At 50.9% G+C, this 230,686-nt stretch carries 203 protein-coding genes, 3 pseudogenes and 5 riboswitches (2 of these 211 cut by a window edge); of the genes and pseudogenes, 38 read left to right on the top strand and 168 right to left on the bottom strand.

Annotation, left to right across the window (positions count from 1 at the left end):
* The 7 genes from P0X86_RS18150 to P0X86_RS18180 all read right to left on the bottom strand — a co-directional run.
* Nucleotides 1-581, bottom strand: the 5' portion of a protein-coding gene (locus P0X86_RS18150; protein WP_096774078.1) for a glycoside hydrolase family 2 protein. It extends 1,186 nt beyond the left edge of the window; the window shows 581 of its 1,767 coding nt (coding positions 1-581); its start codon is at nucleotides 579-581; its stop codon lies off the left edge, out of view.
* A gap of 37 nt (nucleotides 582-618) precedes the next feature.
* The gene (locus P0X86_RS18155; RefSeq protein ID WP_481858304.1) at nucleotides 619-2,970 is read right to left on the bottom strand and encodes a family 43 glycosylhydrolase; all 2,352 of its coding nucleotides are present in this window, start codon (nucleotides 2,968-2,970) and stop codon (nucleotides 619-621) included.
* A 122-nt stretch (nucleotides 2,971-3,092) separates the two neighbouring features.
* Complete coding sequence (locus tag P0X86_RS18160; protein WP_192571606.1) at nucleotides 3,093-3,929, bottom strand: carbohydrate ABC transporter permease; 837 nt, start codon at nucleotides 3,927-3,929, stop codon at nucleotides 3,093-3,095.
* A gap of 11 nt (nucleotides 3,930-3,940) precedes the next feature.
* Nucleotides 3,941-4,834 carry a carbohydrate ABC transporter permease gene (locus tag P0X86_RS18165; protein WP_015735775.1) on the bottom strand — a complete coding sequence of 298 codons (894 nt, stop codon included), beginning with the start codon at nucleotides 4,832-4,834 and terminating at the stop codon, nucleotides 3,941-3,943.
* A 93-nt stretch (nucleotides 4,835-4,927) separates the two neighbouring features.
* A complete protein-coding gene (locus P0X86_RS18170) occupies nucleotides 4,928-6,313 on the bottom strand; it encodes an ABC transporter substrate-binding protein (protein ID WP_277746111.1) in 1,386 nt (461 codons plus the stop codon).
* Nucleotides 6,314-6,448: 135 nt separating this feature from the next.
* Entirely contained in the window at nucleotides 6,449-7,525 is a 1,077-nt protein-coding gene (locus P0X86_RS18175; protein WP_015735777.1) for a GntR family transcriptional regulator, read from the bottom strand.
* A gap of 196 nt (nucleotides 7,526-7,721) precedes the next feature.
* Nucleotides 7,722-8,777: a GntR family transcriptional regulator gene (locus P0X86_RS18180; protein ID WP_277746112.1), complete on the bottom strand. Its 1,056-nt coding sequence runs from the start codon at nucleotides 8,775-8,777 to the stop codon at nucleotides 7,722-7,724.
* Nucleotides 8,778-8,908: 131 nt separating this feature from the next.
* Here P0X86_RS18180 and P0X86_RS18185 point away from each other — a divergent pair, with 131 nt between their 5' ends.
* Nucleotides 8,909-10,510 carry a sialidase family protein gene (locus tag P0X86_RS18185; protein WP_277746113.1) on the top strand — a complete coding sequence of 534 codons (1,602 nt, stop codon included), beginning with the start codon at nucleotides 8,909-8,911 and terminating at the stop codon, nucleotides 10,508-10,510.
* Between the two features lie 193 nt (nucleotides 10,511-10,703).
* Here the strand turns inward: P0X86_RS18185 and P0X86_RS18190 are convergent, their stop codons facing one another.
* Together P0X86_RS18190 and P0X86_RS18195 are read right to left on the bottom strand one after the other, a co-directional pair.
* On the bottom strand, nucleotides 10,704-12,008 hold the full coding sequence (locus P0X86_RS18190; RefSeq protein WP_277746114.1) for a hypothetical protein: 1,305 nt from the start codon (nucleotides 12,006-12,008) through the stop codon (nucleotides 10,704-10,706).
* Nucleotides 12,001-12,567, bottom strand: a complete 567-nt coding sequence (locus tag P0X86_RS18195) for an RNA polymerase sigma factor (protein ID WP_249732734.1) — start codon at nucleotides 12,565-12,567, stop codon at nucleotides 12,001-12,003. The genes P0X86_RS18190 and P0X86_RS18195 overlap by 8 nt, the downstream gene beginning before the upstream one ends.
* A 147-nt stretch (nucleotides 12,568-12,714) precedes the next feature.
* Between P0X86_RS18195 and P0X86_RS18200 the strand changes: the two genes are divergently transcribed.
* The 4 genes from P0X86_RS18200 to P0X86_RS18215 all read left to right on the top strand — a co-directional run bounded on the left by P0X86_RS18200 (nucleotide 12,715) and on the right by P0X86_RS18215 (nucleotide 14,364).
* The gene (locus P0X86_RS18200) at nucleotides 12,715-12,885 is read left to right on the top strand and encodes a hypothetical protein (protein ID WP_228468896.1); all 171 of its coding nucleotides are present in this window, start codon (nucleotides 12,715-12,717) and stop codon (nucleotides 12,883-12,885) included.
* An 11-nt stretch (nucleotides 12,886-12,896) separates the two neighbouring features.
* A complete protein-coding gene (locus P0X86_RS18205) occupies nucleotides 12,897-13,076 on the top strand; it encodes an H-type small acid-soluble spore protein (protein ID WP_009592545.1) in 180 nt (59 codons plus the stop codon).
* 137 nt (nucleotides 13,077-13,213) lie between these two features.
* Complete coding sequence (locus P0X86_RS18210) at nucleotides 13,214-13,528, top strand: helix-turn-helix domain-containing protein (RefSeq protein ID WP_277746115.1); 315 nt, start codon at nucleotides 13,214-13,216, stop codon at nucleotides 13,526-13,528.
* A complete protein-coding gene (locus P0X86_RS18215) occupies nucleotides 13,525-14,364 on the top strand; it encodes an IS3 family transposase (protein WP_277746116.1) in 840 nt (279 codons plus the stop codon). The genes P0X86_RS18210 and P0X86_RS18215 overlap by 4 nt, the downstream gene beginning before the upstream one ends.
* A gap of 143 nt (nucleotides 14,365-14,507) precedes the next feature.
* Here P0X86_RS18215 and P0X86_RS18220 read toward each other — a convergent pair whose 3' ends face one another.
* The 8 genes and pseudogenes from P0X86_RS18220 to P0X86_RS18255 form a co-directional block, all read right to left on the bottom strand.
* A complete protein-coding gene (locus tag P0X86_RS18220; protein WP_096774585.1) occupies nucleotides 14,508-16,784 on the bottom strand; it encodes a beta-glucosidase family protein in 2,277 nt (758 codons plus the stop codon).
* Nucleotides 16,785-16,803: 19 nt separating this feature from the next.
* Nucleotides 16,804-18,045: pseudogene (locus P0X86_RS18225) on the bottom strand (PTS sugar transporter subunit IIC).
* Between the two features lie 206 nt (nucleotides 18,046-18,251).
* Nucleotides 18,252-20,747 (bottom strand): GH39 family glycosyl hydrolase, encoded by a 2,496-nt coding sequence (locus P0X86_RS18230; protein ID WP_277746117.1) that lies wholly within the window; start codon nucleotides 20,745-20,747, stop codon nucleotides 18,252-18,254.
* Between the two features lie 209 nt (nucleotides 20,748-20,956).
* A complete protein-coding gene (locus P0X86_RS18235; protein WP_277746118.1) occupies nucleotides 20,957-22,546 on the bottom strand; it encodes a response regulator in 1,590 nt (529 codons plus the stop codon).
* Nucleotides 22,547-22,568: 22 nt separating this feature from the next.
* The gene (locus tag P0X86_RS18240) at nucleotides 22,569-24,314 is read right to left on the bottom strand and encodes a sensor histidine kinase (protein ID WP_277746119.1); all 1,746 of its coding nucleotides are present in this window, start codon (nucleotides 24,312-24,314) and stop codon (nucleotides 22,569-22,571) included.
* Between the two features lie 164 nt (nucleotides 24,315-24,478).
* Nucleotides 24,479-25,972 (bottom strand): ABC transporter substrate-binding protein, encoded by a 1,494-nt coding sequence (locus P0X86_RS18245; RefSeq protein ID WP_277746120.1) that lies wholly within the window; start codon nucleotides 25,970-25,972, stop codon nucleotides 24,479-24,481.
* Nucleotides 25,973-26,076: 104 nt separating this feature from the next.
* Nucleotides 26,077-26,979: a carbohydrate ABC transporter permease gene (locus P0X86_RS18250; protein WP_176502412.1), complete on the bottom strand. Its 903-nt coding sequence runs from the start codon at nucleotides 26,977-26,979 to the stop codon at nucleotides 26,077-26,079.
* A gap of 17 nt (nucleotides 26,980-26,996) precedes the next feature.
* Complete coding sequence (locus tag P0X86_RS18255; RefSeq protein ID WP_213578911.1) at nucleotides 26,997-27,923, bottom strand: ABC transporter permease; 927 nt, start codon at nucleotides 27,921-27,923, stop codon at nucleotides 26,997-26,999.
* 235 nt (nucleotides 27,924-28,158) lie between these two features.
* On the opposite strand from P0X86_RS18255, the gene P0X86_RS18260 reads away from it, so the two are divergent.
* Nucleotides 28,159-29,121, top strand: coding sequence for a metallophosphoesterase family protein (locus tag P0X86_RS18260; RefSeq protein ID WP_096774092.1), 963 nt, complete (start codon nucleotides 28,159-28,161; stop codon nucleotides 29,119-29,121).
* Nucleotides 29,122-29,271: 150 nt separating this feature from the next.
* Here the strand turns inward: P0X86_RS18260 and nagA are convergent, their stop codons facing one another.
* From nagA to pdxR (P0X86_RS18410), 30 genes and pseudogenes are all read right to left on the bottom strand, one after another.
* On the bottom strand, nucleotides 29,272-30,423 hold the full coding sequence (gene nagA / locus P0X86_RS18265) for an N-acetylglucosamine-6-phosphate deacetylase (RefSeq protein ID WP_277746121.1): 1,152 nt from the start codon (nucleotides 30,421-30,423) through the stop codon (nucleotides 29,272-29,274).
* The gene (locus tag P0X86_RS18270) at nucleotides 30,423-31,037 is read right to left on the bottom strand and encodes a DeoR/GlpR family DNA-binding transcription regulator (protein WP_277749055.1); all 615 of its coding nucleotides are present in this window, start codon (nucleotides 31,035-31,037) and stop codon (nucleotides 30,423-30,425) included. The genes nagA and P0X86_RS18270 overlap by 1 nt, the downstream gene beginning before the upstream one ends.
* Nucleotides 31,038-31,040: 3 nt before the next feature.
* Nucleotides 31,041-31,208 (bottom strand): annotated as a pseudogene (locus P0X86_RS18275) (DeoR family transcriptional regulator); the annotation flags it as partial.
* Nucleotides 31,209-31,478: 270 nt separating this feature from the next.
* Nucleotides 31,479-31,952, bottom strand: coding sequence for a GlcG/HbpS family heme-binding protein (locus P0X86_RS18280; RefSeq protein WP_277746122.1), 474 nt, complete (start codon nucleotides 31,950-31,952; stop codon nucleotides 31,479-31,481).
* Nucleotides 31,953-32,187: 235 nt separating this feature from the next.
* Nucleotides 32,188-33,105 (bottom strand): hypothetical protein, encoded by a 918-nt coding sequence (locus P0X86_RS18285; protein ID WP_277746123.1) that lies wholly within the window; start codon nucleotides 33,103-33,105, stop codon nucleotides 32,188-32,190.
* 30 nt (nucleotides 33,106-33,135) lie between these two features.
* Nucleotides 33,136-33,711: a sugar O-acetyltransferase gene (locus tag P0X86_RS18290; protein WP_277746124.1), complete on the bottom strand. Its 576-nt coding sequence runs from the start codon at nucleotides 33,709-33,711 to the stop codon at nucleotides 33,136-33,138.
* 137 nt (nucleotides 33,712-33,848) lie between these two features.
* Nucleotides 33,849-34,880 (bottom strand): ROK family protein, encoded by a 1,032-nt coding sequence (locus tag P0X86_RS18295; RefSeq protein WP_277746125.1) that lies wholly within the window; start codon nucleotides 34,878-34,880, stop codon nucleotides 33,849-33,851.
* A 298-nt stretch (nucleotides 34,881-35,178) separates the two neighbouring features.
* Nucleotides 35,179-35,511, bottom strand: coding sequence for a hypothetical protein (locus P0X86_RS18300; protein ID WP_277746126.1), 333 nt, complete (start codon nucleotides 35,509-35,511; stop codon nucleotides 35,179-35,181).
* Nucleotides 35,512-35,651: 140 nt separating this feature from the next.
* Nucleotides 35,652-36,236 carry a hypothetical protein gene (locus P0X86_RS18305; RefSeq protein ID WP_277746127.1) on the bottom strand — a complete coding sequence of 195 codons (585 nt, stop codon included), beginning with the start codon at nucleotides 36,234-36,236 and terminating at the stop codon, nucleotides 35,652-35,654.
* A 313-nt stretch (nucleotides 36,237-36,549) separates the two neighbouring features.
* Nucleotides 36,550-38,823, bottom strand: coding sequence for an FIMAH domain-containing protein (locus P0X86_RS18310; RefSeq protein WP_277749056.1), 2,274 nt, complete (start codon nucleotides 38,821-38,823; stop codon nucleotides 36,550-36,552).
* 281 nt (nucleotides 38,824-39,104) lie between these two features.
* Nucleotides 39,105-40,460 carry an extracellular solute-binding protein gene (locus P0X86_RS18315; protein ID WP_277746128.1) on the bottom strand — a complete coding sequence of 452 codons (1,356 nt, stop codon included), beginning with the start codon at nucleotides 40,458-40,460 and terminating at the stop codon, nucleotides 39,105-39,107.
* A 194-nt stretch (nucleotides 40,461-40,654) separates the two neighbouring features.
* The gene (locus tag P0X86_RS18320; protein ID WP_277746129.1) at nucleotides 40,655-41,584 is read right to left on the bottom strand and encodes a dihydrodipicolinate synthase family protein; all 930 of its coding nucleotides are present in this window, start codon (nucleotides 41,582-41,584) and stop codon (nucleotides 40,655-40,657) included.
* Nucleotides 41,585-41,624: 40 nt separating this feature from the next.
* A complete protein-coding gene (locus P0X86_RS18325) occupies nucleotides 41,625-42,593 on the bottom strand; it encodes a phosphoglycerate dehydrogenase (protein ID WP_277746130.1) in 969 nt (322 codons plus the stop codon).
* Entirely contained in the window at nucleotides 42,593-43,075 is a 483-nt protein-coding gene (locus P0X86_RS18330; protein WP_277749057.1) for a carbohydrate ABC transporter permease, read from the bottom strand. The genes P0X86_RS18325 and P0X86_RS18330 overlap by 1 nt, the downstream gene beginning before the upstream one ends.
* Before the next feature lie 358 nt (nucleotides 43,076-43,433).
* Nucleotides 43,434-44,360: a carbohydrate ABC transporter permease gene (locus P0X86_RS18335; RefSeq protein ID WP_096774104.1), complete on the bottom strand. Its 927-nt coding sequence runs from the start codon at nucleotides 44,358-44,360 to the stop codon at nucleotides 43,434-43,436.
* A 106-nt stretch (nucleotides 44,361-44,466) separates the two neighbouring features.
* Nucleotides 44,467-45,795 carry an ABC transporter substrate-binding protein gene (locus tag P0X86_RS18340; protein ID WP_277746131.1) on the bottom strand — a complete coding sequence of 443 codons (1,329 nt, stop codon included), beginning with the start codon at nucleotides 45,793-45,795 and terminating at the stop codon, nucleotides 44,467-44,469.
* A gap of 201 nt (nucleotides 45,796-45,996) precedes the next feature.
* Entirely contained in the window at nucleotides 45,997-47,643 is a 1,647-nt protein-coding gene (locus tag P0X86_RS18345; RefSeq protein WP_277746132.1) for a response regulator, read from the bottom strand.
* Entirely contained in the window at nucleotides 47,621-49,357 is a 1,737-nt protein-coding gene (locus tag P0X86_RS18350; RefSeq protein WP_277746133.1) for a sensor histidine kinase, read from the bottom strand. The genes P0X86_RS18345 and P0X86_RS18350 overlap by 23 nt, the downstream gene beginning before the upstream one ends.
* Before the next feature lie 33 nt (nucleotides 49,358-49,390).
* Nucleotides 49,391-50,698 (bottom strand): ABC transporter substrate-binding protein, encoded by a 1,308-nt coding sequence (locus P0X86_RS18355; RefSeq protein WP_277746134.1) that lies wholly within the window; start codon nucleotides 50,696-50,698, stop codon nucleotides 49,391-49,393.
* A gap of 219 nt (nucleotides 50,699-50,917) precedes the next feature.
* Complete coding sequence (locus P0X86_RS18360; protein WP_277746135.1) at nucleotides 50,918-51,820, bottom strand: copper amine oxidase N-terminal domain-containing protein; 903 nt, start codon at nucleotides 51,818-51,820, stop codon at nucleotides 50,918-50,920.
* A gap of 190 nt (nucleotides 51,821-52,010) precedes the next feature.
* A complete protein-coding gene (locus tag P0X86_RS18365; RefSeq protein WP_213578928.1) occupies nucleotides 52,011-52,832 on the bottom strand; it encodes a GNAT family N-acetyltransferase in 822 nt (273 codons plus the stop codon).
* A gap of 42 nt (nucleotides 52,833-52,874) precedes the next feature.
* Nucleotides 52,875-54,365: an arylsulfatase gene (locus tag P0X86_RS18370; RefSeq protein ID WP_277749058.1), complete on the bottom strand. Its 1,491-nt coding sequence runs from the start codon at nucleotides 54,363-54,365 to the stop codon at nucleotides 52,875-52,877.
* 137 nt (nucleotides 54,366-54,502) lie between these two features.
* A complete protein-coding gene (locus tag P0X86_RS18375; RefSeq protein ID WP_277746136.1) occupies nucleotides 54,503-55,348 on the bottom strand; it encodes a discoidin/SUN/FTP domain-containing protein in 846 nt (281 codons plus the stop codon).
* A gap of 118 nt (nucleotides 55,349-55,466) precedes the next feature.
* Nucleotides 55,467-56,159 carry an aspartate/glutamate racemase family protein gene (locus tag P0X86_RS18380; protein ID WP_277749059.1) on the bottom strand — a complete coding sequence of 231 codons (693 nt, stop codon included), beginning with the start codon at nucleotides 56,157-56,159 and terminating at the stop codon, nucleotides 55,467-55,469.
* 271 nt (nucleotides 56,160-56,430) lie between these two features.
* The gene (locus tag P0X86_RS18385) at nucleotides 56,431-57,084 is read right to left on the bottom strand and encodes a M48 family metallopeptidase (RefSeq protein WP_277746137.1); all 654 of its coding nucleotides are present in this window, start codon (nucleotides 57,082-57,084) and stop codon (nucleotides 56,431-56,433) included.
* Nucleotides 57,085-57,146: 62 nt separating this feature from the next.
* Nucleotides 57,147-58,064: an HPr(Ser) kinase/phosphatase gene (gene hprK, locus P0X86_RS18390; RefSeq protein ID WP_009593767.1), complete on the bottom strand. Its 918-nt coding sequence runs from the start codon at nucleotides 58,062-58,064 to the stop codon at nucleotides 57,147-57,149.
* A gap of 112 nt (nucleotides 58,065-58,176) precedes the next feature.
* Nucleotides 58,177-59,550: a hypothetical protein gene (locus tag P0X86_RS18395; RefSeq protein WP_277746138.1), complete on the bottom strand. Its 1,374-nt coding sequence runs from the start codon at nucleotides 59,548-59,550 to the stop codon at nucleotides 58,177-58,179.
* 126 nt (nucleotides 59,551-59,676) lie between these two features.
* Nucleotides 59,677-60,006: a chaperone CsaA gene (gene csaA / locus P0X86_RS18400; RefSeq protein WP_119847928.1), complete on the bottom strand. Its 330-nt coding sequence runs from the start codon at nucleotides 60,004-60,006 to the stop codon at nucleotides 59,677-59,679.
* A 176-nt stretch (nucleotides 60,007-60,182) separates the two neighbouring features.
* Nucleotides 60,183-61,058 carry an arylamine N-acetyltransferase family protein gene (locus tag P0X86_RS18405; protein ID WP_213578933.1) on the bottom strand — a complete coding sequence of 292 codons (876 nt, stop codon included), beginning with the start codon at nucleotides 61,056-61,058 and terminating at the stop codon, nucleotides 60,183-60,185.
* Nucleotides 61,059-61,167: 109 nt separating this feature from the next.
* On the bottom strand, nucleotides 61,168-62,592 hold the full coding sequence (gene pdxR, locus P0X86_RS18410; protein ID WP_213578934.1) for a MocR-like pyridoxine biosynthesis transcription factor PdxR: 1,425 nt from the start codon (nucleotides 62,590-62,592) through the stop codon (nucleotides 61,168-61,170).
* A 257-nt stretch (nucleotides 62,593-62,849) separates the two neighbouring features.
* On the opposite strand from pdxR (P0X86_RS18410), the gene P0X86_RS18415 reads away from it, so the two are divergent.
* Nucleotides 62,850-63,374: a thioredoxin family protein gene (locus P0X86_RS18415; protein WP_375120092.1), complete on the top strand. Its 525-nt coding sequence runs from the start codon at nucleotides 62,850-62,852 to the stop codon at nucleotides 63,372-63,374.
* Between the two features lie 256 nt (nucleotides 63,375-63,630).
* Nucleotides 63,631-64,563 carry an L-lactate dehydrogenase gene (locus P0X86_RS18420; protein ID WP_096774118.1) on the top strand — a complete coding sequence of 311 codons (933 nt, stop codon included), beginning with the start codon at nucleotides 63,631-63,633 and terminating at the stop codon, nucleotides 64,561-64,563.
* A gap of 82 nt (nucleotides 64,564-64,645) precedes the next feature.
* On the opposite strand, the gene P0X86_RS18425 is transcribed toward P0X86_RS18420, so the two are convergent.
* A complete protein-coding gene (locus P0X86_RS18425; protein WP_277746140.1) occupies nucleotides 64,646-65,239 on the bottom strand; it encodes a LysE family transporter in 594 nt (197 codons plus the stop codon).
* 127 nt (nucleotides 65,240-65,366) lie between these two features.
* On the opposite strand from P0X86_RS18425, the gene P0X86_RS18430 reads away from it, so the two are divergent.
* A complete protein-coding gene (locus tag P0X86_RS18430) occupies nucleotides 65,367-65,924 on the top strand; it encodes a helix-turn-helix domain-containing protein (protein ID WP_277746141.1) in 558 nt (185 codons plus the stop codon).
* A 79-nt stretch (nucleotides 65,925-66,003) separates the two neighbouring features.
* Here the strand turns inward: P0X86_RS18430 and P0X86_RS18435 are convergent, their stop codons facing one another.
* From P0X86_RS18435 to P0X86_RS18460, 6 genes are all read right to left on the bottom strand, one after another.
* On the bottom strand, nucleotides 66,004-66,780 hold the full coding sequence (locus P0X86_RS18435) for an ABC transporter permease (RefSeq protein ID WP_090908666.1): 777 nt from the start codon (nucleotides 66,778-66,780) through the stop codon (nucleotides 66,004-66,006).
* 15 nt (nucleotides 66,781-66,795) lie between these two features.
* Nucleotides 66,796-67,572 (bottom strand): ABC transporter ATP-binding protein, encoded by a 777-nt coding sequence (locus tag P0X86_RS18440; protein ID WP_277746142.1) that lies wholly within the window; start codon nucleotides 67,570-67,572, stop codon nucleotides 66,796-66,798.
* Between the two features lie 13 nt (nucleotides 67,573-67,585).
* Entirely contained in the window at nucleotides 67,586-68,596 is a 1,011-nt protein-coding gene (locus P0X86_RS18445) for an ABC transporter substrate-binding protein (RefSeq protein WP_277746143.1), read from the bottom strand.
* Nucleotides 68,589-70,043 (bottom strand): aryl-sulfate sulfotransferase, encoded by a 1,455-nt coding sequence (locus P0X86_RS18450; RefSeq protein WP_277746144.1) that lies wholly within the window; start codon nucleotides 70,041-70,043, stop codon nucleotides 68,589-68,591. The genes P0X86_RS18445 and P0X86_RS18450 overlap by 8 nt, the downstream gene beginning before the upstream one ends.
* 27 nt (nucleotides 70,044-70,070) lie before the next feature.
* Complete coding sequence (locus P0X86_RS18455; RefSeq protein WP_277746145.1) at nucleotides 70,071-70,613, bottom strand: MarR family winged helix-turn-helix transcriptional regulator; 543 nt, start codon at nucleotides 70,611-70,613, stop codon at nucleotides 70,071-70,073.
* 504 nt (nucleotides 70,614-71,117) lie between these two features.
* Nucleotides 71,118-72,098: a glycoside hydrolase family 5 protein gene (locus P0X86_RS18460; protein WP_481858305.1), complete on the bottom strand. Its 981-nt coding sequence runs from the start codon at nucleotides 72,096-72,098 to the stop codon at nucleotides 71,118-71,120.
* Nucleotides 72,099-72,353: 255 nt separating this feature from the next.
* Between P0X86_RS18460 and P0X86_RS18465 the strand changes: the two genes are divergently transcribed.
* Nucleotides 72,354-73,553 (top strand): AGE family epimerase/isomerase, encoded by a 1,200-nt coding sequence (locus P0X86_RS18465; RefSeq protein WP_277746147.1) that lies wholly within the window; start codon nucleotides 72,354-72,356, stop codon nucleotides 73,551-73,553.
* Between the two features lie 138 nt (nucleotides 73,554-73,691).
* Nucleotides 73,692-74,696 carry a substrate-binding domain-containing protein gene (locus P0X86_RS18470; RefSeq protein ID WP_192571567.1) on the top strand — a complete coding sequence of 335 codons (1,005 nt, stop codon included), beginning with the start codon at nucleotides 73,692-73,694 and terminating at the stop codon, nucleotides 74,694-74,696.
* Nucleotides 74,697-74,838: 142 nt separating this feature from the next.
* Here the strand turns inward: P0X86_RS18470 and P0X86_RS18475 are convergent, their stop codons facing one another.
* From P0X86_RS18475 to P0X86_RS18495, 5 genes are all read right to left on the bottom strand, one after another.
* Entirely contained in the window at nucleotides 74,839-76,002 is a 1,164-nt protein-coding gene (locus tag P0X86_RS18475; RefSeq protein WP_277746148.1) for an MFS transporter, read from the bottom strand.
* A 63-nt stretch (nucleotides 76,003-76,065) separates the two neighbouring features.
* Nucleotides 76,066-76,165, bottom strand: a riboswitch (purine riboswitch).
* Nucleotides 76,166-76,197: 32 nt separating this feature from the next.
* Nucleotides 76,198-76,623 (bottom strand): VOC family protein, encoded by a 426-nt coding sequence (locus tag P0X86_RS18480; RefSeq protein ID WP_277746149.1) that lies wholly within the window; start codon nucleotides 76,621-76,623, stop codon nucleotides 76,198-76,200.
* Nucleotides 76,624-76,736: 113 nt separating this feature from the next.
* Nucleotides 76,737-77,540, bottom strand: coding sequence for a DUF6597 domain-containing transcriptional factor (locus P0X86_RS18485; protein ID WP_347177557.1), 804 nt, complete (start codon nucleotides 77,538-77,540; stop codon nucleotides 76,737-76,739).
* An 85-nt stretch (nucleotides 77,541-77,625) separates the two neighbouring features.
* Entirely contained in the window at nucleotides 77,626-78,069 is a 444-nt protein-coding gene (locus P0X86_RS18490) for a hypothetical protein (protein ID WP_277746151.1), read from the bottom strand.
* Nucleotides 78,070-79,290: an aminotransferase class I/II-fold pyridoxal phosphate-dependent enzyme gene (locus tag P0X86_RS18495; protein WP_277746152.1), complete on the bottom strand. Its 1,221-nt coding sequence runs from the start codon at nucleotides 79,288-79,290 to the stop codon at nucleotides 78,070-78,072. It lies immediately after the preceding gene.
* A gap of 151 nt (nucleotides 79,291-79,441) precedes the next feature.
* Between P0X86_RS18495 and P0X86_RS18500 the strand changes: the two genes are divergently transcribed.
* Nucleotides 79,442-80,647, top strand: a complete 1,206-nt coding sequence (locus tag P0X86_RS18500) for an MFS transporter (protein WP_213578948.1) — start codon at nucleotides 79,442-79,444, stop codon at nucleotides 80,645-80,647.
* Between the two features lie 1,667 nt (nucleotides 80,648-82,314).
* Here P0X86_RS18500 and P0X86_RS18505 read toward each other — a convergent pair.
* The 11 genes from P0X86_RS18505 to P0X86_RS18555 form a co-directional block, all read right to left on the bottom strand.
* Complete coding sequence (locus tag P0X86_RS18505; protein ID WP_015735831.1) at nucleotides 82,315-82,644, bottom strand: four-helix bundle copper-binding protein; 330 nt, start codon at nucleotides 82,642-82,644, stop codon at nucleotides 82,315-82,317.
* Nucleotides 82,645-82,889: 245 nt separating this feature from the next.
* Nucleotides 82,890-83,543, bottom strand: coding sequence for a type A chloramphenicol O-acetyltransferase (catA, locus tag P0X86_RS18510; protein ID WP_277746153.1), 654 nt, complete (start codon nucleotides 83,541-83,543; stop codon nucleotides 82,890-82,892).
* 357 nt (nucleotides 83,544-83,900) lie between these two features.
* The gene (locus P0X86_RS18515) at nucleotides 83,901-86,144 is read right to left on the bottom strand and encodes a stalk domain-containing protein (RefSeq protein ID WP_192571561.1); all 2,244 of its coding nucleotides are present in this window, start codon (nucleotides 86,142-86,144) and stop codon (nucleotides 83,901-83,903) included.
* A gap of 288 nt (nucleotides 86,145-86,432) precedes the next feature.
* Nucleotides 86,433-87,059, bottom strand: a complete 627-nt coding sequence (locus P0X86_RS18520; protein WP_277746154.1) for a histidine phosphatase family protein — start codon at nucleotides 87,057-87,059, stop codon at nucleotides 86,433-86,435.
* Nucleotides 87,060-87,089: 30 nt separating this feature from the next.
* Nucleotides 87,090-87,464 (bottom strand): VOC family protein, encoded by a 375-nt coding sequence (locus tag P0X86_RS18525; protein WP_277746155.1) that lies wholly within the window; start codon nucleotides 87,462-87,464, stop codon nucleotides 87,090-87,092.
* An 84-nt stretch (nucleotides 87,465-87,548) separates the two neighbouring features.
* Entirely contained in the window at nucleotides 87,549-87,989 is a 441-nt protein-coding gene (locus P0X86_RS18530) for a hypothetical protein (protein WP_192571558.1), read from the bottom strand.
* Nucleotides 87,990-88,040: 51 nt separating this feature from the next.
* The gene (locus P0X86_RS18535) at nucleotides 88,041-88,553 is read right to left on the bottom strand and encodes a GNAT family N-acetyltransferase (protein ID WP_096774138.1); all 513 of its coding nucleotides are present in this window, start codon (nucleotides 88,551-88,553) and stop codon (nucleotides 88,041-88,043) included.
* A 190-nt stretch (nucleotides 88,554-88,743) separates the two neighbouring features.
* A complete protein-coding gene (locus P0X86_RS18540; RefSeq protein ID WP_277749060.1) occupies nucleotides 88,744-89,475 on the bottom strand; it encodes a class I SAM-dependent methyltransferase in 732 nt (243 codons plus the stop codon).
* Between the two features lie 161 nt (nucleotides 89,476-89,636).
* Nucleotides 89,637-89,912, bottom strand: coding sequence for a CD3324 family protein (locus P0X86_RS18545; protein WP_015735839.1), 276 nt, complete (start codon nucleotides 89,910-89,912; stop codon nucleotides 89,637-89,639).
* Between the two features lie 343 nt (nucleotides 89,913-90,255).
* On the bottom strand, nucleotides 90,256-91,002 hold the full coding sequence (gene map, locus P0X86_RS18550) for a type I methionyl aminopeptidase (RefSeq protein ID WP_213578953.1): 747 nt from the start codon (nucleotides 91,000-91,002) through the stop codon (nucleotides 90,256-90,258).
* A 26-nt stretch (nucleotides 91,003-91,028) separates the two neighbouring features.
* A complete protein-coding gene (locus tag P0X86_RS18555; RefSeq protein ID WP_277746156.1) occupies nucleotides 91,029-91,811 on the bottom strand; it encodes a TetR/AcrR family transcriptional regulator in 783 nt (260 codons plus the stop codon).
* A 452-nt stretch (nucleotides 91,812-92,263) separates the two neighbouring features.
* Here P0X86_RS18555 and P0X86_RS18560 point away from each other — a divergent pair, with 452 nt between their 5' ends.
* Nucleotides 92,264-93,544: an XRE family transcriptional regulator gene (locus P0X86_RS18560; protein WP_192571556.1), complete on the top strand. Its 1,281-nt coding sequence runs from the start codon at nucleotides 92,264-92,266 to the stop codon at nucleotides 93,542-93,544.
* A 248-nt stretch (nucleotides 93,545-93,792) separates the two neighbouring features.
* The gene (locus P0X86_RS18565) at nucleotides 93,793-94,206 is read left to right on the top strand and encodes a hypothetical protein (RefSeq protein WP_096774143.1); all 414 of its coding nucleotides are present in this window, start codon (nucleotides 93,793-93,795) and stop codon (nucleotides 94,204-94,206) included.
* A 25-nt stretch (nucleotides 94,207-94,231) separates the two neighbouring features.
* Here P0X86_RS18565 and P0X86_RS18570 read toward each other — a convergent pair whose 3' ends face one another.
* Nucleotides 94,232-95,341 carry a threonine aldolase family protein gene (locus tag P0X86_RS18570; RefSeq protein ID WP_277746157.1) on the bottom strand — a complete coding sequence of 370 codons (1,110 nt, stop codon included), beginning with the start codon at nucleotides 95,339-95,341 and terminating at the stop codon, nucleotides 94,232-94,234.
* A 252-nt stretch (nucleotides 95,342-95,593) separates the two neighbouring features.
* Between P0X86_RS18570 and P0X86_RS18575 the strand changes: the two genes are divergently transcribed.
* Nucleotides 95,594-96,517, top strand: coding sequence for a cation diffusion facilitator family transporter (locus tag P0X86_RS18575; protein ID WP_277746158.1), 924 nt, complete (start codon nucleotides 95,594-95,596; stop codon nucleotides 96,515-96,517).
* Nucleotides 96,518-96,931: 414 nt separating this feature from the next.
* On the opposite strand, the gene P0X86_RS18580 is transcribed toward P0X86_RS18575, so the two are convergent.
* The 6 genes from P0X86_RS18580 to P0X86_RS18605 all read right to left on the bottom strand — a co-directional run bounded on the left by P0X86_RS18580 (nucleotide 96,932) and on the right by P0X86_RS18605 (nucleotide 106,468).
* A complete protein-coding gene (locus tag P0X86_RS18580) occupies nucleotides 96,932-98,719 on the bottom strand; it encodes an ABC transporter substrate-binding protein (protein WP_277746159.1) in 1,788 nt (595 codons plus the stop codon).
* Between the two features lie 181 nt (nucleotides 98,720-98,900).
* A complete protein-coding gene (locus P0X86_RS18585) occupies nucleotides 98,901-100,187 on the bottom strand; it encodes a histidine--tRNA ligase (protein ID WP_277746160.1) in 1,287 nt (428 codons plus the stop codon).
* 253 nt (nucleotides 100,188-100,440) lie between these two features.
* Nucleotides 100,441-102,510 (bottom strand): catalase, encoded by a 2,070-nt coding sequence (locus P0X86_RS18590; RefSeq protein WP_192571552.1) that lies wholly within the window; start codon nucleotides 102,508-102,510, stop codon nucleotides 100,441-100,443.
* 250 nt (nucleotides 102,511-102,760) lie between these two features.
* The gene (locus P0X86_RS18595; protein WP_192571551.1) at nucleotides 102,761-103,621 is read right to left on the bottom strand and encodes an RNA polymerase sigma-70 factor; all 861 of its coding nucleotides are present in this window, start codon (nucleotides 103,619-103,621) and stop codon (nucleotides 102,761-102,763) included.
* Between the two features lie 38 nt (nucleotides 103,622-103,659).
* Complete coding sequence (locus P0X86_RS18600) at nucleotides 103,660-104,847, bottom strand: NAD(P)/FAD-dependent oxidoreductase (protein ID WP_277746161.1); 1,188 nt, start codon at nucleotides 104,845-104,847, stop codon at nucleotides 103,660-103,662.
* 172 nt (nucleotides 104,848-105,019) lie between these two features.
* Nucleotides 105,020-106,468 carry an aminotransferase-like domain-containing protein gene (locus tag P0X86_RS18605; protein WP_277746162.1) on the bottom strand — a complete coding sequence of 483 codons (1,449 nt, stop codon included), beginning with the start codon at nucleotides 106,466-106,468 and terminating at the stop codon, nucleotides 105,020-105,022.
* Between the two features lie 101 nt (nucleotides 106,469-106,569).
* Here P0X86_RS18605 and P0X86_RS18610 point away from each other — a divergent pair, with 101 nt between their 5' ends.
* Nucleotides 106,570-107,487 (top strand): DMT family transporter, encoded by a 918-nt coding sequence (locus tag P0X86_RS18610; protein ID WP_277746163.1) that lies wholly within the window; start codon nucleotides 106,570-106,572, stop codon nucleotides 107,485-107,487.
* Between the two features lie 116 nt (nucleotides 107,488-107,603).
* Here the strand turns inward: P0X86_RS18610 and gcvH are convergent, their stop codons facing one another.
* The gene (gene gcvH / locus P0X86_RS18615) at nucleotides 107,604-107,993 is read right to left on the bottom strand and encodes a glycine cleavage system protein GcvH (protein ID WP_036660848.1); all 390 of its coding nucleotides are present in this window, start codon (nucleotides 107,991-107,993) and stop codon (nucleotides 107,604-107,606) included.
* A gap of 169 nt (nucleotides 107,994-108,162) precedes the next feature.
* A riboswitch (glycine riboswitch) is annotated at nucleotides 108,163-108,285 on the bottom strand.
* A 185-nt stretch (nucleotides 108,286-108,470) separates the two neighbouring features.
* Nucleotides 108,471-108,573: riboswitch (glycine riboswitch) on the top strand.
* A gap of 3 nt (nucleotides 108,574-108,576) precedes the next feature.
* A riboswitch (glycine riboswitch) is annotated at nucleotides 108,577-108,682 on the top strand.
* A 108-nt stretch (nucleotides 108,683-108,790) separates the two neighbouring features.
* On the opposite strand from gcvH, the gene gcvT reads away from it, so the two are divergent.
* Genes gcvT through gcvPB form a run of 3 tightly spaced genes read left to right on the top strand, consistent with a single transcriptional unit; the run spans nucleotide 108,791 to nucleotide 112,703 of the window.
* Entirely contained in the window at nucleotides 108,791-109,903 is a 1,113-nt protein-coding gene (gcvT, locus tag P0X86_RS18620; RefSeq protein WP_096774154.1) for a glycine cleavage system aminomethyltransferase GcvT, read from the top strand.
* Nucleotides 109,900-111,249, top strand: coding sequence for an aminomethyl-transferring glycine dehydrogenase subunit GcvPA (gcvPA, locus tag P0X86_RS18625; RefSeq protein WP_277746164.1), 1,350 nt, complete (start codon nucleotides 109,900-109,902; stop codon nucleotides 111,247-111,249). The genes gcvT and gcvPA overlap by 4 nt, the downstream gene beginning before the upstream one ends.
* The gene (gcvPB, locus tag P0X86_RS18630) at nucleotides 111,246-112,703 is read left to right on the top strand and encodes an aminomethyl-transferring glycine dehydrogenase subunit GcvPB (protein WP_277746165.1); all 1,458 of its coding nucleotides are present in this window, start codon (nucleotides 111,246-111,248) and stop codon (nucleotides 112,701-112,703) included. Before gcvPA ends, gcvPB begins: the two co-directional genes overlap by 4 nt.
* Nucleotides 112,704-113,020: 317 nt before the next feature.
* Here the strand turns inward: gcvPB and P0X86_RS18635 are convergent, their stop codons facing one another.
* The gene (locus tag P0X86_RS18635) at nucleotides 113,021-114,670 is read right to left on the bottom strand and encodes a DUF4901 domain-containing protein (RefSeq protein WP_277746166.1); all 1,650 of its coding nucleotides are present in this window, start codon (nucleotides 114,668-114,670) and stop codon (nucleotides 113,021-113,023) included.
* Between the two features lie 119 nt (nucleotides 114,671-114,789).
* Between P0X86_RS18635 and P0X86_RS18640 the strand changes: the two genes are divergently transcribed.
* Entirely contained in the window at nucleotides 114,790-115,572 is a 783-nt protein-coding gene (locus tag P0X86_RS18640) for an arylamine N-acetyltransferase family protein (RefSeq protein ID WP_192571543.1), read from the top strand.
* 44 nt (nucleotides 115,573-115,616) lie between these two features.
* Here P0X86_RS18640 and P0X86_RS18645 read toward each other — a convergent pair whose 3' ends face one another.
* Complete coding sequence (locus tag P0X86_RS18645; RefSeq protein WP_096774159.1) at nucleotides 115,617-116,096, bottom strand: nucleoside deaminase; 480 nt, start codon at nucleotides 116,094-116,096, stop codon at nucleotides 115,617-115,619.
* Nucleotides 116,097-116,316: 220 nt separating this feature from the next.
* On the opposite strand from P0X86_RS18645, the gene P0X86_RS18650 reads away from it, so the two are divergent.
* From P0X86_RS18650 to P0X86_RS18660, 3 genes are all read left to right on the top strand, one after another.
* Nucleotides 116,317-116,661 carry a hypothetical protein gene (locus tag P0X86_RS18650; protein WP_096774160.1) on the top strand — a complete coding sequence of 115 codons (345 nt, stop codon included), beginning with the start codon at nucleotides 116,317-116,319 and terminating at the stop codon, nucleotides 116,659-116,661.
* Nucleotides 116,662-116,723: 62 nt separating this feature from the next.
* Nucleotides 116,724-118,430 (top strand): ABC transporter ATP-binding protein, encoded by a 1,707-nt coding sequence (locus P0X86_RS18655; RefSeq protein WP_015735862.1) that lies wholly within the window; start codon nucleotides 116,724-116,726, stop codon nucleotides 118,428-118,430.
* Nucleotides 118,431-118,687: 257 nt separating this feature from the next.
* On the top strand, nucleotides 118,688-119,035 hold the full coding sequence (locus P0X86_RS18660) for a hypothetical protein (protein ID WP_015735863.1): 348 nt from the start codon (nucleotides 118,688-118,690) through the stop codon (nucleotides 119,033-119,035).
* Nucleotides 119,036-119,109: 74 nt separating this feature from the next.
* Here P0X86_RS18660 and P0X86_RS18665 read toward each other — a convergent pair whose 3' ends face one another.
* On the bottom strand, nucleotides 119,110-119,769 hold the full coding sequence (locus tag P0X86_RS18665) for a response regulator (protein WP_277746167.1): 660 nt from the start codon (nucleotides 119,767-119,769) through the stop codon (nucleotides 119,110-119,112).
* Nucleotides 119,766-120,593 carry a sensor histidine kinase gene (locus P0X86_RS18670; protein WP_036660854.1) on the bottom strand — a complete coding sequence of 276 codons (828 nt, stop codon included), beginning with the start codon at nucleotides 120,591-120,593 and terminating at the stop codon, nucleotides 119,766-119,768. Before P0X86_RS18670 ends, P0X86_RS18665 begins: the two co-directional genes overlap by 4 nt.
* 244 nt (nucleotides 120,594-120,837) lie before the next feature.
* On the opposite strand from P0X86_RS18670, the gene P0X86_RS18675 reads away from it, so the two are divergent.
* A complete protein-coding gene (locus tag P0X86_RS18675; protein WP_145038061.1) occupies nucleotides 120,838-121,683 on the top strand; it encodes a chemotaxis protein in 846 nt (281 codons plus the stop codon).
* A 136-nt stretch (nucleotides 121,684-121,819) separates the two neighbouring features.
* Here P0X86_RS18675 and P0X86_RS18680 read toward each other — a convergent pair whose 3' ends face one another.
* From P0X86_RS18680 to P0X86_RS18705, 6 genes and pseudogenes are all read right to left on the bottom strand, one after another.
* The gene (locus tag P0X86_RS18680) at nucleotides 121,820-122,296 is read right to left on the bottom strand and encodes a GNAT family N-acetyltransferase (RefSeq protein WP_277746168.1); all 477 of its coding nucleotides are present in this window, start codon (nucleotides 122,294-122,296) and stop codon (nucleotides 121,820-121,822) included.
* Nucleotides 122,297-122,371: 75 nt separating this feature from the next.
* Nucleotides 122,372-124,228, bottom strand: coding sequence for an ABC transporter ATP-binding protein (locus tag P0X86_RS18685; RefSeq protein WP_213578969.1), 1,857 nt, complete (start codon nucleotides 124,226-124,228; stop codon nucleotides 122,372-122,374).
* Nucleotides 124,225-126,012: pseudogene (locus P0X86_RS18690) on the bottom strand (ABC transporter ATP-binding protein). Before P0X86_RS18690 ends, P0X86_RS18685 begins: the two are co-directional and overlap by 4 nt.
* A 231-nt stretch (nucleotides 126,013-126,243) precedes the next feature.
* Nucleotides 126,244-126,492 carry a hypothetical protein gene (locus P0X86_RS18695; protein ID WP_277746169.1) on the bottom strand — a complete coding sequence of 83 codons (249 nt, stop codon included), beginning with the start codon at nucleotides 126,490-126,492 and terminating at the stop codon, nucleotides 126,244-126,246.
* 213 nt (nucleotides 126,493-126,705) lie between these two features.
* Nucleotides 126,706-127,188, bottom strand: coding sequence for a tetratricopeptide repeat protein (locus P0X86_RS18700; RefSeq protein WP_096774167.1), 483 nt, complete (start codon nucleotides 127,186-127,188; stop codon nucleotides 126,706-126,708).
* A 136-nt stretch (nucleotides 127,189-127,324) separates the two neighbouring features.
* Nucleotides 127,325-129,562 carry an MMPL family transporter gene (locus P0X86_RS18705; RefSeq protein WP_277746170.1) on the bottom strand — a complete coding sequence of 746 codons (2,238 nt, stop codon included), beginning with the start codon at nucleotides 129,560-129,562 and terminating at the stop codon, nucleotides 127,325-127,327.
* A 169-nt stretch (nucleotides 129,563-129,731) separates the two neighbouring features.
* On the opposite strand from P0X86_RS18705, the gene P0X86_RS18710 reads away from it, so the two are divergent.
* Nucleotides 129,732-130,370, top strand: a complete 639-nt coding sequence (locus P0X86_RS18710; RefSeq protein WP_192571537.1) for a TetR/AcrR family transcriptional regulator — start codon at nucleotides 129,732-129,734, stop codon at nucleotides 130,368-130,370.
* 103 nt (nucleotides 130,371-130,473) lie between these two features.
* Here the strand turns inward: P0X86_RS18710 and P0X86_RS18715 are convergent, their stop codons facing one another.
* The 4 genes from P0X86_RS18715 to P0X86_RS18730 form a co-directional block, all read right to left on the bottom strand.
* Nucleotides 130,474-131,115 carry a nitroreductase family protein gene (locus tag P0X86_RS18715; protein WP_090908614.1) on the bottom strand — a complete coding sequence of 214 codons (642 nt, stop codon included), beginning with the start codon at nucleotides 131,113-131,115 and terminating at the stop codon, nucleotides 130,474-130,476.
* 122 nt (nucleotides 131,116-131,237) lie between these two features.
* Nucleotides 131,238-131,687 (bottom strand): RrF2 family transcriptional regulator, encoded by a 450-nt coding sequence (locus P0X86_RS18720; RefSeq protein WP_096774170.1) that lies wholly within the window; start codon nucleotides 131,685-131,687, stop codon nucleotides 131,238-131,240.
* Nucleotides 131,688-131,816: 129 nt separating this feature from the next.
* The gene (locus P0X86_RS18725; RefSeq protein ID WP_277746171.1) at nucleotides 131,817-133,820 is read right to left on the bottom strand and encodes a Na+/H+ antiporter; all 2,004 of its coding nucleotides are present in this window, start codon (nucleotides 133,818-133,820) and stop codon (nucleotides 131,817-131,819) included.
* A 189-nt stretch (nucleotides 133,821-134,009) separates the two neighbouring features.
* Nucleotides 134,010-134,768, bottom strand: coding sequence for an SDR family oxidoreductase (locus tag P0X86_RS18730; RefSeq protein ID WP_096774172.1), 759 nt, complete (start codon nucleotides 134,766-134,768; stop codon nucleotides 134,010-134,012).
* Between the two features lie 222 nt (nucleotides 134,769-134,990).
* Between P0X86_RS18730 and P0X86_RS18735 the strand changes: the two genes are divergently transcribed.
* Entirely contained in the window at nucleotides 134,991-135,599 is a 609-nt protein-coding gene (locus tag P0X86_RS18735) for a TetR/AcrR family transcriptional regulator (RefSeq protein WP_015735877.1), read from the top strand.
* Between the two features lie 188 nt (nucleotides 135,600-135,787).
* On the opposite strand, the gene P0X86_RS18740 is transcribed toward P0X86_RS18735, so the two are convergent.
* Nucleotides 135,788-136,204: an Lrp/AsnC family transcriptional regulator gene (locus P0X86_RS18740; protein WP_015735878.1), complete on the bottom strand. Its 417-nt coding sequence runs from the start codon at nucleotides 136,202-136,204 to the stop codon at nucleotides 135,788-135,790.
* A 169-nt stretch (nucleotides 136,205-136,373) separates the two neighbouring features.
* Here P0X86_RS18740 and P0X86_RS18745 point away from each other — a divergent pair, with 169 nt between their 5' ends.
* The gene (locus tag P0X86_RS18745; RefSeq protein ID WP_192571534.1) at nucleotides 136,374-137,354 is read left to right on the top strand and encodes an oxidoreductase; all 981 of its coding nucleotides are present in this window, start codon (nucleotides 136,374-136,376) and stop codon (nucleotides 137,352-137,354) included.
* 230 nt (nucleotides 137,355-137,584) lie between these two features.
* Here the strand turns inward: P0X86_RS18745 and P0X86_RS18750 are convergent, their stop codons facing one another.
* From P0X86_RS18750 to P0X86_RS18815, 14 genes are all read right to left on the bottom strand, one after another.
* Entirely contained in the window at nucleotides 137,585-138,595 is a 1,011-nt protein-coding gene (locus P0X86_RS18750) for a LacI family DNA-binding transcriptional regulator (protein WP_176502415.1), read from the bottom strand.
* A gap of 136 nt (nucleotides 138,596-138,731) precedes the next feature.
* Nucleotides 138,732-139,532: a 5-deoxy-glucuronate isomerase gene (gene iolB, locus P0X86_RS18755; RefSeq protein ID WP_192571533.1), complete on the bottom strand. Its 801-nt coding sequence runs from the start codon at nucleotides 139,530-139,532 to the stop codon at nucleotides 138,732-138,734.
* Nucleotides 139,533-139,581: 49 nt separating this feature from the next.
* Nucleotides 139,582-140,613: an inositol 2-dehydrogenase gene (gene iolG / locus P0X86_RS18760; RefSeq protein ID WP_192571532.1), complete on the bottom strand. Its 1,032-nt coding sequence runs from the start codon at nucleotides 140,611-140,613 to the stop codon at nucleotides 139,582-139,584.
* 24 nt (nucleotides 140,614-140,637) lie between these two features.
* Nucleotides 140,638-142,083 carry a CoA-acylating methylmalonate-semialdehyde dehydrogenase gene (locus P0X86_RS18765; RefSeq protein ID WP_015735883.1) on the bottom strand — a complete coding sequence of 482 codons (1,446 nt, stop codon included), beginning with the start codon at nucleotides 142,081-142,083 and terminating at the stop codon, nucleotides 140,638-140,640.
* Between the two features lie 52 nt (nucleotides 142,084-142,135).
* The gene (gene iolC / locus P0X86_RS18770; protein ID WP_277746172.1) at nucleotides 142,136-143,149 is read right to left on the bottom strand and encodes a 5-dehydro-2-deoxygluconokinase; all 1,014 of its coding nucleotides are present in this window, start codon (nucleotides 143,147-143,149) and stop codon (nucleotides 142,136-142,138) included.
* A 252-nt stretch (nucleotides 143,150-143,401) separates the two neighbouring features.
* The gene (gene iolE / locus P0X86_RS18775) at nucleotides 143,402-144,316 is read right to left on the bottom strand and encodes a myo-inosose-2 dehydratase (protein ID WP_277746173.1); all 915 of its coding nucleotides are present in this window, start codon (nucleotides 144,314-144,316) and stop codon (nucleotides 143,402-143,404) included.
* A gap of 232 nt (nucleotides 144,317-144,548) precedes the next feature.
* Nucleotides 144,549-146,414 carry a 3D-(3,5/4)-trihydroxycyclohexane-1,2-dione acylhydrolase (decyclizing) gene (gene iolD, locus P0X86_RS18780; RefSeq protein WP_277746174.1) on the bottom strand — a complete coding sequence of 622 codons (1,866 nt, stop codon included), beginning with the start codon at nucleotides 146,412-146,414 and terminating at the stop codon, nucleotides 144,549-144,551.
* Nucleotides 146,415-146,541: 127 nt separating this feature from the next.
* Nucleotides 146,542-148,764, bottom strand: a complete 2,223-nt coding sequence (locus P0X86_RS18785; RefSeq protein WP_277746175.1) for a glycoside hydrolase family 88/105 protein — start codon at nucleotides 148,762-148,764, stop codon at nucleotides 146,542-146,544.
* The gene (locus P0X86_RS18790; protein WP_277746176.1) at nucleotides 148,761-150,536 is read right to left on the bottom strand and encodes a hypothetical protein; all 1,776 of its coding nucleotides are present in this window, start codon (nucleotides 150,534-150,536) and stop codon (nucleotides 148,761-148,763) included. The genes P0X86_RS18785 and P0X86_RS18790 overlap by 4 nt, the downstream gene beginning before the upstream one ends.
* 25 nt (nucleotides 150,537-150,561) lie before the next feature.
* Nucleotides 150,562-151,437: a carbohydrate ABC transporter permease gene (locus P0X86_RS18795; RefSeq protein WP_213578983.1), complete on the bottom strand. Its 876-nt coding sequence runs from the start codon at nucleotides 151,435-151,437 to the stop codon at nucleotides 150,562-150,564.
* Nucleotides 151,438-151,463: 26 nt separating this feature from the next.
* The gene (locus P0X86_RS18800; protein WP_036660881.1) at nucleotides 151,464-152,366 is read right to left on the bottom strand and encodes an ABC transporter permease; all 903 of its coding nucleotides are present in this window, start codon (nucleotides 152,364-152,366) and stop codon (nucleotides 151,464-151,466) included.
* Between the two features lie 84 nt (nucleotides 152,367-152,450).
* Nucleotides 152,451-154,076, bottom strand: a complete 1,626-nt coding sequence (locus P0X86_RS18805; protein WP_481858150.1) for an extracellular solute-binding protein — start codon at nucleotides 154,074-154,076, stop codon at nucleotides 152,451-152,453.
* Between the two features lie 440 nt (nucleotides 154,077-154,516).
* The gene (locus P0X86_RS18810; protein ID WP_277746177.1) at nucleotides 154,517-156,823 is read right to left on the bottom strand and encodes a helix-turn-helix domain-containing protein; all 2,307 of its coding nucleotides are present in this window, start codon (nucleotides 156,821-156,823) and stop codon (nucleotides 154,517-154,519) included.
* A 199-nt stretch (nucleotides 156,824-157,022) separates the two neighbouring features.
* Entirely contained in the window at nucleotides 157,023-158,072 is a 1,050-nt protein-coding gene (locus P0X86_RS18815) for a Gfo/Idh/MocA family protein (protein ID WP_277746178.1), read from the bottom strand.
* Nucleotides 158,073-158,262: 190 nt separating this feature from the next.
* Between P0X86_RS18815 and P0X86_RS18820 the strand changes: the two genes are divergently transcribed.
* A complete protein-coding gene (locus P0X86_RS18820) occupies nucleotides 158,263-159,150 on the top strand; it encodes a helix-turn-helix transcriptional regulator (RefSeq protein ID WP_277746179.1) in 888 nt (295 codons plus the stop codon).
* Nucleotides 159,151-159,311: 161 nt separating this feature from the next.
* Here the strand turns inward: P0X86_RS18820 and P0X86_RS18825 are convergent, their stop codons facing one another.
* The 10 genes from P0X86_RS18825 to P0X86_RS18870 all read right to left on the bottom strand — a co-directional run bounded on the left by P0X86_RS18825 (nucleotide 159,312) and on the right by P0X86_RS18870 (nucleotide 171,463).
* A complete protein-coding gene (locus tag P0X86_RS18825) occupies nucleotides 159,312-161,681 on the bottom strand; it encodes a DUF4962 domain-containing protein (RefSeq protein WP_277746180.1) in 2,370 nt (789 codons plus the stop codon).
* Complete coding sequence (locus tag P0X86_RS18830; RefSeq protein WP_481858306.1) at nucleotides 161,665-162,606, bottom strand: heparinase II/III domain-containing protein; 942 nt, start codon at nucleotides 162,604-162,606, stop codon at nucleotides 161,665-161,667. Before P0X86_RS18830 ends, P0X86_RS18825 begins: the two co-directional genes overlap by 17 nt.
* Complete coding sequence (locus P0X86_RS18835; protein ID WP_277746181.1) at nucleotides 162,588-163,898, bottom strand: alginate lyase family protein; 1,311 nt, start codon at nucleotides 163,896-163,898, stop codon at nucleotides 162,588-162,590. Before P0X86_RS18835 ends, P0X86_RS18830 begins: the two co-directional genes overlap by 19 nt.
* A gap of 8 nt (nucleotides 163,899-163,906) precedes the next feature.
* Entirely contained in the window at nucleotides 163,907-164,674 is a 768-nt protein-coding gene (locus P0X86_RS18840; RefSeq protein WP_277746182.1) for an SDR family NAD(P)-dependent oxidoreductase, read from the bottom strand.
* A gap of 15 nt (nucleotides 164,675-164,689) precedes the next feature.
* A complete protein-coding gene (locus P0X86_RS18845) occupies nucleotides 164,690-166,561 on the bottom strand; it encodes a cache domain-containing sensor histidine kinase (RefSeq protein WP_277746183.1) in 1,872 nt (623 codons plus the stop codon).
* Complete coding sequence (locus P0X86_RS18850; protein ID WP_277746184.1) at nucleotides 166,558-167,607, bottom strand: response regulator transcription factor; 1,050 nt, start codon at nucleotides 167,605-167,607, stop codon at nucleotides 166,558-166,560. Before P0X86_RS18850 ends, P0X86_RS18845 begins: the two co-directional genes overlap by 4 nt.
* Before the next feature lie 110 nt (nucleotides 167,608-167,717).
* Complete coding sequence (locus tag P0X86_RS18855) at nucleotides 167,718-169,295, bottom strand: extracellular solute-binding protein (protein WP_277746185.1); 1,578 nt, start codon at nucleotides 169,293-169,295, stop codon at nucleotides 167,718-167,720.
* 125 nt (nucleotides 169,296-169,420) lie between these two features.
* Complete coding sequence (locus P0X86_RS18860) at nucleotides 169,421-170,293, bottom strand: carbohydrate ABC transporter permease (protein WP_036660892.1); 873 nt, start codon at nucleotides 170,291-170,293, stop codon at nucleotides 169,421-169,423.
* Between the two features lie 18 nt (nucleotides 170,294-170,311).
* Nucleotides 170,312-171,274: an ABC transporter permease gene (locus tag P0X86_RS18865; protein WP_192571516.1), complete on the bottom strand. Its 963-nt coding sequence runs from the start codon at nucleotides 171,272-171,274 to the stop codon at nucleotides 170,312-170,314.
* A gap of 6 nt (nucleotides 171,275-171,280) precedes the next feature.
* On the bottom strand, nucleotides 171,281-171,463 hold the full coding sequence (locus P0X86_RS18870; protein ID WP_009590941.1) for a tautomerase family protein: 183 nt from the start codon (nucleotides 171,461-171,463) through the stop codon (nucleotides 171,281-171,283).
* Between the two features lie 260 nt (nucleotides 171,464-171,723).
* Here P0X86_RS18870 and P0X86_RS18875 point away from each other — a divergent pair, with 260 nt between their 5' ends.
* The gene (locus tag P0X86_RS18875) at nucleotides 171,724-172,917 is read left to right on the top strand and encodes a glycoside hydrolase family 88 protein (RefSeq protein ID WP_277746186.1); all 1,194 of its coding nucleotides are present in this window, start codon (nucleotides 171,724-171,726) and stop codon (nucleotides 172,915-172,917) included.
* A gap of 19 nt (nucleotides 172,918-172,936) precedes the next feature.
* Here P0X86_RS18875 and P0X86_RS18880 read toward each other — a convergent pair whose 3' ends face one another.
* The 15 genes from P0X86_RS18880 to P0X86_RS18950 all read right to left on the bottom strand — a co-directional run bounded on the left by P0X86_RS18880 (nucleotide 172,937) and on the right by P0X86_RS18950 (nucleotide 189,546).
* On the bottom strand, nucleotides 172,937-173,470 hold the full coding sequence (locus tag P0X86_RS18880; protein ID WP_277746187.1) for a sensor histidine kinase: 534 nt from the start codon (nucleotides 173,468-173,470) through the stop codon (nucleotides 172,937-172,939).
* Nucleotides 173,471-173,553: 83 nt separating this feature from the next.
* Nucleotides 173,554-174,015 (bottom strand): HAMP domain-containing protein, encoded by a 462-nt coding sequence (locus P0X86_RS18885; RefSeq protein ID WP_277746188.1) that lies wholly within the window; start codon nucleotides 174,013-174,015, stop codon nucleotides 173,554-173,556.
* On the bottom strand, nucleotides 174,012-174,704 hold the full coding sequence (locus tag P0X86_RS18890; protein ID WP_036660898.1) for a response regulator transcription factor: 693 nt from the start codon (nucleotides 174,702-174,704) through the stop codon (nucleotides 174,012-174,014). The genes P0X86_RS18885 and P0X86_RS18890 overlap by 4 nt, the downstream gene beginning before the upstream one ends.
* 160 nt (nucleotides 174,705-174,864) lie before the next feature.
* Nucleotides 174,865-175,698, bottom strand: coding sequence for a sugar phosphate isomerase/epimerase family protein (locus tag P0X86_RS18895; protein WP_277746189.1), 834 nt, complete (start codon nucleotides 175,696-175,698; stop codon nucleotides 174,865-174,867).
* 3 nt (nucleotides 175,699-175,701) lie between these two features.
* Nucleotides 175,702-176,133 (bottom strand): Gfo/Idh/MocA family oxidoreductase, encoded by a 432-nt coding sequence (locus tag P0X86_RS18900; RefSeq protein WP_277746190.1) that lies wholly within the window; start codon nucleotides 176,131-176,133, stop codon nucleotides 175,702-175,704.
* On the bottom strand, nucleotides 176,130-176,774 hold the full coding sequence (locus P0X86_RS18905; protein ID WP_277746191.1) for a Gfo/Idh/MocA family protein: 645 nt from the start codon (nucleotides 176,772-176,774) through the stop codon (nucleotides 176,130-176,132). Before P0X86_RS18905 ends, P0X86_RS18900 begins: the two co-directional genes overlap by 4 nt.
* Before the next feature lie 299 nt (nucleotides 176,775-177,073).
* Nucleotides 177,074-178,093 (bottom strand): galactose/methyl galactoside ABC transporter permease MglC, encoded by a 1,020-nt coding sequence (gene mglC, locus P0X86_RS18910; protein WP_096774194.1) that lies wholly within the window; start codon nucleotides 178,091-178,093, stop codon nucleotides 177,074-177,076.
* Nucleotides 178,065-179,603 carry a sugar ABC transporter ATP-binding protein gene (locus P0X86_RS18915; RefSeq protein WP_481858307.1) on the bottom strand — a complete coding sequence of 513 codons (1,539 nt, stop codon included), beginning with the start codon at nucleotides 179,601-179,603 and terminating at the stop codon, nucleotides 178,065-178,067. The genes mglC and P0X86_RS18915 overlap by 29 nt, the downstream gene beginning before the upstream one ends.
* Before the next feature lie 117 nt (nucleotides 179,604-179,720).
* Nucleotides 179,721-180,773, bottom strand: a complete 1,053-nt coding sequence (locus P0X86_RS18920) for a galactose ABC transporter substrate-binding protein (RefSeq protein WP_277746193.1) — start codon at nucleotides 180,771-180,773, stop codon at nucleotides 179,721-179,723.
* Nucleotides 180,774-180,947: 174 nt separating this feature from the next.
* Nucleotides 180,948-181,946: a substrate-binding domain-containing protein gene (locus P0X86_RS18925; protein ID WP_277746194.1), complete on the bottom strand. Its 999-nt coding sequence runs from the start codon at nucleotides 181,944-181,946 to the stop codon at nucleotides 180,948-180,950.
* Nucleotides 181,939-183,771, bottom strand: a complete 1,833-nt coding sequence (locus tag P0X86_RS18930) for a cache domain-containing sensor histidine kinase (RefSeq protein WP_277746195.1) — start codon at nucleotides 183,769-183,771, stop codon at nucleotides 181,939-181,941. The genes P0X86_RS18925 and P0X86_RS18930 overlap by 8 nt, the downstream gene beginning before the upstream one ends.
* Before the next feature lie 7 nt (nucleotides 183,772-183,778).
* The gene (locus tag P0X86_RS18935; RefSeq protein ID WP_277746196.1) at nucleotides 183,779-185,413 is read right to left on the bottom strand and encodes a response regulator; all 1,635 of its coding nucleotides are present in this window, start codon (nucleotides 185,411-185,413) and stop codon (nucleotides 183,779-183,781) included.
* A 196-nt stretch (nucleotides 185,414-185,609) separates the two neighbouring features.
* On the bottom strand, nucleotides 185,610-186,968 hold the full coding sequence (locus tag P0X86_RS18940) for an MATE family efflux transporter (protein ID WP_213578996.1): 1,359 nt from the start codon (nucleotides 186,966-186,968) through the stop codon (nucleotides 185,610-185,612).
* Between the two features lie 317 nt (nucleotides 186,969-187,285).
* Nucleotides 187,286-188,446: a phosphoribosylglycinamide formyltransferase 2 gene (gene purT, locus P0X86_RS18945; protein WP_277746197.1), complete on the bottom strand. Its 1,161-nt coding sequence runs from the start codon at nucleotides 188,444-188,446 to the stop codon at nucleotides 187,286-187,288.
* Nucleotides 188,447-188,529: 83 nt separating this feature from the next.
* Nucleotides 188,530-188,610: riboswitch (ZMP/ZTP riboswitch) on the bottom strand.
* Nucleotides 188,611-188,670: 60 nt separating this feature from the next.
* On the bottom strand, nucleotides 188,671-189,546 hold the full coding sequence (locus P0X86_RS18950; RefSeq protein ID WP_277746198.1) for a LysR family transcriptional regulator: 876 nt from the start codon (nucleotides 189,544-189,546) through the stop codon (nucleotides 188,671-188,673).
* A gap of 111 nt (nucleotides 189,547-189,657) precedes the next feature.
* Here P0X86_RS18950 and dapA point away from each other — a divergent pair, with 111 nt between their 5' ends.
* The 3 genes from dapA (at nucleotide 189,658) to P0X86_RS18965 (ending at nucleotide 192,722) form a co-directional block, all read left to right on the top strand.
* Nucleotides 189,658-190,533, top strand: coding sequence for a 4-hydroxy-tetrahydrodipicolinate synthase (gene dapA, locus P0X86_RS18955; protein WP_277746199.1), 876 nt, complete (start codon nucleotides 189,658-189,660; stop codon nucleotides 190,531-190,533).
* A 266-nt stretch (nucleotides 190,534-190,799) separates the two neighbouring features.
* On the top strand, nucleotides 190,800-192,242 hold the full coding sequence (locus P0X86_RS18960) for a PAS domain-containing sensor histidine kinase (RefSeq protein ID WP_277746200.1): 1,443 nt from the start codon (nucleotides 190,800-190,802) through the stop codon (nucleotides 192,240-192,242).
* Between the two features lie 24 nt (nucleotides 192,243-192,266).
* Nucleotides 192,267-192,722, top strand: coding sequence for a hypothetical protein (locus P0X86_RS18965; protein ID WP_277746201.1), 456 nt, complete (start codon nucleotides 192,267-192,269; stop codon nucleotides 192,720-192,722).
* Between the two features lie 27 nt (nucleotides 192,723-192,749).
* Here the strand turns inward: P0X86_RS18965 and P0X86_RS18970 are convergent, their stop codons facing one another.
* The 5 genes from P0X86_RS18970 to P0X86_RS18990 all read right to left on the bottom strand — a co-directional run bounded on the left by P0X86_RS18970 (nucleotide 192,750) and on the right by P0X86_RS18990 (nucleotide 198,401).
* On the bottom strand, nucleotides 192,750-193,382 hold the full coding sequence (locus P0X86_RS18970; protein WP_036660916.1) for a YdcF family protein: 633 nt from the start codon (nucleotides 193,380-193,382) through the stop codon (nucleotides 192,750-192,752).
* A gap of 146 nt (nucleotides 193,383-193,528) precedes the next feature.
* The gene (locus P0X86_RS18975; RefSeq protein ID WP_277746202.1) at nucleotides 193,529-196,075 is read right to left on the bottom strand and encodes a diguanylate cyclase domain-containing protein; all 2,547 of its coding nucleotides are present in this window, start codon (nucleotides 196,073-196,075) and stop codon (nucleotides 193,529-193,531) included.
* 101 nt (nucleotides 196,076-196,176) lie between these two features.
* Complete coding sequence (locus P0X86_RS18980) at nucleotides 196,177-196,698, bottom strand: GNAT family N-acetyltransferase (RefSeq protein ID WP_192571505.1); 522 nt, start codon at nucleotides 196,696-196,698, stop codon at nucleotides 196,177-196,179.
* 189 nt (nucleotides 196,699-196,887) lie between these two features.
* Nucleotides 196,888-197,358 (bottom strand): DinB family protein, encoded by a 471-nt coding sequence (locus tag P0X86_RS18985; protein ID WP_192571504.1) that lies wholly within the window; start codon nucleotides 197,356-197,358, stop codon nucleotides 196,888-196,890.
* 128 nt (nucleotides 197,359-197,486) lie between these two features.
* Nucleotides 197,487-198,401 (bottom strand): LysR family transcriptional regulator, encoded by a 915-nt coding sequence (locus P0X86_RS18990; protein WP_277746203.1) that lies wholly within the window; start codon nucleotides 198,399-198,401, stop codon nucleotides 197,487-197,489.
* A 375-nt stretch (nucleotides 198,402-198,776) separates the two neighbouring features.
* Here P0X86_RS18990 and P0X86_RS18995 point away from each other — a divergent pair, with 375 nt between their 5' ends.
* Nucleotides 198,777-199,997 (top strand): peptidase, encoded by a 1,221-nt coding sequence (locus P0X86_RS18995; protein ID WP_277746204.1) that lies wholly within the window; start codon nucleotides 198,777-198,779, stop codon nucleotides 199,995-199,997.
* Nucleotides 199,998-200,092: 95 nt separating this feature from the next.
* Here the strand turns inward: P0X86_RS18995 and P0X86_RS19000 are convergent, their stop codons facing one another.
* On the bottom strand, nucleotides 200,093-200,812 hold the full coding sequence (locus tag P0X86_RS19000; RefSeq protein WP_009596040.1) for a YebC/PmpR family DNA-binding transcriptional regulator: 720 nt from the start codon (nucleotides 200,810-200,812) through the stop codon (nucleotides 200,093-200,095).
* Nucleotides 200,813-201,150: 338 nt separating this feature from the next.
* Here P0X86_RS19000 and P0X86_RS19005 point away from each other — a divergent pair, with 338 nt between their 5' ends.
* From P0X86_RS19005 to P0X86_RS19015, 3 genes are all read left to right on the top strand, one after another.
* The gene (locus P0X86_RS19005; RefSeq protein ID WP_277746205.1) at nucleotides 201,151-202,359 is read left to right on the top strand and encodes an MFS transporter; all 1,209 of its coding nucleotides are present in this window, start codon (nucleotides 201,151-201,153) and stop codon (nucleotides 202,357-202,359) included.
* Between the two features lie 102 nt (nucleotides 202,360-202,461).
* Nucleotides 202,462-202,776 (top strand): helix-turn-helix domain-containing protein, encoded by a 315-nt coding sequence (locus P0X86_RS19010; RefSeq protein ID WP_277746115.1) that lies wholly within the window; start codon nucleotides 202,462-202,464, stop codon nucleotides 202,774-202,776.
* Complete coding sequence (locus P0X86_RS19015) at nucleotides 202,773-203,612, top strand: IS3 family transposase (protein WP_277746206.1); 840 nt, start codon at nucleotides 202,773-202,775, stop codon at nucleotides 203,610-203,612. Before P0X86_RS19010 ends, P0X86_RS19015 begins: the two co-directional genes overlap by 4 nt.
* A gap of 157 nt (nucleotides 203,613-203,769) precedes the next feature.
* Here the strand turns inward: P0X86_RS19015 and cysI are convergent, their stop codons facing one another.
* Nucleotides 203,770-205,494, bottom strand: a complete 1,725-nt coding sequence (gene cysI, locus P0X86_RS19020) for an assimilatory sulfite reductase (NADPH) hemoprotein subunit (RefSeq protein WP_277746207.1) — start codon at nucleotides 205,492-205,494, stop codon at nucleotides 203,770-203,772.
* Between the two features lie 36 nt (nucleotides 205,495-205,530).
* On the bottom strand, nucleotides 205,531-207,369 hold the full coding sequence (locus P0X86_RS19025) for an assimilatory sulfite reductase (NADPH) flavoprotein subunit (protein ID WP_277746208.1): 1,839 nt from the start codon (nucleotides 207,367-207,369) through the stop codon (nucleotides 205,531-205,533).
* A 241-nt stretch (nucleotides 207,370-207,610) separates the two neighbouring features.
* Here P0X86_RS19025 and cdaS point away from each other — a divergent pair, with 241 nt between their 5' ends.
* Nucleotides 207,611-208,228: a sporulation-specific diadenylate cyclase CdaS gene (cdaS, locus tag P0X86_RS19030; protein ID WP_096774213.1), complete on the top strand. Its 618-nt coding sequence runs from the start codon at nucleotides 207,611-207,613 to the stop codon at nucleotides 208,226-208,228.
* Nucleotides 208,229-208,383: 155 nt separating this feature from the next.
* Here cdaS and bshB2 read toward each other — a convergent pair whose 3' ends face one another.
* The 9 genes from bshB2 to P0X86_RS19075 all read right to left on the bottom strand — a co-directional run bounded on the left by bshB2 (nucleotide 208,384) and on the right by P0X86_RS19075 (nucleotide 216,080).
* Nucleotides 208,384-209,040 carry a bacillithiol biosynthesis deacetylase BshB2 gene (bshB2, locus tag P0X86_RS19035; protein ID WP_277746209.1) on the bottom strand — a complete coding sequence of 219 codons (657 nt, stop codon included), beginning with the start codon at nucleotides 209,038-209,040 and terminating at the stop codon, nucleotides 208,384-208,386.
* Nucleotides 209,041-209,062: 22 nt separating this feature from the next.
* The gene (locus P0X86_RS19040; protein ID WP_015735930.1) at nucleotides 209,063-209,407 is read right to left on the bottom strand and encodes a YojF family protein; all 345 of its coding nucleotides are present in this window, start codon (nucleotides 209,405-209,407) and stop codon (nucleotides 209,063-209,065) included.
* 103 nt (nucleotides 209,408-209,510) lie between these two features.
* On the bottom strand, nucleotides 209,511-210,002 hold the full coding sequence (locus P0X86_RS19045; RefSeq protein ID WP_277746210.1) for a 2-thiouracil desulfurase family protein: 492 nt from the start codon (nucleotides 210,000-210,002) through the stop codon (nucleotides 209,511-209,513).
* A 185-nt stretch (nucleotides 210,003-210,187) separates the two neighbouring features.
* A complete protein-coding gene (locus P0X86_RS19050) occupies nucleotides 210,188-210,982 on the bottom strand; it encodes a helix-turn-helix transcriptional regulator (protein ID WP_096774594.1) in 795 nt (264 codons plus the stop codon).
* Nucleotides 210,983-211,173: 191 nt separating this feature from the next.
* The gene (locus tag P0X86_RS19055) at nucleotides 211,174-212,262 is read right to left on the bottom strand and encodes a Gfo/Idh/MocA family protein (protein WP_009595639.1); all 1,089 of its coding nucleotides are present in this window, start codon (nucleotides 212,260-212,262) and stop codon (nucleotides 211,174-211,176) included.
* A 14-nt stretch (nucleotides 212,263-212,276) separates the two neighbouring features.
* Nucleotides 212,277-213,224, bottom strand: a complete 948-nt coding sequence (locus P0X86_RS19060; RefSeq protein ID WP_096774215.1) for an AraC family transcriptional regulator — start codon at nucleotides 213,222-213,224, stop codon at nucleotides 212,277-212,279.
* 22 nt (nucleotides 213,225-213,246) lie between these two features.
* Nucleotides 213,247-214,248, bottom strand: coding sequence for a Gfo/Idh/MocA family protein (locus P0X86_RS19065; protein ID WP_096774216.1), 1,002 nt, complete (start codon nucleotides 214,246-214,248; stop codon nucleotides 213,247-213,249).
* Between the two features lie 158 nt (nucleotides 214,249-214,406).
* Nucleotides 214,407-214,931: a YfiT family bacillithiol transferase gene (locus tag P0X86_RS19070; protein ID WP_096774217.1), complete on the bottom strand. Its 525-nt coding sequence runs from the start codon at nucleotides 214,929-214,931 to the stop codon at nucleotides 214,407-214,409.
* A 168-nt stretch (nucleotides 214,932-215,099) separates the two neighbouring features.
* Entirely contained in the window at nucleotides 215,100-216,080 is a 981-nt protein-coding gene (locus tag P0X86_RS19075; RefSeq protein WP_277746211.1) for an aldo/keto reductase, read from the bottom strand.
* 110 nt (nucleotides 216,081-216,190) lie between these two features.
* On the opposite strand from P0X86_RS19075, the gene pdxR (P0X86_RS19080) reads away from it, so the two are divergent.
* Nucleotides 216,191-217,618 carry a MocR-like pyridoxine biosynthesis transcription factor PdxR gene (gene pdxR / locus P0X86_RS19080; RefSeq protein WP_277746212.1) on the top strand — a complete coding sequence of 476 codons (1,428 nt, stop codon included), beginning with the start codon at nucleotides 216,191-216,193 and terminating at the stop codon, nucleotides 217,616-217,618.
* Between the two features lie 94 nt (nucleotides 217,619-217,712).
* Here pdxR (P0X86_RS19080) and P0X86_RS19085 read toward each other — a convergent pair whose 3' ends face one another.
* The 19 genes from P0X86_RS19085 to P0X86_RS19175 form a co-directional block, all read right to left on the bottom strand.
* On the bottom strand, nucleotides 217,713-218,618 hold the full coding sequence (locus tag P0X86_RS19085) for a hypothetical protein (RefSeq protein WP_277749063.1): 906 nt from the start codon (nucleotides 218,616-218,618) through the stop codon (nucleotides 217,713-217,715).
* Nucleotides 218,618-218,983 (bottom strand): glyoxalase superfamily protein, encoded by a 366-nt coding sequence (locus P0X86_RS19090; RefSeq protein WP_096774221.1) that lies wholly within the window; start codon nucleotides 218,981-218,983, stop codon nucleotides 218,618-218,620. Before P0X86_RS19090 ends, P0X86_RS19085 begins: the two co-directional genes overlap by 1 nt.
* Before the next feature lie 157 nt (nucleotides 218,984-219,140).
* The gene (locus tag P0X86_RS19095; RefSeq protein ID WP_277746213.1) at nucleotides 219,141-219,776 is read right to left on the bottom strand and encodes a DedA family protein; all 636 of its coding nucleotides are present in this window, start codon (nucleotides 219,774-219,776) and stop codon (nucleotides 219,141-219,143) included.
* Nucleotides 219,777-219,794: 18 nt separating this feature from the next.
* Complete coding sequence (locus P0X86_RS19100) at nucleotides 219,795-221,036, bottom strand: MGDG synthase family glycosyltransferase (RefSeq protein ID WP_096774223.1); 1,242 nt, start codon at nucleotides 221,034-221,036, stop codon at nucleotides 219,795-219,797.
* A gap of 22 nt (nucleotides 221,037-221,058) precedes the next feature.
* Nucleotides 221,059-221,595: a phosphatase PAP2 family protein gene (locus tag P0X86_RS19105; RefSeq protein ID WP_015735943.1), complete on the bottom strand. Its 537-nt coding sequence runs from the start codon at nucleotides 221,593-221,595 to the stop codon at nucleotides 221,059-221,061.
* Entirely contained in the window at nucleotides 221,596-222,213 is a 618-nt protein-coding gene (locus P0X86_RS19110; protein WP_036661104.1) for a YqaA family protein, read from the bottom strand. It lies immediately after the preceding gene.
* 333 nt (nucleotides 222,214-222,546) lie between these two features.
* Nucleotides 222,547-223,194, bottom strand: coding sequence for an HAD family hydrolase (locus P0X86_RS19115; RefSeq protein WP_096774225.1), 648 nt, complete (start codon nucleotides 223,192-223,194; stop codon nucleotides 222,547-222,549).
* Between the two features lie 160 nt (nucleotides 223,195-223,354).
* Nucleotides 223,355-224,053 (bottom strand): YjjG family noncanonical pyrimidine nucleotidase, encoded by a 699-nt coding sequence (locus tag P0X86_RS19120; protein WP_277746214.1) that lies wholly within the window; start codon nucleotides 224,051-224,053, stop codon nucleotides 223,355-223,357.
* A 64-nt stretch (nucleotides 224,054-224,117) separates the two neighbouring features.
* Nucleotides 224,118-224,387, bottom strand: coding sequence for a hypothetical protein (locus tag P0X86_RS19125; RefSeq protein WP_090908551.1), 270 nt, complete (start codon nucleotides 224,385-224,387; stop codon nucleotides 224,118-224,120).
* Nucleotides 224,388-224,399: 12 nt separating this feature from the next.
* Nucleotides 224,400-224,999, bottom strand: a complete 600-nt coding sequence (locus P0X86_RS19130; RefSeq protein WP_277746215.1) for a GNAT family N-acetyltransferase — start codon at nucleotides 224,997-224,999, stop codon at nucleotides 224,400-224,402.
* Between the two features lie 4 nt (nucleotides 225,000-225,003).
* The gene (locus P0X86_RS19135) at nucleotides 225,004-225,660 is read right to left on the bottom strand and encodes an HAD family hydrolase (protein WP_096774228.1); all 657 of its coding nucleotides are present in this window, start codon (nucleotides 225,658-225,660) and stop codon (nucleotides 225,004-225,006) included.
* A 49-nt stretch (nucleotides 225,661-225,709) separates the two neighbouring features.
* Nucleotides 225,710-226,189 carry a GNAT family N-acetyltransferase gene (locus P0X86_RS19140; protein ID WP_277746216.1) on the bottom strand — a complete coding sequence of 160 codons (480 nt, stop codon included), beginning with the start codon at nucleotides 226,187-226,189 and terminating at the stop codon, nucleotides 225,710-225,712.
* Nucleotides 226,190-226,207: 18 nt separating this feature from the next.
* Nucleotides 226,208-226,906, bottom strand: coding sequence for a class I SAM-dependent DNA methyltransferase (locus P0X86_RS19145; RefSeq protein ID WP_277746217.1), 699 nt, complete (start codon nucleotides 226,904-226,906; stop codon nucleotides 226,208-226,210).
* 230 nt (nucleotides 226,907-227,136) lie between these two features.
* Nucleotides 227,137-227,883 carry a GNAT family N-acetyltransferase gene (locus P0X86_RS19150; RefSeq protein WP_277746218.1) on the bottom strand — a complete coding sequence of 249 codons (747 nt, stop codon included), beginning with the start codon at nucleotides 227,881-227,883 and terminating at the stop codon, nucleotides 227,137-227,139.
* 72 nt (nucleotides 227,884-227,955) lie between these two features.
* A complete protein-coding gene (locus tag P0X86_RS19155; protein WP_277746219.1) occupies nucleotides 227,956-228,561 on the bottom strand; it encodes a GNAT family N-acetyltransferase in 606 nt (201 codons plus the stop codon).
* A 36-nt stretch (nucleotides 228,562-228,597) separates the two neighbouring features.
* On the bottom strand, nucleotides 228,598-229,065 hold the full coding sequence (locus tag P0X86_RS19160) for a hypothetical protein (protein ID WP_277746220.1): 468 nt from the start codon (nucleotides 229,063-229,065) through the stop codon (nucleotides 228,598-228,600).
* Between the two features lie 206 nt (nucleotides 229,066-229,271).
* Nucleotides 229,272-229,817, bottom strand: coding sequence for a GNAT family N-acetyltransferase (locus P0X86_RS19165; RefSeq protein ID WP_015735957.1), 546 nt, complete (start codon nucleotides 229,815-229,817; stop codon nucleotides 229,272-229,274).
* Nucleotides 229,818-229,865: 48 nt separating this feature from the next.
* Nucleotides 229,866-230,207, bottom strand: a complete 342-nt coding sequence (locus P0X86_RS19170) for a DUF3139 domain-containing protein (protein ID WP_277746221.1) — start codon at nucleotides 230,205-230,207, stop codon at nucleotides 229,866-229,868.
* Nucleotides 230,204-230,686, bottom strand: partial view of a hypothetical protein gene (locus P0X86_RS19175; RefSeq protein ID WP_090908544.1) — the 3' portion only. The gene runs 168 nt beyond the window's last position; only the last 483 of its 651 coding nucleotides appear in the window; the start codon falls outside the window, past its right edge; the stop codon is at nucleotides 230,204-230,206. Before P0X86_RS19175 ends, P0X86_RS19170 begins: the two co-directional genes overlap by 4 nt.

The raw sequence follows: 230,686 nt of genomic DNA on the forward strand, positions 1-230,686 counted from the left end.
TCCGGCGTTATCTTCACCCGGCTGATGTGAATCGGATTCACGTATTCCATCCACACGGTTTGCCATATTCCGGTCGTCTGCACGTACCAGCACCCGAAGTTGTCCTTCATCCATCGCTGCTTGCCGCGCGGCTGCGTACAGCTGTTGCCGTCCACGACTTGAACGGTAATCCTGTTCTCGCGTCCAAACTCGACTGCTTCCGTAATATCGAAGGAAAAGGCTGCGTATCCGCCTTCATGCATGCCGATTTTGCTGCCGTTGACCCATAGGGTCGCCGCGTAATCGACCGCTTGAAAATGTAAAATGATCCTTTTGCCTTCTGCCTCGGCAGGTACGGCTACACTACGTTCATACCATACGCAAGGATGAAATGTTTCATCCGCGATGCCGCTTGCTTTGGTCTCGTACGCAAAAGGCACCGTGATTTTACGGTCAGCTTGAAGGCGTTCGTACCACTTGGCGCTTTCTCCTTCTAGAGCATCGTCGAAGCGAAAATCCCATTCCCCGTTCAGATTTACCCATTCCTCGCGTACCAATTGCGGTCTGGGATAGTCCTTTATATATTTGTGCGAGCTAGACATTATGTTCCACTCTCCATCTTCTGTTAGTTTATCGTTTCTATTTGGTTCCTATGGATTCCACCGTTAAATCGCCAAGCCCGATCTGTTCAGCATGAACCGATCGAATGCCGACCCTCCCCTGCATGAAGGCCTGGGGATCGTCATACGTCAGGACAGGCTCTTCTCCATCCTCGACGAAGACGCGGATCGTCCCGTGAACTGCTTCGATGCGCAAGCTGACGGGCTTGTTCCGTTCCAGCTCAACTTTGATGCTTTGAAGCAGCTCGGAATCGTAATTATGTTTGTACAGTTCCAGTTTCGTGGCGGTGACCGCGAGGAAATATCCCATCAGCGAATCGCTCACTTGATCCCTGAAATCCGACTCGTTTGTCACCCGGAAGAGTACGCCCGCTTGACCGGACGGATCATCGCCCAGCGTTACGGTCGTCCGGATGCGGTAGTCGGACCAAAGGCGGCTGCCTCCATACATCTTGGCATCGGCATCGGCTGCCCCGGCATAACTTCCGGCGGTTTCGTTCCAACGGCCGTGAACATCCTCGGAACTTGCTTGTTCCAATAAACGTTCGATCTTGAATGCTTGATCATCGACCAGCTCGAATTCCATCGTTTTCCACTCCAGCTGCCCATAGTCCAATTGAATGGCGAGGCTATGTAATCCCTTTTCGAGCTTTAGGGATCCTACCCGAATTTTTACCCAGGGTTCGCTGCTGGCGTCATGGCTGCCGTCGATTTTATAGCTTCCGGCTTTTTGATCGTCCACGAGCAGCTTAAAGGCTGCCGGCCCCGCGTCAGCCTTGACCGACAAGTCCAGCGCATAGGTGCCCGATTCCGAAACGTTTACTGCATAACGCAGCCAATCGCCTTTTTCCGTAAGCGCAGCCGAATAGCTGCCATCCTCCGCCTGCCGGATCGCCGTTCCGTCCGAATGACGCCATGCGGCGGTTTCCGACGGTTGACGAACCGCATACCCCCTGCCTTCGCCGCTAAGATAATGCACGGCTTCCATGCTGCCGGGAAGCGGCTTGGCCGTTTCGAAGTCACTGCTGCCGTCGGCTTGATTCGAGAATGCGGTATACGACAATCCCGGTACGCCGTTATCGTACCGATACCCGATACGGCCAGGTCCGAACGTTTCCGAAGATTCATCCAGCTTCACTACGCCGTCCAGGTAAACCCTAAGCCGCTCGTTCCCTCGTTCAATACGAATCGTGTGCAGCTTCGACCAATCCGTATCTTCCGGAAGCTCCGCGGTGGCGAGCACTTTACGGTTGCCATCCTCCATCCTGCCCAAGGATAGTCGGTTTAGTTCCGGTTCGATTTCTGCGAACCCGAAACGGTTGGTCTCCTCATAGGCAAACAATGCGGCGACCCGCGTCTTTGACGGCACCAAATTATATTCCGCCGTATAGATGCGATCCGTGCTCTCCTTGGTGATGATTCGAGCGCCTCCTTCCGATTTCTCCGACTCCCACCGGCTCTCATCGATGGCGTCTGCGTCCAGCCGATCGGCAAAGACCGGCCCTCTCGGGATAGGCTGATCGTAATTCGTAGGACCCAGAATCTCCATCTTGTCTCCGTTGAATACCAGCCGGTCGATGTTCATGCGACGGACAGGCGGGCCTTCCTGGGATCTTCCCGTCAAGTTATGATAGACGAGATAATAAGAATCCAGATCGGGCCCCATCACCGTCGAGCTGTGGCCAAGCCCGTAAAAGTCCGGCTTAGTGCTGATGACGAGCGGATTGTTGGCCGGAATGCTGTACGGACCGAGCGGCGAATCATGCGATACGGCATAATGAATGCGGTAGCCTTTGCTGAATACATGATTCCCGGTATATGTCATGTAATAGGTACCGTTCCGCTTGATGATCATGGACCCTTCCGTCCAATGCCCCAAATAGGGCCCGGGAATCGTCTGACCGACGCCGAATTCGGCGGGTCCGTCCATCGGAACGCCGACAATGCCCGACGATCCAGCATGGGTAAACAGCCAGGAGCCGTCATCGTCGATAAAGACCGAGCCGTCGATGCTCATTCCGACATTCTCGGAGATTCTTTCGAACGGGCCTGTCGGCGATTCGCTTCGGAACACGTAATGTCCCCTTCCCGCCGGAGAAGTGTATAGATAAAACCACCCGTTCGAGTAAATCACTTCGGGGGCATAAGCTCCGGTCGATACAGGATCTTCCGTCACAAGCCCCGCATAGCTCCAATCGACCAGATTGTCCGATATCCAAGCCTTGATTCCCGTCCGATGATCCTTAGTGCTTACATACAGATAATAGCGGCCGTCATGCCGCAGCACATACGGATCCCCATTGCCGTAATCCTCCCATTCTTCCTCCAACGACGGAAAGGGATTGGCATACATTTCATTGTATATTTCCATATCGACCGCCTCCGGTTTCGTGGTTGTATCGCATCCCGACAATGCCAATCCGGCCGCTAAACCTAACGCTCCGATACAACATGCGATTTTTGACAGGCGCGGCATTCTTATCCCCATGCGCCTCACCCCTTGATTCCGCTGATTGCCATCGATTCGATAAAGTATCTTTGGCAGAAAAAGAACACGATGATCACCGGCACCATGGAAATGATGGCTGCGGCCATGATCATCGGATAATCCGACTGGCCGATGTACATCGCCTGCATGGAAGCGATCAGCACTTGAATCGTTTGCTTCTCGGGCGTATGCAGGTAAATCAGCGGGCCGAGGAAATCGTTCCAGATGCCCATAAAGCCGAGAGCGGCTTGGGCAGCGAGCGCCGGCTTCATGATCGGCAGCGCGATTTTGAAGAAGATGCCCGGAAAGCTGCAGCCGTCGATCTTCGCCGCTTCGATCAATTCGGTCGGCATCGCGCTCTGCAAATATTGGCGTATAAAAAAGATGACGACGATGTTGCCGAACAGGCCGGGTACGATGAGCGGCAGCAAGGTGTCTACCCAATCCAGCCTGGAAAACCCGATATACTGCGGTATCATTACCACCGAATACGGAATCATCATCGTTCCGAGCAAGCCCATGAAGAGCATGCCTTTGTAAGGGAATTCGAATTTGCCGAATGCATAGGCCGACATTGCGGATACCAGCATTCCTATGGTCAGGACGATCACCACGATGATCAAGCTGTTCATGAATCCATGCAGCAAAGGCGACTCCAGCCAAACCTTCGCATAGTTGCCGAACGTAATCGGTTCGGGAATCCATTGCGGAGGAATTTCGAATACGTTTCGCCGATCCTTCAACGAAGTCGAGATGGTCCAGATGAACGGAGCGACCATAAAGATCGATCCGAAAAGCAGCAGCAGCAGCGACCAGAGGTCCGTCATTTTTTCCCGTTTCACAGATTTCCCCCCTAGTCTTGGTAAACCCAGCGATTGGAAAGCTTGAATTGTATAAGCGTGACAACAAAGATGAGAATGCCCAGCACCCAGGCAACCGCGCTTGCATAACCCATGTTAAAGTACTGGAACGCATGCTGGAAAATATAATAGACCACCGTGGCCCCGCTGTATTCAGGCCCGCCGTCTACCGCCAGCACGTAAATTTGGCTGAACGACTGGAACGCCCCGATGATTCCCATGACCACGACGAAAAAATGAATAGGCGTGAGCAGCGGGATGGTAATCCGCGTCAGCTTGTGCCATGCGCCAGCGCCGTCGATTTCCGCGGCTTCATAATACGTCGAGGAAATGGATTGCAGACCTGCAAGGTACAGCACCATGTTGCCGCCGATGCCGCTCCAAAGCCCGATCAGGATTAACGAAGGCTTCACCCACTCCGGCTTACCCAGCCAGTTAGGGCCGGCAATGCCGAACGTTTCCCACAGAAAATTGTTGAGCAAGCCGTAATCCTGATTTAATATCCACTGCCACAACAGCGATACGGCGATGACCGGCGAAATGACCGGAAGATAATAGATCGTGCGCATGAACGAGATGCCGGCGAATTTACGGTTCATCAGGATGGCCAGCAGCATCGAAAGCACCATGCCGATCGGAATGCCGATCATTAAATAAATCGTATTGTACATTGATTTGTACACTTTCTCGTCGCCCATAAGATCCTTATAGTTGGCGAGTCCCGCCCACTGCGGATCGGATAGCATATCCCATTTGTGAAAGCTGATATATATGGAGAACAAGATCGGCACAAGGCCGAACAAAAGAAACCCGAGAACCGGCGGAGCGACGAACAGATACAACCATGCCAGTTCTCTTCTGCGATACCCGCCAAGCTTGGTACCCATATTCCATTCCACCTTCGCCAGTATTCGATTGATCAGGACGTCTTGATACGGCGGGAGGCGCCGATATCCATGGCTGGCGCCCCGCCTGCTTCATTATTTATTGCCTTTGTCGTAGAGTTCCTGCATCTTCGGCTGGATTTGGGCCGTAAAGTCTTTGGCCGACATCTCGCCGTTCCACACTTTACTCGCGTTCTGATTGAACGTATCCATCCATTGCGTATCCTTGGAGAAAGCTATAACGTTTGGTCGTCCGTAATCTTGGATAATGTCCAGAAAGACTTGGCGCGTCTGCGGTCCTTTGTCCATTTCCTTAAATTCGCCTTCGGCCATGTTGATCAGGTTGGGAACCGCCTGGCCGAGCTGGTAGTTTTCGCGCTGGCCTTGCTCATCCAGCGATAAGAAGGCGGCCAAATCGAACGCTTCCTGCGGGTGCTTGGATTTTGCCGATACGGCAAATCCCATTGAGCCGAGCCAGGTCGCCGTTTGTCCCGTGTTCGGGCTTGCAGGCCATGCCGCAATATCCCAATCGAAAGGCAGCTCCCAAAATGCCGGCTGATCCCACGGACCCATCGCAAACATGCCTAGCTGTCCGTTAATGAAGCGCGTATACGCATTCATCGCTTGTTCGGCTTCCTGATTCGGGCTGACCTTATACTTCAGATTCAGGTCGGCAACAAATTGCATCGCCTCGTAGAATGCGGGCTCGTTGACCTTTACCGTGCCGGTGGCGTAATCGATGAATTCGCCGCCGTTGCCCCAAACCGCCGATTCCAGACTGTAAGCGCCTACACCATACTGTTCAGCCTTTCCGTCTCCGTTGTTGTCGACCGTCAGCTTCTGGGCAGCTTCCAGCATGTCGTCCCAGGTCCATTCCCCGGCTTTGGCCGAAGGATACGGCACATTCGCTTTGTCAAACAAATCTTTATTGTAGACAAAAGCCCACGGACCTACGTCCTTCGGCAGGCCGTACAAATCGCCCGCCCCGACCTTGCTGCCGTCAAAACGATAGCGGTCCATGGCCTGCTTCCATACGTTATCGGGATTAAACAATGACGTCTGATCCAGGTATGACTGGATGTTGAGAAGGGTGCCGGCTTCGGCGAAACGGTAAAACTCCGGACCGCCAACATAGAATACGTCCGGCACTTTGCCTGAACTGATCAGCGTTGTCATCTTCTGCGAGTATTCGCCCGGCGGCACCGAAGTGTATTTAACGGTGACGTGCGGATACTTCTCCTCAAAGGAAGCGATCAGCTTTTCGAAAATCTTTTTTTCGTTCGGATTGCCGTGGCCCATAAACTCAATCGTGACGGGTTCCTTCCGGTCCGTACCGGTGGACGCTTCCTGACCTGGCTTCGACGCGTCCGGGTTGCTTGAAGCAGTCCCTCCGTTTGTTCCGTTGCTGCCCCCGCTGCAAGCGGATAACGCAAACACCAGCAGCAGCATCAACATACCTGCAAATTTGCTTTTCGTTTTCATGCGATCCCCCTCTTCTTTAACAAATGATTTGGTTGTAAGCGCTTTACGGAATCATAATAACTTATATTATTATAATTTTATATACTATATTTATTATAAAATTAGTGGTTTTCAGTGGCTTCACGGACGAACCTTTCATTCGTTTACCAGCATGACCGGCACCATAATCCTTCTTGCCTCAAAGGCTCCTTCAATTTGCTCGATCAGCAGCTCGACGGTCAGGCGGCACATTTCCTCTTCATTTTGACGGATAAACGGCACGTGCGGCAGATCCGGCGGATCGAACGTAATCAGCTCCAGATCCTCCGGTACGCGCTTACGGGATGCAACCGCCGCTTTATATGCACTTCGGCATAGCTCCGTATTGGCCGTAACGATGCCGGTAATTTCGGGATTGCCGTCTAAAAACTCCCTGATTTTATCGACGGAGTTGCCCGAGGCGATCTCCTCTAACGGGATTAGGCACCATAAGCTTTTGTCGATCGACATCCCGCGTTCCAGAAAAGCCTGCTCGAACCCTTGGGCTCTCTCGTCCGTCACGGTATTCGTAATCTCGGGTGAGATGAACGCGATCGACGAATGGCCATTGTTAATTAAATACTCCACGGCTTCCTTTGTCCCGTTGACGTTGTCCGAGCTTACGCTGTACGTCTTGATTTCCTTCAAAAAACGGTCGATCAGGACAAAAGGGAAGCGGTCCAGCGACAGCCTTAAAATCGAATCGTTGTAGGTCTCGTTTTCAACCGGAAAAATGATGATGCCGTCCACCCCCTGGTTCAAGAAGGACGAGATGACCTTGGACTCCTCGACCTGGGATTCTCGCGTAATTCTCAGCATCAGCTCAAAGCCGGCGGCGGTGGCATATTTCTCGATGTTGTCCAAAAATCGCTGGTCCACTTTCGTTTTCATCGTGGGCAGTACGAGTCCGATCCGTCCGCTTCTGCCCGGACCTGCCGTCCATTCGCCTAACTGATCGAGTGCGGAAGCGTTCTCCGGCCTGCTCATCACGAAGGTACCCTTGCCCTGGATCCGGACGAGCAAACCTTCCTCCATGAGTCCGACCAGCGCGTTTTTGCTTGTAATTTGACTGACGCGGTAACGTTCAGACAGTTCCTTCTCGGAAGGGACCCGGTCCCCTTCCCGCAGCTTGCCGATGGCGATCAGCCGCTTGATGTCTTCCTGAATTTTTTTATATAGCGGCAACGATTTCAACGCGCATCACAACCTTTATATTGTAAATAGTATATTTAGTATATTATTATAATATAACTTTCGAAATGTAAATATAAAACTGAACAAACCAGTGATTTGCCTCAAAATATACGAAAAAAAACGGCTGAACGAAGTTCAGACCGTTTTCACGATGATATTTCTCCTGTGTATCAAGCCAGTATCCTTGATGAACGGATCATTCCGGCCAAATCCATTGGACCGGGACGACCTCCCTTCGAGGCTCGTGCTTACCGGCCAGCTGTTCCGACAGCAGATCGACGGCACGCCGGGATACTTCATCCGGTTGCTGCCGGATATAAGGAATGCCTTCAATATCCGGATCGTCAAAGGCGGCGAGCTGCGGTTTGCTCTCCGTCGCCGGCCAAATTTCCCGCATGGCGTAATGGGCATAGCGGGCCAGCTCCGCATTCACGCAAAAGACCGCGGTTACATCACTGCAGCCCTGCAAAAAACGGAGGACCTCCTGCGGTCCGTGTCCCTCCTGAATCGTAACCAAATCCAGCAAGCACCATAGCCTTTTGTCTATCGGCAAGCCCTGCTCCAGAAATGCGGCTTCGAAGCCTTTGGCTCTTTCGTCCGTAACCGAATTCGTAATCTCCGGAGACAGGAAGGCAATGCGCCTGTGCCCCTCCGCAAGCAAACCGGATATGGCTTCGCGTACGCCCTCGTAATTATCGGAGCTGACGTTATAGGTCCGGATCTCCTTCAAAAAACGGTCGACCAGCACCAGGGGGACCTGATCAAGCGACAAACGCAAAATTGTGTTATTGTAGCTCTCTTGCTCGACCGGAAATATCAAAAAGCCGTCGACTCCCCGTTCCCGGAACTGCTCGATCGCCCGGGATTCTTCCTCCTGCGATTCGCGTGAAATACGGATCAACAGATCGTATTCTCTTTCCGCGCAGTAGCGTTCCAGGCCGTCCAGCAGCTGCTGATCGATCTTGGTTTTCATCGTTGGCAATATGATCGCAATCGTTTTTTTCGTATCCGTCCGGGGCTGCGGTCCTTCCGAAGAGCCCTGCTCCCTAACAAAGGTGCCTTTTCCCCGGTAACGCACCAGAAAGCCTTCCTCCACCAAACCGTTGAGCGCATTTTTGGATGTGATCTGGCTTACGCCGTACCGCTGAGCCAGCTCCTTCTCCGACGGTACCAAGGCACCTGCCGGAAGCTCGCCGCTCTGAATACTGCGCCGTATATCGTTCTGTATTTGTTTATATAACGGATGCTCCATGTCATACCTCGCTTTTTACGACAGTCCAAACTGAAAAATAATATATATTTAGTATATCTTAATTTATACTAACTGCGATACAATCCATTTTAGAAAGCGCTTTCTAATCTGGATTGGAAGGATTGTTGCTTATGGAACGGAACAAACGCTTTTGGAAGAAACCGCTTGCCTTTATCGTGATGCTTGCGCTTGCTTTAACGTCGTTTCCGTTGTCGCCGGCTCATGCGGCCTCATCCGGGATGGCATGGGCTTCGCAGAAGATTGCTGTCTATACGCCGCCTTCAGGCGGCGTATGGTATCCTCGGCTGCTCAAGCTAACGCCGAGCGAATGGCTCGTATCGTTTGACACCAACGCCGGCGGAGGGAACACCCGCATCGTGGTTTCCCGGACGCAGGACGGCGGCTATACTTGGAGCAATCCGGCTACGGCCGTCTCAAGCAGCGCGGGAAATGTAGGGAACGGACAGATGATGAGGCTGCCGAGCGGCGAAATTTGGTTAGCCTACCGTCATGTGGTGCAGAGCGGCTCGACCTATGATATCCAGCTAAACGTCCGGCGGAGCGTCGACGGCGGGTATACTTGGAGCGATTTGCCTGGCGGCTTGATCGGAAGTTCAACCGCCTCCAGTTTTAAAGGTCTGTGGGAGCCGCATTTGGAAATGATTAACGGCACGATAGCCGTCCTTTATGCAGATGACAGTCCGGCGGCGGTAGGTACGACCGGGCGGCAAAATTTGTACATGAAAACGTGGAACGGAAGCGGCTGGGGCAGCCGGATTACGGTCAGCGACGGCGTTGCCGCCGGTTCTCGCTATGGCATGCCGGTCATCACTCGGATGCAAGACGGCCGCTATATGACCGTATTCGAAGCGTCGGACGTCGCAGGCCACCCTTTTGTCATTAAATATAAAATATCCCCGGACGGCATGAATTGGTCGGTTCCGCGCCAAACGCTGTCCGTGCCGGTCGGCAACGGCAAAAAAGCCGGCGCTCCTTTTGTCGTAACACTTCCAGACGGCCGTCTGATGGCCGCATTCCAAACCGATGAGAGCAGCGTCAATACAGGGGATCCCTACACTTCGATGTTTACCATGATCAGCTCCGACAACGGTGCGACATGGCAGTACAAAACCAACGTTTTTCCGGTATCCGATACGAAGTCTTCCAATTGGAACTCCCTGATGACCGTCGATTCGACCCGCGTCGCAGCCGTGACGAGCGCGACTGATCCGGTTAGCGGAATCTATCTGCGCTTTGGCTATACCGTTACGCCTTCGCAGACGAATCTCGTTAACAATCCTGGATTTGAAACGGCGAACGTAGCTGGCTGGACCACGTACGGCGACGATTACCCGAACCGCATCCTGATTCACGGAGCCAATGACGGCGTCGGGCTTCCCGCGGCGGAAGGCTCTTACTTTGTTGGACTTGCGGGCACGAGCGGGCCTGCAACCGCCTACGTCGGCCAGACCATTACCGGTCTCGATAACGGTACGTATACGATGAGGGCCCGCATGCGTAGCAGCGGAGGCCAGAACAGCTGCGTCATGGAAGTGAAGGACTATGGCGGCGGGATGCGCCAATCGGGCTGCCCGGTCACGACGGCGTGGACGCCTGTCACGATCTCGAATATCCAAGTGACGGCGGGCAAGGCAACGATCGGGTTTTACGTGTCGAACTCCTCCTCTTCCCAGTGGGCAGATATCGATCAGGTTGAGTTTTTTCGGAACTGAATGAAGTCAGCTCTCTGCCGAATCCCATCCGGGTCAAACAAACATTGGCAGACTGTCGCAAAGGGACACGCCAGATAATAAATCCTTGAAAGCGAATAATGAAAACTAAAAAAGCCGCTCTAAGCGGCTTTTTAGTTTCCTTTTTTCCCAGTCAGTCTGACAATCATGATGGTTCCCGCACTTCACGCCTTTCTTACATCTCCTCTAATGTTGCCTCCGCCACAAGAAACGTGTTCCCGTCGTATTCGTAGCGCAGCCGGACCTCTGCCGGAAAGTTGCCCGGCGATACCTGGATCGGCACCGAAGCATAGAGGGTGTTTTCTTCCACGGAATACCTGACAATGCTGCCAAGTGCGGGCTGGTCCAGCCAAAAACCGGCGTCCTCCTCTTTGTATTCAAAGCTGCGGGTTACGCCGCTCAACGTAAGTTGAAATATCCTTTTCCCGTCTTCCGCCGTCATATGGTAGCTTAGTCTGGATTGTGACGCAAGGACCGGGTCGGCTGCCATCACTTCGATGAGATCGTCGGTAAGAAGCTTCAATGCGGATTCGCGCATCCCTGTTCCGTAACCGGTTGTCAAAACGATTGCCAGTATATCCTTCTCCTTCCCGCTGCTGCCTGGGGACAGTATCGCGGTTTCCGGATAATAGGATTCGTTACTCACGCTGCTCCAATCTGCGAAGGTTCGTTCACTGTCGCCATATTGAACATTGATCGAACGAATGGTTCCTGCCTCCTTGAACAGAGTACCCGTAATCTTCAGATCCAAGGCTGCATCTTCCTTTAAAGTAACGGTTGTTCCTTGATCGTCTCCAGCCTCGAAATCGTCCCGTGGTGTTCCCGTTTCGTCAGTGCTTATTAGTTGGATTCGCGAGATTCGGTGGGTATCATTACGAATCGTTACATCTATCGTTTCCTCATATACCATCGGGATCGAATCCCGGAGCAGCAGACGGAGCTTGTATACCGTTTGTTCAGCATCTGTCGTAATCTCGTTTACGTATATTTCATAAACCCAGGGACTGGACACATCATAGCGTTCAAGCGGCCATTTCACCTCGGGATGCTCCCAGATGTCCGGCGTCGGGCCGCCCCAGATGCCAATCTCCCGCTTTAAAAGCGCTGTTGCCAGCGTCACGATCGTACGGTCACTATCCTGCGAGACTTCACGGTCCGCAAGGTTCCACCAATCGAAATCGCCTCCTGACCCGGATGCGAAGCCGGATTGGAACGTCCCGCCCTTTGGTACAACCGGACCTGGGCTTACCGGATTAGCGTTGGGTACAGACTGGTAACCGAACCAGATTCCAACCCCGAACAAGAGCAGCACTACGGGAACAAAGGCACCGATAGTTCGGATCCAGTCCCTGCGGAATCGTTTCTTTTCAACAGCCTGAAGACGTTCCTCCACGGCCTCCATCATGTCCGTCCGGAAACGCTGGTTCTTAAATGGCGGATCAGCCAGCCTTCGATTCCAATCCGGTCTCCAATCATTCATCCTCGATCGCTCCTTTCCATGCGGCGGCCACCTTCTGTTTGGCCCTGAAAATTCTGGACTTTACCGTGCCTGGCGAAAGGCCTGTAATGGCGGATATTTCAACTATGGATAGCTGATGATGCAGACTAAGCACGAGCGGATCTCGAAATTTAGCTGGCAGCTTCAGTACCTGCTTCCACAATTCATCGGCCTCTGCCCGTTCCAAATATTCCGCTTCGGCTGATGGCGAAATCGGGGTCCGTATCGTCCCCTTCTGCCCGGTGCCGGGAGGTTGCTCGCCCATCAGCACCACTCTGCGCAGGAACGCTCGCTTCAGATAGGAAAGCGCGGTGTTGCGCGTGATTTTCAAAAGCCAGGTCTTGACGGAAGCCTCCCCCCGAAAGGAAGCAAAATGTTGATAGGCTTTAATAAACACATCCTGCGCGACATCATCCGCCGTGTGCGTGTTTCTAGTTATGACGAAAGCATAGTTCCAGACGTCCTCCCCGTAGGATTCCATAAGCATCCGAATGTCCGAAGTTTTCAGCTCCGCGGAATGCTGCATCTGCATTTCCTTCAAAGCAGTTCTCCCCCCTCACCAAAACAGACTCCTTAGGGTCGATGAAAGTTCCCGAAATTATATAAATTTGCATAGGTTCATACATATTGGTGCATTGTAGTAATGCAGCTTTTTACAATGGATATATCATCACATGGAGGGATCATTTTGGCAAAGAGCAAACAACAACAGGAAGCACATGGGATCGGACAAGTCGAGCAGCAGCTCAATCATCAAATGGAGGCTGCCGAAGAAATTCAAGGAACGCCGAAATTGGACCGGGAAATTAAAAAAGCCGTTAACCGGCAGGCTGATCCATTGAATGACCTTTCGGAATAAGGAGAATTGTCATGAATAAACAAAGAGCGATTGAAATTTCGGAATCGGCCATTATGAAACATGTAACTTATCAGGATACCCCCATCTATATCCAGCATGTGAATGAGGATGAAACCGCTCGGGTTTATCCGATCGGCAACTCGGAGCAGGAAATGACCGTCCCTTTATCCAGTCTCACGGAGCATCCGTAAGATAGAAGATATAAGCTTCTACAGCCCATTCAAACCTTCAAAAAAAAATCCCATCCAGATTCTGAAGTGCCCCCCTTAGAATAGACATTGGAAAACCCCCTTGGTTATTCCGATAAATTCTAAGGGGTGGATTTTTTATGGCAAAGAAAGGTCAAAAGTATAAATCATATTCAGATGAAGTGAAAAAAGAGGCGATTCGCCTTCATGTTGAGGAAAAGTGGACATATAGGCGAATTACCGAGCACTTTGAGATTCAAGATAAAGATCGTGTAAAGAAGTGGATGCGAAAGTATCGGGAATTAGGTGAGTTTGGATTATTGGATCAGCGAGGAAGACGAGAAGAATATTTGGATCAAGATCGCTATGTCCAAAAGCTAAAACGGGAGAATGAAATGCTAAAAAAGTGCTTGGAAATCTGGATGAAGGAGGTAAGAAAGAAAGCTTCGCCATGATCGAACAAGCAGCAAAATCAGGGCAAGTAGCTGAACTGTGCCAGTTCATTGGTGTTTCTAGAAGTGGCTATTACGCCTATTTAAAGCGTAAAGAGAACGACCGGGATGCCGAAGACAAACGGTTGATCCGCAGAGTATACAAACGCTACGAAGGAAAGTATGGTTACCGACAAATCCAACTGTTCCTGTGGCAGGATCACGGTGTGTGGATGAATCACAAAAAGGTGCTACGTCTCATGCAAGAACTTGGGCTCCAAGCTAGCATTCGCAAGAAGCGCCAATTCAACATGGTATACAAGGCCGCGGAGCGTGTGGCGGAGAATCTGCTTAAGCGTAACTTTACGGCGGAGAGACCAAACCAAAAATGGGTAACGGATATAACCCAATACCGGGTGGGTGAGCGTTGGCTGTATCTCTCGGCGGTAAAAGACTTATTCAACAACGAGATTGTGGCCTACCAGCTCAGCGAGCGTAACGACAATGAATTGGTTCTGCAGACGTTCGCCAAAGCGTTTGCTAAGCAAAAAGACGTGACCGGATTGGTCGTTCACAGCGACCAAGGGTTCCAGTACACGTCTCATGCCTATCACGACATGCTGCCAAAGGTTAGCGCCCAAATCAGCATGTCTCGCCGGGGCAATTGCCTAGACAACGCCTCCATGGAGAGCTTCTTCTCGCATCTCAAAACGGAAGGGCTCTATCCTTATGATATCCGAAATCTAGCGGAGGCACAAAGCCGAATTGAGAAATACATACGATTTTATAATCGAAGACGACCACAGCGCAAATTAAATAAACTGACGCCGGTAGAGTACCGACGCCAGTTTACAGCCTAGGTGTTTTTTCAATGTCCACTAAATGGGGTCTTGACCATTCAGTGGATGGGATTTTTTATTTCTAAAACGACTTTCTTATAGGCATCAAAAAAGCTTGGGACCCTGTTCTGGTCCCAAGCTATAATAAGGAATATTATCTAGTCTTATACGTTGATGCGTCGCTCATAAACTCTTCTTATAAGTTCTTCAATAATTTCATCAGGCGACCGGTCACCCAACCAGGTTTGACCATACATTTGCAATATTTTAATGAGTGGACCATCTTCCCAAAATCCGACGAATTCATCATTGAGGTAAATCTTTTCAACGACATGCTGGTTCATCTCATCGAGGCATTCTTCCAATACTGATTTCGCGACTGGATCGCTAATCCAATCGCTAATCAGGCTGAATTTATGAAATGATACTTCTTCCTTTCCAAAATCACAATACAATCGCTCCGTAATTCTTATATCGCGAGAAGAGCTTCCAAGCGCAATTTGGAAATAACCGCTCTCCGCTACCCAGCGGTTATACTTGGTGTTGTAATAAGCAAAGTCTCTTTCTTCAAGTTCAAAAACAATCTGCTGTTTCTCCCCAGGAGCCAACTCGATTTTAGAAAATGCCTTCAATTCTTTCTCCGGACGCGTCCAGGTGCATTCTTCGTCATGCACGTAAAGCTGAACGACCTCTTTCCCTGTTCGGTTCCCGATATTCTCCAGCCAGAAAGAGACCGTGATCCCTGTCTCTGTTTGAGTTGTCTTCATATCCCTATAGGCAAACGAAGTGTAGGATAAGCCATGGCCAAACGGAAACTGCGGAGCGAGTTCCTTTCGATCGTAGTATCGATAGCCGATGAACAGCCCTTCACGATAATACAGCTTGCCGTTTTCACCGCGAATCCTCATATGTGAAGGATTGTCTGAAAGCTTAACCGGAAACGTCTCGGACAGTTTACCGGAGGGACTCACCTCCCCAAACAAGATTTCAGCAATCGCTTTACCCATGCCTTGTCCGGAAAGCCATGAGTGAATGACAGCGGGAACATGCTGAACCCAAGGACGCATCGCCAAAGCTGTGCCACTGGTGGTCACCACAATGCACTTCGGTTGTACGGCTGCAATCGCCTGAATAAGCCGAACCTGCTGTTCCGGCAAATCAATGCCCTTCAAATCACGCATTTCGGATTCTGCGTATTCAGGCTGGCCAACGAAGATAACCGCAACATCAGATTTTGCCGCCAATGCAACACTTTCCTTAATCACTTCCTCATGAACGGAGTCATCTTCAGGATAGCCCTCGGCATAACTCAACTCAACGGAAGCTCCAGCCAACCGCTTCATTTCATCAAATGGAATATCAACGCGCGTAGGCGTAACTTTTGCGCTGCCGGCTCCTTGAATTCTAGGTTTTTTGGCAAAACGGCCGATAACTGCAATGGAATGGGTTGATTCTGCCTGGATCGGAAGGATGCCATTCTCATTCTTCAACAGCACAATGCTTTCTGCCGCAGCTTTTCTCGCAAGATTGTGGTACTCCATAGGGGATGCCGGAACAGCTTCTTCCATACCGGTTACACGTTGTACGAGTTTTAGAATACGGGCAACGCTTTTATCGAGCTGCTCTTCTGCAAGAACTCCGCTCTCAACGGCTTTGATAATCGCTTTCGTGTTATAGCCGGCAGGTCCCGGCATTTCGAGATCAAGTCCTGCTTTCAACCCACGAATCCGATCATTCACGGCCGTCCAGTCCGAGATGACGACCCCCTCGTATCCCCATTCTTCTCTCAAAATATCATGCAATAAGTGTTCATTCTCGCTGGTATACGAGCCATTAAGCAAATTATAGGAGCACATGACGGTCCAAGGATCCGATTTTTTGATAATTCGTTCAAAGGCGCTTAAATAAATTTCGCGCAGCGTTCGTTCGTCTACTTCTGAACTCGTCACCATCTTCTCGAATTCTTGGTTATTGCAAGCAAAGTGTTTAAGTGAAGCCCCGACTCCTTTGCTCTGGAGGCCATTGATGAAAGCAGCGCCCAGTTCCCCTGTCAGGCAAGGATCTTCGGAGTAATATTCGAAATTTCTTCCCCCAAGCGGAGTCCGTTTCATGTTGATCCCTGGGCCGAGCAGCAATTCTACGCCCATCTCTTTGGATTCATTACCGAGTGCTTCCCCGACTTCGCGCAGCAGTTCCGTGTTCCACGAAGAACCGATAGCTGAGCCAGTGGGATAACATGTTGCCGGAACATTCTCAGTCGTAATCCCCATTTCATCGTCACTGTTCGTTTTGCGGATCCCATTCGTTCCGTCATACATATGAACCGGCGGAATGTTGAGTCTCTCGATCCCCTTGGTCATCCACATGTTTAATCCCGCGCAGAGGGATGCTTTTTCAGTAAGTGTCATTTCCTTTATCCATTCGTTAATCGATGCATTCATTTGTATCCACCCTTTCATATCAAGCTTCTTCTTGGTACTCCCGCTCTTTCTTCAATTCCTGCGCATCGTACAGTTTAAAAAACGGAAACCATACGGCAAACACAATCAGTAAGACAACGGCGAGCAGAATAAGTCCATTGAATCCGGACATGAGGTAAGTCGACACACCGATCGGCGTATACCACAGCTGGAAGATTTTACTCGGAATTTGTACAAACCCCATATCAAGAGCTAGGTAGACGATGATGGGTGTAATAAGACCATTGATCCACATAGGCACCATCAACAGCGGATTAAAAGCAACCGGCGCTCCATACACAACAGGCTCGTTAATATTAAATAGAGAAGGAATCAAAGTGGCTTTACCAATGGTTTTCAGCTTCTTGGATCTGGCAAACAGGAACCATATCACAAGCGGCAAGGTTGCGCCCATCCCTCAGATTCCAAGCCATCCGGAGAAGAATGTTTCAAAGGTATTAATGTTGACGGGATCCAGCCCCTGCGCCACCAATGCGGCATTTTCCTCAATCGCCGGAATCCATATGGCATACCAGATGGGCATCAGAACCCATGGGCTGACTCCGAAGGAATACAATACAACTCCAATAAAGTTGAACAGAACAAACCCGATCAGGCTTTGCCCCATAGCATTAATAGGCTCAAACACGCTCATAATCAGTCCAAAGATATCAAAGTGGAGCTGATATACAAGAACCCAGCCTATGCCCATGATCACGGCGATCGGTACCAGGAAGTCAAACCAATCCATAATAAACTCTGGCATGGAAGACCCTTTTTTAAAGAAAGAGAACTTAGCGCAGACATTCATGATGACGGCAATGAAGACGCCTACAATGAGTGCCGTTACCATACCCGCAGGACCGAAACGCTCCAGAACGAACTGAACGGTACCGTCCTCGTTTACGACGGGATTAAGCAGCATGAGGAATAAGGATATGCCGGTCATTCCCGCCAGCAGCTTGATTTTATGTCTCTCCTTCTTCTCCATGACCGTATACGGCGTTAGGAATGCAATAAACAAACCGAGAAGACCGAAGCTGAATGTCGTAATTGGCGTTAAATCCGGCATTCCAGGAATGAAGTCTTGCAAAATTGAAATCAAAGTAATAATGGAACCAATAAAGATCATTGGGATGGCAACCATAATAGCTTCTTGAATCGATGCTATCCAAATGTTATTTGTAATCGCATCCAATCTTGGCGCAAAGGATTCCGTCATCCATTTCATGAAACGCTTCATCTGTTTATTCCCTCCTGTGTTTCTGTTGTGGACATAGCTATAGTATAGATTTCATTGTTAACGCTTACTCGTTGTATATTGCCTCGTCTATGGTCGTTTTTTGTTTATTTCTCGTTTTTGGAGCCAACAAATCTAAGCCGCCAGGATCGGACAGCAAAAAACACCCCTCTCTTATAGAGCGGTGGTGTTCTTGAAGCCTTTAGTGTTTAAAACTGTTTCTCTAAGGTGAGCAATAGGACACCATGCGGTGGAAGAACGATCTCTTTATACCAACCCTGATCCTCTATAGTCTCTGTTCGGATGACAGGGCCGCTTCTTCCGCGAAGATACGCGAGTTCCTCCTCCGTCAAGATTTCGGGTGCTCCCATACGGACCCACTCGTCAAAAACGGAGCCATGATCTCTGTCCATCTGATAAGTCGTGCACTTATAGGTTCCTGAAAGATGAGGAATGTTGACTTGAAACTCCTTGCTGCCCTTCTCCTCGAACACGCCGTAACGGTTATGATTGGACATCTCCGACCAGTCTCCGCTTGAAAACATATGATCCAAATGGACGTAATGATACAGCAGAAGCTGCATGCTCCCATCTTGATTCTGAGTCCCCACATAACCTTCACCCTTAACGGTTATCTCTTCACCCAATTTCTGAAGAAGCTCAAAGGCGTAATAACTCGGCTTCTTAAGTCCATCCCGATTCATTAAACCAAAACCTCCGTAAAACGGAGAGGATGGAACAAGGCTTTCCTCAAACACATCCGTAAAGCACCAAAAAGCCATGGCCTTTACGTCTCCCAGTGTATTCATCGCATGATACATCACAAATGGGGCCATAAACATGGTATCGTGCAGCAGGTGCCGGTCATAGAGCGAAAAGTTCCATTCGGTAATATGCAACTCCATATCCCGGAAAGAGGCCACCTCCATTTTTTCCTGCAGTCGATGGATGCTCTCTTTATAAAAGGTTGGCGGCATCATTCTCGTCAATATGTTCTGCTCTGCTTTAAGCTGAGGATATTCCGAATAGATATGAAAGGAAAAGAAATCGACCGGAACTTGGTGCCTTTTGCAATATTCCATAAACTCCTCGGTCCATGTGTCGTTCCAGAGTGACCCATAACCTAAAGCCGGGCCCCCTGTTTTTAGTTCAGGCAGAACCGACTTGATCACTCGAACGGTAGACTCATAAAACGAGAAGTATTCCTCCTTGCTGCCTGCCCAGCATACGCCTGATAAATCCGGTTCGTTCCAGACTTCAAAATACCATTGTTTTACTTCCTGAGCCCCATAGCGGTTTAAGCAGTGCTGGACGAACTCACGAACCAGCGCCTCCCATTTTGCCTGATCGGCCGGAGGGGAAATATTCCCTCTCCACCAGAATACCGTTTCGCTGGAGCGGCTGAGCAGGGTCGGCATGAAACCAAGCTCCACGAACGGCCGGATGCCCAGCCCAATAAGAAAGTCATACAGCTTGTCAACATAGGCCCAGTTATAGACAGGGGTCCCGTCATCCTGTTCGTTATACACCATCATCTCATCATTAAAGATGCCATGGAAGCGTATGTATTCAAAAGGAATTCGGGCTTTAAGCTCGGTCAGCTGCCGACGCCAGTCATCGCGCAGCCCTTCAACTGCCCTGCCCGCTGTAGTAATAACGTTCCAGTGCTTTTTGTACGCTGCTGACGTCATCCCCGGCTGAATCTGTATTTGCTCATGATCCGAAACAACCGCTGCTAAAGGGTTGGCCCTCTCCCGTTCTAGATCCGACTTCACTTCCAGATATCGATATAACGACCCCATCGCATTGATCGTATCTAATTCATAATAGTCTCCGCTCGAGGATTCTTCATAGGTAAGCGGTTTTCGATTAGGCTTATCCTGAAGCGAGGCAGCGGCTTCACGGTACGAGCTCGGTGTACAACCGTACTTCTCCTTGAAGTACTTATTGAATAGCTTTACGTTCGCAAAACCGCAATCCATCGCAATTTCGGTAATGCTCTTTTCACTTCCCGAAAGCTCCGACTGGGCCTTCTCCAAACGGATCAGCGTTAAATACTTTTGAAAAGGAATACCGATTTTATCGGTGAAGAAGTGAGAAAAATAATGCAAACTTAAGTGCTCTTGTTCCGCCATCGTCTGCAGTGTAATTTTCTCTTTGTAATTTTGATCGATATAGGTTAGAACCCGATTCAACCTTTTATAGTCATAGCTCTTGCCGCCTTCTTCAGCTTCCGGGTTGATTCCTTCCGAAAAATATCGCAATAAATGTCCACATAACGTTTGCAGCCTTCCCAAGGTAAAGCTTCGATAGCCTGGGGACTTCTTGTTCATTTCCCATACCATCTTCGCAAGCTCTTGCTTGATCGTGTCCAATCGGGAACCGGCCGGCTCAGGCTCATTCGCTGAATTACAAGAAATAAAAACGTTATTTTGAAGCCATTCCGGCCCAAACTGAAGCGTTAATAATATATTGTCATGGTCATTCTGCTCAAACTTATGGATCGACATGCTGTTCACCACTACGACGTCGTCCTGATGTAGAACATACTCCTTCTGATCAAGATGCATGATAACAGAACCTTGGAGAACATAGACAATCTCCACCTCTTTATGCCAGTGAAATGGAACATGTTTCACGCTGTTGACAAACAGTTTAAAGGGCATATCCTCTTGATGCTCGATAAATTCATAAAGGTAACGCATAATTTGCCCTCATTTCTAATGAACTGAAACGATATAGCTTTGTTTTAAGTAGCGATTGGATTATTCAGTGTCTCATAGATTACAAACATATTCTTAGATTTTAGAAGCTTATCATTATAGCATGTATCGTTTACGACTTATACATACATTAGAAAACAGGCCATCCGGTACTAGTTTGACGGCTTATCGAATGAAAATCCTCGTTAAGATTAAGATTGCTGTCTAAACTCCTGCGGAGAAACTTGATATACTTTTCTGAACATTTTGGAAAAATGCGAGAAATTATGATAACCAAAGGTCTTGGCTACTTCGGATATGGGGATGGTCGATGTTAAGATCAAATCCTTAGCCTGCGACATCCGGACATGCAATATGTAATCTGTAATCGATTCGCCCACCTCGCGTTTGAACAGACGGGACAGATAAGCTGGATTGAGATGTACGAAGCCGGCAAGCTGTTCTCTTGTGATCGATTCGTGCAAATGTTCCTTAATATAGGATTGTATGCGTTGAATCACGGAGCAGCTTGGATGGAGCTGATCATGGATGACCTGAACGACTTGGAGAACCGTTGCTTTCAATTGTTCAATATTTCGCGGCTGAGCATACAGATGAATTCCTGCCTGATCCTGAAACAACTCCAACGCGGACAGTCCATTTTTATGAAGAATATAATGCACCATTTGCATAAATTCTTGCCGGAAGCCTTCAAGCTCACTAACCGAAAGCTGCGGATATCGGCTCAGCTCTTCCATGCGTCCATGTATCTCTCGCTGCATTTCTTCGAGCTGGCCATGCTCCATAAGGAGGGTCCAGGTGGATATTCGCGGAATCATCGTCTTCATGGATTGGGTGCCTAGTGAAGCCAGCCTGTACACTTGGTTGGATTTATTCAGATTGTTGTATTCCATCTCCAGCAGCTGCCTGTACGTATCGGCAATTTCATACAAAGTGGACCGATTGCCGATATAACAGGAAATGTTACAGCCAAAGTAGGTATAACAGTCCTGAATGTATTTTTTACAGCGCAAGTTCAGTTCATGTGCTGCATCCCCCTCCGTCCCCTCTTCTCCAGCAATAAGGACGACGTTCACCCCCTGCTTGGTCTGAATGACCTCTCCATGGCCGGCGGGCAGCAGCATTTCGGATGCGCCTTTGCGGATAGCATATTCCATAATTTCTTCATCCTTTGTGCTGAGCTCGCGAAGCCACGATTCCACGCTCACCAGAACAGGCATGAATACAGCCTCTTGCAATCCGCTAAGCTCATGCTCCTCAAGAACATCCGTAACATTAGCTGGGGTGCAAACGATCCTTCCCGAAAATACATCATTCCAAAACTTATCCGTGATCAGGCTTTTTTTCTTCTGCCACAGCTCATAGTACGGTTTGTAATGCTCTCGCATATGACGGAGCTCCCGCTCCTGTTTAATCGAATGCAGCGCTTTGGCTATGGTTGCCTGAAGCACATCAAATTCGATCGGTTTTAACAAATAATCGAAGCCATCCAGCTGAATCGCTCTCTTCATGAAGTCAAATGCGGAGTGGGCGGTTAGAAAAATGGTCTCTGTATCGGGAGAAATATCATTCACCCGCTCGAGCAGCTCGATACCTGTCCCTTTGGGCATTTCGATATCGCAAATCATAATATCAATCGGTGTGCGTTCAAAAACCTGTAATGCATCGCGCATATTATAAGCCTCATACACTTCAGATACCTGCAGTTCCTGCCAATTCACGCCGCTCTTGATTCCCATTACTGCATAGATCTCATCATCTACTATAAGTGCCTTATACATGCGACTACCCCCATACAGATCATCAATATGAAGTAAACTGCTCTACCGTTCGGAAAGGAAGTACAATTCTTATTCTGGCGCCTGAATTCGGAGCATTGTCAAACTCCAGGCGAGCCATATGTCCAAAGATATGCCTAAGACGGTACAGTACATTGGTGATTCCTAGATGCTCCCCTGTCTGATTCTCCATGTAACCGCCCGATTGTAATTTCTCCAGCACTTCCCGGGAGAAGCCGCTCCCGTTATCGGAAATCACGATCTCCAATTGATCATGGATAGGAAGGCTGATATGTATCGCAATATGGAAAGGATGATCCATGAAATCAAATCCGTATTTGATTGCATTTTCAATAAACGGCTGAATTAAGAGCGGCGGAATTGCCGCTTGGTCTGCCCCCTCCGAAATGTCGATTTCATAGGTGACTCGCTCTGGAAAGCGGACCTGCTGGATTTTGATATAACTCTCCATATGCTCCATTTCTTCGGCAATCGTTACCGCGATTTGATTCGTCTTCGTTGTAAAACGAAAGTACTTGACGAGGTTCATGCACATGAGCTGGATCACGCTATAATTCTTGATTTCAGCCAAATTGTAGACGATATTAATGGAGTTCAATAAAAAATGGGGATTGATTTGGAGCTGTAAATGCTTAAGTTCGGCCTGATGCGCCTTGATCTGTTCCTCGTAAACGCTGATCTTCAGCTCATGAATCTCGGAGGCCATGCTGTTGAATGTTTCGTTGATCATGGTGAATTCCTTCGCTTTAGACGCATGAAGCCGCGTGTCCCAGTCCCCGTGCTTGATCCTGCGCATCCCGCGGACAAGATTGTTCATGGGCTTCAGGATGATCTCATTGAGATAAACCAAATAGATAATCAGAATGATGAATGCCACGATGGATATGATGATAATCCCTCGACGAAAGTGATACAGATTCTTCAGCATTTGGGACTCGGGTACAAAAGCGCTGAGTATGACATCCGTGCCCTGAATTTGATTCATGACTACGATATATTTTTGATCATCCTTCTTTACGATTTGATAGACTTCGTTGGATTCAGAGGCAAGAGCGGTATTCAGGCGGTTCGTTCCGATAGCCGACGTATTGGTAATCAATTCACCCTGCTCATTCACAAAGCTGGCAAAGCCATATTCCAGATGAATCAAATCCAGCGGAATCATCAGGTTCTCCAGTTCCACAAACGCCCCGAGGTAAAAATCATCTCCCGTATCCACCAGTCTGATCAATGCGTATTTATGCTGGCTGTACTCAATCGCCTTCCATTCGCGGAAATAGGCGCTGTCCGGTCCAACCTCCTTGACCAGCTGTTCAATGGTCGTTTTGATGGACAACAACTCATCGTAAGATTGGGTCTTGATCGGTGTACTGAATAAATCCTGCTTCTGCACGGAGTAGATAAATTGAAGATCGACGCTGTTGTCAAAACGATGATAACGCGTAAGCGTATTCAAAATTCTGGCCTTGGCAAGAAAGTACTCGTCAGGATCATTGAGAAGCTGTGAGAGTGCGGCAATATTAGGATCTTCAACAGCAATGTTGTACAAAAAATTCGTTTCCTTGTTCAGGGCCGCCTCGATCTGATGCGAATAAAGAATCATCGAATTTTTATTCGAGTCCGCCACCTGCTCCCTGATCGTATTGGATGCATAGTAGTTGTTGTAGAGAAGCAAGGCAACAAGAGGAACCGCGATCGTAACGAAACCGATGATTAGCTTAAAGCGAAGCGAGTCTTTAATATTCAACATAGCATACACTACCTCGGCTCCATGGAAAGGTTGGCAGAATGTGCTTCTGCAGTATAGCAGGCCATCTACACTCTGAGTATAGTCACATACAGGAAAAAAGGGAATCCCTTATAGGACATACAACGATAGTCCCGATTCGGAATCCCCCTATTCCCTTAGCTTCGTTATTTCTGAGTTTCTGCCCATGCGGCCAGCTGCTTTTCAACCTCAGCTTTAACCTTGTCAAAGCCGGCAGATTTCCGTTTTTCTTTCCATTTAGCAATAATTTTCTCCGGATCAACGGCTCCCGATTTTAAAGTAGCCCCGAACTCTTTCTCGACATTCGCTATGGAGGCCATCTCCGATTTAACCGGTTCTTGATCAAAGGCAAAGCCAAGCGCGATAGAATGCTCCGCTCGTTCATTAAACTTCTTGAACTCTTCCCATTTATTCGGATCTTCATTTACCCATAAATAAGAATTGAACTGGTTCCCGAACATCCAGCCTCCCGGATTAGGATAGCCTTGCGTGTCCGCGTTCACGCCTTCAGGATAATCGATCACGTTATCCGATTTCTTCACATAATGTTTGCCTTCGATCCCCCAGTACAGCATATTGAGCAGCTTAGGATCACTGTACAGCAGATTAAGGAACATCATGGCTCTTGCAGGATCCTTAGAGGTTCGCGAAATTCCGAGCATCGCCCCCTGCGCGTCACCTGTCGTCGTAAACGGCTCCGCCGTCTCTACCTGCACAACTTCTACACCCGATGTTATGCTCATTTCCTTGTCTTTCCCCGGCTTTAAGGATTGGGCAACCGCAAAGGCTTTGCCCGCCTTAATCATATTCATGCCCTGATCCGCGTCTGATGTCAGGATATCCTTATCAAACCAACCGTTCTGATTCCACTGATGCATCCGTTTGTAGAATTCGATGAATTTTGGATCCTCCAGGGTATCCACGGCTTTCAACTCCGTACTTCCCCGCGGAATCGAAAGGTTGGCAACGATGCCATCATAATTGGCTGCATCCCAAATATTCGTAAACTTGCTTGAAACAATTGGAATCACGCCAGGCTCATTGTCTTTAATCGTTTGGAACATCGCTTCCATATCTTCAAGGGTCTTAACCCCGTTAATATCGAACTTGTATTTATCCACAAGCTTCTTGTCGAGAAGGAATCCGAATCCCTGTCCGAATTCTTTCTTGGTCGGAAGCGCGTACAGCTTGCCGCCGATTCTGGAGCCTTTAATAAAATCCTCCCCCAGAATGCCCGGAATATCTTTGCCGTGTTGGGCCATTAATTCGTCGAGGTCCAAGTACTGCCCTTTGGCGACATCTTTCGCGTATGAGAACCAGCTGGCTGTGAACATCAAATCAAAAGGCTCATTGGAGATTTTCATTAAATTGGTTTTATCATCCCAGGAAGCCCATTCGATAGGCTTGAGCTCAATCGTCGCATTGATCTTCTCCGTCAGATATTTGCTCATTTCTTCCTGAACAAGCTGCAAGTCTTTGGGAGCGGTTGCAGGATATACGAGCGTTATTTTATAGGGTTCCGTTTGGGCTTGTTTCCCCCCTGTATCCGTAGCATTTTCGGTCCCCCCCTTACTGCAGCCTGTTAATGCAAGCATTCCGCAAAGCATGATCATAAGTACCAGATGATGCGCTTTTTTCATATCCCTAAGTTCTCCTCTCAACAATAAACTTTAATCTAAGGCATGAAATGGAGTGCAAATCGCCTAACCTGCCCCACCTCCTCTATTGAACGATCGAATGACTGCTAACCTTTCACGGCACCGGTTGTAATCCCGCTGATGTAATACTTCTGGAAGAACGGATAGGCGAACATCAAGGGGGCAATGCCGACAATGGCAAGTGCCATGCGGACGGTTTCCCTTGGCATCTTGGCGAGCAGGTCCCCGACTTGAGCCGAACTGTTAGACTTCATTAGAAGATACTGAATGTTCGTGAGCGTCTTTGTCATCAGATATTGGATGTTATACAGCTCGGGTTTATCGATAAACAGCATGCAGTTGTACCAGTCATTCCAATAGGACAACGTGTTAAACAGTCCAATCGTGGCCATAATCGGCAAAGAAAGCGGAACGACGATTTTAAAGAAAATCTTCAGTTCGCTTGCACCGTCAATCGTCGCGGATTCAACCACGGATTCCGGGATGGTCGAGGCGAAAAAGCTTCGCATGAGCAGGACATTGAAGGCACTTAACAGCAGGTTGGGAATGATCATGGCGAATATCGTATTTTTCAGGTCAAACATATTCACATACGTGATATACCAAGGTACCATACCGCCGCCAAACAGCATAGTGAAAAAAATATAAAAGGAAATGGTACGGCGAAACGGCAGCTCGGGTCTGGATAACGGATAAGCAAAAAGCGCTGTTATCAAAAGGCTTACGACGGTTCCAACCAGCGTGGTCAAAATCGTAACGCCGTAAGCTTTCGCTATTTCCGAAAAATCATTGAATAAAAATTGATAGGCCGCAAAGCTGATTTGACTGGGAAACAATGAGTACCCGTTCTGCAGGATGGAATCTTCACTGGAGATCGACACCATAAAGACCAGGATGAACGGAATTAACGAAGCAACTGTAAATGCCCAGAAGAACAGGTGAATCGATGATGCGCCGATCCATTTTTTCGTACTCAACACTTTCACCATCTCTGCCTCCCTCTCTGTTAAAATAAAGCGTCGCGTTTATTAATGCGCCTTACTGCCGTATTCGCTACCAGGATGAGCACCAAACAAACGACGGATTGATAGAATCCAGCCGCTGTCGACATGCCGATATCTCCGGATTGAATCATGGCACGATAGACAAAGGTATCGATGGTATTCGTGGTCGGGATCAAAGCGCCTGTATTCATAGGTACCTGATAGAACAATCCGAAATCGGACCGCAGAATGCCGCTGACGGCGAGTAGGGTCATGGTGGTGATGACTGGCAAAATAAGCGGGATGGTGATCCGGGTCATCTGCTTCCACTTGGTTGCACCGTCAATTGTGGCGGCTTCATAATATTCTTTGTCTATTCCGATAATGGAAGCGAAATAGATGATGGATAGATAACCAACGTTCTTCCATGCATTGACGATGACCAGGATGTAAGGCCAATACTTCGGTTCCCCGTACCAAGATACCGCCTCAGAACCAAACCAATGGATCAATAATCTGTTCACAAGACCGCTATCCACGTTCAAAAAGCTGTAGACCAGATAGGCGACCACGACCATCGAAATGATATGCGGCAGCAGGAATGTGCTTTGATAGAACCGGCTGATCGCTTTATCCTTAATTTCATTAATCAGCAGCGCTACCAGAACGGCTAACACCAGGTTGAGCACAATAAAAACGAAATTGTAAAGGAAGGTATTCCGAGTAATGATGTACGCATCCTGTGAGTTGAACAAGAACTTGAAGTTATCGAACCCTGCCCACGCACTTCCCCATATACCATCGACATAATTATAGTTTTTGAATGCTAGAATCACGCCGTACATGGGGACATAGTTGTTGATGAACAAGTAGACGATCCCCGGCAATGTCATTAGCAGCAGCCACTTATACTTCTTTAGCCTCTTCCGTAAATGAGACGAACCCCTCATGTTCCAGCCCCTTCTTATCACGTCATGTAAACCTTTACATCCTCATTCTATAACCGATGTTTCCGGTCAACCACTATCCATATGACTTTCTGATACCACAATGGTGACTTCTTCTCACCCGGCTTCAAATGGCAATTGACAGCTTCAACCAGACTCATTATGCTAGGGGCGTAATCGCTGTCATGGCTCATATGAAGATCCGTACAGATGGTATGAATAAGGGGTGTTGGCGCAAATGAGAAAATCATTGCATTTTAAGTCGAATGGCACGTTTAAGATCGTACAGTTTACCGACACGGAATTTTGTGAACCGGATGAGGAAGAAATGCAGATGAAGGCCATGATGAAGAGAATTCTGGAGAAGGAACAGCCGGATTTGGTGATTTATACCGGGGATGTCATTGCAAGCAATAAAAGTCCGAATCCCATTCAAGCTTTTAAAGATGCGGTATCGGTCCCCGAAGAAATGCACATTCCATGGGCCGCCGTATTCGGCAATCATGATTCCGAAGCTGCTGAAATGACTCGTGAGCAGCTGCACTATCTCCAGCTATCACATCGGTACTGTTATGCACAGCCCGATCCGCCGAATGTCCACGGGGTAGGCAATTATGTGCTTGAAATTCTGGACGGGCTTCACCAGCCGGCAGCCGCCTTGTTTTTTCTGGATTCGGGGAGCTACTCACCGCTTGAGCATCTGCGGGTTGGATTCTATGACTGGATTCGCCGAAGTCAGATCGCATGGTATACGGAAGCGTCTCATCGTCTGACCGCTAGAAACGGAGGTGAGCCCCTCCCTTCACTCGGCTTCTTTCATATTCCTCTGCCGGAATACAATGATATCTGGGATTTCTCGGTCTGTTACGGACAGAAGTTAGACGCCTATTGCTGCGCACCGCTCATCAATACCGGATTTTTTGCGGCCATGCTGGAAATGGGCGATATCATGGGAACTTTTGTAGGCCATGACCATGGGAACGATTTCTGGGGGACGCTGCATGGAATCCGTCTTTGTTATGGTCGTACGTCCCGCAATGCTTATCTGGATCGACCATTTCAACCTGGAGCAAGGGTGATCCAACTAACGGAAGGCCAGCGGAGCTTTGAAACATGGCTTCATCTAGAAGATGGAAGCATCGTTCATGATCAGCCTGCGCATATACCCGAAGGGCGCGCTCTTAAGATCGAATCGACTTAGACTGAATTGTCTGTATCTATTTATATCGCACTAAAAGGCTGTTAAAGTTTTGGATGCAAAAAAAGGGAGTGCCCCAAAAGGTCCATTGACCTGGGGCTCCCCCTGTCTGTCGTAGGATAATGCGTGAATGAATAAGAAGTTACGTGTCCTTCATTGGTACATGTTACCCTCAATCATCGTCCACTGCACTTGATACCTTTCATCCATCAGAACGAGATCCGCATCGTATCCAACCTCGATTTTTCCTTTGCGAGATAAACCTAGAATATGGGCAGGCGTTGTTGAAGCCATGCGCACGGCATCCTCCATCGAAATGCCGTTGGCTTCGGTCAGACGCAACGCTTCATTCATAGTCACGGTACTCGATGCTAAAGTGCCATCCGCAAGCCTGGCAATCCCCTCGGAAACGGTGACGTGATGACCACCAAACATATAATTTCCATCACCTAATCCCATCGCCTGAAGCGCATCCGTAATAAGCACCATGCCTTCCGGCCCTTTGAGACGATGCATTAATCTGACAATGGCCGGATGAAGATGGACTTGATCGACAATCGCTTGCAGGCTTACATGCGGTTCTTCGAACGCGGCTACAATCAGTCCGGGATCTCGATGGTGAATCGGTCTCATGCCGTTAAAGCAATGGGTTACATGACTCGCTCCGGCTGTAAAAGCCAGCTTTGCTTCCTCGTAAGTAGCATCGGAATGAGCTACGGCAATCACGACACCCTGCTCTTTTAGAAAGGATATAAGCTCCAAGCCTCCAGGCAATTCCGGGGCGATCGTTACCATTTTGATCAGCGAGCCCGCTTCCCGAATAATCAACTTCATTTCTTCCAGATTCGGGTGGCGAAGATATTTCTCGTTTTGCATCCCTTTACGCTTCGGATTCAAATAAGGGCCTTCCAAATGAATGCCGGCGATCCTTGCCCCTTGTTCTCGTCCGATGACAGCTTTTACGCTGCGGATCATGTTCAACAGATCCTCTATCGTAGAACTCACGGAAGTTGCCAGAAACGAGGTGCAGCCGGTTGTCGCACAAGCACGTGACACTTCTTGAATGCTGTCCTCGGTTCCATCCATCATGTCATAGCCGTTGGCCCCATGGATATGAACATCAATCATCCCCGGTATAAGCCACATTCCGTTTCCATCAATCCGTTCAGCATCGCCTTCGATTGTTTCAATTTCTTGCGTTGGTTCTATTCTCTTCAACTTTCCGTTCGAAATCCAAACCGTTGCAGAAGGAAGTATTTGATGAGGCAGGTGGACTTTGACATGTTGAATGATTTTGTTGTTCATTATGGCTCAACTCCGTCCTGTGGGTTATGAGTCTGACATTCTATGAGCGTAATATTTTTCTGGTCTAATATTTCTTGTATGTCAACGGGGATCGATTGATCGGTTACTATAATATCCACATGATCAAAGTCCAGCTTGAACCTTGATTTCACCGTGAATTTGGTATGATCCGCAACAAGTATGACCTGATCCGAGCGCCGGGCCATCTCCCTCTTCACCCGGACATCGTCTTCATATGGATAATAGAGTCCGTCAGTCTGGATTGCCGTCGCACCGATGAACGCTTTGTCAGCGCGGATTTCACTGATTTTATCGATGACGGAAGGACCGTATAATAATCGATTTTGGGTATGCAGATAACCGCCGAGCACGTAGATGCTCAGATCTTCTCGTTTGGAAAGTATCCCTACATTATCTATGGAGTGCGTAACCGCTGTTATCTGTTTCGCTTGAATATGCTCCGCAACAAATTGTACGGTCGTAGATACGTCCAAGAATACCGTTTCGTGGTCCCGAATCAGTTTAGCGGCATGCTTGCCGATCACGTTCTTGCCTGTGGGCTCATCAATAAGTCGTTCCTGATATGAAGTCAGTTCCTTTTGCAGATCAGGCAAGGCTACCCCTCCGTGTGTTCGAACAACCACTCCTTCTTGTACTAATCTGACAATATCCCTGCGTGCGGTATCCCGCGACACTTGAAAAAACGAGCATATGTCGCCAACACTCATCGTTTTATGTTGTTTTAAATAATCCAGGATTTTTACGAGTCGTTCTTCTTGGAACACATCTCATTCCTCCTCTTTTTAAGCATTTGCATTATATTTATAAGTATATATAAGCAATTAAAAACAAACAATAAGTATTTATAAGTTTATTCATGTTATTACAAACACTAAAAAACCACGATCATCGTGGTTTTTTAGTAGACATATGTTAGCTCTTCGACATTTCCCGTTCCGGTAATCGTGATGTAAGTCACTACTCATAGCTTGGATGATGATAGATTCCTTCTTGAACGGAAGCAGCCTGCCCTTACCGTCGATGCATGGAACCCGTTAATAAGTAAATGATTGCTGGATTGTACCGATCCTTGCATTTAAATATTGATTTTCTTGATATCTCATATTTTCGAACGCCTGCACAGCGGCATTGGCTACATCGATGTCTTGTGCGCTAGTTCCTCCGCTTACACCAATGCCGCCGACAACCCTGCCTTCGTGAACGAGCGGAATCCCCCCGCCAAGTATGACGACTCTACCCTGATTCGTTGTATTAATGCCAAATGTAGCTCCGCCTGGAAGCGCAGATTGCGCTAAATTCGCCGTCGGCATTTGCATCGCTACGCTGGTCCAAGCCTTGCCAACGGCGATATCGATGCCTGCTATTCTCGCGTTATCCATCCGATGAAAAGCAATGAGGTTCCCCCCTTCATCAACGATCGCTACATCAGAATTAAGACCCATTTGTCGTGCTTGGTGTTCAGCAGTTTCCAATAACTTCTTAGCCGCAGTTAAAGTGAGTTTGTACATGGTAGCTCTCCTTTGCTTAAAAGAAATACTACATTATATTGCCGTTGCCTATATAGGTGAATTGCCCAATGCCAGTACTTCCGGAATACGGCGACATTAGAACAAGCTAATAACAAAAAAAGCCGCGATTTCCGCGACTTATTTGGCACCATGTTGAGTTCCTCCCGCTTTGAAAGAAGGCTGCGTGCTCCTGGTGCAATGCTATTCGACTAGTGTGGCAATACTGAAGCCTGTGTTAGGCATAGGCAAATGCCGGTCCCAACCGTTCGATAATTCGATCCAATTGTCCGGTTAAATAAGGCGAGACCTCACCCAGTCCGGCTAATGCTTCTAACAAGGGGAAGGTTTGCCCACCCCAAGGGCCATGTGGATCATGGACCTGCCTGCCGATCCGCAAGCCATCCTCTTCAATGTAAATCTTCAATCGTTCCACACCTTCCACAAGCAGGTCGACCGGCAGCGCTTTGTTTCTGCGCCGGGACCATTCTGCCAAGAAGGACATCCCGCGTAGGATATCATATTCAAAAAAACGTGGAAAGCAAGGCTTCAGCCAATCCATATCCAGAACGCCGCCACGCTGTTTCGAACACACCAGACGATGCTCGATCAAATACCGGGCGCCTTCATCCAAGAAAGCGGCTTCCTGTTCGGTGAATTCACGGTCTGTATGCCATAAGATCGCTTCCAGCGGGGGAAGCGTTGAAATGATAGAGCTTTTTCTTGAATGAATGTAAGCTTCCGGCTCGCAGTTCAATCCGCCGTCGGGCAGCTGATGCTTTAAGAACCATTCGCGAATCCAGGGCAGCTCCGTGTCCACATCACAGCCATACGCTTTCAGAATCATATAGAATACGGCAAGTTCACAATGGCAGCAATCCATCTTCAACCGGTCACTTTCGTTGGTTGGCTGGTCATCGGCTGTAATGACGAAGGTCCGCCAAACCTTGGTTTCGAGTAGATGTTTAGCCCTGGCGATAACCGATTCCGGGATCAGTCTCACCTCTCCCATTTCATATAGAGCGGCCATATGCCACCAAGCTCCATCCCATTTATGGCGGCTGTTCTCGCCGTGAGCCGTCTCCCATTGCGAAGTAGATTCAAGGAATTGGATCGATTCTTCAATTGCCAAACGGATTCTCTGATTAGCTTCCATTCTACATCCCCTTCATGGACATTTTTCGGTTCACGCTTCCGTCATTCGGATTTCGATTTCCTTAATCACCCTTGCTGGATTGCCCCCGACAACCACGTTATCCGGTATGTCCTTGGTAACCACTGCCCCGGAAGCAATCACGACATTATTGCCTACCGTGACGCCTGGATTGATGGTTGAACGTCCTCCGACCCATACGTTGTTTCCGATGGTTACCGGCTTTCCATATTCCGGCCCTTTAATTCTCTCGAAGTGGTCCACCGGATGCGTTGCCGTATACACATGAACGCCTGGGCCGAACATGCAGTTATCGCCGATTCGCACTTCACACACATCCAGGATGGTACAATCAAAATTCGCGAAGAAGTTCTCGCCTACGTGTATGTTGTAGCCATAGTCGAAACGAATGTTAGGCTCCATTCCTATGTGATCGCCAGTTGATCCCAGCAATTCTTTCAATATTTGAATTCGTTGTTGATCTTCCATCTCCGTAGTCTGGTTAAACAGCCGTGTCATTCGCCTTGCATATGCCCGGTCTCGCATTAGTTCAGGATCGGAAGCAATATATAGTTCTCCATCCAGCATCTTTTGTTTTTCTGTTTTCATCCTGATAATCCAATCCTCTCTCATCTTGAAGTCAAGTCTCTGTCCGACAAACTAGTTGTGTCATAACGTCCTGTCTAAAGCGGCATAGCTCTCTGCCAATAAGACCCGCCCCACAGAAGGAAGTCATTAGATAGATATCACTTCCCCTTCTCCACAAGCTCAAGCGAATAAGCAAGGCTTTCCAAGGTCCTGGCAATTAACCCGTACATATAGTCCTGATCCGGATGTTCCAGTAATATCATTTGAGGCATGTGCATTTCCGGAATATACTTCAGACATTCCTGCCGGATGATGTTCACATCATCCGGCTGCACCAGGCTCCCAGTCAAAGCAATCGTTTCTGGATTTAATATGGCGATCAGGCTTGCCACTGAATGCGCAGCCAGTACATGAAAAGTTTTCCGATCGTGCAGCTGTTGGAATTGAGCCTCTTGGGATATGCCTAACGGCAAAAAAGCAATTTCGCCAGCAAATCGTGTAAAACCTCGATGAATACGCCCATCCACCATCATGCCTGCACCGGGTAAGCTGCCATCGATGAAAGTTACGACGGCAACCGTCTGTTTCTCATCATACCCTTGTTTATGGTAGAAGCCATATACGGTCAAGTTCATGTCATTTTCAAGAATGACCTCAACCTTATGCTTATCGCGAATGAACGCTTCCAAAGGAACGTTAATCAGTTCCGGTATATCACTGACATTGATGACCCCCTGGTCGACTGCACCGGGGACGCCGATCCCAACCGCCCGTATTTGCGGATATTGCAAGATAAGCCTCTCGATTACCCGATCGATTAAGGCGGGTTCTATTCGATTATGTTCTTCATACCCTTGGTCTACAATCTCCCCGGCCATATTGGCGATTGCATATGTAAGAGAGCGGGATCCCGCTTCGGTTTTGACAATGGCAGCAATAATATATGAATGATGTATGTTATACTGGTACATTTTGGCTGGACGTCCGCCCTTCGAGTCATCCACAGCCACTTCCAACACTTCACCGGCATCCAGCAACTCGTTAAGAATATGATTACAAGTGGCGATGCTTAAGCTGGTAGCTTGCGCAACCATGGCCTTCGTAGCCGTTCTCATCGCCATGAGCGCCTGTCGAACTTTCTCCTGATTCATTTGTTTAACCAACATGGTGTTGTTTGTAATGGAGTTCATAATCAAAACCTCAAATAGTTTTTATAACTCTTATAATAAGTACTATATTATATCGTTATTCGTTTGTCTACCAGTAATCATTCCAGCCCTCTATCCATAAAATTCAGGTAAAACAACGACGGCAATTGATAACGCTTCGTGATCCTTTACCCAATCCTTCGTTCAAAAAAGAAAAGGCTGGCAACCGACTCTACACCATGATTGCCAGAGTTGTGCCCAGCCTCTTAATCGGGCATCCACTTCCTATTTCAAGTGTCTGCTAGCCCGTCTAATGAACATTGCATTTTCATTTTTAGGATCATGTTGGAAAATTCCCTTTAAGATAGGAGTCCCATAGGTTATTGATAAATTCAATCTGAATGCTGTTCTCCAGCGCCGTGGAAATCAGGCCCCAGTCATCGGATACATAACCCGCCAGTTCAGCATTCCAGGTGATCCTGAACGTTTGCTTGAATGCATATTCCCGAATATCTCGGGTTGTCTGACTTTCAGAGGGACAAAGTTCATGCAATTTCTCGTAACATGAATTCCATGCCGAGTCAAATTCATGCGTGTCCCGCACATCTAATTCGGCATTCCAATCCACTTCTTTATCAAAGACATTTTCAAAAAAGCTGCCTGCGCTGATCATCGAAAACATCTCGGCCGCTGTCATCAAGACTTCTTCTCTCCTCCTTCTATGCTATGTGCCGATATACAGCTTCTCGCCTGAGAAAACAGCCGAATACCCTAACCTGTGCAGCTCGAAATACGGCGCGAACGGGTCGCCTTTTAGCCCGTAACGGTGCCACTGCAAATAGTAGGAGATCCAGTAATCGCAGGCAATCGAATAATAAGCCTCATCCAGAACTCTATAGGCTCCTCTTCGTTTTTGTGCTCCATAATCACTTCGGACAGCGCCTCATAGACATCGGGATCATAGGATTCGCGAACGCTGTCTATTTTCCCTGGAGGAAGAAGCTCGATTTTTTCGATTCCATCCAGGTAGGCGACCGCTTCCGCTGCACGTTCCCATTTCGCAAAAATATCCAGCAGCTGCTTTAACTCCCGAATAAACTGCTCGCCATAACCTCTCAATACGTCCTCGGATACCTCATCCCCTTTGCCGTTAAAATAGGCCGGCACTGTTCCTCCGGTAAAATCCTCCGGGTCCAGCATCTCGTAAATCCGGGAAATCCGCCGCAAGTAAGCATGTCCATCCTCAAGCGGCTCAAAGGTGGCCTCCACCCCTCTTCCGCTAGGCATATACATTTGAAAATATCCATATAACGCTGCTTCTTCAATCACGGCCTCATCGGAATCTGCTTCTTCATCCATCAGGTTGAGCAGATACCGTGCATAAGCCTGCTTATCCATATGTACCCTTCTCCTTCTCGCCGTTAAGCTGGTTATTAAGGTTCTGGTATCAAAAGTTCACCGACCGAATGCCCCTCAGCTCCTCAGCTAAACACGTTACTATATTAACACACAAATCTCCTTCATTGGCTTCGGTTAACAATAAGCCATCACCTTAGACGGCTGTGTTGATAGGTTCGTCTCTCTTCTTATCGTCCAAAGGTAAGCACCTGCATCGCAGGAACAAAAAAAGTCGCCAAATTGGCGACTTTTGTCATGAAAAATTCCGTTATGGTTGCGGTAATTTCAACCTACCACCATCTCCTTGATTCAATCAGGACCATTCATCAATGAACGCTTGAATGCGCTGCTTCACTTCCGAACGCTTCTCTTCGGTTATCCCGCCGATTTTAGCTTTATTCAGGTGCTTGAGCGCATCATTCAGGTGTTTCACGGCCTGTTCCTGCTTCCCTTGCTTCTGCTTCAGCTCCGCTTGTTTCAGCGCATTGCCGATCTGCTGGCTCAGCGGATGGCTGATATCGCCTTGTTGCTTCCAGGACTGAACATCGTCCATCAGTGCCCCAATCGTATCCGATGCTGCAGCATCCGACACTTCAATCTTCATCAATTGCGTATCATTCGTGTAGTAAATATGGCCGTCGTGTCCGAGATTCACATGCTGGGATTCCGCCAGCGTCTGAAACTCCATCGTAACCGGGTCAACCACGGTGACGTGGCCGGCAAGCGTCAGATACATGAGGCCGTCCTCGCTCCAGCGAATATACACCGGACGCCAGTTGCCGTATTTCTCCACGCCTTTGTATATCGTTTTGCTTTTTACGATTTCCAGGGTATCCGGATCTACGGCAAAGAGCGTCCCGTCGTAAGCCGCCCACAGCAGTCCGTCCGGACCGAAGCTGGTTCCGCTAATAATATGCGGCGTTGGAGAAGCACCTTCAATAGAAGGAACCCATTCCTTCTCCACCTTGCCCGTCGCGATATCCCAGACAAACATTTTGGCAGCCGGCTCGGAAGGCGTGATGCCCAGCCCGCCGGCAACGGTGGTTGAGCCATATACCTTGCCGTCTTTTACCGCTATGCCGACAATCGATTGATTGTTGATGACGTTTTTGTATTCGGTATACTGGCTGCCGTTTGCCGGATCATAGATCGTTAGGGAGCCGCCCAGCTTGCCGTAATCCGGAATGGTGCCGATGAACAGTTTACCATCCGCTGCTCTCATGATGAACGGACGGTCCTGACCGGTAATTTTGAACAGGCTCTTGCGCTGGGTCGGATTTTCCGCATTGTATTCGAAAATATCCGCACCCGGATATACGCCCATATACATCTTGCCGTTCATGGCGACCATGCCCTCCGACTGACCCATCGGGAAGGTCTCGAAGGTTCCGGTGTTGATGGAATACGCGGACCCTGTGCCGCCAGGGTATCCGCTGATAAACAGCCGTCCATCCGGACCGTTCTCCATGGTTTGAACAGGAATCGGATTGCCCTTCACCGGATAAGGTACGGCTTTGACCTGCTTGGTTGTCAGATTCATGTATGCGACGCTGCCTCCGAATTGAACGGTTGCAAGCGAAACACCCGGAAGATCCGGATCGTTCGGCACCTCCACCCAGGCCGTATTGCGCAGGAACGTTCCGTACACGACGCCGGTGTCAACCGCAGCAAGGGTATTCAAATCCACTTCCATCAGATGGTTATTCTGGACGAAATAGATTTTATTGCTGCCCTCCGGCCCGTAAGAGAGGCGGATGCCTTTATTGTTCAGATGGTAGGTATCGCTCCATTGCTGCAGCTCCAGGTCATAGAACAGAAGCCCGCTGTTCCCTTTGCCGATGCCAGCAACCAAATATTTGCCCGCAACGTCCAGCTGGTTCACCATGCCGAGGTCTACCGCTCCGTTATAGGACGGAAGCTGGATGGTTTCCTTCTCCCCAGTCGCTACGTTCACTTTTATAATGCTGCCTTCAATCCCGATGCCGACATACAGATATCCGCCATGATAGGCCGTGGAACGGCTGTAGCTTTGGCCTGTGCCTACGATGCCGTAGTCCTTCATTTCCCCTGTAGCTGGATCGTATCGGCCCGCTTTCGCATTCGGGTAAGAACCGAAGTAGACACGGCCCTGTTCATCGTGAGACAGGCCGTACACAACCTGCTCACCGATGCCGCCCAGATTTTTCAGCTGTTTCGTGACCGGAGAGTAGGTGTACAGCGTGCCGTTGCCCCCGATATACACCGTGCCGTCCGGGGTCGTCAAATGCGTCCACGAGCTTTCGGAACCCGTAAGCGGATGCGTGCTCAGCACCTCTTTGGTTTTCAGATCAATGACATGAAAAATAGCCGGCTTGCCGGACACCGTCGTATAAATAACCTCCCGTCCGTCTTGTATGCCAAAGGCCCCGTCATATATGGCAACGCTTTGCATCGGGGAGCCCAAATCGATAGGGTCGCTGTAAGTTTTGCCGATTTCCGCCGAGGCGCTTGCCGGGAAGAAAACCGCAGTCAGCAATGTGATGCAAATGGCGAGACATAGATGACGGAGTCCCTTCTTCGCTTGAGATTTGCTGTGGGTAACGTTCATCAATTCAGACCTCGTTTCTGGTATGGAATGTACTGCCAAATCAATCAAATGGACCGACCTATAAGGGCAACTCGAGCGTTTACCTAGCAAGGATCGCGGCATCCCTCCTCCGTTATGAAGTGTTGTTCATGCTTCTCTGGTATTTATGTAGTTCATATGTTCGCAAAGAATTTAGCATACACCCCACTGTCTGTCAACTGGTTCTTATCTGGTTATTCAAATAGAAAACGATAACTCAAAAAAAAAGCCGCGACCTCATCGGTCGCAGCTTTCGTAACCATTTAGCTTCCTGCCGTTTTCCTGCTCAGCACGGATATCAGTTCCCTTTCGTCTACAAGGTAGGAGAAATATTGCTTCAGCCGTTCCCGGAACAGCAGCATCTCGTCCAGGCTAAGCCCTACATCTCTGCAGGTCTTATACAGCGGGGCTATTTCTCGATGCAGGTTGAGACGGGACGGCCGGCCTTCCATCTCCGGATCTACGTTCTCGGTGATGTAACGGTTCGCCGGAATGCTGTAGGTATGCCTGCGAATGTATTCCTGCACTTCGTCAGAGACTAGGAAATCGGCAAAGCTCTGGGCCAGCTCCCTCTCCTTGGAGCACGCGCTGACCCCGATTCCGGTGCCCAATAGCAGGGTTGTCCCATGATCAAAATGCGGCAGCGGCGCGACGTCATAATCAAAGGTCGCTCCCTTCAGCTGGTTGAGCAGATAATAGGTCGTCAGAATGACAGAGACCTTTTGCTCGCGGAACAGCTTCTCTGCTTCAAAAGCCCCTTGGGCCAAGGCCAGCGGGAACATGCCGTCCTCGTGAATCAATCCGCGAAGCCAAGACAGCCCCTCGACCGCACGGCTCCACGAAACATCAATCTCAGCATTGCCCCTTCGCTGCATGAGGAATATCGGCCAGCGGTTCAACGAGTACAATTGCAAGGCCAGGCTGTAGCGCCCGGGGCTTCTCAGCTCACGCAGCATTCGCTGGAGATCGTCCCAGCCCCAACTGCTGTCCGGCTCGAACTGGCGCTTTTCCCGCAGATGCTCTTTATTGTAGGCCAAGAGGACGGGAGAATGAATGAACGGCTGCGCCGCCAGCCGGCCTTCGGCATCCATGAACGGGCCGTGCAAAAAAGTATAAGTAGACGCGCGCGGCTCCTGACGGTAAAACAGACCGGTACTGCCGTTCTCCTGAAAATGCATCATATCCTGGATGTTGACGGACAGCACATCCACAATGCCAAGCCTCATCAGATTGGCGATGCTTTCCGGATGTTCGTAGGGAAGGTCCACAATCTCCACAGCCACCCCCGGATGCCGCTCCTGAAATAAGGCGAGCACATCTTCCATTTCGGCCTCCGCATATAGGGAAGGGTACAAACCGAAACGAATCTTACGGGTTTGCCGGGAAGCTGCAACTACTTGGGTGCCTACGCGAGGCACTTTCACGATCAATTCTTCCTGAACCAGCTGATCCAGCGCCTGCCGGACTGAATTTTTGCTCAGTCCATACAGCTCGATCAGGGTCATCTCCGATGGTAGATATTCGCCTTGAGCGTAAGTGCCGCGTTTAATTTGTTGGCGCAGGTCGGTGACCATGTGCTTCATTTTATTTTGATACGTATACCGGTCGGATTTAGCCATATGAGACCACCTTTATTTACCATAACTGGTTTGCTGCATCAATCCATTCTTATAGTATAATCACTCTTCAGTTCGTTTGGCAAAATGAAATCCTGTGGAAGCTGTATCCAGGCAGACAATCTTGAATTAACAATACTAAAAAAGCCGCCATGGTAGGCGACTTTACTCTTCAACGTTATTTTTCCGATATCGCTTTAAGTAAAAACGGGATACTTCCGGGCATATTGTTTGGACACCCGGTATAATTGCTCGATCTCCAGCCGTTGGGTGGCACTGAATTCCTCATGATTTTTCGAACGGCAGCGATAGTTTGTCAGTATGCCCTCCAGCATGAGGTAATACTTGGCATTCACCGGGTAGAGCTGCTTCTCAAGAAATGACGACACACTAAGAAAATCAGACAGTTCCCCTGCCGTTTCCGGTTGGCTTTCCCAATTCCTGAACAGCCATGTATACAACTCGGGGTGGAAGTTGGCCATCACGCCGCTGAAGCCGAAAGCGCCGAGCCGGTAGCTGTCCAGAAGCGTCGCCGTATTGGCGTTGAAGATTTTCAGACTTCCGCCCCGGACCGCCTTGAGTTTATCCCCGATCAGCTGCAGGTCGCAGCTCACGTCCTTGATAAACCTGAAGCGTCCGGTATCGGAGCATTTCTTCAGCATCTCGGGCGTCAGAAGCCGCCTATACGGGGCTGGACACTCATATAATCCGAGGGGGACCTGTTCTGGTAAACGCCCGAGCAGCTTATCGAGATTCGCCAGCCACACATCATCGGATTCCTCAGCGGCGGCAAGCCTGTTCGTGATTAGTACGACGGCGTCGACGCCGGTTTCGGCCATGGCGTTCAGCTCTGTTACCTGGTCCTCAAACGCATCCGATACGTGACCCGATGCAATGACCGGTACCCGGCCGGCAGCCTTCGCTTTGACGAAGGCTGCAATCAATACGCGCTCCTCCAGAGTCAATGTATACATTTCGCTGGATTGACAGACGGCAAAGAGTCCGTCAGCCCCCCGTTCGATATACCAATCGATAAGGCGCTCCAGGGCCTCGTAATCCACATTGTTCTGCTCCGTAAACGGCGTTAGCATAACCGGCCAGTTGCCATCGGTGATGATCTGATTCATATGCGTCCCCTCCTGAATGGTTCGTATCATTGGTTCTGCTTTATTCTTTTGCAGTCAGTATATTTTGCGGTTCCCTTCCTTCGAATATATCCAGCAATGCCTGAGCGGTAATCATGCTGACCCGCGTATAGGTCTCGAAAGTCTCGGCTGCGGTGTGCGGCGTCGTTATCAGGTTCCCGATTTGCAAAATCGGATGGCCGGGGGTTACGGGCTCGGACTCGTAGACATCGATGGCCGCCCCGGCGATGACTCCAGACGACAGCGCCCGGGAAAGCGCCTGTTCATCCACGACGGCTCCTCTCGCGGTGTTGATGAAAATGGCGGATGGTTTCATCCTGGCAAAAGCCTTGTCATTCATAATATGGTGCGTCTCTTTCACGCTGGGTAAATGCATGCTGACGATATCGCTATGCGCCAGCACATGCTCGAAAGTTGTCATTGTAACGCCGTATTCCGACGCTTTAGCTGTATCTGGATATTTATCATAAGCGATAATCTCGACATCAAAGCCCTTCAACTTCTTCGCGGTGAGCTGTGCGATATTCCCGAAACCTAAAAGGCCGATCGTTCCTCCAGCAAGCTCAGAGCCGACAAAACGTTCCCAGCCGCCGTTCTTCGTCGATCGATCCAGCTCGGGAATGTGACGACGGACCGAGATCATCAATCCGATCGCCAGCTCGGCCACCGCGTTGGCATTGCCTCGTGGTACATTGGTTACTTGTATCCCATACTTTCTTGCAGCCTCCAAATCGATATTGTCCACGCCAACGCCGAAACGGGCGATGCCTTGAAGCTGCGGCGCAAGCTTGAATACCGCCTCATTCCAAGTATCCACGCCGGCAATGACGCCGTCGACCGATCCCACCACTTCCTTCAGTTCCTCGAACGTCAGCGGACGTCCGAAACGATTCTCGATGATCTCGCATCCATGGCTTTCGAGCAGCCGCTTCGCATCCGCGCACAGTTTGGAGTAATTCGTAGCCGTTACTAACACTTTTTTCGCCTTCATTATTTAACTCCTCCTACCGTCATTCCGCTTACCATATATTTTGATGTAAACAGATACATCACGATGACCGGAATCGATGCAATAATGGAGCCACCCATCAGGGGTCCCCATGCGAAGACATCGCCGACGATCATATCCGACAATCCCAGCGTGATCGTCTTGTCAGCGCCTTTTGTGACAACAACCAATGCATACAGATATTCGCTCCAGCATAACGTGAACGAAAAAATGAAGGTAGCCGCAATGCCCGGAGCCGATAACGGAAAAATGATCTTGGTCATCGTACGGATTCGCGAACATCCATCGATCATGGCCGCTTCCTCGATCTCGTCCGGGATGGATCTAAAATAGGAAATGAGCATCCACGTAGCATACGGAATCGTGATCGTCGGATAAATCAGCATGAGACCGTAAATGGAATTGTTGATGCCGATGGCCGTCACCAGCATGTACAGCGGGATAAACAGAACGGCTCTCGGCATCAGGTACGCATACAGAATGCTTTTGGAGATGAAGCTTCTTCCTCGAAACCTGAGCTTTGGAGATCGCATATGCAGCCAACATGCTGACCGTGATCGAGAACAAGGATACGATCAACGAGACGAACAAGCTGTTTTTGATATTCGTCATAAAGCCCTTTTCGTTGATCAGCTTATCGTAGGCGGTTCCGAGAAATTCCTTCGGCCAAAACGTAGGCGTCATGGAATAGATCTCCCCGTTGGATTTGAAGGAGGTAATCACCATCCAATATAAAGGGAAGAGCGCGAATATTAGCAGCAGCGCGAGCGTCGAGTATACCGTAATTTGCTTGCCGAGCGAATTCTTCATTAAGATCACTCCTTACTTGTCGGACGCCAGCGAACGCTTGGTCACATAATTGATCAGCATGATCAGCGGCGGCAACGTAATGAGGGAAATCGCAATTGCTTTGCCGAGACTCATGTTCAGAAAGCCGACGGTATAGCTAAGCGTGGATAACACCTGCGTGCCATTGTCTGGACCGCCGCGTGTCAGCAGCCAGATAATCTCGAAGTCGTTCAGCGTCCAGATGGTGGTGATGACGGAAGACAGTATGGTCACTTCTTTTACCGAGGGGAGCGTCATGTAGAAAAAGCGCTTGATCGCTCCCGCTCCATCCAGCATAGCGGCTTCATACATCTCTTTGGACACCGTCTGCAGTCCGGCCAATATGGCAATGCCCATGAACGGAATGCCCCGCCACACGTTGACGAGAATGACCGAGAACATGGCCAGGTCCGGTGTGGCCAACCAGCCGACGGGACTGTCGATGAGCCCTGTTTTGAGGAGCATGGCATTCAGCACGCCGCCGACGTCGGAGTAAATCCACTGCCAGGTAAATACGGAGACGATCGTGGGGATGGTCCACGGAAGAAACAGCATCACCCTGAAAAAGTTTCGAGCAACGATATTCTCGTTAAGCACGAGCGCCATAATCATCCCGAAGACCGCTTTCAAAATGACGGCCACCATCGTAAAGACAACCGTATTCCATACCGCCTTCCAAAACACGGAATCGGTAAATAGCTCCGTATAGTTTCGCAGGCCGATGAACGTTTCGGGAACGCCGACCACTTTATTCGTCAAGCTAAGATAGACCGCCCAGCAAAAAGGGAGCGCCATGACAGCCAGCAAATAGATTAGCACCGGACTCATGAGAAGATAAGCCAGCCTGCTGCTTGTATCACTTCGTTCCCGCCTAGGCGCCCGGGTTTTCCCCGGTGTTGTTTGGACTTCCAAGCTTTTCATTGAGAGCACCTTCTTTCTGACGCCTCAGGCTCATCCGCAGCCACGGACCTTGCATCGATGCCTTGTAATCGGACTGCGGAGCCTGATGCGCGGTTAAGTCATAACCCTACTTCGCGTATACCGCCTCGATCTTGCTCTGTAATTCGTCCACTGCTTGTTGAGCCGTGAAGCCGGAATCCAGAAGCATCTTTTGGAAAACGTCGTTGACATATCGAAGGTTATAAATCTCTCCAGCCTTCGGGTTATACTCCGCAGGGTATCCAAGGAAAGCGAAATGTGCGATGGAATCGACGAATCCTTTGTTCTTCTCCTCCTGCCATACGGATTCGTTTGCCAGGTCCGTGTAAATCGGACCGGTCAATGGAGCTCCATTCTGCACCCACTGGCCGTACCACGCTTTGTCCGTCATATATTCGATGAAGGATTTGGCAAGCTCCTTGTTCGCAGATGCCTTGAATATGCCTAGATTGTTGCTAATGCCAGGCACTACCGCTCCCTTCGGTCCTGCGGGCAGCATGGCGATCCCCGTATTCTCGTACAATTCGGGATTATCGTTCTTGATCGTCGCAGCCAAGCTGCCGACGTTGAAGATCATGGCCGACTGGCCGCTTAAATACGATTTGTTGTTGCCGCTGTCATCCCATCCGATGGAGCTCGGAGGCGTTACCTTATCTTCGATGAAAATGTCCCTGATCAACTGAACCGCCTGAAGAGTTTCGGGCGAATTCACCGCTACATTCTTGCCGTCCTCGGTATCGAGGGAACCTCCGTAGGACCAGATGATCGCCCGGGTCAGCCATTCGGCATCCGAATTGCCTTTCCCGTACCCGAGTCCAGCGCCGTATTTCCCTTTGGAAGAATCCGTGAGTGCCTTCGCCATTTCGCGGAATTCCTCCCAGGTTCCAGGCGGCTCGCTGTAACCGGCTGCCTGAAGCATGTCCTTGCGATAGTATAAAGCCGTGGACTCGGTCCAGAACGGCACTCCGTATAACTTGTCCTCGAACGTCACGGAGGTTTTCAGGCTGTCCTGTATTTCCCCGTTTACGTTCTCCACGCTGCCCACAACGTCGGTAACCTCCTCAAGAACGTCCTTGGCATAGAACTGTCCGACTTCCTGGTAGCCAAAGAAGGAGACGTCCGGCGTAGTACCCGATTCGATGGCTGCCGACCATTTCGGATAAAAGTCCTCGTAAGCGATAAACTCCACGTTGACATTCACATCATGCTCTTCCCCGAACTGTTTTGCCCTCTCTTGGATCATCTGGTTTTGCTCTTCGAACATCTGCTTCTTCATCCAGAATGTCAGGGTTTCCTTGCCCGGCTCCTCACTCCCTGATCCGCTGCCTCCCGTTCCCCCTACGCTGCATCCTGCCATCAATATCATGACTAAAGCTGCCGTTACCCATCGTATGGAGTTTTTCTTCATCTTCATCATGTTCACCCCTCAGCATATAGTGGAATGTCCTTACACCATTCATTGTAAGGGCTTCATAAACTGGGTTAAATGATATAGGCTTAACATCCGCTCTCCTTACTTAACATGATGCCGCAATCGAAAGCAGAGGCCGAATTAGACAAAAAAAGCCCGCTTCCAGCCCAAATGCATGGCTGAAAACGGACGGTATTACAGGCTTTATTACGGCATTCCGGTTTCCAAACTGTTTCGGTATTCTTGCGGCGTCACGGAATAATACTTTTTGAACACCCGAATAAAATAATTCGGGTTGTGGTATCCCAGCTTCAGGGCAATTTCGAAGTTTTTCAAGGAGTGGTCGGCCAGCAGCTCGGCCGCTTGCTCCATTTTCAACCGGAGCACATAATCGCTAACGTTGAATCCGGTCTCCATTTTAAAGAGGCGGGACACGTGAACCGGATGCATATACATATGGTCCGCGATGGCTTGCAGGGAAATATCCTGAGACAGATGATCCCGTATGAACCGTTTCATCCGGGACACGGCAGCGCTCCGGTCGCTGCGCGTTGCCTGTTCGGCGCTTGACTCCAGTAGAGGCAGAACTTGGCCCACCCATTTGCCGAGCGTGGCCGCAGTCGTGCATTGCGAGAGTCCCGTTACATCCGCAAGGGACGCTCCGACGATATCGGCCAGACTGCGTCCGTTCTTGTGCGCATATGCGCTTAGCGAGGAATATATAAAGAAAAAGGCTTCGGTTACATGCTCTTGAGATTGGCTGTGCGCGAGCGACAATTCCTTCAGGATCTGCTCAAGTTTCTCTTGGATTTGCTTCCAACTGCCGGATTCCAGCAGATGAGGGAGCAGCGGAGGCTCATAACACTTTTGCAAGGAACGGACCGGATGCAGCTCCTCCTCATCTTCTGCGTAAACGAACATATCACTGTGGCTGCCGATATGGCGGCGCAAAGCGAAAAGACTGTCTTGATACAGCTTTCGGACATCTTCCGGGAAGGAACCTCGCTTTCCGATCAAGACGGAGATTGTTCCTTTCAGGTAACGGCTGACATTCATCTGCAGCTGTGCAGCGAAATGCTTGAGCTCATTCTCCTCTGTATGCTCATGAGGGTGCATCCTAGCCGCCGAATCATCGCTTTCAAAAACAAAAAAGACGAGATATCCATGTATGTCCCTGCATCGCCACAATCGAAACCGTTCTCCGAAGATCTCGTCCGCCATGTTACCGATCGCGTACTCCATGATGGAGGAGTCATAAGGGCTCATTTCCGTCAGACGGTCCTCCATGCGTACAAGCATCAGAGCCGCTTGGTTTCCGTTGGCGGATTTCATTTCAAGCAGCTCCAGTTTTTCGGCCCAAACGTTCTTTGGTGATTTCATGCCTTGAAGCAGCTGATTCAGGAATTCGCCTCGAATATGTGGCAGATTAACCCGAAAAGCCTGAACCGCGCGATTATAGGTTTCGCTGGACTCACGCTCCTGCCGCAGCGATTCCACAGCTCCGCCTACTTTTTCAAGAACGACTTCGTCGCTGACGGGTTTTAGCAGGTACTCATAAGTGCCAAGCGTAATGGCTTCCTTCGCGTAAGCAAAATCGGCATACCCGGACAGCAGGATCGTTTTGATATGCTTCCATTTTGATTTCGTGATCTCGACAAGCTCGAGGCCGTTCATCCGTGGCATCGTGATGTCGGAAATCATGATGTCGACCGGCTGCGTCTGCAGTATTTCCAGCGCTTCGAAAGCAGAGTATGCCTTGTGCACCTCATCGATCCCGATTTTCTGCCAAGGTATCGTATGCGCAAGCCCCTCCACCACGCTTGCTTCATCATCAACGATCAGCAATGTATACAACGTTATCCCTCCCTTCCCTACTCGGTATTTCCCAGCATATTTCCACGCGAAGTCCTCCTGACGGCGATTCTGAAAAGGCCAGGCCCGCATGTTTGCCGTACCGGGTGACCAGTCTCTGATGAATGTTCCATAGACCGAATCCTCCGCTTTCGTTCAAAGGCTCTTCGATCTGTCGCTTCAGCTTGTCGATGATGCCAACGTCCATGCCCTGGCCGTTGTTGTCAATTCTGATCCTGCATCGACTCCCTTCGATTTCACCGGAAATATGAATCATCGCGAAATCCAACTGATCCTCAACACCATGGATGACGGCATTTTCCACGATAGGCTGAAGCAGAAGACGCGGAATCTCGAGCTGCATCATGCTGTCAGGAACCTCGATCTCGAAGGTTAGTCGCTGAAGCCGCAGCATCTGAATCGTTAAATAATTGTCAACCAGCTTCACTTCCTCTTCAAGGGGCGCGGTCGGTTTTTCCAGTCGCGTCGTGTACCGGTAATACTCCCCCAAGTTCAGGGCCATGGCCACGACAGCTTCCTTATCGCCAAGATTGGCCATGTTTTTGATGTAGAACAGGCAGTTATACAGGAAGTGAGGGTTAATTTGCGATTGGAGCTGCTTAAGCGTGGCTTCCTTGGATCGCAAAGACTCTTTGTATACCCGTTCGATGAGCTCCTCGATTTGCTCTGCCATGTTGTTGAAGGAGTGAAACAGATACATGAACTCGTTCTTCGGCACATCCTTCAGGCGCGTCCTGTATTGACCGTCCCTGATCCTTCTCACCGCATGAAGCAGGCGGGAAATCGGACGCTGGACATTGCGGTACAACAACAAGGTCAGCAGTAAAACGAGAACAAGCAGGAGCGATACGGAAATATAAAAGAGGGCGCTGCTTAAGGTGATCGGGGAATATACGCTGTCCAGCCGGACGAAATCCACCAGATACCAGCCCAAACTGCTGGACAAGACGTAATTCATTACATATTTGCCTTGCCCCGATTGCACGATTCGGCTGCCCTCTTCCCCGAGTCGCAATTCGTTCAGGGTGCCGGCGGCCATTCGTATCGTTTCTTCGACCGATGTGCTGTTGGCAATAACGGTTCCGTCAGGTGCATACAGGAATGGCTCGCTGTCCCCGTCCTGTTTCAACCGATTCAGCATATTGACCAGATTCTGGTCGGTGAAACGGACCTCCACGATCAGATCCTGCGAAGAAGCGGACGTTCTCATCCAGCTAAAAAAAGCTTGTCCTCGCGAATCCCGTTGATAAGTCCAGTTCTGCTTATGGGCATGAGCCAAGTATTCGGCATCATACCTTGCCGACAAGTCGGTTGTCAGCAATTCACGATACGGCGTCAGGTACATTAAGATTTGGCTGTCCCAGCTGCTAGTTGCAATCTGCATGTTCAACATATCCGTGATCCGCTGCTGGCTGTCGATTCGTTCCATGGGAGTGCTGCCTGAGCGCTCCGCCAGATAACTCTTAATCCCGTCATCATTGCTCGCGATCACCGAATATTTCGTTAGCTGGTCGATCATGGTGTCCATCTGACTCATGAAAAACGTCAGTCGGTTCCGCTGGCCCTCCTCCACAGCCGAACGGACGACGTTAATGCTGACCTGATGGGAGTAGGCATACAGCAAAATAATCGGAATAACCAGGACCGCCAGCAATGTTGTAAGCTTGGCAAACGTACTTGTTCTTAACCGCTTCATCAAAAACATACCCCCGTGTCAGAGCGATTCGCTCTACTTCTCGCTGTCGATCAGTTCTTGCAATTGAACGTTTGCCGACTCCGCAGCAATTCCGACATCTTCGCCGATAATTCCTTTCACCACGATACCGCCGATAATGTCCCGTGCTTCCTTCACGTGAATGACTTTTGGACGGTCGTAGCTCATTCCGATCGGAATGGATTCATTGATCACCGGAATCAGCTCATCCGGAAAGCCGGAGATTCCTTCCTTGTCATGCCACAGCGAGCTCCGCGCTCCCGGATTACCGATCTTCTGGGCTTGCAGCACCATGTCCCTGCCCGAAGCCCACTCGATGAATGCCCAGGCAGCATCCTTGCGGGCAGAATTCGCATTGATGCCAATGGCCCATGCAGTGGTGCTATACGGCTTGCGACCGGCATCACCTGCCGGAAAGAGCGCATACCCGATCTTCTCCTTGGCTAATCCCGATTGCGCTAGCAGGGAGTAGATCGCGCTGGCATCGGTGAAAAATACCGCTTTTCCTTGCGCAAAGAGATCTGCGGATTGCGGCCAGCTGTAACTAAGCGCATCGGGCGGTCCATAGTTTCCGAGCAGCCTTACATATCGCTGAATCCCCTTGAGCGTTTCCTTTGTGTTCAATGCCGCTTTATCTGCGCTTAGAAAATTCCCGCCCTCGGAGTAAATGAATGACGATAGCTGGGTTACGAGAGCGCTTCGCTGCCCTCTAGCGACAAATCCGTACATGCCATGCTCGGGATCATGCACCTGTTTAACCGCCGCTTCCAGCTCTTCTAAGGTCTGCGGGACTTCGATCCCTTTTTTCTCTAGCAGGTCCTTGCGATAGTATAGTATCTGCTGCTCCGTCGATAGCGGGACGGCAAGCAGCTTCCCGTTCACCGTTACCGATTCCAGCGCCGTTGAAGAGAAATCGGCGAAGTCGTAACGCGGGTTCGATACGGCATACGATTCCAAGGGCGTTAACCAGCCGTTGTTCTCATACAGAATTAGCTCTTCCAGCGGCCGGATCATGAACACATCGGGACTTTCGCTACCTACCGTCATCTGTACGAACATCTTTTGGCTGAGCTGCTCATTGGTCAACGCTTGAAAATCCACCTTGATACCCGTCTGCTTCTCAAATTCGGGAAGATGGGCGCGAAGGATGTCCGCAACCGGATTTTTAGCCATATATGCGGTAATCCGCACATCGTCAAACGGGCGTTCCGGTTGGTGAGACATACTGCTGTCGGCCCCGTTCCTCCCCGCCATGCATCCGGTCGCCGACACCATGATGACGACAATCCATAACACCATGCAGAAACGTCCTGCAAACTTCATAACTTCCCCTCCTGTCAGTCGGTCATAAATCGATATTAAAGCGTTTACAATGGAGAAGACACTGAAAAAATTTAACATATGGTATACATATTTAGCCTTTCATGCATGGACCTAATTCTCATTCGGCATTACGACAGACGAAATGGCCCTCTTTATCAAAGACTTTATTAATAGAAAAAAGCCGCTGATCTCGTTCCGATTAGCGGCTTAGAAATTCACCTATTCTGCTTTCTCTTCATAGACAACGACGGTCTGACTTTCCGCTTCCCACTTGACGGTTGCATTCAATGCCTCGCTTATAAATCGTACGGGCACATACGTATTGCCCTTTGTAACGGTAGCTGGGGCATCCAGCGAAATTTTCTTGCCATTGACGGACGCTGTTTTACTGCCAACCAGGAGTTGGATGCTCACTCCGTCCTTCGAGACGGTGATGGAACGCTTTTCAGGATTCCATATAACCTCAGCCTCCAAAGCCTCGGCTATGGCGCGAAAAGGAACATATGTATTGCCTTTTTTGACAAACGGTTCGGTGTCCGAAGCTTCGCCGTTCACATACAGCTTAACTCCATTCTTTTTACCTGCCTTTTTATTGAGCTTTCCCATGGTTTTGTAAAGATCCAGGTTTTTAAAATTGGCTTTGATGGCTTCTTCTTGCAAATACACGGCTTCAGTCACGCTGCCGTTTGTTTCAAGCATGTCCGCTGCCGCTTCTAACGCCTTATCCTTTTCAATAATGGCCTCAAGTTGTTTTTGTTGCTCGTCCGTTAACTCTGCCGCATATTCGGTAAGCAAAATATTGGCTAGAACGGCGCCTGCCGGTTTATCCTCAACGTTTTGAATGGCATTTAGCAAACCTTTGTATCCTTTGTGTCCTTTGTTCTTGGAATCGACTTTATCGGTGGAAGGGTCGTTTGCTTTCTCTGTTTCCGGCGTTGTGGATTCCTGAACCTGGTCCTCTTCTTTGCTGGACTTATCAGAGGAATCGACTTCCTCGGTTTGCTGCTTGTCATTACGAGTTTCTTTTTCTTTTGGTCCCTTTGGCGATGCCGCGTTACTTGTCTTGCCGGGGGGCGTGTTGCTTGGTTTGGCTGAGATCGTGCCTGCGGCGGTCGCAAACATCAGGGCCGCGCTGGTTAGCAGGATGACTGTTTTTTTCATGATGATTCCTCCTGAATGATCAGATATGCATGCTCCATTCTTTATCGGCAGAAAAAATAGACTTCAATAGATCATCGTAAAGATTTGAATAATGCGGTGAAAATCAAAAAGCCGCCATGAGGGCGACTTTTCTTGCACATCTATTTTGTTATCATCTGCATTCATATTGATAATAGTCTTGTGCATGCACGGCTTGAAATCCAACCGACTCGTATAACCTCAGCGCATGGTCGTTTTTCGTTTCGACTTCCAAGTGCACCGAGTATCCGGCTGAGCTCTGTTCCTTCACGATTCGCCGCAACGCTTTTCTGCCTATTCCTCGGCCCTGATATTCCGGCAATATGGAGAAACCATAAATCCACGCCTGCCCCTCTTCGCGGCTGACTCGAAGCTTCCCGACCGTTTCTTCGTTTACGTCAATCATGAACATACCCGTATTATCAGCAAAATGATGGCTCTCCATCGCCCTGGCATCTTCTTCGTCCAATCCGAATGCTTCCACGGATAAGCGCACGCTTGTTTCATAATCTTCCCATGTTGCCTGCCTCAGCAGAATACCGTCCGAATCCTCAAGCGGCATTTCCTGCCACGTCATTTGATGCTCCGAGAAAGCATGCTCCGCACCTAGTTGGTGCAAAAATGCCTTTGCCGCATCGGATCCCGCTGGCGCGTTCAACAAGATTTTCTTGTATCCGGCGAGTTTTACCTGTTCCATTCCGAGATGAAACAACTGCTGGAAATGCCCTTTTCGTCGTTCGGCAGGCTTTACCATGCCGCATACTTCGACGGTCGAGCCAAACGGATATAGCCCAAGAAACGCTACAAGTTCCTTTTCCTCATAATGAAAAAAATCCAGATTCTCCGTTTTGCGTTCTCTGAGCATTTCCCAATTCAGCTTTAATTGGACATGGTCATGAAGTTCGCACTCGGCTTGCAATCGTTCAATGTCTTTTAGCTGTTGTGTCGTTAGCATGTTATCTCCTAATCGGTTCTGAATGTAATTTACGGTCTCGTGCTATTTCAAAATATGGGATAATACGGCTACCGGCTTCCGGCGAGTGATCAGCTGTTGGCCATCCGTATAACCCTCTTCGCGTCCTTCAAGCTCTCCGATGAGGACCGAACGCCAATACCGGATTCGTTCCTGCCGATCTTCATCCCCGATCGCGTTGTGCAGCTCATTGGGATCTTCAACCAGATCGAAGAACTGCTCCTTCCCCGTTTGAGAAAACCAGATGTATTTCTCCTTTCCGTCGGTAACCCAATGATTGGACTGAAGCCCTTGGGCGTGCTCTCCATGAAGATGGGGACGCCAATCCGGCTTGCTTCCCCCATCCCTTCCTGCTGAAGCGAGTCTCCAGATGCTCGCGCCTTCAACCGTTTCAGGTATAGGCACGCCGGCCGCTTCCAGCAGCGAGGGCATGATGTCCCGCATCTCCACGACATGATCTGAAACCGTGCCGCTCTGCAGGCCTAAACGGTTGCCGGGATCGCTGACGATAAACGGCACGCGGGTGCTGCCTTCGTACGGAAGAGATTTTCGGAATAAATGATGGTCCCCCAGCAGCTCGCCATGATCGGAAGTAAACAGGATCACCGTGTTGCCGAGCTCCCCATATTCGTTCAATGATTGCAAAAAGCGTCCGATTTGGTGATCGATATGCGTGATCAGGGCGTAATAAGCAGCCATCGCTTTACGCAGGCGGCGTTTCGGGACCAGTCCCCGCCCCGTTATAGGGGAGTAACCGGCCAGATCCGGGTCCTCCGTCTCCGCCCAATCGCCAACCGGAGGCTCCGGAATATCGGCATCCTCATACAGATCCAAGTAGGCCTGCGGAGGGTCGAACGGAGGATGCGGCCTGACGAATGACATCCACAGGAAGAACGGCTTCCCGGGATCCCGTCGCCGCAAAAAATCAATCGACTGCGTTACCACCCAGTTCGTTGGATGCTGCATTTCCGCCAAATGCCAAGGACGAGCGACGGTTGATGAATTGCAGTCCAGACCAAGATCGGTCATATCTGCGCCCGGCACCCTCTCGCGGAGCCACTGCAAGTAATCGTCAACTTGATCGTAATGCTCCTGCATCGGAATGCCGTGGTTATTGCGGTTGTGATGCAGGTAACCATCGTGAAGCATTACGTTGTGGAACCCCAGCAGATTGCGTGCAGGGTATACATGCATCTTACCGATACACTGCGTGTGATAACCGGCTTTAGCCAATTCCCCCGGCAGCGTCTCCTTGTAATTCCACGGGACGCAGTCTTGATAGCCGACGCGGCCGTGAGCGCGCTGGGATTGGCCGGTGAAGATCGCCGCTCTTGCAGGTACGCAGGTGGGTGTGGCAGAATACGCACGGCTGAACCTTACGCCGCTCCTTGCGAGCTCGTCCAGATTGGGCGTTTCCACCACAGGGTGTCCTGCTATGCTAAGGCAATCAAAGCGCATCTGATCGACCGTTATGAGCAGCACATTGGGCCTTCCCTGGCGTTGAGTCGAATTCATCATATTCCCTCCTCGGCATGATACTGATATCTATTTGATCATACCTTGTTGCTGAGGGTTGTCAATTGCTCTGCGATTATCCTTAACGGCCCCGGATGAATTACGACGGTTATGAATCCACCATTCCTTACCCTGCTTTACTTCTCCGTTACGTCTACGTTTTTGCCATAGGCTTCAAGCTGCGTTAATGCCGGAAAAAGCGCCTCATCGCCTTTGATCAATCGTTTGAGCACCAACCATTCCACTTTGCGGGGTTGAATCTCAAAATACTGGATGCTCCGGCTTTTCACGGGATAGAGCTGCTCCGTTGAACCGTCGGAGAATGCAATCGTGACTTCCTTCCACCAGCTGTCATGAGGAAAATCGCCGCGTAAAACAAGACCGATCCGGTCAAGCTCTACCATTCTCCCGAAATCCAGCGTCAGCTCCGCATCCGCCTGCTGGTTAATTCCCCAGGATTGATATGGATAGGAGCCGTGATTGTGGTTGGCATAAATGCCGTCGATCGCATTGCGCGCAAAGAAGGTGGGATCATTTCGGGTTTCCACATTGGCATGAGCATGCGGGTAAGCGTTGGAATCATGCTTCTGGTCATGGGTATTCAATGCCAGATTCCGATATTGGGTAATTTCGCTTTCCGCCGCATAGCGTACCGAAACATAATGTTTTGTCCCCGTAAATGCCTTCTCTGGATAGGCTTGCTTAAACGACAATGGAATTTCGTATTCCCAGCTGGTGCCCTTGACATATACCAGGGATGGAAAGAGTGCCTCATCCAACTGAACCACCAAATACCGATTCGGGTGCTCCGTCGTAATTCTAAATTTGTCGCCGGCGGCGTACTCCAGGTGTTGACAAGCCAGATAAGTGAAACCCTCGTCTTCCCGCTCCATCACGCGGTCATGGGAGGATTGCGAATGACGGTCACCTTCCACCCTCACATTCTGTTCACGATTCAGCAATTCAATTTTGATTCTTGGCATGATCCTTCTCTCCTTGTTCAAGACATATAATGAACTCAAATGGATTTATATGAACCCATACGAACATTATACATCGAACGAAACGAACAGCAACTCCTACGACAATAAACATCAATGATTATTTTTCAAGTGCAAATAGGGCTGCTGTTGTTCCATGAATCTGAGTCGTATCAAAAACAGGGATATTCGTATCTTCCTGTTTAATAAGAAGACCAATCTCAGTACAGCCCAGTATGACTCCCTGGGCACCTTGCTTCTGTAATTGGTTGATCACACGCAAATATTCGTTCTTGGATCGTTGAGAAATAATACCCAAGCACAATTCGTCATAAATGATATGGTTGATAAGTTGTATGTCATCTTCATCAGGAATCAGCACATGAATGCCGGCTGCAATCATTTTTTCCTTGTAGAAATCCTCAGTCATCGTGTATTTGGTTCCAAGCAAAGCTATGTGATTTATGCCGCTTTCCATGAGCTTCTTCGAAGTGGCATCTGCAATATGAATAATGGGAATACGGATTCTTTGCTGAATGATTGGAGCAACCTTATGCATCGTATTGGTGCAGATTACGATAAAATCCGCACCACCCCTTTCAAGGTTTACGGCAACATCTCCTAAAATTTCTGCGCTCTTGTTCCAATTCCCAACGGCCTGGCATTCTTCAATTTCTTGGAAGTCCACGCTGTATAGCAAAATTTTTGCGGAATGCAGCCCACCCCGTTGTTCCTTTACGACCTCATTTATAATCTGATAGTACATCACGGTGCTCTCCCAGCTCATGCCTCCGATGAGTCCAATTGTTTTCATCATTGCCTCCGTAAGTATCAATTTTTCTGTGTCATTACTCTAATGTAAATAGATGTTATGATCAACGCAAGCAGCAGCCTTCGTAACCGGTCGACAAGACGGCCGTCGTGCCGAAAGCCAGGAATCCGTTAATCATAATGAGCAGCAGCCCTGGCGCCAACGCTGCCAGTTGCCAATGGAATCAGATCAGCCGATCAGCATCCATTCAAAAAAAGGACACTGCCCAAATCAGGCAGTGCCCTAACTCTCTCTATGACTCATAATCAATGCATTACAAAGTCATGGCATGTCCATATTTCGCGAGGAAGGCTTCCTTAGCTTTGTAGTCCTTCATCACGCTGCCGACGCATCGCCAGAAGGATCGGTCATGATTCATATGCAAGAGATGACAGAGTTCATGAATGACCACATAATCAATGACCTCGATGGGCGCCATCGCGAGGCGATAGTTGAAAGTGAGATGCTTCGCCGAGCTGCAGCTGCCCCATTTCGTTTTGGACTCCTCGATGATGAAGGATTTCGGCGTGACTTTGAGCTGCTTCTGATAAATTCGGATTCGTTCCGCGATCACCTTCTTGCAGCTTGCGAAGTAAAATTTCTTCAGATCCCGTTGAAGCTCCTCTTCCGTTCGCCCGTCCGTTTCGATTAACTCATGCAGCGAATAATACTGCCCAAGATGAAGGAATTTGCCTTCATCCTCGTATGCCTTGACCTTCGGAGCCGTTCGAGCTGCCTCGATCGCTTGCAATTGCTTCACGATTTTGCTCCCATGCCGCCTTACGGCGTTGATCACCGTCTCATCGCTTGTACGATTCGGTGCCTTCACCGTGATCAGACCCGATGGGTGGACATGGATCGAAAGCTTTTTGCGTGGACCGTATTCTACATGACATTCGATTTGTTGTTCTCCTACTTGGATTTTCATCTATCACCAACATCGTTTCCGTAAGTTTTTTATTATCAGGCGGCCGAAAGTTCGTTTAAGCCTCACGACTGCATCTCGTTTTCGATTCGTTTCATAAAGTCTTCGGCTGCACTGTAGCCGAGTTGTTTAAGATACCAATTGTTGGCCGCCGCCTCGATCAGACTGGCAACGTCGCGTCCCGGCTGAAGCTGAACCTCGATATGAGGAATTTGGATGCCTAGATATTCCGTAAATTGAGGCACGGCCTCCAGCTCGTTGTTTAGGGAATTTTCACGCCAAGGCACCAATTCAATGTCGAGCACGATTCGCGTTTCATCCTGAAAAGCCGTGCGCCCGTATTGACGCACCACGTTGATCAACCCGATGCTTCGCAGCGCAAGAAACTCCCGGGTTGTCTCATTATGCGTTCCGAGAAGCGTCGAAGGGCCCAGCTTTTTGAGCACCACGATATCGTCCGCCACAAACCGGTGGCCCCGCCGGATAAGGGTGTGGGCCGTTTCGCTTTTGCCAATACCGGATTTGCCCCGGAGCAGGATTCCAATGCCGGATACATTCACGCACACCGCATGGATCGACATCTCCGGAGCCAGCGTCTTCACCAAATAACTGTTCAACTTGGCAATAAACTCCGTTGTCGTCTCGGTTGTACGCAACAACGGTATGCCTTCCTGATTGCAGAATAGAGTCAGATAAGGGATCTCCTGCTGTCCTGAGGTGACAATAAAGCACGGCGGATGATATTTGACGATATTCCCGATATGCAGTTTGCGTTCTTCTATGCTAAGCGTCAATAAATAATTAATCTCCTTACGGCCGAGCACCTGCACTCGCTCCATCGGAAAAAAATCGAAATACCCGACAAACTCCAGACCCGGTCTGTGCGTCTGCGGACGGGTAATCATTCGATCCATGCGATTGGCGCCTGCAAGCACTTCCAAATGAAATAACTCCGTAAGACTTTGAACGGTGATCGACTTCATGTTGTTCTCCTCCTGCGGCTATAAGTGTTCCTGAAAAGGCCTGATCATTATTGCAGCATTCGGATATATTCAACGGCCGAGGGGTACTTTCCTGCAACTCATTGCTCAAACGCTAGATGAACGACAGCCTCGCGCCGATTTGACCGATATGGTTAACGTCTGCCCACAAGATGAAATAAGCGTAGAACATATCCCCAATTTGGACAGGGCTCGGATATCTCACAATAAGGGCTGCTTGGTTATTCATCTCCGTTGGCTGGTCAGCTGACGGATAAATGAAGCACGCTTCTTGATTTTGTATCATAGCAGGGACAATCCTTGGAGAAGAACCGTAAGGCATTAATGGATGAAAAGCTTCGGAGCTGCATACATCGGCAATCCGGTCGCCAGACGAAATCGCGGATACCTGGAAGAAACCGTCGAAGCCCTCGTATCTCTCTTCACTGACCGGCCGCCAATTTGCGGGATACGGGAAGGACACCCGGTATACAAGGCTTGTGAACATGCTTTTCGGAACCTTCCTGCCACCAGGGGACCACTGCAAGGCAGTAATCCTGCCTCCGCTAACGACGTGCATCGGCATCGGTTCCCTGATATCGACGATCCAAAGCTGACTAGCGAATTCTTCAACAGTGCACCCGGACAAATAGGCGATTTTGGCACCGTCCGGCGACCAATCGACGGGCGTGGCGAAACAGTTGGAAACTGCAACCGTCCTTTGATCCTGACCGGTACGGCTGTCAATCTGGATGAGCGAATAGTAATTTGGCTCGCTGTAGGCTGTTGCGCTGTAAGCGATGCTTTTAGAATCAGGAGACCACGCGGGAAAATAGTTTTTCGCGAGTGGGCCGCCTTCCAATGCATAGATGGTGCCGTTTGCCAAATCCACCGTCGAAATCATGGAGATGCTTGCTCCAGGGGATGTATACAACGCGAAGGTTCCATCCGGGGAAATCCGAACGTCGTGGAGCGGACCGTCCGTTAGATGTGTGATTTGTCTCCGTTCCGTGCCATCGGTCCGAATGCGGTAGAGCTGCGTAACCCCGCCAGAATCAGGAGACGCAAATAGAAGCTCCATGCCCGAAGGGAACCATTGGGCGTCCGTTGCTCCGATCTCCGGGATGGAATAGCTACGATGAGAGGCCGTATCATAAATGACGATCCGATCATTCTTGACATACGCCAAAGACCGGCTATCGGGAGACCAGTCCAGCAGCGTGTACGGTTCGATTTGATCAATTCTGGCTACAGTGAACGATACGGTATCCAGCACATGGACCACATTGCCGATACCGATGAATGCGATACTCCTCCGGTCGGGCGACCAATAGGGAACCGAAAATTCCGCGCCGAGCCCTTGAGTAAGTTGAAAATCAAAACCGTCCTGAGGGCGGTACAGCCATATGTCGAACGATCCGCCGCGGTTCGATGTGTAGGCAATCCACAGTTGAACGATACCATGAGAAACAGTTTGCAAGACCAACATCCTCTCTTGAATCATCTGATACTTCAGATATATTCAAAGGAGGACGGTTAGGCGACCGTCCCGGAACGCATTTATGAGCAGAGCTTCACCATAATACCGACGCTTGGATCGGTAAATGGAATAAGCTTAAGCGATGGGCGTTCCATTCGGCAGATCGAAATCCGGCTTCAGAAGCACCACGTCCCCTTGCTCCGGTACGCCGCCGAGCACAAGCACCTCAGATTGATAGCCGGCAATGCGTCTAGGCGGGAAATTGACGATGGCCACGACTTGCTTTCCTACAACGCTATCCGCGTCATACCGTTTCGTAATCTGCGCACTTGTACGCTTGATCCCGAGCGGGCCGAAATCAATCTTCATTTTAATGGCGGGAACGCGCGCTTCCGGGAAGGGCTCTGCTTCCACGACCGTCCCGATGCGAATATCCAGCTTGGTAAAATCATCGATGGTTGCCATGCATTTAACTCCTTACAGGTAGGTTATGGAACATGTTCATGTGCTTCGCGACATGAAATTTAAGTACCATCTTACCACCTGGGGTTGCAGGCATTCAAGAGACAGATTGGTTTAGATCGTTCTATGACGAAGGAGAGATCAGCTTAGGAGTCACACGAGATGCCTGACTGGCCCCTCTAAGATCGTTGATCTTCCACAAGCCTCAGCCAATTCTGATGATGCTTGCACACCTTTGCCCAAATCTGATCCCGTTCTAAAGTGGAGTAGTTGACGAGCGGCTCGTAAAATACGTCCGCCAGGATCTCGAACCACTCCGATTTCGACGAGACCTCTACGGTATCCAGCATGCTGCCGTTCCATTTTCTCCAAATGCAGCCTTTAAGCTCGTTCATGCCCACATCGTGCCGCTGCCTGACAACCAATAGATCCATCCATGGGGATTCCGGCGATCGGCTGTAAAATTCATGATTTGTTTTAAATAATTCCAAGCTGTTTACAACCTCAGGCGCATAATCTACCCCTACATAGGAATATTGGGGATCATGAATCAACCGCCAGCCCTGATCCGTTATGCCGGACGGCTCAAGCACATACGTGAACGGCCCCTGTTCATATTTCCCGAATTTCAATGGAATCGGCTCCCATGGCATATCCCCGAGACCGACGTCGACAAGCCAAGACTCTTCTTCCCCAAGTTCTTCGTTCATGAGGCTGACCGTTAACCCAAGATGGAAGCCGTTAATCCGTGGCTCTTGTCCTAACGGCTGTACGCCGGCCTTATGCCAACTAACCGCATACCCCAAGGCTCGAAGAAGAGCGGTAAAAGCTCCATTCAAATGAAAACAATAACCGCTTCGTTGATGGATCAGCAGTTGCACCGAATTTTGGATATCCAAGGGAGTCGGTTTCCCGGCAAAAATATCCAGGGTCTGCCAAGGAATTCTTGCCACGTGCGCTTTATGCAGCTCGAATAAATATTCCTTTGTCGGAGCCTTGATTTCGGATATTCCTAATCGGTTCAAATACGCCTTTACCTCGCTATGCGTGATCATAAATACCTGCTCTCCTTCTCCTGTTTTTAGCTTATCATAACTAACAAATTGACCTGCATGGAATGGTCAGTTTGTTGGTGTTATAAAAGACAGGAGGGGTCCCGAGTGGTTAGTTCATGTTCCAAGCTTTTTGCAGCAGCCGAATGCCCGTTTCCATTTCGGACGCATTCAAGCTGGCAAATCCCAAGTATATCCTCGGGTACTGTCCAGCGTCTTGACGCTGATTTATCCACGTCTTCCGCAAGTCGTATACTTTCACGCCGGCTTTCGCAGCCTCCTGAATCAATTCCTCCGAGGTAGCTTCTTTTTTGACGAGCAGTTGAAGGTGAAGTCCGGCATTCTGACCCGTAATTTCAACAAAGTTACCAAGATGAGCCTCGATCAGCTCGATCAACCGATGATGTCTTTTCTTGTACAAGTTACGAACTTTGCGAATATGGCGAAACCAATGCCCCTGTTCGAAAAAAGCGGTCATGGCCCATTGCTCCACACGCGATGGGGCAAAAAACACCTCCTGCTGCATTTGGGTCAACTGATGCTGCAGTGCCTGTGGAAGAACCAGATAGTTCATTCGCAGTGCGGGGGTGAGCACTTTCGAGAAGGTGCCGGCGTAAATCACCCGTCCGTTATCGTCCAATCCTTGCAGCGAAGCAATCGGCTTGCCTTGATAGCGAAACTCGCCGTCGTAATCATCCTCGATGATGTATGCATGTTTAGCATTCGCCCACTCCAGCAATCGTTCCCGCTCCGGATACGGCATAATGCTTCCTGTCGGGAACTGGTGAGAAGGCGTTACGTACACGAGCTCTGCATGACTTTGCTCCAATCGGTCAAGCGAGATCCCCTTATCGCCAAGCGATATCGGAAGAATCTCGCAGCCATTCAGCTGAAATTGATCCCGTACCAGGCTGTAACCCGGTTCCTCAACGGCAACATGCTTCATCCCTTTCAGCATCCTGGAGAGGAGACCTATGCTATATGCCGTTCCGGCACCGATAACTATTTGATCCGGCGTCGAATTGACCCCTCTGGAATTCCGCAAATATTCGGAAACCACGCGCCGAAGGGCGTATTCGCCTTGTGGATCCCCATACCCTCCGATCTCGCATACATGGTGGTCCAGCGCTTCCTTGAGCATTTTATTCCAAATTCGTACCGGAAAGGCAGCTTGATCTAATCGGGTTGGGTTGAAATCGATGACATTGGGATTGGTATGCGCATGGGAACGAATAACCGGTATCGTGGTCATGGAGGGCGGCTGTTGATGCTGTTGGGAGTAGGAGAATTCCTTGTAGGGATTCATGACGTATAGCCCCGACCTCGGTTTGCTGATCACATACCCTTCTGCCGTCAGCATCTGATAAGCCGTCTCGATCGGCGTCTTGCTTATATTAAGCTGAAGCTGGAGGGATCGCACGGATGGCAATCGTTGTCCGTCGGGAATGGCGCCGTTTCGGATACCCTCACGAAGTTGAAGGTATAATTGCTGGTATAACGGAAACTCGCTTTGCTCGGGTAAAAGGATATCAAACATAATGGACCACCTCAGGCTTTTTAATATAAATTCACGACCCACATTCCATTCAATCTGACTTGCATAAACAGCTCCAAAGTGACCATTTCTATGTGGTCAAATATATTCTAAGCTAGCTATAGGCTGAATGTACACTATAACTACCCGTTCAGTACGAAAGGACGAATGAGCCAATGACAACGCTTATCCATCTTCGGCACAAAATAGGGCAAGGCATATCCCCCCGTCAATTTATGGAGGGCATGAGGAGCCTGGAAATGAAACTGAGCCGAATCCCCAACACCAAGGAACAGTTTAGGCAAGTCTATGACCGCTTTCAATGGGACGACCAAGAAGTTCAACGGTTCTTCGCTGAACGTAACGAGCATGGCCAACTGCACTGCCTTATCCTCTGTACGGATTGGTGTCCGGATGTGATCTGGAATGTTCCCGTCTTGTTCCGGGTAATGGAATACAGCCGCATACCGACCGAAGTGCTCATCATGGAAGAGCATCTGGAAACGATGGATCTCTTTCTTACGGGCGGTGGCCGCGCTCAACCGATCGCCCTCTTCCTTAATGCGGCAACCGGCGCGGTTCTTGGACAATGGGGCGCACGACCGGCATACATCCAAAACGTCATGGACGAGTTCAAAAGAAAACACGCTGATAAACAAGCCGATTCATATCAGGAACAATTGGATCAGGTCTACACAAGGATCGGTGAACTCTACCATGACGGGAACGATTACCGGAAGGTCATGCTTCAGGAGCTAAAGGAGCGGTTTACTTCATTCGCATGAAATGGAATCGCACTGACTGCGGTTCGACATCGGCATCTAGGACATATAGAAGATAACGTGCGATCAAAACCTTCTATAGTGAGCATGAACGTAACTTAAATCACACTCCCACTGCTTAAATCTTCCTGAATATGTTATCATTACTATCGAAAGCGCCTAATGGAGTTGTTGTGTATACAACTGCTTATTAGGGTAAGTAATTAGAAGCTTTCCATGTATAGGATTCATTAACTGAGTGCAAGGGAGAGAAACATGGATGACAAAAAATGAAGCTCAGCGCCCGTCCCGCGTCGTAATCATCGGTACAGGAGCTGTAGGAGCAACGACTGCGTACACCTTATTCTTGCGGGAAAGAGTATCTGAACTGGTATTGATCGATGCCAACCATGACAAGGCTCTTGGCGAAGCCTTGGATATGAACCACGGCCTCCCTTTTGCCGGCGGGGTGAAACTTTGGGCTGGAGATTACAGCGATTGCAAGGATGCAGACATCATTGTCATTGCCGCAGGCTCCAACCAAAGACCGGGCGAGACGCGAATTGATTTATTGAAGCGGAATACGGCCATATTTGACGATATTATTCAAAATATCGTGAAATACAATGATCACGGCATCATTCTCGTGGCTACGAATCCGGTTGATATCCTGTCTTACGTCACATTGAAAAAGAGCGGCTTCCCGGTTAATCGGGTAATCGGTTCCGGTACCCTGCTCGACAGCGCCCGCTTCCGTTATTTGATCGGGCAAAACAAAGGCATCAATCCGCGCAGCATTCACGCTCATATCGTCGGCGAACACGGCGATTCCGAGCTGCCGCTCTGGAGCATCGCCAACATTGCCGGTATCGGGATCGATCTGACGGACGAGGAAAGAGAAGATATCTTTGATCGTACCAAGAACGCCGCATATGAAATCATCAACGCCAAAGGCTCCACTTCCTATGCTATCGCATTGGCGCTTGACCGGATCATCGTCTCCATTTTGCAAAACGAGGGTTCCGTTCTCAATGTGTCCACGCTGCTTACAGACTACCATGGCGTGTCCGACGTATATCTAGGGGTGCCTTGCGTGGTTGACCGCACCGGCGTGCGGGAAATTCTTAGCCTTGAGTTTAACGACGAGGAATTGACCCAATTCCATGCTTCCGCTAACAAACTGAAAGAGCAGATTTCCAAAATCTTCGAATAACCCAAACAAGGCTTTCCGGATGAACGTTCCGGAAAGCCTTGTTTTATTTGGTATGGCATCCGTGCACGACGAGGCCCGCTTGCTATCCATTCGCTGCATAAATTGAGAATGCGCTGTATATCAGAAGCAGCCCCATCAATACATTAAACGTACGTTCATATCGGGACAACAGGTTCTGGAACAGCGAACCGCATAGCGCCCAGGTCATATTGGCGCAAATGCCAACGATGGTGAGCAGTATCGAGAATAATAACAGCTGCACATGGGTTGTTGCGATTGGCATCACGAAGGTCGATACAGCTGTAATCCCGTATAAAATGACCTTCGGATTCATGAATTGAAATATGAATCCGAACGTAAAGCTGTTAAATCCGCCTGGCTTATCATCTGCATCCCCCTGCGGCCTGCTTCGTATGATTTTTACGGCAAGATAAATCATATACAGGAAACCGATCATATTCATAACCGATCGAATCTTCGGGATGTATTGATACATTGCCAAGTTGAAGTAGCTGGACAGCAGCATGATGATCAAACACCCGGTTGCAACCCCGCCGATAAAGCGCATCGTTGCTCGAAAACCGTAACTTCGTGCATTGGTCATCGAAATAATGTTGTTGGGACCGGGCGTAAATGAAGCTACAATGGCATAGGTCAACAGCGGAAGGATAAACAAGCTCTTAACTCCTTTCTTGTTTGTATGTTATAGTGATTCTAATGGGTCGTTATAGCGACCGTGCGTTATCATTATACTTTATGTATGTTATAACGCACAATATGTACAGTATAGAGGTGAACCATCTTTGAAGCCCATCAATCTGATATTGGCGAACAATTTAAAGATGCTCCGGGAGCAGAGAAAGCTGAGTTTGGATAAAGTCGCGGAAATGACCGGCATCAGCAAGACGATGCTGGGTCAGATTGAACGCGGGGAATCGAGCCCCTCCATAACCACCGTATGGAAGATTGCCAACGGATTAAAGCTTTCTTTTTCGTCGTTGATCAATGAGCCGCATTCCGGTATCGTCGTGGTATCACGGGAAGAGGTGCAGGCACTGGTTGAGGATAACGGCCGCATTCGAATTTATCCGTATTTCCCGTATGAAGACGGGCGGCGCTTCGAGATGTATTCATTAGAAATGGAACATGGCGGTTATTTAAGTGCAGAGGCCCATATCGAGGGTACGGAAGAGTTTATTACCGTTTTCGATGGTGAGGTCACCATTCGTGTCGATCATGAGGAATATACGGTAAAGCAAGGTGAATCCATCCGCTTCAAGGCAGACAAACCACATGTCTATCACAATTCGGGTAATTCCCTGAACCGGTTAAGCATGGTGATCCATTATTCCGGATCATGATGTCGATGGAAGAACAGCAACGGCACCCTTTTCATGAAGGGTGCCGTTGCTGTTTTGATGCTGTTGTATTATTAACGTTTTACCGACGCAGCGAATTTGCGCTGACCACCCCATACCGGGACAACAGCTTGCGGCCGAGCAGCCCCACGGCCCGGTCTGTCAGGAATCCCATCAACCCCAGGCAGATCAAGCCGACAAATATCCAATCTGTACGGAAGAACAATCGTGAATTCCATATAAGATAACCAACGCCTTCATTGGATGCAATCATCTCGGCCCCGATAATCGCCATGAACGAGGTTCCCATGGCAAGCCGAATGCCGGTGAACATGAAAGGGACGGTTGCAGGAATGACGACATGCAGCACAATCTGCCATTCGGACGCCCCCATGCTGCGGGCGGAGCGGATCTTATCCTCCTCAACGGATAAAACGCCCGTCAGCGTATTCAAGACCACGATGAAGAAGGTTGCATACAGAATAAGCATGATCTTCGATGTCTCCCCGATGCCGAACCAGACCAGAAACAGGGTTATGAACGCAATCGGAGGAATGAACCGAATGAAATTGAGGAAAGGCTCGGCGAAAGCACGGATCGGTCCGACCTTCCCAATCATGATTCCGACCGGGATCGCTAGCAGACTGCCAAACGTCCAGCCAAGCAGTACGCGGTACGAACTGATTCCGATATATTGAATCAAGGTGCCGTCCGTCAACAATTCGTATCCGCCCTTTGCCGTATAGACGGGACCGGGCAGAATTTCCGGGCCATACGCAAGGGACAGCAGATGCCAGACGCCAAGTCCTACCATCCATAACAGGATATGCAGGGACCATTTTTTTAGATGATTGCTCACGGGAACGCCTCCTCACTACTCATCAAAATGCGATTGGATTTGGTTGTACAGGGCATGGAAGGCCGGGTCTGACAAATCTCTCGGGTATGCAAGCGGCACCTCATAGATATCCGTTATTCTAGAGGAAGGTCCTGCAGACATAATGCCGATGCGTCCTCCCAGCAGAAGTGCCTCCTGAATATCGTGCGTCACGAAGATGACGGTTTTGTCCGTATCCTGCCATATGCGGACCAATTCCCTTTGCATCGTGCGTCTTGTCATCGCGTCCAATGCGCCGAACGGTTCATCCATGAGCAGGATCGAGGGATCATTGGACAACACCCGTGCCAGCTGTACCCGTTGTTTCATGCCGCCAGACAGTTCGCGCGGATATTTGCTTTCATGTCCCGCAAGGCCCACGAGCTCAATAAATTCGCCGGATATCTCCCTTCTCTTCTCAGCTGGCATCCGTTTCATGCGGAGGCCGAACTCCACATTCTCCCTAACCGTCAACCACGGAAACAAGGATGAGTCGGCTTGCTGAAATACGACGGCACGATCCTGGCCGGGGCGCTCCACTTCCTTTTCCCCTACCCTCACTTGACCTGATGTCTTGGAGACGAAGCCGGCGATCAGACTGAGCAGCGTCGACTTCCCGCACCCGCTCGGTCCCAGCAGGACGAAGAACTCCCCGCCTTTAACCGCCAGGTTGACGTCCTGGATGATATAATGTAAACCGCCTGCTGATGCCTGCGTGTAACTTTTATTCAACTGCTCAATATGGATTTCATTCTGCCTTGACGCTGCTCTCATTTTCATCATCTCCTTACTTCAAATCAATGACTCGATCCGGGAAGGCTGTTCTTACCAAATCCAGATTCAATTTATCATTCAGCTCGAAATCCTTCTCGATGATACCGTTAGCGACCATGTATTCCTTCTGTCCCCGCAATCCCGCATAGGCTTTGTCCGTAAATCCAATGCTCCATGGATTCTTCGGCAGATCCTTTAAGGTCGCTTCCTTCGGCTGCTTGACTTCCTCGTACATCAAATCTGCTGTTTCCTCCGGATGGGCTTGGGCATAATCCGACGCTTCATCCAGCGCTTTCAGAAGCGCTACGAATCCTTCCTTGTTGCTGTTGATTAATTCATTTGAAGCGATCAAACCGGTGCCAAGCCTTACCGGCGTCTTCGACATATCCGATAGCTCTCTGGCTTCGGCAAGGGCACCGAACTTTTCGTTCAACACTGCGCCATATACCCATGCTGCGTCAATTTCTCCTTTTTTCAGCGCCACGTAGGCCTCGTCGAAGCCTCCTTGCCCGATCAGCTCCACATCCGACAATGCAACCCCGTTATCGGCGAGATAAACATCCCACAGATAGGGAATGAATGTGCCTCTGGAGAAACTCAATTTCTTGCCCTTGAGATCGGCAGCGCTGGCGATCTCTTTACGGACGAACAGTTTCCATTCGCTTGCGCTCAAATCCGTGGCTGTTCCGGTTGAGGCGAATATAGAGTAATCGCCTTTGCTGACAGCATTCAGGAGTGGGAAGTCTGCACCGAATGCAACATCCACCTGCTTAATAAACAAGGAGTTCACGCCTTCGGCCGGCGTTGCGAAGTTCACCAGCTCGGCATCAATCCCGTGTTTGTCGAAGATCCCCTTGCTCTTAGCTATACGAAACACCGCATTCGTGGAAATATCGGCGATTTTCAATTGAAATTCACTCTCTTGACTGTCACCGCTGGCCTTACCGCATCCGCTAAGCAAACTCATTGCCAGCGTCGATATCAGAAACCAAGCATGCCATCGTTTCAAATAAGGTCTACTCATCGCGATCCCTTTCTTTCTGCGTTATTTCATCGGTCCTGGCCACGCATAACGCTCCCTCCCCATAGGAGATCGTGCCTTCTACTTCCACGGTACTAACGGCACCTCTCGGTGCGGCACCTGGCAGGCGGTAATCTGCCACATCAAGCGGAGCAATCTCGGTCTCTACGGGCAATTCAAGCTGTGGCACCCATTCATAAGGAACCCGGTATGCGCGGTAGACCATATTGGAGTTGCGGATATTTTTATAAGGCGAAATATATTCCCATACCAGTTCAAATTCTCTTGTCACCTCGAATATTCGGCCGTCGGCTCCTTCGGTAATCAAGGTGTTGCCGTTGGGCAGACGCTGTGCTGAGCTGATATACGGACTGTAGAAGCGGTAAGAGTCCAGCGGAGCCTGAAAGCCGGCCTCCGTGGGCGTATACTGCCATTCAATCTCTAAGGTTACGGGATTGATTTCCAGAATTCGCGAATGGTCGCGCCGCGCTATTTTCAAGCCATCTGGCGCTTCCGGATTCGGCTTTCCGTATCCGCCCCAGCCGCCGTTGTCGAAGATCAGAATATTGCCTTCGCCCGGAAGTCCCTTCGGTATGAGGTGAGCATGATGCTGGCCGATAATCCAGCCAATATGCTTCGTTTCTTCCGTGGAATAGTCAGGGCCAAGCTTCCAGACAATGTTCCCGGTTTTTTTGTCGATGATGGCAATAATGTTCGTTTCCCGTGCATCCCAGATCATATTATCGGGATGGAAGCGTTCGTCCCCCGCATCATAAAACCGGTTAGGACCAAGCACAGATACCGAGTTAATATGCATCCAATCCCCGGCATGGGCTCCGAAGCCGCGGGTATTCGGATCACGGGATAACGCTAGCTTCGCGTCTTCATCAAACCCGAGTTCATCAAAGTGATCGCTAACCGCCCATTCCCAAATGACATTGCCTTCCCAATCCACTTCGATGATCGTATCGTCCAATAGTTCGATGTCGGAAATTTCGGGACGCTTCACATTTTTGTGAGCAAGAATAAGCGTATTGCCGGAACCTACCTTCGGATCCTGCCCGGGTACATAATAACCGACGGGATTGCCCTCCCGCTGGTAATCATGATGCTGTCGAGCCATCCATTGTGCCGGATGACCCGGGTCCTCTATGTATTCATAACGATCGAATTTCCAGACGATATTGCCCTCCCAGTCGACCTGTACCAGATTGGTTTCATCCTGAAACCCGTACTTCGGATCGCGCTCTGAGGTGCTCCCAAGCACATAACCTCCGGGAAAGAGCTTGTTCGGAAATCCCCGAAGCCCTTTCCATAAGTGAACCTCCCTGCCGTTCATGTCAATCAGGAGAGCGCCGGTATCCGCGGCTTGATAAATCGTGTAGCCGCTCCACGCCTTCCCCGGTTGAAATACGGTTGTACCCGTTGGATAAATCGTTGGATGTCCCATCGTTCAACTTCCTTTCTAATATGAATTTTAGTAAGAAATGAATTTGTTCGAGCGTTTCAGTGAGCCTGGATTGCTATGATCAATTGCTGCCGGCGTATCGAAAGATGGGCGGGGCGGCCGAAGCACGAAATCCGAGAAGCCCTCCAGATGATCGTTCAACCGTTCAAAATAATGGATCAGATCCCGCAGCTCCTCGTGCGAGAATATTCCGAATATTCGTTCGATCGAACGCCCGCCTATGTATTCGTTACGCTTCACCATTTCTCTTCCAGCATCCGTGATGTCCAGCACAATCGATCTCCGATCGCTCTCGCTCCGTCTTCTTACCGCGAACCCGCAAACCTCAAGTTTATCGCACAAGGCCGTTACCGCTCCGGACGTAAAATCGAGCTGTTCCGCAAGCTCCCCAAGCTTCTGCTCCCCATCCCGCAATATGGTGTTCAGGATCAACAAACCTGGCAGCGATACGCCTTCTATCGAGATTTTGTCACGCTCCTTGACAAATCTCCGCACCATTTTGCGAAAATGCCAATCCGCCTCTTCCATTAATGCCCAATCCCTTTCTTCCATGCCGCTCCTTCCTGTGGAACGATAGCCTCAGACTCCAAGTCATAATCCGTAACGATGTCCGGAAAATACAGAAAGGCTCCCATTTCCCCTTCCGTTAAAATAACGAAATCGAGTAAACAGGAGCCTTTGGTAGACCAATCGGCTGATATATCGTTCAATACTAAGATAATGAGTGATCATTTAATGAGGACTGAATGAATTTGCTTGTGGCTAGATTAAACCAATTAATACCACCTGTCAAGTAGGAATTAAATATATATTTAAACCATCAAAACAAAACCCCGCACTAGATGCAGGTTTCTCCAAAGCCAAGCATATTGATATCGCATAAAGGTTGTTCCTCTTCTTTGTCGATAGGTCTCGAAGAGGATGCAAGAATAGGCTGTATGTCGATTCAGAAAATCCTATAGAAAAAAGCCGTCGAGACGGTTCCTCGACAGCCTGCATGCATCCATATGTTTGAGCTTGCTGTTAACATGCAATCTCATCTACCTTAACCCGATTTTAATAAATGCCCGCTTTCTTGGAGGTTTGCTGAATCCCGTCGGTTCCATGAACCACCGTGTTTCCCCAGCCGGTCAGGTTTCCGCTTGGCCCTGCAGCCAGATCCAAATCGTTCAGCTCCGGGCTGTTTCCGTACCAGGACCAAGCCAGCCAGCCCACTTCCTTCTGCTGTCCGTACTTCATAATAGCAATCTCATCGACATCGGCACCTTGATGATAGCCGCCGAACTCCCCAATGATTAAAGGCAATCCTTTGTTTAAAACATCGTCCATATTCGTTTTCACCGTAGCGGCATCCTTACCGGCATACTCATACATATGGATGGAGAATACCGTATTCTTCAGTTGATCGGAAGCAAATACCGCGGCCCCCTCATCCACGATGGATTGCGGGTATTGCCCCCATCCGGCTGCATCAACGATCAACGTATTCTTAATGCCCGCATTTCTTAATTTGGGAATGGCCTGCTTATAACCATCGGCCCATCCGCTGCTGTTCCAATTTCCATACCATTCATTAGCAATATTGACGATGACGCGGTCTTCTTTTCCGATCAATGCCCCTTTGATGCTGATCCAATAGTCGACGGCCGCTTCAAGGGAAGCATACTCATCTTTGCCTGTCGCATCATGCACCTCCAGAACGGCTATCATTTGATGCTGCGACACCAGCGAGATGATACTGTTGACGGAGTTCAGGTCATCCTTGGTCCATTGCGACCCGTTCGACAAGACGACTCGTACGGTATTGGCTCCCGTTTGCGCGATAGCCGGAATAGCCGCGTTCAGATCATTCTTGTACCAGGTGTGGGGATGATTTACACCCCTCATCACAAAGGCCTTGCCCGTTGAATCATACAGCTTGGTACCGTTTACATAAAATCCTGTGGCTGCTTCTGGACTAGGAAGTCCACCGCCTACTGACAAAAACGCCAGGATCGCGACTAGAATAGACTTCCATCCCTGCATCCATATCAACATCATCTTCCTCCCTCTGGATTCATATCATTTGATTTCTAGCCTCGACACTAGATGATGAATCAAAACCGAAGTGATTAGATTATTTAGGTAATCGTTTAAGTAACAATTCGAATTTTATATGCCTCACCTTCACCTGTCAATGGTGTATATATGTTTATAATAATGTTGCGTGTAAAAGATTTCGTTGACATTGAACGATACTCTTTCTTAAAATATTTTCTAAGGTTAACGATAACTTAATAACGGAGGCTTTATATGACAATGACTTTACATACCCTGGGTTCTGAAATCCGAAAAGAATGGCTGGAGCATATCCTGCCTTTTTGGGGAGGATTGAAGGACGAAACCAACGGCGGGTTTTACGGCCAAGTGAACGCCGATTTAAAGATTGATGAACAAGCAGCCAAAGGCGGGATTGCCTGTTCAAGAATTTTATGGAGCTTTAGCGCAGCCTATCGGACGACGGGGCACGAAATCTACGCAGAGCATGCCAGGCATGCCTTTCAATTTCTCTCGCGCCACCTCATTGACCGCCAATATGGCGGACTGTATTGGATGGTGGATTACAAGGGAGTCCCGACAGATACCAGGAAACATATCTACAATCAAGCGTTCGGGGTATATGCATTAAGCGAATACCACCGCGCTTCCGGGAACCAAGAGGCATTGGATCTGGCCAAAGAGCTGTACCGTCTGATCGAGAGTAAGGGGTATGATGCGAAACGGCAGGCCTACAAGGAAGAGTTCGACCGGGAGTGGAACGAGCAGCCCAACGAAATGCTTAGCGGCAACGGCGTGGTCGCGCATATCACGATGAATACGCATATTCACGTCCTGGAAGCTTACTCCACGCTTTATCGGGCTTGGCCCGAGGCGGTGGTCCGAGAATCGCTTCATAACCTGCTGTCCATTCTGTACCATCATATTTTCGATGCTGATCGGAGACGTTTAGGGGTGTTTTTTGACAAGGATTGGAACCCGCTCGTGAATGTCACTTCATTTGGCCATGATATCGAGGCCAGCTGGTTGATGGATGAGGCGCTTGATGTCATCGGAAGCACGAATCCGGATTATAAGCGCATGGTTCTGGACTTGGCGTATGCCGTTTCTGAACGGGCCGTGCAGCAGGATGGTTCGCTCATGAATGAGCAAGAAGGCTCACGTCTGGATACCTCCAGAATCTGGTGGGTCCAGGCTGAGGCTATGGTCGGTTTTTTCAATGCCTATCAGCGTACGGGAGATATTCAATTTCTTGAACAGGTCTTCAGAATGTGGAATTATACGAAAAAAAATATTATCGATTCCCGCCCGGGCAGCGAATGGTTTTGGTCTGTCGATGAGAACGGACGGCCGGATCAGCACGAGATGGCCGGACCATGGAAATGTCCGTATCATAACAGTCGATTTTGCTTGGAAATCTTAAATCGAATCGAACATGTAAGCAGCAAGCTTTAACAGAATAACAATCAGAAATGCGCCTTCGCCTTTATTTGTCTCAGACGAGCAGGTATACTGTACTTGGATCATGGAATGATTGCATACATACTCGGACAGATGGTCTACTTCGACTGTAGATAAAAGGAGACAAACGCGATGAACAAAAACATAACGATGAAGGACATCGCGGAGCAAGTTGGCGTCAGCACGGTGACCGTCTCGAAAGCCCTGAACGACAAGGAAGGCGTAAGCGACGAGTTAAAGGCAAGAATCAAAGCCATCGCCAGCGAAATGGGCTATCGGGTGAACACCGTTGCCAGGTCCATGCGCGAAGGGCTGACTTACAACATCGGCGTCATCATTCCCGAACGTTTTACCGGACCCGACCAATCGTTCTATCTTCGCGTCTATCAAGAAATCTCCAAGGGATTGGAAGACTACGGGTATTACGGCATACTTCATATTTTAAGCAGCTCGGATGAACAGGCCTTGCAGCTGCCGCGCATCTATTATGATCGCAAAGTGGACGGATTCATTCTGCTGGGACAGATCAGCAAACCTTACATCGAGATCATGCACGCCATCGAACCGCCGATTCTGTTTCTGGACTTCTACGATGACCATTCGGATATTGATGCGGTGGTTTCGGATAATTTTTACGGTGCCTATGAACTTACCAATTACCTGATCCGGCAAGGACATCGCAACATTGCCTATGTGGGCAGCTTGCATGCCACAAGCAGCATTCAGGATCGGTTCCTGGGTTACTATAAATCGCTGCTGGAGCATCAAATCGCGCTTCGGCAGGACTGGGTAATCAACGATCGGAATGAGCACGGCAATTATCTCGACATCGAGATTCCGGATGAATTGCCAACAGCTTTCGTATGTAATTGCGATCAGGTCGCCTATTTGGTTGTGCAGAAATTGCAAGGCATGGGTTACCGCATTCCCGACGACTGCTCCGTCGTCGGTTTTGACAACGATATCTACGCTACGCTGACCGTGCCGCACCTGACGACGGTTGAAGTCAATATGAAGCAGCTGGCTCAAACGTCGATCCAGTCCATCTTAAGCAAAATCAGCACCCCTGATACCAAATTCGGCAGAATTGTGGTGAAGGGCAAGATCATCTATCGTTCTTCCGTCGCCAAGATGTAAACCCTCCCACCATCAAGCATGCCCCGAACCACGCATCGTGCACACAGGGAGCAGTGCGCACGATGTACAAAACGATTGCAAAAGAAAAGACAGCTGCATGGATGCGGCTGTCTTTTAAAATTCGTGAAAAATTTACGGCTATTTATTTGCTTGTCTTCCACGTTAGCGCAGGTCTCGTCAAAGAATAAACGGCACAAACCAGGGACACGATGACGATCCCCCCGCCGACCCAGGCCGTGCTGGCTACGGTGCCTCCCTTCTCTAACACGAGGCCTCCAATGGCAGAGCCCAATGCAATGCCGATTTGCAGCGCGGAATTGTTAAAACTTTGCTGGATATCGGACGAACCCGGATCCACTTGAATCAGATAATTCTGCAGAGGAGGAGCCAGGCTCCAGCTCAATGCCCCCCATATCATCATCACGATTAAAAACACGCCAATCGAAAATGTGGATAACGGAAGTACGAACAATACCAGCATGAATGACGTAATGATGATCACGATGCTCTTATGCGATCCGAGCCGATCCGCAAGCGCGCCGCCGAACGCCCCGCCGCCGACGGCGGATAGTCCGAACAGGAAGTAACAGATGCTGATCCAATAAGGGCTCAGCCCAAGCTCCGATTCAAGAAACGGCGTGAAGTACGCATATATGGTGTAATGTCCTGCAAGCATGAACAAGGTGGCCAGATGCGCACCGGCGATTTTCATCTTGCCCAGCGCCTTGATCTGAACGGATAACGGCGTAACATTTTCAGGCTTGATCCGGTCCAGGAACATATAGATCAAAATCATGGAACCGATCGACAGGAAGCCGATACCCAGGAACAACACCCGCCATCCGAAAGCCTCGCTGATCAGGATGCCGAGCGGCACGCCTAGCACCAATGACGAACTAATCCCCATATAGATAACGCCCAAGGCTTTAGCGCGATGTGCAGGCTCAACCACCTTGGCGGTAATCGTCAAAGATAACACGATAATCAATGCCGTACTCATCGCGGTTAAGATTCTGGCTGCCATGAGCAGCGTAAAGTTCGGACTTACATAAGCCAGCAAGTTACCAATAAAGAAAATAAACAAGGAAATCAGGTAAAGCCGTTTGCGCTCCACTCTTGCCGTCAGCGCAAGAAGCACCGGTCCCGCTATCGCATAGACCAGGGCGAACACGGTAATCAGCTGACCCGCCGTACCGAGCGAAATATGCAAGTCGTCCGCAATGAGCGGCAGTATCCCGCCAACAATAAGTTCAACCAGCCCGACGGATATCGTCGAAATCGCTAGAATTAATACTTTCAGATTCATCTGGAATGAAATCCCCTTTCTTCGATGTCATGTTTATAATCAACAAAAAAATCCTGACTACAAAAAATGACAAACATTTTCTGTAATCAGGATTTTACGGTTCCTGGTAGAGACCCTCAGACCATATTAATGAGGTTATACATTCAAATAAAATATTCAGTTGCACAACAATCGTTGATTAATTTATCACATCCGTTACGAAAGATCAACCTCCCATGCAGGATTCCAGCAAATCTCCCACAAATGTCCGTCCGGATCGAGAAAATGACCGGAATAGCCTCCCCAGAAGGTGTCTTGTGCCGGTACGGTTACATTAGCGCCCGCTCTACTGGCTTGCTCCATCACCTCATCCACTTCTTCCTTGCTGCCGACGTTGTGGCCGATCGTGAATTCCGAAGAACTCGGGGACGATAAGGGAACATTCGCTTCAACCGACAGATCCTTGCGATTCCATATCGCCAGCTTCACACCGGCTTGCAAGTCAAAAAATGCTACAGCCCCATGCTCGAATTCAGTGCCAATGATTCCTTCGGTCGAAAGCCCGAGCCCGTCACGGTAAAATTCCAGGGACCGTTCCAGGTCATCAACGCCAATCGTAAGTACGGATATGCTTGCTCTCATTTTACATTACCTCCTGTACATCATCATTGTTACTTCTACCCCATTGTCGTTCAACACCGGAATGAAAGATTGTAAAAAAAGGACAAACCTTGCCGCCGCCAAGCATACAAAATTTATGGTTGAAAAGCCTGCTTCGGCGACATGCCGTATAAGCGTTTGAAGGTGTTAATAAAATGAGGCTGATCATAATATCCGTATTGGGCAGCGATTTCAGGAAACCGGTTAGGCTTGGAACGGCGCATCTCCTGCAGCAAATTCTGGAATCGTATGATGTCCGTCATTTCCTTCGGCTTCATGCCCAATTCCTTCTGAAATGCCCTTCTTATGTTTCTCTCGCTGTAATTCATTTTTTCGGCCAGGGCATGAATCGTTATTCTCCCCTTGGAGGCGTATAAATGCTGCATGCCTTGCTCCACCAGCGGTTCAGAGCGAATGTTACTCCGTCTTAACGCGTTGAATAAAAACGTCTCAATCAGCTCGATGCGTCGGGCGGAGTCGAGAGCTGTCACCATTTCTTCGTTCAAGTGATTCACCTCTGCCCCCCACGCTTCTTCCAAGAGGACGGGACCCTCCCGAAATTCGGAAGCGGGAAATTGGATGAACGGACGAACGGTTTCCGCATAGAAGCGAATACCGAACAGAGACTGCTCCTGCGTGAGTATCGCCGCTTCATAACGGGACATCAGGCCCGTAACGAAACCGGAAGCCGAGGCGGTCCGTGCCTTCAAATTAAAAATGATATCCACGCAGCCGTCGGGAAGGATGCGATGGAGCGGAGCTTGAATGGACGTGACTCGGTATTCCAAGCTCCAATAACAGGCTACATATGCCATCAATGGCTGGCATGGCCTATATTCCGTATAGGCATAATCTGAAACAGGAGATTGAATCTCTATGGCCGGTGCTTGTACAGGCATAAAATTCCGCAATGCGCTCACCCTTAATTATGCTTGAATTAACAAACAACTTGATAAGAAAGAAAAAATGTAGTCTTAGCGTCTATCAATCATGCTGTCCTGCTCGTATCTGCAGGTTCATAATTTGACCGTCTCGCGACGTAATGTAAACCTTCCAATCCCCCGTTACTCCACGCCCGTCATGCATGGCGAATGTCCGGGTTCCCTCCGTGCCGGCTTTGACATCCGCGTATCCGAATTCCTCCGTTCCCCGGTAGACCTTCAGCATCACGTGGCCCGTGCTGTTCTTATTATGAACCTTAACGGTTAATTTGCTGCCCTGCTCCGGCATGGTGGTAAACGTGTTTTCATACGCATTGACGCCCTGGTACTTATCCAAGTCTATATATTGCACCTTAAAAGGCGTGTTGCTGTCAGCACCATCAACTTCCTCTATGTACGGTGCCTGATGATGAACGAGTTCGCCCGCACTCTGAGGGAACAGCGTCAGCGCCAGAAACATGGCGAAGCCGACTCCAAGCCATTTCATTTAGGGCGAAACACCTCCAATAAATTTCCCTATGCGCACAGCCGCCTCGCGCAGAGCCTCCTCTTCCTGGACCAGCGCGATTCGCACGTAGCCTTCACCTTCAGAGCCAAAAGCATCTCCTGGTATAACCGCCACGCCTGTATTCAACAGCAATTCGCGGGCGAACCGCCGCGAACTCCATGCTTCCTGGCGAAAAGCTTCTGGCAGCCGAGCCCATAGAAACATCGTGGCCAGCGGTTTAGGAACGTCCCACCCCGCTTCGGCCAGGGAAGCTGCGAGGACATCACGGCGTTGTTCATACAGCGAAGCAACACCGCGTTCTTCGTGGGAAGCAGCCATGGCTTGACGCAAGGCATGGACCGCCGCCGTCTGAACCGGCTTGAACACGCCGAAGTCGATGTTGCTTTTGTATTCCCGCAGCGCGCCGACAGCTTCCTCATGACCGGCAAGAAAACCGATGCGACAGCCTGCCATATTAAAGCTTTTGGAGAAGGAGTGAAATTCCACGGCGATGTCGATGGCGCCTGGAGCCTGCAGTACGCTTATCGGGCGATAACCGTCAAAGCCCATTTCGGAATAGGCCAGGTCATGGACGATGAGCACGTCCCATTTTTTCGCCAAACCGACCAACTTTTCAAAAAAAGCAAGATCGGCCTGAACCGCAATCGGATTCCCCGGAAAATTCAGCAGGATGAAGGTTGCTTTCATCCAAATCTCCTCCGGTATGCTGTCCAGATCGGGCACGAACCCCCGCTCTTCTTTCAGTGGCAAATACCAAGGCGTTACCCCTGCGATCGCAAGGGCTCCGGCATAAATCGGATATCCCGGATTCGGCACAATAGCCAAATCTCCCGGATTGCATATGGCTTGAGCCAAATGCGATAATCCGTCCTGAGAGCCCATTAAAGCCAGTATTTCCGTATCGGGATCGACGTTCACGCCGAAGCGGTGCTTCATCCATGCTGCCGACTGCTCTCGGAATTCCATGGTTCCTCTGGTGCCCGGATATGTATAGTTATCTTCTTTTAGCGCTTCTTGGCTCAGGATCTCGCGTATATCGTCAGAAGGACCACGGTCAGGACTGCCAATACTCAAATCGATGATATGTCTTCCCGCCTGGGCAGCTTCTTGTTTCCATTCGCTGACCTCGGCAAATATCGAAGAACCGATCTGTGATAATTTGTCTGCACGCCATGATCGCTTAGAAGTTTGATTCGGCATGGTATCCACCCACTCCACTTTTTTTTCCTACATTATAGCATGAAGCCGGCTTTAGCTTCTCTTGGAATTCCGATCTGGGGCTTGACTTGAAAAGCCTTTCATATCGTAAGATCGAACCATACAAAAAGAGAAACCAGGAGAAGAGACAACCATGACCAGATTGAGAGAAACCATTTTTATTATCGCGTTTACGTTTGCAGCCTTTGTGCTGGGTACCACCGAATACGTCATTGTTGGATTATTGAAGGACATTAGCGCAACTCTCAGCATTTCGCTTGCGGCTGCAGGTGTCCTCGTATCCTGCTTTGCTATCGCTTATGCGCTCGGAACGCCTTTTGCAGTGACGCTGCTCGGACGCATTCCACGGCATGTTACCATCCTGTCAGCGTACATTGCGGTGTTGGTGTTTAATTACTTGACCATCTTCGCCACCACGTATCCTGTCATGCTGTTCATTCGCATCATCACCGCCATTCTGTGCGGATTGACCTTGTCGCTGGCCATTGCCGCGACCAGCGAGCATATGAGCGCTTCCCGCAGGGCTGGCGCGGTTGCCTGGATCATTGGAGGTTTTTCCATAGCGAATGTCCTGGGCGTTCCCGTCGGGACGCAGATCGGCCAAATGGCTGGATGGCAAACCGCTTTTATCGTTACTTCACTTGTGGGGATCATCCCGCTTGCGTTCATGTTGGCCGTTATGCCCAAGAGCAATACGATTAGCGTAAGCTCCATGAAGCAGCAATTTGCCTTATTCAAAAACCAACGGATTCGTCTTGCGTTCTTCATTCCGGTTTTCGGCGTAGGCTCCGTATTTATCGTATACACGTACATCACGCCGCTGTTAGAGAACGTGCTGGGGATACCGCAGCAATGGATCAGCACCGTCCTGCTGGCTTACGGCGCTTTCACGATTCTAAGCAACTGGCTTGGCGCCAAGGTAGCGCAAGGCAATTCCCGGGTTAAATTGAAAGTGATTTTCACCATCCAAGCGATGATTATGACGGCTCTGGCTCTCACCCTATCGCTCCCGTGGATGGCATTAGCATCCTTGATGCTGGTCGCCTGCTTCTCCTTTGCGCTCAGTACCGCCGTTCAGTTATACCTGATTGACTTGGCAGATGAATCTTCGCCCGGCTCCAAGGACTTCGCTTCCACGCTCATGCCGGTTGCATCCAACATGGGAATTGCGCTCGGCTCCCTTCTGGGCAGCCTGGTCGTGGACAGCATTGGCCTGGCCTACCTGCCGTGGGCTGCAGTTGCATTCGCTATCGGAGCTTTTGTCATAACTTCCCGCTGCCATCAGCTCGACCAAGAGCAATCGGAGTTAACGCTCCTGACTTCGGTTAAAGCTTCATAGAACTATTTTAATCCTTCTCATTTTAGGTGAGAGGGATTTTTTTGAACGGCGGAAATCGGTCATTCTCGCTATAACAGATACCTTATCACTAAAATGGTACAGTAAACTCGTATTCATTCGATGGTCAACTAATCCAAAGCCTATTTGGAATTCAAAAAGCTTACCCGTTATGTAACGGCGTAAGCTTTTTTGTTATCCTGTCATTCAGTTCGGCAGGAATCGGCATGAGTCCAATATCATGCCGATTCCGATTCCAGCAAATAGCGAATCCGCTGTCCTAACAATCTCCCTATTCGGCTGATTTCACCGAAAAAAACACCAGGGGTTGCGTCGCATTACCGACTCATCCATAAGGATAACGCCATAGATACAGCTTTGTTAAACCCCATGGATTTGCCGATATTAGAGGACACTGGTTCCGCTATTCCATTGTTTTCACCTATTTCATGGCATTATGCGGACAAGAGATCCGCTATTGTTGGATTTAGCGTGGATTCTTCCGTGATTATGGTGCAATAACGGATCTTGTGTCCGCTTGATCACCATAATAGGCCCATTTCGGCGAAATAGCGGATCCTCTGTCCTCATGAGCTCCATTTCGGTGAAATAACGAATCCTCTGTCCTCATCGACTCCATTTGGGGCAATTTCCAGCAAGTAGCTGGGCCTTCTTTTGTGTACATGTGTCCAATATCGTACCAATACCAGTAAATAGCGGATCCTCTATCCACACAATCTCCCTATTCGGCTGATTTCACCAAAAAAAACACCAGGGGTTGCGACTTATTACCGACTCATCCATTAGGATACCAACATCATAGATCCAGCATTGTTAACTCCTTGGATTTGTGTTATTAGAGGACACTGGTTCCGCTATTCCATTGTTTTTACCTATTTCATGGCATTATGCGGACAAGAGATCCGCTATTGTCGGATTTAGCGTGGATTCTTCCGTGATTATGGTGCAATAACGGATCCTGTGTCCGCTTGATCACCATAATAGGCCCATTTCGGCGAAATAGGGGAGCCTCTATCCCCATCGACTCCATTTGGGGCAATTTCCAGCAAGTAGCTGGGCCTCTTCTATAAGCATGTGTCCAATATCTTACCGATACCAGTAAATAGCGGATCCTCTGTCCTCACAATCTCCTTATTCGGCTGATTTCACCGAAAAAAAACACCAGGGGTTGCGTCGCATTACCAATTTCCTAATTAGGATAACACCATAGGTACAGCTTTGTTAAACCCCATGGATTTGTGATATTAACGGACACTGGTTCCGCTATTCCATTGTTTTTACCTATTTCATGGCATTATGCGGACAAGAGATCCGCTATTGTCGGATTTAGCGTGGATTCGTCCGTGATTATGGTGCAATAACGGATCCTGTGTCCGCTTGATCACCTTAATAGGCCCATTTCGGCGAAATAGCGGAGCCTCTGTCCCCATCGACTCCCTATTCGGCTGATTTCACCAATATAGGGGTTGCGACGTATCACCGACTCACCCATTAGCTGTCCTCACAATCACCATAACAGTCTCACTCCAGCAGGCAGCGGTGCCCCCTCATTCTACATCTGCCCACTTAGTCTACATGTATCCAATTATAGGACCATTCCAGCATATAGCGAGCCTCCGCATCGTCCATCTGCTCGATCGTTCCCCTGCTTAAGCCGCCATCTCCCGGCATGCCTTCGCACATCTGAAGCAGGCTTCCGCACATTCCTGACAGTGCTTAGCATCATGCTTCTTGCACTCGTTTCCGCAAGCTTCACAAACATCGGCACAGATCCTGCATATTTCTCTGGCATACATGCTGTTCGTGGACATGGCCTGAGCCGCAAAATTACATATATCCGCGCACTGCCGATCCAATCGTATGCATTCCTTCATCATCGCAACATCCTGCTCCTCCAAACATGCGGTGTAACAATGGTTACAAGCTACCATACAGCGCAAGCATTCCTCGATGCATTTTTGAAATGATTCGTGTGACATACAACATTCTCCTTTCGGTCTTAGCGATTATAGGATTACCTTGTACCAAGGTTGTATGTTATTAACCAAAACTTGTGAAGATTCTATGAGGATTTTTTGGAGCATCGAGTTGTCGAGCTTAAAGGTGTGACTAGATTAGATAAAAAAAGACGACTGCGCAGCAGCCGTCTCTCCTTTTTCATGATGCCATGAATGCACCATTTCCCGTTAATATACTTCGAGTTGTGCATTCATCGAACATCCCATTATTTTAGCCAGTCCTCACAGGAATCCGCCATTTTTTGCAAAGCTTGAAAGAACATGCTGGCATGGTAACCATCACACACCGCATGGTGCACCTGCATTGAAACCGGCAGCAGCATGCGCCCTCCCTGCTCGGCGTATTTGCCGCCCGTGATGATCGGCAGCAAATATTCTTTATCATGGGCAATATTCAGGTTGAACCCGCTAAACCTTGCCCAGGGGATCATGGATATGGGAAACGTATTGGGCGGTGGATTCTCCTTAACGAAGATCCCTTTGACATCCCGATAACGTTCCATGTCCTGCTCATATAGATCATGGAATCGATCAAAATCGTTCGCAAATTCAGTCCATAAGCTCGAGAAGGTATGATCATCCTTGTGAAAAAAGGTATAACTCGGCGTCATGGAATCCCAGTACCCCAGCTGCCCCCCTGGGCTATACGAGGTTTTGAATTCTGCGCGTTCATTGACAACCCGGGTCACCATGTAAATAAAAGCCGGGTAAAGCTTATACCCCCGAATCTTCAGTGCTTGAAGCAACAGCGTGATATCCGTGTCGACAGTCATGCTGTAGGTGCATTGATTTACGTTTGTGTAATGCTCGAAATACGGCAATCTGTTCCACCGCTCGATATCAATGGTATGGAAATTCATTTATTTGCCCTCCTAAAATAAAATCGTTCTATTTCAGGAGGGTACATCCACCGCTTTAACCACAAGCCATCACTCCAAAGTTTTATATATCCGTCAGCAAGCTCAACGATTACATCTAAAATCCCGTACGACTTTCACGCTATCATAGAAAAAGGCCGTGTTGAACGCTCATATTGTGTTGTGTCCCTATTATAAATCATCACGCTCTTAAAAAATAGAGAATGACGATCCATGCTCCCGCCTGCTTATGTACCTTTGAACTCAACTCAGCGCGTCTCGTCGACGGGATACGCTCTAAAGAAAAGGCTTCGCTCCTCAAGCAGAAGCTCAAGTCGCAAAGCCTTTATCCTTCCAATCTTAATGAATCACTTCCGGCAATTGGGTAAACAGCAGGTTTACCGGCAAATTGCTTCCCGGCGCAGCCGTCAGCATGATTTCAACCTTTTGCTCAAAATCGCCTGTACGGTAGAGAACCGCTTGCTCTCCTGGGGATACCTGGCCCAAGGAATAAATCGGTACGATCGTTCCGTTCATCATGGCATAACCCGAGTACTTGCCGCCCCGCGGGTTAAACGAGATCAGGGTATTCGGCGCTACGCGATCCAGCGTGATTTTATACAGGACCCCGAAGTTGCCGGTATTGTGCGTAATGTCTCCAACCATAGGATCCATGCCTTGCAGGTTAGGGTCATCCTGGTTGTCTCCAAGAACGAGACGCTGGGATTCTGCCCCCACCAGCTCGGAATAACGAATGATCCGCGTCGAATCCGGATAGGTGCCGCGGTTATGAACGCCATCGCGATCCAGGATCGGCAGCGTGCTCAGCACCTTCAACGGATCGGATTTTTCGTCAATCATTACGACGTCGAACTGGATCGGCAGGTCGCTATACATGTCCGAGTACAGGGAAATGACATGCCCCTGCTTCATTCGAATCTCGCTCAGCTCCGTCATGACCAGCTTCTGTTCGCCAGGTGCAAGCGTTACGGAAGTTCGCTTCGAATCGTCCTGCATGGATTGGAAATAGTTCAGCACGGACTTTTTGCCTGCTGCCGTCGCGATCGGCGATGGACCTGCAAATCCCAGGTAATCTTGTCTGAGCGTTACCGGGGTACTGTTCTTGTTAGTTGCAATCACGTACATCTTCACGTTTTTGTTCAGATTGTTCACGTGGTGAATCATGAAGCGCATGTCGCCTACCGCTGTCTCTTGATACACGATGCCCTCGCTGTTTACGGTTTCCGGGCTGTTACTGCGGATCAGCGTGCTTGGCTCGTCGTAAAAATCATAATTGATCTTCGGACGCGAAGTGACATTGCCGAGGAACGAGAATTTCTCTCCTTCCGGAATGAACAGCATATTGAAGTCGTCTTGCTCATACAACGTCTCGTTCGTTACGTTGATGGTCGTCTCGTAGGAGGAGCTAAGTCCCTTCTTATCGGTGACGGTCAACTTGATGGTATACACGCCAGGCGAGAAGAAGGCATATTCTTTGTTCTCCCACTTGTACGTCAGGTCCTCGTTCTTGTCCTGGTCGTCGTAGCTTTGATCCGTATAGGTGATCAGCTCGCCCATTTTATATTCCATCTTGTCGGTTTCGAACATGGCTACAGGCGGAAGGTTCGGCTGAACGACCGTAATCGTTTGGCTGTATGGTTCACTCCAAGCTCCCGTCGAATCCTGAACCGAGTAAGTGACTATGTATTGACCTGGCGCATCAAATATATCTTGCTTGCCTTCCCAACGCTCGTCGATGATTTCACCTTGTACATTCTCAACCTGAGGTGTATAGGTGACTGTAGTCTGCCCTGCAAAGATCTCTTTAGGTCCTACCGTAAACTTGGCAACCGGCTTGCTTTCCAGACTCATGATGACGCGCTTGCCAACATTGTCCACTTTATATTGAATGTCCAGCGCTTGCGTGATGGCTGTCAGCGGAACCATGAAGGTGCTCTTGGTTTGGTAAGAGGTGCCTTTCATAGTTTTGGTTACGCCGTTGACGGTATACTTGCTGCTGTCCGTTTTGAAGCGGAGCTCATTGCTTCCTTTAGTGATAATCGTTTCTTTGGTCTTCTTATCGTAAGTGACCTTGAAGCCTACACGATCCACAAGGGCACGGATGGGAACATAGGATACTCCCTTCTTGACTTGCATCGGCTGCGGTGCATTGTAGGTAACGCCGTCTTGAACCATCTTCGTGCTATTAAAATAAAGAATAAGTTCCTTGCCCGTCACGGATGGCGTGTTATTCTGGTTATCCTGCCCTACCGTAGTCGTTCCCGGATCTTGGACTTCACCGGACTCCTCCACCGGCACTTCGGTCGTTCCTGTTTCGGTTGTACCTGTTTCAGTGGTTCCTGCTTCATCCGGCGCTTGAGTTCCTTCTGTCTCTGTCGTATCGGATGTCTCTTGAGCAGCGCCTGAAGCGTTTGTACCCCCGGATTTTAGTGATTTCGTTGCCGCTGAATTTTGCTCATACACTTCTTGGGTGACTGACGGTTGCGTTTGGTCTGCGGCATTGGCATCCGCGCTCGCCGGATAAGCTGCGGCCAATTGGGCAACAGCCAATACGGTTAGCAATGATCGTTTCTTCAGTTTCATTCCATAACTCCTTCTAATCCTTTTTGATATTTTAATGAGGTCATACTATTAGACGTAAATTTTGGTAAAAAAGTTTCTCTGAACTGTGAATAATATTTAAGATGATGTAGAACTTTGTTAAAAACCTATAAAAAATCCCGAAACAGCATCAACGCTGAAACGGGACTAATTGGTCACACGATAGAATTCATATAAATGTTCCTAGATTTCATAAATCCATTAACCTTCCTAAGGTTCCGATTCATATCATTTTGGAATATACAATATAGGCATTGTAATCAACCGAGCTCATTGTTCGACGTTCAGATGCTCCTGCAAATTCGTAGCCGCAATAACCTTTCTCCCGCTTGCCGGGTCATATTTCCACAGATGAAGACCCGTATCTCCTGTCGGGACATGAATGTCGGTATGATAAGGAAGATTCAAGAAGCTCCGAAATAACATCGAGATCATCCCGCCGTGAGAAACAATGCAGACGCTTTTCAACTCGGGTTCGTTATGGAAGGTAGTAAACAGCTTGGACATGAATTGCTCGGCCCTTGCTCTGAGCTGCACTTCAGATTCTCCGCCTTTAATGGCATCATGCCGCTTCCTTCCGCCCAGGGGCAGAGGGTACTTTATCAAAGCCTCTTCCCTTAACATACCCGCGATAACCCCATTATTTTGCTCCATCAAATCAGGATCATAGGTAACGGGTACTTTTGTCGTTTTAGCGATCATGATAGCGGTCTGCTTGGCCCGCTGAAGCGTGCTGGAAAAAATCGCATCCAACGCATATGCATGATGAATCCAATCCGCCAGCAGTCGTGCTTGCTGTTGACCGAGGTCTGTTAAAGCATAATCCGCCCATCCTTCACACCGATTCAGAATATCCGCTTCCGACTGTCCATGTCTGACAACTAGAATTTCAACCATATGCAGTCCCTCACTTACATCCTTCAGTGATTATTGTTTGTTGCCAACGGCGATCCAGCGCCCGTCCACATCCTCAAACACAAGCTCATGATTGTTATAATCCGTCATGGTTAACGGTCTGACAATCTTCACGTTCAATTCCATGAGCTCCTGCTCGATCTCTTGTAGTCCATACGCAACAAAATAGGCATCGTACCCGTAACCGTAACGGATTCGATTCGGCACGACCTCCACGTCTGTCATCGTTAATACGATTTCAATGGAATCCCTGTATAAGCACACATGCGGTTCGTCTGCATCAAGATAGTTCACGGCACGGAACCCGATTTCTTCATAAAACTGACTTGTCCTCTTGATATCAGATGTCGGAAAGATTTGCAGGCAATGGGAAAACCCTGTACTCATGGTTCTATCTCCTTATCTCCTGTTCTAGCCCTCTTCATAACGACTAAACTGCTTATCCTTCATTTCCCGTATATCCCGGATCGCTCATGTGACCGGATCTTCTCCCGGTTCCACAGAAATTGACGCAATGCCAAACAGATGAAGAATCGCTAAGTAGAATGGGTAAAGCGCCAATCCCGCTATGGCAATGAGTCCTGTTACAGGGCTGGGTTTGTCGGCCGGATTCGTGATCGGGAACCATGCAGCCGTAATGTAAACCAGCATCATGAAATAGGGAATCCATAAAATTAGAGCAAAAAAACTTGCTTTGCGACCGTTTAACCAATATCGGACCAGCTTCGGAACCCCCCAACCCGACAGAATGAATCCAGCAACGCAATAGACTAAGGTCAGCGCATTCACGTGATCCAGGTCCCACCCTGTCAATCTGCCAATCCGGTACACGTTGACCATCAGTTCAATCCCGGCAAAAGGGAACAGCGCATACAAAGCAGCCGCCATATTTAATCGAATGATGAAGTTCATATCCACTCTCCTTGCACGCATTCAACTGTAACCGATATGCGGCAGGCCGCTTTATGAAATCAGCTCTTTAATCAAATACAAATTCAGATCATCATCCGCGCATACCATGTCGCCCGGCACCACAGGTTCGTTGTTGTACATGATCCCGTTGCCGTCCGGAATATAACCGCGCCGTACATAGATTCTTTGAGCCGCTCCATAGTCCCTGTATAATCCCACCCCGATGCCGATACGCGGCAGTTTCTTGCTCACGATGATCTCGAATTCTTCTATGATCCGATTGGCGATCCCGTTTTTTCGATACTCGGGAAACACGTTCAGATCATTGATTTCCGGAATGTTCTGATCCCGAAAATACGGATAAGCCGACTCATATTTCAAATGCGATACGCCGGCCAGCTCACCCTGTACAAAAGCCAACAACGTGATGCGTATGCCGATTTGGTTTTCAAATTCACAACGATCATAATACTCATCCGAGCGTTGTATTTTTTGCTGTTCAAATGCATCTTTCCAAATACGTTTAAGGTCTGCGTTATCCAAAACTTTCAATGTAATGTCCATAGGGTTACCTCGCTGTTATGTATTGGTATGGTGAGTACCGTCAGCCTCTATTTTAATGCTTTTCCTTAACTTGGTAAATCATTCCGAAGCAATTGATGCATGAAATCAAAACGGCCAAGACGAATGTCCCGGCCGCTGTCCGATTTTTACCACAAATAACCCTGTTGCTAAGCAAAAAACTCGGTCTCTGCTACTTTCTGGCCGACATCAGCATAAACATCGGACGGTGACCTTCTTCCTCCCATTCGGGATGTGCCGCCAATTGTGCCTCAGAAGGACCCCAGTCCTCAACATGAGTTATGGTAAAGCCAAGCCCGATCAAGATATTGAGATAGGTGCCCATCGTCCGGTGCTGCTTAATTACGCCTTCGGCAAGCCAATTCGTTGTACGCGGTCCTTCTTGCTGGTAATGATCAACCGGCCAAGTTTGATGCCCGCTGGGATGCTGAATCCATTCGGGACGGCTTGAAGCCGTGTATATCGGATGCTCGACGGAGCATACCAGGCTTCCGCCGGGCTTAAGTGAACGGTGCACTTCCTTTAAGAGGCCCTGCAAGTTTTCAATATAATGAAAAGCGAGCGAGCTATACACCAGATCATACTTTTCAGAATCCAGCTCCAACGTCTCCAGATCCGCTTTGATATAGCTAATGTTGGAGTCCTGCGTTTCGGCCTTCCCCCGTTCCAGCATATTCTCGGACACGTCAACTCCGATCACTTTCTCGGCGCCGCCATGCTCCCTCGCCCATCGGCTGAACCAGCCGAACCCGCAGCCTAAATCAAGAACGCTGGCACCGCTCAGATCCGGCAGCATCGATCGCAGCGTTTCCCACTCGGGAGCGCCGTCCAAGCCATGAACGGAACGACTTAATTGGCTGTAACCCTGAAAGAATCCTTCATCATCATAAATGTTTTGCGTCATCACCGTTATAGCACTTCCTTCGTCTAGAATATCTCTCCTAAACTTACTTTCTTCATGCGTGGTTCTCAAGTTTATGTTTGTTTCTGCCTTAAACAGGATCACACACCCATAAAAAAGCGATATCTGAAGATCGCCACCGATCCTTCAAATATCGCTGCATTCTAACTTTTCCTTCGTTCGGCCCGAATAATTCTTCGTATCGATTGCTCCGTTAAATAATAACGTTCAGACAAGGTACGAATGGAATCGCCCTTCATATGACACTTGAAAATGTTCCGATTCCGCTCGTCCAGATCTCGCTTGGCTCCGGTTTGTTCTCCCCAGCCCTTGCGGTTCTCCGACTTTCTGGGAATATAAATATAACTTCCATCAATATACTGCTGAATGGTTTTGATTACGTGTTCCGGCAAAATATGTTGTGCTTTTTCGTATTTCATACCCCTTGCCCCTATCTACATGGAATCGTGTAAATAGTGAGCAAAGCCTGCACAAATATAACAGCGGCTAATTCATGTTGGAAGTAGGCTCCGAACAATTTCTCTGCCCGTTATTTCCGTGCAGCTTTGCCCGGAGCCTGATTTAACCACTTGAACGGTCGTGCTCCTAACGTGAGCCATCATCATTTTCACCTCGCCCGATTGGATGATACAAAGTTCGTTCGCTTCCCTCTATTGTAACAAATTCGATTTCCTTTGTGTCAGGTTCGAACAACGAGATGACGAGTTCTCCCGATCCCACACCTACCCAGCAACCTAGTAGACAAAAGAATGTAAAAAAAGCTTACTGGGCCGTTAAAATCAGCGGTCCATCCTTCGTGATAGCGATCGTATGCTCATATTGCGCCGACAGCTTGCCGTCGGCCGTTCTCGCCGTCCACTGATCGTCGTCGATCGTGATGCGGAACGTACCTTCGTTGATCATCGGTTCAATCGTAAACACCATGCCTTCCTTTAACCGAATGCCTTTGCCGGCTATGCCGACATGCTCATAGTTCGGCTCCTCGTGCAGGCTCCGCCCGATCCCGTGCGCCAGCAGATCCCGTACGACCGAGAACCCGTTCGCTTCCGCATGCTGTTGAATCGCCGACGTTATATCGCCAAGCCGGCCCCCGGGGAGTGCCCGGGCGATCCCCAGATCCAGGCATTCCTTTGCCACCTTCATTATGTTTTGCGCCTCCGGCCGGATATTGCCCACTGGATAGCACCAGCACGAATCGCCGAACCATCCGCCGTATTCCACGACGATGTCGAGCTTCAGCAGGTCCCCATCCATCAGCGCCCGGTTCGAAGGAATGCCGTGGGCCACCACATCGTTGACCGATGTGCAGGTTTCGGCGGGGAAACCGTTGTACCCTTTCGTAAACTGCTTGCCGCCCAGCTTGGTGATGTGTCTGGCAACAAAGTCATTGATCTCCCGGGTGGTGATCCCGGGCTCGATCAGTTTGGCCACCTCACGGTAGCAGTCCGCAACGATTTGGCTCGCCGGCTTCATCTCTTCGATTTCCTTAGGTGATTTTAAAATGATCATCTATGTTTATTCGCTCCTTATCAGCTCTATAGTTTTAAAAACCGCACGATATCCATGGCCTCCTCGTGCAGCTTTCCGCGGCGAAGCGAGAGCGAGGCGCAGCCGACCAAGGCGGCCAGCAGCATTTCCGCGCGCTGCAGCCGATACGGCGGCTCCGCCGCGTTTGCGCCGGAAGCGGCAGCCTCGTTCGCCGCCCGCCCGGTTTCCAGCAGCGCGGCAAGCGGCACAAGCACCTCTCGGCGAAAGGCGGTCGTAAGCGGGGCCGAGCGCGCTTCAGGCAGCGCGGCAAAGCCTTCATCGGCCAGCTTATGCAGCAGGAATAGGGCGTGATCCTCCGCCCAAAGCTGCAGCAGCCGGACGCCGGCGGCGGCGACGGGGCCAAGCTCAGCGGCAGCAGCCGTTTCGAGGCTTGCGCTGCGGGAATCCGCGGCAGCCGAATTACCGATGTCAGCCGCCGCAGCCAAGCCGAAAGGCCAGCCCACAGGCGCCTCTCCCGAAGCAGATGCGCGCGAGATTTCCGGCGGGACCTCCCGTTGAGCATCCGGCGAGACCTTCGGAGGGACATTCAGCGGGACCTCCAGCCATTCCCCGGCCCGCTCCAATGCGTCCCACAGCAGATCGTGAAGCAAATCGCCCTTATTGCTGTAATAATGGTATACCGTTCCATAGCCGAGTTCCGCCTGCGCAGCCACATCGCGGATTTCCAGTAAAGGCCCTTTTTTCAAAAACACATCGGCAGCGGCTTTACGGATTTGCGCCAGACGCCGCAGCCGGATCTCTTCGTTTTGTTCCTTCGTCCGTGGAGTCATCTCGTCCGTTCACCTCTTTTGTTTTTTGACCTACTCTTATGTCAATATAAAACATCAGCTTGCGAATAACAAGAGTATAGCTGGAGGATTTGCGGTTCAGCCTAGAAATCGGTGCTTGACCACAGGTTAACCTTAAACGCGCGGACCTGTTTAGAACATTGCTGCGCTAACGTTTCTCATGGCCTTAATCGGCTCCAAAACTCAAATCATGGTCACCAACAACCATTAGATATTTCCCCTCTTTTACGCACCCGCATACACTCTTCCGGCCAAGCACCGATTGATCGTTTCGGGCCGGAAATCCAGCTAATCCCCAGGCTGAGGCTAAAGCACGTTTTATTTCAGAATCTTAATACTAGGACCTTTCTCCTCTTTTAAACGTTCATTCCGGCCGGCGGACACCGAGCATGGTATACTCTTCCCAACCATTCAATGATTAAGGAGCCTGTACCGTGCTAAAAGAACGCATTGACTACTTGTGCAAGAAGAAAGGAATATCCCGCAAAGAGCTGGTTGAAGGATTCGTGACCACTGCCCACTTTGCGAACATCCTTGCCGAACGATATCCATTGCCCGAAGACCTTGCCGGGCATCTGGCGCAGCGCCTTCAAGTGTCTCCTTCCTACTTGGTGAAGGCAGGTAACACCGATCAAGATACGCTGGAGACCGCAAATCGCATTTTTGAAGAGCTTTCCCAAGCGGCTTCGCTTCTATCAGAAGAGCGTATCCACGATCTTCCGGATCGCCATGACTGTTTAACGGTGGAGCTCACCGTAGCTTTGATGAAAGCCGTTTATTACCAACAAGTGAATGATGCGGTATCCCATGATTACCTGCACCAGAACTATCTGAATTTTTACCTCGAGAAGTATGGGCGCCCCGATGAAGCCGAGCTCCCGCTGCCTGCGAAAAAAGCGATGCTTTTCTACAAAATCCAATTCTACCGGTCCAAGAACCGTTATCATGAGGCTTTAAGCCACGCGAACCGGTTAAGCGAATATGTGCGGGAAGGGACCGATTTATGGCTGACCACGCAAAACTTCAAGATGGAGGCCAGCATTTTTTTGAAGTTATACGACCAGGCCAAGCAGGTGTTTGAAGGAACGATGCGACGGGTTTATGAAGAACGGCTATTTCACCGCTTGACCGATCTGTACATCGCTTACAGCGGTTATTGTTACTCGATGGGATTGTATCAGGAAGCGCTAGTCACCCTGTCGATGGCGGAAGCCAATCTGGTGTATGCGGTAAACCAGGGGAATATGTTATCCACCATCATGAACAACCGGATCATCATGCTGACGATGCAGGGAGAGCATGAAAAAGCGGAGGAAGAAATCCGGCGCTTTGCGGAACTTCTCGAACGGGAATCGGCGGAGGTACGGGAGCAATTCCGTCCGATCCTATTGATTTACCGCTGCGAGTCGGCTGCGGCTCAAAAGCAATGGGGGCTATTAACCCAGTACATGCAAGAGTTCCAATCGTTAGAGCTGACAACGGATCAAGAGATGTCCGCATTTTTTTATCAATGCCAGCTCGCCTTGGCTCATGGACACCATGAAGAATTTATGGAATATGCCCTGAAATGCCTGCCGTATTACGAATCCGCTCAGCTCACCATGCGACTAGAATCCTTATATGAAGCATTGGCGGCCGTATCGGAGGAATCAAGGAAGTACAAGGAGTCGACCGTCTATTATAAAAAGCTGGTCTACCTGCTTCGAAACAAATAATTCATGCGTTAGAAGGTCGAAACGACCAACTTCATTCGCAAAACTTTCATCATGACTTACCGTTCATTGGCTTTGCAACCGAATCAACTTGATTGAACCCTATGAATACCGCAAAAGTTTTTCCGAAACGATGAGGTTCATTCCATCATATTGCCCGAAGTTTTGTTTCCTTGCGAAACCATTGTCGCCACAGCTCACCGAGGCTAACATTGAATTATAAATAATTCATCTAAGCGAGGTGCTCGATTATGGGATGGTTTAGCAAAAAGAAAAGTCCGCAGGATGCGCTGGAGAAAGCAGATCAAATGATGAACAAAGGTTTGACGGGTATGATGATGAAGGGTTTAGTGCCGAAAGAACATCGACACGCCATCAATCAAAGTCTGGAGCAAGCTAAACAGGCACAGATGGCAGCGACAGGCGCCCTTTCGTTAACGGCGACCGCCAACGTACGATCCATACGGGATACCGGAAAGCTGATCAATTTCGATCCCGTCGTCATCCTAGAACTGGATGTCACCGAGAACGGAGGAAAGCAATATACCAAAACGCTGGAAACGCTCGTATCGAAACTGCAAATTCCGAGAGCCGGTGATACCATCGGCCTCGCTCAGCATCCAGCCAATCCATCGGAACTGGTCTATATGGGGCTGATAAGCTGAATGCGCCACGTAAAAAGGACCTGAATCAGGTCCTTTTTGTTGTTATATGCCTGAATTTTTCGTTCAACATTCGGAAGGCTTCGTGAATGCTCTCTTTTGGCGTCTTGCCGTACCTCTCCCCGATGTTGACTTCCGAATAACACTGATCTTTCCCTGCCTCGTTCAGATAAGCGACCAATCCGACCCCCGTCGCACGGTACACATCAATCAGGATCGGTTCCAGCTGTTCCTTGTCCATTTCAAAGTACACATGGAACATATTCGATACGGGCACGGCAGGCTTCGTCTTCACGCCTCGGCACTGGCCGAACATCGCTGCTAGCTCTTTGGCTTCTTCGTAATACCGGCCCATGCTGCCTATTCTTTCCGCATAATAATAATCTGAGCTGATAATATACGGGTAAAGACTGACCAGATCGCCGCCATGCCGTCTCTTCCACACTTTGGACTTTGCCGTGAAATCGGTCCCGCCGGCCAGAATGGCGCCGGCAATCCCGCCGATGCCTTTATAGAAAGATACATACACGCTGTCAAAAAGAGCACAGATTTCTGCAGCCGTTTTCTGATAATACGGTGTAATCTCGAACAATCTTGCCCCGTCCAGATGCAGCTTGATGCCTTGAGTACGGCAATAGGCCGAAATGGCCTCCAACTCCGCGTAATCAGGCAGCTGCCCTCCGATTTCACGCTGCGGCAATTCCAGAAGCAGACATGCAATGTCACGATCCAAACGCTGGACGTCCTCAAGCGTAATCAAACGCTCCTGATCGCCAAGCAGAATCGGCTCGATATGATGCAGCTCTTTAAGCCCGTCCTCCTCGTGAATCTCCAAATGGCAAAGCGGGTGATACGCCACTCGCTTCAGATCCGCATCATCGCACCAGATCCGCAAAGCAATCTGCTGCGCCATCGTTCCGCTGGGAAAGAATACCGCCGATTCCTTACCCAGAACCTCTGCCATTCGCGTCTGAAACTCTTCGATGATGGCGCCCTTGCCGTATGTATCCCCCATCTGCGACCCATCCGCGCTGCGAAATGCCTCGAGCAGCACTTCAACATTCCTGCGGCTATGGCCAATCAATGGGTATGCTGTTTCGCCGTAAGCCTCGCCAAGCGATTTCCGCTGTTCTCCCATGTCGCAATAACTCCCCTTGTTCCATCGATTTTGAGCCTATTCTCTTTACATTGAATGAACCACCCTTTAAGCATACTAGATAAATGAGCAAGTGAAAAATAATTTGGATGACCTAACTTTTCGGAAAAACTTGACAACAGGAGCAGTCTGAAATAACATTGTATATGAGCATATGTTCATATTAAAATTTAATCGGCTTTTTGAATCATTCGTTCAACATTCTTAGGGTTTATCTGAAGGGAGTTTTCGATTATGCACCATCACAACCACCGGCACGGTCATGACCACAGTCACCATGATCACGCCCGCTCAGGGAATAAGAAAGGTCTTGCCATCGCCCTGATCATCACGCTCGGCATTATGATTCTAGAATTTGTGGGAGGCTTGCTTACCAACAGTCTGGCCCTGTTATCCGATTCCGGCCATATGCTAAGCGATGCCAGCGCTTTGCTGCTCAGTCTGGTCGCTTTATGGTTTGCCGCAAGGCCCTCATCGCCGAACAAGACCTACGGCTTTTACCGTTTCGAAATACTGGCAGCACTATTGAATGGCGTCGCCCTGTTTGTCATCGCCGGCTTTATCGTCTGGGAGGCGATTCAACGCTTTGATGACCCGCCGGCCGTTGCCAGCGGCAGCATGATGCTCATTGCGTCCATCGGCTTGTTGGCTAATCTTTTGAGTGCATGGTCCTTGATGCGGATGGGCGACGTGAAGAACAATGTGAACCTGCGAAGCGCCTACCTCCATGTCATCGGCGATGCGCTTGGCTCCGTAGGTGCTATTGTCGCCGGGATTCTCATGATTGCATTTGGATGGTATATTGCAGATCCTATGATTTCCATTTTGGTTTCGATCCTGATCCTGAAAAGCGCCTGGAGAATTATACAGAATACCGTTCATATCCTGATGGAGGGTGCACCTGCAGCGATTAACCCTGATGAGGTAACGAAATCCCTGCTGTCCATTCCGGGAGTCACGGGCATCCATGATCTCCACATTTGGACGATTACGTCCAATTTCGACTCCTTGAGCTGCCATCTTGTCGTGAATGATGACGTGCCTGGTTATGAGATCCTTCAACAAGCGATTGATCTTCTGGAAAGTCGATTCCACATTGAGCATTCAACCATCCAGATTGAGAACAGCGCCATCGCTCATAAAGAATATAAAGTGTGATCTGGTTCCTGCGGTAGTCCTTCCGTTCATGAAAAGGGGAAATCCGGCTGCCGAGGTTTACACTTTTTACAAGCTCGGTTGACCTCCATAATGAGACTATCAAGACATTCTACGTAAGTTACCGCGAAATCCTGAATGTCTGATAGGGAGGTTGCCATGAATAACGATATATATACGCTGGAGAAGCTAAATGAATATCGGCAAGCACATTGGGACGAACTGGATCGTCAAGGAAGATTCATTATTCATGATGAGATCGGCGTTGGTGAATCGGAGTCAAATGCGAGGAATCGTCGACTTATCGATAAGCTTTACGGGTTCTTTCGAAAGCGGAGATCACGAAAAACCCATTCAAAATCCTTATAAGCCAAAAGAGCAAGCGCGGTTGTACGCGCTTGCTCTTTTTTACGGGAATCACGCCCGCCAGATCTGCTTAAAATCCAGCCATCCCAGATTATTAATGACGACTCCCTTGTAAGAAGGATGCAAACTTGCGAAGAATCTCGTATGAATCAGGAATGATACATGCGCTTCCTCCCGCAGCCTCTCCTCGATGTTCGATAAAATGCTCAACCGCTCCTCGCACCGTTCGCTGGCAAGCGCGTCATCGATGCATTCTTTTACCCAATCCTGCAGGGACGGATCCAGGAACTCTTTGACAATGCTGCCCTCCTGCTCGTAATTCTCGATGATGCATACTTCTTCGCCCGGAAGAACTAGGCCGTGCAAAATGCAGTCCATACTATTCACCACGTCGGGATGCAGCATGGTATCCATACGTATCTCCCGGATCATCAATGAAATCCCAACGGAAGCACACTGATTCTGGATCCATTCGGCATCCTTGATATGATTGGCCAGCGTTGCCATGATGACGGGGGAACCGTCGTAACCCGACTGCCTCAACAGCGACTTGGCGAACTCGGGATCATAACGGTCTTTGCGGTAAGGCGCTTGTTCATCCATAATGAACCCTCTGGCCGGATAAAGACGATTGTCGCCCAGCTCCCGGATCATCTCCGAACGGTTCAGGATCAGATTGAATGCGCGGCGAAATTCGACGGATTGAAACGGCCCCTGTTTTTTCATATTCCATGTAATCAAAGTCGTGCAGCCTTCGGAGGATTCTATGATATCCACAGCATGATGGTCGCCGCCATGACCGAATTGCTCCGAATCCTGCAGCAGCCGCTCCCAACTGACGTTGCAGTGCTCGGCATCTTCCGGCATCATAATGATTTGGATGCTGTCCAAATGCGGCCGCCCTTGATAATAGTGGGCATTCGCATGAATGGTCAGCCTTTCCTCGGTCCATTCCTCCACCTGAAAGGGCCCCGTTCCGACAGGAAGCCTCCAGAACTGTTCTTCATCCTGAATCAGCAGATGTTTAGGCACGATGGACATGCATATGGAACTGAGAAATCGGATGAAAATCCGATTCGGCTTATTCAGGATAAAACGGACCTCGCGGGGCGACACCGCCTCTACGCTGTGAAGTTCTCGCACGATCCAAGCATTCCGTCGATCCTGACCCAAGCGCTCCACCGTGAATTTCACGTCCTCTGCCGTTAATTCCTTGCCGTCATGGAACAGAATCCCTTTACGAAGATGAAACGTCCAGCTCGTTCCATCCTCGCTGCTCTCCCAATGATGCGCAATCACAGGCATGTATTGATCCTTTGCTTTATCGTATACCACCAATCGATCGAATATTTGCTGGATCATATGAGCTTGAAAACTGTAATAGCACTCGGCGGGGTCCAAGGTTTCGATCAGCCGATAAACCGGCAGCCGCAGCGAGTCCCTGGCTTCTTCCTCCCCTTCCTTCATCTCCTTGCAAAAGCCAAAATGCCCATTCATCCACTCCACGTAGGAGTCGTTGGTCCGAATGCCTTCTCCGTAGGTACGAAGCAGCTCAAAGGCTTGCTTGTATTCCCCTTTTTCCGCGAGCTGCTGTGCCGCTTCCTGAAGCAGCTCTGCTTGATCCGCTTGAAAGGTCAGCTTGGACCGGTTTCCTCGCCCGCGTCCGGCTTTCCACAGAATCCAGCCCTTCTCTTCGAGCTTGCGCAAAACGAGCTTCGCGTTGCGCGACGTGCAATAAAGCGTGTCGGCAATCTGCTCAAGCGTCACTTCCGTAGCGGTATGGACTGGAGCGTTAACAGCAAGCTTCCGGTGCAGCATGAAAAATTGTTCGTACAGCATTGCAATCCGCTCCCCCCTTGGTAAAATCCAATACGTTTATTCTACTTGGAGATCGTTTCGAGCGCGAGTACCTTTTCGGTAGAAATCCATTATATTCAAAAAAAGAACGGCTCCATTCCCCCTAAACCGTTAGCCTTAAACTGCACATCCTTGTTACATCACAGAAGCCCTTCGTTTCATATCAAGCCATCAAGTTCCGGCTTATGAACTCCTCCGCTTCCTTCAATTTTAATGTAAGCTCCATGCCGTCGGACATGTTCTTCAATCGAAGCACGCCGGCCGCCGCTTCATCTTCGCCGATCAGAATGGCATAAGGGATGCCTTCCGCCGAAGCTGAGGCTAAGGTCTTTTTCAATTTGCGCCGCTGGGTAGCCAATCGGGTACGAATCCCGCGATTCCGAAGTGCCGCAGCAGCCATCAATCCTTCCGGGACAGCTTCTCCTATCGGGATGACCACAACGTGTGGCCTGTTCGTTTCAACCACCCGGTCCCGAAGCATCTCCATGATGGATTCCATGCCGAACGAAAGCCCTACCGTCGGATATGCCATATCTTCCCGTCCAACAAGCTGCCCGATGATCGCGTCATATCTGCCGCCGCCGCCCAGGCTTGATCGAAAAGCATGGGACGCGTCGTAAATTTCGTAAACGGTTCCCGTGTAAAACGACAATCCCCGGGAAAGAAACGGATCAAATACGCAGACGTCCTGCAAACCGACACGCTGCAGCAGGCTTTGCAGGATTTGAACTTCGCGCGCGCCCCGCCCCGGCTCCAGGTTGTATGTTCTGGTAATCTGCTCGAACGTCGGTTCCTTGAGATCCACGAAACTCAGGACGTTGCGACAAATTTCCTGATCAATCACCTTATCCGCGAGCTCTTTCCGAACCCCTTCCCTCCCGATCTTGTCCAGCTTATCCAGTGTCAACATGACGGATGAACTTAGGTCGGCCGGTACACCCATAGCTCCCAGGAGTTCACCCAGAAAGCCACGATTGTTCCACCTGAGGACGATCGGAATTTCAAGTCTTCGGAACACCTCGGCTGCGAGCTGCATCAGCTCCGCTTCCGCTTCCGGACCCGCAACCCCCACCACATCGACGTCGCACTGCAGAAACTCCCGCAATCTGCCCCTTTTGACGGGGCCGTCCCGAAATACCTTCCCCATCTCATATCGCTTGAATGGCTGGCTGATGCCTGGGTTCAGCGCGATCACCTTGGCGAACGGTATCGTCAGGTCGTAGCGCAACCCCAGCTGTCGCGCTCCCTGATCCGTCAGATGATACATCTCCTTGAGTATTTCTTCTCCTCCAGCATACTTGGAAGACAGCAGCTCCAATTCATTCAGGATGGTTGACTCCATCTCCGCGAAATCGTAACATTCAAACACTTCACGAAGTGTCGATTGCACCTTTCTCCTTACAGCCTGTTCCTGTCCAAAATAATCATATGTCCCTTTTACGTTCTGCATCGCTGCTCATCCTTTCGTTCCGAGAAAATAAAAAACGCGCCGGACCTCATGGTCCCGCGCGCTTGGTATGCGGCAGGGAGGCCAACGCGAACAGCGTTAGCCCGCCCTGTAGATTTACAGGCGTGCTAACGCTGCTTGTGATGATGAAGTTGATTCGATTTGATGCTGTTCATGTCATAATCCCCTTCACTTTGAGCCATTGATTAAGGGGAATTATAGCGCAGCTGATCTATATATTCAAGGGCAATTCCTCTTAGATGGTTCGGGACCAATGGCGATGTGCCGCAATCGCATCAATGAAGGCTTGGCCGAACAGCTTCGAATCCTCATTCTCTTGAGCGACCACGATCCCTTCACCGCTCGCCGCCGGAAGCAGATTCATTCCTTCGGCGATGGCCGCGATCGGTTTGAAATGCTGATAAGCTTCCTTGATGAAGTCCAGCACCTTCTGCTCCGTCAGGAGCTCTGACACGCTTAGCGCCCCGCCCGCCACAAGCACCGCGTCGAATAACACGGAATCCGCCCCCAGGAGCGAATGTTTCACTTCCAGTTCTCCGCCGGATTTGCCTGTAATGACGCCAAGCTTCGGGCTAACCACTTCGGTGATGATGCCGGCTTGCTGAAGCTGCGCAAGCACGAACGGAAGCTCGTCCGTGAATCCATTGCCTGCAAGCACAGCTACCTTTCGCGTTAACGGGAGCTTCACGGTGTTCATCATGCTGAGTGCCGGAGAGGAGTCTTTGGAAGCGGAGCCGCTGGTTTGGGGAGGAATGGTTCCTAACCCTTCCGAGATTCTTGTCGCGAGTTCGCTGTCCACATTTGCAAACAGGTCGACGATCTGCTGGCGGATCTCCTTCCGCTGCACTTTGCCAAGCTCGAACTGGAATGCGGATACGATATGCTGCTTCTCCACCTCGGACATGCTGTTCCAGAACAAAGCCGCCTGGCTGAAGTGATCCTTGAAGCTGTCGCTTCGGGCTTGCACCTTGCGACCCTCTACCTTCTCGGTATAATGCTCGTAGCCGCCTCGTTCGGCTGGAACGGGCTTGGGCGTGTTGCCCGCAATGCCGTTCTTATGATAGCTGACCGGCCCCTTATTGATGGTCATGCGGTGCATCCCGTCCCGTTGGTTGTTATGAACCGGCGCAATTGGACGATTAATCGGAATTTCATGGAAATTCGGCCCGCCCAGACGGGACAGCTGCGTATCGGTATAGGAGAACAGACGTCCCTGCAGCAGCGGATCATTGGTAAAATCGATGCCGGGCACGACATGACCCGGATGGAATGCAATCTGTTCCGTCTCCGCAAAGAAATTATCCGTATTGCGATTAAGCGTCATTTTTCCGATGATTCTGACCGGAATGATCTCTTCCGGCCATATCTTCGTCGGATCGAGGATATCAAAATCAAAATTGAATTCCTCGTCCTCCCCGATCATTTGAACGCCAAATTCGAATTCCGGATAGTTCCCCGTGTCGATGGCATCCCATAGGTCGCGGCGGTTAAAGTCGGGATCCTTACCTGCCAGCTTCTGCGTTTCGTCCCACACGAGAGAATGAGTGCCCAGCACGGGTTTCCAGTGGAATTTCACAAAATGCGCCTTTCCTTCCTCGTTCACGAAACGGAAGGTATGCACGCCGAAGCCCTCCATCATTCGGAAGCTTCGCGGAAGCGAACGGTCGGACATCGCCCACATCACCATGTGCGCGCTTTCCGTGTTGTTAGCTACAAAATCCCAGAACGTATCGTGAGCGGACTGCGCCTGCGGAATCTCGTTATGGGGCTCGGGCTTTACCGCGTGAACGAAATCGGGAAACTTCATCGCATCCTGTACGAAGAATACAGGCATGTTGTTGCCAACCAGATCATAGTTGCCCTCTTCCGTATAAAATTTAGTTGCGAAACCGCGCACGTCCCGCACGGTATCGGCTGAGCCCCTGGAACCCGCCACCGTCGAGAACCGGACAAATACGGGCGTCACGACGGAAGGATCCTGCAGGAATTTGGCTTTGGTATAATCTTTCATCGATTCATATAACTGAAAATAACCATGGGCTCCAAAACCGCGGGCATGCACAATGCGCTCAGGAATTCGCTCATGGTCGAAATGCGTCATTTTCTCTCTGAAATGGAAGTCCTCCATTAACGTCGGACCGCGTTCGCCGGCCTTAAGCGAATGCTCATCCTCAGAGACCGTAAGCCCCTGGTTCGTGGTCAAGTTCTTCCCGTCATTGTCTACCGTAAATTGTTCCAGCTGTTGGTCCTTGCTCGTCTTGTTGTTGCTGTTGTTGACATTCGAATTGGAATTTGAATTGTCCATGATCGGAACCTCCTGGTATGTAGTAGATGAGTCTCTGACAAGTGTTTCCCTTGGTAACAGGTCCGCTTGCGGACCCGACATCTAATTACCCTGCAATATGGAATACGAATCCAGTTTCATGCGACCTTCATAAAAAGCTCATGCAATCGAGCTGCAGGCTTAGCGCCGGGACATTCAACGTCTTTCCCTTGCCAATAAAAAAAGCAGCCTCCCTCTTCAAAAGGTCGGCCGCAATGTAAACTGTAATGGCTTAAATCCCTGTCAGTTTATCCGGATTTCTCACGATATAGATATCCTGCAGCAATCCATTCCGGATATTGAAGAAAACGACGCCCGTTACGTTCCCGGCTTGCCGGAAAACAACCCCGGTTTGATGGTTCAATTCCCTGACCTCGATCTCCGGCGCAACACCATCCTCCAGCAGTGCTTGGCGCAGAATGCCGCTAAGAAAACGGGCAACCCGCTCCCGGGTTTCGACCGGCCTTGCCGCCGCGATCACTTTACCGCCGCCGTCGGACAGAAGAACGGCATCGTCCGCCAGCAGGGACAGGACATGTTCGGCGTTTCCCTCGGACAGGGCCGTGAAGAATCGGTTTACCCATTCCTCCTCAACGGACCCTACGCCAATCAGGTCTTCCTCCGTGATCCCCATTTTTCCTCTTGCCCTGCTCATGAGCTTGCGGCAGTTGGCCTCGGTTTTATCGATCAGCCCGGCGATTTCCGGGTAATCGAATCCCAGCGCTTCCCGCAGGACGAATACGGCCCGCTCCGAGGGAGACAGCCGTTCGAGCAGAACCAGCATGGCATAAGAGAGCAGCTCTTGGTTCTCGACGGTCTCATAGGTCTCGCCATAGGATTCCGGAATCGGCTCGGGAAGCCAAGGACCGAAATACTGCTCTCTCCGATTTCTGGCTGACTTGATCTCGTCGAGACAGCGATTCGTCACCATTTTGCACAAATAGGCTTTGGGCTCCCGTATTTGTCCGATGGGAAGGCTTTGGACCTTCACGAACACATCCTGTACCGCATCCTCTGCATCCGTAACCGTTCCGGTCATTTGATACGCCAGATGAAACAGAAGACCCTTATACTGTTCATACAGCTCTAACATACCGTCTTTTCATCCTTTCAAGCAGGATCGTCCCTTATCTAACGAACCATGCTGGAATAATTCCACATGAACGATTTGACCTTGTAAGCCAGCTTTCCTGTGATCATCAGATCCATTCCCCAGGCACGTGACCACACCAGGCCGTGTCCGGGTCCCAATCCAACCGTATACCCTTCATTTACGCTCCTGTGCTTGGCGGCTGGGGTTCCGGTTACATCCGCCTGCACGATGCCGCCAAGCCGCGCCGCTTGCGGAATCGCTTCCTTGCATGTCATCCGGTCTGCAGCACCGCTTGCGGGATCGACCACATGCGCGCAATCGCCAATGCCGTATATTCCCGGCGCATCCTTGACACGGTAGCTTTCATCCACAACGATCTGCCCGTCCGCCGTCACGGGCAGCCCCAGGCTAAGCAGGGCGGGATTCGGAGCCAGACCAAGCGTCCACACCGTAAGGCCGACAGGGATGGGAGCTCCTTCAAGAAAATGAAGCTGCCCCTGTTCCTCCTTAAGCGCTCTTCTCCCCTGATGAAGGACTATGCCAAGCTCGGTTAGATATCGTTCAAGCCGTTTCCCTACTTTGGCAGGCCCTTCGAGGAACAAGCGATCCTGAGCATTGAACAGATGCACCCGAATATGTTCCGGGTCTAAACGGAGCTTACCCGCCTCAGCCCGCATCGCATGAATCAGCTCGGCCGACGTCTCGATTCCGGTAATGCCTGCACCGGCTACGGCAATACTCATCAGCCGCTGCTTCTCCTGCGCATCCGTTTCTGCTGCCGCAAGCCTAAGATTGGACTGCCAGTGTTCCCGGATACGTTCCGCCGCTTCCATGCCTGTCAGCGATATGCCGCCTTGTTCCGGTGCTGCCTGGCGCACGACGCTTCCAACCGCCATCACAAGGACATCATACTCCATCCTATGCTCCTGCCCTCTGCCGTCTTCCAAGCTCAGCAGCTTGCTCTCCTTGTCAATGTTAGTCACCCTGCCCTGTATGAAGCGGGTGCCTTCCGGCATGACCTGTTCCCACGGGACGGTTATGCTTTCCCCACTTACGGCAGGGCGGAATAAAAGCACTTTCCGCACATGGGCGGAACCTTGATCGATAAGGAACAATCGCAGCTTTCTTCCGTTCAGCCCTTTCTGGCAGCCTTTATGAATGGCTTTGAGGGCATGTATGCCGGCAAAGCCTCCCCCTACGACAACGCATGTGAAATCCTTTATCAAAACAACCCATCTCCTTTGTTTTATGCGATTTGCACATAACACGATGAGGGGGCTGCTTTTGTGACATGACCGCCAACCTTTTTTAAGGGAACCGGCTGCTCTTCATCATCAAGCCCCATAAATACTCTCTTTGCTGTCCGATTCATCCTTAAAATCATGCCAATATGTTGCGCTAATCCTGCTTCACACGGTCCGATATCTCGACGAGGCGACGTATTCCCTCATCCAGCTGAACTTCGCTGATATAAGAGTAACTGAGCCTGATCCACGATTCCATCCGATCCAGCGGATCGCATATCCGTCCGGGAACAAACGCTACCGATTCCGCCAGGCATTGCTGCAATAACGCATCCACGTTGATCGTTTCCGGCAGCCGTACCCATAGATTCAAGCCGCCTCCCGGGCTGCTCCAGCTCCAATCCGTAGCCGCCAGCAGGTTCTCCATCCTCGCTTTTCGAAGCTCCAGCGCAATCCGAAGCTTGGCCACATGCTCCTGCAGCCTGCTGGAGAAGAAATAATGCTGAAAAATCTTTTGCGTCAACAAGGGCGTACCGTTGTCCGAAAGCGCCTTGACCGGTACGATTACCTTCATCAGCTCCGGACGTGCGGCCAGGACCGATATCCGCAGGCCAGGGGCAACGTATTTGCTGAAGCTTCGAATATGAATGACGTAACCCTCGGTATCGTAATAAAAAAAGGGCAGCGACGGCGGATCTCCAAAATAAATGTCGTGATAAACCTCATCCTCCACCAGAATGCATTCATATCGTTCGGCTAGTTCAACCAGCGCCTTGCGCTGCGTTACCGGTACCGTATATCCTGTCGGGTTTTGAAACGTCGGGTTCATGTAGAACAGCTTCGGCTTCTCCGTCCGCATCATATATTCGATATGTTCCAGGTCGTATCCTTGCGGCGTAATCTCGATGGGGAGCAGATTGACATTTTGCTGAACAAAAACATCAATCGCCGGGCTATATGTCGGCCGTTCGATCAATACAGCATCTCCGCTTTTGACGAGCGAACGCGAAATCAGATCAATCGCTTGCTGGGATCCCGTCGTAATCAGCAGTTCTTCCGGATGAACCGCTATGCCCTGCTTCTCCATGAAATACCGGGCCATTTCCTCGCGCAGCTCCAAATCTCCGGACACCGAAGAATAAGTGCTTAATACCTTCGGATACATGTCAAACACTTGTTTGACGTGGTTGGACAAGAATGCATTCGGCAGCAGCGCAGGATCGATGAGCGCTTCCGACATCTGGTAATCGACCTGATGCCTGTGAATGTCGGACAAGCGGCTGCGATTGACGTACAGCGATCTGGCCTGATATTCCCAAGGCGGGCTGAATGCAAGGGGTTCCGCCGAAACGTCTTCTGCCTTACTCGCCACAAAATACCCTGATTTATATTTCACTTCCACGATGCCATCCTTTAGCAGCTGCTGATAAGCCTTCAATACCGTTAATCGATGAACCTTCAAACGCTCCGCCATGACCCTAACCGACGGCAGCTTGTCAGACTCCTTCCACTCCCCTGTTGCAATGCCCTTAGCAACGGTATCGTAAACCAGCTGCTGCAATGACCCTTTTCCTGCCTTTTCATCCATCATCGAAAGCTTCATCCGTTCTTTCCCCCTGACCTATTTGCAGGCGAATCTGTTCTATCAGACCCGAATCTGTTCTATTAACTACCTATTATAGTATAGAAAAAGGAGGATGCAGCATGATTATTTTTAACTACTTATTAATGTGCGCCATTTTCAGCACCACGTTTCTCGCGATCAAAATCGGCGTGGAGGCTGGGCTGCCGCCATTTCTCTCGGCGGGGCTTCGATTTCTTCTGGCGGGCGCCTTCATCTTCCTGTGGATGATATTGCAGCGCAAGGCAAAACCGAGCCTGCTCTTGCGCAAGGAATTCCTTCTGATCGGGATGACCAGCACGTTTCTGACGTTTGCGACGCTGTATTGGGCCGAGCAGCATGTAGCTTCTGGCATTGCCGCCATTCTGTCGGCTACGGGCCCCATGATGATCCTGATGATTCAATCCGTTGTCATGCGGAAGAAAGCCCGGCGCAGCGATTACTGGGGCTGCGCGGTCGGATTCGCGGGCGTGTGCGTGCTCATCATGCCCAAGCTGGCGATCGGGAGCGACCTCATCTGGATTCTGAGCTGCATGGTCATCCTTATAGGCGAAATCGGTTACAGCGTGGGCTCGCTTGCTACCCGCAAACTGTCCTTTGACATGCCGGATATCTCGCCGATTACGATCAATGCGGTGCAGATGATGCATGGGGGCTTGGCTTTATTGCTTCTATCCTTGTTCAGTGAACGCGGGCAATGGACTGGGCTGACAACGATGCCGGCCATAGGATCCGTCATATATTTGACAATCGTCGGCTCGATGCTGGGCCATAGCCTGTATGCCTGGCTGCTAAAAGCGACGAATGCCTTTTTCCCGTCCACCTGGCTCTTCGTGTCGCCGATCATCGCGCTGGGACTCGGTGCATTTCTGTACGGCGAAACGATTTCACTTTATTCGGTCCTAGGCAGTTTGTTCATTATCGGCGGAATTCTGATCGTGAATCTGCCTGAGCTCCGGACACGTTTCATGTCGCGCCGCATGGCATCAAGCTCAGGATAAAGCGTGGCATGGTTCCCCGAATGAATGGACAAACGGAAACGGCTGCGATCCGTAATTCTCGTTACGTGTCGCAGCCGTTATGCTATGCGTTCGTTCCTATTGTAATGTTACGATTCCTAATCCACTTTGGCACGATAAGCATCCGCGGTCAGCAGTTTGCCTAGCGCTTCGTCCAGATCGCCTTCCACCTCTACCTCCATAATCCATCCGCCTTCATACGGCTCTCCGTTCACAAGCTCAGGCTGGTCTTCCAAGGAGGTATTCACTTTCGTAATGGTTCCGGAAACAGGGGAATACAGCTCCGAAACGGTTTTGACCGACTCAATGGTGCCGATGCTATCGCCTGCGGAAACCGCAGCGCCCGTCTCGGGAAGCTCTACGAATACGATATCGCCCAGCTGGCACTGCGCATGATCGGAAATACCGACGCGCACCACATTCCCATCGACCCTCAATGCCCATTCATGATCGTCGCTGTACACCAAATTCTCTCTGATTTCGCTCATTTTCGAATACTCCTCTTTTCTTAAAAAATGAAATTAAGGTGAATGAAAAAAAGGACGCGAAAAAAGGCTTTCGCCTTCTCTCTGTCCTCGGTACCTGAGAGTTTGTGATCGGCCGCCTCTTAACGGTTCGATCTTTCCCCTTGGGTGGCTTGCGCACTCTCCAGAGCTGCGTCGGATGGCGGTTCGTTTACCTGAGAGATTACTCGTCAGCCCGGCAGGCATAACGGTTTGCTCCTTCGGTGCCGCTCGGGTTATCCCCAACTCGTTAGCGGTCTCTCCCATCCATCGTCATTCGCATATTCGGTTGGCTTATTCTCCCACAGAATAAAACAGGGACGAGTCGATGTCAAGATTTCTAACAAAAATTTTAAACATGATCCTATTTTTGATGAAATAAAGGTTGACACTTTATGGAGAGGCACGTTTATAATAATCACAAGAACGTAGGAAGATGACAACTCAATATGTTTCACGCGGATGATGGTATTGGGAGAGATTACCGACAGACTGACAGGTAGCGCCGAAGGAGTAAGCCGGATCACACGGTGAATCTCTCAGGCAAAAGGACCTTTACCGGACGCACCTCTGGAGAGAATTCTGAATAAGGAATCACCCACGGGGAAACTCACACACGCTTGACACAACACTAACATGACATGTGGGGTAACTCTCAGGTACAAAGGACAGAGCAGAAGGATTACGCAACGAGCGGGCTTTTTGAGCACGGCTTGTTATCCTTCTGTCTGTCCTTTTTTGGTGTTTCCCCGATAGACCATGCCAATTAAAGAGGTGAAGAGATGAGTTCATTACAACGTACACCGCTTTACCCGCTTTATTCCGATTTTCCTTCTACTCGCTGCATCGATTTCGGCGGCTGGGAATTGCCCGTGCAATTTTCCGGCATCGTGCAAGAACATGAAGCCGTACGCAAGCACGCCGGCCTGTTCGACGTCTCCCACATGGGTGAATTTATGATCAGCGGACAAGACGCCGAAGCTTTCATCCAGAACATGACCACGAATGACGTCACCCGAATTACGGTCGGTCAGGCCCAATATACGCTAATGTGTAATGACAACGGCGGTACGGTCGATGACCTGCTAGTTTATAAACTGTCGTCGGATCGATTCATGCTGGTTGTGAACGCATCCAACATCGATAAGGATCTTCAGTGGCTTCATGAACACGTCACAGGTGATGTCGCCATCCGGAACGTATCCGCGGAGACGGCACTGATTGCACTCCAAGGACCTGCCGCCGAGAACATCTTGTCGAAGGCAACCTCGGAGACGCTCGGCGATCTCCCCTCCTTCCATTTTATTCAGAACGCGCAAGTATGCGGCCATGCCGCCTTGCTCTCACGGACCGGTTATACCGGTGAAGACGGCTTTGAAATTTATTGCTCCGCCGGGGATGCGCCGGATATCTGGAGAGGCCTGTTAACCGCGGGGGAAGACCATGGACTCATTCCGGCCGGACTTGGTGCGCGCGATACGCTCCGCTTCGAGGCGAAACTGCCATTGTACGGACAGGAGCTTTCGAGCACGATCTCACCCCTTGAAGCCAGCCTCGGTTATTTCGTGAAGCTGGACAGCGGCGATTTCATCGGGCGGGAAGCGCTTCAACAGCAGAAACAAGACGGTGTGCCGCGTAAGCTGGTTGGCATTGAGCTTATTGATCGCGGTATCCCGCGGTCCCATTACCCTGTATTCAACGGTAATGGTGAACCGATCGGTGAAGTGACCAGCGGTACTCAATCTCCCTCGCTTAAGCGAAATCTCGGATTGGCCTTGATCGAAACCCCTTATGCAAGCTTGGATTCCGAGGTATGGGTCGAGATTCGCGGTAAGAAATTAAAAGCCAAAGTGGTTAAGACACCATTCTATAAAAGAGGAGCTGCCTTATCATGAAGCATCGTTACTTGCCTATGACAGATCAAGATCAGGCCGACATGCTTGCCGCCGTCGGAGCGGAGACCATCGAAGACCTGTTTGCCGATATCCCTAAATCCGTCCGATACAACGGCGTCCTCCCGATGTCGAAACGGCTGGGCGAGCCAGAGCTGCTGAAGCATATGCGCCGCTTGGCGGATCGAAATGCCGATTTCGACCGGTATACCAGCTTTCTCGGAGCCGGATTGTATGACCACCACATTCCCGTCGTCCTCAATCATGTGATTTCCCGCTCCGAATTTTACACGGCGTACACGCCCTACCAACCGGAGATCAGCCAAGGCGAGCTGCAAGCGATCTTTGAATTTCAATCTTATATCTGTGAATTGACCGGCATGAAAGTAGCCAATGCCAGCATGTATGACGGTTCAACGGCACTGGCTGAGGCAGCGGCGCTTGCCAGCGGGGCGACCAAACGAAAGAAAATCGTTATTTCCCGAGCCGTTCACCCGGAAGCCCGGGAGATCGTTCTGACTTCGGCTCACGGTCTCGATCTGGAAGTCGTTGAAGTCGGCATCGTTAACGGCGTTACCGACCCGGATGCGCTCGCCGCTGCCGTTACGGATGACACGGCAGCCGTGCTTCTGCAATCGCCGAACTTCTTCGGCTGCATTGAGGACGTGAGATTGATCGAACCCTTGGTTCATGACAAAAAAGCATTGCTCGTGCTGAGCGTAAACCCGCTGTCGCTCGGGCTGCTCGAATCCCCTGGCGTGCTTGGGGCCGACATCGTTGTTGGCGATGCCCAGCCGCTTGGCATCCCTGCCTCTCTCGGCGGGCCGACCTGCGGATTCTTTGCGGTATCCGAACCGCTGATGCGCCGCATTCCCGGCCGGATCGTGGGCCAAACCGTCGATAAGGACGGAAAGCGCGGCTTTGTGCTGACGCTGCAGGCACGGGAACAACATATTCGCAGGGAAAAAGCAACGTCGAACATCTGCTCGAACCAAGCGCTGCTCGCGCTGTGTGCCTCCGTTTATATGTCTACGCTGGGTAAAGCCGGCATGCAGGAGGCAGCGCTTCTGAATGTGCGCAAATCCCATTACGCTGCCGACCTTGTCGCCAAGGGCTCCCTATCCCTCCCATTCAGCTCTCCGTTCTTCAATGAATTCGTAGTGAAGCTGCCTGAGGGAACGAACGTGAAGGAGGTCAACTCGAAGCTGCTGGAGGCCGGTTATATCGGCGGTTACGATCTTGGCTCTTCGTACCCTGAGCTTCATGGATGCATGCTGATCGCCGTGACCGAACGGCGGACGAAGGACGAAATCGACCAGTTTATTGGTGAATTGGAGGCGATTGTATGAAACCGGAAAAAGCCTTGATATTTGAACTCAGCAAGCCCGGCCGCGTCGCCTATTCCCTGCCCGAATGCGACGTACCGGAAACCGACGCCGCTTCATTCATACCGGAGAGCCTGCTGCGCAGCAAACCGGCCGAACTGCCGGAGGTATACGAAGTGGATGTCATCCGTCATTATACCGAGCTGTCGCGACGGAATTTCGGCATCGATAACGGTTTCTATCCGCTCGGCTCATGCACGATGAAATACAACCCGAAGATCAACGAGGATGTTGCCCGTTTTGCCGGTTTTGCCAAGATTCATCCGTACCAGCCTGAGGAAAGCATTCAAGGCGCACTAGAGCTGCTGTATACCCTGCAGAACGACCTAGCCGCATTGACCGGCATGGATCAAGTAACGCTGCAGCCTGCTGCGGGTGCCCATGGCGAATGGACGGGGCTGATGCTGATTCGCGCCTACCATGAGAGCCGCGGCGAGAAACGCACCAAGGTCATCGTACCCGACTCCTCTCACGGCACGAACCCGGCCAGCGCAACGGTAGCCGGTTACGACACGATCACGATTAAATCCAATGAACGGGGCATGGTGGATCTGGATGCCCTCCGCGCCGTCGTTGGTGAGGATACGGCGGCCCTTATGCTGACGAACCCGAGTACGCTTGGCCTGTTCGAGGAGCAGATCGTGGAAATTGCGGAAATCGTGCACGACGCCGGCGGTCTGCTGTACTATGACGGAGCCAATTCCAACGCCATCATGGGAATTACCCGGCCAGGCGACATGGGCTTTGACGTGGTCCATCTCAACCTGCACAAAACGATGAGCACACCCCATGGCGGAGGCGGCCCCGGCGCAGGCCCTGTCGGCGTGAAAAGCCTGCTGATCCCGTTCCTGCCGAAACCGATCGTGTCCAAGCGCCAAGACGGCACCTTCTACTGGGATTACGACCGTCCCCAGTCGATCGGCCGCGTGAAGGCGTTCTATGGCAACTTCGGCATTCTGGTTCGTGCCTATGCGTATATTCGCACCTATGGACCGGAAGGACTTCGCCGCGTCTCCGAGCTCGCCGTGCTGAATGCGAACTACATGATGCATCGTCTGGCTCCTTATTACGAAGTAGCCTACCCGGGCCTATGCAAGCACGAATTCGTGCTGTCCGGCAGAAAGCTGAAGGAGTACGGCGTGCGAACCCTGGACGTTGCCAAGCGGTTGCTCGATTTCGGCTATCATCCGCCAACCATCTATTTCCCGCTCAACGTGGAGGAATGCATCATGATCGAGCCGACCGAAACGGAGAGCAAAGAAACGCTGGACGGTTTCATCGACACGATGATCCAAATCGCAAAAGAAGCAGAGTCTACGCCTGACGTTGTCATTAACGCCCCTTACACCACGGTTGTGAAGCGACTCGACGAAACAACGGCCGCGCGCAAACCGGTATTAAACTGCACCTGCGGATAGCGCAGGAGTTGATCCGTTACAATCGGCTTAACAGCTATCGACATGCTTTCTCAGAAGGCAGACCGCATACAGCGGCTGTTTTCTTGCCTAAGAAAGGGTGTCCCTCGCCGTACAAGCGGCTGTAGGGACACCCTTTTTAAATTGCATAATATAATTTCATGCATCCGTGGGATCTCAGATACAGCAGCAGCCCCCACTTGCCCTCATATGATGCTCTGGCACCCTAGGGACTTGGGCCGGCCCTTTGCATCTATCTCAATAAACCTACGGTCATTCCTGGTACTACCCATGCCAACGATTCAGCATCGCTCAATGGCTCACAATTTGGACCATATCAGTTCTCCGCTCACGGCATCTATATATTCCAAAAGATACTCTGAAACGCTTACTCCTGTTTTGGCTCGTCTCTTGTGCACGGGATCATAGATTAACCGGTAGTGGGCCGTGCCGTCATCACCATCCATATACCACCTGAGCGACACATCCAGCTGTTCCGCATATCGTGCGAGCGCCGAACCCGCAGAAACCGCGGCCGTAAACTTGCAAGCCTCAAGCTCACGGATTTTCTCATGAGACACACTGCGGTACAGAAGCACTTCTCCCGTCATCGTGCTTACGCAAATATTTACACGCTCCAGACGTACCCGGTATTGATCCATATACAGCGGCAAGTGGAAGAATTCCCGATCTCGCTTCTCTGCTTCGCCCTCATCTCCCTCTTGCTCACTGTTCGTTACCCCGTCTTTCCAATCCCATTTCACTTCCAGTCGCAAATACTTGGCGTATGACGGAAAAAATCTCTGCAAGAACAGCTCTGCTCGTTCCCAGCATTGCTCGCGAGTGAGCACCGTCTCTCCGTCGGAGCTTTCCGGTTTATAATGGTACGCCTCTAATCTGCCTGTGGCCTTATCTATATGTATCATGTAAGCTGCTTGAAGATTGCGAAGCGTTTTTCCCCATCGTCGTTCAAAATATCGGTCCACCGATAACGGATCGGTTGCCGATTGATCCGCTTCATCCTCGTTCATATCGCTTTTATCAAAGTACAATAATATCAGGTTTTGATCGTCTCCCCTCGGCCGATCCAGAACATACCGCTCCGTATCAATGCCCAGCTGGGCCTCCCAGAATGGAATTAAATCTGAATCTTCATCTGGGCTTGAATGTTCGGTTCCGGTCCTTGATGGGAGAACAGGCTTAACAGTATAGGCGTTATCTAAATTACCGGGATCCGCAGGCGTGATTGAAACAGTCGGCGGCAGCAAATCATGCTGCAGGTTATGTAAGGGCTCGCCCGTAACGGCATCGATCTTACGACGCCCCTGAATCGGTTCATAAACCAGCCGATGTTGATCCTCCTCCCCCTCCATGTCATATATAGAGGGATACAGTGTGGTTATGATGGGCTGCATCTCCATATCCTGAAGGATCCTTTGCTTCGCAGCCTCCGCACTAACGAGCAGCCTGTCCGGCCAAACCGGCAGCTCCATTCCCGGGAATTCTTCCGCCTTGTAAAGCACGATATTGAAATCGGCGTCAAGCCGGATCTCACAACCGGAGCGCGGCAGCGGCAATCCGCCGACCTCTGCCCTAAACTCAATCTCAACATAGTTTCGTTTGATCTCTGATCGAATCCAGGTAAGCGCTGCATAATTCGGATGATGCCGGATCATGAACGCTTTAGCTATGTCCGCTGCCTGCTCCGTCGTGCTTCCTGCCTCTATCGCGCTTCCCCGTATCGTGTCATCACGCTCTTGATCGATTTGAAGCCTCATCAGCTGACCGGTCTCCAGGCTTAATGAAACCTCAATTCGGCTGTTCTCGGAATGAGGGTCCTCCCAAATAAACGTTCTCTCTTTTTCATCGAACCCCTTAGGGGTGTTATCCTCCATGACAAGTTCATAATGCTCAGGTATGAAGGTGATCGTTCCTGCAGCTGCCCGGAGCGCCTGGATATCCATGGTCATATCCCGCTTTGCCTCCTTCTCCTTCTCTATTAGAAAGCTCTATTTTATGATATAAAGTATATAATTATATACGGCTTACTTCTACCAAGCTGACAATTTACGAAAGATGCGGTGATCGAATGAGTAACCCGACATATGGCCTGGACGTTAACCAGTATCTTGACCGTATTGGATATACGGGCCCGATTGTGAACAGCGCTTATATGCTCGCCAGGCTGCAGGAGCAGCATGTGCATACCGTCCCCTATGAAAATCTCGATATCCTTGACCGAATTCCGCTTTCCCTGGATGTTCCCCATCTCTACGATAAAATCGTCACCCGCCATCGCGGCGGATACTGCTTCGAGCTCAATGCGTTGTTTGGCTGGCTGCTGCAGGAACTGGGCTTTAAGGTCACTCATTACTTCGGTCGCTTCTGGCGGGATGAGACCGATACGCCTGCTAAGCGGCGGCACCATATCCTGCAGGTGGATATCGAAGACCAGCGATATATTGCCGACGTCGGAGTGGGAGGCGCCGGACCTCGCCACCCTTTGGAGCTGGTAGATGGCCTGGAACAAACCCAGGGGAACGAAACCTACCGGCTGGTTCAGACCGAGGCTTATGGCTGGATGCTCGAGGAGTGGAAAAAAGATGCCTGGGATCCGGTCTTCTCTTTTACGGAAGAACCTAATCTACCGAAAGATTTCATCACCACCTCCTTCTGGTGCGAGCATGCCCCCGATTCACCGTTTAATAAAACGGCCCGGGTATCCATACGTACCGCTGAAGGCAGAAACACCGTGGATGACGACGAGTTCAGAATCTACAAGTCCGGCGGCGTCCACACCTTTAAACCGGGAAATCCACAGGAATATGCCGAAGCGCTTCATACTTATTTCGGTATCCCTATCGATAAATAACAATAAACCGGGCTTCCCCCTAGCAGGGAGCCCGGTTTTTACGATTAATATTCAATTTTTCGCTCCGCAGAGCTCCACGCTTGGAATGGCAGCAAATAATCCGCTGTCCGAACCTGCTTCATGGGGATGGAACGCTGATCCATCGGCATGGCGATTTCATCGTATATGAAATGATCATCAAACCCGATCTCGGCCGCATCCTGCTTCGTGCTTGCATAATAAACGGCATCGGGCCTTGACCAGTATATAGCCCCCAGGCACATCGGACAGGGTTCGCAGCTGGTATAGATCGTGCAACCTTTCAATTGAAAATCCTCTAAATGCAGGCAGGCTTCCCGTATGGCTTGCACCTCGGCATGAGCGGTAGGGTCGTTCAACGCAGTAACCAAATTACGGCCCCTGCCGATCACTTGGCCATCCTTAACCACAATCGCCCCAAACGGACCTCCTTCCACATGTTGAACGTTTCGATGGGCTTCTGCAATCGCCTGATGCATCCAGTACTCATGATTATGATCATTCATTATGTACAGCTCCCTTCCCATGTTCATCCCGTTCCCGGTGTGCGTAATCAAACATCCTGATCGACCGGGCGGCTAACTCTCATCATAGCATATCTTCTTTCGATCTCCTTCATTTTCCAACCTTTTCGCTAAAATGGATTGACGAACCGTATACAAACGTATACAATCACGAGTATTGGTATACAAACGTATACATTTGAGGTTGAAGGAGGTTGGTTATATGCGGCAAGAGGAACCACCTATGCCGGGCCAGAGCCGGTCGGAGCATCGCGACCGGGACAGCCACCGGCAAGGCGGACGCCACGGAAGACGGCGCGAGGAAGGGCATGGCGGCAGGGAAGGCGGGAAGATGGCGCAAACGTTCCGCCGGGGACGTGCGCTCTCTTTTCTGGACAACCTGGTTGTGAAACGGGAGACCCTGAAGAAACAGGTCAATGATCCGGACCTGCAAGCTATTCGGGACGTGGTCAGCGGAGAGCTGAAAGCGGTGGACCAGATCATTCAGGAGTACATTCAGGCTTTTGAATTGTATGATACGAGGCAGTCTCAGGACGGCCAGCAATAATGGCCCAGGCCATTGATAAACCAATAACCATGACAGAGGTAGGACTTGGAGCGTGATGATTTTTGATTAGAAAGTTTTTTTCATACTATCGGCCCTATAAGGGACTGTTTGTACTGGATTTTACGTGCGCCGTCATTGCGGGACTGCTGGAGCTTGCTTTCCCGCTTGCCGTCAGCAAATTCATCGACGAGCTGCTGCCCAGCCAGGATTGGCCGCTTATCCTGATTGCCTGCATCGTCCTGCTGTCCATCTATGCGCTGAATACCGCGCTGCAGTATATCGTGACGTACTGGGGACATATGCTCGGCATCAACATCGAGACGGACATGCGGGAGAAAATGTTCTCCCACATTCAGAAGTTGTCCTTCCGCTTCTTTGATAACAACAAAACCGGCCACCTGATGGGCCGTATCACGAACGATCTTAACGACGTCGGCGAAGTGGCCCACCATGGCCCGGAAGACGTGTTCATCGCCGTCATGACGCTGCTCGGTTCCTTCTCCTTGATGGCCTACATCAACCTGGAGCTTGCGCTGCTGACCTTTATTATCGTGCCGCTGATGGCATGGCTGATCATTAAGTTCGGCGGCAGAATGACCACGACTTATCGTCAATTGTTCCGAAACGTGGGCAATTTCAATGCCCGCATCGAAGACAATGTCGGCGGCATCCGCGTGGTTCAATCGTTTGCGAACGAAGAGCATGAGAATAAGCTGTTTCAGGAAGAGAACAAGCAGTTCCGCGCCACCAAGCTGCTGGCTTATAAAACGATGGCAAAAAGCACGTCCGTCAGCTATATGCTGATGCGTTTGATCACGGTATTCGTGATGATCTGCGGCGCATGGTTCTTCATTCAAGGCAAAATCGAGATGGGCGAATTCATGGCATTCCTGCTGCTCTCCAACATCTTCTTCCGTCCGATCGAGAAGATCAACGCGGTTATTGAGAGTTATCCCAAAGGCATTGCCGGCTTTAAACGCTACCTGGAAATCATGGATACCGAGCCGGAAATCGCCGATGTGCCTGATGCCGTATCCCTTTCATCGGTACGGGGAGATATCCGCTTCGAAGGCGTCACCTTCGGGTACGAGCCTTCCCGAACGATACTGAATAACATTCACCTGACGATCCGTGCCGGAGAAACGGTTGCATTCGTCGGGCCGTCCGGTGCCGGAAAGACCACGATCTGCAGCCTACTCCCCCGTTTCTATGACGTGGATCAGGGCTCGATCACGGTGGACGGGATCGACATCCGGAATATCAAATTGCAAAACCTGCGCAAGCATATCGGTATCGTGCAGCAGGACGTGTTCCTGTTCTCCGGCACGATCCGTGACAATATCGCCTACGGCGACTTGAATGCAACCGACCATCAAATCTGGGAAGCCGCACGGCGCGCTTCGTTGGATGAACTGATCCGAAGCCTGCCGGACGGCATGGAGACGGTCATCGGGGAACGCGGGGTTAAGCTGTCCGGCGGCCAGAAGCAGCGTCTGTCCATTGCGAGAATGTTCCTGAAGAATCCGCCGATCTTGATTCTGGATGAAGCTACCTCGGCACTGGACACGGAGACGGAAGCGCAAATCCAAAAGTCCCTGGCTGAGCTGTCCGTCGGCAGAACAACGCTAGTGATCGCTCACCGACTGACCACCATTCAGAGCGCGGACCGAATTATCGTCGTCAATTCGGAAGGCATTGCCGAGCAAGGCACGCATCAGGAATTGATTCACTCCGGCGGTGCGTACAGCAGACTTCACCAAGTTCACTAATGAAGCCGATGAATGGTTTGGTTGTGGATGAAGATTCGCCTGCAAGAAATGAACATCCCGCATTAATACTGAAAAGGATGGCTCCCAGCGAAAGGGAGTCATCCTTTTTTTGCCGCGCACCTATAAGAAGCATCCTGCTGATTTTGAGCAATCAGAATATTGTTGAGAGGATCCTTGCAAATTGTCCATGGATAAGAAAGTTGTCGCAGGGAAACATTAATGGCGTACTACAAAGACCATCGTTACAGGAGGGCTATATGTTTTATATCTACAGTGTCGGTTTGCTCTTCGGCGGACTGTCGATCATCAATCTGGTCTTCTCGTACCAAACCAAGCATATCCAGCATCTGTTCTGGCCTACCCTGCAGTTTCAGTTGTGGATGCTTCCGCTCTTTGTCATTGCCAATATGTGCATCGGGTACGGGATCCGCTTTGGTTACAAAGCCACCGATCAGCTGGGGTACACGTTGATCTTCTCCAAATGTCTGGAGATCCTGATATCGTTGGGCGTGGCTTACTTGTTCCTGAAGGAGGTTCCCACCTGGAAAAACTGGGCGGGGATCGGCATTATTGCGCTCGGGATCTTTCTGGTGAAGCAGAAATGAGCGCCCCTGCGCACGGATGCCTGTTTTGCCTAAATTCATTCTTCGCCAACATCCTTCGGACATCGGTACCATGGTTATCGCTGTCTCTTCCCCATCCAGCCTTGTTCGAAGGCATAGCGGGTCAGCTGTACCCGATTTTCCAAATGCAGCTTTTGCAAAATGTTCTTCAAATGGTTCTTGACCGTATTTTCGGAAATGCAAAGGTCGCTCGAAATATCGCGGTTGGACAATCCCTCGGCGACGAGTCCCAGAATTTCCTTTTCCCGCGCCGTTAAGGGACTTTTGCTCGGGTCCGGCTTGTCGTATTGCGAAAATTCCTTCAGGATGCGGAACGCGAGTTCCCTGCTCACCGGTGCTTCGTCCACCGCAATGGCTTTCAGGTACTCGTGCCATGATTCGGGATTCAAGTTCTTTAACAAATACCCCTGGGCTCCACGCTTCAGGGCATCAAACAAATGGGCGATGTCGTCGGATACCGTGACCATAACGATCTTAACGTAAGGGAACTTGTCCTTCACCCGCTTGGTCGCTTCCAAACCGTCCATGCCGGGCATCTGAATATCCATCAAGATGATATCGGGCATCCATATTTCGGTCAGTTCCAGGGCATCCTCACCGCTTTGCCCTTCCGCCACGACTTCAAAGGTCGGATCGCTGCTCAAAATGGTGCGAATTCCTTCTCTTGCCAGATCGCTGTCATCGATGATTAACACGCGAAAAGGTTGACTGTTCATGCTGTGCTCTCCTTCCTGATGTTGATAATCGTCTGGTCGTGCCGCCTTTCCATCTGGAACTTCCAGCCCATGGCCTCGGCCCGATCCTTCATGATTTTGATACCATACCGGTTGCTACCGAGCGGCTTGTCCAGATCAAAGCCTTTTCCATCGTCGGTGACAGTGCAATGCCAGCCCGAATCCGTTGTATTCGCGGTAATCTTGACGTGTTTTGCCTCGGCGTGCTTATGGATATTCAATAAGGATTCCCTGATCGAAGCCAGCAGCTCCACCTTTTCTTTGGCTGACAGCATGGCGTCCGGAATTCCCCACTTGATGTCGAAATGCAGGTCCGTCTCCTGCTTGATTTCCTCGATCAGGCTGCTCATGCTGTGCATCCACGGAATGGCTTGCGGATCTGCCGGGTAGCGGAGATTCGCAATAGCCTCTCTTACGTAGGTGTTGGTACGATGAACGCTTTCCTTGATTTCCTGATACGGAATGTCCCCCGTACGGCCTGACTTCTCGATTCGGTCGATCTGGGCGTTCAGCAGGAACAAGGATTGGGCGATTCCGTCATGGAGCTCCCGGCCGATCTTCTCCCGTTCATGCATGGCTGCTTGCAATGCCCTCGATCGGTTCAACTCCTCTTGATTCCGTTCAATCAACGAAAATAACTGGGTAAGGAACAGTATGGAAACCAAAAAAACGATGACAGGTGCCAGCAGATTGCCAAGATCCATCGATATATAAGGCAGCAGGAACTCATGGCGAACATATTCCCATATGCCAATCGTCAAGGTTGGAATGATGAGTATCAACCATTTCATTTGTTTATAAGACATACCCTGCCTCCTATTTCAATATAAAAGTAATGTAATGACCCCGCCTTTCTTCCTACCATGTTACCATTGGTTATCCCTTCATTGTAACCAAAATCGTTCATGAGCGGAATGACTCAATAGAGCTACGAATAATCGCCGGATTCTCTCGTGCTGTAATAACCTATTTACAATTCAAGTGCTAATCGCTTATAAAGAGTAAAAGATATCCATTCATTCCATTTCCGATGAAGGGGGCTGCAGTTGGATGACGCAAAAAATTGCAGTGATCATTGTACACGGATTGGGAACACAAAAGAAAAGTTATGCGGACAAATTCATGAAAAACTTGAGGGACACCTTCTCCCGGACCTCCGGCATCCCGCATGAGCAGTTGGCCATGGAGGCCGTACATTGGGCCGATGTTTTTGCGGCACGCGAGGATGAATTAATCGGCAGCAGCATTAAACCTTACCGTTTACGTTATCAGCACCTCCGGCAGTACGTAATCAACAATCTGGCGGATGCCGTGGCTTATCAGCCCGTGGAATCCGAAGATCAGAACTACGAGGCCATTCATCGGACGATCAGCGAGGCGCTGCACCGCCTTGCCCTGTCAGCCGGCCCCCGTGCTCCGTTATGCGTAATCTCCCATAGCTTGGGGTCCGTGATCGCCAGCAATTTTTTCTACGATCTGCAATTTTCCTCCCGCGGGCATCGTCTGGTCGTTAATCCCGAAGCACCGCTGGAGCGAGGAGAACTTCTGACCTTGTTCTATTCGCTCGGAACCACTTTGCCGCTGTGGAGCATGCGTTATCGTGACTTTGACAAGCCGATCGTGGTTCCTTCAGCTCAGCTGAAGCTCTATTATGAACATCTGCTGGGTGAATGGGTCAATTTCTATGATAAAGACGATATCCTTGCTTACCCCCTCAAAAGCATTAACGAAGAGTATGACCGCACGGTACGCCAAGACATATCCGTTAACGTGGGTAACTGGCTGACAAGCTGGAATCCGTTGTCGCACAGCGGATATTTCTACAGTAAACCGATTCTCGAATATATCGCTTCGCAATTGGAAGCGACCTGGCGAAGCATAAATCAGGTTAAATAAGCAATGCCGCAAAGACATAGGATCTTTGCGGCATTGCTCTTATATGATGATCCGATCATAGAATGAACTTAAGCACCAATTCCAACGTTGATCGAAGATGGCAGCATGTTTTTCACTTTAGAAAACTGCTGTTATATCAGATGGTTAGATTCATCACCCATTGCTCTCCGATCGGCCCCATTCTTCTTCTGCCTGTATCTTTGAAACCAACACTTGCATACAGCTGCTGAGCCGGTACATTCTTATGATTCACGACCAGCACCACCTCATTGCAGGAAGGAAATTCTCTCCTAATGAACGCTGGCAGCGCAAGCATCCCTCGTTTGGCGTAACCTTTACGCTGCTGTCTTTGATCAATGGATAAAGCAGTCAACAGCATCGCATGAGAATGACTTGTATATTCCTTGACGCGCTCCGTAGCATGCAGGATAAAGAAACCGACAGGATGACCATCAGCTAAAATGACGATGGGAAACTGACCTTCCCCTAGGTTTAAAACTTCTTTCGGATGAGAGGTGAATTGGACTTGGTCCTCCGGTAGCTCGAATTCTTTCAAGACGGGCAGATGTTCTGCCGTGCGGACAACAAGCTGGATTTGTTCTGCGATTGGCATGGGCCCTCACTCCTCTGTCAAGGTGACGTTGATTTAATCAAGTCTTCTTCGCGTTGAACATTTGTTCCCGCCTAATTATCCTGTTTCTTCGCCGTACCATAGCTGTCGGAAGCTTTCGCTGGAAGCCAGCAGCTGCTCCGCCGTGCCCTCGGCCTCAATCTCACCGCCGTTCAACACGATGATATGGTCAGCATGGTTAAGCGCAGCCTTCCGATGCGATACCACAAGACAAGTCGCACCTCCGCGCTCGCTGAACAGCCTCTCCCATAACTTGCGCTCCGTCTCAACATCCAATGCACTGGATAAATCGTCGAATACGTAGAGTTCCGCATCCCGTACCAACATTCTTGCCGCGGCTGTCCGCTGCGCTTGACCGCCGGACAGCTTGACTCCGCGCGGACCCACCATCGTCTCCAACCCATTTTGCAGATGTTTGATATCTTCTTCCATTACGGCCGCATGAAGCGCGCGTTCCAGACTGCCCGGCTGCTCGGATATACCCAACAGAATGTTGTTGCGCAGTTTGTCGCTGTACAGCCTTGGGATCTGCGCAGTATAAGCACTTTGTGGCGGTATGAAGAAATCAGCCGGCTCCGTTACCCTTTCGCCGTTCCATCGGATTTCGCCCTTTTCGGCTGGCAGCAAGCCCAGCAATGTGCGAACCAGCGTCGTTTTTCCGCTGCCTATCATCCCGGTTACGACCGTAAAGGTACCGCGCGCGAGTCTCAGATTGATATTCGAAATGCCCCGTCCGGTTTCGGGATACTGGTACGACAGCCCTTGCGCTTCCAGCAGCGAGAGCGGAGGTGCCTCGATATATGCCGTTTCCATCCCGTCTTCGATCGGAGCGCCGGCAGCGTGATTGGATGCCCCATGCGGTTGCCCATATCCTGCGGCATGATGACCGGAATTCTCTTCATGGGTTCGCTTGCTCTTAACCTTGCCGATACCAATGTAATGGGCTGCGGTAAGCAGAGAAGCCGGTGCTCCTTGCAGCATGGATTTGATGCGCTGAAAGCTGACGCCCATCTGCTTGTAATACGTCATGAAATTGCCGACGTTCGATATGAGCTGGGTAACAAATGTTAAATAATATACAAAGAGGGACAAATCCCCGACGGTAAAATCGCCGTTTCGCATCTTAAGGCTTGCGAGCACGAGGATCAGGCCGGTACCGAGGTTAACGGAGTTCGTGAATACGGAGGACAAAGTTTCCGTCAGAAGTTTATCCTTCACCATGGATTGGCGCCGTTTCTCGCTCAGACTTACGAAACGCTCCACCACGCGTTTCTCCGCTCCTGCGACCTGGATCGCCTGCACGTTGGCAAACATTTCGCTGATCGCCCCGGTTACCTTGGCGGTCGATTCCCGGCTTGCCGCCCTGTATTTCTGGATGCGCGCGGTTGCGATCTGGGCTGCGGTCACCACCAGAATCAAAGGAACGAACACGAGAATCGTAAGCTGCAGATCGATGGATATGAGAATCCAGCTGGCGACAATGACGAAACCGACAAGCCCTAATGTATCTACTGACCAGCTCGTCGCTTCTTCGGCCTGATCCACGTCATCCCGGAAATTGCTGATGGCTTCTCCGGGCGAGCAAGGGATCGCTCGCGCGCCGGGCTCCTTCATGACATGCGACAGCATATTGCGGCGGAGCAAGGTGCTGATGCGGAAGCGGAAATGCACGTCTGTCATAAAGCCGCCGAAGATCAGCGCAATCCGTGCCAAGGCAGCGCCGATAAGCAGCACCGCAATCGCCCAAACGCCGTAAGGAAAAGAATAAGTGCCTTCCAAATGGTCGAAGAAGGCCTTGGTTAACAGTCCGGGCACAAGCGGGGCCATATGGATAAGGGACCACGCGAACAGGTTGATGAGGTACAACCCCGGGCGGTACATAATCAACCGCCAGAAAAAATGCCTAGTTTTCATGCCAGCACCTCCTCCATTCCAACGGCAAGCATGCGGCTGAACCGCGATTGCGGATCTGAGGCCAGCTCTTCCCTGCGGCCGCTTTCGAGCATTCTTCCGTTCTCCAGTATGAGAATCCGGTCGGCGCGCTGAACCGTAGCCAGACGATGGGCAATTATAATGCAGGTCTTCTCCTGCAGCAGACGCGAAATGGCTGCTTCGATCCGGTATTCCGTTAACGGATCAAGCCGGGAGGAAGCCTCATCAAGAATGACAAGACCCGGATCCGTCAAAAATACGCGTGCAAACGCCAGCAGCTGGGCCTCGCCCGCAGACAGGCTTCCGCCTCCAGAAGCCAGATTGGTATCCAGCCCTTCGGGAAGCGAGCCGTACCAATCCCCTAGTCCAAGCTCTTCTAACACGGATATAATACGGGTATCGGCTATGCCTTCATCAAACAAGGTCAGATTATCCCGGACGGTTCCCTCAAGAATCTCAATATTCTGCGTGACCATGGCGACCTTCCGCCTTAGTTCATGGAGCTTGCAGCCTCGAATATCGGTTCCCGCCAGCTCGATGCTTCCCTCCTGTGGATCATAGAAGCGTAGCAGCAGGCGTGCGATCGTCGTTTTGCCGCTGCCTGTACGGCCGAGCAGCCCAAGAGTCTAGCCCGGCTCAAGGCGCAGCTGCAGATTTTCAAGCGTAGCCTGCCCGCCCTCTTCGTAAGCGAAGTTAAGGTTCCGGAATTCCACCGACAATGGGCCTGACGGAAGCGGCGCGCCAGGGCCGTCTTTGATCCTGGGCTCGGTTGCAAGCAGGTCGCGGACCCGCATCAAGCTGGCATCCGCTTTTTGCAAATCCTCCAATTGGGTGCGAATCTTCTCAATAGGCTTGGCCAGCAGCTCCGTATAATAAAACACGAGATAGATGGAGCCGATCGTCAAGCCGCCCTGTCCGTTCTTCCACAGTATGGCGCACACGATAAAAGCCGCTGCATTGCCAAGCGCAAACACCAATATCGTGGTGCTCCACATCAAGAAAAATCCGATGAACGCACGAACGCGAACCGGCAGCATCCGCCTGGCCATCTCATAAAATCGATTCATGACATATCCGGCCGCCCCGTTGGCACGCGTATCTTCGGTTCCTTCAAGGTGCTCGCCGATGAATCCGTAGAAATCCGCATTCAGCTCGCGCCACCGCTTCCAGATCGGTATCGCAAATCGCCGGATATGTTGAATGACGTAAATGCTGCCGACCACAAACACCGTCATGACAAGGCCGATCCAGAAGTTCTCCCGATACAGCAAAGCCAGGATCCCGAGCATGAGGATCAGATTGCCGAACAGATGGATAATGAAACTGGAGAAGAAATTGGCGAGCGCATTCACATCGCCATCCACCCGTTCAATTAGAGATCCGGAGGTTTGGGTTTTGTGAAAGCTCATATCCAGCGACAGGCAGTGCTCCGCCAACTCGGCACGAAGCTTGTTGGTGGTCGTCCAGCCCAGGTTCTCGCTATAATAAGCAGCCGCTATGGAAACGCCTTGTTGAAGCAATGAAAAGAGAATAAAAAATCCTGCCGCATAATAAAGGGAGGTCAGGCTTCCCTCTCCTTGAGCCGTATCGATGAAATACCGGATGATCTGCGGATTGATCAATTGGAGTCCAATGGAAAATAACAGCAGCACCGTCAGGGCTGCCAGAAGCTTCTTATGGGGGAATACGTACCTGGCGAGCATCTCCCGATACATCCCAATCCCCGTGGTCCTTCGCTTGCTGTTTAACGTGTGATCGCTTTGCATTTCGTTTATAATCCCTCCGCTTCGGTTAACCCTATTGATAATAATAAGCTCCATGGTAAGATATGACAAGAACGTGGGTTCCCGTTTTTCAAATAAATTACTAGAAATCGTTATGGGACGCACCAGCACCAAGTAAAACCTGAGCCCTAGCTTCTGGATCACGCCAAGAAGACCAGCCCCTCGGCATGGGAGCTGGTCTTCTAACAGATTACGTATAGGAATCAAGATTTCTTATGTCTCTGCAACTATTTTCAAGAATTGATTGATCATTTCAGGGGTTATTTCCTGCTTCTCAGGCATGGTTGTAACGGCTGCGTTCTTGTCGACAGATTGAATGGCTACGTTGGATCTGACTCCATTCGAAGCGATACCGGTTCGGGCTTCACCATCATGAACGTTATCATGGTTGGCTAACATCATCATCAAAAAAGCACTTCCCAATCCGATCGACCACATACTCATTTTGTTTTTCTTGTTCATCGTCGTTGCTCCTTCCATCACTTGTAGTGACATACTTAGTATAAGGTCCGAACCTTAGTGAGAGATGAAAGCAATCTAAAATTCAGTTAAGCAAGTGACGATAGGATCAATTTCATGATAGTCCGTCTTTGGGCTGGATGCATAACATTGTTTTTTCATAGACTCGAACGAATCGTTCGCCTAACAAGAATAATAAAGTGATGCCGATAACGTTTATTTCCAAACCTGATCAAGCTTATCAGAATAAAAAGCAATGGCTCTCTGGTAGCTCCTGGTCCCCTCGTCATTACTGGTTTCGCTTAATTCTCTAAGCAGCAGTTCCATCGCCTTGTCATACTGTCGCAAATTGTACAAGGTCATCGCGTAGAACACCCTGAACTCCCGCGCCCCGGGGTAATCCCGCAGTCCCTGCTCGAATGTCTCCTTGGATTTGCCGTACATCCCCAATGTGCGGTATGTGCTTCCAAGTCCAAGCAAGGCGCCGCACCGTTCGGGATCCTTCAGCCCTAAAGAGATCGCCTTCTCGTAATAAGGAACCGCTTCGCTCTCAAGGCCCATCATATCATGCACCCAGGCCAGCTGATAATGGATATCCGGATCATCCGGGGATTGGGGCAGCAGCTCAAGGAGAATTTTTTTCGCTTCCTCCGGTTTGCCTTCGGCACGAAGTTCAATGGCTTGTTGTATCGTTGTCATGGGGCACATCCCTCTGAGTTTTATCCGCGTTTCCTACCTTATCTTACCAGACGCCATCCGCACTGGTCAAAATGCAACACCCGCCTCATCTTATAAATAGTCTAAAGATGAGGAGGGTGTCACAGGCTGCTAATGTTTATGCTTTGTTCTCAACGTTCAAAGCTGGCTTTTCCTCAGCCGCCATATGGGCTTTGCCCGGCCAGAACGCCCACTTGCCCAACAGCGTCGTGATTGCGGGTACCAGGAAAGGTCTCACGATGAACGTATCCAGCATAACCCCGATGGCCGTGATGATCCCAAACTGTACCAGCACTTGAATCGGAAGCGTGGCCAGTACGGCAAAGGTTCCTGCCAGGATCAAGCCGGCCGAGGTGATCACCGAGCTGGTCTCTCCAACGCCTTCTTTGATCGCTTGCTTCAGCGGCATTTGCTTCCGCTTTTGCCATATGCTCGAGATCATGAAGATGTTGTAATCCTCGCCTAACGCAACCAGGAACACAAACGAATACAACGGAATCGCTCCCTGGATGGCTTCGGCGCCCAGGCCGTAATGAATGATGATCCAGCCAAGCCCGAGGGCCGAGAAGTAAGACAAAATGACGGTTGCAATCAGATAAACGGTAGCTACAACGGATCTCAAATACACCAATAAGAGCAGCGTAATCAAGCCGATAACGACGGGGATGATCAATTTGGCATCATGCTCGCCAGCGATCTCGGTGTCGTACTGGGTAGCCGTTTGACCGGAGATCCACACGGCTTCGGCCGGATTGCCGACACCTGCCTTCTCCAGTGAAGCCTCCGCGATCTCCCGAAGATCCGGAATGTGCTGCATTGCTTCCATGGAGTAAGGATTCATGGACAGCTCGATTTCATAACCGATGATATCGTTATTCTCGGCCCCATTCTGCGGCTCGGATACGCGATCCACGTAATCCAGCGCTTTCAGCCGCTCCTCGAGGTCCAAAGCTTGCCCCCCGCTGTCCACCATCACGCAAACCGGCGCAAGCTCTCCTTCCGAGAACTGCTCGCCGATGACGGCGAATCCTTCACGCGAAGGTACATCCTCAGGGAAAGAGGATAAGAGATCGTAAGTGAACTTGATTTGGGACGAGAACGTCGCGAGTCCACCCAGTAATACCAATGCTGCCAAAACGACGGTCCAAGGCTTCGTTGTCACCAAGCGGCCGATCCGGCTCTCCTTCTCCTTGTGAGGGGCAGGAACCGGCTTTCCTTTTTTCCGGGCGCGTTCCGCTTGCATCTCCGGGGTTCTCGGAATGAAAGGATAGAACGAACCTCTGCCGAAAATAGCCAACAATGCGGGCACCAATGTCAGACTGGCTATAAACATGATGAGAATCGACAAACTGAAAGGCACGGCAAAACGTTGATATGCCCCGTACTGAGCCAGCAGCAGCGCGAACAGAGACAATACAACCGTGAAGCCGCTCATCGCAATAGCGCCTGATGAGCTGGTAATCGCCTGAAACAAGGCCTTGCGTTTATCGGGCTCGTGCCATAACAGCTGGCGGAATCTCGAGATCAGGAACAAGCAATAATCCGTTCCGGCTCCAAAGAGCAGCACGGTCATAATGGCGATGGACTGGGAATCCACCGTGATCCAGCCTTGATCCGCCATGAACCCGAGAATCGGGCTTGTTACCATATACGCAAAGCCGACCGCAACCAAAGGAATCAGGGCCAGAATCGGTGAACGGTAAATCAACAGCAGCAATATCAGAACAAGAAGCACGGTTGCAATCATGAGCGATACGTCGGCATCCTCAAACAATCCGGTTGCATCAATAGATATTCCCACCGGTCCCGTTACGCGAGCGCTGATTCCGTCTCCGCTCTGAACGGCAGCCTGAAACGGATTGCTGCCCAGCAATTGTTCCGACCGCTTCTCCAGCTCGGCCGTTCCTTCCTTAAGCTGGTCCGTCTCCTGATCTTCTTCAAAAAATACAGGCATCACCAGCGTGCTCCGATCCTCTGATAACTGTGCGCTTAAGGCTTGCGGAGGCAGCTGATGGAAAGGAACGACGAACGTCTGATACGGGAGCGGATCGGACTCAAGGCTTGCCGTCAATTCCTGCAGCTTGGTCAGATCCTCTTCGTTTAATCCGCTTTCTTTATGCCATACGACGAGAGCCGGCACGCCGCCGTTGCTCGGAAATTCCTTGTCGGCCATCGCTTCCGCTACGACGGACGGAACATCCTCCTTCAGATTGGCTGCATTGTTATCCTCTTTATCTCCAACAGCCGGCCATAGCAAATTCAACGCCAGCGCGATGAGTATCCATACACAGAGCGTGACCCATTTGCTTCGCTTTCCCGCTACCCATTTTCCGTAATTCGGTCCTGATCCGTGCATATGCAGATCCTCTCCATTCCTACGTAGTCTTTGTACTTCATCATGGTTCTTCCTTCGTAAACCTTTCGATGCAACATTGCAAATTAATTATATATACCGGTCGGTTAATATTCAATATTTATTTTGAAAATGCGCCCCTCATGTCTTACACTATACACAGGAGGTCATCATGACAAAAATACGTAACCCCCGAAATCCCGGACGTCCCAAAGCAGCTGCCGATCAGATTCCCATCCAGGAAACGATCCTCTGGACCGCCTCCAAATTGTTCATGGAGAATGGCTACGAGTCCGTATCGTTGCAGCAGATCGCGAAGGCTTGCCAAGTGACCAAGGCTTCCATCTATTATCATTTCACAAGTAAACCCGAGCTGTTTAAAATAGCGGTAACCACGATTCTAGATAAAGCTTATGCTTCTACACATCGCTTTTTGCAGGAAGCCGATACCCTAGAGGCTGGATTGATCCGGGTAGCCGAAGCGAAGATTGCCAAGCCTCATGCCGAAATGGAGACCATGATGCGGGAAGCGGAGCCTTTCTTGTCTAAGGAGCAAATGGCCGCTATCCGTGAGGCGGAACAGCGGATTCATGAAGTCCTTGCCGAACAGATTCATCAAGCCATGCAATCGGGCGAGCTTCGGGAAGGCAACGCCTTGCTAATGGCACAGGCTTTCTCGGCCATGCTGATGCTGGGCAATCGTGAAGACACCCGAAGCGGTTATGCCAGCTCCCGTGATATGGCTGTTGACATCGTTGATTTATTCCTGCATGGGGCTGTAAGGCCTTCCAACGAGAATCTCGATGTGTAATTCCAAGCATAATCGGGCAAATTTCTAGACTAGAAGAGTTTCAACGACTACAACCAAAAAGAACGGAGGTCTGTTAATGACCTCCGTTCTTTTTGATGCCTGTTTAGATTTCATTCCAGAACGCAACGTCTTCCAGCGGCAATCTTACCGTCGGACGGCCTGGAGCGGCTGCTTTCCCGATGGCGATCAGCATCACGCTGCGGTAATGGGAAGGAATATGGAACTCCTCCACAAACCGATCCTTGTTATATCCGCCCATCGGAACGGTATCGTATCCTCTGGCGCGAGCGCTCAGCATCAGCTGCATGGAGATCAGTCCGGCATCCACGTCCACGATGCTTTCCTTAATGGACGGAGCCAGGTTCGCATACATATTTTCGGCCGTATGAATGAAGCGCTGCTTCACCTCTTCGGTCATATAACCGGCTTCTTCAGACATGGAATAAATTTTCTCGCCCTTCTCATACCATTTCAGATCGCCCAATACAGCGATGACGGCCGATGCTTGAAGAACATGCTCCTGATTGTTGGCAATCGGATGCAGCTTCTTCAAGAGGTCCGCATCATCGATCACAAGAAAACGCCATGGCTGCAGGTTGCTTGAAGAAGGCGCCAGTGTAGCATCCTTCAAGATCGCTTCCATCTCTTCTCTTGGAATCTTCACCGACGGGTCGTATTGACGAACCGAGTGGCGTTCCTGAATCACCGTTTGAAAATCGGGTTTTGTTGTCGTTGTTGCAGACATGGTTATCCCTCCAAATTTATATTGTGCAATATTCTGCACAGTTTATATCGCGACTTAACTGTGTTGTTTAATGCACAGTATAAAGCACACCTAAATTCTTTGTCAACCCAATTTAGAAGGGTTCATTGAGCGATGTCCGCGATCGTGCGCGACTCCAGTATTTTCAAGGTGCTCTCCTCAATCTCGGACAAGATGCCGGCAAAGGACTCCTTGATTTCCTCGGCAAAACAATGCCCTGCTGCCGCGTCCAGCATGCTGTCGCTAATCGAGCTGTGAACCTGAAGAATCGAGTATACTTCAGCCAGCGAAATATCGTGGGCATTCTTCCTCAGACGGTATCCCCCGTCCCTTCCTTCACGCGATTCAATCAGATCCGCTTGGGCAAGAGTTTTCAGCACGCGCCGAATCAACGTCGACTCCGAGTGGAGATACGATGCGATATCGCCGCTAGAACACTTGCCGGAGTGACGCTCAAGGGTCACAAGCGCTTGCACGGCAATACTGAAGGTTTTATAGGTGGACGGGCAGGCCATTGTCGATTTTTTGGAGGCCGCTTCTTTATTTATGCTCATGTTCCTACCCCCTTTTTAGAATAAAAAGCCCTTGAATGGGTACTCACCGGCAGAAGCAGATGTTCCCATCCAGCTTTTCATTATTGTAACGTAATCCTGACACTCCTTCAAGAACATAAGGGCCGCTGCTTAATGGCCCTCGTCCTCGACCAGCGCTTGCGACTCAAACAAATTCGCCTCCCGGTAATTCACGTCCATTCTAAGCTGGCTTGCCTGCGTCCGGTCTATATCGCCTTGCTCGAACATGCTCTGAATCTCGTTACGCTCGGATTGAATCGCTTTAAGTTCCAGTTCCATGCGTTCACTGCTCAGCTTCTGTTTTCTTCGGCTCCAAACGCGATCGTTCTGGAGAAAATGCTCCATTGCACGATAATCCGCGATTACAGCTTGCAAGATTTCCTTCTTCTCCGCCGGCTTCACCGCTTGAATCTCGACGATCGCCGCACGAATGGCCTCGAGCTTCAACGCCTTATACTGGTCCCAATCCGGATGATCCGGAGACATCGGCACTTCTTTGGGCTCGTTGTTTGTCAGCAAGCGCTTCAAATTCTGCCATAATGTTCTCATTAACAGCTTGATTTTGTATCGGCTGGCAAGCAGCATTTCGACTCTGTCAAGCGAGGATAGGAACAGCTCGGCTGCTCGCGTTGAGGCTTTATGTTCCTTAAGCCATGCTTCGGCAACGCTTCGCTCCGCCGCCAGGCCGATTTTTCTAACTGCGATCGTGGCTTCCCAGAACTCCTTCATGTCGCTCTTATCCGTGATATGAGATTGCTGAAGCCGCTTGGTATACGCATAGATGAGCTGGACTGCCTCTTCCTTGTTCTCGTCGGTCATTTCTTCCCGTACGGTGCGAAGACCCGCCTGGAGCATTTGAATCCGTGCTTCTTTTCCAGGATCGATCATCGTCGCCGTATCGGCATTTTTTTCCCGGGTCAACAGCGGGAGCAGGACACTCGCGATCACCAGGGTTAAGAGAATGACGCCCGCACAGATAAACAGCATCAAGCTTCTCTCCGGAAAAGGACGGTTGTCCGCAAGGGTCAGCGGAATGGAGAAGGCCGCGGCCAGCGTCAATGCTCCCCTAACGCCCGAGAGGGCCGTCAGCAGGGAAGATTTGAACTGACGGTTCGTTGATACCCATACCCATGCGAATCGCAGCAATATCAGCACAGCCGTTATCAAAAATATGTAACCGATGACTTGTCCGTTATTATAGGCAGGGTCACTCCATATTTGATTCACGACGCCCGGAATTTCATGCCCTAGCAGAATGAACACTAATCCGTTTAGCGTAAAAAGAATGACGGACCAGGTGCTGTCCGATACCACTCTGAGCTTGATGGACGCCGAGCGCATGCGATCCCTCTCCACTGCGTGGGTGACGCCCGCCGCAACGACGGCCAGAATCCCGGATACATGAAACTCCTCGGCTATGAGGTAAATGATAAACGGCGTCAGGATGATGATCAACATATGAAGCGTGACATCCTCCATACCGAGCCGGCGCAGCAGCATTCTGAACCAGATCACAAGAAATCCCAGCAATGCACCGATGATGATTCCTCCGACCGCGATAACCAAAAAACTGCCGATAGCCTTCGTCAGGGAGAAATAACCCGTCACCGTTGCTGCAATTGCAAAGTTGAATGCAACCAGACCGGATGCATCATTCATCAGAGCTTCGCCTTCAAGCAAATGCATGATTTTACCCGGCAGCTTCACTCTACCCGACAAGGAGCCTACCGCTACCGCGTCCGTAGGCGACAGTATCGCTGCCAGGGCGAAGGCCGCCGATAACGGGATTGCCGGAATGAGCCAGTGAATGAAAGGCCCCGCGATGAAGACCGTAGCAAATACGAGACCCAGCGCCAGCAGCAGGATGTACGATCTCAGCTTCCATAACTCGTCGCGCGGGGTCAGCTTTCCATCATTGAACAAGAGCGGCGCGATGAACAGAACCATGAACAATTCGGGATTCAGCGGCACATGATGAAAACCTTGGACATAGGCCACCCCGATTCCGAGGGCGATCTGGATCAGCGGGACCGGAATGAACGGCAGAAATCGATGGATCATATTGGAGATCCCGATCAAAACCAGAAAAATAAGGACCATTAAAAATATTTCCACCCTGCATTCGCTCCTTTTCTGAGGGGATTCATCTATGTAACATTCACTGCCTTTCAATAGACGGGTTTAGGTTGTGTAGAATAACGATGGTTTATTAATGACGCGGTAAAGTTTCAGCCTTTTGCCTGGATCATAAAAAGGCCCCTAAAGAGTGTCCTTTAGGAAGCCTATTTAACCAGTCGTTTCGTATTAATAAGCAGTCCAGCCCGCATCGGCTGTGACGACGGTGCCGTTGACAAAGCTGGCTTCGTCCGAAGCGAGGAACAATACCACCTTCGCGATCTCTTCCGGTTCGCCCGCCCGCGGGTTCAGGTTCATGCCGGCCATGGCTCGTTCCATGCCGAACGAATTCGGCGCGTTGATGGTGGTGCCGATATTGGTGCTGACGCCGCCCGGAGCAACCGCATTACAGCGGATGCCCTGCGTCGCATACTGGAAGCCGACATTTTTGGTCAAGCCGACCACGGCATGTTTGGCCGCCGTATACGAAGCGCCTGCCCTGGACCCCATCAGGCCTCCGGCAGAAGCAATGTTCACAATGACTCCGCTTTTCTTCTCCAAGAAGATCGGCAATGCTTTACGAATGGTTCTCATCGGCCCCGTTGCGTTGATGGCGAATACGCGGTCCCACAGCTCATCCGTCACGTCCGCTGCCGGTACGAAATTGTCCATGATGCCGGCATTGTTGATCAAGATATCAAGCGTTCCGTATTCTTTAACGGTGGCGTCCACCAACTGCTGCACTTCTTCTTCCTTGGCAACATTCGCGGCCACAGCCAAGGCCGTGCCGCCATTCGCTGCGATTCCGTCCACTACGGCTTGCGCCGCCTCAAGCCGAAGGTCGGACACCACGACTTTAGCGCCTTCTGCAGCAAACAATTCTGCCGTCGCTTTTCCCATTCCGGAAGCAGCCCCGGTTACAATCGCAACTTTACCAGATAATCTCATGCTTCATACCCCCATTATTCGTTGATCAAATTTTAATATCAGGCACAATATATCAACAGCTGTTCAATACCAGACATATGTCAAATCTAGTATAATCAAAGTATGATATAGGTCACAATCATTAAAAAACGCAAAAGTGTGCGTTAACGAACAAAATACGGGGATCTGTTTATATTTGAAATAATTAAATTCGTTATATTTTCACCGAAAGGACTCTTGCCTATGCAAACGAACAGAAAAAGGAGCGACCGGCGCATCGTCCGCAGCAAAGAGGCTTTAAAGCAGTCGCTGCTGTCGCTGCTCTCGCAAAAAAGCTTCTCCAGCATTTCCATCACGGAAATCGTCGAATCGGCGAACTATAATCGAGGTACCTTCTATACCCACTATGACAACAAAGAGGCTCTGCTGGATGATATCCTGACTCCGCTCATGGAGGAGCTAATCGCTTCATTTAGAGCTCCATACGGGGATGTCGACGTTTTTCATATCGATGAGCTGCCCGCCAACGCGGTCAAAATATTCGACCATATCCATCAAAATGCCGGCGTGTACACGTCCCTGTTCAAAAGCGATGTGCTGCCGCTGGTCCGGGATAAAATGTTCACCGCCCTTAAGCAAATCGCCTTGGAGGATTTGGACTATCCGGGCGAAGAGCTCAATCATGAACTTCTCATCATTTATAATATGAACGCCTTAATCGGCCTGGTATTCCACTGGATCGAGAACAATTTCCACTATTCCGTCCCTTATATGAGGGATCAGCTGATTCTTATGATCAACTGGAGGCCGCGAAGCGTTAGGACGCAGATCAAGCGGACGGACCCTACATGAAATCGGCGTTGATAACCTTGATAAGTAAGTAGAAAAACCATGAGCCCTTTCTTAAGCAAGTGAAAGGATTCATGGTTTTTCAACGTCGATCTGCCATAGAACACCATTTAAAATACGCTTTCTCCTTTCCTTCACAGGTTCCTCAGCGGTTAATCGATCATGAACCCGCTTTTCTTACAACCGGATTCTTATTCTTGTTGGTCTAAAGGCATGGATAGGACCGTCATCGTCGTTGTATGCCCATACTCGCTGCACTGATAGATAAAGGTTTCGAGAGACTTCATCGAACCTGTTTCGATTTTCATCAGAAAATTGTATTGACCGCTGACTTGGTATATCTCGACGACCTCCTGCGATTGTTTGGCGAATGTCGTCAGACGGCCGCAATGACTGGCCTGGATCAGGATGAAGGCCGTTACGCCCTTCCCCATTTTTTCAGCTGAAAGAACCGTACGATACTCTGTAATTACGCCTTTCTCCTCCAAACGCTTCACACGCTCGGATACCGCAGGCTGCGTCATGTTGACCTTTCTCCCCAATTCGGAGAAGGAGATTCTTGCATTATGCTTTAACAGCTCCAAGATTTGAAGATCAATTTGATCCATGATTACACACTCCCTGCCTTCCCAACTACAATTTCCAAGTCGAATGTACGAAACAGCTATGATTTCAAAGTATTACGGTAGGAATTCCTTGATTATCATCTGTAACTATCCGGCTCTGATTTGTACAATGGAACTAGGTTAACAAGCCACATTCTAGGAGGTAAATACAATGATGATCAGCCTACACGATTCCATACGAATCGGAACCTTACAATTGAAGAACCGAATGATCATGGCTCCTATGCAGCAAAATCAAGGAACGCCGGATTCTCATGCAACCGATTATCATGTGAAATTTTACAGTGAACGGGCGGAACATGTCAGTATGATCATTATCGAATCTACCGTCGTGTCGGCAAACGGCCGGTTGTTCCCGGACGATATTGGAATATATACCGAACTGCATGCAGATTCCCTACGCAGAATTGTCGATGCGGTCCATGCGAAAGGAACGCCGATCTTCATCCAATTGACCCACGCTGGCAGAAAAGCATGGCCTACCGTCACCGAAAAAAGTCTGGCTCCTAGTGCGATTGCCTACGATGATCAATATGGACTTCCCGAAACGATGTCCCAAGCGGACATTAACGCGGTCATCGACCAGTTCCGGATGGCTGCCCGCCGAAGCCTCCAGGCCGGCTTTGATGGAATCGAGCTTCATGCCGCCCATGGTCATCTCCTCCACCAATTCCTCTCTCCGCTGTCGAATCGGCGAACGGACGCATATGGTGGGAGCCTTGAAAACAGAGTCCGCTTCATCCATGAAGTTCTGGCGGGCATCCGTACCGAAGTAGGAAACGCCTACCCGGTGCAATTGCGGGTTTCTGCATCCGACTTTGCCGATGGCGGCCTGACGCCGGCAGAGGTTGCGCTGGCCTTGACGTACCTTCAGTCCGAACTGGATGCCGTGCATGTATCTTCAGGCGGTCTCGTTCCTGCTGCGCCTTTAGCCACGCCGGAAGGCTACCAAACACCTTATGCGGCGGTGATCAAACAATATGTAAACATTCCGGTAATCGCGGTCGGCAATATACGCACCCAGGCGTTCGCCAATTTCATTCTAGCAGATGGGATGGCAGATATGATAGCCATCGGCCGCCCATTGCTGGAAGATGCAAATTTCGGTAAAAAAATGCTGACCTTAGTTTAATGACTGCGAACTCAAGCAACTTAGTCGTTAACTTGCGCAATTCAATAGAAAAGCCAAAGGCCGTCTCCACAGGGAGCTTGAAACTCCCCTTGGAGACGGCCTATTCTTGAAGCCGATCAATTTTGCATCTGAACCAATTTGCCGATCCTCCTCAATAAACCGTGATCATACGCCCCCATTGCTGTAGCAAATGGACAGGAGGTTTAGATTACCGTCAGGATCGAAACATCTTAAGCCGGCGGCAGGGTCGTCGATTGGCGGACGATCAGCTCCGGGGGGAGCACGATTCGACGGGCAGGATCACCCTTGCCGGACAGCCCCCTTACGACAAGATCAACCGCCATGCGGCCCATCTGCTCGATCGGCTGGGCAATAACGGTCAGCGGCGGATCGGTGACGCTGGCCAGAATCGTATCGTCAAAGCTGACGACCGAACATTCCTCCGGTACGCGCAGTCCGAGTTCGCGGGCCGCCCGAAGGGCACCGACCGCCAGCAGGTCGTTGCAGCAGAACAGTGCCGTGGGTCTTACCGCTAGCTCCAGCATGGCTTTAGCTCGTCGGTAACCATCCTCGATCTTATGGTCACAGGCCGCAATACAGCCGGGGGACAGCTCCAAACCGTGTGAAGCGGCAGCTTCAACAAATCCCCTTACCCGCTCGCTGCTGCTTGTCACCCGTTCATTCTCAGCAAGCACTGCGAGTCTGCGATGACCCAATTGTAGCAGATGCTCCGCAGCCAGCCGTCCTCCCTCCAGGTCATGTACCCGGACGCTGCTGGCATCAAGCGCAGGATTGTCCCGGGCAATAAGCGCTATCGCCAGCGAATGCTCTTGAAGCGGCTTAAGCAGCTCGCCATGGGATATACCCGTCCCGATAATCACGCCATCCACTTGCTTCTGCCTCAACAGATTAACGTAGCGCTTTACTTTCTCTTCTTGGTTGTCCGTGCTGCAGATGATCACGCTGTAACCGAGCTGATGTCCTTGATCCTCGACGGAGCGAGCCATCTCGGCAAAAAACGGGTTGGAGATATCGGGAACGAGCAATCCAAGAGTAAAGGTTCTTTTGCCGGCGAGGGCGGAAGCAATCGCGTTCGGCCGATAGTTCAGGCGCTTCATGATATCCAGAATTTCCTCACGCCGTTCGCGGCTGATCTTGCCCTTGCCGTTGATGACATGAGAAACGGTGGCAATGGAGACGCCGGCTTCGCGCGCAACGTCATAAATAGTCGCTCTTATCATCCCTTGTGCTCCATTTGTTTAATTTTGGAATTTCAATTTATTATGCGCCTTCCTCTCTTTTAGCGCAAGGCCGATTTATCGTTAATGCCGCCTGCAAACATTCAATCAAGAACCCTTGCCTGGATCTTATCTGACTTTATCTCATCAGCCAGTCATGATCCGGGTCGTTGCGGAATTTCCATATTCGCTTCGGACCTGCCATGACGTTCAGGTAATATACGTCATAACCCGGAGGGGCGGAAACCGGATGGTAGCCTTCAGGGACCATCACGGCCTCGCCGTCTTTGACCGCCATCGTTTCGTTCAGCGACCGGTCATCCGTGTAGACCCGCTGCACGGCAAACCCCTGCTCCGGCTCAATCCGGAAATAGTAGGTTTCCTCCAGCAGCGACTCCTCCGGCAGCTCGTCGCGGTCATGCTTGTGGGGCGGGTAACTGGACCAGTTGCCTCCGTCCGTGAACACCTCGACCACCAGCAAACTGTCGGCCGGCTTTTGCTCCGGCAGAATATTGTGCACCAGGCGCGACATGCTGCCGCTGCCCCGGTTCTCGACGCCCACATCCTGCGGCTCAATCAGACGTGCCCGATGATTCCCTTGCCCCGGGGCAAGGCACACCGCCAGCTCCGTTTCAGTAAGAGCCTTGACCTCATATTGCTGTTTCGAAGGCACATAAACGGTAAAGGGGGGCGTCTTTTCGAACACGCTCATGCGTTTGCCAATGTTGTCCCAGCCTTCTCCCGCGGCCTTCACGTCGGCCCGCCCGGACAGCAGAACAAGGGCCGCCTCCTGATCTCCCGTGGCCCGGCTCAGCGTCTGGCCTTCGCTCAAACGGAAAACCTGGAAGCCTACGTACTCCCATCCTGCCGTCTGCGGCGTAATCGACAGCACGCATCCCTCCCGGTCCGGAGTCGTTGCGGGTACAATGAAGTTCGGCATGGTCTTTCTCCTCCTTTGTCGTGGATCAGATCTGATAATCACGAAGCTATTAACCCACTGAAGTACCGGCGGTCAGCTCGGCCAGCTTCACCGGACGGCCCTGTTCCAGCGAGCGTTTAGCCGCCAGCGCAATCAGCTCCGCCTGCAGGCCGTCGTGACCGTTAACCGGCACTGGCGTGCCGTTCTGAAGGCTTTCGATAAACTGCTTCGCCTCGTTCATGTACGCTTCCGTGTACCGTTCCAGAAAGAAATACAACGGCTTGTCACGGGTGACGCCTTCCGGGCCGCTGACCACCGTGGTGCTCGGATAATCGTTGTCGGCGGTCACGCTGCCGCCGGAGCCGAATACCTCCACCCGCTGATCATACCCGTAGACGGCTTGGCGGCTGTTGTCGATGACGCCGAGCGCGCCGTTTTCAAACCGAAGCATCGTCACGGCTGTGTCAATATCGCCCTGCTCGCCGATGGCGGGGTCCACCAGCACCGCGCCTTGGGCAAACACCTCGACCACCTCGCTGCCCGATAGGTAACGGGCGATGTCAAAATCATGAATCGCCATATCCATAAACAGGCCGCCGGAACCTTTAATATATTCCGGATGCGGCGGGTTCGGATCGCGCGAGGTGATCTTGATCAGATGCGGTTCCCCGATCCTTCCCTCGGATACAATCTCCCGAACGCGTCTGAAGTTGTGGTCGAACCTGCGGTTGAAGCCGATCTGCAGGCTAACGCCTGCCGCTTTTACGGCCGCCAGCGCTTCGAGGGTCTGGTCCACGCTCAAACTGACCGGCTTCTCGCAGAAAATATGCTTGCCGTTTGCGGCGGCCTGCTTAATGAACGGGACATGCGTATCCGTCGAGGAGCAGATCAACACGGCATCGATATCCGGGCTTTCCAAGATTTCGATGCTGTTGTTTGTGACGACGGGGATGCCCCGCGACGCCGCCCAGGCACGCAGCTCATCGCCGGCGAACAGGTCGCCGATGGCCGAAATTTTCGCGCCGGGGATGCGCAGCAGGTTATCCGCATGGATTTTGCCGATTCGTCCGGCACCGATGATTCCGATATGAATGGTTTTCATATGAACGTCTCCTCTGCTTCAGGGCTACCAGCGCGCCGTCACCATTTTTTTGCGGGTATAGAATTCCACGCCGTCCGTGCCGTTGGCATGCAGGTCTCCATAGAAGGAGTTTTTCCAGCCGGAGAACGGAAAGAAAGCCATCGGCGCAGGAACGCCGAGGTTTACGCCCAGCATGCCGGCATCGATATGTTCGCGGAACTGGCGCACATCGCTGCCGTCCTGCGTGAACAGGCAAGCCCCGTTGGCGAAATCGGAGCGGTTCGATATGTCGATGGCCGCATCCAGTGTTTCCGCCCGCATGATGGACAACACCGGGGCGAAAATTTCGTCCTTCCAAATCTTCATTTCGCTTGTCACTTCATCGAAAATCGTCGGTCCGACGAAATATCCGGCCCCGTTCACGGCCTCGTCCGCGCGGCCGTCACGAATCAGCTTCGCTCCTTCCCGCTCGCCCGCTTCGATATAAAAGAGCGTGCGCTCCTTGTGGGCTTGCCGGATCACCGGCCCCAGGAAGACGCCTTCGTCCGCTCCGTTGCCGATGGAGATTTCATCGGCCGCCTGCTTCAGCTTCGCGATCAGCGGTTCGGCTACGTCCCCTACGGCCACCACCACGGAGCAGGCCATGCAGCGCTCACCGGCAGAGCCGAAGGCAGCGCTGACGATCTGGGTGACGGCGGCGTCCAAATCGGCTGTCGGCATCACGATGCTGTGGTTTTTTGCTCCGGCCAAGGCCTGCACGCGCTTGCCATGGGAAGAAGCGGTTTTGTACACATGCTCCGCCACCGGTTGGGAGCCGACGAAGGACACGGCGGCGATGCCGGGATGCTCCAGCAAAGCGTTGACTACATCATGGGCGCCGTGAACGAGGTTCAGGACGCCGTCCGGCAGGCCCGCTTCCGAGAACAGCTCTGCCAGGCGCTGAGCCAGGAGCGGCGTACGTTCCGAAGGCTTCAGCACGAACGCGTTGCCGCAAGCGATGGCGAGCGGAAACATCCAGCATGGCACCATCATCGGAAAATTGAACGGCGTGATGCCGGCCACAACGCCGACCGGATACCGGTACATGCCGGATTCCAAATGGGTGGCGATGTCCGGAAGCTGTTTGCCCATCATCAGCGTCGGCGCGCCTGCGGCAAACTCGACGCATTCGATGCCGCGCTGGACTTCGCCGTAGGCTTCGGCATAGCTTTTGCCGTTCTCCGCCGTAATCAGGCGTGCCAGCTCCTCCCAGTGCTCCACGAGCAGCTGCTGATACTTGAACAGAATCCGCGCGCGTCGCGGCACGGCGGTCTTGGCCCAGTCGCGTCCGGCTTTGGCGGCGGCCTGCACCGCCTGGTCCACATCCTCCTTGGTGGAAAGCGGAACGTAAGCAAGGATTTCTTCCGTCGCCGGGTTGTAGACCGGATCGCTGCGTTCCGATCGGGATGGCACGAATTCTCCGCCGATATAATTGTTCAGGATTTGCGTCATACGCGTTGGCTCCTTTCGATGAATCAGTCAGAATAAAATAATGAATGCTCCTTCAAGAATTGGCGGTAATTTCGCCTCGCTTGCAGCGCTCGATATAATCGAGAACGGCGGCGCTTGTCGGCATCGCATCGGAGCAGCTGTGGCTGGAGATGACGATGCTCGCTGCAGCACTTCCGAACTCCATGCAGCGTTCGATGGCCCAGCCCTGCATCAGGCCGTACAGGAGGCCGGCGGCATACGAATCCCCCGCTCCGAACGTCTTGATGACCTTTGCCGGAAAGCTTTGGGCCGTATGGCTGGCACCGCCGGGGGTATAAGCGATAGACCCCTCCTTGCCGTGCTTGATAATGACGATTTTGGCCCTGTAATCAAACCAATTGGCAGCCGTGACGCGGTCGCTTCGTTCCGGGTTGCCGCCGAACTGCTCCATCATATCGAACTCCTCGCGCGTGCCGAGGACAATGTCGCATTTTTCCGCCGCTAAATTGTAATAGGTTGCCGTCTCCTGCGGGGATTTCCAGGTGTACGGACGGTAATCGAGGTCGAACGCGATCACGGCGCCGTGGCGCTTGGCATAGTCCAGAGCCAGAAACACGGCTTCCCGGGAGGGGCTGGCCGCGAGCGCGGTCCCGGAGATGAGTACCATTTTGGCGGATGCGATCAGCTCCTCGCTCACTTCCCCCGTCTCCAGCAGCAAGTCCGCGGCGTTGTCCCGATACATCAGAATGCTGCAGTCGGTCGGGCTCCTGATCTCGGTAAAAGCCAGACCCGTTACGGCCCCCGTGTGGTCGGTGGAAACGCCGTTCGTCGCAATCCCGTTATCCTCCAGATATTTGGTAATAAAACGCCCCATCTGATCGTCCGCCACCTTGCCGATGAAGCCTGTATTCAGGCCCAGGCGGGCCATCCCGATACAGATATTGGCGGGGGATCCGCCCACATATTTGGTAAACGTGCTCGTCTCTTCCATCGGCCGGTTAATCTCATTGGCGTTCAGGTCGATGCACAGTCTGCCCACGGCCACGAAATCCATCGGTTTTTCGTTATTGAACGTGATTTCACTCATGGATAAACCTCCTCGTTCGGATCGGCCCTGGCCGAGCAACCATATGATTCTGACTCCATGGCTCCGCTCTTCTATGGACCGTATCGCATACAGCTCGTAATACTTTCAGTTAAAAACTTCCAAACGGTAAACACTCCCCGCTCAAGCCGCGCACATTTGAGTTCGTTACTGGGGGGGATGAGTAAGTTACGATTCCTCCCCAAACGGGAGTCATGTCGCCTTGAGCCAAGCTCGACCCTCGAGAGGTGGACTTCAACCCTGTATCTTCTTCAGTCCGTCCAAGCTGTCCAAGTATTCAATCGCCCGTTGAGCGTACTTCTTGGCCGGATGCAGCACCGGATCCTGCTCACCCTCCAGCATCGCCCAGCCGTCATAGCCGCGTTCAACGAGCTCTCCGATTATCGGCGCGAAATCGATGCATCCATCGCCGGGAACCGTAAACACGCCCCTGCGGATGCAGCTTACGAAATCGCAATTGTCCAGTCTCGCCTGTTCCAGCACATCAGGCCGGATATCCTTCAGGTGGATATACGCGATCCGGTCATAATGCTTGCGGAGCAGCTCCAGCGGGTCGTTCCCCCCGTAATAGGCATGACCGGTATCGTACAGGAGAGACACCAGCGAAGCGTCGGTCATGGCCAGCAGCCGGTCGACCTCGTAAGGCTGCTCCACAACCGTACCGCCATGATGATGATAAGCCAGCTTCATGCCGTAACTCGCCGCAATCTCCCCTGCCTGGTTCAGCCCTTCCGCCAGGCTTTCCCATCCGGCGTCATCCAAACGGAGCACGATGCTCTCATTCGGCGTCCGGCGGGGATCGAAATGCAGCGAGCCGCCTACCTCCGCCGTGCTGATGACTTTGCTGCCGAACCCCGCCAAAAACTCCGCATGCCGGCGGTAGTCCTCCAGCTCCTGCTTCCGGTAATCGGGATCGGAGAACAGCACCGATTTCCACTGGGAAACCAGCTGGATACCGCGGGCATCCAGCTCCCGCTTCAGAACCGCAGGATCCTTCGGGAATTTACGGCCCATCTCCGTGCCTTTCAGCCCCAAAGCCGCAATATCGTCCACAATCGTCTCAAACGCCGTGCCGTCTCCATGCTCTTTTACATCCTCGCCGACCCAGTTGATGGGATGGATCCCAAGCTTAAACAGCCTGTTGCTCATATCCAGCACTCCTTTGCTTTGTGAGGTAGGGGCATGCTTCCTTGCTCAAGTGCCCTTAGCAGGCGGCTTTCTTGCCCCGAACACCTTCATGGCCTTCCGTCTATCGGGCTACCTTGACAGCCTTTCTTGTCCGCACTGCGCTTGCTTTCTCCGGCGCAGATGTTTCGCGTTGGATGACGGTCATCAACCACATCCTTAGGCTATAAAGTTAAAGGCCTTTCAGCGCAGCCGCTTAGTAGGGCCTGGCTTCCTTGCTTCGAGCCGCCATCTGGCGCTGCGCATCGGTTACCTTGCTTGAGGCCGACACCTCTGGCACCTCCACGCGCCACCAGGACTCGTAACCGTCGGTGTTCGTTCCCGGAACGACCGGAATTTCGATCAGCGTTGTCACCGTTTCCTTCCGTGCCTGAAGCAGTGCTGCATGCAGTTCTGCCGGCGTGCGGCCCTTGTAGGCTTTAGCCCCTAGCGCGCGTGCGTGGGCGGCAAAATCAATCGGAAGATAATCGCCGGTGAGTTGTCCCGTGCCTTCCTCGCGGCGGCGGAACTCGTTGCCGAAGCCGTCGCTGCCGTTGCTCCGCTGCAAATTGTGAATGCATTGGAAGCCGTGGTTGTCGAACAGCAGTATCGTTATCTTGCGGCCTTCCTGCAAGCTGGTGACCAGCTCCGAGTGCATCATCAAATAACTGCCGTCCCCCACCAGCGCGTAGACCTCGCGGTCCGGTTCCGCCAGGACCACGCCCAAGGCGCCGCTTACCTCATATCCCATGCAGGAGAAACCATATTCCATGTGGTACGTTTTCGGTTCGGCCGGTCTCCATAACCGGTGCAGATCTCCCGGAAGACTGCCAGCCGCACAGACGATGACCGATGACGGGGAGATGACCTCGTTGATGACGCCGAGCGCCCTCGTCTGCGACAAGCCGTCGGGATGCTCCGCAGCGTACAGACGGTCTACCTCGCTGTCCCACTCGGCTTTCAGCTCAGCAAGCTCGCCTTTTTCGTACCCGGCTTGATAGCCTTTTTGAGACAGGATCTCCTTCAGTGCCTGCAGCCCTTCCTTCGCATCGGCGATCAGCGCTTCGCCGCCGAGCTTGGCTCCATCCGCGCTGTTGACGTTCAGGTTCAGGAACGATACGTCCTCCCGTTGAAACCCCCATTTGGAGGACGTCGTAAAGTCTGAATAGCGGGTGCCGATGCCGATAATCAGATCGGCCTTTGCCGCTGCGCGGTTCGCCGCCAGCGAGCCGGTTACGCCCATCGCCCCCAGGTTCAGGGGGTGATTCCAGGGAAGCGCGCTTTTACCGGCCTGCGTTTCTGCGACCGGGATACCGAAGGCTTCCGCAAAGGCAGCCAAATCCCCGGTTGCCTCGCTGTAGTGCACGCCGCCTCCGGCGATGATGAGCGGCCGCTTGCTTGCTGCAAACCGCGCCGCCGCCCGCATCAGTCCATCTGCCGCAGGCGGTCGGCGGTCGATGGCGTGCACGGTTTTCTCGAACAGCGATTCGGGGTAATCGTAAGCTTCAGCCTGCACGTCCTGCGGCAGCGCGAGGGTGACCGCTCCCGTCTCCGCCGGATCCGTCAAGACGCGGATCGCCTGCCGGGCCGCCGCAATCAGCTGCTCCGGCCGGGAGATCCGGTCCCAGTACCGGCTCACCGGCTTGAATGCATCGGCGGCCGATACGGTGTAGTCCGAAGAGGCTTCGATCTGCTGAAGTACCGGATCAGGCTGGCGGCAGGCAAAGTTGTCCCCAGGCAGCAGCAGTACCGGAATACGGTTCACGGTTGCCGTTGCCGCCGCGGTGACCATATTCAGCGCGCCGGGTCCGATGGAGGAAGTGCAGGCCCAGATTTGCCGCCGGTTCTTTTGCTTGGCGTACGCCGTCGCGGCGTGCACCATGCCCTGTTCGTTTTTGCCCTGCATATAAACCAGATCCCCGGCGCTTCGTTCCAAAGCCTCGCCAAGACCGGTCACGTTGCCGTGGCCGAAGATTCCCATTACCCCGCGCACAAACTTCGTCTCTACCCCATCGACGGAAACATACTGTGCATCCAAAAATTTCAGCAGCGCCTGTGCCATCGTTAATCGAATCGTTGTCAACCGGTTCATCTCCTTTTCATCGTCAATATATCCTGTGAAGAAAGCCATTTATGAATTAAGCGCTTAACTCATCGTACCGAAACGCCTAACCAGTTAACGGTTAAGCGCTTTAATGAAAGTGTATGCCTTACTTGCCGTTCAGCATGCCTTTCAATTTCATGATCTCCGCGCACGCCAGCATCATGATCCCGATCCCGTGGTTGTCATTGACCACCGTGAGCAGATCATGCTTATAATAGTCCCCGGTGAATGAATAACGGGATCCGCTGCACACTCCGTGCACGCTGCCGTGACGGTCGATGGCCTGCTCGGTCAACCCCTGCCATGCTCGAATGGCTGCATCGGCAAAAGGTGCCGGTTCCTCCAGCCAGCCGAACCGGACGCCTCTGGCAAAGGCATAGGCGAACATGGCCGAGCAGGAAGCTTCCTCATAAGCTTCCGAATCGGTAATAACCTGCCTCCAGAGTCCTGACTCCCCCTGATAAGAAGCAATTCCGGCGCACAATTTACGGAAAAACTCAAGCAGCGCAGGCCGGTCCTTATGATCCTCCGGCAGACGTTCCAGCAGTTCCGATAAGGAGAACAGGCTCCATCCGTTTCCGCGCCCCCAAGGAATTCGGGTCGCTTTCCCGTATTTGAAATCGAATACGTGGCTCATCACGCCTTCCTCCGGCATGAACAGATACTCCCGGTACCTCAAGAACTGCCTGGCCGCTTCGTCCAGATAGGAGGAATCGCCTGTCATCCCGGCGTAGCGTGACAAGAACGGCGTGCTCATGTACAGATCATCCGCCCACATCGTATTTGCGGAATACTCCGAAACGCACAGACGATAGAAAGCGCCGTCCTCCCGGCGTTCCAGTCGGTTCACCATAAAATCCGCAATGTCCTCCGCGACTTTTACAACTTCCGGATTGCCGCTTTCCTTATCGTCTTCCAGCATCGCCGAGCCGAACGAACCACAGTTGTCCAGCATCTTGATCAGCACCAGCTGATGGTTCACGGACGGAAATCCGTAGGTATCCCGGTCCCAGACGGCGTATTCGTACCATTGGGTGCAGATGTCGATATGCGCCCGGGCATATTCCGCGATATCGGACCGCCCCAGCGCTCGCGATGCTTGAAGAAGTCCATACATCGTCACACCGAGCGGATAGTCCCAGCGCCCGAAATTGGTGGCGGACCCGGAGGTCCATTTGTTGCTCAGCATGGCGTTCTCATAGAACGGCCTGACCCGGTAGCCCGGCGCATCCAGGGACCAGCCGGTCAAACCGCGGCCGTCCGCGCGTGGAAACAGTCTCTTGACCGAGCACACCTCCTCCGGCGTTTGCTCCTCCCCTGCGGCCAGCGGCCCGGCATACATCCACGGAGACGGGGCGCCTTGTACCGGGACGGGAAGCTCAAACTCCAGCTCTCCCTGTGAAGCATAGGCATGAAGCTCAACCCCCCATCCCGACGGCCCGCGGCAGCTGCGTACCAAAAGATCCCCGCGGCAGGCCGAAGCGGGCAGCTTGCAACCGAAGACGCCCCCCTCAATGTCCATGACGGAATCACCGCCGATCCAGATCTCCGTCCTGCCCATAGTGCTGCCCTTGAACTCAACATGGTCGATGCCGGCAGGCACCTTAAGCCGGCTCCATGCATACCCCGCAGCCGGGGCCTCCGGCAAGCCGAATATTCTCTCGAAATTCGGTTTATCCGCTTCCTCTTCACTCCAGCCTGTGAGCGGAAGCCAATCCATGCCGGTGTCTACTTCGGACCCGTGAGCGTTCGGAAAGACGCCGCTTTCGCCGAGCGTGCCGGCAGCCAGCGGTCCGACATATGCCCAACCTGCGGTGTCCTTCCGGTCTGCAAAAGGAGACAGCACCTGCAGAATGCGGACCTTGCCCTCCACGGCTCCGAAGCGGCAGCCGAATCCGGCTTCGGTCCTCCGGACCTCAATCAACAATGTGTTCCAGCCCGGGCTCAGCACCAGCGGAATGGCGATTTTGGCATCGGGCTTCATCTCGTCCTCGGCACCCGAACGATACATCAGCCGCTCGTTCAGATAGAAGCGCATCGGGCTGTACGGCATGATCGCGGCATCCAGCGAACGTTCATCGTCGCTCCACACCAGACCAAGGGCGTAGGCCGCCTCCCCTTGCTTCGCTTCCCGGAACCGGTCGCCGAAGTTGAAGTCATAATATCCTTCCTCGGTCTGAAGAATACCCGTTTCGGCGAACGGCCGCAGCGCGAACGGAATTTCCGGATTCGCCCCGATATAGCGCCCTGCGATCGTCTTCAGTATCCCGGCATCATCGTCGCCCATCCAATACCGTATGCTTTCACGGGCTTCGATATAGCTTGTCATGATGATCCTCCCCTTTCCGTTCGGTCGAACCTCGCCGCTGGCGAAAGCTTGATATGAATCTCCTTCACGAAGGGAGTCACCACATTCAGCAGCAGCGTTCGGAAGCCGAGCGGATAAGCCGCTTCCCGGACGCCAGCCGCCGTGTGCTGCAATCCGCCCCCGCTGATTTCCAGCCAATCGCCGTCCATCTCGTAACGAATGCTCCCTTCCATCCAGAACTGGGCATCCCCGCCGGCTGGAGCAAGCTCTCCGCCGCTAAGACTGCCTGCCGCCGGAAAAATCAGCGAGATTTGCGACACGACCTCCTCCGGCTCCGTCGAGGAAATGACCAGCTTCCAGCCGTCGCTCGCTTCCACCACTTCCACCTCCACCTTGTGCCGCTGGACATGCGTCTGCGGACGGCAGTGATGCGGCAGCAGATACCAAGGGCTGACGCCTTCCCTTGCACTATCAGGCAGAGCTGCTTCCGGCACCGGTCCGTTATAACCCTTTTCCTGTTCGCCGGATAACCGGTATCCCTGCTCCAGCGTCGTCAGCCGGCTCATCTTGACAAAGCCGGGGTCGAAATAGGAAGCGAACTGCACGCCGAGAAGGCGAGCCGCTCCATGACGCAGAGAAAAGAAGGAGGACATCTCCGTGTTCACGGTCACGCTGGTGCGGCCCTCACGGATTCGCGCGACCGGAGCCCCAAAATCCGTGTGCATCCGGCTGTATCGGATAACGCCGTGATGGCCGGCACCGGCATATCCGGACAAGTAGCGCTCCCTTGGAAATTCGCCGTTCAGCACGACGCGGTAATGCTCCGGCATGGGTGTTGCCTCTGCACGCTCGCGCATGAGACCCGGATCCAAGAGCAGCCGAACGGCTGCGTTGGTCGGTGCTCCGCCGGGATGTTTCAGCAGAGACAGCGACTGTTCCGCCATCCCTTGAAATACCGGATCGCGGTCCAGGGAAGCCATCATCAGAGACGGCAGGAAGTACCCCGACATATCAAAACTGTGACCATAATCCTGCCGTCCGGAATATTCCGTGACGATTTCCCCGTCCGGGTGGACCAAATAAGTCATCATCTTCAGATTGGCCCGTACCGGTACCAGCAGCTCCGGACGCTTCAGCAGCCTGGCCGCGTGAATCAGCATGACGTCGCTGACGACGTTGTAGATCCCGTTGCTGCGCTCGGTCCATTCTCCGTCCAAGGTGGCGTCCATGCCTTCGGCGAGCCACTCCTCCGCCCTTTTCAAGGCATCCCGCGAATCAAAAAGCTCATTCAAGAAGCCCAGCGCCGCGCAGATCACCCACCGGTGGTTCGGCGTATGGCAGCCTCCGGTAATCAGCGCAGGCAAGGTGCGCTCCAGAAACAACAGCATATCCGCAGCCGCTCCCTTCAGCTCCGCCCAACCGTCAGCCAGAATCAGCTGTGCAGCTTGCGCATATCCAACCACCACGAAGGCGGTATCCGGCGGGGAATGGAAATTCGTCCAGCCGGGCGAAATCGTACCGTCGCCGTGCTGAGCCGCAAGCATATAACGGGCCGAAAGCGCAAACCTGTGTGCCAGCTCCTTATCGCGGTAATATGCCGATGCCGGATTACAGAGTGCTGCTGCCCATATCGCCATGGCGGTCGGCGTCCCTGTGTTATGGTTGGGCGATGGCAAACCGTTCTCCATGGTGCGCACCCCGCCGTGCCAGCGATGCGTTTCCTCTAAGATCTGGCGGTCCATCCCCTCCCGCACCCAGCTGTCATTGACTTCAAAAACCCTGTTCAGCATCATACGATCCCCCTAATATCCGTCATCCTTACCCCTTCACGGCACCCAGCATCACGCCGCTGACGAAGTAACGCTGCAGCCACGGGTACACAACAAGAATCGGCACCGTGGCAAATACGACGCTTGCCGCTTTCAGACTTTCCGTGGTTGCTCTGACACCGGCTGCCGGTCCCTCGTTGCGGGTCAAATCCGTAATCATATTGTTCTGTACCAGCTGATACAGCTTCAGCTGCAGCGGATACAGCTCTTCCTTCGTAATATAGAGCAGCGTGTCCTGGAATCCGTTCCAGCGCCCGACCGCGTAGAACAGGCTCAGCGTCGCAATGACCGGCAAAGACAGCGGCAGAATGATTCGAAGCATCGTTCCGATTTGGCTCGTACCGTCGATCTCGGCCGCTTCCTCCAGGCTTTCCGGAATTCCGTTGAAGAAGGAGATCAGGATAATCAGATAAAACGGACTGATCAGCCCCGGAAGAACAAGCGCCCAGATCGTATTCAGCAGGTTCAAGTCCTTCACGAGAATGTACTCCGGGATAATGCCCCCGCTGAAGAACATGGTCACAATGATGATAAACATAAACACTTTGCGGCCCTTCAGCTTCTTTTTCGTCAACGGGTAAGCGGCAATCATCGTCATGACCATGCACAGCACCGTCGTCAGCAGCGTCAGCATAATCGTAAAGCCGAGAGAACGGATCATGCTGGAATCCGAGAATACGGATTGATAAGCCTGAAGGCTGAACTCCACCGGAAACAACGTCACCTCGCCGGACGTTACCGCCCGGTTGGAACTGAAAGAAATGGCGATAATATGGAAAAAAGGCGCCAGACAGAGAAGTACGAAAACCGCCAGCAGGATCATGTTTACGGAATCAAAAACGCGGTTCGATACACGCTCGCTCATGAATGAATCTCCTTTCTGCAAAAACGTTAAATGATGGACTCGTCCGTCAGTTTTTTGGATGCATAGTTGGCGCCGAGGATAAAGACCAGCCCGACGACAGCCTGGAACAGGCCGACCACCGTTGCCAGGGTATACTGCCCGGATTCCAGCCCCGTCCGGTACACATAGGTACTCAGCACGTCGGAGTAATCCATGACCGCTTTATTGCCGATGACAAACGGACGGTCAAAGCCGATCGAGATCATATTGCCGAGGTTGATGATGAGGAGCGTCACAATCGTCGTTTTCAGGCCCGGCAGCGTGATATGCCAGATGCGCTTGAATCTGCCCGCTCCGTCCACCTCCGCCGCTTCAAACAGCTCCTTGTTGATGCCGGTCAAGGCAGCCAGATAGAGGATGGTTCCCCAGCCGGCGCTCTGCCACACCCCCGTCGCGAGGTACGTAATGAGCCACGTGTTTTTTTCGGTTAGAAAAGGTACCGATTCAAAACCGAGCGCCATCAGCATGTTGTTGATCATGCCGGATTGCGTGCCGAACACCTGGTATACGATGCCGCCTATGATAACCCATGAAATGAAATGGGGAATATACAATATCGTTTGTGACAAACGTTTAAACCACTGGATTCTAAGTTCATGAAGCATGATGGCGAGAATCAAGGGCGCCGGAAATGATACCACAAGGTCCAGCAGGTTGAGCATCAGCGTATTGCGGAGGGTTTTATAAAAATCCTGGGTCTGGAAAACTTCGCGAAAGGCATCCAGTCCAATCCATTCACTTCCGGTGATTCCTTGGAAGAAGTTGAAGTCCTTAAAGGCGATCTGTACGCCCCACATCGGGCCGTATTTGAAAATAATGAAATAGACCAAAGGCAGAACAAGCAGTGCGTATAATTGCCAGTACCGGCGCAGGTAAACGGTTCCTCTCATCTGTATCATCCTCTCCTTGCTCATGACGCCGGGAGCGAAGGAACGGCCTCTTGAAGAAGCCGTCCTTTCCTTTTTCCCGCTGGTTTACTCAGGTTGCATTTCCTGATAAACTTTGGTCCGCTCATCAAGAATCGCCTGGCCGCCGCTGACCATGTAATCCTTCATGGTCGCTTCAAATGTTTTCTCGAAATCTTCCGGTTTCGCCATGGCCGTCTTCACGATCATCTCTTCGTATTTGGCCTGCAGGTTCGTGCCGTATTTCGCCTCAGCCTCGATCGGACGGTCGAAATTGACCGGCTTAAACGTATCCGTTGCCGAGATTTCCACGGCCTTGCGATGCAGATCCTGGAACTTTTCCGGGAAGTTGGTTGTCAGTTTCTCCCGGTTCTGCGTTTCGTCGCCTACAAAATTACCGTTGGCGATAATGGCAATGTCGCCGCTGTTGTAAAGTCGGTCAATCACCTCTTGAGGGGCGTCGGTCTTCATGACGGGAATGCCGTCCACCATTTCGTAGTTTTCGCCTTCCACGCCGTTTTGCAGCGCCAGCAGATTGTCCGGGTCAGCCATCCAATTCAGGTATTTGATCGCTTCTTCAGCATGTTGGCTTGTTTTCGGAATCATGATGTACATGCCGTTTGGAGCGTATTCCGGCTTCGCATGCTTGCCTTCGGAGTTGGTGAATGGATCAATCGGCGTAAGCTTGGCGTCCGGCTGGTTTTTGAGGAGCGTATCATAGGTGCCGTCGGCGTAGTACATGTTCGGATAATCCTCCGTCAGGAAGCCCGTAAGACCGTTGGTCACGTCCTGGGTCAACTGCTTCTTGTCTTCGTCCAAACTGAAGTCGCGGCTGATCAGCCTTTCGTTGTAAAGCTTGTTGAAAAATTGCAGCGCATCCTTAAAGCCCGGAAGCAGCGTCGGATAGTCGTTGGCTCCGAGCTTTTGCAGCAGCGTATACTTCTGCTCTTCCGTAGTCGGCTGAATAAAGGACCAGATCAGCGGATCATATTGAGCCGGTTCGATCGTCATGCCGAAGGGAATCACCTTGCCGCCGGTTTCGCCCGGATCCTTTTCTTTAAAAGCTTTCAAAACCGCGTACAGCTCATCGGTCGTTTGAGGCACCTCCATGCCGAGCTTTTCCAGCCAATCGGCGCGGATAAAGGAAGAATACTTGCCAAGGAAGGCCCGTTTGCCGGGAACGGCGAACTGTTTGCCCATGTACTGGCCGTAACTCATCGCGTCCTCATCGAGGAATTCCTTCAGATTCGGACCGTGCTCGTTGATCAAATCCGTCAGTTCCGTCAGCCCGCCCTGCTCCGCGTAGCGGTTGAAGGTCGGCGTGTCATACGTAAATACGATATCCGGCACATTGCCGCCGCTGGCCATGAGAACGTTCAGCTTCTTGATCTCCTCGGAACGGGGGACCGGTACGAATTCCATCTTAATGTTGTTAGGGGTTCCAAAGTTGTCCTGGATATATCGGGTAAGATAACTGTCGGTGATGGTATAAGGCTTCGGTGTATTGCCGCGGTCAAAAATTTCGACCTTCAGCGTAACCTGCTTGCCGTCATTGGAGCCGGAATCCCCGCCCGAAGCATTGGTGCTGCTGCCAGAGCCTGAGGAGCACCCGGATAATACGACCGTTCCGACCATCAACATGACCAGCGTGAGCTTTGCGAGCTTGCCCCATTTTTTCTTGCTTGCTGCCATCATTACATCCCCTTTTCTATTTGGATTATGTCCCTGCCGATTTGCGCCGATCTTATTCATGATAGAAAGCTGCGGATTCATCCGAATTGCTTCGGATCCCATAATGTAAGCGCTTAACCTCTCGGGTGTTCTCAGTATGCCTCAAGGGCAAGCGGATGACAATAAACCAAATTCCAAACGCGAGAACCCGCTTCGTTACAAGGTTTCAACGTAGAAAAATGACGATTTTCGTTATCTAAACCGTTTTCTAATCATGACTTTAATGCTTGATATATCCGGAGTTTGTTCCGTTTGCAGAACCCTTCCACATCACCCGCTGCATTCGGTACGCATACCGACATTCTCCAGAAAATGCGAAACGGGTGCTGCTTCCGGCCGGAAACTTCTGCACCCGTTTCTGGATAAACTATAATCATAAACCGTTTTCGTTATCGAAGCGCTTTCTAGGATCCGAGCTCCGTCCCCGGAGCAGGCTTCATTTGCAGCTTTCGGTAGTCGCCCGGCGTCACACCCGACGTCCGTTTGAACACCCGCCCGAAGGTAATGGAGTTGGCGTATCCAATCTTCTCCGCAATTTCCTGTATCGAGAGGTCGGTCTGCGCCAGAAGCTCCTCCGCCCGCTTCATGCGCAGCTGTACGAGGAAATCCACGAATTTCATATCGTATTCCATCTTAAACAGATAGCTTGCATATTTTCCGGAAATCTGAAAACGGTCGCTCAGATGCTTCAGGGACAAATTCGGATCGTCGAATTGCTCTTCTATATAGTGCTTCATCTCGCTGATCATGGCACGGTAGCTCTTGGTTTCGCTAAGCGCAACATAGGTGCGGTAAATTTCCGTCAACTGATCGGTGATCCTGCTCTGCAGCTCCTCTAAGGTTGCGGCTCCAGCCAGTACGTGCTCCCTGCCCTCCGACAGCTGGTTCCTCAGCTCGTCGGATAACACACCGACCTCCCGGGCCAGCAGCTGAAGCATGCTGTTGACCAGAGAACGGATCGTATCGTCCTTCAGACGCTCTGCCTTGAATGAAACAAACATGTCCTTCAGACGGGTTCTCCAGCCTTCATTATTTAATCGGAAGTCCTTGACCAGCTCCGAGATTTCATTCAGATAAGGAAGCAGGCGGCTTAAATCTCCCCGGGGCAGCTCGTCCCCGACCAGCACGGCATGATCGCCCATCGCCAGCCTGTGGCCGAGCGCCTCGGAGGCTGATTGGTGCGAAGCGCCTATTTCATGCAGCCCGGCAACCGTGCTGCCCAGCCCGAACCTCACCGACAAACGAAGCTTTTCCTCGACCCAGCTCCGACATTCCTCAGCTGCGCGGATCAGGGAAGCACGCGTCTCCTCCTTCATCTCCGGAAGCGCGATCAGAATGCCTACGCGGCTGCCGGCGATCCATTCTAGCCAGCTGTTGAAGCCGGCATTGCGTGCAAGCTCCTGGAACACGTTCATCAAGGCAAACTTCAGCACGTTCTGGTCGCGGACGGTATGAACATCCTGAAAACCGCTGTAATCGTTGATTTCACCGAGCAGGATGACGTAACCCGCCGGCTGTTCCGGCAGCTTCATCGGAATCAGCTCTGCCATCCGGGACAGCAGTTCCTCTTCGGGCTTCTGCCCGCTGATCAGGTCCATGAACAGCTGGCTGCGCTGAAGCTGGAGATTCTCGTGCCGCTTTTTGTCATAGTCCATGGACCGGCTGATCAGGCTTTCAAGCGCACTATCGATCATGGAAAGCTCATCCTTGGCGGCCTGGGGCATGTTGAGCTGAATGGACTCGATGCGGTTCATCATGGCTTTGATCGGCTGATAATTCCGCCTGGTAACATAGACGATATAAATAACGGCAAGCACCACGGTTACGAAGCCGATCACGATCCAGATGTAGGATACGACCGACACCCAAGCATAGAGCTGCCCGACCCGGAGACCGCTTTCAAAAGTCCATCCCAGCTGATCCGATTGCAGCGTCGTCAGCACCTTGCCTTCTTTGGCCCGCTTATCCTCTCCGATTTGGGATGCTTCAAATATGAGATCTCCGCTGGAGTCCAAAATATTCAAAAAGGAAACGCTGTCATTTATCATCGGATTGATCATCTGCTCCACCCGGTACATGCTTACGTTAATGACGAGCAGCCCTTGGCTTCCGAAGGGAAGCGGCAAATTTTTATACATGGAGATGACCTGCTTCGGCTCGTTCTCCCCGAGTCCCGTCATGGATCGAACGGCGGACCACCCCCGGTAGTCGTGCTCTTTCACGGCAAACTCGATATAAGAACGGTCCGGAAAAGTCGAGAGCGGGCTTTGGCCGCTGGTGGTCAGCACCGACTGATCCGAATGACGGTATAAATAGACCGATTCGATCAGGTCGCTGCCCGATTGTAACCCGCGGAGACGTTTGACAAGCGAGTACATCAAATTTTGGTCGGATGACGGGTTGCTGAACAGATAGCTTGAGTATAGGGCACTCGTCTCCACTTCGTTCAGCACGTTCATCTCGATGGCGTTGATGGAACGATCCAGATCTTCCATAATAAAACGCGTGGAAATTCCGTTCGCTTTGGCTGCCTCTTCGCGCGAGGCCTCATTAAACATGATGAATGAAAGAAACACCAGGATCGTAATCGTGATGAGGAATATGGGAAAATAGGAGAGAAGCAGCTTGCGGTACCAGTTTTGCTGCAAAGAAGTCATTCCTTTCTCTTCCAGGTTAAGCGTTTTACTTATGCTTGTGCTATATTGTAGCATGTCCGTGTCCCTCCCTGGAAGAGGGCTGTCTTCGAAAGAAGGACGCTGATACAGCATTGAAACGAGGACATCCATTGTTACAATAAAAAAAGCCGCGATTATCGCGACTTCTTCTATGCTTTTGTTCACGCCCCGCACGTAACTGCAAAGCTATTCGAGCTCAGAGGCAGGATACGTTTCGAGTACTCCTCAGCCAAGGTTAAACGCCCATTCCGTTCATGAACTCCGAGATCATGATTTTCCGTCCGGTCTTGGCGCTTTCCAATGCAGCCAGCACCATCGCCATGCTGTATACGTTGTCGCTGCAGTCCGTTTCCGGCTTGATGCCGGCTTCCAGTGCGTGAAACATATTTTCCAGGCAGCCATGATGTCCGGTCTTCGCCATGGCAGGCAGCGTGCCTTCGATCCGCTCATACTTCCGAATGAAGCTTCCCGATTGATCCCCTTCCGCCACGACCTCCGCATAGATCTCGTCATGTCCGTCCCAGATTGCCGTTCCCCTCTCACCCGTGACGCGCCAGGCGGCTTCCCAGGAGGTTTGAGCGCCTTCGGCACACCAGGACCCGCGGTAATTGAACACGGAGCCGTCCGACATTTCATAGATGCATATCGCCATCGCATTGCCGGCGTACCAGGAACCGGGCGGGTTGAACTCCTGACAATATACGGATACCGGATCGGCTCCGCTGATCATGCGGGCCTGATCGAAGGTGTGAATGGCCATATCTAGCAGCAGGGGACTGTCCATCAGGTCCCGAAATCCGCCGAAATGCGCGCCAAGAAAGAAATCGGCCCCTATGAAACCGGGCTTTCCGATCGCTCCGCTATCGATCAAAGACTTGAAAGCACGTATTCGCGGATCAAATCGGCGGTTTTGCATGACGGCATGGGTTCTGCCAGCAGACTCCGCCAGCTTCACGATATCCAGACATTCCGTCATCGATTCCGCTAACGGTTTTTCGCTGAATACATGACACCCGTGCTTCAGCGCAGCCGTGCTAATCCCATAGTGGCTGGCGGGAATGGTCACATCGAATACGATATTCGCACCGCTTGAAGCAAGTGCATCGTTAATATTGTCATACGTCGGACAGGAAAGACCGTGCCGATCGGCAAATGCCTTCGCGAAAGTCTCCTGAATGTCCACGAGACCCACGATTTCAACGTCCTCCCGCCCTTTGGCATAATCCGCCCAAGTATTCGCCATGCTCCCGCATCCCGCGATAACAACTTTAAACGCCGTGGTCATATTTCCATTACTCCCCCTGAATACGTCATCGTTTGATTAACCGCTTTCAAATCATCGCCTAGTGGTTGTAATCATTCCGATATTGGCTTAATGTAGATGAAGCAACTTCATTATAATGGCGAGACACAACAATATCTCTATACAACCTTGTGCAATACCACTCTTATCTTGCGGTTCGAGGTGAATTCGTATGTCCTATCCTAGAGAGCTTCATGAGAATACCAGGCTTGGCGATAAGGCGTATCCCGTACAGGTATTTCATAACTTCTGTCCCGGTGCCAAAACGAAGGATTGCATCCTCTATCTCCACTGGCATGAGCACTTCGAGATCCTATGCATGCGCCAAGGGCGCGCCGTGTTCCATATTGATACCACCCCATATGACGTTAAGGCTGGAGAGTTCATCATCATCCCGGGCGGCAGTCTGCATGTGGGTTATGCCCTCGAGGATGGCGATGTGCGGTTTGATTGCGTCGTGGTGAATGCATCCCTGTTCAACGATTCTCTTCATGATCCGGTTCACTCGCGTTATGTCGCTCCATATATGGAAGGCCGGCTGCGTTTTCCCGTCAAGCCTGCGGAGAGTGACCCGGCTGGCGCAGATTGCTATCCGCTGCTGGATGAAGTCATTGAAGAGCTTGCCGTCCGCCGTCCGGCTTATGAGCTCATTGCCAAGTCGAAGCTGTACACCCTGTTCGTGCTGCTGGCGCGCACGTTCATGCCCGCACAGCTCGCGGAGACAACGAACGAGCCTTATTTTGCGAATCGGGAGCGTTATAAAAAGCTGATACAGCATATCGAGAACAACATCGGCGAGAAATTGCCAGTGGAGGCCGCCGCTGCGGAAGTCGGTTTGAATCCGTTTCATTTTTGCAGAATGTTCAAGCGTTTAACGGGCCGCACCTTCGTGGATTACGTCAACCTGACCCGGATGAATGAAGCGGAACGGCTGCTTCGCGAACGGACGTTGACCATCACGGAAATTGCCGGCATCGTCGGCTGCAGCAACCCGAATTATTTTACCAAGCTGTATAAACAGTACAAGGGCATGACGCCTTCCCAGGCAAGGATGGTATAAAGCTGCAAGTTGATCCTGATTGCTTAGCTGTTATTTCAAGCTGCTCCCTGCTCGATGATAAATTGGCACCATGCATCCTATATAATAAAAGACTCAACTCCAGCAAAGGCTGCTGTATGTTGAGTCTTTTGGCATTCGTTATCGCATCGGCGAAGCCCCACTTAATACGCCTTGGGCACCTCCACTTTCCTGGTATTCCCGTCTTCGTTCGTGAAATAGATATGAACCCCATGGTCCTGATCGTCCAGAAAATACGAGACGTATTTACTCTCATCCACCTTCATCGGCACCAGGAGAGTCGCGATGCGATGGCTTGAAGCTGACTTCGTCTCCGCATGCAGATGCCACTGATTATCCAGCCCTTCGATCTCTTCGGGATCGACGCCGGTAAATTGATCATGCTGATTCAGCGATAGATCGCCTGAGGAGCAGTACACGAATCGTCCCTCCATCTCCGCTTTGCTGCCCATCACTCGGAAGGTCTGCCCCGACAGCTTCATCCGGTTCAAGGCATGGAACAGCCACTCGATGCTGGCTGGCTTGGCAAGGTCCACCGTATCCACGATCACAACATAAGATTCGTCGAAGAAATAGATTTCGCGCACATAACGCTCCAGGTAGGGGACATTCTCCCGATAGGCCTGCGTTGCGTTCATGCGGGCGTACCCCAAGCCTGCTGCAGCGTCGACTTGCTCCACCCTGCCGCTGGCCTCGATGCAGAGAACCTTGTCTTTTCCCGCATACTGACCATGGCCATCGATAAGAATATTGTTCGTGGAGCGCGTCTGCCTACGCCAGTTCATATGCATCGTGCTGCCGAAGGCGATATAGTACCCGCTCTCGATAGCCAGCGGCTCGCCGTATGCGTGCAGCAGGAAGCCGTTCTGGTCACCGTGACTGTGGCTCATCGAGCCGTAACGGCTGCTCTTCGCAAGCAGCATGATGTGTTCATCCGGATCATCCATCCGGTGATGCATTGCCACCCAGTCAATATCGCGGAACCATTTGACGGATTGAATGGCCCCTTCATTGGGTTCCAAAGCGTCCGATAAGGCAAAGGGAACGGTATCCGATGGAGGAACGGCTTCCACCTGAGGAAAGTCATGCCGATACAGCATATCGTCAAACCGGAAATCCCACCAGCCGTAATTATAAAATTTGGAGTCGGCATCCGTATCCGATTTGGCCACTTGTTCGAAATACCATTGATACAGCCCGTTCCCCGTAATGCCTGCAAACTGGCGAATATTGAAGGCCGTCTTCAGGCTGACCGGTTCTCCGAGGTAGGACTGGTCGCCGAAGCTGGCCCGAATCGTATCCGGACTGCTGCAATATAGCGGAAAATCGCCGGTGCGCCCGAAAAACGGACGTTTATAAAAATCGATCGCTACGTAATTGCGAATGAGATTGAGCGCATCGATCACGAATGCCATGCCGGTTGTCCAATAGAGCGGCCCTTCTGCCCAGCCCCCGTCCTCTCCGCCCCATGGGGAGTAGAGGCAGGCGTAGTATTCCAGCGTGTAATCCAGCCATGTCCGCGCGCTCGCTTCTTCATGAAGCAAGGCGATGCAGGCTGGGACCAGAACCGAGGATAACGAACGAACCGCATGGCTGTCGTAAGGGACATGATGGATCTTCGAGCGCTCCATCACATGGAAGGCCACCTGCTCGGTTCGGCGCAGCAAGGCGCCCCTGACGAGATCAATCTCCTCAGCGCCGAGGTAATCGTGAAGCCAGTCGTACCCCCAGGCAAGCGCCCCGACCATGCGGAAAGCGGCTTCATCGTTGTAATCGCGGGACGTTGTTCCCTCCGTATCCCAACGGGCCGCGTGAAGCAGCCACGTTTTCGCTTTGGCTATCAATGCATCATCCTGCAATATAACTCCTGCCACGCTTAAATGCCGGACGGCATAGAGCGTTTCCTGGCAATCCATGTACATTTGTCGCCACAGCTTCGCGACGCGCTTGTTGCCCGGATAACGCTCCGGTTCCGGGATTAGCGGCTTATTCACCCATGGAAGGACCGATCTCTCGTAAAAGGCCTGCCAGCCGCAGTAATCTTCATCCTTGCGGAGACCTTCCCGGAAGGCCTCAATCCCCTTTTCGTCCAACCATAACCGCGGATGACCGGTATGCGTGCGTTCGTACCTTTCCACTCTGCCGGGCAGGGGAGTCTCGGGCAGCCCCTCCGGGACATGAAACATTCGGGATTGGCTCCAAGAAGAACGGTTATGCTCCAAATCTGCGGTATCCTCCACTTGCTCCCCGGTCAGCAAGGCGTAGCGCCAATAATAAGTACCCGGCTCCAGCGGTCGATCCGGAGTGTATAAGTTATAGGGAATCGGCGAAATCGTCGTCGTAACCCCCGTTTCATACGAGGGTGAAGTCGAGATCTGCAGCATATAAAGGTCGTCCTCAAGCTGTCCCGGCATCCAGGTGAAACGGGGAGGATTCTCAAGCAGCTTACTCCCTTCGTCCGGTTGATACGGCACGGACAATAATCCGCTTTTCGGTTCAAACAAGGTTTTCATCGAGCACCCTCTCCTTCAACCCGTTGTTGGTCATTGTAAAGCTTCTTGTCGTCCTCCCATCCGACAGATGGAGCCAATCCCCGTCCGCAGCATGCGTCCATCGCAAGGATATCGGCTCATCTCCGGCACGATAAACGACGATGAAGCGGGCTTTCGAATCCAATCGGTGAAGCCGGATTCCTTCCATGTGACGGCTGGGATCGTCAGCAAGCCCAGGTGATTCCACTCGTGAGCATACCGTTCCTTCAAAGGTGGCAAAGGATGCTACCGCAAGCGCTCCTGACTCGTTAGCGATATGAAGGTCAACCTGCATACCGTCTCTGGACCATACATTAGAGGAGCGCTCTTTTACGTATGCGCGTCCGTCCTCGTTTCCCGGTTCCGCCGACCCGCTGTACTGAACCTCATCCGAACCTTGGCGAAGCTGCCCTGTGCCGACGTAATGAAACCACCAATCCAAGGCGGCCGGTTCATCCAATTCCACTTCGAACCAATCCAGCAGCCAATCTTCCGCCATGATCAAATGCCGGTCCAGAACGCCATGATCGTAGGCCTTATCGGCCCGAACCCAAATATAGGAACGGTTTGGAGCGGATTCATACCGCATGCATTTGCCTTCGGCCGGATTCTGCGAGCGGCCGCCTACGGAGACGGTGTTATGGCAGGCAGTATGGGGGTACCATTCCTTTTTCAGAACCGATCCATAAGGTACAGTTCCACGATCTGGCGAAAGAGGCTGATCCCCGGCATGAATCATCAGATTCAATTTATCAAAGTGACCATGCGATCCGCCATGGGGGCCAAAATCAATCAGCGCTTGAAGGCCTTGGGGATCGTTCGTCCTTAACAGGGCGAACCCGCTGTGAGGAAGAAAAACGGAATTAAGCGATTCGCCGTCCGCATGGTTTAAGGTACCGCCTGCGATCCCCCCGCTTCATGAGCTGTCAGATCACGATCTGCTTGCATAGCGTCACCCGGTCTTGGGACCTCACGGGTGACCTGTACTTCGATAATATCCCCCGTTTCCCATATCTCGCCCGATTTCAACATACGGGAGTTCCTCATGCCTGGAGCGGCCATTTCGTTTCGGCCATCCCAAGATCCCGTGCCGTACAGCAGTGCCTCCAGCATGCCGATTCTGCCGGCTTCTCCGTTCAGTTCCCGATATGCATGGCCAAGCAATCGTCGATAGCTCTTATCCCCATACACGGATAAGCCGATCTCCGCAACTTCCGCAATTTCTCGCGCGAATGGTTCCCTGCGATAAGGACCGTCGTGAAGTGCAGGCAGGAAGCCGTTTGGGTCTGACAATCGAACCAGGACCGATAACATTCCCTGCATGCATTGGCCTTGCTCCCCTCTCAGGGAAAAAAGCTCTTCACCAACCCTGCTCCCCATTTCCGCAGCAATCAGGTAAGCACGGAGCACGAATACGTGATAGTAAATGCTGCCTTCAAATTCAAGCTGATCGGGCTTGACGGCAATGGTGAGATGATGGCGCAGCCCGCCTTCCTGCTCAACCAGCTGCTTCAGCTTCTTCGTTTCGCCTTGCACCGCATAGATACAGAACAAAGCGGCGATCAGCCAAGCGGTATAGTTGTTCTCAGGATTTCCGCGTTCCCGGGACAAAATATGATGATACTCCGTCATGCTGCTCTCCAGCATGTGCAGGAACCGGTCAATCTTCCGAAGGTCCGCCTCATCAAACCATACGCCCTCATCCCGCAGAAGCAGATATCCACGAAGAAGCGTCGTTGCCCAGATGGCTTCGGTTAAAGCCTGATGGAATGCCCTCCCTTTCAGCATCCATGGCTGCGCATCCGGGTGGACAGGATACAGCGGAAATTGCTCCGCATACCGAACGATCAGCCTTTTTCCAAGATCGGCGTAAACCTTCTCCCCCGTGCCCGCATAGACGGCGGCGGATTGCAGAGCATATCGGGCCATGGCCTGATGCTTGAATACCAGCCATGCTCCCCGATACGGTTCTCCTTCCCATTCGCAGCCATGCGGACAGCGAAAGGTGCTGCCGTCGGCTTCCAGAGGATCAAACAACAGCTCCGTATGATGTTCGGGACAAACGAATTGGTGCCACCAGCCGCCGGGCTCGAGGGGAACATCCAGCTTCTGGTCCATTACTTGGTCCAGCTCGGCCTTCAGAATATCGATCGTTTGCACGCCCCACGCATACGAGTTCAGCTTCGCCTTCACCTTCATCCCATCCCTCATCGCATGAACATGCCGCCGTTGATTTCGATCGTCTCACCCGTTATATAAGAAGACAGGTCCGAAACGAGAAACAGCACGGAGCCGGCGACATCGTCCGGCGTGCCCTCTCGCCCAAGCGGAATGCCCTGAATGGTAGCTTTGCGCGCATCATCCGGGGTAAAGGTCGCGTGAAACGCCGTTTGCCCGATAAAGCCCGGGGATACGGCATTCACGTTAATTCCGCTTGAAGCGAGCTCCTTCGCCAAGCCTTTGGTAAAGCTCAGGACGGCAGCCTTGCTCGCTGCATAAATGCTGGCGCCCGGTCCACCGCCGTTGTGCGCCGCAACGGAGGTCATGTTCACGATGCGGCCTTGACCGGCCGCTTTCATGCCCGAAATGACGGCTTTGCTCACGAATACCGTGCTTTTCATATTGACGTCCATGATCTTGGCGTAGAGCTCCTCGGTCATTTCCGCATTGGCCAGCCGCTGGACCAAATGCCCCGCATTGTTAACCAGAATCGTCACCGGTCCGCCGAACGCCTTTTCCACTTCCGCCACAAGCGCCTCCGCCTGTTCTGCTTGCGCAACGTCTGCGCGAAAAGCGTGGGCTTCGCCGCCAAAATCTCGGATCTCGGCAACGGCCTCTTCGGCAGCCTCCTTGCTGTTCAGATAATTCAGCGCTACCTTGGCTCCGCTTCTCGCCAGCATGATGGCAACCGCCCGACCGATTCCTCCGCTAGATCCTGTGACTAAAGCGACGTTACCCGATAGATTTATTTGCATGTTGATCCCTCCTGATTAGGTTTGCAGCTGTTTCAGCCTGTTTTCTTGCTCACGCATTCTTTCCATTCGCGGCATCGTCATGACGATGCTTGTGCCTTGACTCGACGAACTATGAACCGTTATCCCGTACGCTTCGCCGTAAACCATCTGTATTCGCCGATGGACGTTCACGATGCCGATGCCGCCTCTGCGCCGGGCGCGTTTCCCCTCTTCATCATCGACCAGGCGGTTTTCCTCGAGCCTTTTGCGCAGTTTATGAAGCTTATGGTCCGCAATGCCTGCCCCGTTGTCCTCGACAATGACCAGCAAATTGTCTCCGTCGACTCTCGTATCAATCCGAATGTAATGCCACGCCTCGATTCCTTCCGGAAAGGCATGCTGGAAAATATTCTCCACAATCGGCTGCAGGGAGAGCCTGACCATCTTCTCCAACAGGAGCTCGGGCGGCGTTGCCACCTCGATCTCAAAATCGCGCCCGATCCGATGCTTCAAGATCATCATGTAATGCCGCACATGGTTCAGCTCGTTGGCAATCGTGATTTCCTCCAGATTGGTCTGAATGGAATATCGAAGCATGAAAGCCATGGCCTCCACCATGTCCGAAATTTCGTCCGAATCCTGAACGATCGCATAACAGTTGATCGTTTCCAGCGTGTTGTACAAAAAATGCGGATTGATCTGCAATTGAAGCGCCTGAAACTCGGCACGCTGGCGCTCCAGCTGGATGTCCTGCAGCTCCAGCTGCGTCTTCTGGTTGTGGAGCTCCGTGTCGTATACCTGCTCGATCATGTCGGACAACCGGCTGACCATAAGATTGTAGCTGTGGATCAAACCCCCGATTTCATCCTCGCGCGGTTTCACGTCGGTGATGTGCGTCCAGTTCCCCTTCTCCGTCTGCCTCATCCCGTTCTTCAAATTGCGGATCGGATTCACGATCGATTTCCCGAATCTGTATGCCAGAACGAGCGCAATGAACAAGGTGACAAAGCCTACGATTATGGTGGTGGAGCGGATGCCCGAAATCGGCGCCCGGAGCTCATCCAGCGGCATCATAATGACGAGGCTCCAGCCCGAATATTCGGACTGGCGCGAGATGATCATCGCTTTCTCGCCTAATACCGGTTCAATGAAGCGATGATCGCCCTTGGCGATAATGCGCTTCGGCAGGTCCGTGGTCGTGATGCCCTCCATATCCACGTGCTCTGGTGCATAAACGACCTCGCCTTCACGATCCAGGATGAAAAAGAAACCCTGTTCCCCGAGGTCGACGCCATTCCATAAACCCGACAGCTGATCTTCATTGAATTCTACTGCAAGCACGCCTTTGACGTCGTAAGAATTCATTCCACGGATTTTGCGGGCAACCGTAATGACGTTGTCGCGATCCTGTTCCAGCAGGCTGGTCTTCAAGATGACGATCTCCCCGTTCCCCGGCGTCTTCTCCGTCAATTCACGAAGTCGGTCCGACGGATCGATCGACATGGCGGAGAAATTCTGGTTCTGATCGAAAATCGAACGGCCATGGAACCCCAGAATGTACATCATATGGGTCTGCGTGGGGTATTGAATGAAAATCTTCTGAAAGACATCCTTTCGGATGAGATGGGTGAACCGGTAATGCTCGTAGCTGTCGCTGGGGTCCATATCCAAAAATCGCTTCACCGAATCCTGCAGCAAAATCGTATTGCTGATCCGCTCGAACATTTTCAGCTGATTATCCGTTTGCCTTGCGGCGTTCGTGATGACGGTGGTCATATACTTCTCGACCTGCTCGTCGATCGCTTCGGATGATTTCATATAGAAGAATACGCCGACCGTGGTAAGCGAGAACATCACGACGATGAAGAAGTACAGGAAGATTTGACGGGACAGGCTCTTCCGCATCATTCGATCCCCAGCATCTCCCGGTATTCGGAAGGGGTGTACCCGGTGACCTTCTTAAAGGTTTTGGTAAAATGGGGATGATCCGCATACCCCACTTCGAACGAAATGTCCGTAATTTTATAATGCGGAATGGCAAGGAGCTTCTTCGCCTTCTCCATTCGTTTCTTGATCCGGTAATGGACAAAGGTCTCGTCCGTCATCTGCTTGAACAGCTGGCTGAAATAGGACGGGTTGAGTCCAAGCATGTCGGCCACCTCATCCAGCGAGAGATCGCGGGACAAGTTGCGCTCGATATAGGCTTTCGCTTCCTCTACGGGCTCCTTCGCATTTCCTTTTCTCTTCTCGCGTATGAGTTTCACCGTCTGATTCACGGCCAGACGAAATCTCTCAAAATAATGATGGTTCCCTCCGGGCGCAGGCCCCGATATTCCCGTCATGCGTTCGAACGAATATACGTCCCTGCCGTTTAACTGCTTGATCAATTTCGCGTACAGCTCATCCAGCAGCTCCTGAAGCTGGATCGATTCGAACCGGCGCTCTTTGCAATAATCCTCGATTTCCTGCAGCTTCATCTGGATATCGTTCATTTGCAAATGCCATACGGCCAGCTCGAGCTGCTCCAGCCAATCCTCCAGCTTGGAAAGCGGAAAATAGAACCGCTGTTTCTCCTGCATGGATTTTCGATCCGCCATCAATTTGTTCATGGTGTTATGTACCACCGATTTGGTCACGGGCTTGAGCAGATATTCCTTAACCCCATACGACATGCATTTCCGGGCGTATTCGAAATCGCCGTAACCGGAGATGACAACGACCGTGATATCGCCGTATGCTTCATATAACTGCTTGCTTAACTCCAGGCCGTCCATCTTGGGCATCTTGATATCCGTAAATATGAAGTCCGGTCGTGCCGTCTGGATCGCTTCCAATGCTTCCATGCCGTTTCCGGCCGTTTCCGCTTGAATCATGGCCGGATCCGTCTGCGTGATCAGTTTCGCCAAGCCCATCCTTATCATAGGTTCATCATCAACGACCAGAATGCGGTACATCACCCATTCCCCTTTCAAAACAGCGAGAGTAGTTTAGCTTTAGCAAGATACTCCTCTGCTTAGGCAAGCAGAGGAGTCATTCATCAACACTATACTAAAACATGCCCCGCCTATTCGAAAGCGTTTTCTTTTTCGTTGTATCGTTTTGTGGCTTCCTCAATAATCTCTTTACCGCCCTTGGACAGATACTCCTCGAGCACCTTGCCGTAGTTATCGATCGGCTCCCTGCCGTATACCATGCGAAGCACATGCTCCAGAATCAGCGGAGGCAGTTCATCCGACTTCGGATTCAGCTCCGGATATTTCACCATCGCCTCCAGTCTCGGGTCGAATTCTATTCCGCGGCGGCCCTCAGTCGATAACATGTTATCAAAAGCATCAATCAGCTCTTTGCCGGAATCGGACAATTCGGACACGCGTTTGTTGTACGTTGTGTCCTGCACCAGCCACAGCCAGTAGTTCAAATAACGCATCTTATCCGCGCCTGCCGCGTCCGTCGGCACCTCGAAGACCGGCTTTCCGTCGGTTACCTGATAATCCTCGCCCTCGATGCCGAAGCTGAAGAACAATTCCGCGTCCTCACTGACCATCCAGTTGAAGAACTTCACGATATCCTCCGCTTTGTCCTTCGCCTTCGCGTTGATGAAGAAGGAACGCGTGACCGGATTATAATGGGCATATCCCCCTTTACCGTCAGGTCCTACAGGCGAAGGAATCAGCGCCACTTTCGCGTCCGGCACATTCTCCTTCAGCTGGGTTCCCCAGATCGGAAGCTCGTTGGCATTCATAGACCACATGCCGGCTTTGCCGCTCGTGACGATGGATTTGAAATCCGCGCTTTCAATGGTCGCGAATTCCTTGCTGATCAATCCTTCCTCATGCATCGTCTTATAGATCTGAATGGCCTGCTTCATATTTTCTTCGTCAAAAAAGGTGGGCTTTACTTGCCCGTCCGGGAATACCTTGAATTGGTTCAGGTAACCCAGCACGTCATAGGCGCCGAAGAAGGTATCGGCATATTTGAAATTCTGACGTCCCGCATAAGGCTGCTCCACACCGGCTTCCTTGAACGCGCGCAGAACCTCCATCGTCTCTTCCACCGTCGTCGGGATCTCCTTGCCTACCTTTTCCAGCAGGTCGGTCCGAATCCACGTGGCCCGTCTGGACGGATTGGACAGGATTTCGGGAATCCCGTAAATATTGCCCGTCTTGGAATCCGTCATCCGCTTCCAGGCTTCCTCGGGGATAAACTTGAGCAGGTCCTGCCCGTGCTCCTGCAGCAGGTCGTTGAGCGGAAGAAAGACTCCGTTCTCCACCGCACCGGCCAGCTCGGGACCGCTGATTCCGCCAGTGCCCTGCACCACATCCGGTATGTCGTTCGTTGCGAACATCTGCACCATTTTATCCTGATATTCGTTATGCGGAATGAGGCGGATATCGAGGTCCGTATTCGTCATTTTCTCTAGCTCCAGCACGTACTTATCCTTGTTGATATCCGGATTCTTCTCAACGTAGGAAACGTTAAGCGTCCGCATCGAAATGGAAAATTTCGTAGCTCCCTCTTCATTCCCGCCTTGGCCGTCGCCCCCGGCGTTGGCTCCTCCGCCTCCGCCATTATTGCCCGCACAGCCGACGAGCATGGCCAGTACAAGACCTGACGTAAGCGCACGTGTCCAGCTTTTTCTCATGAATACCCCTCTTTTCAAGCTAATATAGTCGCTTATAATAGCGCTTTCAAACTTATTATCAGTATAGAGAGCCGTCTGGGCGGGAACAAGGAATGTCTTTGGCTCGGTTTGTCGTTTTTTTAGGGCTATTCTTTGATCGACCCGATCATCATCCCGTGAATGAAGAAGCGCTGCAGAAACGGATATAAGAGAATGATGGGCAGCGTGGCTACCAGAATAACCGCCATCTGAATGCCCTGCACGGACTGGGAGCTTGCTTCGAACGCCATGTTGCCCGTATCGGTCAGGCCCTCGTTCACCAGAAGTTCCCTCAATTTTACCTGGAGCGGGTACTTGCTGCGGTCATTGATATAGTAAAGGGCATCCATATATTTGTTCCAATTCGTTACGGAATAGAAAATCCCTACCGTCGCCAGCGCCGGCTTGGATAACGGAAGCACGATGCTCCATAAAGTACGGACCTCGCTGCATCCGTCGATTCGGGACGAATCGATCAGTTCGCCCGGAATTTGGGTGAAGAACGTGCGAAGCACAAACAGGTTGAATGCGCTGATCGCCGATGGCAGCATCAAGGACCACAGCGTGTTGACGAGATTCAGCTCGCGCATCAGAATGAATTGCGGGATGAGCGGTGCCGTAAAAATCATGGTCAACAGGATGATTATCATGATGGTTTTTCTGCCGACGTATTCGGGCCTGGAGAGCGGGTACGCCAGCGAAGCGGTTGCTGCCAAATTGATGAAGGTTCCGAATATCGTAATATAGACGCTGATCCCGAATGCCCTCCAGATGGAAACATCGTTGAATACATGCTTGTAGTATGCAAAGGTGAATTCCACCGGCCAGAACATCACTTCTCCGCGATCGATAGCGCCCGGGCTGCTGAACGACTGGGCAATGACATTTAGGAATGGGAGCAGCATGGTGAGTGCAAGAAAGGTAAGGATGATATAGTTCAATACAAGAAACATTTTTCTGCCTGCACTGTCATATTTCACGTTGGTGGTCACTCCCCTCTAATACAGCGACTCGCCGGTCGCTTTCTTGCTGATGGTGTTTGCAATGGCGATCAGGAACAAGCCGACAACGGACTTGAACACCCCGATGGCGGTGGCATAACTGTACTGAAGCTGCTGCAAGCCGGCTTTGTAAATATATGTGTCCAAAATTTCGCTGGACTGGATGTTAAGCGGGTTCTGAAACACGAATACGCGTTCAAACCCGTAATCCATGAAATCCCCGATCTTGAGCAGGAACAGGATCGTTATCACGGGAAGCAGCGCTGGCAGGGTAATGCTTAGGGTCTGGCGCCATCTCCCCGCTCCGTCGATTTCGGAGGCTTCGTAGAGATCCGGATTGATGCCTGCGAGCGCCGCCAGATAGATGATGGTTCCCCAGCCGACATCTCTCCATAATCCGGAGCCCACCAATACCGTTCGAATGTAGGAATCTTCGCCGAGGAAATAGATCGGTTCGATGCCGAACCACCCGAGCACCACGTTCACGATCCCCGATGACGGGGACAGGATGCCCACAAAGATACCGCTTACAATAACCCATGACAGAAAATGCGGCGCATAGAATATCGTCTGGACAATTTTCTTGTAAACGACCTGGCGAACCTCGTTCAGCAATAAAGCCAGGACGATGGGGGCCGTAAAAGCAAACAGAATGTCATATGTACCCAGCAGAAGCGTATTGCGCAGAATTTTCAGAAAATCATAGTGCTGGAACATTCGCCCAAAGTGCTCAAGGCCCACCCAAGGACTTCCCGTTACGCCCGCAAACAAATTGTAGTTCTGGAATGCGATCACGGAGCCCATTAACGGAACATATTTGAACAATGCGAAGAACAGCAGTCCCGGCAGCGATATGAAGTACAGCGCCCTGTATTTCCACATGAATCCGAGCAGCTTTCTCCGTTTATCAAGCCTTCCGTCCAGAATCGGGCTTACCGCTGCTTTGTTTGGCTCGGCCATCTGTCATCACCTCTTGTTTCTCAAATGGGCCGGTGCGTTGTCATCTATCGGAATTTCGTCAAACCGGATGCTGATAAATTCAGGCTCCCGGTCAATGATCCGCGACAGCTCCTTTGTAAAAACGTCAACGATTTCGTTCTTCTGCTCATCCGTGCGTCCTTCGTACATTTTAATCGTAATTTGCGGCATCGGCTGATCGCCTCCTTAGGAAATGGATGTGATGAATATCCTTATCCTATAGGTTTTCATGACCGGGCAGCAATGGAGGAAGATCGGTTCCTTTGTGTTTTTTTTAGGTGGATCGGCGGCTTGTGTTTTTTTAAGCTCGGCTTGTGATTTCAACAGTTTTTAAACGGCTGGTCTAGAAATTCGAAGCGTTCTGTGGAACAATGGTTCAAAGCAGACGCCAACACGGGCCGCTCGATGCCATCAGTTATGGGAGGTAAGCGATGAACGGACAAGTGAAGGAAGAGGTAACGACCTATGCGTCGTTATGGGGAAAACTCGAAAAGAAAGTAACGCGCATGACGGGTCAGCTCCAAGGCAAAGTTCCCCATGCCACAAAGAACGGGATCTATGATTCCACCCGGATCGATTGGTGGACCTCCGGTTTTTGGCCGGGGATGCTTTGGATGATGTATGATATGACCAACAAGCCGCAGTATAAGGAAAGGGCTTGGGAATGGGATATTCGGCTTGAAGAGGCGCTGATCGAAGACAGTAACTTTCATCACGATGTAGGCTTTCAATTTCTGCCGACGGCCGTCATCAAATATAAACTGACCGGCGATCCGGATGCCCGGCGGAGAGCATTGTTGGCGGCTACCCTGCTCGCAGGAAGGTATAACCCCGTCGGCAGATTCATTCGCGCTTGGAATCAGGTGAAGCCTACCTCGTGGAACCACGGAAACGAAGGCTGGTCCATCATCGATTCCACCATGAATCTCTCCCTCTTGTTCTGGGCTTCCGAGGAGAGCGGCGATCCGAGATTCGCTCATATCGCCAGAGAGCAGGCCAATACGGTTGCTGAACATTTCATTAGACCCGACGGCTCGGTTCGGCACATCTGCTGGTTTGACCCGTTGACGGGAGAATATATGGAATCGCTCGGCGGGCAAGGCTTTGGACCGGAATCGGCCTGGAGCCGGGGAGCAGCCTGGGCTTTGCACGGGATGGCGAACACCTATCGGTATACCGGCGATATTCGGTATCTCGACGCTGCCAAGCGAGTCGCTCATTTCTTCGTGGCTTCCCTTGAGGAAGATTCCATTCCGCTTTGGGATTTTCGGGCGGAGCGCAAGGATATGGAATCCCCCGATCATGACGGGACGGAAACATCCCCAATGGCACCGGTGCCAAGGGATACATCCGCGGCATCCTGCGCCGCATCCGGGCTGCTTGAAATCGCGGACCTCGTCCCGCAAGCCGAAAGCGCTCTGTACCGCAGCAGCGCCTTGCGTATCATCGACTCTTTGACGAACCGTTACGCCGAATGGGATGACCCGGATTATGAAGGCATACTGAAAGAAGCCACAGGGCATCTGCCTGCCGGACAAAATATAAACGTCTCGCTCATCTATGGCGATTATTATTATGTTGAGAGCGCAGCCAAGCTAATGGGATGGAAAAACCGGATCTTCTGATCCGGTTTTTTTGTCGCGTTTATTTATAATTTTTCGGAATCCGAATATAGAAGCAGCTGCCGCCAACATGCTCATCTCCGTTTTCGGCCCACACGTGGCCGCCATGAGCGGAAACCAGCTGCTTGACGATCGCCAGGCCCATTCCGCTTCCGCCGCTTAACCGATTCCTCGACTTATCGCCCCGATACAGCCTTTCGAATATATACGGCAGATCGGATTGGGAGATGCCCTGTCCCGAATCCCGAATCCGAATCAGGGCATCGGCCCCTTCGTCCACGAGATCGGCTTGCACCGTACCGCCGGACGGGGTGTAGTGCAAGGCATTGCTTAACACATTGATCAGAATCTGATGCATCCGGTCTGGATCCACCTCGACTGCGATCGAAGAACTGCCGGCATATTGCAAACTCACTTCTTTTTCATGATACATCGCCTTCGCCAACGTGACGGCTCTCTCCATAATATGGCTCAGATCCTGCTCGGACCGGGACAGCTGAAACTCCGGGGATTCCATATCGTGCAGCTCCTCCAGCTCCGTGACGAGCTGAATCAAACGGTCGATTTCATCCAAGCAGGTGCGGAAACGGTCTGCAGTCGGCTCCCATACTCCGTCCTCGAGTGCACGGGTGTGACTCTTTAAGGTGGCGTTCGGAGCTCATGCGCGATATCCTGCGTCATGTTCCTACGAAGCTGCTCCTGTTTCTGCAGCTGTACTGCAAGCTCATTCAGCGAAGCACCAAGCCCCGCAATTTCATCGTACCCTCCGGCTGCCACGCGGACATCCCAATCTCCTTGCGTCATCATTTCTGCCGCCCGCTTCATCTGGACGAGTGGAGCCGATATCCTTCTTGCTACATAGATTCCTATTATGGAGGCTATGGCAATCGATAACAGGCAGGTTAAGATAATCGATTGCATCTGCGCCTGCTCCAAATGGTAGTTCAGCTCATCCATTCCGCTGTGTCCGCTGGACTGCTGCTGGTACATCGCGATATGGTAATGGTTCGTCACGATGTTGATCACGGTAAACACGATCAGGATCCCTGCCGTGATGCTGATAATGATGGCGGCGAGCCTCAGGTCTAGGCGATGCTTCAAGCCCCGTCACCTCCGAAGCGATAGCCGAATCCGTAAACGGTGAGGATATATTTCGGCTGCTTTGGGTCGGATTCAATCTTTTGACGCAGATTCTTTATATGCTGATCGATGATGCGGATGTCTCCGATAAAATCGTAGCCTAATACCCGGTCAACCAGTTCCTCGCGAGAGAAGTTCCGCTGCGGGTATTTGGCCAACAGCAGCAGCAGTTTATATTCGCTCGGCGTCAAATTCACGATTTGTCCATGGCTGGTGACCTCATGCTTCATGGAATGGATGACCAATGCGCCTTCATCATATACAATGACGTCCGCGAGCAGCTTGCTGTCATCCCCCCGCCTCAAAACAGCCTTGACCCTTGCCACGACTTCCCGAGGGTCGAACGGCTTCACGATGTAATCATCGGCTCCGATCGCAAATCCGCCGATCCGGCTGCTCTGAGCCACCTTAGCCGTTAACATCACGATGGGGACCGAGCTAAACGTTCGAATTTCCTTGCATATCCGTTCACCGTCCATATCCGGCAGCATGAGGTCCAATAGGACAAGGTCCACGGCTTGTCCTCGCAGGCAATCGAATGCCTCGGCACCGTTCGCCGCTTCCAGCGTCAAGTAACGTTCTTTGTTCAAATAAGATACAAGAACTTCTCGAATATTCGGTTCATCATCCACGATTAATATGGTTTTCATTCCGGTATCTCCTTATAGAATCCTTCATCAGTACAAGTCAACTGTAACATAAGTCTCCATTGTAACTGAAACTTGTGAAGATTCCATGAGGATGAATAAGATGGTCCATGAAGCCCATGAGATTGTTGGGCTTCATGGTATACTAATGCATTTCGTTTTATCACGTGGCATTTATAAGAGACTTCAGATAAGAGACGCTTTGCGGCACCTGGCTTTCATGCAAGCCATGAAGAATCAGCGGCCCGTTAAAACGATAAGCGCGCAGGAGCTGAATGTATGCTTCATAATCCAGTTCTCCGGTACCGGCAGCCCTGTACCGGAATCCATCTACAGTCGAATAATCCTTGGCATGAGCGATAATAACATGTTCACCGAGCAGTGACAGCGCTTGATCTACTACCTCTGTCAAAGCCTTTCCGTCGTTCGGGTTGAACAAATTCGCTGCATCCAGTACCACCTTCAACCGCGGAGTACGCATCGTATCCAGCAGCTGTCTGGCTTTAACGGCATCGCTTATCACATTGGCCGGCTCCGGTTCAACGGCCAGCTCGAGCCCGAATTCCTCTGCTATATTCACCAGTGCCTGCATGGTGATCAGCAGATCATCCCATGCTTCCGGCGAATCGTTGTCTGGATGTCTTCTCCACATATCGATTGGATCCCTCGTCCCTGTGCACAGGGTAATGACCGACGTCCCCATGAAATGGCACATCGCTGCCAAATGGCGAAACCGAAGAATGTCATGCTGCCGTTTCTCCTGATCGGGGTGGATCATATTAAAGGTCCCGGATACGGCCGCCATATGAAGATGCCGATTCTCGCACGCAGCTTGTATATGTGCCGCGGTCCCCAGATCGACGGCCTCCGGCAGCGACGGAAGAGCGGCGCAGGTAAGATTGAACTGGATGACCTCCAATCCGGTTGCTATGGCAGCGTCCAAGTTTTCTTCCAGTGTCGGCCTCTCAAACGTCTTGGAGAATATGCCCAATTTCATCACTCATACGCCTCCCGATGCTTCAGCCAGCTTTACCGTCTTGCCGCTCTCAACGGATCTGGCAATCGCCGCCATCGCGCGCATGGCTGCTACTCCGTCATCCAGATTGGCTCCTCGCATGGGTGCCTGCTCCAGAATCGTATCCGCGAAGCCTTCAACCTGCAGCTTGAAGAAATGCGCATCTTCGCCTAGCGGCCTGTGATAACAACCGTCGCGCGAGGAGAACACCTCGACGTCGCTTGACTTGAAGAGCCACGGATTGTAGGTCTTGCCAACAACGCTTCCGTGTTCACCGTAAATTTGAAAGCCTTCATGCCAGTCCATCCGGACGGCGACCGTAAGATCCAGATGCCCTACAGCCCCCGATGCAAACTGAACCGTAACGAACCAGTTATATGCGCCGAATTTCTGCGTATTCCATGCCGTCACGCTCACCAGGTCCCCCCTAAAAAGCGGGCCGTATCCACCAGATGGCTGCCATGCGTCAGCATGTAATAACGCAGCTTATCGAGCTTCGGATTACCTTCCGGCCTCAGGGCATTCGGACTAAGCCGAACCAACGGTTGCACGTTTTCGGTGACCGTATACCGGTAGGTGGAATCGCAGTACCATGCTTTCAGGGCCAGCATCTCCCCCATCTCTTGCTCAATAAACCGTTTAGCATAAGCGATGCCGGGATCAAAGCGTTTCATGTTTCCGATTTGGACAACACAACCGGAATCCCTTGCTCTCCGCTGCAATTCCTCACACTCTTCTACGGTGACGCCAAGCGGCTTTTCCACGAGAACATGTTTACCTGCTTCGATGGCTTTAAGGGCGGCTTTCACGTGAAATTGATCCGCGATGCCAATGATGACAGCTTCCACCTCGGGATCTGCCAGCATCTTGTCATAATCCTTGTAGGTTCGTACCGGCTGATGGATTTCGGCCATGCGGTTCAGCAAATCCTCCGCGACGTCGCATATCGCATAAAGGCGTGCATTGCGCGCCCTCCGGCAAGCTTCGAAATGTCCGTACTGCGATATGGGGCCGCAGCCCAGCACGGCTGCATTCAATGTCGTTCTATTCTCGGCCATGACAGCACCTCCTGTAGTTGATGATTATAAGAAAAACGCCGATCGACGTACTTTCTCAGAAGACAGACCGCGGTTAGAGGATGTTTTTCTTGCGATATCAGGAAGGCCCGTGCCTTCGGAGTTTATACTTACTGATATCTAAAGAAAAACGCCGATCGACGTACTTTTCTCAGAAGACAGACCGCGGTTAGAGGAAGTTTTTCTTGCGGTTATTGAATTGTTCGGCTCCGCTGGAAACTAATAAATTCTATAATCTATGGCAAAAGCCGCAGGATATACTCCTGCGGCTGCATTCCCTCTTATTTTTTTGCCATGTATTTGCGAATGTCAAATGCTACCGCTGCTACGATAATAAGCCCTTTGATGATCAATTGCCAATAGGGACTGACGCCGATAAAGGTTAACCCGTAATTGATAACGCCGAAGATCAGAACCCCGGCCATCACGCCGGGCACCGTGCCGATGCCGCCAGCCGTGGATACGCCTCCGACCACGCATGCCGCTATCGCATCAAGTTCATACATGTTGCCATAGTTGTTGGTCGCACCACCGGTTCTTGCAGCCTCCAGCACGCCGGCGATGCCGTACAGTGCACCGGAAATAGCGTAGATCGCGATGAGATTGCGAGCGACATTGATCCCCGATACATGCGCAGCTTGCACGTTGCCTCCAATGGCATACATGTTTTTGCCGAGCCGGGTCTTGTTGAAGATGACCCAGCAGATGAACGCAACAAAGATAGCGATGATGACGATGTAAGGGAGTGAGTAACCGCCGCCGAAGTCGATGTAGCCGCTGCCCCACACGGTAAAATCCGGTCGTAAGCCGCCGATCGGCTGGGACTGGTTCGGCTCCATATCAAAATAGATGGAATTGACGCCGTAGATCCCGACCATCGTACCGAGCGTCGCTATGAACGGCGGCACATGCAGCTTGGCAACAATGAAGCCATTGATTAGACCGACGACAAGCCCCGCTACGATACCGATCAGGATCGGCAATAGAACCGATACCTGGGGCAAATCCGGGAAAAAGCGGTTCGCATAAACCTCCGTTTGCAGCATCGAAGCCGATACGACCGCGGTTAAGCCTACGACGCGACCTGCGGAAAGGTCTACCCCGCCAGTGATCAGAATGAATGCCGCTCCCAGCGCGATGATCAATCTGGTCGAGGATTGCTGCAGGATATCCCGCAATGTGGAAAAGGCCAGAAAGTTGGGATCTGCGACGGCAATCCCGATGACGAGCAGTATTAATACTACGAATATGGCGCGCTGCGCCAAATAATCTTTAACCTTGACGATGGCTTGCGTATTCATCGACTTCCCCTCCCGGATCGGCCGACCGCTGCTGTGCGGCCAGCCGCATGATTTCCTCTTCGCTTGCTTCCTGCCCTTCCAGAATTCCCGTCATCCGCCCTTCGCTCATCACCATGATCCGGTCGGACATTCCGAGCAGCTCGGGCATTTCGGAGGAAATCATAATGATGCTCTTCCCTTGCGTCGCCAGCTGCGTAATGATGGAATAAATCTCGAACTTGGCGCCCACATCGATCCCGCGGGTCGGCTCATCCAGCAGCAGGATCTCGGGCTCCGTAAGCAGCCATCTCGCCAGCAGCACCTTCTGCTGGTTCCCGCCCGACAGATTTCGAATCTGGGTATTGACCGACGGCGTCTTGGTTCTCAGCTTCTCCACGTTCGTTCGCGCATCCTCGATGCCTCTGCGTTCATTCAGCAGGAACGCCCAATTCTGATACCTTCGAAGATTGGCAATGACCGTATTCTCGTAGACCGAGAGTACCGGGAATATGCCGGTGACTCTACGCTCCTCCGTCAGCAGTGCCATGTTGTTTTTCTTCGCATCGGAAGGCGACTTGATCTTCACTGGTCTCCCGTTAATCGATATGGTTCCGGAGGCCACCGGACGAAGCCCGAAGAGAGCCTCAACCAATTCCGTGCGCTGAGCGCCGACAAGGCCGCCAATGCCCAGAATCTCGCCCTTTCTCAGCTCGAAGGATACATTCTGAAACGAGTTCGGATTAGTGGAGCTTAATTGGCGGACCTGCATCCGGGTTTCGCCCGGAATGTTCGTCCGTTCAGGATAGCGCTCCGTCAAATCCCGCCCCACCATACGGGTAATGATCAAATCGGTCGTCAATTCTCCTGCCTGCCAGGTTCCCACGTACTTCCCGTCCCGCATGATCGTGACATCATCGGATATGCGCAGAATTTCTTCCATTTTGTGCGAGATGTAGACGATGGACACGCCCTGCGACCGCAGCCTGTTCATGATGCTGAACAGATGCTCCACCTCGTTCCCGGTCAGAGATGAGGTCGGTTCGTCCATTACGATCACTTTGGAGTGATAGGACACCGCTTTGACAATCTCAAGCGATTGGATCTTGGACACAGAAAGCGCTCCTGTCCTTGCTCTGGGATCAATATCGATATCAAGCTCGCGGAACAGCCGGAGCGTGTCCGCTGCCATCTGTTTCTCGTTCACGAATTTCAAGGGCCAGAAGCCCGTCATCGGAAATCTTCCCAGCCATATATTCTCCATCACATTGCGGTGCGGCACGGGATGAAGCTCCTGATGAATCATGGATATTCCGTGATTTAATGCATCCTTGGAGCTGTTGATGGCGACCTTGTCGCCGTTTAAGTAAATGTCGCCTTCATCAGGCTTGTAGATGCCGAACAAACATTTCATCAGCGTTGATTTGCCGGCTCCGTTCTCGCCCATGAGCGCATGCACGGTTCCGGGTCTTACCTTGAACGTTACGTCGCTTAATGCCTGAACGCCTGGAAACGCCTTCGATATATTCCGCATCTCCAGCACATACGATTCCGCCACTTTGAATACCTCCTTCGCTTTTCCGGGCCAAAAGGGTCCAATATAAAGGGACAACGCTACGATGAGCCGCTGCCCCTTCTTATAACCCTGCCATTATTTCGCGTCGGCGATATTGTCCTTCGTTATTTTTTTGTAGGCGATCCACACGTATTTACCGTCGGTAATATCAAAGCCGGTATTCTCCTTGTTCGGCGTTTCCCCTTTGGAAAGCGCGGCCGCTATGGCAACGGAAGCTTTGCCCTGGCTCTTGGCGTCGTTAAGCACGGTTCCGAGAAGGGTGCCATCTTCCAGCGCCTGGACGGCGGGAGCCGTCGCATCGACGCCCACGACCGGCATGTACTTGTCGCCGCTGAAATAACCTGCCGCTTTCAAAGCCTCAATCGCTCCGAGCGCCATATCGTCATTGTTGGCCAGCACCGCTTCAATCTTGTCGCCATGGGACGCGAGGAAGGTTTGCATCTTCTCCTGTCCTTTCACGCGGTCCCACATGGCGGTATCCACCGCAAGCGCTTCCACTTCAATGCCGGCGTCTTGAATCGCCTGAACGGAGAATTTGGTCCGCAGCTCGGCATCCTGATGGCCCGGCTCCCCCTGCAGCAGCACATACTGCAGCTTGCCGTCCCCGTTCTTGTCTGCCTTCGGATTCGCTTTCCAATAATCGACGATCAGCTGTCCGGAGATCGTGCCGGATTCCTCCGCCTTCGCCCCTACGTAATAAACCTTATCCCATTTGTTCATGTCTTCCGCGATCGGCTCCCGGTTCAGGAAAACCACCGGCGTATTGGCGGTTTTCGCCTTGTCGATAATGACGCCCGCTGCCGTGCGGTCCACGGGGTTGATAATCATGGAGCTGTATTTTTTCGAGATAAACAGATCGATTTTCTCATTCTGGGTCGGCTGCGCATTTTGACTATCCACGATATCCAGTTTGGCTACGCCATTCGCTGCATCGGACATCGCATTCCGAACGCCTGTCATAAAGGTATCGTCGAACTTGTAAATCGCCACCCCGACTTGAGGCGTGCTGCCGCCTGCCGCGTCGCCGTTCGTGCTATCGCTGCCGGTTGAACTGCTCCCGCCGTTGTTGCATGCCGCCGTGGTCAGCATCATGCCTGCCATTAGGACAAACAGCCATTTTTTCTTCACTTGGGTTGACCTCCCTGATTCATTCGATATTTCAGTGCTGGCTGCGGAACTCCGAAGCCGTATCTCACTGACTACCGCCATTATGCCGGAATGACCCTGATATTCGAATTCAAAATCCTCCTGATTTCTAGCAAAATTCTCATCATTTACCGATTGGCTTCGCGACTTCCTTAATTACTTCACAAATGGAAACAGCACCTTCTGATTATCCATCCAGAACATATTGTCGGAATCGATCACCTTGGTCTCAAGCACGATCGGCTTATCATATCTCGAACCGTCCATGACCTTCACAGCCTGCTCTACGCCCAAGTAGCCCGTGCTGAATCCGTTCTGTACCACGAGTTTATGAAGGACGCCATCCTGAAGAAGCTGAAGCTGTTCCAGATCGCTGCCGAAGGTGACAATCTTGATCTCACCTTGAACCTTCCGCCTTGCGACTTCTTTAGCCGCTCCCAAGGAAGCCTGAATATCGAGTGCCAGAATTCCGTCGACGGCGCCCTGATCCAGCAGCTGTTTGGCGGCCTGCCAGCATGCATCCTTGCGTTTGCCGCAAGCCGCGCCGCCCGCTATTTCAATTCCGCCGATATCTGACCATGCCCGTTTGGCTCCCTCTTCGCGGGCGATCAAGTCGGGGTCCTCCCTGTCGGAACGCAGGATGGCTACTGTACCCCGACCTTCAAGCAAGTCGGCCAGCTGCTCGCCCGCCTTGCGTCCGGCAGCTTCATTATTGATCGCGATCGCGGATAAGATGCCTGTGGTCATTCGTTCATCATTCAATGCAATCACGGGGGTACCCGCTGCCGCTGCCTTATCGCCTAATTCCTGCAGCACAGCCTCCGATGCCGGGTCGATCAAGATCGCGGAGGCGCCCTTCTCCAACATCTTCAAAGCGGCCTGCAGCTGCTCCTCCTCATCGTCGCTAGGCTCCAGGGAAACATAATCGAGCGCCAATCCGTATTCCTTGGCGGCCGCCTCGGCGCCTAAACGGATTGCATCCCCCTGCTCTTCGGCGTGTACGGGAGCCACAAGGGCAATATGTTGAAGCCCGGGCTCCTCATCCGGGTCCGTATCGGATGAACACGATGTTAAGAGGATCAGGACAGCGACGAGTGCAGCGAAACATCCCCTAGGTCCAATCGGTAACCGCAGCGGCCGAAAAGTTCTAATCATGCTCGCGTTCCTCCTCGTCCATATCGTGAATGACCGGAATCCGTATGCGAACGGTAGTGCCCGCCTCCTGCTCGCTCTCGAATTCCAGCCCGTACCGTTTGCCGTAATACAGGCGAATTCGGTCATGGACATTTCGAACGGCCACGCCGGAACCGGCCGTATTGATAAATTGTGCCGGGTTATGAGGCGTCTCTTTAGCGTCCAAGATTCCTTCAACCATCTCGGGCGTCATCCCAACCCCGTTATCCGTAACCGTCATTTCCAGCAATTCGCCTTTTACGGCTGCCCCTATGCGAATATGCCCCTGATCCACCATATACTCGATGCCGTGCACGATGGCATTCTCGATTAAGGGCTGAAGCACCAGCTTGAGGGTGTAACAGGATAGCGCGGCTTCGTCCGCTTCGATCGCAAAATCGAATTTCTGTTTATATCTCATCTGTTGTATGGTCATATAATGCCGTGCGTGCTCCAGCTCTTCCCGGACGCTTATCGATGTCTTCCCTTTGCTCAAGCTCAAGCGAAACAGCTTCGACAAGGAAGTAATCATCGTAATGACCTCCTCCTTCTTGCTCATTCCTACCATGCGAACAACCGAATTCAGGGTATTGTACAAAAAATGAGGGTTGATCTGGGCCTGCAAGGCTTCCAGCTCATATTTACGCTTCGATTCCTGCTCCTTCACAATCTGTTTCATGAGCTGCCTGATCTTATTCAGCATCAGGTTGAAACGGCCGGACAGCTGCACTACTTCAAGCGGTCCCTGCAACGGGAGCTCCACGTCGAAATCGCCCCGTTCCACGGCTTTCATCGTTCGGCCCATGCGGCGGATGGGCCGGGTGAGCATGGCCGAAAGAATCAGGGATACCGCGATGGCCAGCACCAAGACTATGGCAACCACCCGGACCAAATAACGGTTGACCTCTTCTCTTGTGGTCATGATCTCATCCAAATAGGATACGCCCACGATTTTCCAGCCTATGTTGACGACCGATTTGACCGTATTGAGCCGCTTGACCCCATCCGATTCATCAATGTAGCTCTCCGAGGAGGTCAGCGCCCGCTCAACGCTCTCATTCCGAAGCCCCATGTAGATTAATTGCTGCTGCGGATGGTACACGATATTTCCCGCTCCTTCGTCGATGATGTACGCATACCCGCGCTTCCCCAGACTGATGCGGCTGCTCAGCTCGTCGATCTTCTTGAAGTTGATATCCACCAGCAGAATGACGTACATCGGCTCCCCGTCATGAACGACCGTAATGCCTTTGCTCATCGTGACGACCCATTCAAACGTTTGGTCGAATAAATTCTGAACATGGGGCAGCGAGAAGCTCAGATGGTCGGAGACTCTCATGGCCGAGTGAAACCAGCTCTGTTCCGTCACCTTGGCGCTGGGCTTGACCGGAATGGCCGGATGGTTCCGCAGCATGTCGCCCTGATCATTAAACAAAGCGATGGAGACGATGTCATCTCGGCTTCGCATGATCGTATCGAGTTGTTTTGTCACCTGTTCATCGTCCCACTGCCCGTCTGCCAGCATATTTTCCTCGATCGCCCGATACAGCTGCGCCATCCCGTCCACGTAATCCTCGAGATTATAGCTAACCTGGTCCACGATTTGCTGGGCATTCAGGAATACGCTTTGCTCTGCCGATCGCGAGAATTTATTGAAGAGCAGTACGGCTACCACGATCACAATGAGCAGAATGAACGCCGAGAAGGACCACATGATGATGGATTGAATGCTGTGCGCCCGGAATCGCTTAACCCATCGTTGAACAAACGGTAGGACCGAGTATCGCTTCGTATACGTGATTTTCACCGATGCCCTACCCCCTCGCTTGTGCCCGATATTCCTTAGGCGAAACGCCGACCTGCTTCTTGAAGCTGAAGCTGAAATAATTCGGATCGGCAAACCCGACGCGCTCCGCGATTTCGAAAGCCTTCAGGTCGGTGGATCGTAAAAGCTCCTTGGCCGTTTCCATCCGCAGCTGCATTAAGTACTGCACATAGGTCATTTTGAGCTCTTTTTTGAATACGCCGCTAAAATAGCCTGTGCTGATATGCAGGTGCATGCACAGCTTCTGCAGCGATATATCCGGGTCGCCGTAATGCTCCCGCGTGTATTGGAGCGCTTTCTCCACGATGTCTTTATAGGCATGCTGCCTAGAGCTGGAGATTTGCTTGCGGATGGCCAAACTGACATCCTGAAGCCAAGCTTTAGCCTCCTGTAGTCCGGAAAACTTGAAGATCTCGGCATGCAGCTGATACCCCGCTCCAAACATCTCCTCAAGCTCGATCCCGGATTCTTTTGCCGTTCGAAGTATGGCCGTTACGACTTCCAGGAGATAGATCTGAACCTCTTGAATCGTGCAGGATGCTCCGATCAGCTCATCGAATATGTGCGTAATCGCTTCACTTAATTCCTCCGCGGTTCCGAGCTTAAGATTGCGGATCAGCGCTTGCTCCTGCAATTCGTCCAGGCGGACCCCTTCCTGCCTCGGACTCTCCACGTCATCGATGAAGATGACTTTCTCGGCACCGAGAATCAGCCGGTAGTCCAGCGCCAGCAGCGCATCCTGGTAGGAGTGCTTAAGATCGGACAGAGTCCGGACCCTGGAACCCACGCCGATCGTAACCGGCAGCTTCAGATAGTGAAGAATGCTTTTGAGCAAACGATCCAGTGCGACCTGCAGGTCGCCAAACCACGACTCGTCCTCGCAGCCGTCATTCGTAATCAAGAACACGATGCTATCCTGGTATATGAATGCGCTTCCAAAAGAAAGGGGATCCATCAGCTCTTTCGCAATGTTCAGCATGGCGTGCAGCATCAAGTCCATATCGCCGGAATGCCGCAGGGAGCTTGATGGAGCACTCTCCTTATGCTCAGCCGCCGGATATAAAGCCATCACCGCGGCGAGATAACAGGCGCCGTTCAGCGGAAGGCCGTAATTCCGAGTTTTCTCCTCAATGATGGACCGGGGCAGTTTTCGGGTTAACAGCGAAGCCAGGAACGATTCCCGAAGCAAAGGCAGGCTTGTCCGGTAATGCTCCTTCAATTGGCGCACGTCCTCACGCTCCGCCACCTCCATATCGATTTTGTCCTTGATCTTGCCTAATAACTCCATGAAGCTTTCGGCAGAGAACGGCTTGAGCAAATACTCATCCACGCTGAGCGTAATCGCTTGGCGGGCGTAATCAAATTCGTCATAGCCGGTCAAAATCACGATTTTGCACAGCGGCTGATGCTCCCTTAGCCATGAGGCCAGCTGCAGTCCATCCTGAAAGGGCATACTGATATCGGTAATAACGACATCCGGCTCCAACCGCTCCGCAGCCTCCACGGCCTCTCTTCCGTTCTCCGCCGTCCCCTTGATCTCGAATCCGCAGGCTTCCCATTGGATTTCCTGAACGAGGCCTTCTCTCACATCGGCTTCATCATCCACTAACAGCACTTTATACAATGCGACCCCTCCCGTTTCTGTCCTGTTCGGTTGCAAACTGAATCTATAGTGATCTTACCTCGCCGCGCCAAAATTGGGAATCTTCCACATTATGTTTTTTGCAACAAAAAAAAGAACGAATGCACGACTCCAGCGAAACAGCGCTTCCCTGTTCCTGGAGTCATGATTCGTTCCGAAATCGATTGTGCAGCATTCCTTACGCCTGAACGGGTACGGAGACGGGTTTTACCGGCGTGCTCAACCTCTTGATGCTCAGATAGTAAGCGATGCCGAGCGGGATGACGGCGCCCAGCCAAGCCAGCGGATTTGCCAGGCTTGCACCGAGGAAGCCGATCTGCGCGGTCAGGAAGATAGCAGCCAGTACCCGCATGATCAGCTCCATGATGCCCGCCACAGTGGGAATTAAGCTCTGACCAAGCCCCTGAAGCGTGAAGCGGTAGATGAAGAGCAGCGAAAGAAGCAGATAGGTGCTGCCGTTCGATAAGAAATACAGCCTGCTGAGAGACAGCAATTCCTCTTGGCCTTGACCCACAAAAAGGCTGACGGCGGCAGGACCCGCGAATATAACCAGCAGGCCCACGGCGATGCTGAATGATCCCGAGAGCCAAATACACTGCTTAACCCCCAGTTTGATCCGGTCTATGCGATTCGCTCCGAAGTTCTGAGCGGCAAAAGTCGCCATCGTAATCCCGAAGGAACTCATCGGCTGCGTGGCGAGCATATCAATCTTCTGAGCAGCGGTATAAGCCGCAACGGCTGATGCCCCGAGACCGTTTAGCGTGATCTGCAGAATAATGGCTCCGATGGCGATAATGGAGGCTTGGAAGCCCATCGGAAAACCTACCCACATATGCTGGCGAATAAATTTCCAATCGATGGACCAGTCGGCATTCTTGAATTGAAGGAGCGGGACCTTCTTATGAATGTAGATCAGACAGAGCAGGCAGGAGAACAGCTGCGATACAACCGTGGCAAGTCCGGCTCCGGCGACTCCCATCTTAAATACGAGAATGAATAAGAGGTCGAGCACGATGTTCAGAATGCTTGCAACGACCAGGAAGAGAAGCGGCGTCCGGCTGTCGCCGAGAGCGCGGAGCAGGTTAGCCAGCAAATTAAACAGAACGGCCGCGCCGACGCCCCAGTTAATGACGATCAGATACGAATACGCATCATCCAAAATTTCGGCAGGGGTGTTCATCATGACGAGGACGGGTCTCGTAAATATAACGCTCACGATGGTGAGGAATACCGTGAACACCAGACTGATCCATATACTCGTTCCCACGCTTTTGCGGACGCCTGCGATATCCTTAGCTCCAAAACGCTGTGCCGTTATGATAGACAAGCCAGCCGTCAAGCCTTGGGCAAAGCCGATGACAAAAAACAAAATGCTGCCTGTCGAGCCAACGGCTGCAAGTGCGTTCACGCCAATGGTACGTCCCACGATAAGGGTGTCCGCCATGTTGTAAAATTGTTGAAAAATATTACCGATCAAAAGCGGGATGGTAAACATGATAATCAGCTTGATCGGACTTCCTTGCGTCATGTCTCTCATGTAGATTCTCCTATGCCGTCAATAAACGTTCCTCTAGAGATTTATTTGAAATATTATGCTTCAAGCAGCGCTTATCGCATCGAATGGAAACATTATAATGGGTGAGGGTCGTTTGTATTCTTGTGTATCTTATCATGAAAGAACATAAATTTCTCCTATTTATTCCCGAAATCAAAACTAAAAGCAAGTACTCGTCATTCGAAGAGTCTGTACCCGATTTGGATCCCTGATTTCTCTATAACTGAAAAGGCCAACCGGTCATTTCGGTTGGCCTTTTCAACATGATGACATGTGATATCCCTATGGAATTCCGATGTTTATGCCTCTTCGACGGCAAGCTTATCCAAGGCCAGCTTCGCACGTGACCGCGCTTCTTCGACATCGCCGGCGGTTGACAGCGCGACTGCTACTCGTCTTCCGACCTTGGTTACCGGTTTGCCGAACATGCGAAGCTGCGTATTCGGAACGGCCAGCGCTTGATCGGCGCCTGTAATCGTATAGTCTTCCAGCTCTCGGCCGGCTTTCAGGGGGCGGCTGGCTCCCGGCGTGATCAATTCGATCTCTGGTATCGGAAACCCGAGAATGGCACGGACATGAAGCGCAAATTCGGATAGATTTTGCGTGACCAGCGTAACCAGCCCAGTATCATGCGGACGCGGGGATACCTCGCTGAAGTACACCTTATCCTCGGCCAAAAATAATTCAACGCCGAACAAGCCGTATCCGCCAAGCTCGTCGGTAATCTTCCGCGCAATATATTTAGCTTCCTCGATTTGCGCTTCAGACATATCGTGCGGCTGCCACGATTCGATATAATCTCCGCTTTCCTGAATATGCCCGATCGGCGCACAGAAGCTTGTTCCATTGACGGAGCGGACGGTCAGAAGCGTGATCTCCGACTGGAATGTAATGAATTCCTCAATGATCACTCTTCCGTTCTGCACGCGGCCGCCTTCCATGGCGACGTTCCAGCAGGACTCGATATCCCCTTCCGAACGGCACACGCTTTGGCCTTTGCCGGAGGAGCTCATCAGCGGTTTGATCACGCACGGAAAACCCATGTCCAGGACAGCCTGCTTGAATTCCTCATAAGTATCGGCAAATCGATAGTCCGCAGTCGGCAGCCCCAACTCCTCTGATGCCAACCGGCGGATCCCTTCACGGTCCATCGTAAGCTTTGCGGCTCGGGCGGTAGGAATCACCCGATACCCCTCATCCTCCAGCTTCACCAGCTCCGAAGTAGCCAGCGCTTCAATCTCCGGTACGATCAGATCCGGTTTTTCCAGCTCAATGATTGCGCGCAGCTTCTCGCCGTCCAGCATATCGATCACATGGCTGTGATCGGCAACATGCATGGCAGGAGCATCGGCATAACGATCGACGGCTACGGTGTGGACACCCAATCGTTGTGCTTCAATTATGACTTCTTTCCCTAGTTCTCCAGATCCCAGCAGCAATATTTTTTTCGTTTTGAACATCGTTGTTTTATCCCCTTTTCATAGTTTCAGAGACGATAGAAGCCCAAGAAAATAATAAAGAGGTAAGGGAAATAAACCTCCCTTACCTCTGCCCAGGCGTACGGCCTTTGTCATCCATGTGCTCCCTCATGGTTCCCCATGCTACGCCAGTCACACATAAACCTATACATTGTTACATAAATGATACTGAATCTTTTCGTTAAATGCAATATCAGCCTGCGTCTTTAAGATTTGGACTTCAACATTTCGATCATATCCTGAAGCGAGTGTGACAGCCATTTCTTAGGATGAATGACAATCTGGATGTCCAGTCGAATGTCAGGGTGTTGAAAGGGAAGAATCGCCAGCTCTCCCCTCTTGATTTCCTCCTCTGCTACCATTCTCGGCAATAGCGAGATGCCGGTACCGGACATGATATATCTTTTGATTGCCTCGGGGTTGCCCAATTCCAAACCAATACGGACGGGAGTTCCGCTGGCGCGCAGCACTTTTTCCAGCATGATCCGGTAATTGCATGTATCCTCGGTCATAATCCATTCGGTATCAGCCAGATGCTCCAGCTTGATGACGGGCAATCTACGAAGCGGATGATCCGGATGGGCAATCAAAAGGAGGGGCTCTTCCCGGATCGAGATCCAATTCAATGAAGTATCTTCCGGTTTGTTCTCCAGAACAAGCCCGAGATCGTACTCACCCTCTCTTACCTTACTGACGATGCTATCTTCACGATCAGGCTGCAAGCGGATGACGAGATCCTCATGCTTCTGCCTCAGCCGATGAATGACGGCTGGAAGAAAATAAGCGGCAAGCGAGTCGATCGTTCCAATCGATAAGTTGCCCCCGCCTTGTTTCGTCAGCTTTTCCTTAGACTGCTGGAACAGATCCAGCATTTGGACAGCATACTTGAACAGCTCCTCCCCTGACTTCGTCAGGCGCAGGCCTCTGCCATACCGTTCAAACAGCTTGACGCCGTATTCCTTCTCCAGCTTCTGAATCTGGGTGGTAACGCTGGATTGTGCATAACCTAATTCGTCAGCGGCTTTAGTAAAGCTCTTTCGGACAGCAACCTCCCTGAAGGTTTGCAGATAGATCAGTTCCATCGCTCTCTCCTTATCAATAATATTGATAATAGCTATCTATTATTATAGATAACACCGATTCCATTTCCTATGGTAAAGTAAAGCCACAATTCATGAAATGGAGGAAAGATCATGTTGAGTCCGCAAGAATTGAGAGGTATTTATGTTCCGGTGGTCACTCCCTTTTCACATGAATACGCATTGGATATTCCGTCTTATCATCGTTATTTGAAGAATTTGTTATCCCATGACATTCAAGGATTGGTCATCAACGGAACGACCGGAGAAGCGCCGACGGTAACTTGGGAAGAAGTGGTTCAGGTGGTGGAGGAAACGCGAAGAGGTTTGGACGGGCGGCTATTGCCGGTCATTATTGGTACGGGTACCAACGATACGTTCTCCAGCATGAAGCGGACGGAATGGGCAGGACATATCGGGGCAGACGCGGTATTGGTGGTCACGCCGTATTACAGCCGCCCTTCGATTGAGGGCATTATACAACATTTCCGCAAAGTCGCGGAGGTGGGAATACCGGTTATATTGTACGAAGTTCCTTCGCGCACTGGAATTTCCTTACCGGTCGATGCCATTCGAAGAATCATGGAGATCCCCGGTGTCATCGGAATGAAGGACAGCACTGCGAGTACGGAGCTTATGAGAAGCTTGTCTCCATACGATACGAAGCCTGTTCTATGCGGGGACGATGTCCGCTTTCATGAGATGCTGCGTCATGGTGCATCCGGGGGCATTTTGGCGTCGGCCAATGTGAATACCGAGGCTTTTATTCGTGTGTATCAATTAGCTGCCCAAGGGGATTATTCTCGTTCCGAAAAGGAGTTTGAAGTGCTGCTTCCCGTTATTCATCAGTTGTTCGCAGAATCCAATCCCGCTCCGCTAAAATGGCTGCTTGCCAAGCAAGGCCTTATCTCATCCGACACCCTGCGCCTGCCGATGGGCACCATTACGGATGAGCTCAAGCTATCCTTGGATCAAGCACTCAAAAACTGAGAAACTTTAAATCGTGGACGTAATAGATTTCTCCTCAAGAGTGGCGGGGCGCATACGCTGCCTTGCCTTTCTTGAATGGATGATTCGGATGCGATAGGGCGCACATGCTTTCAATCAGCAGATGATGGGATGGATGATACTGACATTTTACGCAAAAAAAGAAATCCTGCTTAAATCTATCGCTTTAAAGGATTGATGAATGAAATCGCCCCACTTATAATATGGGTACATTCAATTCCTCCCAGAAATTTGAAAGGAGACTTGCAGTGCTGCCCTATTCCACCCCTAATCATGATTTTGCCTTCGAACAATCTGTAATCGGTATGGCTTTGGTATCGCTAGATGGAACGATTCTTAAGGTCAATTCGGCACTATGTGATCTGTTGGGTTACTCGCCGCAGGAGTTAACTGCCGGGGCGCCGCAAGAAGAAAACAGCCTGCGCGAGTTATTGGATCGAGTGATTCAGAACGCTAGGGCTGCCCAAGGTCATCAGCCATCCGTCCCCCCGGTTGAACATGCTTACCGTCATCCGTCTGATCGCGAGTTATACCTTAGTGCACGCTGCAGCATTGATCACGATCCGGAGCGGGGGCCCAAGGGATACTTGGTACAATTCGAGGATCGATCGCTGCTGAGGCAGCTCATGAAACAGCTGGAGCAGAAGGAACAGAAGCTGAACGAGAAGGAAAATTCGTTTCTGCAGCTGCTGGAAGAGCTCCCTCTCTCCGTACTCATAACTAAAAAAGGCATTGTGCACTATGTTAATTCTGCCGCGCTCCGACTCGTCAATGCGACGCACTCACATGACGTGCTGGGCATTTCAACCGACGTGATCGTCGACGCATCGTATCATCAAGCATTGATGAAACGCAGGGCAACGTATGCCGAGAGCGGAGAAATCGGAAGCGTCGATTATCTGATACGCTGTCTGGACGGGCAGGAGAAGATGGTCACGGGATTCACGTTAATCATACAATATGAAGGCGAGAAAGCGGCCGTCGGCATCTTCAAGGACATCACGGAGCAGCGAATGGAAGAGGACCGCGTGATGCAATCCGAGAAGCTGACGACCGCCGGCCAATTGGCCGCCGGCATCGCTCATGAAATTCGAAATCCATTGACATCGATTAATGGATTCGTGAAGTTATTGCGATCCGCGGAACGCAGCAACGAGCTTTATTTTGAAATCATCGAATCGGAGCTCAAACGCATCGAGCTCATCGTCAACGAACTCTTGGTGCTCTCCAAACCGCAGGGCGCCCACGTGAGCGGACCCATCGACGTGTCGGCCATACTGGATCAGATCATTACGCTGATGAAGGTGCAAGCCGCTCTCAAGAATATAGAGATCATTCCCCATTTTCCACTGGTTCCGATCTATGTACAGGGCGAAGTCAACCAGCTCAAGCAAGTGTTCATCAATCTGCTGAAAAACGCGATGGAAGCGATGAATCACGGGGGAAGCATCACCTTGGACATTGTGCACAGCGGTCCCGAGGTACAGATTATCGTGCAGGATGAAGGAGTTGGGATGACGCAGGATCAGATCCAATCACTGGGACAGCCCTTTTTTACAACGAAAGACACCGGCACGGGACTCGGTCTCATGATTACCAAGAATATTATTCATAATCACGGCGGTACGATGAACGTGGAGAGCACTCCTGATCATGGGACAACCTTTACGATCCATTTACCTGCATTATAATGCGTACAATCGGAGGACATAGGCATGGACATTCAAGATTCAAACTTACATAAACAATTTGCAATAAACTGCTTCAATCAGGTCTGGGATATCTTGGAGAAGAAGCAGCGGACGACGGAAGACGAAGAGAACATGATTCACATGTGTCATGCTTCCTTTTGGCATTGGAGCCGGGTGGCGGATCATACAGAGCGCAACCTGTCTATCGGGTATTGGCAGCTCTCCCGAGTATACGCGGTAACGGGTCAGGGCGATCAAGCACTGCATTATGCCAAGCGCTGCATCACGATCGGGTCATCGGCTAACCTCGAACCCTTCTACATCGGTTACGGATACGAAGCGGAAGCCAGAGCCTATCTGGTTCTGAGGAACAAGGAGCATGCATTGGCATCCAAGCAAAAAGCGGCAAGTTATCTCGACAGGGTAACGGATAAGGAAAGCCATCAGATGCTTGCCAACGATCTCGGAAGTCTGGACTAACACGCAAACTGCGCATTATCGGATCTTTTATCGAAGGGGTTTCGCCAGATGATAACCGATATAATAAAAGACCTCTCTGCATAAAAAGGGGAGCTTGCTTCTTACGCTTTGGTAAGCGCTCCGTGACGCGGGAGAAGGATTGGCTTCGAGACCCATATCTTCAGCCATCGCCATCGCCCGCTTCATGTGCAGCGGATCGCTCACGATAATATATGAGGACAGCCCTGCCGCATCGCCTATCTTGTTGGCATAATACAGGTTTTGCTCGGTGATCGTCGAACTCGTCTCTACCAGGATATCCCTCTCCGGAACGCCGTGTTCGATGGCATATTGTTTGGCCGCTTCCGATTCGGCTACTTCCTCTTCGGACCCGCGTCCCCCTGTAAAAATGAGCTTGTCTACGTATTGTTGATCATACAGCCATAACGCATGATCGATGCGCCCCTGAAACACAGGCGAAGGTCTCCCCTCCCATACTGCTGCACCCAGAACGATCGCTGCATCGGAGGGAATATTCACCGTTCGCCCTGCATATTTCCAAATCGTGTATCCCACATTAATCGAATAAACCAGCATGATGGCTATCAGTCCCAGCAAAACTCTCAACAAGACGCGCTTTCTTCTGCTTCCTGCTTTCCGCGGCTGCATCAATCGGGTCATGCAACACCTCCAACTTCCACTCGTTCAACTCCAGTCTTCATTTTAGCATCATATGTACAGGGATATAATACAGCAAAGAAGCCTGCAGCTCCATAATGGAGCTGCAGGCTTTTGATTATCCAACTTCCTCTTGGTTCCAACGGACATCAATCCGTTTCATATCCATATAGCGTGACTCTGTTCTTCCCCTTGCTCTTGGCAATATGCATGGCTTTTTCCGTTTCGTCAGTCAAATGGGAAAGACTCAGCATGGAGGTGGGCGTTAGGCAAGCCGCTCCTACGCTTACCGTCATAAATCCGTCTTCCTCCGTTCGGTCCTTGGGGATGCTGAGCGCCAGGACGCCTTGACGTATCTTCTCAGCCACTTCATAGGTTCGGTCGGGATCGGTATCTTTGATCTTCAATATAAAGGTTCCGCCGCCGTAACGCGAAATGGCCGCTCCATAGTATTCGCCTATGATTTTCAGTGCGTCGGCAATCCATTGCAAACATAAATCGCCGCCATATAGACCATGAAGCGTGTTATACACCCGGAAATCATCGATATCGACCATCAGCAAGGCCAGAGAAACCTGGTTCTGAACGCTTTCCTCCCAATCCGTCGCCAATTCTTTTTCGAAAGTAGCCGGATTGGGCAGTTCGGTCAACGGATCTGTTGTCACGTAGCTCTGAAGCTGGTTCAATACATCGGAATATACGCGATCGGGGCCTCCATTCGGGGTACCTTCTCTCAAAATGACCATAATGGACGATTTGCGTCCCTGATGAATGGCTGCCAGCATATATTCAAGCTCCATCCTCTTTCCATCCAGCGTATCAAACCAGCCGCTGCCGGAAACGAGCTGGGCCTGATTCTGATCCATCCGTTTGATTTGCTCTCTTAGACCCATGCGGGAACCATCGCTAGCCAAGGTGTATATTTCAAGCTGGAGCAGTTCCTCCGGCCTCGTTGCGCCAAACAGCGTCTCGGCCCGCGAATTGCAATACACGATGGTTCCCGCCGTTGTCAGTGACAAGAAGGCTACGGGGGAGTGGCCCATAAGCTGCAAATACCGCTCCTCGTTCTCCCTGAATATGCGTGCATTTTGAATGGCCTGTTCTTTGGCTTGTCTTAATTGAAAATCGGTTTGCTTGCGGACAATCGATTTCAATTGGGGGAGAACGCTTAATTCCTGAGCCTTCCATGAGTATGAAGTGCCCTCCACCACCTGCCTCCATTTTTCGAACGATTTTCGAGGGGATAAACGCATTTTATCCTCTTCTTGTATAACGGCTTTGGCCGGATCGCCAGCCCAATCCACGATTTCAACAACCTCCGGCCTGAACCACATGACATAGTTTTGTTGACCTGGCGACAGGGCGAGATACAATACGCCGGAGGCCGCACCCTTGAATGCTTTGGCAGGCTCATACTCTGCGCTGAGTTTCGAGCTGTGGTACGTATAATCCTCTGCTTGGGCGGATAACCAGCCGGCCAGCTCCATGACTTGCTTCGAAGTGGGCGTCGTGCCATACAACATCAAATTGTCCTGGTAATAGACGGCGGCACCGGTAGCGCTCATTAAATCCAGCAAGCCCTGCTCTTCGGTCTCAAGCTGCTCAAGCACCTGATAGACATCGGTGTTGCCGATGAAAATTTCGGTGAAACGGGCGGATAAAATTCGAAGCCTGAGCTCGGTTTGGTAATCATCGAGCTGCTGGCGTTGATACAGTTCGTTGGAGAAAAAGGATCCCAGAAAATTGCACAAGTTGCGGGTGCGGTGAGATACGTATTTTCGGCTGTAGTGATGGCAGGTGATTAATCCCCATAACTGGTTGTCATGGATAAGGGAAATCGTGGTTGTCGCGCCGACCCCCATATTATGAAGGTACTCAATATGAAGCGGCGACACGCTGCGAAGAACGGATAAACTGAGGTTCAGCGGCTTTCCGGTCAAAGGCTGCACGGTGGGGATGATCTCGACCGGCGTATAACCCACGTCAACAATCGTACGCAGCCAATTTCTCAAATACAGTTCACGGGCTTGCCGAGGAATATCCGATGCCGGATAATGATGGCCCAGGAAGGATTCCAGCCCTTGCTCTTTGGCTTCGGCAATCACTTTTCCGTTCCAGTGATCATCGAATTCATACAGCATCACACGGTCATAACCCAGAATGTCCTTCACGAGCTCGCAAGCCACTTGACTTGCTTCAACCCGATTCTCGGTTCGTTTCATCCGACTGAAAAAAGTCTGGATCCATTCAAAATCATCCGTAAAGGGCACGGTATCTTCCGAAACCGGCTCCAGTTCCAGCAGAATCAGCCCTTCGCTTTCGTGAAGAATTCCGATAAACTCAATCGGCTCATCGGCAACCGAAATCGTAAGATTGATATATTGTAAGTCCGGTGTCGCTATTGCTTGAAGGTCTCGGCGAATCATAAGCTCAAATTGCGTTTTTCCGATAAGCTCCTCAAGGCTCTGTCCCAAAAGGGATTCGGCGCTGATCCCGAGCAGCTGTTCCGTATTTCGGCTGCACTGCGCGATCCTGAAATCGTCGATAGGATTAATGGCAAGTAGTACGCCATGGGGCTGAATGTATCCTGGAATGTGAATAGGTTCTTTTTCGCAATTGGTCAGGTCGATCGGTTCATCCGTTACATAATCGCCCTCCGTCAGTAACTTTCGATTAAGTGCATCCTGTTCAGTCATTGCTTATCAACTTCCCTTATTCACAGATTTAAAACCAAATGCCCAATGCATCTCATTGTTATAAAGAGATACATTGGGCACAGCATATTATAACAACAGGTCTATGAAATTGTACGCCATTCAGACTCTAGGATAGCATAGTAATACTCATCCCACCAAACTTCGCCTCGAGGGATACACTGCCTAAAGCAGCCTTCTCTCCTCATGCCAAGCTTCTCCATCACCTTATACGAAGGCGTGTTCTCTGGCTGGCATGTCGCGATGATCCGGTGTATTCCCAATGCTTCAAAGCCATACTGAAGCAAGGCTCCGGCGGCTTCCGTAGCATACCCCATACCGTGGTAGGCTGAATGAAAGACCCAGCCGATCTCGTAAGTATGTTCGCCAAAGCAGGGATGAAACACCATGTGTCCGATCACGCGTTGTTCCTTTTGCAGGATGACGGCATAATGATGCGCCTGCCCGCCCTTGTTCTGCTCCAGAAATTCCTTCACCGTCTCTTCCGTATGGACCGGCTCCGGCATGTAAAACATCACCAAGGGATCGGATGTATATTGAAGAACATCCTGCCAATCTCCTGGTTCAAATTCGCGAATCACTAATCTTTCGGTAACGATATGCATTTGCCCGACTCCTCTTCAAGTTGTATTTCCGTGTCCTCTCTGCTCACACTTCAATACAGGGACAAATGCGATTCGCCGTTTATCCATTTCTTTGTCTTTCCTGATAACGCCGGGTCACCTTCTTTCATGCTGCAGGCTGTTTTTACTTTATTCGACTTTATGTATGAAACTCCTTCATAAATTGTAAAATCACTGGATATTTTGACTTAATATCGATTTGATTTTATCAAAATGCATGCCTTCATGATATAAGCAGAAGCTTAAGAATTCTTCTATCTTGGATAACTTTAAACCTTTGGATGTCGTGTAGGGAGACAAGACGGTATCTTGCAGATGTGTTGTGTACCTCTGTTCGATCCACTGGACTTGACCTTCAAGCCGTTCGATAAGTTCGCTCATGGAAGGCCATGAAGCGTTGATCTCCCTTGGTTTGGAGCCCGTCTGGAACAGCTCGGTATAATGCTCGGGGAGGTGCATGGTCTCGCCATTCACGCCGAACGTAAACCGTTCCAGCGTCAAATAGATATGTCCTGCATTCCACTTCACGTGGTTGTTCATTCCGCTCGGAATCCATTCCGCCATATCATCCGGGATATCCCTTACAAGATTCAAGGTTTGTGCACGTACAAATTCCAAATGTTCAAAAAGGTATGGTCGCATGTACCTCGCTCCTTCTCATCTGATCTAGCATCCGCTTAACCGAGTGTACCCTATATAATAAAAAAGGAATAATACCGATTACGCTTCGTTTCATAAAAAAAATGGATGAATCAGGCGCGAGCCGTTCATCATCCATGGATATCGTAGTGTCTTTCGCGGATATCCGCCTGGATATAGGAAATAAAAGAACGGATGTGTGCGGGTATCGCTTCTAGCTTTTTGGTACACACCCGTATGGGATGCGGGATCGTTACGCCTGTTACCTTTACCTTGCTAAGTTCGCCGGAAGCCAGCTCTGTCTTGATGGATAGAGCCGGGACCAGGGCAGCCCCGTAACCCGCTTTAACCGCCTCAATGGTTTCGTTCAACCCCTCTATCGTGATGGAGGAAAGAGGTCCCCGGATGCCTGAGGCCTCAATCAGAGACATTAACTGTTTTCGTGTGTAACTCCCTTCCTCCCTCAGCACAAAAGGCTCCTCCATAAGCTCGAATCGAGTAACTTCTCTGCCGGCTAGGCGATGAATTGCGGGTACGGCAAAAATCAATTCGTCCTCCATAATCGTAAAGGACTCAATGACCTCGTCTTCTATGGACCAACTGCCGCAAACGATCGAGATATGTACCGAATGATCCCGTAATCGCTGCAGCGCTGTGTTGGAATTCCCTTTCAGCAGCTCCACATCCATGCGTGGATTCTGTTGTTTATATCCAACCAGCCATCCGGGAAGCAAGGCGGTCTCCGGCAGCTCCGTCGCACATATCCGCAAACTTCCCTCCCGGCCAGATTTAATGGCTTGCATCATGTCTTCCATCTCGGCTTCCATCGCAAATAACCGCTGGGAATGCGCGGCCAACGCTTCACCGGCTTCTGTCAATTGAATATTGCGCCCATTCGCCTCAATCAATTTCAAGCCGAGTTCCCGCTCCAGATTGCGGATTTGGGCGGTAACGGCCGGTTGGCTTAACATTAGATTGCCGGCCGATTTCGTAATGCTTCCCGTTTTGGACACATCATTAAATATGCGGAGTGCATGAAGATTCATGGATCCATCCCTCGATTCTTGAACGATTCACTGTGATAAAGAAGGCTTCCGATAAGGTTTGATCGGTTAACGACATCCCGACTGGTGTCAGCGAGTATTTCATTCTATCATGCGGATTACAATAACCATAGGCAAGCCTAAACTTTCGTTCGTCAGCTTGCACAAATCTGTCACGTGCTCCAAGTTCATATGTTCCATGGCTGCCCCCGTCTTCTAGTTAAATAACGGAATCGTTCAGCATGTTTTTCCGCCCGTGCTGCAACATTTCTACAGATCTCCCGTCTATAGAGGTGCAGCAAGTACATTTTACCAATTCGCGCATGGCTTGGCTGTATCCTAGCCTTTAGGATAATCTACACTTGGAGGATACCTATCATGAACAAAATCTACAAAGTATTAACAACCGCTACAATTCTGGCGATGGCAGCACTGCCGGCAGCCGCTAATGCACAGGACGCCCCTCCTGCTTCAGTCCATACGGGGCAAGGCAGCATCGTGAATCAGGCAAAGAAAAGCGTTCCTGGAACCATGGGTTATATAACGGAATACGTAAACGATAAAACGGGCAAATGGATTACGGTCACCGGCCGCGGTCTCGGTGCCACCGATCAACAAGAAATCAAGCTATCCATTTCCAAGGACACTAAAATCATCGATGCCAAAGGAAACAAAGTCCAACTCCAAACGATTGTGGACAAGAACAAAGCAATTAAAGCCTTCTATGGCCCGAACATCACCAAGAGTCTGCCTGCTCAAGGCTCAGCGCTTACGATCATCGTTCAGGATAAAGACTTTGCGGGTATTGATGGAACCATCGCTGAGGTAACCAAGCAAGGCATTCTGGTGGAGGGTACCAATCTGTACAACGACAGTGAAGAGACTATCCTGCTTCATCTGGATCCAAAAGCGACAATCATCAATACAGACGGCAGCAAGCTCAATGCGGGTGGCCTGGAAGCCGGCATGAGCATTCGCGCTTTCTACGGACCTTATGTGGCGTTAAGCATGCCGCCTCAATCGTCAACCAACTACATTCGGGTTCAAGCCCAAGCAGAAGAGCCTGTACAAGAAGAACCTGCCGGCACGAACGGAATCATTACGGACAAGACAGATAACAAAATCACCGTCATGGGTCAGGCACTGGAGGCGGGCGGCGTCAATTACGTCATCCTTACCGTAGACGAAAATACGGAGATCGTCGATGCGAAGGGTAAACCGCTGACGGCTGAAGCTTTGAAAGCAGATCTCCGCATCGAGGCCTATTACAGCCAAGTGATGACCCTGATTTATCCTGCCCGGACTCACGCTGATAAGATCGTGGTTTCGGAAACGACCGCTCCCAAAATCGAAGGCACCGTTGCAGCATCCGACCGCACGACCAAAGACCAGCTGTATATCAATGTAGGCTCCGACCAATCAACGGAGAATGACGTCATTCTTAACGTTACCGAAGACACGCAAGTGATTGCGGGGCTCAGCACGGAATCGGAACTGAAGCCGGGTGCGAAGGTCGTAGCCTACCACTCGCCTATCATGACCAAGTCCATTCCAGCCATCACCTCGGCCGAAGTCATCATTGTTCAATCCGGCCAATAAGGGTTAATCCAAAATAATAGCTATGCAGCAAAAAACCATCGTACGCAGGACTCCTGAATACGATGGTTTTTTAATAGGATATCGATCCGTATCAACTATTCCTCAAACTCCACGTTGTGATAGACTTGCTGAACATCCTCAAGGTCTTCCAGTGCGTCGATCAGCTTCTCGAACTGCGCCTGTCCTTCTTCCGGCAGGGACACAAAATTCTGTGCCAGCATCGTCAGCTCGGCAACGGTAAAGTCCGTTATGCCAGCAGCTTTGAATGCTTCCTGAACCGCATGGAACTGATCCGGTTCAGCGTAAACGATCACGGCTTCTTCCTCTTCCAAGATGTCGCGGACATCCAGGTCGGCTTCCAGCAGCAGATCCATGACTTCCTCTGCCGTCTTTCCTTCCACTCCGATGACGGCCGTTGGATCAAACATATAGGACACCGAACCGCTGACGCCCATATTGCCCCCGTTCTTGTTAAAGGCAGAGCGCACGGCAGGCGCCGTCCGATTGACGTTGTTTGTCAATGCATCGACGATGATCATCGATCCGTTCGGACCGAAGCCTTCATAACGAAGCTCTTCATAGTTCTCGTCCCCGCTGCCCTTGGCTTTATCCAGGGCGCGGTCAATGATCGCTTTCGGCACATTGTATGTTTTGGCACGCTCTAGTACAACCTTCAGCGCACGGTTGGATTCAGGATCCGGCTCGCCTTTTTTGGCGGCAACATAAATTTCCACACCGAATTTCGCGTATACGCGACTTGTATTAGCATCCTTGGATGCTTTCTTTTCCTTAATATTATTCCATTTACGGCCCATACGTTTCGACTCTCTTTCATCATTGAATCTGAAGCCGGTATTCAATAAATACCCCTGTCCATTATATCTCTATTAAGTCCCTTGAACAAGGTTAAGAGCGTAGATCCGGAAAATAGACACATACCCGTAATAATCATCAGGTTCGAAGGCACTTCAAGCGCATGAACCGATGCGGGAAGTGCCTTTTTGGCGAGCGATTTATAGACAACACAAAATATATGTTGATTATTTATAGACAAAATATTATTATGTCTATGTATTAATCAACGAAATGCGCATTCGCTTGTTTTTTACGATGTCCGGCCTGCACAATGCAGGTCACGAAAGGAGAATCATTCATGATGCTTAACAACCCGTATGTCCGAACCGTTGTGTTCTCACGCGTACTCTTGAACCTCGGCATTTGGGTTCGCAACTTCGCCATTCTGTTATACGTTACGGACATGACAGGCAATAATCCTGTGTATGTATCTCTCATTTCCGTAGCCGAATTTGCCCCTATTTTCTTGTTTGCCTTCATCGGCGGTACTTTCGCGGACCGCTGGCGTCCTAAACGTACCATGGTCCGTTCGGATGTTTTGTCCGCGTTATCGGCATTTCTCGTGCTGATCGCCGTTCATAACGGGTCGTGGCAGGCATTGCTGGTACTGACGTTCTTCTCTGCCACCGTTTCACAATTTTCCCAGCCCTCGGCGATGAAGCTGTTCAAACAGCATGTGCCCGCTGAACAGCTGCAATCCGTAATGGCCATGTTTCAATCCATGGTTGCCTTCTTTACGGTCATCGGCCCGATCGCAGGCGCATTTGCATACCAGAAGTACGGCATTGAAATATCGCTGATCGCCACAGGCGCCCTATTTCTGGGTTCTGGCTTGATTCTGACTTTATTGCCTCGCGATATGCTGGAAGAGACACAATCCAAGCACCAGAATCTCCAGCAAGAACTTATCGAAGGTCTTCGTTATGTATGGAGTAATCAAACGCTCCGAACACTAGGTGCGACCTTCGCCGCCGCTGGCTTGGCATCGGGACTTATCCAGCCGCTCGCGATTTTTGTGACGATTGAGAACCTCGGGCAGGATAAATCATTCTTGCAATGGCTGTTAACCGTCAATGGGGCGGCGATGCTGGTCGGAGGGGGATTCGTCATGGCATTTGCCAAGAAAATAACCCCTCAAACCTTACTGGCTCTCGGACTGACCGTTAGTGCTATCGGAAACCTCGGTATCGGCTGGTCAACAAACATCATGTTTACGCTGCTGCTTCTGGTGCTTAACGGATTCTTCTACCCCGCCATCCACATTGGAATCAACACCCTGATCCTAAACAATGCGGAGGGGCCATATATTGGTCGGGTGGGCGGCGCGCTTACCCCGATCTTTATGGGCATGATGGTGCTGGGCATGTCGCTGGGAGGATTGCTCAAAGACCAGCTGTCCCTGTTCTTCGTCTATGCGGTCAGTGCACTCTTGCTCCTCACAGGATCGGCGTTACTGATCCCATTATTTAAAAAGAAAACGAGCACGGCCGGCGTATTGGAGCAATGAGCAGCGAAAAAGAGCCGCCTCCCATTTTGAAGTGCCCCCCTTAGAATAGACATTGGAAAACCCCCTTGGTTATTCCGATAAATTCTAAGGGGTGCATTTTTTATGGCAAAGAAAGGTCAAAAGTATAAATCATATTCAGATGAAGTGAAAAAAGAGGCGATTCGCCTTCATGTTGAGGAAAAGTGGACATATAGGCGAATTACCGAGCACTTTGAGATTCAAGATAAAGATCGTGTAAAAAAGTGGATGCGAAAGTATCGGGAATTAGGTGAGTTTGGATTATTGGATCAGCGAGGAAGACGAGAAGAATATTTGGATCAAGATCGCTATGTCCAAAAGCTAAAAAGGGAGAATGAAATGCTAAAAAAGTGCTTGGAAATCTGGATGAAGGAGGTAAGAAAGAAAGCTTCGCCATGATCGAACAAGCAGCAAAATCAGGGCAAGTAGCTGAACTGTGCCAGTTCATTGGTGTTTCTAGAAGTGGCTATTACGCCTATTTAAAGCGTAAAGAGAACGACCGGGATGCCGAAGACAAACGGCTGATCCGCAGAGTATACAAACGCTACGAAGGAAAGTATGGTTACCGACAAATCCAACTGTTCCTGTGGCAGGATCACGGTGTGTGGATGAATCACAAAAAGGTGCTACGTCTCATGCAAGAACTTGGGCTCCAAGCTAGCATTCGCAAGAAGCGCCAATTCAACATGGTATACAAGGCCGCGGAGCGTGTGGCGGAGAATCTGCTTAAGCGTAACTTTACGGCGGAGAGACCAAACCAAAAATGGGTAACGGATATAACCCAATACCGGGTGGGTGAGCGTTGGCTGTATCTCTCGGCGGTAAAAGACTTATTCAACAACGAGATTGTGGCCTACCAGCTCAGCGAGCGTAACGACAATGAATTGGTTCCGCAGACGTTCGCCAAAGCGTTTGCTAAGCAAAAAGACGTGACCGGATTGGTCGTTCACAGCGACCAAGGGTTCCAGTACACGTCTCATGCCTATCACGACATGCTGCCAAAGGTTAGCGCCCAAATCAGCATGTCTCGCCGGGGCAATTGCCTAGACAACGCCTCCATGGAGAGCTTCTTCTCGCATCTCAAAACGGAAGGGCTCTATCCTTATGATATCCGAAATCTAGCGGAGGCACAAAGCCGAATTGAGAAATACATACGATTTTATAATCGAAGACGACCACAGCGCAAATTAAATAAACTGACGCCGGTAGAGTACCGACGCCAGTTTACAGCCTAGGTGTTTTTTCAATGTCCACTAAATGGGGTCTTGACCATTTCGAGAGGCGGCTCTTTGGTTTGAAATATGGGGCGAGACGGACAATGAGGTGCGATGAACGTAACAAACCGGAGTTCTTCTTTAAGAAGGGCTCCGGTTTGTTAATAACTTAGTAGAATTACGCGTGAAATTGTTGACCGTCCAATACTTCCTTCACGTAACCGGCGCGAATGACATAATCGCCCAAGCGCTCGCCGATCTCGCGTTCTTCTGCGTACTGCTTCATGATCTGGCGAAGGGAGTCCAGAATCTCAGCCTCCCCGATGTTCTCTTTATAAAGCTTGTTCAGCCGGTGTCCGGAGAATCCGCCGCCCAGGTACATATTGTATTTGCCCGGTGCCTTACCGATAAACGCGATTTCGGCCAGCATCGGTCTGGCACAGCCGTTCGGGCATCCTGTCATTCGAATGACGATGTCCTCTTCGCTCAGTCCGTTCTCTTCCAGGATCGGATCGATTTTATCCAATAGCGTCGGCAAATATCGCTCGGATTCGGCCATGGCCAATCCACAAGTCGGCAAGGCTACGCATGCCATGGAATTTCTGCGCAGCGCAGAATAATGATGGCCGTCCGTCAGCCCGTAACGCTTGATGAGTTCTTCAATCTTCTTCTTTTTGTGGCTGCTGATATTGGCAATGATCAGATTCTGATTGGCCGTCAATCGAAAATCGCCATTATGGATTTGGGCGATTTCGCGAAGACCCGTCATCAGCAGGTAATCGGCATCGTCTTTCACGCGCCCGTTCTGGATGAACAGCGTGAAATGCCATTTGCCGTTGCTGCCTTTTACCCAGCCGTAACGATCGCCGTTATGATCGAAATGGAACGGCTTTGCCTCCTCCAGCTTCCATCCCAGACGGCTGGTCAGCTCGTTAACGAACCAATCGATTCCGCGGTCATCAATCGTATATTTGAAACGAGCATGCTTGCGCACTGCGCGGTCTCCGTAATCACGCTGAATCGTCACCGTTTTCTCGGCCAAGTCCACGATCTGCTCGGGTTTGCAGAATCCGATGACTTTCCCCACTTGAGGATAGGTTAGCGGATCACCGTGCGTCATTCCCATGCCGCCGCCTACCGAGACGTTAAAGCCTTTTAATTTGCCGTCCTCCACGATCGCTATGAAGCCGAGGTCCTGGGAATAAACATCGACATCGTTGGAAGGCGGCACGGCCATCCCAATCTTGAATTTCCGCGGCAGGTACACCGGGCCGTAGATCGGCTCCTGTTCCTCTCCATTCTGCGCGCTGTCCACGATCTTCTCGCCGTCAAGCCAAATCTCATGATACGCACGCGAACGCGGATCGAGATGACTGCTGAGCATGCGTGCCCACTCGTATACCTCCGAATGAATTTCGGATTGATCGGGGTTCGGATTGCACATGACATTACGGTTAACGTCACCGCAAGCGGCCAACGTGCTAAGCATGGCTTCATTGACTTCTTTAATGGTTCTCTTCATATTCCACTTCAATACACCGTGGAGCTGGAAGGATTGACGCGTTGTCAATCTAATCGTGCCGTTTGCATACTTCTGGGCTACGCGGTCCATCATCAGCCATTGCTCCGGCGTGACGACGCCGCCCGCTGCGCGTACGCGCAGCATGAACTGATAAGCGGGCTCCAGCTTTTGCTTGTGCCGTTCGTTTCGCAAGTCCCGGTCGTCCTGCATATAGCTGCCGTGGAATTTCATCAATCGGTTATCGTCTTCGGGAATCGATGCCGTAATGCGATCCTCCAATGTTTCTATAAGACTGCCCCGCAGATAATTGCTTCGACGCTTGATGTCCTCGACATCGCTATGCGGCGCACTATTCGGTGATACAAGGTTATTATCAGACATGTTCCTTTTCTCCTCTCGAAAACCACAGGGATGACCTCAATACACATCCCGCTGATAACGTTTCTGTTGCTGCATGAGCGTCAGATATTCCGCAGCTTCTTCCGGACTCATCCCGCCTTCTTGTTCAAGAATGGACCCCAGTGCGGAGTGCACGTCATGAGCCATCTTTTTCTCATCGCCGCACACATATACGCAAGCCCCTTCTTGGAGCCACTGGTACAGCTCCTTGCTGTTCTCCAGCATCCGGTGCTGCACGTACACTTTCTTGTCCGTATCCCGTGAAAAGGCAACATCCATGCGAGTCAACACCCCATCCTTCAACCAGCGCTGCCACTCGATCTGGTAGAGGAAGTCCGTCGTGAAATGCTGATCGCCGTAGAACAGCCACGATTTCCCTTCTGCGCCCGTCTCTTCACGTTCCCCCAGGAAAGCCCGAAAAGGGGCCACGCCCGTGCCGGGTCCAATCATAATAATCGGGGTGTCCGGATTCTCGGGGAGTTTAAAGTTCGGGTTATGCTGAATGTATACCGGCAATGAATCGCCAGCTTCCAGTCGTTCTGCCAATTGTACCGAGCATACCCCGTAGCGGTTGCGGCCGTGTGCTTCATAGCGGACCGTCCGAACGGTGACATGGACTTCATCTGGAAACGCTTTGGAGCTGCTTGCGATCGAGTACAGACGAGCCGGAATCTTGCGCAGAATGGATACAAAATCGCTTGCCGCCACTTGCTGCAGCCCATAATCCTGTACCAGATCCAGCAAATCCCGTTCCTCGATATAGGCACGAAGTTCCTGCTCATGTCCAGGCTCCAGCAGTTTCCGAAGCCCTTCGCTCCCCGACAGCTTAGCCGCCTGTTCAATCAGAGGTTTCGTGAGAACCGTGATTTCATATTGACGGAGCAAGGCATCCCGCAGCGTCCGCGCTTCTCCACTTTTGTTCACAACGACCGCTTCGTCTGCATTCCATCCCATTTCAGCGATGAGATCATCTACCAGCTGCGGATGATTTTCCGGATAGATGCCTAAACTGTCGCCAGGCTCATACTGCAGATTCGATCCTTCAAGCGATATTTCGATATGACGGGTTTCCCGGTCAGACCCTCTTCCGTTCAAATTCAAATTTTCGAGGATCTCGGCTTGAAACGGATTGCTTCTCGAATATTCCGATTCCGTACTGTCGGTCAGGGCTACCGCGCTTACATGTTCAACAGCGGACGATCCCGCTCCGGCCTCATTCAACGATAGGAGGACCTGATTCATCCATTCCGCGGCCGATTCATCAAAATCCACGTCGCAGTCTACTCTTGGCGTCAGCCGCTTACCGCCCAGTTCCTCGAGGCGCTTGTCGAAATCTTTACCCGTTTGGCAGAAAAATTCATACGAGGTATCCCCCAGCGCCAGTACGGAATATTGAAGATTCTCCACCTGAGGTGCCCGCTTGCCATGCAGGAACTCATAAAATGGAATCGCGTTATCCGGCGGTTCGCCCTCTCCGTGCGTACTTACAATAATGAGGAGATTCTGTAATTTCTTCAGGTTGTTCGGCTTGAAATCGCTCATCGAGGACATGGTGACCTGCAATCCGACTTCTTCAAGCTTCTTCGATAACTTTTTCGATAATCCATGACCATTGCCCGTCTGAGACCCATATAGGACGGTGACTTCTTTAGGAGCTGACACGACCGGTGCCGATACGGCTGCCGCCGCGCTCGCTTGCGGTGAAGCAGTAACTGCCGCAGCGGCTGCCGTTCCCTGCAAAGCCGCGATAAAGCCGCTCAGCCACGTCCGCTGGGATTCCGTCAGTGTAGGCAGTAAGCGATTCAGCAATTCCACTTGTTCCTGATTAAAAGGACTGTTCGTTACTTGAAGTTCCAACAATATCCACCTCTCAAAAGCGCACATTATTAATTCCTACTATTGCGATACAATTAATTTTATTGCTCCTCTGAACCTATCACAGCTTACGGGACCGGTCAATTACAATGTTCTTATAGCATTTATCAGTTTTCCTGATAAATCGGTTTTCCCGACGTTTACTGGATAAAAGCAAGCCGAATTACGGAATATCGCCATCCCCGAATGGTAATGATACCAATGATAAGGAGGAAGACATCGGATGCACAATCAAGACTGCAATTTTACGCCGCTGAAACGCAAATTAAAGGAACAGCTTTCGGATATCACGGGCCACCTGCAGCAGGTTATCGTCAATTTGGATCGAGACGGCTCCTGCCTGCTAGGGGAGCTGGACTCGATACGAACCAAGTTCATGGAAGCCGAATCGATTTCATCAACGTATTATCTCAATTGTTTTCTCTTCCCCTTCACCAGCAAATATCAAGAAATCGCGAAATCTGTATACCATCTCAGCCAAAAAAATCTGGGTGCGTTAATTGTTATTCAACGCGAGGACGGCCTGGATTCCTTAATAACGCCCGGCATTCCCTTGTCGGCAGAAATCACGAGCCCCCTGCTTGAATCCATATTCGTTCCGGGCAGTCCGCTCCACGATGGAGCTGTGCTCGTGCGCAAAGATATGATTATTTCGGCTGCGAACGTGCTCCCGTTAACCGCCAAAACCTACGGGGATCGCAAGCTCGGAACCCGTCACCGTGCAGCCATAGGACTATCCGAGATCAGTGATGCCTTGGTCCTCGTTGTATCGGAAGAGACCGGGAGAACCTCCTTCTGTATGGAAGGCACAATGTATCCTTTATCCATCAGCAGCCCCTAGCATTGGCTGTTGATTCATTCTGCCTCCTAGAAGCAAATGAAGAGTAACCCTTCCTGACCGAAGCCGACATATCTCAGTAGACTAAACCTTGAAAAAAAGAGCCGCAGATGCTGAGTCTGCGGCTCTTTTTATGGATCCAACCGATGATGGATCTTTTATGCAAAGGTATAGGTCCAGAAACGCTCCGTTCCGAAGCGCTGCTCCACTTCCTTGGCCTTCATCTGTTTCTTGCCAAGCAGCTCGGCTGCTTGGAATTGAGAGCGATGAGCTTGAATGGAGTTCAGCTTCTGCACCATAAACATGGATACGTCTTGGTAGACATCCGGTTTACCCAATTCCTGTTCACAGTTGTTGGAGAAAGCCAGACATTGGACCACGGGTCTTTCTTCGGACGGCATCCGACCAATCGTTCGAATGACGGCCTCGCCTGTTGCATCATGATCGGGGTGCACGCTGTAACCAGGGTAGAACGTGAACACCAGCGATGGCTTGATCTCCTGAAGCAGAGAAGCAATCACGCCGTCCAGTTTGTCCTGATCCTCGAACTCAATCGTTTTATCATGGAAACCAAGCAATCTCAGATCCTGTATGCCGATGGCTTTGCAGGATTCTTCCAGCTCCGCTTTGCGTATCGTTGGAAGCGTAATGCGATTCGCGAAGGGAGGAATGCCCATATTGCGGCCCATTTCCCCCAGCGTTAAACACGCGTAGGTTACATGTGCGCCTTCAATAATATATTTAGCCAGCGTTCCGGACAAACCAAAAGCCTCGTCATCCGGATGCGGCAATACGACCAGTATGTTTTGCTCCATCGATCCTCGTCTCCTCTCTCTATTAAAAAGGTTCCCGGCTCAGCTGCAAAGCGACAACCAGTTTCCCCTGACTGTCATGACCCGCCATGATGAGCCGTTCGGTGTCCGTCTGCTCGAAGTGGGTGAGTCCTTCCGTATATACCCAGCCTTGGCCCATCTTCAATCCGACCCTGTAAGGTCCGTTGCCGGATATGGAACCATGACTGTAACGAATGGTTGCGTTCGTTATAAAATTAGCCGCCGGGTGTTTGGAGCTGTCATAATGGGCAGCATAGGCGCCTGTCGTCATCTCAAGATGGATATATAAATCCTGATCCTTCAATTTATCAATCATTTGCTGTACTTCAGTTTGATTTATGAGTTCCATATTTCCCTCCAATATAAAGAATCACTACGCCATAAGCAGTCGATATGATAATTCTATCATAATTATTGAGCAGGACGAAAACCCTCAAAACCGATGAACAAGATTATCTCTCGGCAAAGAGAGTTGCGTATTCCGGCTGTGCCGCATAAACGCTTAGCTCGTGCTCAGATATAACCGTATAGCCTTCCCGGCGCAGAAGAGCCGTAGTCACGCCATAACCGGCCTGTTTCACATTGTCAAATTCTCCGTTATAAATCATGGCACTTCCGCAGGAAGGACTTCCCTCTTTCAGGACGATCAGCAAGGCTCCAAGCTCTTGTGCCATTCGAAGAGCCTGGTGTGCACCTTGGATATACATCTCGGTCACGTCTCTGCCCGATAGCTCCACCACTCTGGCTTTTCCCGCCAGTACATCATCCCCGTTCCCTCCAACGATCTCCGCAGGTTCTCGAGGGATGGTGAATCCACCCAGCAGTTCGGGACATACGGTTACGGCTTTCTTCGCTTCAACAAGCAGCTGAATATTCGTATCCATGCTGTCAGTCGCATTATAGCGAACTTTCATACCGGCTAAACATGAGCTTACAACAATCACAGATGCCACCTCAAATCTTTCGTTCATACAAACTTACAATCGAAGCCGTTCGCCCTCATTCAAGTATCATGAATCAGAACCCAAATGTCAACGAAATGCAATGAAGAGCTGCCGCTGCGTTCGGAAGCCCTTAATGCCAAAAGTGTATCCATTTTACGAACCAGACCGCTTCTCTCCATCATGACTCATCTCAGCATGGGAGCAACCCTCTTAAGGAAATGATTCATTAAAATCGGCAAGGAAATCAGAATCGGCGGATCATCCAGCCGGGGAACGTGGAGCGTAACATGAAGATGCGGCGTCCTGGCGTACGGCTTTACGATAACGGGCTCCTTTGAACGGGTACGCAGCGTAGTGGACTGAGGAAGCAGGAAATCGACCGCCTGCATGCCCCATGGGACCGAAGTAGCCATCAAATAATATGTGCCGGGTCTGACGTCGGTAAAACGAAAGGAGCCGACGGATGAAAGCAAAGTACCGTATAGGGGAAACCCTTCGGGGATCGGCTTGGCAAACAGCCCGATCAAAATCACGCCCTGAAAGGGAGCCGCGGCCTCGATCGTGCCTTCAACCGTCAAATCGGGATTATCTACCGGCATGGACTCGCGCCAGCTGTTCAGCTTCTGCAGGGCTAACAGATGCTCGTCGGCCTCCTCCTTCGAGTTCCGGAATTGCGAAGGGGTCACCCCCACCCTCTCCGTGAAGCGTGTCGTAAACGTCCCCAGACTCTGCTGGCCGATCTCCATGGCGATATCCCGTATGCTTAGATGCGTATGTAACAGCAAATCCTTTGCCTTCTCCAGGCGAAGCGATGAAACATAATATAACGGAGGCAGCCCGATTCGATCCTTGAATATACGCGAGAAGTGATATGGGCTGTACCCGATGTAATCCGCAAGCGTTGATAACGGGAGAGGCTCGTAAATATTCTTGTGAATATAAGCGATTACTTCATCGATTTCAGCATATCGATCAGTCATCAGGTCTGCACCATCTTTCATACCGGATATGTTATGTATGGATTCCAATTCATCTCTGTCGAAGAACAATTGTTCGCATTCATACTATCATATCCATTTAAAAAATGGAAGCATTTGCAATGCTATATTCACGAATTAAATAATTAAAATTGCAACTAAAAAGCCGCGCTGGTTGCACGGCTTTCATCATCTTAATCCATATCCGGAATATGGATTTCCACTTCTTTTTTGCTTTGGGAGGATCGCAGAATACCGTCCAGTATCGCTTGATTGCGAAGCACCTGCTCACCCGGAATCGGCGCCGGCTTGCCTTCGCGCACCGCGCTAACGAAATCCTTGATTTTCTCCTGGAATACATTCAGCTCATGGCTGATCAGCGGTATTGCGCTTTCGGTATGATGGCCCTGGATATCGTGGAACAAGGAAATCGAGCCTACCTTCCCGTCCCATACACCGCTCCAAGGGCCTGAGCCTGCAGGCGTAATCTTCATGCCCGCGTCCGTCCCAAGGAACATCGTTGCCCCGAGCGTATCCATATGCATAGCCCAGGATGTTTTAAAGTTAAGCACAAGGTCGCCTTCAAACCGAATGATGGCTACCCCGAAATCCTCTACGTTAAACGCTCCGGCTTCCGCATGGTATTTGGGATTCGTCCCGAAATAATTCGACGTATAAGCGGATACCGTTAATGGCTTGGGATATCCCAGGGCGTTCAGCGCCATGTCCAGGGAATAGCATCCGATGTCCGCCATAGCGCCTGCCCCGGCGATTTCCTGGCGTACAAACGTGCCTCCTGGCATTCCCCGTCGGCGGCCGCCCCCGGTTTCCACATAGTACACTTTTCCAAGCTCGCCGTTCTGGATCAAATTCTTAATGATGCCCATGTTCGGGTCATATCGCGGCTGGAAGCCTACATTAAGCATATTCCCGGTCTTCTTCGAGATTTGAACCATCTCGATCGCTTCATCCAAAGTGACCGACATCGGTTTTTCAAGCATAACGTGTTTGCCCGCCGACAGCGCATCGATCGTCGTACGGTAATGAGCGACGTTCGGCGTACAGATGCTTACGCCGTCCAGGTCAAGATCCAACAATCTGCGGTGGTCATCGAATCCGATGGCTCCCTGCAATCCCCAGCGCTCAATAAACTGATCGGCTCTGCCGGGTAAAATATCAGCTACGGCAACAATTTGCACATCGTCAATTTGTTTATAGTACTTTGCATGCTCCCCCGCAATGCCGCCGCTTCCAATAATTCCAATTCGAATGGTTTTGCCCATGGCTGATACTCCCCCTACAATTTCACATTCATGGCTCGGTATGTTGTTGGCGTATATCCGTATCTCTTTCGGAAAACGGTATGCAGATAACTGCCGCTGGAGAAGCCTTCGTGAATGGCGATTTTGTCAATCGACCAATTGGTATCGATCAGCTTCCTGCACACGGCTTCCAGGCGGACATGCTCCAGGATCTCGCTGAAGGACTGACCTTCCGCTTGCTCCTTGAATATCCGCTGCAGCTGTCTTGAGCTGATATGCAGCTTCTCTGCGACGTCATCCAGCACAACCTCCCCCGAAGAATTCGCATGGATATACTCCAGCGCCAATTGATAACGGTAAGCCTTCATATCGCGCGAAGGCAGCTCCGCTTCCGATGGCTCGGATTCATATGCGCGCACAGCGCGCAGCAATATCTGAATAAGGCATTGCTTGATCGTTGTGTACAGACCCGAATATTTCTCCTGCGAAGCCTGATAAGCCTCAAGAAAATAAGGCATCGCTCGATGGATGTCCATCGCCGGCTTCATCGGCAATTCTCTGAGCTTCTCCATGCAGTCATCGGCTTCCGCCATTTCCCAAGGATCCGAAACAGGCAGTGCCGGGCTCTCAGGCTCGGAAATCTCATCGCGGGGAATGATGTCGACGTGCAGGCATAATTCGTCCATCGGTTCCGCGGTATCCGCTTCCTGATAATGAAGCACGTTCGGACCCGTTAAATAGAACATCCCTTCCCGCAGCGCATACGGCTCATCCTCCATAATAACGGTCCCCTTGCCGCGGGGTATGAAATGAAATTCATACTCCGCATGCTTATGGAAGGAGACAATCTTCCCGGGCGGGAAGGTGGTGAGATGAAACCGAAGGACCCGGATCTCGTAACGTCCCCAATAGACCCTAAGATCAAGCCGCTCCAAGGCATCCTGCCGCTCTTTCATCATTTCGTATGGAAAATGGTTATTCATCCCGGTGCATCATCCCTGTATCTTATGCTTGAAGTTCATCCAATCTTACAGCACGATGCTCCTTGGCCGAACGATTGGCTGCCTCCATCAATTTGGTCAATTCAACCGCATATGCGATATTTTCTTCGGCAACGGTATCTTCTTGAATATGAGAAATCCATTGTTCAAAAGCACTTGCGCGGTTCGCCGGTACCGGCAGCTCAACCCAAGCATCCTTGTACTCTTCTTTTTTCGTTGAACGAATCAGAAGCTTGCTATCCGGCGTACCGTACAGGATGGTTCCATCCGTGCCATGAATCTCGATCGTGAACGGAGAGAAGTTGTTAACGAATCCGGCTTCCACCACGCCGACGGCACCCGCCGCCGTAGAGAGCGTGGCAACGGCGTTGTCTTCTACCTCTTTGCCGGTTATGTATCCGAAATTCGCTTGGACGTCAATGGCTTCCTCACCAAGGAACAGGCGCGTCAAATACATCGGATGGCAGCCCAGATCGATCAGGGCACCCCCGCGGCACTCCTCCAGGCTGTAGAAATGCTCAGGCAGCCAACCGGCGGTTGCGCCATTGTGGGACAAGCGAACGCGAACGAGCGTCACGGTTCCCAGCAATCCCTGCTCCAATACCTCACGGATCGCCAGCGTATAACCGTCATTCAGCCGCGGTAGCGATACCGTGAATTTGACCTGATTCTCCTTCACGGCTTTAATGATATCATTGACCTCCTGAAGGGTTGCAGCAATTACTTTTTCCGTGAAAATATGCTTGCCTGCCGCTGCGGCCTTCAACATGACTTCTCTGTGCATGGATGTCGGGGCATCCACGATCACGGCATCAATATCGTCGCTTTGCAGCATGTCATCCAGCGATTCATGAAAACGCACGCCTTGCTTCTCGGCGGCTTCTCTTCCCCGCTCCGGATTCTCATCCCATACCGCTACGATCTGAGCATCGGGATGCTCCTGCGCTTGTTTCGTATAATCCCATGCGTGCACATGCCAATAACTAATTTTTCCGATTCTGATCATTCTAGTCACCTCAGTATCTAATATTAAGACATCATGCCATTAATCTATCACACGTACCGCCTGATTCACAGTGTAAAATTGCGACAATCAAGTTAGAAATCACGACATGGCCTTACACAAAGAACCCCGTCGTATGACGGAGTTCGATGTGATTTCGACTAAAATCCAAATCGTTCTCTGGCTGACGTGATGTGGGCAATGTGGTGATTTCCATGCCATGCATACATGCCTGCGGCGTATTCCAAACTCGTTGTTCGCTGGTTTTCGGGATGGTAGAACGTTCTCAGATAGTCCCCATCCTTCATATTCTCCAATAAAGCGACCCATCTGGCATGTAATCCGTCGATCAATGCAAGCGAAGCCTCAATGTCTTGTGTCAATGAATCGTGCAGGGCAGCCCATTTCTGCTCGTCATACGGTTTAATCGTCGGGTTCTCTTCCGTCAACGCAAGTTTAAACCGGATATAGCTGTTCATATGACTGTCAGCAAGATGGTGAACAACCTGGCGGATCGTCCAGCCGCCCTCGCGATAAGCCGTATCCAGTTGCTCGTGGCTTAACCCCTGGACCGCTGCCCTCAGCTTCTCCGGCATTCCCTTAATCTCTCGGACCCAGACCTTCCTGTGCTCAGGCGACGTGCTGCCTCCCCAGTCAAACTGTCCTATCGGATACCTCAAATCCATGTTCCCTCTCTCCCTTCCATTATGTTTGAGATCATTCCATGTCATGATTTTAGCATCTCCGCCGAAAAATAATAGTGTCTGCACTCCTGATGGATGCTGCTTATTTCCGTCGAAAAGGCCCTCGGCATCTGCCATGGGCTTCTCTCCTGCTACATAACTGGAATGTGACTACATAGAGCCCAGTATTCCTTCGATTTCGTTCATCTGTCCAGCCGTTAAAGGTCCAAAAGCAACGGCTCCTATTAGTTCTTCCGCTTGCCTTCTCGTTTTGAAACCCGGAATCGGAATCGCCGCGCGGCTTCTTCCCCAAATCCATGCTAACGCTCCTTGAACTAAAGTACGGTCTTCACTCGTCAAAATCTCCCGCACCGCTTCAAGTTTAGCGAGGAACGACGGTACGGCCTTACCCTCCTTGAAATAGGCGACCCAGTCGTGACCGCTTCCTCGCACATCTTGATCATTGAATCGGGTGTCCTGATTAAATTTCCCGCTTAACAGCCCCATGGCCAAAGGCGTATTATTGATGCTCGCCAAACCATGACGTTCGCAAAGGGCAAGCATCTCCTTATCGTCACTGAGAACATTCAGCACGTGCTGAATGGCTGCCGCTTCGGATCGCTCTGCAAATAACTCGGCATTGGCCGTATCCCAGGTACTCCAGCCATATGTACGGATCAGCCCTTCTTGACGAAGACCGTTTAAGGCATCAATCACCGTTTCCACCTCATCCGGTCGTAATCCGCCTACATGAATCTGATAGAGATCGATATAATCCGTATCGAGTCGCTGAAGAGACCGCTCGCAAGCGTAGCGGATATAATCCGGCGTAACATTATAACGCGTAAAAACTTCCTTCGTTGTTTCATCATAGGTATATCCGAATTTGGTGGCTATCACGGCTTCGTGCCGCTTTCCTTTTAATGCGCGGCCAAGCACCCGTTCGCTATGCCCGGTACCATAAACGTCTGCCGTATCAAAAAAGTTAACACCCCTCTCCAGGGCCGCATGAATCCCTGCAACGGATTCACGTTCGTCCACCTCGCCCCATCCGTCGGACAAGCCGTCCAACGTAAAATTCCCGCCCATTGCCCAGCAGCCTAAGCCGAGCGGGCTTACCGGGATTTGCGATCTGCCTAACGTTCTATCCATGATAGTTCCTCCCTTTTCGAATTGGTTCGCCTTCAGTATAATTAGGAAAATGGTTTGTGATGAGATCCAATGATGGTGAATTTGGAGGAACCAATTAAAGGAGGGATACGGTGTACGGCATTTATATCGACCGTGAATCGAAACGATCCGTTACCCATCAGGTATGCCAGCAGCTGCGAAGGCTGATCGAATCGGGACAGCTGGCAGCGGGAGCACGGCTGCTTCCGACCCGGGTTCTGGCCAAAGAGTGGGGCATTGCGCGCAATGTAGTCATCGAGGTATATGAGCAGCTGACGGCTGAGGGATATTTGGAAGGGCGCGTAGGATCAGGCACCTATGTAGCGGGCGGGATAATACCTTCTCCCCATTCACGAAACGAGCCATCTGGCGGCGAGCAGCCGATCCATAAAGTTACATCAACTGAACATTCGCACATGATCGATTTTGCCGCCGGCATTCCCGATCAGAAGATGTTTCCAAGGCACATCTGGGCCAAGTACTTGAAACAAGCTGCTGAGGACTCCGTGAATGCAAACCATGATTACGGTCACATCAAAGGTGATAAGATGCTGCGCTCTGCCATTTGCGACTATGTATTCCGGTCCAAGGGCATCCAATGCTCATCCGATCAAATCGTGATCGTGTCCGGCGCTTCCGAAGGGTTGCTCCTCCTTGCCAAATCGTTAGCTTCCAGGTTTCATTCCATCTATATCGAAGACCCCACGATCGATATTACCCGCGATATTTTTCAGATGATGAACTATCGGCTTGTGCCGGTTGAGGTGGATCACAGCGGCATGCGCATCGACGCCATGACGAGTTTCGCACCAGGTCATCTGGTTTTATTAACGCCGTCACATCAGTTTCCTTCCGGCAGCGTACTATCCATACAGCGCAGACATCAGGCCATCCGGATGCTGGAGGAAGCCGACTCCTTCGTGATCGAAGATGATTATGACAGCGAATTCCGGCTTCGAGGAATCCCGGTGCCTCCTCTGCAGACGCTCTCGCCTTCGAGAGTCATTCACGTGGGAACATTCAGTAAAACCTTAACGCCGAGCCTCCGGATCGGATTCATGATCGTCCCGCCTGATCTAACCGATGCCATAACCGAGATGAAAGGTAAACTGAATATACATACCCCAACCGTCATTCAACAAGCGCTAAGCCAATTCATTCTGGACGGCCATCTGGAACGGCATATCCATAAGATGAAAAAAGTGTACAAGAAACGCCGCAATGTATTAACGGAGCGGCTCCATCACTTGTTCGGGCAGGATATTTCCATTGTCGGCGATGATGCGGGGATGCATCTTCAGGTGATATTCGGTCCTCAAGCTTACGCTCTCCTCCCATGGAACGATACGGTCTCATACGGGTTTCGCGTCGAGCCTGCTTCTAATTACAGAATCTCGCCATCGCGTCCTCCGGGTTCGACAGGGATCGTATTGGGATATGGAAACCTTTCGACGGAAGAGATCGAAGAAGGCTTAAGCAGGGTTTACGCATTTGCTTCCCCTTGCAGGGATTCATCTTGATTTGCGGGCATATCTTCCCTTCTCCAAACAACAATGGCTCGGTTCGCTTTACGGCGAACCGAGCCATATCTGTTTCATCCTCAGGATCTTGCCATCATATCCCTTCAATCCGGTCAAAATTACGCAGCGTCCGAAGCGCATTCAGTGTCATAACGCCCTTCCATTCTTCCTTGGCCGACGGCCATACCTCTTCGAATTGGTACCAGCTCCAATTCGGCTCCCAGGCCCCATCTTCGCCCTGGTTCTCTATAAGCAAATCCAGCTCCGCCGGAAGAAGCGCTCGATATTTTGGAAAGTAAGGAGAGTTCGGCGTGTCCATAATGCTCAGCGGTGTTGCCCCGTATCCCTCCCGGCTGCCGGGGTCCAGGCTAATGCAGTTGTCCATGAAAGCCTCCAAAGCCTCCCTTATCTCCGATGCCTGTTCCTTTGGCAATCGCTCATGCAAGCGCAAGTAACAAAACAGTTCATGCATTTCTTTTAAATCGCTGGTTCGATTCAGGTAGTCCAGAGCATAACGAACCAAGAAATCCAGCGATTCCAGAGGGTACAGCTCCCGTTCATCGATAAAATAAGCGATGATGTCTGCATTGGGATTGCCCCAATGGTCCTTAAAAGCGCCGTATTGCCACCAAATCGCTCTAGGTGACTGCTCCGCTTCTTTGGGGATAATGTCCCATCCTGAGCGTTCAGGCACATACGTATGCTCGAGATACTGTAACGCGGATATAACCCGTTCGTTCCGCTCGGGATGATTCGGATGTAACCGAAGAATCTCCAGCGCTCTGGTCGTCGCCAGGGCGGATGATTCCTTGCAGCGAAGGTCAGGCTCAAGACCATGACCGAATCCGCCATCCTCGTTCTGGTAGCTGGAAAGCTCAATCAGCACATCCGTAAACGACCCGTTCTCGAATTCATATCGGAACAAGGCCCGTTCAAGGCTTCTGGCCCCCTGCAGCATATATTGCCTTGCTTGTTCCCATCGTATCTCGTTTAGCTTCATCACTCGGGTTCCATCTCCTCGTAGAAAGTGATTCGATTGCCGAACGGATCCGTTACACGTACCTCTTTGCTGTTCCATGGGGCGATCTCGATTCCGGGTCTCTGATACGGATAGTTCTGGTTTGACAGCTGTTCGTGAAAAGCTTCAATTCCTGCGATCTCCACGCGAATGGCTGCTCCAGGGGAGCAGTCACCGTAATGCTCCGTTAAATGGATCAATAAGGAACCTTTGGATATTTGCATGTAAAGCGGCGCCGAATCGTCAAACCGGTGCTCCCAGTCCAAGGTGAAACCAAGATACTGCATGTAGAATTCCCTTGCCTTCGTTTCGTCGAATACCCTGAACAACGGTATGATTTTGCTCATGCCAGCCCCTCCCTCCTCTCATCATTCGTTTACATTATGTATGTGCTGCTGTTGACTTAATTTAGATCTTATCACAAATCACTTCACAGCTCGTCCCTATCTTATATAAACTAAACCCGAGCAAACCAATGATCCTTCGCCGGGTCATGGATCCAAACTATTCATTCCTTGTCACTTTGGTTAGTTTCTTGGCCTTCTCGCGTTTCACGCGGCTCCAAACCAGCAGAACGAGAAACGAACCTGCCAGACAGAGAAAGATGACTTTCAAATAATGCTCCACCACATTCAGAATGTACTGCCACTGCTCCCCGAATATAAAGCCTATGCTGAAGAAGGCCAATACCCATGCAGCCACTCCCGTGTATCCGTATATCCAAACCGTCCGGTAGGGAACCCGAATCATGCCGATGAAATACCCGATAAACTGCCTGACTCCGGGAATGAAAAAACAGACAATGAGCAGCTTGTTCCCATACTTGCTGTAATACGCCTGTGTTTTCTCCACAAGGGACGGCTTGATGAACAGCCATTTTCCATAGCGTTCAATCAGCGGCATCCCTAACCGGTAGCCGAGGATATAGGTAATGGTCAGTCCCATGGCCGCTCCTATAAAAGCAGATCCCATGGCCGGAACCATGTCGATGACCCCCTTATAGGTCAGGAACCCGGTATAAGTCAGGGTAGTATTTCCTGGAGGAATTGGAAGAGCAATAAAATCAAGAGGGAGCCCAATCAATAACACCAGATAACCATATTGTTCAAACAACCGCTCAACCAATTCAAACAAACTCATGGGGAAAACTCCTTCGTCTTACCGATAACTGTCATGGTAGTGGTGCAGGGCTTCATTCACATAAACTTCCCTGTTCAGCACCTCGTAGGGCACCGGGTTCTTTTCTTCGGCCCATTCTCGCGAAGGGCGGTAACGCCGTTGAATCTCCATCAATCGGGTCAGAACCGATAGAGCCGAATCTTTATGCGTGTTAATGGCCGCTTTTCGCTTCATCTCTTGCAGCAAGGACGGATCCGTCATTAGCGTCATGAATTGAAGCTGCAGTTCTCCCGCCATAGCTTGACGTGCCACGCCAATGCCAACCAGGTAGTCGGCATTGTCCTGCTCTTGGCCAGGCAAGGGTTTAACCAACAGCATGGGACGTTCCATCGTTAATGCTTCGGAAATCGTGAGACCTCCCGGCTTCGTCACCATCAAGTCGGCCATCGCCATCAATTCATGCATACGATCCACATAACCCATGACGGTGATTTGCGGATGCTCCGCAAACTCTTCCAGCAGCGATTGATATAATTTCATATTGCGTCCGCAGACGACCATAAACCGAACATCCTGCGGGTATGCCCTGGATTTCAAGAGCTCGATAATTTCTTTATCGATCATCCCTTCTCCGCCGCCCATGATCAGCACGACCTGCTCGGATGGTTTCAAGCCATAATAATCGCGCAGCCGTTCCTCATCCACCGGTTGACTATAGAGCGGGTTGACGGGTATTCCGGTCACCGAGATTTTTTCGCTCGGCACGCCTTTGCGCTCCAATGCAACCTGGACCACATCGGAACCCACCATGTAATAATCCGTATGCGAATGGATCCAATAGCTGTGATCCGTATGATCCGTCATGACGGTGGCCGTCGGCACGTCCGTGTAACCCATTGCTTTCAACAGCGACATGCCTGCCGCTGCCGGCGGAAACGTACTGACTACGATAGCCGGCTTTTCGATTTCCAGCATTGCGCTCAGTTTTTGAAGACTGAAGGTACTGAAGCGTTTCAGCATCTGAATGAGCGTGTTTTCCTCGCGCGTTTTTTGGAACAAATAACCGTAAACGGATGGAAAATGCTTCATCCACTGCACAAAGAAAAACTGTCCGGCCACATGCAGCCGCGGATGGGTTAACTCCATGTAATCAATGACTTTAACGCGCAGATGAGGGTATTTTCTTTTTGCTGATTCCACAATGGCCTTTGATGCCTGGTTATGACCCTCTCCCAGACTTCCGGTTAATATGATGATTTTTTGCTCATATATGGATCTCATTGATATTACTCCTTATCTAACGTTATGTGTTTCCCAAGACATGCATCAGGTAAACGACCAGCCATCCCGATCCGAATCCGATCAGGCTTCCCGCCAGACAATCGGTCGGGTAATGATATCCCCAATAGATACGGGATAGACCGACCAGCGCAGCCAGCATGATCAGCAGTATCGTCGGCAGCGGCGAAACCAGAAACAGCAGCGGGGTAATGACTGCAAAAATCGCCGTTGTATGACCGGAAGGGAAGGAGTAATCCTTCAGCGGGAAATTTCCGATCTTTACCTGCTCCAAAACCCGGAAGGGACGATCTCTTCTGACGATTCTCTTGATGAGGACCACGATCAGATGGCTAACGGTTAACGCAATGGCACTCTGATATGCCGTTATATCCCAAGCTTCGAATGCTGCCCAGGCGATAAGCAACGCGCTCAGAATGGTGAAGGTGGCTCCGCCGAGATGGGTGATGCCGCCGAACAACCGGTCAAAGGCTCGGTTGCTGATCGTCTGGTTGCACCAAACGAATACCCGGTGATCAAAACTTTGCAGTCGCTTTATCATTCATTCTTCACCTGCCGTTACGTCAATTGAATCTTTTGGCCCCTTCACGACGGGGACCTCCGAACGTTTATTCCTGCGCTTCTTGATAAGCCGCACCGTCAACCAAATGCCCCCGATCAGAGCACCTACGGATAACAAAATAATCGTAAGCACGCTGTCCACCATATTCTCGGCAGCACGGCCATATACGTAGAACAGCACACCCACCGTGTAGAACTTCACGGCGCGTCCGAGCGCTGCATAGCTGATAAGCTTCCATAAAGGATAGTTCATGCAGCCGGATAGAATGGTGAATATTTTGAAGGGAATCGGCGTAAACGCACCGACCAGGATAGCGGCTTCGCCATGCTTGGTGAACAAAGCAGTGGCAGAATCATACCATTTTTTCTTCATGATCTTGGTCAACACCAAATGACCTGAAGCCTTGCCGATTCCATATCCGATGGGCGTTCCGATCAAGCACCCGACAAACCCGATCGTGGCGAGCCAGATCGCACGGTCCGGACTCAAGGCACTTAAGGACAACTGCGAGAACAGTGCCGGAATCGGAAAAATGATCGCGTCGATCATGGCATGAATGAATAATCCGATATCGCCTAAATTACGTAAAAAATCCATCAAGACTAATCTCCTCTGCTTGGCTGACCCTTGGGCAGCCCGTGTATCGTGCGATATCGTTGCTTACATACGAATTTGAAATCATCGGTTCACATTCCTCTCCCGTATCATGTTAATGCAAGGATATCACGAATGGAGGAGGATGCCTTCCGTCTTCAGACGATAATGAACCTAGACTTAGGTCTAGATCCTAATAGTAGATATAATATAGTAGATATAGTATAAACGAGTTTTATGATCAATAAGTTGGGTTTATAACCAATTGGACCAAAAACAAAAAAACAGCTCAGCCGCAATGTGCGCGGCCAAACTGCCAGGATCCAAGACCAAGCCCTATTCAAATTGGCAAATCCTCAGAACGTCCCCGATGGAATCCACGACATGATCGGCTTGCGACAAATCCTGATTTCCCGAATTCGGGTTCACGAAGCCGATGCATGTCATGCCGGCCGCCTTCGCTGCAGCGACGCCATGCCGGGCATCCTCCAGCACCATGCAGTGCTCGGGCTCCACGCCTAACAATTCAGCCGCTTTGAGGTACACATCCGGCGCCGGTTTTCCTTTTTCCACTTCTTCACCGCTCACGACGCATTCGAATTGATCCAGGAGATCGAACTTGCGCAAGACGGCCGTAATAAATACGGGAGGCGAGGATGATGCAATCGCAGCAGGGATACGACGTGCTTTAAGTTCAGCCAGAAGTTCCCGAATGCCGGCAATCGGCTCCATTTCCCGAGAGGTGAGCATCTCGATTTTATTGGACAATTGGTATTCGATAATCTCCGATACGGATTGCGCAAGCTGATGCTCATGTTTAATGGCTGCCCACATCTCCGGATTGGTCATGCCTACATACTTCTCCAATTGTTCATGGGTTATCGAGGATCCGTAGTAGTTCATCACCTGGATATCCACTTCAAAGTGCAGCGGTTCGCTGTCAATTATGACCCCGTCCATGTCAAAAATAAATGCCTGTATCATGTTCATGCTCCTTTGCTGAATGTTCTGTTAGTTAACCCCAGATGAGATCGAGCACCGTTCCCAGCACTCCGGATTGATGTCCGCGGAGGACATCGGGATTGAATACCTCGACGAAACCGCACCGCGCACTCCCAACTTCATCGATCTGGCCAAAGCACGGTCATTCGGATGAAATGATGTCGTGAAGCTCCTCCAAAGTATGTATCTCATACTTGGGGTGAATGGACGTCGGATTGGCCTTTCGCTGCGGGTTATACCAGCAGGTATCTATCCCGTAACGGATGCCTCCTTGTATATCGGAAGTTAACGAATCGCCAACAATGAGCACCTCGCTTTTATCCGGGTGGTTTAACATATCGAAGGCGTAATCGAATATTCCTTCGTGCGGCTTTTGAGATCCTGCATCCTCCGAAACCACGATACATTCAAAGGAATCGCACAGCGCCGATCGGCTGATACGATTAAACTGCACTTCCTTGATTCCGTTCGTGATGATGGCCATGCGTTGACCGCGCTCGGACAGTTGACTGCACAGCTTCTCTGCCCCTTCCATGAGAAAGGAGCCCTGTCCTAAATACTTTATGTAGACATTGCTAAAGGCTTCAGCGTCCAAAGCGCATTTGATACTATGTTCCTCCAGGAGTCTTTCGAACCGAGCCGTACGCAATTCGCCCTGCGTCACGATCCCCTGCTCGAAATCGTTCCACAACTGCTGGTTTATGCGCCTGTAACTGTCTACGATCGCATTCGTGCACTCCTGGTGGATTTCGCCAAAAACGCCGGCTAACGCAAACGCCTCCGATTGGGCATAGTCGTATAGCGTATCGTCCGCATCAAATAAAATAACGTTGTATCGCAAGGCTGGGCCTCCTTTCTTGCTGCTTAACTTCAACCATTACCCTTTCGCTACCCAGCATAACATTTTATTCATCCGGATTCATCGAACCATTGTCGGATGTCGAAGTTAATCTGGATTGTCGGTTCAATTCCTGGATCCTCTGCCTTTGTTGATGATCTAGACGGTCTCTGTTACTCTTCACCAACTCCGTCAGACGCATGAAAATCAACAATAATATCGTAATGATTACACCTGCTGAGAACACCATCATTGCCCATTCGTCCACGCCTAAAAGCGTGATCAAAAGCAATTCCGTCACAATGAATATCCCCGCTCCAAGGGCAAGCTGTTTCATTGGGCCTCCCTGTTACTCATCGCATAATTTATAGTGATGATACCGCTCCTGCTCAAGTTCGATCTCGCCGATATAGGCAAATCCGCACTTTTGGATTACTATATTGGAAGCACGATTATGAACGACGGCGATTGCGTTGAGTTCTCGCTCCCTTGTATTCCGGAACAAATAACGGATTAACGCCCGCACGGCTTGGGTGGCATATCCCTTATTGTAATACCGATTGGAGATTCCGTACATAATCTCCCGGTTAGGCGGGGGCAGCTCTTCCTTAGGACCGCTATTGCACCAGCCGATGCACTCGCCTGTTTCTTTCAAGACGATGGCTAACCGCAGACGCAGCTGCCCCACATCCCCGCCGTCTTGAACGGCTTGCAGGAACCGCCGATTCTCCGGCATTTCATAGTCGGTTAACCATTCTCGCCGCTGTTCCCTTGATACATCCCATCCAGGCAGGAACTGTCTGATCTCCGGTTCGTGCGTGATCTTGCAGATCGCATCCAGATCTTCCAACAAATATTCCCGAAGGAAGATGTCCTCACATTCAATCGTAAAGGGCTTACCCTGGAAATCGATAGTTGTCTTGCTGTTCAATATAACCCCTGCTTTCATTCGCTCAATGATTCCTCGCCATGATCCATGTTATCAACTGATCGGGCCGTGTAAACATATAGTCGGGTTCCACCGCAAATTGTGCATTCTGAACGGTATCAAACCAATGCGCCCCGATGGTTAATACCTGAGCTGATTTGCCAGCCGCAATGTCGGCATCGCTGTCCCCGACAAAAACCACGTCCGATGTCCTCAGACCCAACAGCTGAACGGCTTTGAATATCCCTTCCGGGTCCGGTTTAGAACGTTCAACCTCATCTCCCGTAATGGTAGCGGCAAAATACCCGTCCAGTTTCAGGTTTCTTAAACATATATCCAGGCATCTTCTGCTCTTGCCCGTGATAATAACCATGGGTAAACGTAAATCCGACAGCTTCACAATTAGATCCTGTACGGCTTCCGATACCTGCACATGCTCTTGAAAATTCTGCTCAAACACTTCGTAATAATATTCTACGGCTTCATCAACATGGGCCGGATTCGAAAGATAATTGGCAATGATCTCTTCCTCCGTTGGCCCAAACGTCTGAACGATCTCGGCATCGGTCAACCGCTGGCCTTCGTACTTCAAGAAAACCGCCCGGAACGCTTTAAACGAGAGCGGCAGCGTATCTGCTAAAGTACCATCGAAATCAAACAGCACCGCTTGTATGGTGTTCATCCCAAAGCTCCCCTTTCACCTCAGAATCCGACTGAACAACACGACTTGCTCAGACCAAATCCAGCCTCATCTGAATGGTAATCATTTTCCGATCGTCATCTAACGCCGTGATGCGGACATCGAACGGCTCGAACCCCAACTTATGATAAAAAACAAGCCCTCTGGAATTGGTATTATGACAGCTTAGATAAAAACGTTCCATTTCGTATTTTTCTTTGGCGATGTCCATCATGGTACGCAACAGCTTCTGCGCTGCACCGAGTCCACGGTGCGACGGTGCAACAACGACATTGCCAAGCCACAACGATCCATCCGCATCTTCATAAAAATTCGCGTAGGCGACGGCCTGCCCGGTGGATTCTTCAACGATAACCGTGGGATCAAAGCGGTTCTCAAGCAAACTCAGGATTTGATCCGGCGTCAAAGGGAATTCCGATCTCGGGCTCATGTAAAACAGTTCTTCCGGCGTTTGAGGAAAGCTGCAAATCGCTTGCAAATCCTCATCCCTCAGCGGTCTATGCGCATACATATTTTGAGGTCCTCCTTACTAAGCTATTCGGGCAATATACATGCCTCTTCCGATCAAGCCTTGCGTATCGTGCTCCACATCCAGTCCCGCTTCCCGAAATGCCCCGATCATCTCTTCCACGGTAAACAGACCCATACGATGCTCCTCCGTGTAATGCTCGATTCCAACCTCGCTGCCAAACAAATACGAAAAATTCATGATCGAAACATTACCTGCGCGATCCGAATGGGACATTCTGCTCATGTGGATCCCATGGCGCTCGGTCGTGATCGTGTCCACTCTTCCGGTTGTCCAAACGTCCGGCGTAAGCCATGGCTCAACTAGAATGATACCTTCCTCGTTCAGATGTTCCCTAAACTGCACAAGGGTTTGAACCAACAGCTCCGGCGTGTTCACATACCCGATGGAGCTGAACAGACACATAATCACGTCATACTTCCGGCCGAGTCGAAAACGGGTCATATCAGCCACCGAATAATCCCCCTTGGGATTCTTCGACTTCGCTATAGCTACGAATTCGGGGTTCAAATCGATTCCATCGATTGCATAGTGCTGCTTCAAGAAAACAGCGTGTTCCGCCGTTCCGCAGGCTACATCCAGAATGGTTTGGTACTCCTTGCTTTGTCTTTCGATATATTCCCGGACCTGCCGCGCCTCCTGCTCATAGTCCTTGAAGCTGTAGATCACGTCATAATACTTCGAAGATAAGTCGAACATGATTTCACCAACTTTCTGTATCCTTCATGAGTACGTTAGAAAAAGGGAACACGCGATTTATGACTGCGAACAGCCCATTTGACTAAAAAGACCCAACTTAGACAGCTTCATCTAAGGCGGGGTCCTCTGTGGCAGGCATCTTCCATGATTATACAACTGTTCATTCGATTGGGTAACCCCTGGATCCGATAAGCTCAGATTCACCGGTTCATACGCTACGGATGCTGCCTTTATCCTTCGATACGCTTATGTCTATACCAATAGGAATAGATCTCCCTGTACTGAAGACGATCGTACAACCGGTTTGCAGCAACATTGTTCTGGACCACTTGTAGATAGCTGCTTGCAGCTCCATTCTTCTTGGCCCAATGCAGAATATGTAAGAGTAACTGTTTTCCGAACCCGCGATTTCGGCATGCCGGAGCTGTGGCGAGATCAAATATGCCGACGACGCCTTGCTCTATTGCCCCGATCCCGCACGCCACAGGTTCACCATGATCATATAGGATGAAGAATCCGTATTGAATCACGGAATAGTTGAACAGCTTTCTTTTTACAGCCTTATATTTTTCGGATATTCCAGTTATCTCGGTCAGCACGCTCAGCCATTCATCCGTCAGCCGTTCTTCGATCTTAACCTCCTTATGCGTTGGAAGCTCCAGATGATCCAGATGATCTAACACCCTCAGACTGGTTGGATCGAGTATGGAATAACCCCTGGAATCCAACATACGGTCCAGCTCCTGCGGATTGAACGGGGTGATTTTAAATACGACGTCAAGCCCAGCCTTAACATATAACCGCTCGCATTCATGAATTTGGGCGTCAAGGTCTATCGATGGATCCGTGTATAAGGCATTAATCGAGTTGGATCTCTTCGTATAACCGTCTGCAAAACGTAACAGCCACCCATGGTGCGTCAAGGTTTGAAGCGCCGGCCAAGCGTTTAAGGCAAGTTCTTCGATTCTCTTTAGCACGTATACCACTCCTACCGCATGATAGGAATTAATATACATCTATTTGTATTTTTATACAAGCTAAATGATTCTTCATGTATCCTGCACGCCACTCGATTCTGCTAATTCCTTGGATCTATCGGCGATACTAAACACAATGGGAACGTCCGTCATCCTTCTTCTCCATATCAAATGGTCGATTCCGCGCCCCCAGTGATCTTGAAGGACGTAATCGGGTTCACCTAGTTTCTTCTTCCATATTTTCTGAGCACGCGTATATCCGCTATCCAAACAAAATTCCGTTATCCCCTTATTGAGCAGCGTAAGATACATGATTTGAAGCATCAGACTGCCGATTCCCTGTTGCTGATAATCAGGATGCACAAATACGGTTCCGATTTCAACCACGTCACGCAGTACTCCATTGGAACTTTTCCGTATCAATGCATTGGACGGGCCAAACTCGATGCTGCTTACAACGCTGTTGTCTATAAGTCCGATCAGAAAATACCTCTGCTCTCCGTTCGTTGCAATATCCGCGTTCAAGCACCTAATTTTGCTGTCAATCTCCTGCTCGATGTCCTCCGATAAATCAACCAAGCCTTCTTTGGCAAACGTATCGGTAATCACGAACCGGAAAAAATGCTCCATCGCTTTCATATCACTACGATTCGGCCGCCTAATCTCTACATGAAACATGAGGAGTCCTCCTCCTATCGTCAATTACAAATAGACTCACCATTTTTGGGTGTGTTTGATAACATGGGCTTTTATTTCATCCTTTTGTTGATCCGATAGCTCAACGGGTGTCCAGGAATGATTGTCGGGGATGTGGATGGTTAGAGGTGTTTCAAGCTCCTTTTCTTGGCTGCTGGAATCCTCGTTCGGTATATTTTTCCATCGTTTATGACTCTGATCATACACCCTGGTTTTCACAAACTTCCCTCCGCTATCGTAGTAGTCTTCAATCGCTCGTACACGCGACAGCGTGGCCCCTTGATTATCTTCATGATTGGTTATCGAATTCACTTTTTTATAACCTGAAGGCATGTTGAGTCCATCTGCAGTTATCATCACATCTTCAACGATAAAAGCCTCAATGTGCTCTACCCGCTCCCCTCCGTTCTGACAAGAGCATAATGCCAACACGATCCATAGGATACAGATCCACGAACCCGTTTGTTGTATGTATTTCAGTAACACGCCTAACCTCCTTGTACATGGATCCCTTCGGGAGCCAATAATGTGCTCAACTCCGCAGCCGTGTTCTGTACGAACCTCTCCACTTTATCTCTTACTCATCAAAATACAAAAACTCAGCACCTTCGTACATGGAATCTCAGGTCCCAGTCTAAATGTTGTCATGATGAAACGAGAAGAATAAGTGTAGAGACTCTCTTCCACATGATCTACTCCATACGTTCGTTACGGAGCACCATGTGAAGGTGGTCTTCCCATACGCCGTTTATCTTCAGGTATTTGATCGCCAGACCTTCCTCATAGAAGCCCAGTCGTTTCACGACGTTCATCGAGGCTTTGTTTCTCGGCATGATGTTGGCTTCCAAACGGTGCAGCCCCAGCGTATCAAAGCAATAGCCGACCACGGCGCTCAGAGCTTCGGTCATATACCCTTTTCCCGTATGAGATTGCGCCAGCTTATACCCGACATGAGCCGATTGAAAAACACCCCGCACGATATTGCTGATCGCAATCGAGCCGATCATCTCATCGTTTTGATGCAGCCACACTTTAAGCAGGGAACCGTCAGCGATGCTTCGACTTTCCGCTGCCAGAATCTCAGCCTGTTTCTCCAGGGTATAAAACTCCGCTTCCCTGGCAGGCTCCCAAATCTTCCAAAACTCATCGTTCCTGACGATAAAATCCAACACATCCGCTGCCCGTTCCCGATCCACGGTTTTCAACTGCAGACGTGAAGTTTGTAGCGTTATGGACATGCGATGCTCCCCCCTGAACAGCTTTAAACTAAAAATTGCAACACCATATCAATCCCTTGGGATATCATGCTTTAGCATGGATCGTGTAATTCCACGGGCTTCCCCCTCAGGCGTCAATCGGTATTCAAACTGCATAATCGTATCATGGGCAAAATAAATATACTCTACCTCAGGCTCGTCTTTAAATACCACGACGGCATAAAAAGGAGGCAGCTTAACGCCCCAAATGCCTTGGACCGACTGGATTTCATCCTGCGTATAATGTTCTTCTTCAAGCAGGTAAGTCTTCACCTTCTTGGCATAGATCATTTTGTTGGATTGCACATACACAAAGGGAGACAAGAGCACAAGCACTAGCAAAACCAACAATGCGATTTTGATTTTCTTCATTGGATTCCCTGTTGTTTGCATAGCATAAAATGACGCCTGACCTCTTCGTAGTTCTCCCGAACACTTCGGCTCCCGTCCACGAACATCACCTTGAATCCGCGGTCCAAGGCATCCTTGGCCACGTATCTCGCAAACCCGATATCCCGGTCCATCCAGTTTCGAAACGCGGCGCCGGGATCATCGCATGATACCAAAATTTCGTGGATCCATTCCCGTTTGGCATAATGCTCCTTCTGGAATGCCGGAACCGGGACGATCCATATCGCATGATGCGGGCTGGGTACCAGGTGCTCGACTTTTTCCGGCAATAGAGCCGCACCTTCAACGATGATGGGGCTCGTGTCCGGCAGGGCCGAAACATCATCCATAATCATGCCAAATTCCTCTCGGTAAAATTCCAATTCTTCCTCAACCTGCTGCTCCACCGGCCGCGACCACAATGCATTCCAGGACATATCCTTCAATCGAGACATGGTGGG

Origin of the sequence: Paenibacillus sp. BR1-192 (assembly GCF_029542445.1) — a bacterium.
Lineage (GTDB): Bacteria > Bacillota > Bacilli > Paenibacillales > Paenibacillaceae > Paenibacillus_AQ > Paenibacillus_AQ lautus_A.

Excerpts from the sequence above, each read along its gene's own strand:
- P0X86_RS18585 (WP_277746160.1), bottom strand. The coding sequence starts at position 100,187 with ATGCAGAACGTAAAAGGGACATATGATTATTTTGGACAGGAACAGGCT.
- P0X86_RS18350 (WP_277746133.1), bottom strand. The coding sequence starts at position 49,357 with ATGAAGCGGTTAAGAACAAGTACGTTTGCCAAGCTTACAACATTGCTG.
- P0X86_RS18355 (WP_277746134.1), bottom strand. The coding sequence starts at position 50,698 with ATGAAGTTTGCAGGACGTTTCTGCATGGTGTTATGGATTGTCGTCATC.
- P0X86_RS18490 (WP_277746151.1), bottom strand. The coding sequence starts at position 78,069 with ATGAAATGGCTTGGAGTCGGCTTCGCCATGTTTCTGGCGCTGACGCTG.
- P0X86_RS18235 (WP_277746118.1), bottom strand. The coding sequence starts at position 22,546 with ATGTATAAGGCACTTATAGTAGATGATGAGATCTATGCAGTAATGGGA.
- iolC (WP_277746172.1), bottom strand. The coding sequence starts at position 143,149 with ATGAGTGAAATCACGTTCAATAACGAAAAACCGATGGATTTCGTGGCC.
- P0X86_RS18505 (WP_015735831.1), bottom strand. The coding sequence starts at position 82,644 with ATGTCACACGAATCATTTCAAAAATGCATCGAGGAATGCTTGCGCTGT.
- P0X86_RS18695 (WP_277746169.1), bottom strand. The coding sequence starts at position 126,492 with ATGAACAAGAAAAACAAAATGAGTATGTGGTCGATCGGATTGGGAAGT.
- P0X86_RS18675 (WP_145038061.1), top strand. The coding sequence starts at position 120,838 with ATGACGCAAAAAATTGCAGTGATCATTGTACACGGATTGGGAACACAA.
- P0X86_RS18895 (WP_277746189.1), bottom strand. The coding sequence starts at position 175,698 with ATGAAATTGGGCATATTCTCCAAGACGTTTGAGAGGCCGACACTGGAA.
- P0X86_RS18180 (WP_277746112.1), bottom strand. The coding sequence starts at position 8,777 with ATGGAGCATCCGTTATATAAACAAATACAGAACGATATACGGCGCAGT.
- P0X86_RS18660 (WP_015735863.1), top strand. The coding sequence starts at position 118,688 with ATGTTTTATATCTACAGTGTCGGTTTGCTCTTCGGCGGACTGTCGATC.
- P0X86_RS18415 (WP_375120092.1), top strand. The coding sequence starts at position 62,850 with ATGAAACTGAGCCGAATCCCCAACACCAAGGAACAGTTTAGGCAAGTC.
- P0X86_RS18365 (WP_213578928.1), bottom strand. The coding sequence starts at position 52,832 with ATGCTAACGACACAACAGCTAAAAGACATTGAACGATTGCAAGCCGAG.
- P0X86_RS18165 (WP_015735775.1), bottom strand. The coding sequence starts at position 4,834 with ATGGGTACCAAGCTTGGCGGGTATCGCAGAAGAGAACTGGCATGGTTG.
- P0X86_RS18215 (WP_277746116.1), top strand. The coding sequence starts at position 13,525 with ATGATCGAACAAGCAGCAAAATCAGGGCAAGTAGCTGAACTGTGCCAG.
- P0X86_RS18525 (WP_277746155.1), bottom strand. The coding sequence starts at position 87,464 with ATGAGTACAGGGTTTTCCCATTGCCTGCAAATCTTTCCGACATCTGAT.
- P0X86_RS18205 (WP_009592545.1), top strand. The coding sequence starts at position 12,897 with ATGAATAAACAAAGAGCGATTGAAATTTCGGAATCGGCCATTATGAAA.
- P0X86_RS19165 (WP_015735957.1), bottom strand. The coding sequence starts at position 229,817 with ATGTCCATAACGCTACAAACTTCACGTCTGCAGTTGAAAACCGTGGAT.
- hprK (WP_009593767.1), bottom strand. The coding sequence starts at position 58,064 with ATGAAGTCGATCACCGTTCAAAGTCTTACGGAGTTATTTCATTTGGAA.
- P0X86_RS18750 (WP_176502415.1), bottom strand. The coding sequence starts at position 138,595 with ATGATAAGAGCGACTATTTATGACGTTGCGCGCGAAGCCGGCGTCTCC.
- P0X86_RS18315 (WP_277746128.1), bottom strand. The coding sequence starts at position 40,460 with ATGGCTAAATCCGACCGGTATACGTATCAAAATAAAATGAAGCACATG.
- P0X86_RS18255 (WP_213578911.1), bottom strand. The coding sequence starts at position 27,923 with ATGAGGGGTTCGTCTCATTTACGGAAGAGGCTAAAGAAGTATAAGTGG.
- P0X86_RS19040 (WP_015735930.1), bottom strand. The coding sequence starts at position 209,407 with ATGGAACTCATAAATCAAACTGAAGTACAGCAAATGATTGATAAATTG.
- P0X86_RS18595 (WP_192571551.1), bottom strand. The coding sequence starts at position 103,621 with ATGTTAGAGCTGTATGAACAGTATAAGGGTCTTCTGTTTCATCTGGCG.
- catA (WP_277746153.1), bottom strand. The coding sequence starts at position 83,543 with ATGAATTTCCATACCATTGATATCGAGCGGTGGAACAGATTGCCGTAT.
- P0X86_RS18710 (WP_192571537.1), top strand. The coding sequence starts at position 129,732 with ATGACAAAAATACGTAACCCCCGAAATCCCGGACGTCCCAAAGCAGCT.
- P0X86_RS19065 (WP_096774216.1), bottom strand. The coding sequence starts at position 214,248 with ATGATCAGAATCGGAAAAATTAGTTATTGGCATGTGCACGCATGGGAT.
- P0X86_RS18995 (WP_277746204.1), top strand. The coding sequence starts at position 198,777 with ATGAACAAAATCTACAAAGTATTAACAACCGCTACAATTCTGGCGATG.
- P0X86_RS18800 (WP_036660881.1), bottom strand. The coding sequence starts at position 152,366 with ATGAGAGGAACCGTTTACCTGCGCCGGTACTGGCAATTATACGCACTG.
- P0X86_RS18700 (WP_096774167.1), bottom strand. The coding sequence starts at position 127,188 with ATGACAACGATACAACAAGCCATTGAACTTCGTGCCGAAGGCAAACCG.
- gcvPA (WP_277746164.1), top strand. The coding sequence starts at position 109,900 with ATGAAGCATCGTTACTTGCCTATGACAGATCAAGATCAGGCCGACATG.
- P0X86_RS18295 (WP_277746125.1), bottom strand. The coding sequence starts at position 34,880 with ATGAACTCCATTACAAACAACACCATGTTGGTTAAACAAATGAATCAG.
- P0X86_RS18530 (WP_192571558.1), bottom strand. The coding sequence starts at position 87,989 with ATGAACTTCATCATTCGATTAAATATGGCGGCTGCTTTGTATGCGCTG.
- P0X86_RS18950 (WP_277746198.1), bottom strand. The coding sequence starts at position 189,546 with ATGGAACTGATCTATCTGCAAACCTTCAGGGAGGTTGCTGTCCGAAAG.
- P0X86_RS18940 (WP_213578996.1), bottom strand. The coding sequence starts at position 186,968 with ATGAGAGACATGACGCAAGGAAGTCCGATCAAGCTGATTATCATGTTT.
- P0X86_RS18850 (WP_277746184.1), bottom strand. The coding sequence starts at position 167,607 with ATGTACCGCATTCTGGTCGTTGATGATGAACCTATGATAAGGATGGGC.
- nagA (WP_277746121.1), bottom strand. The coding sequence starts at position 30,423 with ATGAACAACAAAATCATTCAACATGTCAAAGTCCACCTGCCTCATCAA.
- P0X86_RS18905 (WP_277746191.1), bottom strand. The coding sequence starts at position 176,774 with ATGGCCGAGAATAGAACGACATTGAATGCAGCCGTGCTGGGCTGCGGC.
- P0X86_RS18610 (WP_277746163.1), top strand. The coding sequence starts at position 106,570 with ATGATTATTTTTAACTACTTATTAATGTGCGCCATTTTCAGCACCACG.
- P0X86_RS18890 (WP_036660898.1), bottom strand. The coding sequence starts at position 174,704 with ATGAAAACCATATTAATCGTGGATGATGAACCGAATATTCGAGAAGTT.
- P0X86_RS18370 (WP_277749058.1), bottom strand. The coding sequence starts at position 54,365 with ATGAATTCGACTCAACGCCAGGGAAGGCCCAATGTGCTGCTCATAACG.
- P0X86_RS18485 (WP_347177557.1), bottom strand. The coding sequence starts at position 77,540 with ATGCCTGTACAAGCACCGGCCATAGAGATTCAATCTCCTGTTTCAGAT.
- P0X86_RS18250 (WP_176502412.1), bottom strand. The coding sequence starts at position 26,979 with ATGGTGAAAGTGTTGAGTACGAAAAAATGGATCGGCGCATCATCGATT.
- P0X86_RS19050 (WP_096774594.1), bottom strand. The coding sequence starts at position 210,982 with ATGACTGATCGATATGCTGAAATCGATGAAGTAATCGCTTATATTCAC.
- P0X86_RS18720 (WP_096774170.1), bottom strand. The coding sequence starts at position 131,687 with ATGAGCATAAATAAAGAAGCGGCCTCCAAAAAATCGACAATGGCCTGC.
- iolG (WP_192571532.1), bottom strand. The coding sequence starts at position 140,613 with ATGAAAACCATTCATATCGGAATCATCGGTGCCGGACGAATCGGCAAA.
- P0X86_RS19085 (WP_277749063.1), bottom strand. The coding sequence starts at position 218,618 with ATGAAGCTAAACGAGATACGATGGGAACAAGCAAGGCAATATATGCTG.
- P0X86_RS18795 (WP_213578983.1), bottom strand. The coding sequence starts at position 151,437 with ATGAGCGAGCGTGTATCGAACCGCGTTTTTGATTCCGTAAACATGATC.
- P0X86_RS19170 (WP_277746221.1), bottom strand. The coding sequence starts at position 230,207 with ATGAAGAAAATCAAAATCGCATTGTTGGTTTTGCTAGTGCTTGTGCTC.
- gcvH (WP_036660848.1), bottom strand. The coding sequence starts at position 107,993 with ATGAGCGAAATCAGAGAGAATTTGGTGTACAGCGACGATCATGAATGG.
- P0X86_RS19145 (WP_277746217.1), bottom strand. The coding sequence starts at position 226,906 with ATGTTCGACTTATCTTCGAAGTATTATGACGTGATCTACAGCTTCAAG.
- P0X86_RS18515 (WP_192571561.1), bottom strand. The coding sequence starts at position 86,144 with ATGAAACTGAAGAAACGATCATTGCTAACCGTATTGGCTGTTGCCCAA.
- P0X86_RS18290 (WP_277746124.1), bottom strand. The coding sequence starts at position 33,711 with ATGAAAACAGAAAAACAAAAGATGCTGGATGGAGAACTATATATTGCT.
- P0X86_RS18445 (WP_277746143.1), bottom strand. The coding sequence starts at position 68,596 with ATGAGTAGACCTTATTTGAAACGATGGCATGCTTGGTTTCTGATATCG.
- P0X86_RS18310 (WP_277749056.1), bottom strand. The coding sequence starts at position 38,823 with ATGAACGTTACCCACAGCAAATCTCAAGCGAAGAAGGGACTCCGTCAT.
- P0X86_RS18520 (WP_277746154.1), bottom strand. The coding sequence starts at position 87,059 with ATGGTTGAAATTCTAGTTGTCAGACATGGACAGTCGGAAGCGGATATT.
- P0X86_RS18495 (WP_277746152.1), bottom strand. The coding sequence starts at position 79,290 with ATGCCGAATCAAACTTCTAAGCGATCATGGCGTGCAGACAAATTATCA.
- gcvT (WP_096774154.1), top strand. The coding sequence starts at position 108,791 with ATGAGTTCATTACAACGTACACCGCTTTACCCGCTTTATTCCGATTTT.
- P0X86_RS18915 (WP_481858307.1), bottom strand. The coding sequence starts at position 179,603 with ATGCGGAATATATCGAAGGCGTTTCCAGGCGTTCAGGCATTAAGCGAC.
- P0X86_RS18280 (WP_277746122.1), bottom strand. The coding sequence starts at position 31,952 with ATGTACAAACTCACTTTAACTGCGGCTAAGAAGTTATTGGAAACTGCT.
- P0X86_RS18975 (WP_277746202.1), bottom strand. The coding sequence starts at position 196,075 with ATGACTGAACAGGATGCACTTAATCGAAAGTTACTGACGGAGGGCGAT.
- P0X86_RS18745 (WP_192571534.1), top strand. The coding sequence starts at position 136,374 with ATGATGATCAGCCTACACGATTCCATACGAATCGGAACCTTACAATTG.
- P0X86_RS19095 (WP_277746213.1), bottom strand. The coding sequence starts at position 219,776 with ATGAGTTTGTTTGAATTGGTTGAGCGGTTGTTTGAACAATATGGTTAT.
- P0X86_RS18855 (WP_277746185.1), bottom strand. The coding sequence starts at position 169,295 with ATGAGAAAAAGCTGGACACGTGCGCTTACGTCAGGTCTTGTACTGGCC.
- P0X86_RS19070 (WP_096774217.1), bottom strand. The coding sequence starts at position 214,931 with ATGGATTTGAGGTATCCGATAGGACAGTTTGACTGGGGAGGCAGCACG.
- P0X86_RS18820 (WP_277746179.1), top strand. The coding sequence starts at position 158,263 with ATGTCCTATCCTAGAGAGCTTCATGAGAATACCAGGCTTGGCGATAAG.
- P0X86_RS18875 (WP_277746186.1), top strand. The coding sequence starts at position 171,724 with ATGAACGGACAAGTGAAGGAAGAGGTAACGACCTATGCGTCGTTATGG.
- P0X86_RS18170 (WP_277746111.1), bottom strand. The coding sequence starts at position 6,313 with ATGAAAACGAAAAGCAAATTTGCAGGTATGTTGATGCTGCTGCTGGTG.
- P0X86_RS19155 (WP_277746219.1), bottom strand. The coding sequence starts at position 228,561 with ATGTTTCATGTAGAGATTAGGCGGCCGAATCGTAGTGATATGAAAGCG.
- P0X86_RS19125 (WP_090908551.1), bottom strand. The coding sequence starts at position 224,387 with ATGAAACAGCTTGCCCTTGGAGCGGGGATATTCATTGTGACGGAATTG.
- dapA (WP_277746199.1), top strand. The coding sequence starts at position 189,658 with ATGTTGAGTCCGCAAGAATTGAGAGGTATTTATGTTCCGGTGGTCACT.
- P0X86_RS18565 (WP_096774143.1), top strand. The coding sequence starts at position 93,793 with ATGGGATGGTTTAGCAAAAAGAAAAGTCCGCAGGATGCGCTGGAGAAA.
- P0X86_RS18385 (WP_277746137.1), bottom strand. The coding sequence starts at position 57,084 with ATGAAAATCCAAGTAGGAGAACAACAAATCGAATGTCATGTAGAATAC.
- P0X86_RS18805 (WP_481858150.1), bottom strand. The coding sequence starts at position 154,076 with ATGATGGCAGCAAGCAAGAAAAAATGGGGCAAGCTCGCAAAGCTCACG.
- mglC (WP_096774194.1), bottom strand. The coding sequence starts at position 178,093 with ATGAATACGCAAGCCATCGTCAAGGTTAAAGATTATTTGGCGCAGCGC.
- P0X86_RS18190 (WP_277746114.1), bottom strand. The coding sequence starts at position 12,008 with ATGAATGATTGGAGACCGGATTGGAATCGAAGGCTGGCTGATCCGCCA.
- P0X86_RS18785 (WP_277746175.1), bottom strand. The coding sequence starts at position 148,764 with ATGACAAGCTATATCGAAGCCCGTGAAAGCATACGGTATTGGATGGGC.
- P0X86_RS19090 (WP_096774221.1), bottom strand. The coding sequence starts at position 218,983 with ATGAGCAAAATCATACCGTTGTTCAGGGTATTCGACGAAACGAAGGCA.
- iolE (WP_277746173.1), bottom strand. The coding sequence starts at position 144,316 with ATGAGCAACAGGCTGTTTAAGCTTGGGATCCATCCCATCAACTGGGTC.
- P0X86_RS19105 (WP_015735943.1), bottom strand. The coding sequence starts at position 221,595 with ATGATAAAGCGACTGCAAAGTTTTGATCACCGGGTATTCGTTTGGTGC.
- P0X86_RS18740 (WP_015735878.1), bottom strand. The coding sequence starts at position 136,204 with ATGGATCAAATTGATCTTCAAATCTTGGAGCTGTTAAAGCATAATGCA.
- P0X86_RS18380 (WP_277749059.1), bottom strand. The coding sequence starts at position 56,159 with ATGAAAACAATTGGACTCATCGGAGGCATGAGCTGGGAGAGCACCGTG.
- P0X86_RS19060 (WP_096774215.1), bottom strand. The coding sequence starts at position 213,224 with ATGAATAACCATTTTCCATACGAAATGATGAAAGAGCGGCAGGATGCC.
- P0X86_RS18460 (WP_481858305.1), bottom strand. The coding sequence starts at position 72,098 with ATGTTGATATGGATGCAGGGATGGAAGTCTATTCTAGTCGCGATCCTG.
- P0X86_RS18705 (WP_277746170.1), bottom strand. The coding sequence starts at position 129,562 with ATGCACGGATCAGGACCGAATTACGGAAAATGGGTAGCGGGAAAGCGA.
- P0X86_RS18470 (WP_192571567.1), top strand. The coding sequence starts at position 73,692 with ATGAACAAAAACATAACGATGAAGGACATCGCGGAGCAAGTTGGCGTC.
- P0X86_RS18870 (WP_009590941.1), bottom strand. The coding sequence starts at position 171,463 with ATGCCGCAAATTACGATTAAAATGTACGAAGGACGCACGGATGAGCAG.
- gcvPB (WP_277746165.1), top strand. The coding sequence starts at position 111,246 with ATGAAACCGGAAAAAGCCTTGATATTTGAACTCAGCAAGCCCGGCCGC.
- csaA (WP_119847928.1), bottom strand. The coding sequence starts at position 60,006 with ATGGCAACCATCGATGATTTTACCAAGCTGGATATTCGCATCGGGACG.
- P0X86_RS18985 (WP_192571504.1), bottom strand. The coding sequence starts at position 197,358 with ATGCGACCATACCTTTTTGAACATTTGGAATTTGTACGTGCACAAACC.
- map (WP_213578953.1), bottom strand. The coding sequence starts at position 91,002 with ATGATCATTTTAAAATCACCTAAGGAAATCGAAGAGATGAAGCCGGCG.
- P0X86_RS18320 (WP_277746129.1), bottom strand. The coding sequence starts at position 41,584 with ATGAATCAGATCATCACCGATGGCAACTGGCCGGTTATGCTAACGCCG.
- P0X86_RS18965 (WP_277746201.1), top strand. The coding sequence starts at position 192,267 with ATGGACATTCAAGATTCAAACTTACATAAACAATTTGCAATAAACTGC.
- P0X86_RS18925 (WP_277746194.1), bottom strand. The coding sequence starts at position 181,946 with ATGATTAGAACTTTTCGGCCGCTGCGGTTACCGATTGGACCTAGGGGA.
- P0X86_RS18570 (WP_277746157.1), bottom strand. The coding sequence starts at position 95,341 with ATGGGAGAACAGCGGAAATCGCTTGGCGAGGCTTACGGCGAAACAGCA.
- P0X86_RS18545 (WP_015735839.1), bottom strand. The coding sequence starts at position 89,912 with ATGAAATACGAAAAAGCACAACATATTTTGCCGGAACACGTAATCAAA.
- P0X86_RS18605 (WP_277746162.1), bottom strand. The coding sequence starts at position 106,468 with ATGAAGCTTTCGATGATGGATGAAAAGGCAGGAAAAGGGTCATTGCAG.
- P0X86_RS18325 (WP_277746130.1), bottom strand. The coding sequence starts at position 42,593 with ATGAAGGCGAAAAAAGTGTTAGTAACGGCTACGAATTACTCCAAACTG.
- P0X86_RS18185 (WP_277746113.1), top strand. The coding sequence starts at position 8,909 with ATGGAACGGAACAAACGCTTTTGGAAGAAACCGCTTGCCTTTATCGTG.
- P0X86_RS18835 (WP_277746181.1), bottom strand. The coding sequence starts at position 163,898 with ATGAAGGTGAAGGCGAAGCTGAACTCGTATGCGTGGGGCGTGCAAACG.
- P0X86_RS18375 (WP_277746136.1), bottom strand. The coding sequence starts at position 55,348 with ATGCCAAGAATCAAAATTGAATTGCTGAATCGTGAACAGAATGTGAGG.
- P0X86_RS19000 (WP_009596040.1), bottom strand. The coding sequence starts at position 200,812 with ATGGGCCGTAAATGGAATAATATTAAGGAAAAGAAAGCATCCAAGGAT.
- P0X86_RS18640 (WP_192571543.1), top strand. The coding sequence starts at position 114,790 with ATGAGTAACCCGACATATGGCCTGGACGTTAACCAGTATCTTGACCGT.
- P0X86_RS18645 (WP_096774159.1), bottom strand. The coding sequence starts at position 116,096 with ATGAATGATCATAATCATGAGTACTGGATGCATCAGGCGATTGCAGAA.
- P0X86_RS18825 (WP_277746180.1), bottom strand. The coding sequence starts at position 161,681 with ATGAAAACCTTGTTTGAACCGAAAAGCGGATTATTGTCCGTGCCGTAT.
- P0X86_RS18340 (WP_277746131.1), bottom strand. The coding sequence starts at position 45,795 with ATGATGAAGATGAAGAAAAACTCCATACGATGGGTAACGGCAGCTTTA.
- iolB (WP_192571533.1), bottom strand. The coding sequence starts at position 139,532 with ATGCCGAACTTCATTGTACCCGCAACGACTCCGGACCGGGAGGGATGC.
- P0X86_RS18730 (WP_096774172.1), bottom strand. The coding sequence starts at position 134,768 with ATGAGATTATCTGGTAAAGTTGCGATTGTAACCGGGGCTGCTTCCGGA.
- P0X86_RS18300 (WP_277746126.1), bottom strand. The coding sequence starts at position 35,511 with ATGATCAGCGCAGGCAGCTTTTTTGAAAATGTCTTTGATAAAGAAGTG.
- P0X86_RS18665 (WP_277746167.1), bottom strand. The coding sequence starts at position 119,769 with ATGAACAGTCAACCTTTTCGCGTGTTAATCATCGATGACAGCGATCTG.
- P0X86_RS18240 (WP_277746119.1), bottom strand. The coding sequence starts at position 24,314 with ATGTTGAATATTAAAGACTCGCTTCGCTTTAAGCTAATCATCGGTTTC.
- pdxR (WP_213578934.1), bottom strand. The coding sequence starts at position 62,592 with ATGTTTGATATCCTTTTACCCGAGCAAAGCGAGTTTCCGTTATACCAG.
- P0X86_RS19100 (WP_096774223.1), bottom strand. The coding sequence starts at position 221,036 with ATGAGATCCATATATGAGCAAAAAATCATCATATTAACCGGAAGTCTG.
- P0X86_RS19010 (WP_277746115.1), top strand. The coding sequence starts at position 202,462 with ATGGCAAAGAAAGGTCAAAAGTATAAATCATATTCAGATGAAGTGAAA.
- P0X86_RS18480 (WP_277746149.1), bottom strand. The coding sequence starts at position 76,623 with ATGAGAGCAAGCATATCCGTACTTACGATTGGCGTTGATGACCTGGAA.
- bshB2 (WP_277746209.1), bottom strand. The coding sequence starts at position 209,040 with ATGGAGCAAAACATACTGGTCGTATTGCCGCATCCGGATGACGAGGCT.
- P0X86_RS18845 (WP_277746183.1), bottom strand. The coding sequence starts at position 166,561 with ATGATGCGGAAGAGCCTGTCCCGTCAAATCTTCCTGTACTTCTTCATC.
- P0X86_RS18420 (WP_096774118.1), top strand. The coding sequence starts at position 63,631 with ATGACAAAAAATGAAGCTCAGCGCCCGTCCCGCGTCGTAATCATCGGT.
- P0X86_RS19110 (WP_036661104.1), bottom strand. The coding sequence starts at position 222,213 with ATGGATTTTTTACGTAATTTAGGCGATATCGGATTATTCATTCATGCC.
- P0X86_RS18555 (WP_277746156.1), bottom strand. The coding sequence starts at position 91,811 with ATGACTCCACGGACGAAGGAACAAAACGAAGAGATCCGGCTGCGGCGT.
- P0X86_RS18475 (WP_277746148.1), bottom strand. The coding sequence starts at position 76,002 with ATGAATCTGAAAGTATTAATTCTAGCGATTTCGACGATATCCGTCGGG.
- P0X86_RS18790 (WP_277746176.1), bottom strand. The coding sequence starts at position 150,536 with ATGATGCTGAACAGGGTTTTTGAAGTCAATGACAGCTGGGTGCGGGAG.
- P0X86_RS19055 (WP_009595639.1), bottom strand. The coding sequence starts at position 212,262 with ATGGGCAAAACCATTCGAATTGGAATTATTGGAAGCGGCGGCATTGCG.
- cysI (WP_277746207.1), bottom strand. The coding sequence starts at position 205,494 with ATGTCTGATAATAACCTTGTATCACCGAATAGTGCGCCGCATAGCGAT.
- P0X86_RS18500 (WP_213578948.1), top strand. The coding sequence starts at position 79,442 with ATGACCAGATTGAGAGAAACCATTTTTATTATCGCGTTTACGTTTGCA.
- purT (WP_277746197.1), bottom strand. The coding sequence starts at position 188,446 with ATGTTCAAAACGAAAAAAATATTGCTGCTGGGATCTGGAGAACTAGGG.
- P0X86_RS19130 (WP_277746215.1), bottom strand. The coding sequence starts at position 224,999 with ATGAAAGCAGGGGTTATATTGAACAGCAAGACAACTATCGATTTCCAG.
- P0X86_RS18680 (WP_277746168.1), bottom strand. The coding sequence starts at position 122,296 with ATGCCAATCGCAGAACAAATCCAGCTTGTTGTCCGCACGGCAGAACAT.
- P0X86_RS18535 (WP_096774138.1), bottom strand. The coding sequence starts at position 88,553 with ATGGACATTACATTGAAAGTTTTGGATAACGCAGACCTTAAACGTATT.
- P0X86_RS18765 (WP_015735883.1), bottom strand. The coding sequence starts at position 142,083 with ATGACGCAAATCCTGAACAATTATATCGGCGGAGAATTCGTGCCATCC.
- P0X86_RS18285 (WP_277746123.1), bottom strand. The coding sequence starts at position 33,105 with ATGGAAGCTAATCAGAGAATCCGTTTGGCAATTGAAGAATCGATCCAA.
- P0X86_RS18970 (WP_036660916.1), bottom strand. The coding sequence starts at position 193,382 with ATGACCCGATTGATGCAGCCGCGGAAAGCAGGAAGCAGAAGAAAGCGC.
- P0X86_RS18305 (WP_277746127.1), bottom strand. The coding sequence starts at position 36,236 with ATGGATAAGCAGGCTTATGCACGGTATCTGCTCAACCTGATGGATGAA.
- P0X86_RS18575 (WP_277746158.1), top strand. The coding sequence starts at position 95,594 with ATGCACCATCACAACCACCGGCACGGTCATGACCACAGTCACCATGAT.
- P0X86_RS18590 (WP_192571552.1), bottom strand. The coding sequence starts at position 102,510 with ATGGACAATTCAAATTCCAATTCGAATGTCAACAACAGCAACAACAAG.
- P0X86_RS18450 (WP_277746144.1), bottom strand. The coding sequence starts at position 70,043 with ATGGGACATCCAACGATTTATCCAACGGGTACAACCGTATTTCAACCG.
- P0X86_RS19115 (WP_096774225.1), bottom strand. The coding sequence starts at position 223,194 with ATGATACAGGCATTTATTTTTGACATGGACGGGGTCATAATTGACAGC.
- P0X86_RS18865 (WP_192571516.1), bottom strand. The coding sequence starts at position 171,274 with ATGGCCGAGCCAAACAAAGCAGCGGTAAGCCCGATTCTGGACGGAAGG.
- P0X86_RS18635 (WP_277746166.1), bottom strand. The coding sequence starts at position 114,670 with ATGACCATGGATATCCAGGCGCTCCGGGCAGCTGCAGGAACGATCACC.
- P0X86_RS18395 (WP_277746138.1), bottom strand. The coding sequence starts at position 59,550 with ATGTTGGTCTTGCAAACTGTTTCTCATGGTATCGTTCAACTGTGGATT.
- P0X86_RS18230 (WP_277746117.1), bottom strand. The coding sequence starts at position 20,747 with ATGCGTTACCTTTATGAATTTATCGAGCATCAAGAGGATATGCCCTTT.
- P0X86_RS18220 (WP_096774585.1), bottom strand. The coding sequence starts at position 16,784 with ATGAATGCATCGATTAACGAATGGATAAAGGAAATGACACTTACTGAA.
- P0X86_RS18810 (WP_277746177.1), bottom strand. The coding sequence starts at position 156,823 with ATGCTACAATATAGCACAAGCATAAGTAAAACGCTTAACCTGGAAGAG.
- P0X86_RS19075 (WP_277746211.1), bottom strand. The coding sequence starts at position 216,080 with ATGGATAGAACGTTAGGCAGATCGCAAATCCCGGTAAGCCCGCTCGGC.
- P0X86_RS18840 (WP_277746182.1), bottom strand. The coding sequence starts at position 164,674 with ATGCAAATAAATCTATCGGGTAACGTCGCTTTAGTCACAGGATCTAGC.
- P0X86_RS19140 (WP_277746216.1), bottom strand. The coding sequence starts at position 226,189 with ATGTATGCGCATAGACCGCTGAGGGATGAGGATTTGCAAGCGATTTGC.
- P0X86_RS18330 (WP_277749057.1), bottom strand. The coding sequence starts at position 43,075 with ATGCCGAGAGCCGTTCTGTTTATCCCGCTGTACATGCTGGTGACGGCC.
- P0X86_RS18260 (WP_096774092.1), top strand. The coding sequence starts at position 28,159 with ATGAGAAAATCATTGCATTTTAAGTCGAATGGCACGTTTAAGATCGTA.
- P0X86_RS19015 (WP_277746206.1), top strand. The coding sequence starts at position 202,773 with ATGATCGAACAAGCAGCAAAATCAGGGCAAGTAGCTGAACTGTGCCAG.
- P0X86_RS18405 (WP_213578933.1), bottom strand. The coding sequence starts at position 61,058 with ATGATCACGCATAGCGAGGTAAAGGCGTATTTGAACCGATTAGGAATA.
- P0X86_RS18650 (WP_096774160.1), top strand. The coding sequence starts at position 116,317 with ATGCGGCAAGAGGAACCACCTATGCCGGGCCAGAGCCGGTCGGAGCAT.
- P0X86_RS18440 (WP_277746142.1), bottom strand. The coding sequence starts at position 67,572 with ATGAGAGCAGCGTCAAGGCAGAATGAAATCCATATTGAGCAGTTGAAT.
- P0X86_RS18815 (WP_277746178.1), bottom strand. The coding sequence starts at position 158,072 with ATGACCACGGCGTTTAAAGTTGTTATCGCGGGATGCGGGAGCATGGCG.
- cdaS (WP_096774213.1), top strand. The coding sequence starts at position 207,611 with ATGCACAATCAAGACTGCAATTTTACGCCGCTGAAACGCAAATTAAAG.
- P0X86_RS18210 (WP_277746115.1), top strand. The coding sequence starts at position 13,214 with ATGGCAAAGAAAGGTCAAAAGTATAAATCATATTCAGATGAAGTGAAA.
- P0X86_RS19005 (WP_277746205.1), top strand. The coding sequence starts at position 201,151 with ATGATGCTTAACAACCCGTATGTCCGAACCGTTGTGTTCTCACGCGTA.
- P0X86_RS18990 (WP_277746203.1), bottom strand. The coding sequence starts at position 198,401 with ATGAATCTTCATGCACTCCGCATATTTAATGATGTGTCCAAAACGGGA.
- P0X86_RS18580 (WP_277746159.1), bottom strand. The coding sequence starts at position 98,719 with ATGCTGTACGAACAATTTTTCATGCTGCACCGGAAGCTTGCTGTTAAC.
- P0X86_RS18715 (WP_090908614.1), bottom strand. The coding sequence starts at position 131,115 with ATGTCTGCAACAACGACAACAAAACCCGATTTTCAAACGGTGATTCAG.
- P0X86_RS18245 (WP_277746120.1), bottom strand. The coding sequence starts at position 25,972 with ATGAAAAAAGCGCATCATCTGGTACTTATGATCATGCTTTGCGGAATG.
- P0X86_RS18685 (WP_213578969.1), bottom strand. The coding sequence starts at position 124,228 with ATGAAAACTAGGCATTTTTTCTGGCGGTTGATTATGTACCGCCCGGGG.
- P0X86_RS18360 (WP_277746135.1), bottom strand. The coding sequence starts at position 51,820 with ATGTTTGCGACCGCCGCAGGCACGATCTCAGCCAAACCAAGCAACACG.
- P0X86_RS18155 (WP_481858304.1), bottom strand. The coding sequence starts at position 2,970 with ATGGAAATATACAATGAAATGTATGCCAATCCCTTTCCGTCGTTGGAG.
- P0X86_RS18980 (WP_192571505.1), bottom strand. The coding sequence starts at position 196,698 with ATGCATATCGTTACCGAAAGATTAGTGATTCGCGAATTTGAACCAGGA.
- P0X86_RS18455 (WP_277746145.1), bottom strand. The coding sequence starts at position 70,613 with ATGGAAGAAAGGGATTGGGCATTAATGGAAGAGGCGGATTGGCATTTT.
- P0X86_RS18670 (WP_036660854.1), bottom strand. The coding sequence starts at position 120,593 with ATGTCTTATAAACAAATGAAATGGTTGATACTCATCATTCCAACCTTG.
- P0X86_RS19135 (WP_096774228.1), bottom strand. The coding sequence starts at position 225,660 with ATGAACACCATACAAGCGGTGCTGTTTGATTTCGATGGTACTTTAGCA.
- P0X86_RS18735 (WP_015735877.1), top strand. The coding sequence starts at position 134,991 with ATGCAAACGAACAGAAAAAGGAGCGACCGGCGCATCGTCCGCAGCAAA.
- P0X86_RS18465 (WP_277746147.1), top strand. The coding sequence starts at position 72,354 with ATGACAATGACTTTACATACCCTGGGTTCTGAAATCCGAAAAGAATGG.
- P0X86_RS18540 (WP_277749060.1), bottom strand. The coding sequence starts at position 89,475 with ATGACGCAAAACATTTATGATGATGAAGGATTCTTTCAGGGTTACAGC.
- P0X86_RS18335 (WP_096774104.1), bottom strand. The coding sequence starts at position 44,360 with ATGAAAAGCTTGGAAGTCCAAACAACACCGGGGAAAACCCGGGCGCCT.